General features: G+C 44.2%; 139 protein-coding genes, 9 tRNA genes, 1 rRNA gene, 2 pseudogenes and 2 riboswitches. Of the genes and pseudogenes, 111 read left to right on the top strand and 40 right to left on the bottom strand.

Going from position 1 to position 163,583, the window contains the following annotated elements:
• Together ACU01J_RS12285 and ACU01J_RS12280 are read right to left on the bottom strand one after the other, a co-directional pair.
• The coding region (locus ACU01J_RS12285) for an Ig-like domain-containing protein (protein ID WP_481085964.1) at positions 1-562 on the bottom strand (562 nt) is incomplete at its 3' end.
• Positions 563-576: 14 nt separating this feature from the next.
• A complete protein-coding gene (locus ACU01J_RS12280) occupies positions 577-1,563 on the bottom strand; it encodes an OmpA family protein (protein ID WP_481085963.1) in 987 nt (328 codons plus the stop codon).
• A gap of 630 nt (positions 1,564-2,193) precedes the next feature.
• On the opposite strand from ACU01J_RS12280, the pseudogene ACU01J_RS12275 reads away from it, so the two are divergent.
• Positions 2,194-2,876, top strand: a pseudogene (locus ACU01J_RS12275) (IS630 family transposase).
• Between the two features lie 374 nt (positions 2,877-3,250).
• On the opposite strand, the gene ACU01J_RS12270 reads toward ACU01J_RS12275, so the two are convergent.
• The gene (locus tag ACU01J_RS12270) at positions 3,251-3,892 is read right to left on the bottom strand and encodes a recombinase family protein (RefSeq protein WP_038231468.1); all 642 of its coding nucleotides are present in this window, start codon (positions 3,890-3,892) and stop codon (positions 3,251-3,253) included.
• Positions 3,893-4,084: 192 nt separating this feature from the next.
• Between ACU01J_RS12270 and ACU01J_RS12265 the strand changes: the two genes are divergently transcribed.
• Positions 4,085-7,111 carry a Tn3 family transposase gene (locus tag ACU01J_RS12265; RefSeq protein ID WP_144232083.1) on the top strand — a complete coding sequence of 1,009 codons (3,027 nt, stop codon included), beginning with the start codon at positions 4,085-4,087 and terminating at the stop codon, positions 7,109-7,111.
• 97 nt (positions 7,112-7,208) lie between these two features.
• Positions 7,209-7,658 (top strand): annotated as a pseudogene (locus ACU01J_RS12260) (BamA/TamA family outer membrane protein); the annotation flags it as partial.
• 46 nt (positions 7,659-7,704) lie between these two features.
• Here ACU01J_RS12260 and ACU01J_RS12255 read toward each other — a convergent pair.
• Complete coding sequence (locus ACU01J_RS12255) at positions 7,705-8,124, bottom strand: secondary thiamine-phosphate synthase enzyme YjbQ (RefSeq protein WP_481085962.1); 420 nt, start codon at positions 8,122-8,124, stop codon at positions 7,705-7,707.
• A gap of 294 nt (positions 8,125-8,418) precedes the next feature.
• Here ACU01J_RS12255 and pgi point away from each other — a divergent pair, with 294 nt between their 5' ends.
• The gene (pgi, locus tag ACU01J_RS12250; RefSeq protein ID WP_481085961.1) at positions 8,419-10,071 is read left to right on the top strand and encodes a glucose-6-phosphate isomerase; all 1,653 of its coding nucleotides are present in this window, start codon (positions 8,419-8,421) and stop codon (positions 10,069-10,071) included.
• A 191-nt stretch (positions 10,072-10,262) separates the two neighbouring features.
• Here pgi and ACU01J_RS12245 read toward each other — a convergent pair whose 3' ends face one another.
• The 7 genes from ACU01J_RS12245 to ACU01J_RS12215 all read right to left on the bottom strand — a co-directional run bounded on the left by ACU01J_RS12245 (position 10,263) and on the right by ACU01J_RS12215 (position 15,580).
• The gene (locus ACU01J_RS12245; protein WP_481085960.1) at positions 10,263-11,159 is read right to left on the bottom strand and encodes a TIGR03899 family protein; all 897 of its coding nucleotides are present in this window, start codon (positions 11,157-11,159) and stop codon (positions 10,263-10,265) included.
• 300 nt (positions 11,160-11,459) lie between these two features.
• Entirely contained in the window at positions 11,460-11,957 is a 498-nt protein-coding gene (locus ACU01J_RS12240; protein WP_481085959.1) for a DUF3299 domain-containing protein, read from the bottom strand.
• A 2-nt stretch (positions 11,958-11,959) separates the two neighbouring features.
• Positions 11,960-13,219 (bottom strand): ABC transporter permease, encoded by a 1,260-nt coding sequence (locus ACU01J_RS12235; protein ID WP_481085958.1) that lies wholly within the window; start codon positions 13,217-13,219, stop codon positions 11,960-11,962.
• Positions 13,216-13,923, bottom strand: coding sequence for an ABC transporter ATP-binding protein (locus tag ACU01J_RS12230; RefSeq protein ID WP_481085957.1), 708 nt, complete (start codon positions 13,921-13,923; stop codon positions 13,216-13,218). Before ACU01J_RS12230 ends, ACU01J_RS12235 begins: the two co-directional genes overlap by 4 nt.
• 56 nt (positions 13,924-13,979) lie before the next feature.
• Positions 13,980-14,585, bottom strand: coding sequence for a zinc uptake protein ZrgA (gene zrgA, locus ACU01J_RS12225; RefSeq protein WP_481085956.1), 606 nt, complete (start codon positions 14,583-14,585; stop codon positions 13,980-13,982).
• An 81-nt stretch (positions 14,586-14,666) separates the two neighbouring features.
• The gene (locus ACU01J_RS12220; protein WP_481085955.1) at positions 14,667-14,948 is read right to left on the bottom strand and encodes a DUF2607 family protein; all 282 of its coding nucleotides are present in this window, start codon (positions 14,946-14,948) and stop codon (positions 14,667-14,669) included.
• Positions 14,949-15,028: 80 nt separating this feature from the next.
• Positions 15,029-15,580 carry a YtfJ family protein gene (locus ACU01J_RS12215; protein ID WP_481085954.1) on the bottom strand — a complete coding sequence of 184 codons (552 nt, stop codon included), beginning with the start codon at positions 15,578-15,580 and terminating at the stop codon, positions 15,029-15,031.
• 202 nt (positions 15,581-15,782) lie between these two features.
• Here ACU01J_RS12215 and ACU01J_RS12210 point away from each other — a divergent pair, with 202 nt between their 5' ends.
• A complete protein-coding gene (locus ACU01J_RS12210; protein ID WP_053437962.1) occupies positions 15,783-15,983 on the top strand; it encodes a DUF1107 domain-containing protein in 201 nt (66 codons plus the stop codon).
• Between the two features lie 65 nt (positions 15,984-16,048).
• Here the strand turns inward: ACU01J_RS12210 and msrA are convergent, their stop codons facing one another.
• Entirely contained in the window at positions 16,049-16,675 is a 627-nt protein-coding gene (msrA, locus tag ACU01J_RS12205) for a peptide-methionine (S)-S-oxide reductase MsrA (protein ID WP_481085953.1), read from the bottom strand.
• 117 nt (positions 16,676-16,792) lie between these two features.
• Between msrA and tamA the strand changes: the two genes are divergently transcribed.
• From tamA to ACU01J_RS12185, 4 genes are read left to right on the top strand one after another with little or no spacing between them, the layout of a single operon-like run.
• Positions 16,793-18,508, top strand: a complete 1,716-nt coding sequence (tamA, locus tag ACU01J_RS12200) for an autotransporter assembly complex protein TamA (protein ID WP_481085952.1) — start codon at positions 16,793-16,795, stop codon at positions 18,506-18,508.
• The gene (gene tamB, locus ACU01J_RS12195; RefSeq protein ID WP_481085951.1) at positions 18,505-22,269 is read left to right on the top strand and encodes an autotransporter assembly complex protein TamB; all 3,765 of its coding nucleotides are present in this window, start codon (positions 18,505-18,507) and stop codon (positions 22,267-22,269) included. Before tamA ends, tamB begins: the two co-directional genes overlap by 4 nt.
• A gap of 35 nt (positions 22,270-22,304) precedes the next feature.
• Positions 22,305-22,652, top strand: coding sequence for a gamma-glutamylcyclotransferase family protein (locus ACU01J_RS12190; protein WP_481085950.1), 348 nt, complete (start codon positions 22,305-22,307; stop codon positions 22,650-22,652).
• A gap of 54 nt (positions 22,653-22,706) precedes the next feature.
• Positions 22,707-23,066, top strand: coding sequence for a DUF2799 domain-containing protein (locus ACU01J_RS12185; protein ID WP_481085949.1), 360 nt, complete (start codon positions 22,707-22,709; stop codon positions 23,064-23,066).
• A 78-nt stretch (positions 23,067-23,144) separates the two neighbouring features.
• Here ACU01J_RS12185 and fbp read toward each other — a convergent pair whose 3' ends face one another.
• Positions 23,145-24,161, bottom strand: coding sequence for a class 1 fructose-bisphosphatase (fbp, locus tag ACU01J_RS12180; RefSeq protein WP_481085948.1), 1,017 nt, complete (start codon positions 24,159-24,161; stop codon positions 23,145-23,147).
• A 310-nt stretch (positions 24,162-24,471) separates the two neighbouring features.
• Here fbp and mpl point away from each other — a divergent pair, with 310 nt between their 5' ends.
• From mpl to thiQ, 5 genes are all read left to right on the top strand, one after another.
• Entirely contained in the window at positions 24,472-25,827 is a 1,356-nt protein-coding gene (gene mpl, locus ACU01J_RS12175; protein ID WP_481085947.1) for a UDP-N-acetylmuramate:L-alanyl-gamma-D-glutamyl-meso-diaminopimelate ligase, read from the top strand.
• 8 nt (positions 25,828-25,835) lie between these two features.
• Complete coding sequence (locus ACU01J_RS12170; protein ID WP_481085946.1) at positions 25,836-26,462, top strand: flavin prenyltransferase UbiX; 627 nt, start codon at positions 25,836-25,838, stop codon at positions 26,460-26,462.
• Positions 26,463-26,604: 142 nt separating this feature from the next.
• A riboswitch (TPP riboswitch) is annotated at positions 26,605-26,718 on the top strand.
• A 54-nt stretch (positions 26,719-26,772) separates the two neighbouring features.
• Positions 26,773-27,780, top strand: a complete 1,008-nt coding sequence (thiB, locus tag ACU01J_RS12165) for a thiamine ABC transporter substrate binding subunit (protein ID WP_481085945.1) — start codon at positions 26,773-26,775, stop codon at positions 27,778-27,780.
• A gap of 9 nt (positions 27,781-27,789) precedes the next feature.
• Positions 27,790-29,394 carry a thiamine/thiamine pyrophosphate ABC transporter permease ThiP gene (gene thiP, locus ACU01J_RS12160; protein WP_481085944.1) on the top strand — a complete coding sequence of 535 codons (1,605 nt, stop codon included), beginning with the start codon at positions 27,790-27,792 and terminating at the stop codon, positions 29,392-29,394.
• The gene (gene thiQ / locus ACU01J_RS12155) at positions 29,378-30,082 is read left to right on the top strand and encodes a thiamine ABC transporter ATP-binding protein (RefSeq protein ID WP_481085943.1); all 705 of its coding nucleotides are present in this window, start codon (positions 29,378-29,380) and stop codon (positions 30,080-30,082) included. The genes thiP and thiQ overlap by 17 nt, the downstream gene beginning before the upstream one ends.
• A gap of 205 nt (positions 30,083-30,287) precedes the next feature.
• Here thiQ and yjgA read toward each other — a convergent pair whose 3' ends face one another.
• A complete protein-coding gene (gene yjgA, locus ACU01J_RS12150) occupies positions 30,288-30,815 on the bottom strand; it encodes a ribosome biogenesis factor YjgA (protein ID WP_481085942.1) in 528 nt (175 codons plus the stop codon).
• A 108-nt stretch (positions 30,816-30,923) separates the two neighbouring features.
• Here yjgA and pmbA point away from each other — a divergent pair, with 108 nt between their 5' ends.
• Positions 30,924-32,267 carry a metalloprotease PmbA gene (pmbA, locus tag ACU01J_RS12145; protein ID WP_481085941.1) on the top strand — a complete coding sequence of 448 codons (1,344 nt, stop codon included), beginning with the start codon at positions 30,924-30,926 and terminating at the stop codon, positions 32,265-32,267.
• Positions 32,268-32,424: 157 nt separating this feature from the next.
• On the opposite strand, the gene lysC is transcribed toward pmbA, so the two are convergent.
• Complete coding sequence (lysC, locus tag ACU01J_RS12140; RefSeq protein ID WP_481085940.1) at positions 32,425-33,777, bottom strand: lysine-sensitive aspartokinase 3; 1,353 nt, start codon at positions 33,775-33,777, stop codon at positions 32,425-32,427.
• A gap of 113 nt (positions 33,778-33,890) precedes the next feature.
• A riboswitch (Lysine riboswitch) is annotated at positions 33,891-34,067 on the bottom strand.
• Between the two features lie 223 nt (positions 34,068-34,290).
• Here lysC and ACU01J_RS12135 point away from each other — a divergent pair.
• Positions 34,291-35,412, top strand: a complete 1,122-nt coding sequence (locus ACU01J_RS12135; RefSeq protein WP_481085939.1) for a pyridoxal-phosphate-dependent aminotransferase family protein — start codon at positions 34,291-34,293, stop codon at positions 35,410-35,412.
• 45 nt (positions 35,413-35,457) lie between these two features.
• Here ACU01J_RS12135 and ACU01J_RS12130 read toward each other — a convergent pair whose 3' ends face one another.
• From ACU01J_RS12130 to ACU01J_RS12115, 4 genes are all read right to left on the bottom strand, one after another.
• Entirely contained in the window at positions 35,458-37,230 is a 1,773-nt protein-coding gene (locus ACU01J_RS12130; protein WP_481085938.1) for a PglL family O-oligosaccharyltransferase, read from the bottom strand.
• Between the two features lie 67 nt (positions 37,231-37,297).
• Positions 37,298-40,120 (bottom strand): excinuclease ABC subunit UvrA, encoded by a 2,823-nt coding sequence (gene uvrA, locus ACU01J_RS12125; protein ID WP_481085937.1) that lies wholly within the window; start codon positions 40,118-40,120, stop codon positions 37,298-37,300.
• A gap of 131 nt (positions 40,121-40,251) precedes the next feature.
• Positions 40,252-41,127, bottom strand: a complete 876-nt coding sequence (gene galU, locus ACU01J_RS12120) for a UTP--glucose-1-phosphate uridylyltransferase GalU (RefSeq protein WP_481085936.1) — start codon at positions 41,125-41,127, stop codon at positions 40,252-40,254.
• 113 nt (positions 41,128-41,240) lie between these two features.
• Positions 41,241-41,888, bottom strand: a complete 648-nt coding sequence (locus ACU01J_RS12115; protein ID WP_481085935.1) for a LuxR C-terminal-related transcriptional regulator — start codon at positions 41,886-41,888, stop codon at positions 41,241-41,243.
• Positions 41,889-42,170: 282 nt separating this feature from the next.
• Here ACU01J_RS12115 and ACU01J_RS12110 point away from each other — a divergent pair, with 282 nt between their 5' ends.
• The 36 genes from ACU01J_RS12110 (at position 42,171) to tldD (ending at position 82,558) form a co-directional block, all read left to right on the top strand.
• A complete protein-coding gene (locus ACU01J_RS12110) occupies positions 42,171-42,704 on the top strand; it encodes a single-stranded DNA-binding protein (protein WP_481085934.1) in 534 nt (177 codons plus the stop codon).
• Positions 42,705-42,855: 151 nt separating this feature from the next.
• Entirely contained in the window at positions 42,856-44,337 is a 1,482-nt protein-coding gene (locus tag ACU01J_RS12105; RefSeq protein WP_481085933.1) for a tyrosine-type recombinase/integrase, read from the top strand.
• Entirely contained in the window at positions 44,337-45,905 is a 1,569-nt protein-coding gene (locus ACU01J_RS12100) for a site-specific integrase (protein ID WP_481085932.1), read from the top strand. Before ACU01J_RS12105 ends, ACU01J_RS12100 begins: the two co-directional genes overlap by 1 nt.
• Positions 45,902-48,088 carry a hypothetical protein gene (locus ACU01J_RS12095; protein WP_481085931.1) on the top strand — a complete coding sequence of 729 codons (2,187 nt, stop codon included), beginning with the start codon at positions 45,902-45,904 and terminating at the stop codon, positions 48,086-48,088. Before ACU01J_RS12100 ends, ACU01J_RS12095 begins: the two co-directional genes overlap by 4 nt.
• Complete coding sequence (locus ACU01J_RS12090; RefSeq protein ID WP_481085930.1) at positions 48,085-48,522, top strand: hypothetical protein; 438 nt, start codon at positions 48,085-48,087, stop codon at positions 48,520-48,522. The genes ACU01J_RS12095 and ACU01J_RS12090 overlap by 4 nt, the downstream gene beginning before the upstream one ends.
• Before the next feature lie 11 nt (positions 48,523-48,533).
• Complete coding sequence (locus ACU01J_RS12085; RefSeq protein WP_481085929.1) at positions 48,534-49,001, top strand: hypothetical protein; 468 nt, start codon at positions 48,534-48,536, stop codon at positions 48,999-49,001.
• Entirely contained in the window at positions 49,001-51,214 is a 2,214-nt protein-coding gene (locus tag ACU01J_RS12080) for an AAA family ATPase (protein WP_481085928.1), read from the top strand. Before ACU01J_RS12085 ends, ACU01J_RS12080 begins: the two co-directional genes overlap by 1 nt.
• Before the next feature lie 204 nt (positions 51,215-51,418).
• The gene (locus ACU01J_RS12075; RefSeq protein ID WP_276419716.1) at positions 51,419-51,883 is read left to right on the top strand and encodes a hypothetical protein; all 465 of its coding nucleotides are present in this window, start codon (positions 51,419-51,421) and stop codon (positions 51,881-51,883) included.
• Between the two features lie 120 nt (positions 51,884-52,003).
• Positions 52,004-52,582: a hypothetical protein gene (locus ACU01J_RS12070; RefSeq protein ID WP_276419714.1), complete on the top strand. Its 579-nt coding sequence runs from the start codon at positions 52,004-52,006 to the stop codon at positions 52,580-52,582.
• A gap of 356 nt (positions 52,583-52,938) precedes the next feature.
• Positions 52,939-53,196 carry a hypothetical protein gene (locus ACU01J_RS12065; protein ID WP_481085927.1) on the top strand — a complete coding sequence of 86 codons (258 nt, stop codon included), beginning with the start codon at positions 52,939-52,941 and terminating at the stop codon, positions 53,194-53,196.
• Between the two features lie 2 nt (positions 53,197-53,198).
• On the top strand, positions 53,199-53,633 hold the full coding sequence (locus tag ACU01J_RS12060; RefSeq protein WP_276419710.1) for a hypothetical protein: 435 nt from the start codon (positions 53,199-53,201) through the stop codon (positions 53,631-53,633).
• Between the two features lie 395 nt (positions 53,634-54,028).
• Positions 54,029-56,038 carry an RNase E specificity factor CsrD gene (gene csrD / locus ACU01J_RS12055; protein ID WP_481085926.1) on the top strand — a complete coding sequence of 670 codons (2,010 nt, stop codon included), beginning with the start codon at positions 54,029-54,031 and terminating at the stop codon, positions 56,036-56,038.
• A gap of 8 nt (positions 56,039-56,046) precedes the next feature.
• Positions 56,047-57,486 carry an MSHA biogenesis protein MshI gene (locus ACU01J_RS12050; RefSeq protein ID WP_481085925.1) on the top strand — a complete coding sequence of 480 codons (1,440 nt, stop codon included), beginning with the start codon at positions 56,047-56,049 and terminating at the stop codon, positions 57,484-57,486.
• Positions 57,486-58,136, top strand: a complete 651-nt coding sequence (locus tag ACU01J_RS12045; protein WP_481085924.1) for an MSHA biogenesis protein MshJ — start codon at positions 57,486-57,488, stop codon at positions 58,134-58,136. Before ACU01J_RS12050 ends, ACU01J_RS12045 begins: the two co-directional genes overlap by 1 nt.
• Positions 58,129-58,455 carry an MSHA biogenesis protein MshK gene (locus ACU01J_RS12040; RefSeq protein ID WP_481085923.1) on the top strand — a complete coding sequence of 109 codons (327 nt, stop codon included), beginning with the start codon at positions 58,129-58,131 and terminating at the stop codon, positions 58,453-58,455. The genes ACU01J_RS12045 and ACU01J_RS12040 overlap by 8 nt, the downstream gene beginning before the upstream one ends.
• Positions 58,456-58,470: 15 nt before the next feature.
• A complete protein-coding gene (gene mshL / locus ACU01J_RS12035; protein WP_481085922.1) occupies positions 58,471-60,132 on the top strand; it encodes a pilus (MSHA type) biogenesis protein MshL in 1,662 nt (553 codons plus the stop codon).
• A 2-nt stretch (positions 60,133-60,134) separates the two neighbouring features.
• Positions 60,135-60,974: an ExeA family protein gene (locus ACU01J_RS12030; RefSeq protein ID WP_481085921.1), complete on the top strand. Its 840-nt coding sequence runs from the start codon at positions 60,135-60,137 to the stop codon at positions 60,972-60,974.
• 3 nt (positions 60,975-60,977) lie between these two features.
• The gene (locus ACU01J_RS12025) at positions 60,978-62,057 is read left to right on the top strand and encodes a tetratricopeptide repeat protein (protein WP_481085920.1); all 1,080 of its coding nucleotides are present in this window, start codon (positions 60,978-60,980) and stop codon (positions 62,055-62,057) included.
• Positions 62,047-63,771 carry an MSHA fimbrial ATPase MshE gene (gene mshE, locus ACU01J_RS12020; protein ID WP_481085919.1) on the top strand — a complete coding sequence of 575 codons (1,725 nt, stop codon included), beginning with the start codon at positions 62,047-62,049 and terminating at the stop codon, positions 63,769-63,771. The genes ACU01J_RS12025 and mshE overlap by 11 nt, the downstream gene beginning before the upstream one ends.
• Before the next feature lie 9 nt (positions 63,772-63,780).
• Entirely contained in the window at positions 63,781-65,001 is a 1,221-nt protein-coding gene (locus ACU01J_RS12015) for a type II secretion system F family protein (protein WP_481085918.1), read from the top strand.
• Positions 64,985-65,464, top strand: coding sequence for an MSHA biogenesis protein MshF (locus ACU01J_RS12010; RefSeq protein ID WP_481085917.1), 480 nt, complete (start codon positions 64,985-64,987; stop codon positions 65,462-65,464). The genes ACU01J_RS12015 and ACU01J_RS12010 overlap by 17 nt, the downstream gene beginning before the upstream one ends.
• Before the next feature lie 79 nt (positions 65,465-65,543).
• Complete coding sequence (locus tag ACU01J_RS12005) at positions 65,544-66,110, top strand: prepilin-type N-terminal cleavage/methylation domain-containing protein (protein WP_481085916.1); 567 nt, start codon at positions 65,544-65,546, stop codon at positions 66,108-66,110.
• Between the two features lie 34 nt (positions 66,111-66,144).
• Positions 66,145-66,606 carry a prepilin-type N-terminal cleavage/methylation domain-containing protein gene (locus ACU01J_RS12000; protein WP_481085915.1) on the top strand — a complete coding sequence of 154 codons (462 nt, stop codon included), beginning with the start codon at positions 66,145-66,147 and terminating at the stop codon, positions 66,604-66,606.
• 152 nt (positions 66,607-66,758) lie between these two features.
• On the top strand, positions 66,759-67,280 hold the full coding sequence (locus ACU01J_RS11995; protein WP_481085914.1) for a type II secretion system protein: 522 nt from the start codon (positions 66,759-66,761) through the stop codon (positions 67,278-67,280).
• Positions 67,280-67,657: an MSHA biogenesis protein MshD gene (locus ACU01J_RS11990; protein ID WP_481085913.1), complete on the top strand. Its 378-nt coding sequence runs from the start codon at positions 67,280-67,282 to the stop codon at positions 67,655-67,657. The genes ACU01J_RS11995 and ACU01J_RS11990 overlap by 1 nt, the downstream gene beginning before the upstream one ends.
• Positions 67,657-68,367: a PulJ/GspJ family protein gene (locus ACU01J_RS11985; RefSeq protein ID WP_481085912.1), complete on the top strand. Its 711-nt coding sequence runs from the start codon at positions 67,657-67,659 to the stop codon at positions 68,365-68,367. The genes ACU01J_RS11990 and ACU01J_RS11985 overlap by 1 nt, the downstream gene beginning before the upstream one ends.
• Entirely contained in the window at positions 68,357-68,806 is a 450-nt protein-coding gene (locus tag ACU01J_RS11980; protein ID WP_481085911.1) for an MSHA biogenesis protein MshP, read from the top strand. Before ACU01J_RS11985 ends, ACU01J_RS11980 begins: the two co-directional genes overlap by 11 nt.
• Positions 68,806-71,715 (top strand): DUF6701 domain-containing protein, encoded by a 2,910-nt coding sequence (locus tag ACU01J_RS11975; protein ID WP_481085910.1) that lies wholly within the window; start codon positions 68,806-68,808, stop codon positions 71,713-71,715. The genes ACU01J_RS11980 and ACU01J_RS11975 overlap by 1 nt, the downstream gene beginning before the upstream one ends.
• Before the next feature lie 152 nt (positions 71,716-71,867).
• Positions 71,868-72,911 (top strand): rod shape-determining protein, encoded by a 1,044-nt coding sequence (locus tag ACU01J_RS11970; protein ID WP_481085909.1) that lies wholly within the window; start codon positions 71,868-71,870, stop codon positions 72,909-72,911.
• Positions 72,912-72,967: 56 nt separating this feature from the next.
• The gene (mreC, locus tag ACU01J_RS11965; protein ID WP_481085908.1) at positions 72,968-73,843 is read left to right on the top strand and encodes a rod shape-determining protein MreC; all 876 of its coding nucleotides are present in this window, start codon (positions 72,968-72,970) and stop codon (positions 73,841-73,843) included.
• A gap of 6 nt (positions 73,844-73,849) precedes the next feature.
• Positions 73,850-74,338: a rod shape-determining protein MreD gene (gene mreD / locus ACU01J_RS11960; RefSeq protein ID WP_481085907.1), complete on the top strand. Its 489-nt coding sequence runs from the start codon at positions 73,850-73,852 to the stop codon at positions 74,336-74,338.
• Between the two features lie 3 nt (positions 74,339-74,341).
• Positions 74,342-74,902: a Maf family protein gene (locus ACU01J_RS11955; protein ID WP_481085906.1), complete on the top strand. Its 561-nt coding sequence runs from the start codon at positions 74,342-74,344 to the stop codon at positions 74,900-74,902.
• A 21-nt stretch (positions 74,903-74,923) separates the two neighbouring features.
• The gene (rng, locus tag ACU01J_RS11950; protein WP_481085905.1) at positions 74,924-76,393 is read left to right on the top strand and encodes a ribonuclease G; all 1,470 of its coding nucleotides are present in this window, start codon (positions 74,924-74,926) and stop codon (positions 76,391-76,393) included.
• Positions 76,394-76,402: 9 nt separating this feature from the next.
• The gene (locus tag ACU01J_RS11945) at positions 76,403-80,272 is read left to right on the top strand and encodes a YhdP family protein (protein ID WP_481085904.1); all 3,870 of its coding nucleotides are present in this window, start codon (positions 76,403-76,405) and stop codon (positions 80,270-80,272) included.
• Positions 80,273-80,284: 12 nt separating this feature from the next.
• Positions 80,285-81,103, top strand: a complete 819-nt coding sequence (locus tag ACU01J_RS11940; protein ID WP_481085903.1) for a carbon-nitrogen hydrolase family protein — start codon at positions 80,285-80,287, stop codon at positions 81,101-81,103.
• Positions 81,104-81,112: 9 nt separating this feature from the next.
• The gene (tldD, locus tag ACU01J_RS11935) at positions 81,113-82,558 is read left to right on the top strand and encodes a metalloprotease TldD (RefSeq protein ID WP_481085902.1); all 1,446 of its coding nucleotides are present in this window, start codon (positions 81,113-81,115) and stop codon (positions 82,556-82,558) included.
• Between the two features lie 190 nt (positions 82,559-82,748).
• Here the strand turns inward: tldD and arcA are convergent, their stop codons facing one another.
• Positions 82,749-83,969 (bottom strand): arginine deiminase, encoded by a 1,221-nt coding sequence (gene arcA / locus ACU01J_RS11930; protein WP_481085901.1) that lies wholly within the window; start codon positions 83,967-83,969, stop codon positions 82,749-82,751.
• 565 nt (positions 83,970-84,534) lie between these two features.
• On the opposite strand from arcA, the gene rraB reads away from it, so the two are divergent.
• Complete coding sequence (gene rraB / locus ACU01J_RS11925; RefSeq protein ID WP_053437933.1) at positions 84,535-84,945, top strand: ribonuclease E inhibitor RraB; 411 nt, start codon at positions 84,535-84,537, stop codon at positions 84,943-84,945.
• A 129-nt stretch (positions 84,946-85,074) separates the two neighbouring features.
• The gene (locus ACU01J_RS11920; protein ID WP_481085900.1) at positions 85,075-85,875 is read left to right on the top strand and encodes a glycosyl hydrolase 2 galactose-binding domain-containing protein; all 801 of its coding nucleotides are present in this window, start codon (positions 85,075-85,077) and stop codon (positions 85,873-85,875) included.
• Here the strand turns inward: ACU01J_RS11920 and ACU01J_RS11915 are convergent.
• The 5 genes from ACU01J_RS11915 to argR form a co-directional block, all read right to left on the bottom strand.
• Positions 85,872-86,264: a DUF2061 domain-containing protein gene (locus ACU01J_RS11915; protein WP_481085899.1), complete on the bottom strand. Its 393-nt coding sequence runs from the start codon at positions 86,262-86,264 to the stop codon at positions 85,872-85,874. The two genes, ACU01J_RS11920 and ACU01J_RS11915, sit on opposite strands and share 4 nt — an antisense overlap.
• Positions 86,265-86,429: 165 nt before the next feature.
• The gene (locus tag ACU01J_RS11910) at positions 86,430-86,867 is read right to left on the bottom strand and encodes a universal stress protein (RefSeq protein ID WP_053437936.1); all 438 of its coding nucleotides are present in this window, start codon (positions 86,865-86,867) and stop codon (positions 86,430-86,432) included.
• Positions 86,868-86,968: 101 nt separating this feature from the next.
• Complete coding sequence (locus tag ACU01J_RS11905) at positions 86,969-89,548, bottom strand: TRAP transporter permease (protein ID WP_481085898.1); 2,580 nt, start codon at positions 89,546-89,548, stop codon at positions 86,969-86,971.
• A 227-nt stretch (positions 89,549-89,775) separates the two neighbouring features.
• Complete coding sequence (locus ACU01J_RS11900) at positions 89,776-90,744, bottom strand: TAXI family TRAP transporter solute-binding subunit (RefSeq protein WP_481085897.1); 969 nt, start codon at positions 90,742-90,744, stop codon at positions 89,776-89,778.
• A gap of 332 nt (positions 90,745-91,076) precedes the next feature.
• Entirely contained in the window at positions 91,077-91,547 is a 471-nt protein-coding gene (gene argR / locus ACU01J_RS11895) for a transcriptional regulator ArgR (RefSeq protein WP_004415727.1), read from the bottom strand.
• A 331-nt stretch (positions 91,548-91,878) separates the two neighbouring features.
• On the opposite strand from argR, the gene mdh reads away from it, so the two are divergent.
• Both mdh and ACU01J_RS11885 read left to right on the top strand, forming a co-directional pair.
• Positions 91,879-92,814: a malate dehydrogenase gene (mdh, locus tag ACU01J_RS11890; protein WP_004415726.1), complete on the top strand. Its 936-nt coding sequence runs from the start codon at positions 91,879-91,881 to the stop codon at positions 92,812-92,814.
• A gap of 98 nt (positions 92,815-92,912) precedes the next feature.
• Positions 92,913-93,104 (top strand): hypothetical protein, encoded by a 192-nt coding sequence (locus ACU01J_RS11885; RefSeq protein WP_481085896.1) that lies wholly within the window; start codon positions 92,913-92,915, stop codon positions 93,102-93,104.
• Between the two features lie 70 nt (positions 93,105-93,174).
• Here the strand turns inward: ACU01J_RS11885 and ACU01J_RS11880 are convergent, their stop codons facing one another.
• The 5 genes from ACU01J_RS11880 to ACU01J_RS11860 form a co-directional block, all read right to left on the bottom strand.
• A complete protein-coding gene (locus ACU01J_RS11880) occupies positions 93,175-93,564 on the bottom strand; it encodes a RidA family protein (RefSeq protein WP_004415724.1) in 390 nt (129 codons plus the stop codon).
• Between the two features lie 135 nt (positions 93,565-93,699).
• On the bottom strand, positions 93,700-94,161 hold the full coding sequence (gene pyrI / locus ACU01J_RS11875) for an aspartate carbamoyltransferase regulatory subunit (protein ID WP_053437940.1): 462 nt from the start codon (positions 94,159-94,161) through the stop codon (positions 93,700-93,702).
• 17 nt (positions 94,162-94,178) lie between these two features.
• Positions 94,179-95,108: an aspartate carbamoyltransferase gene (gene pyrB / locus ACU01J_RS11870; protein WP_053437941.1), complete on the bottom strand. Its 930-nt coding sequence runs from the start codon at positions 95,106-95,108 to the stop codon at positions 94,179-94,181.
• Positions 95,109-95,363: 255 nt separating this feature from the next.
• On the bottom strand, positions 95,364-96,368 hold the full coding sequence (locus ACU01J_RS11865) for an ornithine carbamoyltransferase (RefSeq protein WP_481085895.1): 1,005 nt from the start codon (positions 96,366-96,368) through the stop codon (positions 95,364-95,366).
• Positions 96,369-96,486: 118 nt separating this feature from the next.
• Positions 96,487-97,863: a PhoH family protein gene (locus ACU01J_RS11860; protein ID WP_481085894.1), complete on the bottom strand. Its 1,377-nt coding sequence runs from the start codon at positions 97,861-97,863 to the stop codon at positions 96,487-96,489.
• 472 nt (positions 97,864-98,335) lie between these two features.
• Between ACU01J_RS11860 and rapA the strand changes: the two genes are divergently transcribed.
• The 3 genes from rapA to ACU01J_RS11845 all read left to right on the top strand — a co-directional run bounded on the left by rapA (position 98,336) and on the right by ACU01J_RS11845 (position 103,122).
• A complete protein-coding gene (gene rapA / locus ACU01J_RS11855; protein ID WP_481085893.1) occupies positions 98,336-101,245 on the top strand; it encodes an RNA polymerase-associated protein RapA in 2,910 nt (969 codons plus the stop codon).
• Between the two features lie 139 nt (positions 101,246-101,384).
• The gene (gene rluA / locus ACU01J_RS11850) at positions 101,385-102,122 is read left to right on the top strand and encodes a bifunctional tRNA pseudouridine(32) synthase/23S rRNA pseudouridine(746) synthase RluA (protein ID WP_481085892.1); all 738 of its coding nucleotides are present in this window, start codon (positions 101,385-101,387) and stop codon (positions 102,120-102,122) included.
• A 37-nt stretch (positions 102,123-102,159) separates the two neighbouring features.
• Positions 102,160-103,122, top strand: a complete 963-nt coding sequence (locus ACU01J_RS11845) for a D-2-hydroxyacid dehydrogenase (protein ID WP_481085891.1) — start codon at positions 102,160-102,162, stop codon at positions 103,120-103,122.
• On the opposite strand, the gene ACU01J_RS11840 is transcribed toward ACU01J_RS11845, so the two are convergent.
• The 4 genes from ACU01J_RS11840 to pepA form a co-directional block, all read right to left on the bottom strand.
• Positions 103,119-103,850, bottom strand: coding sequence for a substrate-binding periplasmic protein (locus ACU01J_RS11840; RefSeq protein ID WP_481085890.1), 732 nt, complete (start codon positions 103,848-103,850; stop codon positions 103,119-103,121). The genes ACU01J_RS11845 and ACU01J_RS11840 overlap by 4 nt on opposite strands.
• Before the next feature lie 123 nt (positions 103,851-103,973).
• Positions 103,974-106,862 carry a valine--tRNA ligase gene (locus tag ACU01J_RS11835; RefSeq protein WP_481085889.1) on the bottom strand — a complete coding sequence of 963 codons (2,889 nt, stop codon included), beginning with the start codon at positions 106,860-106,862 and terminating at the stop codon, positions 103,974-103,976.
• 518 nt (positions 106,863-107,380) lie between these two features.
• Positions 107,381-107,830 (bottom strand): DNA polymerase III subunit chi, encoded by a 450-nt coding sequence (locus tag ACU01J_RS11830; protein ID WP_481085888.1) that lies wholly within the window; start codon positions 107,828-107,830, stop codon positions 107,381-107,383.
• Positions 107,831-107,899: 69 nt separating this feature from the next.
• Positions 107,900-109,408 carry a leucyl aminopeptidase gene (gene pepA, locus ACU01J_RS11825; RefSeq protein ID WP_481085887.1) on the bottom strand — a complete coding sequence of 503 codons (1,509 nt, stop codon included), beginning with the start codon at positions 109,406-109,408 and terminating at the stop codon, positions 107,900-107,902.
• Positions 109,409-109,599: 191 nt separating this feature from the next.
• Between pepA and lptF the strand changes: the two genes are divergently transcribed.
• Together lptF and lptG are read left to right on the top strand one after the other, a co-directional pair.
• Positions 109,600-110,706, top strand: a complete 1,107-nt coding sequence (gene lptF, locus ACU01J_RS11820; protein WP_481085886.1) for an LPS export ABC transporter permease LptF — start codon at positions 109,600-109,602, stop codon at positions 110,704-110,706.
• A 3-nt stretch (positions 110,707-110,709) separates the two neighbouring features.
• Positions 110,710-111,780 carry an LPS export ABC transporter permease LptG gene (gene lptG, locus ACU01J_RS11815; protein WP_481085885.1) on the top strand — a complete coding sequence of 357 codons (1,071 nt, stop codon included), beginning with the start codon at positions 110,710-110,712 and terminating at the stop codon, positions 111,778-111,780.
• An 82-nt stretch (positions 111,781-111,862) separates the two neighbouring features.
• Here lptG and mutS read toward each other — a convergent pair whose 3' ends face one another.
• Positions 111,863-114,400, bottom strand: a complete 2,538-nt coding sequence (gene mutS, locus ACU01J_RS11810; protein ID WP_481085975.1) for a DNA mismatch repair protein MutS — start codon at positions 114,398-114,400, stop codon at positions 111,863-111,865.
• Between the two features lie 126 nt (positions 114,401-114,526).
• Here mutS and pncC point away from each other — a divergent pair, with 126 nt between their 5' ends.
• The 23 genes from pncC to luxS all read left to right on the top strand — a co-directional run bounded on the left by pncC (position 114,527) and on the right by luxS (position 133,353).
• Positions 114,527-115,018, top strand: a complete 492-nt coding sequence (gene pncC / locus ACU01J_RS11805; protein WP_481085884.1) for a nicotinamide-nucleotide amidase — start codon at positions 114,527-114,529, stop codon at positions 115,016-115,018.
• A gap of 192 nt (positions 115,019-115,210) precedes the next feature.
• The gene (gene recA, locus ACU01J_RS11800; RefSeq protein WP_481085883.1) at positions 115,211-116,257 is read left to right on the top strand and encodes a recombinase RecA; all 1,047 of its coding nucleotides are present in this window, start codon (positions 115,211-115,213) and stop codon (positions 116,255-116,257) included.
• 73 nt (positions 116,258-116,330) lie between these two features.
• The gene (recX, locus tag ACU01J_RS11795) at positions 116,331-116,795 is read left to right on the top strand and encodes a recombination regulator RecX (RefSeq protein WP_481085882.1); all 465 of its coding nucleotides are present in this window, start codon (positions 116,331-116,333) and stop codon (positions 116,793-116,795) included.
• A gap of 142 nt (positions 116,796-116,937) precedes the next feature.
• Positions 116,938-119,520, top strand: coding sequence for an alanine--tRNA ligase (alaS, locus tag ACU01J_RS11790; RefSeq protein ID WP_481085881.1), 2,583 nt, complete (start codon positions 116,938-116,940; stop codon positions 119,518-119,520).
• A gap of 196 nt (positions 119,521-119,716) precedes the next feature.
• On the top strand, positions 119,717-120,904 hold the full coding sequence (locus ACU01J_RS11785; RefSeq protein ID WP_481085880.1) for an aspartate kinase: 1,188 nt from the start codon (positions 119,717-119,719) through the stop codon (positions 120,902-120,904).
• Between the two features lie 92 nt (positions 120,905-120,996).
• Entirely contained in the window at positions 120,997-121,194 is a 198-nt protein-coding gene (gene csrA, locus ACU01J_RS11780) for a carbon storage regulator CsrA (RefSeq protein WP_004415691.1), read from the top strand.
• Between the two features lie 183 nt (positions 121,195-121,377).
• Positions 121,378-121,470 (top strand) — tRNA-Ser (locus ACU01J_RS11775).
• 60 nt (positions 121,471-121,530) lie between these two features.
• Positions 121,531-121,607 (top strand) — tRNA-Arg (locus tag ACU01J_RS11770).
• A gap of 25 nt (positions 121,608-121,632) precedes the next feature.
• Positions 121,633-121,725, top strand: a tRNA-Ser gene (locus ACU01J_RS11765).
• Positions 121,726-121,829: 104 nt separating this feature from the next.
• Positions 121,830-121,906, top strand: a tRNA-Arg gene (locus ACU01J_RS11760).
• A 65-nt stretch (positions 121,907-121,971) separates the two neighbouring features.
• A tRNA-Arg gene (locus ACU01J_RS11755) sits at positions 121,972-122,048 on the top strand.
• Between the two features lie 64 nt (positions 122,049-122,112).
• Positions 122,113-122,189, top strand: a tRNA-Arg gene (locus ACU01J_RS11750).
• 66 nt (positions 122,190-122,255) lie between these two features.
• Positions 122,256-122,332 (top strand) — tRNA-Arg (locus ACU01J_RS11745).
• Between the two features lie 66 nt (positions 122,333-122,398).
• Positions 122,399-122,475, top strand: a tRNA-Arg gene (locus ACU01J_RS11740).
• A gap of 442 nt (positions 122,476-122,917) precedes the next feature.
• Positions 122,918-123,175: an oxaloacetate decarboxylase subunit gamma gene (locus ACU01J_RS11735; protein ID WP_053441880.1), complete on the top strand. Its 258-nt coding sequence runs from the start codon at positions 122,918-122,920 to the stop codon at positions 123,173-123,175.
• A 31-nt stretch (positions 123,176-123,206) separates the two neighbouring features.
• A complete protein-coding gene (gene oadA / locus ACU01J_RS11730) occupies positions 123,207-124,988 on the top strand; it encodes a sodium-extruding oxaloacetate decarboxylase subunit alpha (RefSeq protein ID WP_481085879.1) in 1,782 nt (593 codons plus the stop codon).
• 9 nt (positions 124,989-124,997) lie between these two features.
• A complete protein-coding gene (locus ACU01J_RS11725; RefSeq protein WP_481085878.1) occupies positions 124,998-126,128 on the top strand; it encodes a sodium ion-translocating decarboxylase subunit beta in 1,131 nt (376 codons plus the stop codon).
• Positions 126,129-126,250: 122 nt separating this feature from the next.
• Positions 126,251-127,201: an NADP-dependent oxidoreductase gene (locus ACU01J_RS11720; protein ID WP_481085877.1), complete on the top strand. Its 951-nt coding sequence runs from the start codon at positions 126,251-126,253 to the stop codon at positions 127,199-127,201.
• On the top strand, positions 127,195-127,656 hold the full coding sequence (locus ACU01J_RS11715) for a YqaA family protein (RefSeq protein ID WP_481085876.1): 462 nt from the start codon (positions 127,195-127,197) through the stop codon (positions 127,654-127,656). Before ACU01J_RS11720 ends, ACU01J_RS11715 begins: the two co-directional genes overlap by 7 nt.
• 9 nt (positions 127,657-127,665) lie before the next feature.
• The gene (locus ACU01J_RS11710; protein WP_481085875.1) at positions 127,666-130,524 is read left to right on the top strand and encodes a M16 family metallopeptidase; all 2,859 of its coding nucleotides are present in this window, start codon (positions 127,666-127,668) and stop codon (positions 130,522-130,524) included.
• A gap of 110 nt (positions 130,525-130,634) precedes the next feature.
• Positions 130,635-132,203 (top strand): glutamate--cysteine ligase, encoded by a 1,569-nt coding sequence (gshA, locus tag ACU01J_RS11705; RefSeq protein WP_481085874.1) that lies wholly within the window; start codon positions 130,635-130,637, stop codon positions 132,201-132,203.
• Positions 132,204-132,210: 7 nt separating this feature from the next.
• The gene (locus ACU01J_RS11700; protein WP_481085873.1) at positions 132,211-132,810 is read left to right on the top strand and encodes a transglycosylase SLT domain-containing protein; all 600 of its coding nucleotides are present in this window, start codon (positions 132,211-132,213) and stop codon (positions 132,808-132,810) included.
• A gap of 24 nt (positions 132,811-132,834) precedes the next feature.
• The gene (gene luxS / locus ACU01J_RS11695; protein WP_481085872.1) at positions 132,835-133,353 is read left to right on the top strand and encodes an S-ribosylhomocysteine lyase; all 519 of its coding nucleotides are present in this window, start codon (positions 132,835-132,837) and stop codon (positions 133,351-133,353) included.
• Between the two features lie 72 nt (positions 133,354-133,425).
• Here luxS and ACU01J_RS11690 read toward each other — a convergent pair whose 3' ends face one another.
• Positions 133,426-133,902, bottom strand: coding sequence for an RDD family protein (locus ACU01J_RS11690; protein ID WP_481085871.1), 477 nt, complete (start codon positions 133,900-133,902; stop codon positions 133,426-133,428).
• A 701-nt stretch (positions 133,903-134,603) separates the two neighbouring features.
• Here ACU01J_RS11690 and ACU01J_RS11685 point away from each other — a divergent pair.
• From ACU01J_RS11685 to ACU01J_RS11670, 4 genes are all read left to right on the top strand, one after another.
• On the top strand, positions 134,604-135,830 hold the full coding sequence (locus ACU01J_RS11685; RefSeq protein WP_481085870.1) for a tyrosine-type recombinase/integrase: 1,227 nt from the start codon (positions 134,604-134,606) through the stop codon (positions 135,828-135,830).
• 102 nt (positions 135,831-135,932) lie between these two features.
• A complete protein-coding gene (locus ACU01J_RS11680; RefSeq protein WP_481085869.1) occupies positions 135,933-136,307 on the top strand; it encodes a hypothetical protein in 375 nt (124 codons plus the stop codon).
• Positions 136,308-136,357: 50 nt separating this feature from the next.
• Positions 136,358-136,837, top strand: a complete 480-nt coding sequence (locus ACU01J_RS11675) for a hypothetical protein (RefSeq protein ID WP_212581796.1) — start codon at positions 136,358-136,360, stop codon at positions 136,835-136,837.
• Between the two features lie 254 nt (positions 136,838-137,091).
• Complete coding sequence (locus tag ACU01J_RS11670; protein ID WP_212581795.1) at positions 137,092-137,535, top strand: DUF2787 family protein; 444 nt, start codon at positions 137,092-137,094, stop codon at positions 137,533-137,535.
• A 531-nt stretch (positions 137,536-138,066) separates the two neighbouring features.
• Here ACU01J_RS11670 and ACU01J_RS11665 read toward each other — a convergent pair.
• On the bottom strand, positions 138,067-138,948 hold the full coding sequence (locus ACU01J_RS11665; protein ID WP_309303807.1) for a helix-turn-helix transcriptional regulator: 882 nt from the start codon (positions 138,946-138,948) through the stop codon (positions 138,067-138,069).
• Between the two features lie 267 nt (positions 138,949-139,215).
• Here ACU01J_RS11665 and ACU01J_RS11660 point away from each other — a divergent pair, with 267 nt between their 5' ends.
• The 8 genes from ACU01J_RS11660 to ACU01J_RS11625 all read left to right on the top strand — a co-directional run bounded on the left by ACU01J_RS11660 (position 139,216) and on the right by ACU01J_RS11625 (position 148,489).
• Positions 139,216-139,482, top strand: a complete 267-nt coding sequence (locus tag ACU01J_RS11660) for a hypothetical protein (RefSeq protein WP_481085868.1) — start codon at positions 139,216-139,218, stop codon at positions 139,480-139,482.
• A 287-nt stretch (positions 139,483-139,769) separates the two neighbouring features.
• A complete protein-coding gene (locus tag ACU01J_RS11655; RefSeq protein ID WP_031841092.1) occupies positions 139,770-139,970 on the top strand; it encodes a DUF1757 domain-containing protein in 201 nt (66 codons plus the stop codon).
• A 646-nt stretch (positions 139,971-140,616) separates the two neighbouring features.
• Positions 140,617-141,078 carry a hypothetical protein gene (locus tag ACU01J_RS11650; protein WP_481085867.1) on the top strand — a complete coding sequence of 154 codons (462 nt, stop codon included), beginning with the start codon at positions 140,617-140,619 and terminating at the stop codon, positions 141,076-141,078.
• Positions 141,079-141,097: 19 nt separating this feature from the next.
• Positions 141,098-141,373 (top strand): hypothetical protein, encoded by a 276-nt coding sequence (locus ACU01J_RS11645; protein ID WP_481085866.1) that lies wholly within the window; start codon positions 141,098-141,100, stop codon positions 141,371-141,373.
• A gap of 193 nt (positions 141,374-141,566) precedes the next feature.
• Positions 141,567-144,449 (top strand): DNA polymerase, encoded by a 2,883-nt coding sequence (locus tag ACU01J_RS11640; protein WP_481085865.1) that lies wholly within the window; start codon positions 141,567-141,569, stop codon positions 144,447-144,449.
• Positions 144,450-144,977: 528 nt separating this feature from the next.
• Positions 144,978-146,024 (top strand): SIR2 family protein, encoded by a 1,047-nt coding sequence (locus ACU01J_RS11635; protein WP_481085864.1) that lies wholly within the window; start codon positions 144,978-144,980, stop codon positions 146,022-146,024.
• Positions 146,024-147,061, top strand: a complete 1,038-nt coding sequence (locus ACU01J_RS11630) for a GmrSD restriction endonuclease domain-containing protein (RefSeq protein WP_481085863.1) — start codon at positions 146,024-146,026, stop codon at positions 147,059-147,061. Before ACU01J_RS11635 ends, ACU01J_RS11630 begins: the two co-directional genes overlap by 1 nt.
• Positions 147,062-147,361: 300 nt before the next feature.
• Entirely contained in the window at positions 147,362-148,489 is a 1,128-nt protein-coding gene (locus ACU01J_RS11625; RefSeq protein ID WP_481085862.1) for a DNA cytosine methyltransferase, read from the top strand.
• A gap of 69 nt (positions 148,490-148,558) precedes the next feature.
• Here ACU01J_RS11625 and ACU01J_RS11620 read toward each other — a convergent pair whose 3' ends face one another.
• Positions 148,559-149,434, bottom strand: a complete 876-nt coding sequence (locus ACU01J_RS11620; protein WP_481085861.1) for a Cfr10I/Bse634I family restriction endonuclease — start codon at positions 149,432-149,434, stop codon at positions 148,559-148,561.
• A 463-nt stretch (positions 149,435-149,897) separates the two neighbouring features.
• Entirely contained in the window at positions 149,898-150,263 is a 366-nt protein-coding gene (locus tag ACU01J_RS11615) for a DUF3085 domain-containing protein (protein ID WP_481085860.1), read from the bottom strand.
• A 380-nt stretch (positions 150,264-150,643) separates the two neighbouring features.
• Here ACU01J_RS11615 and ACU01J_RS11610 point away from each other — a divergent pair.
• The 10 genes from ACU01J_RS11610 to ACU01J_RS11565 all read left to right on the top strand — a co-directional run bounded on the left by ACU01J_RS11610 (position 150,644) and on the right by ACU01J_RS11565 (position 157,948).
• Positions 150,644-150,728 (top strand) — tRNA-Leu (locus ACU01J_RS11610).
• A gap of 103 nt (positions 150,729-150,831) precedes the next feature.
• On the top strand, positions 150,832-151,830 hold the full coding sequence (locus ACU01J_RS11605; protein ID WP_481085859.1) for a tyrosine-type recombinase/integrase: 999 nt from the start codon (positions 150,832-150,834) through the stop codon (positions 151,828-151,830).
• A gap of 179 nt (positions 151,831-152,009) precedes the next feature.
• Positions 152,010-152,255, top strand: a complete 246-nt coding sequence (locus ACU01J_RS11600) for a hypothetical protein (RefSeq protein WP_481085858.1) — start codon at positions 152,010-152,012, stop codon at positions 152,253-152,255.
• Positions 152,248-154,602 carry a primase-helicase family protein gene (locus ACU01J_RS11595; RefSeq protein ID WP_481085857.1) on the top strand — a complete coding sequence of 785 codons (2,355 nt, stop codon included), beginning with the start codon at positions 152,248-152,250 and terminating at the stop codon, positions 154,600-154,602. The genes ACU01J_RS11600 and ACU01J_RS11595 overlap by 8 nt, the downstream gene beginning before the upstream one ends.
• A gap of 5 nt (positions 154,603-154,607) precedes the next feature.
• The gene (locus ACU01J_RS11590) at positions 154,608-154,865 is read left to right on the top strand and encodes a hypothetical protein (RefSeq protein WP_481085856.1); all 258 of its coding nucleotides are present in this window, start codon (positions 154,608-154,610) and stop codon (positions 154,863-154,865) included.
• Positions 154,866-155,529: 664 nt separating this feature from the next.
• Positions 155,530-155,805 (top strand): hypothetical protein, encoded by a 276-nt coding sequence (locus ACU01J_RS11585; RefSeq protein ID WP_481085855.1) that lies wholly within the window; start codon positions 155,530-155,532, stop codon positions 155,803-155,805.
• A complete protein-coding gene (locus ACU01J_RS11580; protein ID WP_481085854.1) occupies positions 155,805-156,188 on the top strand; it encodes a hypothetical protein in 384 nt (127 codons plus the stop codon). Before ACU01J_RS11585 ends, ACU01J_RS11580 begins: the two co-directional genes overlap by 1 nt.
• Positions 156,185-156,787 (top strand): hypothetical protein, encoded by a 603-nt coding sequence (locus tag ACU01J_RS11575; protein WP_481085853.1) that lies wholly within the window; start codon positions 156,185-156,187, stop codon positions 156,785-156,787. Before ACU01J_RS11580 ends, ACU01J_RS11575 begins: the two co-directional genes overlap by 4 nt.
• A gap of 10 nt (positions 156,788-156,797) precedes the next feature.
• Positions 156,798-157,232: a hypothetical protein gene (locus ACU01J_RS11570; RefSeq protein WP_481085852.1), complete on the top strand. Its 435-nt coding sequence runs from the start codon at positions 156,798-156,800 to the stop codon at positions 157,230-157,232.
• Between the two features lie 263 nt (positions 157,233-157,495).
• Positions 157,496-157,948: a hypothetical protein gene (locus tag ACU01J_RS11565; RefSeq protein ID WP_481085851.1), complete on the top strand. Its 453-nt coding sequence runs from the start codon at positions 157,496-157,498 to the stop codon at positions 157,946-157,948.
• A gap of 408 nt (positions 157,949-158,356) precedes the next feature.
• Here the strand turns inward: ACU01J_RS11565 and ACU01J_RS11560 are convergent, their stop codons facing one another.
• Positions 158,357-158,521: a YlcI/YnfO family protein gene (locus tag ACU01J_RS11560; RefSeq protein WP_481085850.1), complete on the bottom strand. Its 165-nt coding sequence runs from the start codon at positions 158,519-158,521 to the stop codon at positions 158,357-158,359.
• Between the two features lie 231 nt (positions 158,522-158,752).
• Here ACU01J_RS11560 and ACU01J_RS11555 point away from each other — a divergent pair, with 231 nt between their 5' ends.
• The 5 genes from ACU01J_RS11555 to ACU01J_RS11535 all read left to right on the top strand — a co-directional run.
• On the top strand, positions 158,753-159,643 hold the full coding sequence (locus tag ACU01J_RS11555) for a hypothetical protein (RefSeq protein WP_481085849.1): 891 nt from the start codon (positions 158,753-158,755) through the stop codon (positions 159,641-159,643).
• Between the two features lie 453 nt (positions 159,644-160,096).
• Entirely contained in the window at positions 160,097-160,792 is a 696-nt protein-coding gene (locus tag ACU01J_RS11550; protein ID WP_053441870.1) for a VC0807 family protein, read from the top strand.
• Positions 160,793-161,120: 328 nt separating this feature from the next.
• Positions 161,121-161,528, top strand: coding sequence for a VOC family protein (locus ACU01J_RS11545; protein ID WP_481085848.1), 408 nt, complete (start codon positions 161,121-161,123; stop codon positions 161,526-161,528).
• Positions 161,529-161,630: 102 nt separating this feature from the next.
• Positions 161,631-162,884 (top strand): cyclic di-GMP phosphodiesterase, encoded by a 1,254-nt coding sequence (locus tag ACU01J_RS11540; RefSeq protein WP_481085847.1) that lies wholly within the window; start codon positions 161,631-161,633, stop codon positions 162,882-162,884.
• 574 nt (positions 162,885-163,458) lie between these two features.
• Positions 163,459-163,583, top strand: a 16S ribosomal RNA gene (locus ACU01J_RS11535); the annotation flags it as partial.

The raw sequence follows: 163,583 nt of genomic DNA, 5'->3' as shown, positions 1-163,583 counted from the left end.
ACCCCGTTGATGACACGGTAGCCGTCGCCGTATCGATAGGCGTCCACGTCACTGAGTTAGACACGTCAGAGGACGTCGCATCACTGAATGTCGCTGTTGCAGTTAACTGCTGAGTCTGACCTTTTGCTACGTTGACCGGCGAAGGCGTCACTTGAATCGATGTAATGACCGCTGCCGACACATTCACATCCACCGTATTACTGGTCACGCCATCCTTCGTGGCTGTGAGGGTCGTATTACCCACGTTAGTCGCAGTAAATACTCCTGGCTCATCAAAGCGTCCTACATCAGGGTCGCTTGTGTGCCAATCACTCACGTTTAAATCCGTCAATGTGCGAGATGAGCCATCAGAGTAGTGACCAACCGCTTCGAAAGGTTGCTTGTTACCTACTGCAAGTGTCAGTTGACTCGCACCTCTCGTTGTTATCGGCGATGCGACGATGTCAATACGTTCTAATTTTATGGTTGATTCAGAGAAAGCACCTTCTGAATTACAACCGGCTATTAACGTTAGTAGTGGAAAAATCACCACTAAAAATAAGGTTTTAAAATATGTATTCATAAAAATATAACTTATCATTGATACTGGAAGCTAGGGATGGTGATTTCAACTCGGCGATTTTTAGCTCGTCCTTGTGCAGTATTGTTATCTGCAACAGGTTGAGATTCACCCTCACCTTTCCACTCAAGTTGCGTCGGTGTGACACCCAATTCAACCAGTTTATTGACAATCGCTTGAGCACGACGCTCAGAAAGATTTTGATTGTAGAGTGCTGAGCCTGTTGAGTCAGTGTGTCCAACAACTTTGGCCTGAACTTGTGGGTAAGAATTTAATACTGAAGAGGTCTCAGTTAATTGGTCAATAAACTCTTGGCTAAGTTTGACTGAATCAAAACCAAACAATACATCTGTAGTTTTTGATGAAAAGACCAATGTTTGAGGAGGTGTTTTTATAGTGACGGTATCTTTAACTGGAGAATTTTCAATAATAGATGTTGGCGCTGTTTCGACTAACGCTGGTTGAGTTGTACTGCCAAACGTATAGGTTAGACTGACAAACAATCCATGGCTATCATACTTACCCGTATTTGACTTACCAATACTGTCAATGTATTGATAGCCCGTTGATAATCGGACGTTAGGGTTAAAGGAATAGTTAATCCCCACCTCACCTAGAGGGGAAAAACCTGTCGCATCGCTCTTACTTGAAGACAGTTGCGTTTTTTCCATGTCCCAATAAGCAGCACCAAGCCGACCGTATAAACTTAGGTTATCTTGTAGATACCAATCGTAACGAAGAGCACTTTCAATCAACCAAGTTTTAACATTAACCGAGGTGGCGTCCGCCTTTAGTTTATCGTGATATTGATAGCCTAAATCCCAACTCCAAGAGGGCGTAAACTGTAACCCGCCATAGAGACCTAAAATTGTGCCCTCTGGATTTGAATGATTGTAATTGTCGTCTTGATACCCACCCTTTACACCAACAAAAATCTGAGGGGACTCCGTCGCAGCCAGTACTGGAATACTGAATAAACTAGTAAGTAATATTATTTTTTTCATAATTTTCAGATAGATAGATAGATAGATAGATAGATAGATAGATAGATAGATAGATAGATAGTATCATTTTTAAGCAAACATTGCTTGGATATTGGGGCTTGAATCAACTGATCTGACCTGTTTGCACTTTATTTTCTACAAAGAAAGAACTCTCATCTTATCCAAAAAATGAAAACCAAAATAGCCGGTCTCAGAGAGATAAATATCGATAGAAGGTAACGCAAAAATCGAAATAGACTCACAAAATAGAGTCCACAGATAATAACTGGTTTTGATGCATTTGCTTTGCTATCAGAACACTAGAATTATTCAAGTTCACTTTCCGATCTCGTGCAACATTAAGCCATGCGCTTGTCTGCCTTGCATTAATCGGCGCTTAAAGTCATGATGTTGCAATTTTCATTATTATCAACAGGTTAGGCCATTGTGGTGTATCATCGCTACCAGTTAACCATATACACTATGGGGCTTATGGCCCCCCTATACCCCTATCACAGTATAAGCGAACGTCCTACTTGCGAGCTACGCTAAATAGCTATTCCAAATAGTAGATCACAGGAAGGGAACTCAGTCCTGTTTGAGCGATCAGATCTATCGCCAAACAAACCCACCACTCGCTGAGGACTGAGAATGGCTATCTTAGCACCACTATGCCGCGCTGAGCGCATGCAAAAATTGATTCAAAAAACCAACGATAAGCACTTTGCCAGGCGTCTGATGGCGATGTTGATGTTGCATCAAGGGCTGCCGGTTACCCAAGTTCAGCACATCACCGGCGCAGCCCGCTCCAGCATAGGCCGATGGTTGGGCTGGTACACCCAATGTGGCATCGATGGACTGAAATCAGAGAAATCGGGGCGGACTGGATGCCCAAAGGGCAGCAAAAACGTGTTGTCACCCCGGGTAACAACCGCAAGCACTACTTGGCAGGAGCGCTACATACCAAAACAGGAAAAGTGCTTTATGTGAGCAGCGCCAGCAAGGCATCGGAGCTGTTTATTACAGTGCTGGAAAAGCTCAAACGACATTACCGCAAAGCCAAAACTATCACGCTAATTCTGGATAATTACATCATTCACAAGAGCCGTAAAACCCTGGCTTGGCTCAAGAGCAACCCCAAGTTCAGGTTGTTGTTTCAACCGGTATACTCACCTTGGGTCAACAAGATAGAGCGCTTATGGTTGGCACTACATGAAACGGTAACCTGTAATCACAGTTGCCGAAACATGCGGGAACTTCTTGGCAAGGTATGGCATTTTAGGGAAACCGTTTCGCCTTTTCCTGGCAACGGACACGGTATCGCGAAAATGTAGCAGTATTCGGATCAGCTATTTAGGTGTTTGATTTTATATGAGGGCGTTAAACCGCTTCACAAATCCTTTGAGCGTGAGTTGCATCATTTTTTTGTTCGGCCTGATAACCGATAAGGAGAGACAAACGTTGGAGCAATAGGTCGAACTTCATATCCTACTTTTTCAAGGTCCGAACCCAAAAATAAGCGCTGCTACAACTTCCAATTAAACACGGTGGTTTGTATGCTAAGGTTTCCAATAGTTTAGCGCGACTTATTTTGGGTTTACAAAGGACAATATTACCTTTGTGAGCAGCTTCATGGAGTGCAACCCCATTTTTATCAGGCCGATACCTAATACAGTTACAGCCATGTTGGTCTCTCCGTATGAAATGGTTAAATTACTGCCACAGAACGCTCACTTGCCAACTTTTGAGCTACTCGAATCACCGTTCTAGTAGACACATTTGTCAACTTTGCGGTATCACTGATACTTAACCCGTTGATAACTCGTAGCTGATAGATCTTTTCGTGTAGATCAGAGTCAGCTTGCCGTCCTCTGTATTTACCTTCCTCTTTGGCTTTCTTTATTCCTTCAGCCTGACGACGACGGCGATCTTGGTAATCTTTTCTTGCGATAGCAGCTAGCATATCCATCATCATGCTATTTATTGCTTTGATCATCGAACCGGTAAATTCATCGGTGATTTGGGGAGAGAATGCAACATGACTGGTTGGTAAATCCAGACTAATCACCTTGAGTTCTTTTTCGTGCAGCATTTCTTTCAATGTGAACCAGCTTTCTTCATCAAGACGAGAAAGACGATCAATTTGCTCTATGATGATTGCATCACCAATTGCCGCATCATCAAGCAATCGAAGAAGCTCTGGTCTTTGTAAAGAAGCTCCCGATTCATTCTCAATATACCAACCCGCTATTCGAAAGCCCTTTTGCTGTACAAACTCCTGCAAAGCTTTCTGAGCACGCTTTGCATTCTGATCAGAAGTTGATGCTCTTAAGTATCCAAAGATGTACATAAGTTCCTCAAGGTGACATTTAGGTTATGATCTAAACGTGTATGACAAATAGGTTATGACAAATGTGCTTTTCGTGTCAATTTTTACTTATGACTTATAAGTATACTTAAATTTCACATAAAACATCGATTGTACAATCTTACCTCTAGTATGATGACCTTTCACTTGGGCTGATAGAGAAAAAGGAGAACGATGCAAACTGTTAAGCCAAGCCGAATTCAAATTCTGACAGATCAAGAGATCCATGAGCTGTATTCACGCCCTGTCTTTAATCAAAGTGAGCGGGAAGAGTACTTTTCGGTAGATCCCCGTATAGAGAAGGTGCTATCAACCTTGAGTAAAGTTGAAACTCGAATCTATTTACTACTTCTTATTGGGTACTTCCGAGCTAAGCCAGTCGTACCGAAGTTCAGATTGCGAGATGTCAAACAAGATGTCGATTACCTTTATGCAACTTACTTTCCAAACAGAAAGCCCAAATACCCGCTTATTGCCAAAAGTACTCGAGCAACATTGATATTGAAGATGTACGAAATCCTTGGTTTTACTCGACTCTCTAAGGTGGATGAGAAATCGTTGTTAGAACGCCTACAAGATGTGGCAACGATCTGTACTTATCCCAAGTATATTTTTGATGAATGCTTAGCCTTCTTTGGCCAAAAACGCATTGGCTTAGCCGGTTATTCAACATTACAAACCATGATCACGTCCGTCCTAGCCAGTGAGAGGCAGAGGACAGAGTCTATTCTCTCAAGTTCCATGTCAGATACCACTCGTATGCAACTTAAAAAAATACTGCATACCAAAGGGCGCTTGAATCAACTTTCAGCGCAGAAAGGCTCAGCGAAAGACTTCACCCCATCGGAACTTATGCGTGAAATTGAAACACACAGTACAATAAAAAGTGTGTATCAAGAGATAAAGGGGCTCATCAATGAACTCGGGCTATCGCAAGGGAACTTAACGTACTACGCGTCCATTATTCGGCACCAATCCCTGTATAAGATCCGTCGTTTTCCTGAATGGCAAGGGATGCTATATATCGTGTGTTACTTGTTTTTCCGTTATCAAGAAACGAATGATAAGTTAGTCACCGCGTTTCAGTATGTGACCAGAAAACAAAGGGAATCCGCCTCTGCCGCTGCTAAACAACGGATTGCAGATGAGCTTGAAGTGGTTAGAGACAAGTTGACCCACGCCGGTCACCTCCTTGGACTCTTTGTCGATGACTCCGTCAGTGACCAGACTCAATTTGGTGATATTCGGCAAAATGCCTTTGAAAAGCTCTCCAAAGATGAAATCCAGCTCATTAGTCAGCACTTAAATAAGGAAAATTTTGATAAGCGACAGTACGAATGGCAACACATTGACAGCCAATATAGAAAGATTTCAAACTCGATTAGGCCTCTTTTTCTAGCGATAGATATTGAATGTGAACCAGGTCAGACATTACTTTCTACGCAATTACAAATAGCAAAATCAGAGCTTCAAAAAGAAAAGCACCTTTGTACTGCCGACCAAAGGTTACTTCTTAAGCAGGACAAAGACTATATCGTTGATAAGGAAGGCGTTAACTATCGACGTTTTGAATATTACTTGTACCAGAAAGTCTCTCGAATGCTTGATAGCAACCATATATTTGTCAACGAAAGTGCGAAAAACAAACGTCTCGAAGATGATCTTATCCCTATAACTGAATGGAAAAAAAATGAAAATCTTGTTGCCAATACAGGGTTAGATAAGTTGATTGCTCCTATCGAGCAAACCCTTGCGACATTAACAAAATCCGTGCGTCACAAAATGGCTCAAGTCAGCCGCAATATCAATGATGGAGCCAATGATTTTGTTATCCATCAACCTCGCACCAATCAGCTCACTTGGAAGTTAGCTAATAAGCGTTGGAAAGACGATCTTGATAACCCGATTTACAACCAACTTCAACATATGGGTATTATCGAAATCATGGATTACGTTAATCAGAGAACCGGTTACTTAGATGCCTTCAAAAGTATCGGAACTAAAAAGCTAGGAAGTAAGGCGAGAGAAGAAGACTTACTCGCTTGTATCTTTGGCAATGGCTCTAATTATGGATTGCATCATATGTCATCGATATCTGATCGAGCCATTGGTGTTCTGAGAGCCGTAAATGATGGATACATTCGGCCGGAGACGACAAGCGATGCCAATGATGTGATCTCGGATGCTCTGGCAAAACTTCCGATCTTTAAACATTACACGATCAACGAGTCCACCCCTTTTGGTAGTATTGATGGTCAAAAGCATGCCTGCCGCATCAATACATTCAAGGCTCGATTTTCAGCAAAATACTTCCGTAAAGGCAAAGGAGTATCCGCCCTTACGTTGGTGTCAAACCATGTCCCTGTCAACACCAAGATCATTTCAGCTAACGAGTATGAAGGACATCATGCTTTTGATTTGCTCTATAACAATAGCAGCGATATTCAGCCTAAAGCGTTAGCAACCGATACTCATGGGGTCAATAATGTCAACTTTGCGATCCTTGACTTATTTGGTTACCAATTCGCTCCACGATACGCCAAGTTTAAATATGTCTTCCATGATTTGTTCGAAATAGAGCATGGAGAGGCCGTATCATTAAAGCTGCGCCGACCGTTTAACACCTCACTAATCAAACGTGAGTGGGAAAATATTCAAAGGATCATTTGCTCATTAAGTCGTAAGACAACGACACAAAGTACGATCATTACCAAGCTGTCGAACGGCAAACAGAACAGTCGAACCTTAGCCGCACTTAGAGAGTATGACCGAATCATTAAATGCCTCTATATCCTCGATTATGTTGACGATAAAGTCCTGCGACAGTTTGTTCAGCAAGCTTTGAACCGTGGCGAAGCCTACCACCAACTACGTCGAGCTATTGCGTCAATCAATGGAAATCAATTCCGTGGAGGCAATGATTATCAGATAGATCAGTGGAATGATTGTGCGAGAATTATTGCTAACTGCATCATTTATTATAACTCAGCCTTGCTATCCAATCTGATTGAAAAGTTTGAGCAAGAAGGTAATCAGGAAGTGGTGAATCTGATAGCGGGTTTATCTCCAGTCGCATGGCGTCATATCCAACTTGCCGGTAATTACACCTTTGGTATTCAGAAAGACAATATCGTTCTAGAGAAACTGCTTGAGAACTTAGAACCTTGGAGAGAGGATAGCATGGTCGAACTGGTGGCTTAAGAAGGATATTAGAGAGTAAGCGATCCCTGCCGGCCCTTATAAATAAAGGGCTGTAGGCTCACATTGGACTTTTCGCTGAAGTGGGCGCAAAACCCCACTTGGGCCGTTGGGTGAGCTGTTTGAGCAACAAGTCTTAGCGTTAGACTTTTATACCGCCGATACGCCAAGTTGGGACAGCACCAAGCCACCGGAGCAAGAGCAAGTGCGCTTAGGCGGATTGTATCGACTCAGAGGTTACACTAGCGGTCGTTATCATGGACGTTCGGCAGTGCATTACTCAGCAGAATACCGAGTGTTGCCAGACTGGCAGCCGCTTGATGATATTCCGGTGATCAATTACTACGACTTGCCATGGTGGCAGTGGGTGGTGTTTGCAGAAGCGGGGCGAGTCGCTGATGAGTATGATGCTAAAACGCTTCATACGAATATGCAGTGGAACCTTGGTGGCGCCGTACGCTTTCAAGTCGAAGGTATTGTGGTGCGAGCAGAGTTAGCCAAAGGGGTGGATGAAGGCACTTTCCGAGTGATGATTAATCAACCTTTTTAAGCACTAACAGTACTAATTTGGGAGCCGAATAGCTCCCTTTTTCGTTCTATTCGCCTTGCAGTGTCGCAATCACGCGGCGACTGCCACCATAATCTCGATGCTCGCCTAAATAGATCCCTTGCCAAGTGCCTAAAGCAAGTCGTCCGTTGCTAATTGGAATCATGATACTGCAGCCGAGCGTCGAAGCTTTAATGTGGGCAGGCATATCGTCATCGCCTTCATAGGTGTGTTTGTAGTAAGGCGCACGCTCGGGTACAAACTTATTGAAGTGCTTTTCCATGTCGTGGCGTACGGTCGGATCGGCATTTTCATTAATGGTTAAACTGGCTGAGGTATGTTGGATAAATAGCTGTAATAATCCGACAGAATAATCAGCTAATTGCGGTAATTGTTGTTCAATTTCATCGGTAATTAAATGAAAGCCTCGTTGACGCGCGTTTAAATGGATGACTTTTTGCTGCCACATAAGATGCCTATAATCGAGAATTCGTTAACCAAACGTTAAGCTTAACCTAGCTTGGTGGTAAACTCATAAAGCTGGTATTGGATTTGTTCAAATTTGAATCAGGGAACGTGACCTAACTCAATGTGGGTGAGAGTCGCCTGAGTCATAATGCTGGCCTGAAAAAAAATTACAAAGTCTTGTTTTGTGGCAATTTGCCCTAACATATCTAATATTATTATTTTGCTAAATCGGGGATTCCGCCAGTTTTCGCTAGACTGTATGGAATAAAACCTACTGAACATCGGGATAGACACCATGTTGAAAAATATCAATCCAACGCAAACACAAGCTTGGAAAGCGCTAACGGCGCACTTCGAATCTGCACAAGATATGGATCTAAAAGCACTATTTGCTCAAGATTCAGCTCGTTTTGACAACTTCTCTACACGTTTCGGTGCAGATATCCTAGTTGATTACTCTAAAAACTTAATCAATCAAGAAACGCTAAAGCACCTATTTGCTCTAGCAAACGAGACTGAGCTAAAAGCAGCAATTGAAGCGATGTTCAGCGGTGAAGCGATCAACAAAACAGAAGATCGCGCAGTACTTCATACCGCACTACGTAACCGCAGCAACAAACCAGTGATGGTTGATGGCGAAGACGTGATGCCTGCAGTTAATGCAGTGCTAGAGAAAATGAAATCGTTCACTGACCGCGTTATTGGCGGTGAGTGGAAAGGTTACACAGGTAAAGCGATCACTGACATCGTAAACATCGGTATCGGTGGTTCTGACCTAGGTCCTTACATGGTGACTGAAGCGCTAGCACCATACAAAAACCACCTAAACCTACACTTTGTTTCTAACGTTGATGGCACACACATCGTTGAAACATTGAAGAAAGTAAACCCAGAAACAACGCTATTCCTAGTGGCGTCTAAGACGTTTACCACTCAAGAAACCATGACCAACGCACACAGCGCACGTGATTGGTTCCTAGCTTCTGCGGGTGATGAAGCACACGTTGCTAAGCACTTTGCAGCGCTTTCAACGAATGCTCCTGCGGTATCTGAGTTCGGTATCGATACAGACAACATGTTTGAGTTCTGGGATTGGGTTGGTGGTCGTTACTCACTATGGTCAGCAATCGGTCTTTCTATCGCTCTAGCAGTCGGTTATGACAACTTTATTGAGCTACTAGACGGTGCGCACGAGATGGATAACCACTTTGCGTCTACTGAACTAGAAAGCAATATCCCAGTGATCCTTGCGCTTATCGGCCTATGGTACAACAACTTCCATGGCGCAGAGTCTGAAGCAATTCTACCTTACGATCAGTACATGCACCGTTTTGCTGCGTACTTCCAGCAAGGCAACATGGAGTCAAACGGTAAATACGTTGACCGTGACGGTAATGCAGTAACTTACCAAACTGGCCCAATCATTTGGGGTGAGCCAGGTACTAACGGCCAGCATGCGTTCTACCAGCTGATTCACCAAGGTACTAAGCTGATTCCATGTGACTTCATTGCTCCAGCAGTAAGTCACAACCCAGCAGGCGATCATCACCAGAAGCTAATGTCTAACTTCTTTGCTCAAACAGAAGCACTGGCATTTGGTAAAGATGAAGCGACAGTGAAAGCGGAATTTGCTAAAGCAGGTAAGAGCGAAGAAGAAGCGGCGACTCTAGCACCATTCAAAGTATTTGAAGGTAACCGCCCAACTAACTCAATCCTAGTTAAGCAAATCACGCCACGCACTCTAGGTAACCTAATCGCAATGTACGAACACAAGATCTTCGTACAAGGTGTGATTTGGAATATCTTCAGCTTTGACCAGTGGGGTGTTGAGCTAGGTAAACAATTGGCTAACCAGATCCTACCTGAACTAGCTGACAGCTCTGAAATCAGCTCTCACGATAGCTCAACTAACGGTTTGATTAACGCGTTTAAAGCATTCAAAGCTTAAATTTCCGTCGCAATTGATATAAAAACGCCAGCAGAGATGCTGGCGTTTTTGTTGGTATTAGATTTTGTCATTCCATAGACTGACGAAGGAAGAAGTAGCGAATCTATTCTAGAGTCATTTACGTTCAAGAGTTCCCCAATTCACTCACCCTTCGCTCTTGAGGTAGAGATGTTTTCGCGTTTGTTATTATCCTAAGCCATCGTATCAATGCTAGATTTGGTTTCGGTGCTGGCAGTGAATTTTTGGCTGAGCAGTGCCACTAATTGGTCGTAATACGGCATATTAGGTTTGTTGCCTAGTAGCTTGCAGAGCTCATTGCCGGTAGGGCTGAAGCGGTAATAGAGTAAGCGAACGCCTTTGCTGTGTGCTTGCAGAGAGAGTTGTTTACCTTGATAAAGCAACGGAAGCGGAGAATCTAATTCAATCTCGCCAGACTCCAATTCAGTCCCATGCATTAAACCTAATTCGAACAATACCAGTAAGCTGGAGTAGGGCAGCTGGTAGTTACCGACATTGATGTTGCTGGTCGTGTTACGTTTACCAAAGCTAAAGATTCCCGCTTGAGAGCGGTAACCCACTAACAGCTTACGACTATTGTCACCTCCAAAGCTGCATGCAAGAGATGCGGCACGTTGTAGTATTTGCGCTTCTTTTGGCGTCATATCTTGCAGAACTTTCAACGCCTTCATCGAGGTAGAGCCAGGGTTAGTCACCTCGCGTTTGAGCACCTGTGCCCAGAGTCGCTGCATGGCGTGATTATGAACTTCTTGTGCCATATCGAAAAATCGATACAGCCAATCTTGGTCTGGATCACCTGCGGTTTCATCTTTACATGAGAGGTGGGCGAGTTTGAGGATTTGTTCTAAGTTTTTCTGACGTAACTCTTTGCGTTTCTTTTCTCGAATAAGCGCACGCTCAATGGTGGTCTTTTTTGGAGATTCACTTTGTAACAGGGCATCCAAGCCATAAGTTTGCGCAATATTGAGAACGCGACTAGCGCTGTCTTTGATATAACTGGATTTCTTCTCTTGTCGTTGAGATTGATCTGCTTGTTGGTCTATGACAACGGGTTTACTGGTCTCAGACATGCTATTTCCTTAGCCATCAGATGCTTACTATTGATTACTAAATGTACCTCGGAACTTTATTGTCTGCCAGAAAAAGACTGTGAGCTAGCCTATAAAAAATATCGCTATCAAAGATGATAACAAGTTGTTAAAATTGTTATCATTAAACTTGAGGGGCTTATGAAGTATTTCAATGAGAATAAACTAAAAAAGCACCTGTCAATTGCCCTATTATTACTCGTCTACGTTGGTGTACTAGGCTATTTATCTAGTTACTTAGGCTAATATAGGTAATCAACAGGTTACTTTAGTCGTTAACATCTACATATCATCATATTCGGCAATTTCAGTGCCTTCGATGACATACGCAGTTTCTGCTAGCTCATGGCTAATGGTTTCGGTTTTAAGTGTGCCTATCACGTAAATGACATCCCACAGCTCTTGTACTGGAGCGCCTTTCGGGAACTTCACATAAATGATCTGGTTTGGCGGCGGTGGCGGCACGTGGATACATGCTCCAAAATACGGTACCAGTAGAAATTCCGTCACCATATTTTCATTGCCTTCGAGCGGGATGACGAATCCTGGAATTTTCACCGTACTGCCGTTCAGCTCTGGTCGTACACTTCCCACTTTAGATTGCTTCATCACATCACCTGAGTGATTCACGGCAGGCATACCGTAGGAATCAAACTGATTGCGTTCGCTTTCTGGAATAAGGTCAATCCAATCTAATGTCAGAGTGTCCTCTGCACTGACTGAGTAGCTGGTAAGGCTAACTGAAAATAGGGCCAAGAATAGTAGGATCAGTTTTTTCATATTTATACTCGAATCGTCATACCGTCGCTGAGAGACTGCTTATAAGCTCTGAATGCAGGAATAAAGCCGATAATTGTACCAGCAATTTGCACTGCGGCGAGAAGTAACCATTCATATTGGGATAAAGCGATCATTTGTAGATTAATCCCGTATTGTTGCTGGATAAGCGGAGCTGCAACAGCAAGCAACGCATATAAGCCGATGGTGCCGACGATCAAACCGATGAAGGTGAGTACGCTTGCTTCTAGGATCAGTAAGCTAAATACATGGCGGGGTCTTGCTCCCATTGCGCGCAGAATGGCCATCTCGCGGCGGCGTTCTTGTAAGCTGGTCAGTAGGCTTGATAGCATGCCGAGTAAGCCTGCGATGACCACAAAAACGGATACGGCCATTAGGGCTTGTTCTGCAACCGACATCATCCCCCACAATTCATGCAACGCTACCCCAGGTAATATCGCGCTAAGGGGTTCTTTTGCATAGGTATTGATTTGCCTTTGCAGGGCGAATGTTTGAATCTTGGACTTCAAACCTAACATCATTGCGGTGATTTGCTTAGGTTGAAAGTTCATTTCCAGCAATTGCTCTGAGCTTGGATTATTGCCTAGGTTAGCGCCCGACTCCCAGCCGATATGAATCGCTTCAATAGCCTCAAGAGAAACATGGACAGTCTTATCAACCGGTGTACCTGTCGGAGCAAGAATACCGACCACTTTAAACGGCGTGTTTTCGTGGCGGTTAAACCCAACATCACTGATGCCGTGAGCGATAACCATTTCACTGCCGATGTGGTAGTTAAGTGAGCGGGCAACATCGGCGCCAATCACTGCCTCAAACAACCCATTGAATTCTTTACCTTGGTTAAATGTGAGGTTTTGCTTTTGTCCGTAACGGTAGTGATCGAAGTAGCTATGGTTAGTCCCCATAACTCGAAACCCTTTGTGCGAGTCACCTAATGAGATGGGAATGGCCCAATCGACAGCTCTGTGTTGGCTAAACTCTTGGTAGCTCTTCCAGTCGATATTATTGGTGGCGTTACCAATGCGAAATACAGAGTAAAGCAGCAAGTTAACTTGACCTGAGCGACCACCAACAATCAAATCTGTACCAGAAATAGTGTTAGCAAAGCTGCTCTTAGCTTGGGTACGAATTCGCTCTACTCCAAGGAGTAGGATCACTGATATTGCCACGGTCAGAATTGTGAGGATTGCGGTCACTTTTCGGTTGCGAACACTCTTCCATGCGAGAGAAAGTGTAGGTGTCATAATTGAACTCCAGCTTGATTGAGCTGTTGTAGATTAATGGTGCGATCAAACAGAGCTTCGAGCGTCGGGTCATGACTGACAAACAGTAACGTTGAGTTTGCTTGGTTTACTTGTTCGAGCAGAAGTTCAATAAACGCGCTACGGTTGTCAAAGTCGAGCGATGAGGTTGGTTCATCTGCGATCACGACCTTGGGGTTACCTATCAGTGCTCTGGCTGCTGCAACTCGCTGCTGTTGGCCAATACTCAGTTCAGTCACTGGTTTATTGAGCAGTGCGCTCGGAAGACGCAGCTTTTCCAATAACTCGGTTGCTTTGGCGGTTAAATCACCCTCAACCTGCTTTTTTCTTTGCGGGGCAAATTGGCAAGGAAGAGTGACATTTTCAATCACACTAAGATAGGGCAGTAAGTTGAACTGTTGGAAGATGTAGCCAATATTATTGGCGCGAAACTTATCTCTTTGGCTACCCGACATCTTGGTCAGCTCTTCACCGAGTAAAGAAACTTGGCCCGAGGTTGCGGTGTTAATTCCAGTTAGGAGTCCGAGTAAAGTTGATTTTCCACATCCACTTGGCCCTTTGATAAAGAGATGCTCACCGTGAGTGACAACTAACGAAGGGATATCGAGTGTAGCGGTGTCATTACCTAGCCAAGTAAATGTGACCTGAGTAAGTTCAACCACCGAAGACTGGTCTGTTTTAGTCATAATTGCAGTCCGAATCAGATTAAGTGGCCTAGCTGAGGCTAGGCCACTTTAAAACATTAAAGTGAAATTGTGCTTTCGCCTTTAGCTAATTGCATTGCTGCTTGCTTAGTATCAGTTAATACATTCACTTTAATTGATTCAGTGTTAGGGAAGTGAGAGAACCAGTTGGTGTTCATCTTATCCAGTTTGGCGATGTCACTACACTCGAAGTGATACTCAACGGTGAACTCACCATGAGAAGATGAGTGTCCTTCATGGTCATCATGATGATCGTGGCCTTTATGGTCGTCATGATGCTCATGGTCATCGTGGTGTTCATGATCTTTATGGCTATCTTCACCTAATGTATGAGTCACTGACTTATGCTCAATCTTACAACCAGCACTTGCCGTTAAGGTAAAGATACTATTGGCATCTTTCAATTGGGTTACTGCTGCTTCAAGTTGATGTTTTTGTTCATCAGTTTGAGGAGCGTGCTCAAAGCCCACAACATCAGCCCCTGGCGCCGTGATCTCCATCAGCAGTTCGTTAGCATCTTGAGCGATATTAAATTCAACCACACCGTGGACGTGTGCGCTGTGTTGACGAAAACCTTCTTCTGCTTGAGCAAAGCTGCTTACTGCTAGCGTGATACCAAGTGCGATGGGAGTAATCTTGTTCATTGTCTTTCCTGAAAATATTGTAATGCAGAGTGTAATCACAGAGCGGGTTTGCCTGTGAATCTGGTGTTTTAAATATTGTAATCAAGAGGCGGGGGGTGAGCGTGCAAGATAAGCAAAGAAGACGCTTTCTACGAAGTAGTAAAATGACTCAAGGTGATGGGGTTCGGATGACGTTATCACTGGTAGCGTGACGACAAAGGCACTGGTGCCATGCAGAGCGCAGGCAAATAGCTGGCAACGATGTTGGCTATGTTGTGACTGCGTTTGCTCATATTGGTGCTCGATGTACGCAAAGTTTAGCCACAGCACGAGTGCAATAGCGCAGACAGCGGTACGTGTCGAAACTAAGCGAAATAGAGACAAAGCGATATCATCAGATGAACAAAAGGAATTGTTATACTATAACAATTCCTTGTAAAACACGATATCAATCAGGCCAAGAGTTAGATGTTCTCTTTCACTAACGTCAGTACTTGCTGGATCTCTTGTTCATTTAATGTGCCTTCTTTAACAAACAGTACTTTACCTTGTTTGTCTTGGACAATGATCGCCGATGATTCACTGGCGAGATCCCATGCATTGGCAACAGAACCATCCTCATCTAACACCATTGATGACCATGGGAACTCTTTCTTGCTGTCTTGAGCTGAAGACTTTACAAATGACCCTGTCCCCCAAATGGAATCATCTTGGTTAATGATCGACGTTGTTTGGTAGTTTTGCTCTGGGAATTTTGCTGCTGTGATTGCCGCCATCAGTGGTGCATTCATTTCTTTTGCACTGCTGCGTCCTGCAATCGCTTGAATCACACGGACTTTGCCTAACATACTTTGTGTCGACCAAGGTTGGAAAGCGGTCTCTTTACCTTGTACGACGATTTCGCCATGGCTAGTTACATCCACGCTTGGTAACGATTGACCTACAGAGATGTTGTGCGCCATTGCTAGTGCTGGAGAGCATGCAATCGCAATTGCGAGTAGAGTTTTAGTTTTCATTGTTATCTTCCTTTTGATAAGCGCCAAAAGTATATACCGAAAATTCATTAAGTGGTGGTAGGAGTCTCCATGAAGTGAAATAGCCCAAATAATTAACAAAATGATATACATTATAAACGAGTTGTATATAATGCCGTACAAGTTCTAAGGAATAGAACATCTGCCCCGTGAGGTGGCGTCACAAAAGGATATTGGAGTTGTTATGCTACGTGAGTTTACTATCTATCGACCACGCCAAGTGGCTCGATTTGTTAAAACTTTGTTTAAAGGTCAGTTCGTTATTTCAGGTGTGGGGGAGTTCAACTTTGACAATGGCAAGGTGCTGCTACCTGATGTCAAGGACCCGCAAAAACTCCTGACGTTCAAAGAAATTAATCAAGCGATTGCTGCGTTACCTATCTAATGATTGAGCGTTGCTTGTTCCTCGTTGCATAAAAAAGTCGCCAAGTGGCGACTTTTTACTATTTGTTATTGAGACGGAAAACAGACGCCTGTCCCACCGATACCACAATAGCCATTAGGGTTCTTAGCGAGATATTGTTGGTGGTAGTTTTCAGCAAAATAGTATTTGCCAGCCGGTAAGATATCTGTGGTTATGGTACCCTTACCACTGCCCAATAAGGCCTGATATTCCTCTTTAGAATCACAGGCTACTTGCAGTTGTTCTTCGTTAAATACATAGATGGCTGAGCGGTATTGGGTTCCTAGATCATTGCCCTGGCGCATTCCTTGGGTTGGGTCATGCTTCTCCCAGAAAGTGCGTAGTAACTGCTGCAAAGTAATCACATTGGTATCAAAGATGACGCGCACCACTTCGGTATGCCCGGTTTGGCCAGAACAAACTTCTTCGTAGGTCGGGTTTACGGTAAAGCCTCCTGAGTAACCAACTGAAGTACTAATGACTCCATCAAGTTGCCAAAATAAGCGCTCTGCACCCCAGAAGCAGCCCATACCAAAGAGTATTTGTTGGCAACCTTGAGACGGTTCTGCGGTCAAACTGGATTGATTGACGAAATGAGTATCATCGATGGCAAGTGGAGTCTCGCGGCCAGGCAAAGCATCTTGAGCCGATATCAGGATTTGTTTGTTGAGCATCGTCGTTTCCTTGTTAGAGATAGAATTATATAGACCGCCTAATTGACTGTTTTAGTACAGACTTATATTTTTACTGGCGGTATTATGCCCTTACATGATGTATATAGATAATTAAGCATGATCAGAAAATCTTTACCAGCGCTATTAACCCTTCTTACAGTAGCTCCGCACGCATGGGCTCAAGATGTCGATCTTTCGGTTGAGGGATTAGAGGGGGCGTTGCAAGATAACGTTGATGTGTATCTATCTTCTATTCCACCCGAAGAGTATTCGACCAATTTCCGTTTTCAAGCTCGAGTCGAACGTAACATTATCGAAGCATTACTAGCATTGGGTTACTACCATCCCAAGTTCGACTTTTCTGTTGCAGAAGATGATAGTGAGTTGATTGTAAAAGTGACCCCGGGGCCAGTGGTTATTATTCAAGAAGTAGATGTGCAGATTGAAGGAGAAGCGAAAAACGATCCTGACTTTGCCGCCTTAATTAAGAAGAGTGGTCTTAAGCCAGGAGATGCTCTCGATCATAGTGCTTATGACGCGCTAAAATCTGGTATTCGTAATCTCGCACTGCGCAAGGGTTATTTTGAAGGGGACTTTAAACTCAGTCGCCTTGAAGTCGCCCCTGATCTAAATCAAGCGTTTATCCGCCTACATTACGATAGTGGCATTCGTTACCATTTTGGTGACAGCACCATTACTGGTAGCCAAATTGACCAAGAGCGTGTTGAGTCACTGTCACCTTACAAAAGTGGCGACCCATATTTAGTCTCTCAAGTTGGTGAATATAACCAAAATCTCTCTAATACCGATTGGTTCTCTTCGGTATTTGTTGAACCTGACTTATCTCTGTTGGGACAAGGGCGAGAGATACCAATGAAGGTATCGCTTTCTCCGCAAGCCCGAAATCAACTTGAAACGGGTATTGGTTACTCGACCGATGTGGGGGTTCGTGGCTCTTTGAAGTGGAAGAAACCGTGGGTGAATAGCCGCGGTCACAGCTTTGACAGTAGTTTTTCTCTTTCGGCACCCGAGCAAACCATTACCGCAGGTTACCGTATTCCGCTTAAAGATGTACTTCATGAGTATTATCGAATTCAATATGGATTAAAGAACGTAGATAACCGTGATACGAAGAGTTTAGAGTCCAATTTATCGCTCGAAAGGCACTGGCTGCTTGATAATGGTTGGCATAGAACACTCTACGTACGCTACTTGCTTGAGAACTATGAGCAAGGTATACAGGATGATAATGCGCAGTTCGTACTGCCGGGTATTTCATTTACTCGCAGTCGAGTTCGCGGCGGTTCCATGCCGATGTGGGGCGATCGTCAAAGCTTGACTATCGAATATGGTGATCCAAGCGTGTTGTCAGAAACCCGGGTGACACGCTTAATAGGCGGCATGACTTGGATTCGAGGGGTAGGTAGTAATCATCGAGGTATTTTCCGTATTGATGGTGGAGCGAATTTTGCCGATGACTTTTCTAAGCTCTCACCATCGCTGCGTTTTTTTGCTGGTGGTGATAATAATTTACGTGGTTATGGCTATGAGTCGATCTCTCCTGCCGATAAAAGTGGCGCGTTAACGGGAGCTAAATACATGGCGACCAGCTCACTTGAGTATCAATACCGAGTTTACGGAAACTGGTGGGGCGCGGTGTTTTACGACGTGGGTGATGCCTTCAATGATGAGATCGCTCTAAAACGTGGCACTGGTATTGGCGTACGTTGGGCGTCACCGGTTGGTCCAGTTCGTCTTGATTTTGCTTGGGGTTTAGATGCAGACCCAGGCGATGAGTTTAAAATTCACTTTACCTTAGGACCTGAGCTATGACCCGAGTGGTAATTAAGTGGTCAAAGTGGCTGTCACTTTTTTTATTTGGTTTGCTCGCGCTAATTGTCATTGCGTTAGGTACTCTACTATTTACTAATAGTGGTTTAAACCTTGCGTTATGGGGAGCAGAGAAGTTTGTTCCTCAGCTTCAAGTAGAGTCCACAGAAGGGGCGTTCTTTCCTCGTTTTACCCTGAATAATGTCAAGTTCAAAGACGACTCTTTAAATGTCGATACTGAACTCAAGTCGATTACCTTAGCCGTTAGGGCTAACTGTCTAACTGAACCTAAAGTGTGTGTCGATGAGATTGCCATTGATGGGTTACGTTTTTCAATGCCAGAGCTGCCTCCAAGTAATGAGCCAGTGGAAGAAGAGCCGACATCAACGACCAGCAAGATTACCTCGCCTATTCCGATTGTGGTTAATCGCATCGCATTAACAGATATTGAGTTAGATGTTTTACACAACCAAATCTCTTGGCAGTCGTTTACCTCTGGCGTTGCATTTCAAGGTAATCACTTACGAATAAACACGACCAAGCTTACCTATCCAACCGTTAAGTTAGCGCCTTCGGGGGAGGTGGCTAAAGAGCAGCAAGCTCCTCAGTCTGCTAGTACAAAGCCTGCAGCTATTGTATTACCTGATATCGATTTACCGTTACAGATTGAAGTCGTGCGTATCGATATCCATGACTTTAAGTTGGAGCAAGAGACCCCCGTTGTGGTCAATCACTTTGGTTTAAGTGTGGACACTAAAGGTTCGACGGTCGATGTGCATACACTTGAACTCGATATGCCGCAACTACAGGCCGCTCTCGTGACGAAAGTTGATCTGCAAGGCGACTACCCACTGACCTTGAATCTAGACGCGACGGTTAAAGACAAAATCGCGCCGGGGCAGACGTTAAAACTGAGTGCAGACGGTAGTGTGGCGAACTTGAGTTTAGATGCCACCTTAGGTGGGTTAGCCAAGGCAAAATTGGCCGCTTATATCGAACCACTAAAACCAGAATTACCATTTGATATCTCCTTAAGTGGCGTTGATGTCCAGTGGCCGCTAACGGGTAAAGGTGACTACTTCGTTGCTATTGATAAGCTCAAAGGCAAAGGTTCACTAGATGGTTATCAGCTAGCTCTCGCAAGTGACATTAAAGGTAAGGATATCCCTGACCTTGCGTTTTCATTGCAAGGTGATGGAGACCTCAACCAAGTGAAGTTGAGAAAAATCGATTTAGCGACCTTAGGCGGTCATGTCTCTGGTGACGTGATGGCTAACTGGAAGAATCCGATAAACTGGGCCGCTAATTTAAATCTTTCCCATATTCAGCCGGGTCTGCAATGGCCGGAGGCGGAAGGCGATATCAGCGGTAAGCTGGCGACAACAGGTAGTTTGACCGCACAAGGCGGTTGGCAGGTTGAGCTGCCAACATTAGATATTGATGGGGTCCTGAGAGAGTACCCACTGAATATTGAAGGCTCATTGTCAGCATCAGATCAAAGCGGTAAAGGTGATTTGAGTTTTATTACTCCGCGCCTAGTGCTCTCTCATGGTCCAAATAAGGTCGAAGCGAAGGGGCAACTTGATAAAGAGTGGCGCATGGACCTTGCCATCGACTTCCCAGAATTGATTAAGACGGTTCCGGATTTACGTGGCAAAGCGACTGGCGAAATTTCACTGCGTGGCGCTTTGAAAGAGCCTCAAGTCGGCGTTGCGCTAGATGTTCAAGGGATTGATTGGCAACAGCAAGCCAGTGTTGAACATATTGCTTTAAACGGCAATATAACCCCGTTACCTGCACCTGCTGGGCGTCTTTCTCTGCAAGTTCAAAAGGCGCAATACCAAGATACTTTGGTCGATAGCGTTGCCATGGTGTTTAAAGGTTCACAGCAAGCGCATCAACTGAGCTTAGATGTGGCGTCGAATATTGCATCAACCAGTTTGGCGCTAAGTGGCTCGTTGACGGATAAGCCAGAGCTGATTTGGCAGGGCGCTCTGGAAAGAATGACGTTGAGTTCACAGCAAGGTGAATGGCGACTTAATCAAGAGACCAAATTAGGCTTTGAAATGGCAACGCAACAGGTGTCAGTCGCGGCGCACTGTTGGTTGCAAGCGGCCTCATCACTCTGCTTAGATAACGATATTCAGGTAGGCCAAAGTGGAGAAGCGGCGCTAACCCTCAATCAATTCGACTTTGAGCAGTTAAAGGCTTTTATGCCTGAAGCGACAAAGTTAACTGGGCAAGCCAACGCTAAGGTTTGGGCCAAATGGGCACCAGATTCCGCTCCGCAAGTAAAAGCGTCGATTGAGCTGCCAAAAGGTCAGGTGGTGCAAAAGTTAGATCAACCCGTGACAGTAGGTTGGGACAAAGTACAGCTCAACGCCGAGATTGCCGATAACAAACTGCAAGCGGATTGGTTGTTAGATATTACAGATAATGGCGATGTCTCAGGCAAAGTGATGATCCCTGATGTGTTAACCGATGATAAGCAGATCGAAGGTAAGCTAAAGCTGACGACATTCAACTTAGACTTTCTCGAGCCTATCATTGGCGATTACAGTGAGTTGAAATCGAATATTTCGACCGATTTAGCCTTTAGTGGCCCAGTGATGCAGCCAAAAGTAAACGGTAAGTTTTTGGTCGATGACATTTCACTGAAAGGGGATATCTCACCTATAGAAGTGGACTCAGGTCGCTTGACGATCGACTTTACTGGCTATCAAGCACTATTAGCCGCGGCAATCCATACCCCTGATGGAAAACTAGAAGTGGCGGGGGATGCCGATTGGCATGATCTTAAAGCGTGGAGCAGTAATGTTCGTATTTTTGCTGAAGAGCTCTATGTTGATGTGCCGCCAATGGTCAAAATGAAAGTCAAACCAGATATGACCATTTCAGTGTCGCCGAAATATGCTCGTATTGATGGTGATATTTCGTTGCCATGGGGAAGAATTGTCATCGAAGAGCTGCCACCAAGTGCTATTAGTGTGTCTAAGGATCAGGTGCTGCTCAATGACCAGCTAGAACCGATCGACCAAGAAAGCAGTGTTCCATTCGTTCTTGAAACCAATATCAATATTAAGATTGGTGATGACTTTAAGCTGTCTGCCTTTGGACTTGAAGGTGGTTTAGTCGGTAACCTCAATGTCGCTCAGAAAGATAAAGGCCCGTTCATCACTGGTGAGGTCAATATCGAAGATGGCTCGTATCGCTCTTTTGGTCAAGACCTGTTGATCCAGGAAGGTAAGATCTTAATGAATGGCCCTGCGGATCAGCCATACGTGCAAATCACAGCGATCCGCAATCCTGAAAACACTCAAGATGATGTGACAGCCGGTGTGAAAGTGACAGGCCTAGCCAGTGAACCAACGGTGACGATTTTCTCGGATCCTGCGATGCCACAAGCGAATGCACTTTCGTATCTGCTACGTGGTCAAGACATTGATGGTGAAGCGGGTGGTAACTCAATGACTACCACCCTGATTGGTCTAAGCTTAGCTAAGAGTGGTCGAGTTGTCGGTGAAATTGGTGAAGCCTTTGGTGTACAAGATTTACAGCTTGATACCGCGGGTAGTGGTGATGATTCACAAGTGACGGTGAGTGGCTATGTGCTACCTGGATTACAGGTGAAGTATGGGGTCGGTATATTTGACTCTGTCGGCGAATTTACGGTTCGATATCGGCTGATGCAAGATCTCTATGTTGAAGCAATTACCGGTGTCGATAGCGCTGTTGATCTGCTTTATCAGTTTGAGTTCAACTAAACAAAACAAAACAAAACAAAACAAAAGGAGTCGTGATGCAACATTTGGTTTTTGTCTATGGCACGTTACGCCACGGAGAGTGCAATCATCATTTATTGTCTCAGGCGCAATGGCTTGGCAACCATACTACTTTGCCAATCTACTCACTTTATGATCTTGGGGCCTACCCAGCCGTAATAGAAGGACATAGTGTCATCATTGGTGAAGTTTATCTTGTTGATGAAGAGACATTAGCCCAGCTTGATCTGTTGGAAGATCACCCAGTGACTTATCGACGAGAGCTGATTGATACGCCTTTTGGTCAGGCTTGGATCTATATATATCAAGATATCAGCCAGCTGGATGTAATCATTTCCTCTGGGGACTGGTCTGTTAAGGTGTAGTGTAGCTTGGGGCTTGAACGTGAACGGCACCGGGCATTCGATAAGGAGAAAGTTATGAAAACCCTATTTGTCGTTATTACTTTAATGTTGGCGGGTTGTTCGGTCGCACCTACGCCAATGACTACCGCCGCAAGTGATTGGGCTGATTATGGTCAGCAACGTGCCGAGCAAGGCTTTATGAAACAATCTGAGAGCAAGCTGGCTAAGTTAGATTCCCAAGGTTACCTAAATTCGGAGCTTTATCTGGCTTATGACAATGGCTATGAGCAAGGTAGACAAACCTACTGTTCGCAAAGTGCTTATATGTTAGGTGTGATGGGTAAGCCCTACCGCGGTATTTGTGAAAGATTGGATCCGTTCTTCTATCAAGATTATGTCTCCGGCAAAAATTCGACCTCTGGTTCTCCATTTTAGCGCTTGCCGTCAGTTTAATATTTGAAGCAATAAAAAAGAGTCGACCTTGGTCGACTCTTTTGTGTTCTAGCGACTAGGTTACTTTTCTTCGCGGTTCAGCTCTAAGAACTGTTCGACTTTTTTCACCATATTCTTCGAACCAACAAAGAATGGTACACGTTGGTGCAGCTCAGTTGGCTTGATATCCATAATGCGTTGTACGCCATCTGATGCGACACCGCCAGCTTGCTCAATGATGTAAGCCATTGGGTTACATTCATAAAGTAGACGCAGTTTGCCATTCGGGTGGCTTTGCGTGCTTGGGTAAAGGTAGATACCACCTTTAAGCAAGTTGCGGTGGAAGTCTGCCACTAATGAACCAATGTAGCGAGACGTATAAGGGCGGTTCTCACTTGGCTCACTTTCCTGACAGTACTTGATGTACTTCTTCACACCCATTGGGAAGCGAATGTAGTTACCTTCGTTGATCGAGTAAATACTGCCATCTTGAGGGATCATCATGTTTTCATGCGATAGACAGAAGGTGCCAAGAGATGGATCGTAGGTGAAACCATTTACGCCATGACCTGTTGTGTAAACCAACATGGTTGAAGAACCATAGATGACATAACCTGCCGCAACCTGTTTGTGGCCTGGCTGAAGGAAATCTTCTTCTGTTGGTGGGGTGCCGATTGGTGACACTCGACGGTAGATTGAGAAGATCGTCCCAACAGAAACGTTGACATCGATGTTTGATGAGCCATCAAGTGGATCCATCAGAACAACATATTTAGCATTTTTGTTGAGTTCTTTATTAAACGCTACAGCCTCATCTTCTTCTTCACTGGCAACACCACACACTTGATCGCGTGCTTCTAGCGCAGCCTTAAACTTATCGTTGGCATACACATCCAACTTTTGTTGATCTTCGCCTTGGACATTTTCAGTGCCGACTGCACCAGTAATATCACCTAAACCTGCAGCATTGATTTCGCGGTTAACGATTTTAGCAGCAAGACGAATAGAAGAGAGTAGGGATGATAGATCACCGCTTGCGTGGGGGAAGTCCGCTTGTTTTTCAACAATGAACTCGCCAAGGGTGCGCATTCCAGACATGGTTATTCCTTAAAAAGTCGATCTTAATAATAGGGGATGGGTAGTAGGGACCTCTGCGGATCTTTTAGGGTTACCCGCTTCTAAGTGTAAGAGTTAGATCTTTTTATTGGTAATGAACTAACTGCTTGAGATCTCAATTTATTTGTCGACTAATAGGTTCACTTACATTTGTTCATCGAAGGGCCATGAGCTGGTGCAAGAGTGAGCAACTAGATAGATAAAGCGGATTTTACCTACTCAAAGTGGTTCGCTTTTGTCGGCTTTATCGCCATAATGAAGAACTTATTTTTGCCTAGGACAAGGTCAGTATATGCATATTCATATCTTGGGGATTTGCGGCACATTTATGGGTGGCGCAGCGGTATTAGCTCGTCAGCTTGGACATAAAGTGACGGGGAGTGACGCCAACGTTTACCCGCCGATGAGTACCCTGTTAGAGTCTCAAGGTATTGAAATCATTGAAGGCTTTGACCCATCTCAGCTAGACCCTGCACCTGACCTTGTCGTGATTGGCAATGCGATGAGCCGTGGCAACCCATGTGTCGAACATGTTTTGAATAGCAACTTACGCTATACATCTGGTCCGCAGTGGTTACAGGAGTTTTTACTGCATGATCGCTGGGTACTTGCGGTATCGGGAACACATGGCAAAACAACCACCTCAAGTATGCTTGCTTGGATTCTTGAAGATTGCGGCTATCAGCCTGGTTTCCTTGTCGGTGGTGTGCTGGGGAACTTCGGTGTCTCAGCACGCCTTGGTGAAAGCATGTTTTTCGTTGTCGAAGCGGATGAATATGACAGTGCTTTTTTCGATAAGCGCTCGAAGTTCGTTCATTACCATCCAAGAACCTTAGTGATGAACAACTTAGAGTTCGATCATGCAGATATTTTCGATGATTTAGAGGCAATTAAGCGTCAGTTTCATCACTTGGTGCGTACCGTCCCTGGCAATGGACGCATACTGGCACCAAAACAAGATATCGCTTTAGAGGATGTACTGCAGCGTGGTTGTTGGAGTGAGACTGAGTTTACTGGTCAGCAAGCTAACTGGCGTGCAGAAAAACTGATCGCTGATGGCTCTGAATTTAAAGTCTTCTTCCAAGATGAAGAAGTCGGCATCGTAAAATGGGATCTTGTTGGTGACCATAACGTTGATAACGCTCTAATGGCGATTGGTGCCGCGCGTCATGTTGGGGTAACGCCAGAGTTAGCCTGTGAATCACTGGCCAAATTTATCAACACTAAGCGTCGACTAGAATTAAAAGGACAGGTCAATGGTGTGACTGTCTATGATGATTTTGCTCATCACCCGACCGCGATTGAGCTGACTCTCGGTGGTCTACGTAATAAGGTTGGCAGTGACAACATTATTGCAGTGCTAGAGCCACGCAGCGCCACAATGAAGCGCGGCGTACATAAAGATGCGCTGGCTGCTTCACTGGCTAAGGCGGATCAAGTATTCCTTTATCAACCAGACAGTATTGATTGGTCAGTAAAAGATATTGCTAGCCAGTGTCATCAACCTGCTGACACCTCAGCTGATGTCGATGAGCTGGTTGAGAAGATAGTTGCTCACGCTCAAGCGGGAAGTCATATCTTAGTGATGAGCAACGGTGGCTTTGAAGGTATTCACGGCAAGTTACTGGAAAAATTAGGCGAAAAATAGTTATTACCATGAGTAAACAACAAAAAACGATCACATTAGCGTTTACAGGAGCATCAGGTGCACCTTACGGACTGAGGCTACTAGAGTGCTTGTTAGCAGCAGACTATCAGGTCTATTTGCTGATCTCTTCGGCAGCGCGTGTCGTGCTAGCAACTGAGCACGGCTTAAAGTTGTCTGCTAACCCTGACACGGCGAAACAAAGCTTGTTTGAGCATCTCAACTGTGACCCAGAAAAACTGGTCGTTTGTGGCAAAGATGATTGGTTCTCTCCAGTTGCTTCAGGCTCAGCTGCGCCGAAACAGATGGTGGTTTGTCCATGCTCTGCGGGAAGCGTTGCCGCGATTGCCCACGGTATGTCTGACAATTTGATTGAGCGTGCCGCTGATGTGGTGATGAAGGAGCGCGGTCAGTTATTGTTGGTGGTACGTGAAACACCGTTTTCTACCTTACACCTAGAGAACATGCATAAGCTTTCTCAGATGGGCGTGACAATTATGCCAGCCGCACCGGGTTTCTATCATCAGCCTAAGTCGATTGAGGATTTAGTCGATTTTATGGTTGCACGTATTCTTGATCACTTGGGCGTAGAGCAGGGCCTTGTTCCACGCTGGGGTTATGACCCCCGTCATATTTGAAGTCGCAGCGTTGTTGACTGCTCAAATTTACCCAAATCAAATAGAGCACCTATGTTCATTGGGATGAATTTGCTTGTCGCCTAGCTGCAACTCCACCTATTTAGGGGATGGCTATTGAGTCTCATAACTATTACAATTTGACCGTTACTCATCGGGGAGCAATTCATTGTTGCAATGAAGCTGAGATCAAGCCTAGCTTGGGACCCGTGGACCTGAACCAGATAATGCTGGCGTAGGAATTGAGTTTGGATCTATCTCATACCGATGTATCCCTCAAACCTGTGCCGCTCATACAAGGAGAGAGCGAGCAGTGAAAAACACTCGAAATACCTGTTCAATCAGCGCACTAGCGGCAGTTACTCTAGCTTCATTTTCAGCCAGCGCGGCAGACAATACACTCACGGTTTATACCTATGATTCATTTGCAGCTGATTGGGGCCCTGGTCCAACGGTCGAAAAAGCGTTTGAAGCAAAGTGTGGTTGTGACGTCAACTTTGTTGCCTTAGATGATGGGGTTTCGATTCTAAATCGACTGCGCCTAGAGGGTGGCAACAGCAAAGCCGATATCGTACTTGGCCTAGACAATAATCTGATGGCGGAAGCTAAGGAAACAGGTTTATTGGCGCAGCACAATGTTGATACTAGCTCCGTGACTCTACCTAACGGTTGGAATGATAAGACTTTTGTGCCGTATGACTTTGGCTATTTTGCTTTTGTTTACAACAAAGAGACGTTGGCCAATCCACCAAAGAGCTTAAAAGAGCTAGTAGAATCACGTGATGATTTGAAAGTGATTTATCAAGATCCTCGCACTTCGACGCCAGGCCAAGGCTTGATGCTGTGGATGAAGTCAGTCTACGGCGATGATGTAACAGAGGCATGGCAAAACCTCGCGAAAAAAACCGTTACGGTTACCAAGGGTTGGTCAGAGGCATACTCTATGTTCCTAGAAGGCGAGTCTGATTTGGTACTTTCCTATACCACATCGCCTGCCTATCATTTGATTGCTGAAAATGATGAGAAGTATGCCGCGGCTGATTTTGCTGAAGGTCACTACACTCAAGTCGAAGTGGCAGCAAAGGTAAAAGGCTCTAAAAATGAAAAGCTTGCCGATGAATTCATGAGCTTTATCTTAAGTGATGAATTTCAGTCAGCAATGCCAACTGGAAACTGGATGTATCCAGTGACTAATGTTGAACTGCCTAAAGGTTTCGAAACACTGACGGTGCCTAGCCAAGCACTTAGCTTTAGTGCTGATGAGGTAGCTCAGAATCGTAAATCTTGGATTCGTGAATGGCAAAGTGCATTAACCTTCTAAGGCTTTCTTTTGCGTAAAACCCCTCTTATTGGTCTATGGGTCGCGATCTTCATCGCGACCTTTGTTGTTTCAGCGCTAGCTGCATTGATGGTCAACGCTGATACCTTAAATATCAGCGTAGTTTGGAACGATCCTTACTATCGTCATGTGACGAAGTTTAGTTTCTACCAATCTTTTCTCTCGACATTACTGAGTGTTGGCTTTGCTTTGCCCGTCGCCCATGCACTTTCTCGCCGTCAATTTGTCGGTAAGACTCTATTACTTAAACTGTTTGCCACTACCTTAGTGCTACCAGTATTGGTTGGGGTGTTTGGCCTGTTAGCCATTTATGGCAACAGTGGCTTGCTCGCGACCTTGTTTAAGGCTCTAGACAGTAAATTGCCTTTCTCAATCTATGGCTTGAACGGCATCTTACTCGCACATGTGTTCTTTAATCTTCCTTATGCAACGCGATTACTGCTCCAAGCGTTAGAGTCGATTCCGCAAGAGCAGCACAAATTATGTACCCACCTAGGTATGGGGCATTGGGATAAATTCCGCTGGATTGAGTGGCCTCGCTTACGTCAGCAACTGCCTCATGTGAGTGGTTTGGTGTTTATGCTGTGCTTTACCAGTTTTGCTACTGTGATGGCATTAGGTGGCGGGCCAAAGTCGACCACTATCGAGCTGGCAATCTACCAAGCGATTAAGTTTGATTTTGATTTACAAGCTGGGGCATTACTGGCCATTTGGCAGATGGCGTTATGTGGAGTGATGGCTTTTAGTATTCAAAGACTTGCGAAGCCTGTTTCGGTCACGAGCGGCAGTCAATCGCAAGATATTTTCTTGTCTAAAGATAGCTTGATGTCGAAGTGTTGGGATTGGGGCTGGATTATCGGCGCAGTACTATTAGTCGTGCCACCATTGCTAATGGTGGCGTTGAGTGGCATCAACAAAGAAGTAATTAATGTCTTAACCGATGCACGCTTTTGGTCTGCGTTCTGGGCGTCAATTAAAGTCGCGATACTGGCGAGTATCATCGCGCTATCGGCTGGGGTGGCTATTCTGATCACCAGTCGCCGACTGCGTTTGAGTGATAGAGCGAAACGAGCTGATCATATCGAATTGATGGGCATCATCATTCTAGTTACCCCCGGCCTGGTAATATCAACTGGATTGTTTTTACTGCTACGCTCGTTTACTGATGTGTTCAGTCTCGCGTTCGTTGTGGTGGTAGCGGTCAATGCGCTGATGGGACTACCGTATGTGATTAAAACCTTGTCTCAACCTATGTTGCATGTCGAGCAGCAATACCAGTATGTGTGTGCGAGTTTAGGTATGCGAGGTTGGCAACGATTTAAAGTGGTGGAATGGAAGGCACTAAGAAAGCCGCTTGCGCATGCGTTTGCCATCAGCTTTATGTTTGCTATTGGGGACTTAAGTGCAGTCGCACTATTTGGTAGTCAGGAATTTCGCACCTTGCCATTGTACCTTTTCCAACTGTTAGGCAGCTATCAGATGGAAGCGGCGGCAGTGGTATCAGTAACATTGTTGCTATTAAGTGTTGGGTGTTTCACCTTGATTGAAACGCTGTTCAAAGTAAATAAAAAGGTCAAGCATGCTAACCCTGAGTAACGTCGATTATTATTATCACAATGAGCTGTTTCACTTTGATGTGTCGCTTGAGCAGGGCTCGATTGTCGCCTTGATGGGGCCAAGTGGGGCGGGCAAGTCTACCTTACTAGCCTTGGTGGCTGGATTTATTGAGCCAGCAAAAGGCTCGATTAGTGTTGAAGATAAAGAGGTTGTTGGATTAGAGCCTTATCAACGACCTTTTGCGATGCTGTTTCAAGAGCATAATCTGTTTGCTCACCTCACTGTGCGACAGAATATTGGTTTGGGACTGCATCCGGGTCTTAAGCTGAGCTATGAGCAGCAACAGCAAGTGGAATTGGCTGCGGCTCAAGTGGGGGTTGATGAGTATCTGGATCGATTACCTGAGCAGCTATCGGGGGGGCAGCGTCAGCGAGTGGCGTTGGCTCGTTGTTTTGTTCAGCCTCATACGACGTGGCTTTTGGACGAACCTTTCTCGGCGCTAGACCCAATTTTGCGCGAAGAGATGCTGTCATTGGTGGCTAAGTTAGCCAACGAGAGAAATATCACGGTATTGATGGTGACGCACCATATTAGTGATGCGAAGGCGATAGCTTCTGACTTTATTTTCGTTGCCAATGGTCAGGTCGAAGTGGCAGGCGAGATCAGCCAACTATCCTCTGAGCACCCAAATTCGATTTTGAGTCAATTTGTCAGAGCCGGCGAATGAACTAAGCAAAGGGTTAGTCATTCCCTAGACTGACGAAGGAAGGAGTAGGGAATTTCATACAGTTCTCGACTTGCTGGAAGAGATCCTCTACAAATTAATTGAACATAAAAAGGGTTGACGTTTTCACGGCAACCCTTACTTTTTCTAGCTTCTAGCTTCTAGCTTCTAGCTTCTAGCTTCTAGCTTCTAGCTTCTAGCTTCTAGCTTACATCTCTTCTTCGTTGAGTGCTTTTAGCACTTGGAAGATCTCACGGAAAGCTTTTGCCGGTTTACCTGACGCCTTTTCTTTCGCCGCTTGGCGCGCAAGCTGGCGTAGACGTTGGCGATCAGCACTTGGATATAGTTCCACTGCATCACCAATCGCACTATCGCCTTCTTCTACGATACGGTCACGAAGTTGCTCTAACTTGTGCAGTTCCGCAGTTGCTTGTGAGTGCTTATTGCGTACTTTATCTAATGCCGCTTGCAGAGGCTCAGTCTCTTCAAAGCGCATCAGCTTACCAATGTACTGAAGCTGACGACGACGTGCTTCGTTTTTAAAGCGTTGTGCGTCTTTGATTGCTTCTGCTAGGTCTTCGCTCAAAGGGAACTTTTCTAGTACAGACGGCTTCAGGCTTACGAGCTCTTCACCAAGCTTTTGTAGCTCTTCCATGTCGCGTTTCAATTCGGTCTTACTGACCCAAATGATCTCTTCTTCCTCTTCCCATGGCGCTTTTTGATTCTTACGTGCCATTTTTCTGCCTTAATTTGAACATCTATTTCTCTATTTTAACAAGAATCGTGGGGAGAAAGCGAAATTCTTGTTATTCTAATGGCAATTGATCTTAAGAAATAAGCAAATATGGACGTAAGACAGCAAGTGGCTCAACAACGTGTTGAGTTGGAAAGCGCAGTAGCAAAAGCGTTAGAGATGGCCGCAGAGAAATCGGATGCGGCAGAAGTTGCCATCAGCAAGTCAACTGGCTTAAGTGTTTCAACCCGTATGTGCGAGGTAGAAAACGTTGAGTTTAATAGTGATGGCGCACTTGGTATCACTGTTTATCGTAATCAACGCAAAGGCAGCGCTTCAACATCAGACTTGAGTGAAAAAGCAATCCAACAAACGGTACTTGCTGCTCTCGATATTGCTCAGTATACCTCTGAAGATCCATACGCAGGCCCAGCACCGAAAGAGTTAATGGTGCAAGATATCCCTGATTTAGATTTATTCCACCCAGATACGCCAGATCCTGATTATGCTGCGCAAGTCGCGATTGCGGCTGAACAACAAGCCCTATCGTACAGCGACAGGATTAAGCAAAGTGACGGCGCCAGCTACGACAGCCACTATGGTCTGAAAGTATATGGTAACAGTCATGGTTTGCTGGCGAGTTATGCGTCAAGCCGTCATAGCACTAGCTGCTGTGTGATTGGTCAAGGTGCCAATGGCGAAATGGAGCGAGACTACAGCTATACGGTGGCTCGTCATAAAGATGACCTTTGGACTCCTGAATTAGTTGGCCAGAAAGCGGCTGAAAAGACCGTGAGTCGTTTGGATGCGCAGAAACTGAAAACGGGTAAATACCCAGTGATGTTTGCCGCTGACGTTGCGACAGGTCTGCTTGGTCATCTCGTGATGGCGATCAGTGGCGGTAACCTTTACCGTAAATCGTCATTTCTATTAGATCACCTTGGTCAGCAAGTGCTACCTGAGTGGTTCAACGTATCAGAGCGTCCACATGTGCTACGCGGTCTAGCATCAAGCCCATTTGATAGCGAAGGCGTGTTTACTCAAGACCGTGAAATTATTACCGATGGTGTTTTGGCAACCTACCTACTGACAAGCTATGCGGCACGTAAGATGGACATGACGCCAACGGGCCATGCTGGTGGTATCCATAACTGGTTTGTTAAGTCGACTGGCCAGGACTTCGACCAGATGCTGAAAGAGCTAGGCACCGGCCTACTGGTGACAGAAGTAATGGGGCAAGGCGTGAATATTGTTACTGGTGATTACTCTCGCGGCGCAGCAGGTTTCTGGGTTGAGAATGGCGAAATCCAATACCCTGTTTCTGAGATCACGATTGCTAGCAATCTAAAAGAGATGTTTAACCAGATTGTTGCGGTCGGTAATGATGTCGAGACACGCTCTCAGATTCAAACTGGTTCGATTCTGCTTGAGACGATGAAAGTTGCTGGTGAGTAAAGGGTAAATCCTGTGTGTTCGCGTATCTTTTGTCGTTCCATAGACTGACGAAGGAAGGTGTAGGGAATCTCTAAAGGTTTTCTACTGTTTCCAACTTTTCTCGGGAATGGCAACAAAAGAAAAGGTTGATGTTTTCGCATCAACCTTTTTTTGTTTTTTAGCCTTCAAACAATTCCGTATGTAGCTTCTGAATCGCTTGTTTAGAGACTGATTCATGGACTAAAAAACACAAGTTGTGCGGGCTTGCACCGTAACAAATCATACGTAGGTTGAAGTCTTCTAATGTGCTAAACACTTGCTTCGCATAACCTTTGCTTTCGCTCATGTTGTTACCAATTAAGGCAACCAGACATAAGTTGTGCTCTACTTCAACAGTACATAACTCTTCAAGTTCTAGGCGCGCTGCTTCAGGAAGTTGTGGAGCGCCGCCAGAGGTGTCTGTTTGATCGAGTGTGAGTGAGACGCTGATTTCTGATGTAGTGATCAAGTCTACAGAAACTTTATGCTTAGCTAAGATTTCAAATACTTTGGCTAAGAAACCGTACGCGTGGAACATTTTTGCGCTACGAAGTGTCACCATAGTTTGGTTGCAGCGAAGGGCGAGCGCACGGAATAGCGGTGAGCTTTCAACTTGATGACGAATCCAAGTACCGCCTTTCTCTGGCTGTTTTGAAGAGCCAACAAAGACTGGGATGTCATGGCGTAGTGCAGGCAGTAGTGTCGATGGGTGAAGAATTTTAGCGCCAAAGTTAGCCATCTCTGATGCTTCGCTAAAGCTGATCTCTGGAATTGGTGAAGCTTTCGCGGCAATGCGAGGGTCAGTAGTATAGATACCCGGAACGTCGGTCCAAATTTCTAAGCCAGATGCTTTCACTGCTTCGGCAATTAAAGCTGCGCTGTAGTCACTACCACCACGACCTAGTGTTGTGGTATTGCCTTGTTCATCCGAACCGATAAAGCCCTGAGTAATCACGACATTCTGTTGGCAAAGTGGAACTAAGCGTTGCTGAGCTAGCTTGCTGATATCGTCTAAAAGGGGCTCGGCTTTGCCAAAGTTACTGTCAGTACGCAACACATCTCGGATATCGAATCGAACGGCTTGGATACCACGCTCTTTCATCAATTGGGTTAGTAAGTGAGTCGACATCAGCTCGCCACATGCGACAAGGTGGTCGGTCAGTTTATGGCTCGATTGAATAGAAGCGGCTTCAGCAAGGCTTGCCACTGTATCGAGAATGGCTGACACTTCACTTGCAGCTTGGGCTGCATCTTCTAGTTGATTCAGAACTGCTTGATGGATCTCAGCCAGTTTAGCCAGTACTTCGCTACGACGAGTTTGATCTTGTACGCCGTTAGCCAATTCAACCAGTAAGTTGGTCACTCCAGAACAAGCACTGCTGACTACGAGTTTAGTATTTGGGTTGCTTTCAATAATAGCGGCACAACGGCTCATTGCTTCAAAGTTTGCAACACTTGTTCCACCAAATTTAGCTACATTAAAACTGCTCACAGCGTTTTCTCCCACGACTTCCTGAAAATATATAATTTGGTAGCTATACCAACATCCAATGTTTACTTTGATGAAGAGAGTTGAGCGAAAGAGAGGTGTTTATTTGAATGGTCTACCTCAGAAGCTCATCATCAGACTGGGCTGATGACAGTCGTAGGGATTCAACCCTAGCAACCGATAGACGTAAGCCACAACTTTTATCTACCTCGGCACTGCTCCCCCTCAATATGTTGTATTGGATTTGCGGTTCCACAACATATCTACCTGGGCAGTGCTCCTCTTCTGCAAAATAATTTGCTATGTGGCATAAATATTCACCACATACTCAGCATTGAACGTTTTTCTGTGACTTATGTCAACGAGAATTTGTAACTTTATCGCGTTTATAAATTAACAAACTTGTGACACTGGTTTGACCTCAAGACTTTGGGCTAATTGCTGGTGGGGGAAATATGCATTAATGTGGTTAAGCAAAATAAATAGAATGAAAAAGTTATTCAAAAGGAGCTGCCAATGACGATTCAAAGTTTTATTCCCCCGCACCGAATTTTAATGGGTCCGGGGCCTTCCGATATCTCTCCTCAAGTGCTGCAAGCTTTGAGTCGTCCTACTGTCGGGCATTTGGACCCATTGTTTGTTGGCATGATGGATGAGCTTAAGTCGCTACTTAAATACGCTTTTCAAACCGAGAATGAATTTACTATTGCCGTATCAGCGCCGGGGAGCGCGGGGATGGAAACCTGTTTTGTTAACCTGATTGAACCAGGCGAAAAAGTTATTGTGTGTCGCAATGGCGTGTTTGGTGAACGAATGCGAGAAAATGTCGTCCGTGCTGGTGGCGTTGCTGAGGTCGTTGATGATGAATGGGGTGCACCTGTATCGGTGGCCAAAGTTGAACAAGCATTGAAAGATAACCCCGACGCGAAAGTGCTGGCTTTCGTCCATGCCGAAACATCAACAGGCGCTTGCAGTGACGCCGAAGCACTTGGCAAATTGGCCAAGCAATATGGAGTGCTGACTATTGTCGATGCGGTAACGTCCTTAGGTGGCGTGCCATTGAAAGTGGATGAATGGCAACTCGATGCGGTTTACTCTGGCAGCCAGAAATGTTTGTCCTGTGTGCCTGGTCTATCACCCGTGACCTTTTCCCCTGCCGCGATTGAGAAAATTCAGTCTCGCACTACACCAGTGCAGAGTTGGTTCCTAGACCAAAGTTTAGTCCTAGGTTATTGGAGTGGTGAAGGTAAGCGTAGCTACCATCATACAGCACCTGTGAATAGTCTATATGCACTGCATGAATCGCTACTTATTCTAAAAAATGAAGGGCTTGAGAAGGCTTGGCAACGTCATCGTGATATGCATGAGCAACTCAAACAAGGTTTGGAAAAGTTAGGCTTTGAGTTTGTTGTTGAAGAGAACTCGCGCTTACCTCAGCTGAACGCGATTTATATCCCTCAAGGTATTCATGACGCGGAAGTGCGTAACCATCTGCTTAATACTTACAACCTAGAAATTGGCGCGGGGTTAGGTGCGCTAGCGGGTAAAGCTTGGCGAATTGGTTTAATGGGTTATGGTGCTCGCGCTGAAAACGTAGCGTTATGTTTACGCGCATTGGAAGAGTCTCTTGCTCAATAGCGTTATGGCATTGAAATAATAAAGGCGACCAAAGGTCGCCTTTATTTATGGTTGCTCTTGCTCGTTTTTAGCCTTTAATACATTGATATTTGGTGGAATATAGGACACTTGTGAAAAGTCTCGCTCAGGGAAGAGAAACTGTGCTTCGCGTCGAATCTGTTCCGCTTTGACTGTTTCGCCTAGCCCCTGATAAGCCAAGATCAAATTGTTGTAAAAAGCCGGGCGAGGCTTATCTTTGATGACTTCCAAAGACCAATCGATATAAGGCTGAATAAATTTGGCCTCTTGCTGGTGCAAACCAATATTGAGATAGGTGCTGAAGATATCCCAATCGAATCTATCCTGCCAAACAATCGGGTTGCTCACCTGCTCCAACAGCTCTGGGTTTTTCGGCTGTGAACGTTCAAATTGGGTTAAGACGTAATTAGTATGCAGCGTCGTAAGCATAAAGAAGCTCACGATGATTGGAATCACTAAGCTGAATACACGTAACAGTGTTTGTGAAACAAAACTTAATGACATCTGTCGGTAAGAAGCGGCTCGTTGGTCGACCCAGTAAAGCAAGATAATAAAAGTAATCCAGTGGATAGCAGAGTGATAGAAAGGATACTCAAGTTGGCTATGCAGTACGATCGGCACAAACAGAGCAAACAATGCTAGACGTGTTCCGCGTTTGGTCTGCGCGATGCGCACTAACACCAGAATAGCAGCAAGGAAAATAGCGAGTAAAGGAATAAGACCACCTTCCACGCCCCAATAGAGTAGCTCATTATGCGGGTGGTCCATCGCCGCAAGTCCTGGCTTATAGGCTTCGTTGAGCTGATGCTGGCGCGCCGTGTAGACGATATATTCCGGCTCGAAACGACCATAGCCATAGCCAGTAAATGGCTTTTCAATTAGCATATCTAGGGCTTGCGGAAAAGTGTATTGTCTTGGACTCTCTAAGTTTGCCCGTTGTGAGGCCAGTGAAGAGTCAGCAGAGATCAAATTGTTACTTAAGCCAATGGTGATACCGGCAATCACGGCAAGTGACCAGCCAAAGAAACGTTTTTTGGTCGCAAATCGGTAGATATACGGCAGTAGTAATCCAACCGAGAGAACTCCCGCTAACCAACCTGTGCGAGAGGCTAAAAAGATTAGCAGTGGAATGGTCGCCACGGGCATGAGATAAAGTAGAGCGACTTCACTCACTTTACGTTGATACTTTGTTGGGTGGCGGGTAAGTAGATAACCTGACAATGCTAGGCCAGTCGCGAGAAAGCTTGCCATCACATTAGGTTGTTGGAAAATACCATAAGGACGATTGCTGATGGTGTTGTAGCCAAAGATATTGCCCGGTTCTAAAAGTAAAAATTGTACCCAGCCGAATAGCGCTTCAATGAATACTGCGATAGTAATAAACCACAACAAACGTTGTTTTTGTTTATTACTAAAACGAAATTGTTGTAGCACGACGAAGAGCAGGTACCCACTCCAAAGACCGATGAGCTTACCAGCAGACAAAGAAGGAGAGGCATTGTGATAGAGAACAGGCAAAGTTAGCATCGCACAGCTAATAAACAAGCCGACGGTAAGTTTGTTGTATCTTAATTTGCCCTGAGTACCGAATTGGTACAGACCGATGGCAATAGAGAAACTTAGTGCAAGCCAAGTGGTTGGATTAAACGCAAGAGCTAGACCGGAACCGCCTGGGTTAGGCATAAAAAAGTGCATTGCGAGTAAGTACACAATGCCTATAGAAACTAACAATGGTTTAATCAAAGGCGGCTTGGCTGCTTTGAATTCTAGTTCCGTTCCTGCTACATGAGTAGTCGCCATAAATTACAACACCTTAAAAAAACAGACCAGTGGATCTACACTGGTCTGTTTATCTTACAATTATTTGCTATTTTAACATAGGCTTAAGGAACCTAGCGGTGTGCGAGCCTTTGACTTGGGCCACATCTTCTGGTGTGCCCGTTGCAATGATTTCCCCTCCACCTTGACCGCCTTCAGGACCTAGATCGATGATCCAATCAGCGGTTTTGATCACATCTAGGTTGTGTTCGATCACGACAACGGTATTGCCGTGGTCACGCAGGCGATGTAATACAGTCAGCAATTGTTGGATATCATGGAAGTGCAGACCTGTAGTTGGCTCGTCGAGAATATATAAGGTTTTGCCAGTATCACGCTTAGATAACTCACGGGCCAGTTTGACGCGCTGCGCTTCACCACCAGATAAGGTAGTTGCTGCTTGGCCTAAGCGAATGTATGACAAGCCAACATCCATCAGAGTTTGCAGTTTACGCGCAATGACGGGCACAGGATCAAAGAACTCGCGAGCATCTTCAACGGTCATTTCTAGCACTTCATCAATAGTTTTGCCTTTGTAACGTACCTCTAATGTCTCGCGGTTATAGCGTTTGCCTTTACACACATCACAAGGGACATAAACATCGGGCAGGAAGTGCATTTCAACTTTAATCACACCATCACCCTGACATGCTTCACAGCGACCGCCACGGACGTTGAAGCTAAAACGGCCGGGTTTGTAGCCACGAGAACGAGATTCTTGAGTTCCAGCAAACAGTTCGCGAATTGGCGTGAAAATACCAGTATACGTCGCTGGGTTAGAACGTGGCGTACGACCAATTGGGCTCTGGTCGATATCGATGACTTTATCGAAATGCTCTAGGCCTTTGATCTTTTTGTACGGCGCAGGCGTCGCGGTGGTAGCTCCATTTAACTGGGTGTGAGCGATCTTGAAGAAAGTATCGTTAATTAGTGTCGATTTACCTGAGCCAGAGACACCAGTAATGCAACTAAATAGGCCCACAGGGATCTCTAGTGTGACATCTTTTAAGTTATTGCCTGTTGCCCCGATAAGCTCGACAACCTTTTTCTTATCTTTAGGTGTGCGAGATTCAGGGATGGCAATTTCTTTTTTACCGCTAAGGTACTGACCGGTTAATGAGTTAGGGTTGGCAATAATCTCATCCATGGTCCCTTCTGCGACCACATTACCACCATGAACACCAGCACCTGGACCGATATCAATCACATGGTCTGCAATACGGATGGCATCTTCATCGTGCTCAACCACAAGCACGGTATTGCCTAGGTCGCGCAAATGGGTCAGGGTTTTCAGTAGGCGCTCATTATCACGCTGATGCAGACCAATTGAAGGCTCATCAAGAACATACATTACGCCAACTAGGCCAGCACCAATTTGGCTCGCTAGTCGAATACGTTGCGCTTCACCACCAGAGAGAGTCTCTGCACTGCGGGATAAGTTGAGGTAGTTGAGGCCGACATTAACCAGAAATTGCAGTCGGTCATTGATCTCTTTCATCACTTTTTCGGCAATCTGCGCACGTTGACCTTCAAGCTTCAATGAGGCAAAAAAGCCCAGAGCATCGGCAATACTCAACTCAACGATTTGAGGAAGCGTGGTATCGCCGATAAAGACGTTACGAGCCTCTAAACGCAGACGGCTACCATCACAGCTTGAACAAGTCTTAGTTGAGATGTATTTAGCTAAATCTTCGCGAACAGCGTTAGATTCAGTATCTCGGTAACGACGCTCTAGTGTATTGAGGATCCCTTCGAATGGATGTCTCTTAACACGAATATCACCACGGTCATTGATGTACTTAAACTCAACTTCTGTTCGACCTGAACCGGTAAGAATAATGTCGCGATTTTTTTTCGGCAGCGACTTAAAAGGAACATTGAGCTCGAAGTCAAAATGTTCTGCCAGTGAAGAGAGCATCTGGAAGTAGTAATAATTCTTTTGATCCCAACCGCGAATCGCTCCTTCGGCCAAGCTTAATGAGTCATCGACAATCACTCGCTCAGGATCAAAGTATTGTTGCACTCCTAAACCATCACAAGTGCCACAGGCACCAGCCGGGTTATTGAATGAGAACAAACGTGGCTCTAACTCTTGCATGCTATAGCCACACAATGGACAGGCAAAGTTGGCGGAGAATACGATTTCCTCACCTTCACCATCCATTGGGGCGACGACTGCAATACCACCGGATAGCTCCAGTGTGGTCTCAAAAGATTCCGCTAAGCGCTGCTGAAGATCGCCACGGACTTTGAAACGATCGACAACCACTTCAATGGTGTGCTTCTTATGCAGTTCCAGAGTCGGTGGATCAGATAGATCACAGGTTTCACCATCGATACGCGCGCGAATAAACCCTTGCGCTGCTAGGTTTTCGAGTGTTTTAACATGCTCACCTTTGCGCTCTTTGACGATAGGCGCAAGGAGCATCATCTTTGAACCTTCGGGTAGTTCTAAAACCTTATCGACCATTTGAGAAATGGTTTGCGCGGCAAGCGGGGTGTGATGCTCAGGGCAACGCGGTTCACCGACACGAGCGTATAGCAAACGTAGGTAGTCATAGACTTCGGTAATGGTACCAACGGTCGAACGAGGGTTGTGTGATGTTGATTTTTGCTCAATAGAGATGGCAGGTGATAAGCCTTCAATATGGTCAACGTCAGGCTTTTCCATTAGTGATAAAAACTGACGTGCGTAAGCCGAAAGCGATTCCACATAGCGGCGTTGGCCTTCTGCATAGAGAGTGTCGAAGGCTAGAGAAGATTTACCTGAACCAGACAAACCTGTAATAACGATAAGCTTATCGCGAGGGATTGTTAAATTGATATTCTTCAGGTTATGGGTGCGGGCACCGCGGACTTCTATCTGATCCATTCTCGTCACTCTATGAAAAATCAAGTGGCCTAAGTATTACATAGAGTGACAAATGTGCAAAGAAAATACTGGATAAAAAAACAGTAAAGGCGACTGTATTAGTCGCCTTTAGATAGTAACTTACTGAGTAATTAAGCTTGTTCTTTAGTGGTTTGCTGCTTGTCTAGTTCAGACTTTTTGGTGTCTTTTAAGTATAAGTTTTCAAAGCAGTAATTGGTTGCTTCAATGTAGCCTTCTACGCTACCACAGTCGAAACGCTGACCTTTAAATTTGTATGCTAGAACGCAGCCTGCTTGAGCTTGTTTTAGTAGAGCGTCAGTGATCTGGATTTCACCGCCTTTACCTGGCTCAGTATTTTCAATCAGCTCAAAAATATCTGGAGTAAGGATATAACGACCAATAATCGCTAAATTGCTTGGTGCAGTGCCCGGCTCTGGTTTTTCCACCATATCATCAACGCGGTAGATATCGTCTTTGATCATTTCACCCGCAATGACACCGTACTTATGCGTTTCGTCTGCTGGTACTTCTTGCACAGCAACAATAGAGCAACGGAACTGTTTAAACAGCGCCACCATTTGCGTTAATACGCCCTCTTGCTCATTGACACATAAGTCATCAGCAAGCACGACAGCAAATGGTTCATCACCGATCAATGCTTTACCCGTTAAAATGGCATGGCCTAAACCTTTCATCTCACGCTGACGAATGTAGGTGAAGTTGGCAGTATCAATGATGTCTCGGATATCAACCAGTAGCTCTTCTTTATTGGTGCCGCTGATCTGATGCTCAAGCTCATAGTTTTTATCAAAGTGATCCATGATCGAATGTTTACCACGGCCAGTAACAATACACATTCCATCCATACCAGCTTGAATTGCTTCTTCAACGCCATACTCGATTAGCGGCTTGTTGACGACTGGCATCATCTCTTTTGGCATTGATTTGGTTGCTGGTAGGAAGCGAGTACCGTAGCCTGCTGCTGGGAAAAGGCACTTTTTGATCATGATAAAACCTTAACTTTCTATTTATATTTTAACTGGCGCAACCATACCATGATTTGCATGAATAGATAATGAATACGCCCAGTTTGAAGTTAAAATTGTGTCATGTTAATCAATTAAGGGCGCATATGCAGCTTGGCCCATGCAGCAGCCTGTACGCGATTCTTGACCGATAACTTTTTAAATATCTTCTGTAGGTGAGACTTTACGGTGAACTCACTGATAAACATATCCTCGGCGATTTGAATATTGGATGACCCCGCCATTAGACAGCGCAGGATTTGTATTTCACGAGTGGTGAGATCGACAGTCGCAGGGGAGGTGTGTGTATCAACAACATTGCGATAATGAAACAGCAGCTGTGACGCTACCTTTCTTGGTAACCAATTCTCACCATTAATGATCTCTTCACAGCCTTTCGCGATCACCTCAATGTTATCCTTGTGATAGAACAGCCCCTTGAGATGGCCGAAAGAGAGCAATTCATCGGTAGTTAATCGATGACCGACATTAAAGACGATGGTTTCAAATGATTTGTTAGCCAATGGTAAGTTACGTAATTGGCTTTTAATTTTTGCATAGTCGTGGTGGTCTATCATTAAGATACGGTGCTTGTGCTGTTGAAGTGCCAACAATAAGTCATCGGCAACCATCCGTGGGATCGCGATACCAGTTTGTTGCTCAACCTGTTCGATGACAGGGTGAGTAGCGTTGGGATCTTCACACAAAAAGTAAATCGTTCTGCTGTAAATGTTCTTAGCCATAATTTCCTCGGATACTGACGTTTTATATTTTTTGATAGCGTGGAGCATACGGCGCTAGAGTGCGAATTTAGGTGTGCTCTTTGCGTTTAGTCTCATAGTTGAAAGTAATTTATCGATTACTCAGGCTAGGTAAAATTTGAACACTCTCTAAAAATCAGCGTTGTATAATGTTGTTGTCGAAGGCAAATGGACATTGTTGGTAGGAAGATTTGTACCAAGCAGAAAGCGTGTTATCCTATTGCGCTATTTCTACATCAATACCAATTTTAGACGGAGCGAAACATGGCTAGCCGTGGAGTTAACAAAGTTATATTAGTCGGAAATCTGGGTTCCGACCCGGAAGTACGTTACATGCCGAGCGGCGGTGCTGTGGCAAACATCACTATCGCAACGTCTGAGTCATGGCGTGACAAAGCAACTGGCGAACAGCGTGAAAAAACAGAATGGCACCGTGTGGCTCTGTTTGGCAAGCTAGCTGAAGTTGCAGGCGAGTACCTACGTAAAGGTTCGCAAGTATATGTTGAAGGTCAACTGCAAACTCGTAAGTGGCAAGATCAAAGTGGTCAAGACCGTTATACAACGGAAGTTGTAGTGCAGGGCTTCAACGGCGTAATGCAAATGCTAGGTGGCCGTGCTCAAGGTGGCGCTCCAGCTCAAGGCATGGGTCAATCTCAGCCACAACAAGGTGGTTGGGGACAACCTCAGCAACCTATGCAGCACCAACCTGCTCAACAGCAGCCACAATCTCAACCACAGCAGGCTCAACCTCAATACAACGAGCCGCCAATGGATTTTGATGACGACATCCCATTCTGACACCTCCAATAATGGAAAAACTTGATTTATTATTGAGTGACTAGTTTAAAGCCCCGTTTTACGGGGCTTTTTTGTTTATCGCCTAAAAAATAAACTTGATTTAAACCTGCCACCTTACTACAATAAATTAAACTTGATTTATGGTGGTGATATGGAACTTCATCGAGAACAACTCATTTTTCAAAACGGAGAGCGTTTCTCCTGTTTATCGGATGCTAATGGTGTGCCTGATTTCTGGACGACTTTGTTCCTTACAACGCACTATAGAGGGTCAACCCAAGAGACAATGAGGAACATTTCGAATGTCCTTGTTCATTTCTTGCTTTGGGATGAAATGCAGGAACAACGCTTTTTTGAAAAGGTTATTAGAATTGCTGAATCAGATGAAATCGCTCCAGCAAGCCAATTTACACCACCAGAATTCCTATCTACGACTGAGGCTAAGTCTTTAGCTAGTCACTGCAAAATTGAGACGAAAGCTGCACGACGCAAGCTGGTACGTAAAAGTGAAAATAATGTAATTTCTATGAGGACTCAGTTGCCAGCTTCTGTAGTTCCTGATGGAGTCGTAGGAGTTAAACTGCACCGTCAGCGATTGAAAGTCATAGCTGATTTTCTTCATTTTATCGTTGATGTTGGGCTTCGGAGTTATTCTCATTACGCTTATTACTTAGATGCAGCCGATAAAGTTAAGAAACGGATATTCAAGCATAGACCTAAGCGACAAGGCGCTCGTGCAAAACGAAACGATCCTGACAAGAAGGCTCCGCCACCCGAAGTCTTTGAAGAGATTATGCGAATTGCTGAGCCTGAATGTATCGACAACCCCTTTACAGCTTTAGTTCGCGAAAGGAATTATCTAATTATCAGAGTGCTTTATGACACTGGTATGCGTGTGGGGGAACTACTTCAGTTAAAAGTCGCTGATGTAAATTTCGCGGCGCAAACCATTTCAATCGTTCGTCGGCATGATGATCCTGAGGACATCTGGAGGGGGCTTGAGCCAAATGCTAAAACACTGGAGCGCGATCTACCAATATCTCTTGAGCTGACAGATTTGTTGCGCAATTACGTGATAGGAGAAAGGAGGGATATGGTACAAGCGCTTCCTGCAAGCCAAAGCCATGGTTTCTTGTTTGTTTCCAGTAAGAATACTGTCGGGCAACCTTTGAGTATCAAACAATGTTCCAAGCTCCTATTGAAGATTGCTCGTGATAAAGGTCTGGCTTCGTTTATTGAAGCGGAAGGTATTAAGGTGGATAAGTTGGCAGGTGCTCACGCATATCGACATAACCGAAACAATTTAATTTCCAGAATTATCGATATAAATAACCGTTTAGCGCGTGAGGAAGGGCGGATGGATGACATTATATCTGAAAAGAAAGAGATACAAATACGCATGTACATCATGGGACATAGTGATGAGAAATCTGCTGAAGTTTACAACCTTCGCCATACAAAGGAATCTGCTGAAAAAATCAGTATGGCACTGATGAAGGAAGAGTCAGAGAAGATGCGAAAATTTAATGGCAAAGTTAATGAGGTTGCAGAAGAAGAGCTTAAGAAGCTTATTCCTAGCGTATTAGGAGTTGCCTATGAGCTTTCTGATAATGCGGAAAAGGAGAATAATTAATGAACGCCGCAGTTGAATTTAAGCTCCCTAAATGTGAACCACTTCATCGAACCTCCAAGGCTGGTTATAAGTTCGATGTACATTCTGAATTTTGGAAACTTGGTCATGATTATACCCTCAATTGGGGGCTGTTAAACTATCAGAAGGCTGACTCAGAGCTTTGCCAAGGCTTGAGGTTAACCTTGGCGAGAATGGCTGAGGAAGTATCTGAATCTCATATAAAGGGATGTTATACCTACATTAGGCGTTATTTTCTTGATACTCCGCATTACACGGGTGGAGAAATTACTGATATACAAATTTTAAATTTGAAAGCGAGTCTAGATAAGGAAAATGAGTATAAGCTAGGTACTATCCGTGCGCTCTTACGCAACTGGATTGACTGGGAGTATCCAGGCGTCCAAAAAGGCATGACGCCATTCTTAGATAGTCTCAGGCTTCATGGGAATGTTAAAGGGAAGGCTGTCTTACATAGCTGCCCCCACTCTGGGCCTTGGACTGTTACCGAGCAGCAATTACTTATGAGTTGGGCAGCTAATGCATTCTTAACTGAGCAGCTAACTCTATGTGAATACGCATGGTTCATGATTTGCTATCAGACGGCACGACGTCCGATTCAACTTCGTCAGTTACGGATCTGTGATCTTAATGTTGAAGTAGTCAAAGGAAAACAAATCTACTCAGTTTCTGTGCCTAGAGCCAAAAAACGTGGTGAAGATGGTGGCTTTCGCAAGAGTTTTCGCTCACTCAATATTACTGAAGATTTGTTTCTAATTTTGATTAACTTAGCAGAGCAAGTTCAGAAGCTGGCGAAGAAAAAACTGCCCAAATTGACAAAAGCAGATCTTACAGAATTGCCTCTTTTTGTTGGTAAAGAAGATCAATTCGAGGAGATTTGTACTGTAGATGAGTTTCGTAGCTCACTAAAGAATGAGCCTGCGAAACTTCACATGAATGTACAGGGTTCATCAGATTTAACTAGAGTTGTTAGCAGAAAATGCAGTGCAATCTCTGAGCGAACTGGTGACACTATTCACTTCACACCCACTCGTTGTCGCCGCACTCGCGCAACTAATTTAGTTCGTCACGGTATTAGTGGGGTTCAGCTTGCTTACCTATTAGATCACGAGGACACTCAGAATATAGGTGTTTATACAGGATATACCCCAGAACTAGCTCTTAGAATTTTCGCCAAAATGAATGAAGCTATGGGCTTTTTAGCTGCGATGTTTGAAGATCGATTGATAACCGACGAGTCAGAGGCTGTTAGGTCGAGTGATCCCGCGAGCAGACGACATATTAATGGTATGAAGCATGTTGGTAACTGTGGCGGGAGTGCCTGTGATAGCGGTATCAAAATCTGCGTATCATGTGCTCGTTTTCAGCCGCTTTTACATGCGCCATGGGATGATCTTTTGGTTGATTTAACTGAGGAAATGGAAGACCGCCGAGAGAATGGTGCTAGTGATTTAGTTCTTCAGTCCTATGACCTAGCGATTGTTCATGTTGCTGCAATTATGAAAGCTTGTGATGATAAAATTCAAGTGTTGAATGAGGGGGCTGCATGAGTGTAATTCCTTTTAAATCCAGAAAAGAACTTTCTTGTGAACAGAACCTCAAAGCTTTTATAGATCGAGCAAAATTTGATTTAACACTCTATCAAGAGCAAGGTGGTTTTGAGACTGTTAACTGGAAGACAGCTAAGAACCTTGGAATGCAGTTTACAGAGTATGAGTCTTCCGCAGGAAAAGGCGATGGCAAACCATTTGAACAACCTTTTTTAGACTTTGCTCGTGCTTATGTCCGAGAGCAACAGAGTATAAAGGAAATTGCTCCTAGCCACATGATGCGTGCGCTTAAAGCAACATATTGGGGGTTAAAGGAAGTTCATGGCACTGCTGACATACTGCTACTTGATGAACCTACAATTACAAAGGCTAGAGAGTCGGTAGAAGCTCGACTGACACCACAAGCACGCTATGGCACTGGTGGTCATATGAAGAAGCTTTTCAAGTGGTTAAAAGAAAACAGAATATGTTTGCGCTACACCCCTTGGAAGAAAAGTCCGTGGCCGAGACAAAAAGATCGTTCAGAAGGTACGTCAAAAGATGATAGGGATTGGCAAGAAGAGCGTCTGCTCGAAAGCTACGAGTTGAGAGCCTTAGCAGACACATTTGCTCTTGCTAAAACGCCCTATGAACGATATTGGTCAAGTTGTGCCGTCCTTCTGATGTTCGCGCCCAGCAGAGCGGGGGAATTATATTTTTTATCAACAGATTGTTTATTCAGAACTACAGCTATTCAAACGGTGCAAAACCCTGATACTGGTAGGGTTGAGGAGAAAGAGGTTGAGATATTAAATTTACGATGGAAAGCTGAGAAAGGAGGAGGAACAATACCTAAACCTGTTCACCCTAAGTTGGAGGAAGTTGTTTGTGAAGCTGTTGAGCGGCTAATTGAATTAGGCAAGCCAGCTCGTAAAGCTGCTTCATGGGCAATAAGTAACCCTACTCTATTTTATCGGCACGATGGTTGTATTACATCAAACCACCATTCTGAAGATGCCCCACTTACCTATGAGCAAATTTGTAAAGCTCTCAACTTAAATATGAGGAAGCGAGAGCATCAACCTTCTCGCTTTCGAACTCATCCCGATGAGTTGAAGAAAATGCCACCATTACAAAATGCTTGGTTTAAAAAACTATCTCATGGAAAGTCAAAAGTTAGCTATCGAGATTTAGCTGAATTCTATTACGAGTATTACTCGAAAGAATTTTTTGAGTGGCCTTATGTTGAGGAGATTAGGCATGTTGTGAGTGAGTCTCTTTGTTTAGTTCGAGAAAATGAATTGTCATGTGAGTTCGGAACAAAACCATATAGCTGGTTAATTCCAGATGTTAATGATTTCAATAAAGTTTTAGGGTCTGATGTATCGAGAAAGGGAAAAGAATTCCGAGAGTCACTTTTTTCCCGTATGGGTATAACAGGCCCTAATGACTCTCCTATCCAGATAACAACTCATCAGATAAGAACTTGGTTATCTACAATGGCTGAGCGCGGAGAAATGGACTCTCTAGATTTGGCTATGTTTGCAGGCCGCACACGAATTCAAGACAACAAAGCTTATGATTTGCGGACGCCAGAAGAGAGGGAGGCGACTGCTCGTGCCGTTCTTAATATCCCTAAAGACAGTGTTCTAAGCCTTCCCAAAGACAATGGACTTAGGGCCATTGAAGCTGTGAAGGTGGGAGTGCCGATTACGTATGAAATGTTAGGGGATAAGAATCGAGTGGGTGCAGCTCAACCTACAGGCTGGGGAGTCTGTGAGCATGACTGGACTATGGCTCCATGTACAAAAGCGGGCGATTGTGTCGCTTGTAAAGATCATGCCTGTATCAAAGGATTACCGAAAAGTTTAGAACGGCTGCGAAAGCTCGAAGTAGCTCAAACCAAAGAATTTGAAATATCGGTAGATGCTTCCCGTCGCGGTGAATATGGATCTGAAGCTTGGCTGAAATTCAATGGTAGACGATTAGCGATCACACGCACTGTGATCAAAATGTATGAAGACGGAAATATTCCAGAAGGAACCGTAATTCGAATTCCGAAAGAGTTAGATCCCACTGAGACACAAATAGCTCTCATCGAAAGCGGTTTGAAAGTCGATATTAATGTTCAGGATTCCGTTAGCCAAAGTGTGACTGAACGCACGCAGAACGAACTACTAGCACTGTTTGGAGGTGAGGCATGAAAAAGAAGATTATTACAGACAAAGAGCTTCCAATCGTAGAGGACGTGCTAGCAAAATGGTCGGGTAAACTCACTTGGCCTGCGTTTGCAGATGCGCTTGCCAAGCGCCTAAATCGCGACTCAATATCGACATTTACCCTTATGGGAGACGATGGAATCAAGCAAGCTTTCAAGCGTCGAAAGAAGACATTGAAAGATAAACCCCAAGTAGTGACTGAGACTGGGGACGTCGCCATTGATGCTCTTCTTAAAGAAAATGCTGAACTCAGGGGGCAAATTGAGCACCTAAAAGCAGAGCATTTATTGAAAGAAAAAATCTGGAAGGAGACATTTATTCGCTGGCAATACAACCTATCTCAAATGCCCAATGTCGATATGTCCAAGTTACAGCAAAAGATTAATGAACCCCTTCCCCAAACAGATAGGGATGCTTGAGGGAGGCCGCTATGAGTCAATTGAAAGCACAAGAAACGATTAACCGCCTTATAAGCTGGATTGCTGAGCGGGACGAGTTGAATGACTTCGGAGAGTACCGCAATGGAGACAAGGTTAACCGAGCAAATCTTATTGATGAAGGTGTATTGAAGCGGTCTCAACTAAGTGTCAATGGAAACCCTAAGCTCAGAGAGCTTCTAGTTGAAGCTGAGAGGCGTTGGTATGGGGAGTCTAATGAATCCATTGTTTCTCATAAAGATGCGCGTGAGAGAGCGGAGAGACGCTCTAATCAGAACTCAGTAGAAGTAAGTAGATTGAGGAAAGAATTGGCTGAAGTTAAAGCTGAATTAAGTCCTCTTAAATCTGAACTTGCTTCGCTCAGGTCTGAGAACCAAGAGTTACGTCAAGAACTAGGTATTCAGAAGTCGCGAGAAGCTGCGGTGGTTCGTAATTATGGGGAGTTGTCTGGATGGGATTGATGACAGTCCAAGTAACGAACATTCGTCAATTTCATCAGGTGACAGCGATAGCTGTCTCGCCTGATGGCTCCCAAGTGCCGAGAACTAGAACTTTAGCCATTAGTTTTCCCCAAAACGTTTTTTCTGAGGTGAAAGTTGGCACTCTTTGGGAGGTTCAAGGAGAGTTGACCAGTCAGACGTATGAAATTGAAGGATGGCGTCATACAGAAGATCTGCTAGTCGCTAAAAGTGCTTTGTTTAAAAGGCTTTCTGGAGAAGTGTTGGCTTTCTATTTGGCTAAGAATGTCGAAGGTGTAGGCAGTGTCATAGCAAGTAGAGTCGCTCGTACCGAGAATATTGAGCAAATTATCCTCGACAAAGACATCGAGCGGCTTTGTTTGATAAAAGGCGTGGATAAACAACGGGCCTATTCACTTGTCCACCACTGGCCTGATCGTCAAATGATGGAAGCGATTGAATGGGTTCAGAAGGCAAATATGAATCCGCACCTTGGCCGAAGAATGATCGAAGTGTTTGGGCCTAAAGCTATTCAAACGGTCAAACGAAACCCTTTTCTACTATTGGCGCTGGGCGCAACATGGAAAGAAGCTCTGGCTCTGGCTGAGTCGTTGGATATGAGCCTCGATAGCCCCCTAGTGCTTTGTGCTGTTGCTGAACAGGCTGCTGCAAATTTGACTCTTAAAACGGGTGATATTGTCGTTCACGAAGAAGCCTTGGGTGCTGCTGCTTTTAAGCTCATAAGACGCAAGAAAGCGTTGAAGTCCATCGTTGATGTCGCCTTAGCACACAACATATTAGTCAGAGTGGGCGATAAAGGATTAGTTCCGATAGGAAGCGCACTAATCGAAGACAAAGTTGCTCGAACGATCACTGACAAAATTAATAGAAAACGGGGCGAAGGGTCACTCTTAGCGATATGGGAACGATTAGTTACTGAAACAAATGTTCGCGAAGCTTTATCTCAATTCGAGAATACTCTGCCGTTTGAGCTGACAGAAGAGCAACGAGAGGCGGTAATTGGTGCAGTTTTTGCCCCTGTTACTTGCATTTCAGGTGGAGCTGGTACTGGAAAAACGACGATTCTTCAGGCTGTTCTGGCTGTTTATCGAGCCGTCGCTGATGGGATTACCATAAAGCAGGTTGCTCTAAGTGGGCGGGCTTCTCAGCGTATGTCCGAGAGTACAGGGTATGAAGCTTGCACTATTGCGAAATTGATTTCTGACCACTTGGGAGAAGGCAAGAAGCGATTGCCAGAGCATATTCTTCTTATTATCGATGAAGCATCAATGATCGATATTTTCTCAATGTATCGGCTGTGTGGAATTTTGCCTGAAGCTACGCGCATTTTATTTGTCGGTGATGTAGCGCAGCTACCACCTATTGGTGCTGGGTTAGTGTTTCATAGTTTAAACAAGCCTAATATGCCCTTGCCAACCTTTAACCTTTCGCAAGTGAAGAGACAGGCTTCGGAGTCAGGTATTTATCGCTTTGCGACTGCAATCAGGAATAGTGAAATCTTTCAATTGCCACTCACAAACAGGCTGTTGTCAGAGAGTGAAGATGCAAGTCTGGAAACAGAGATGACTCTGGATAGGGCTTATGACCTTTGGTGTCAGGCGGGAGGAAGAGATAGTACCGTTCTGTTATCACCTGTGCACAAGGGGATACTCGGCGTAGACAACATTAACTCTGATTTCCAGAAACGTGTAGGTGGGAATCGTAAGTTGGCGAAGAATCCGCTTATTCCTCATTTTGAGTGGCGTAATATTAAGGGACAGTGGCTGTTAGAAGGCGATCCTGTGATGGTAAACCAAAATGACTATGCATTGGACGTTCGCAATGGAGATTTGGGCTACATTAGTGAGGTGTTTGACTCGGTTTTTGAAGACGGCTCTGTGGGGACTTTGATGTTAGATAGCGGCTCGATTCCACTCACAATTGAACTCTTAGAAAAGCTTGAATTAGCGTATGCTATTACCGTTCATAAAAGCCAAGGATCACAGTGGACAACCACGATTATGACCTTACCTGAGGAAGCCAGTCATATGATCGATCAAACTCTCCTCTACACAGGAGCTACTCGTCCAACGCAACAGCTCGTGGTTATGGGTACACAGGCTTCAGTCGAGACAGCAGTGCGCAAAGGGAATATCGCTCGCAAGCGGAAGGTTTGCCTTGGTGGTTTAATTAAAAATTTGCTAAAAGATAACTGACGTTGGACAGCAAAAATAATAACTTTTCTACTTCTGAGACCTGTTTCCAGCATGGCTACCAGAAGTCAATTGTGATAACAATAAAGATCGAAACTAATTTTTGCCCCAAACTTTATTAGCCAGACGCTTAACCTGACATCGATATAAATCGATTTACTATAATATGGCTAACTGAAATTTGTGAGTTTTTATAAGAATTTAGCGATGGAAATTATCACTCTTATTCTATTTCTAGTAATTATCTTTTTCATTAATCGGGATGAGAAAAAGTATCACCAAAGGAAGAGACAAGGAGTAGAAAACTGGGAGAAGAAACAGGCTGCTGCCAAGCACCGTGAAACGTTACAATCGGACTACAGTGTTTATAAGAAAGAGCACCGTAGATTTTGTGTTTATCAAATAGCCCCGCAAGATAGTGATATTTCAGTTGGGTATATAGGAGTCACAAGCAATTTTTCTGCTCGTAAAGCAGAGCATCTAATGCACTTGAAAGAAATGTGCCATGTTAACAAACGATTGCAAGAGGCTTGGGGTAACAGTGAATTTACCGCACAGGATTTTAACGTTTTAGATGAGAACTTGAGCAGAGATGAAGCTTACAGCTTGGAGTATAGACTTAGACCGAGGCGAAACATGGGGTGGAATATTCAAAGGGGAGGGGAGAGGTAAAAGATACTTGTAAACTTTGTTCACTGGTGTTGCCGATAAATTGCTTGTCTTCACACATTTGGCGAGCGTGTAAGCTAACTGAATTGAAGTGCTGTTATTATATACAGTTATTGCGTGTGAATGAATGGTGATAATTTGAATATATCCCAAAAAGTTAATGAGTTATGCGACTTAACGAGCTGCTGTGTAGATGAGTTGAAAATAATAAAGTCTGGAAATGATTCATTAGCTGCTCTACGACTACTTTGGACAGAGGATAGAAGCAAGTTTTCTACTGGTGATGTTTTAAAGCTTCAGCAATGTGCTCAGATCATCAAGGTAACTGAAGATTTCCTGATCGAATTAGAAGATTTTAATTACTTACGAACTAAAGAAGATGTAGATGATGTTCTTCACAATCTCTATGAGATAATGGAAAAGTTGAATGGCTGCTCTGTTTCAGGAAAAGTTGCAAAAGAAGTTCGTGCTTTGACGCAAAAAAAAACACTCTTACCCGAATCGAGTGAACGAAACCAAAATAACAAGCTACTTTCTGCTAAAAGAACCCTCATGGAAGAGGCCCCTGTGTGTAAGAAGTGTGGCAAGAAAATGTTACTGCGTGAAGGCAATGGCAACCACTTTTGGGGGTGCAGAGATTTTCCTTCATGTTGGGGGCGTAAGCTCTTGACGAATGAGGAAATGAAAGTTTTAGAAGGTTGATTTATCCCTCTTCAGTCGCAAAATACACTTTTATTTTTTTTCTGCCAAGTAAGCCGAGTTTTGCAATAATTCACATAATACGTAATTTACTAATTTAGCAAAGTCATTGAAACGTTTATGTCCAAACTTTTTCAGCAGGAATAGTGCTTACACCCCAAAAAGTGATGAATTTTATTGTCAGAGTTTCGATCTTAGTTGTCCACCGACAATAACATTACTGTTGGATCTTACGCTTAGGAATCTAAGTATCCCATCAGAGTCTATTCATGCCACCTCACACTTAAGTTAGCGGGTTTTGACAAGCTTATGTTTCAAGGGTAATTTTGTATAAATAGTCCTTGGTTAACCGACATCCTATGAGCTTAAAAATATCAACTCAAAATGTAGATACGTGGAAAAAACGGATTCAAAAAGATGAACTCAATGGTTCAACTTATTTTTGTCAACAGAGTGGTAAGGTCTGGGTATCTGCATCTGCGGATCATCAAATTATTTGTAGGGCGGTGTTAGGAAAGGATTCTGGTACTAGTTCGTTAGATAGCTACCTGCGGTGGGATGATGTTTCTGCTGTCAATCTTGTTGAGCTGCTGTATCGATTAGAACAAGGTAAATGAAAATGAGTGATTTTGATTCTATAGATTGGCTAGTTGAAAAAGGGTCAAGTGCAAATCTTCGAGTGGCGAAACAAATAATCGATGCTGCACTACGTCGCAAGCTTGAATCAGAAGCTAAAGCCAGTAGATGCTTCGAATATGGAGTTGCCATAAAAAGCAAGGGTTTCGGTTACGTAACGCTTGAAGTTCCTGCATTAGCCATTAAGAAAGGTGTTCAGCTTAGTGATAGTGACAATATTGAAGAGATAGCCATAGAGCTTATACAGCAACACTTTGAGGAAGATGTATTTAATCTTTATGACGAAAATTACGAGCCTCCAAGCCCTAAGTTCGCGATTGATTTCCCTGAGTATGTAGAACATGCGTGGAAGTTTGTAACCGTTTATACCCCAGTATCTTCAAAGATTGAAGATATGTGGGAAGATGAAACAAAGTAACAGATTTAACATAGTTACCCTCTAGTTTATATGAACTTAAAATACTTGATTTACTAACAGTAGAAGTTTAGATAACGATGTAAATAAAGTTTTTTATTTTTTTACTTGATTTTTAAAAAGGTGACTATTGATGATTTTATGCGGTGGTTTTTGTTATAGATGGGTCTTACTCACCCACCCATTACCAGTGGTTTGGATTATTGTCGCGGTTTCCGTTCTAAGTGTCTGTTATTGAAAAAAAGCCGCGCATGTCGCGGCTTTTTTATATAGTTAGGTGAGATAAGCTCCAATAACTAAAACCCACTATAGGTTTTACAATTTAGGTAGTATATTTGTTCTATATGGGTTGCCATCCTGACAACAATCATCTGTGGTAGAAAAAGGATTTTTCATTAATGAGGTATACCCCTACCTTAAAGCTAAGTACGCGTTTGGTTGCGTTTGTAACGGTCATCGTTATCAGTGCCATGTTTATCCTATTCTTGGGAGGTACTTTATCCTTTAAACGTTTGGGGCAAGAGTATCTCGACCACTCTTTACAAGGGATCGTCGAAGTCGTCGACAAAGAGATGGAAGATCCTGATGCCGCATACTCTTTGCAGCGCTGGATGCCCAAAATGCTGCAAGCTTCCAATATCGTCGAGATGGAACTGCTGTCGTCTTATGGTGTGATTTATCGCTTTAAAGATACTTCGTCTAAAATCGACGCTTCGCTGTTATACCAAGCTGAATACATACTTGAACGTAACGACGGTTATAGAATCCGTTTTAAAGCTGTACCTCCTTATATTGGTTATGGGTATTCCATACAAGCTCTGTGGTCAATTACGCTTGCTGTTGCGTTGATTGTATTTTGTTTGATGCGCGGTCTAAAGTGGCTGAAGGAGCAATTAATTGGCTCTGAGCTTCTTGAAGAACGGGGACGAATGATATTGGCTGGTCGAGTTGAAGAATACGCCCAGGGGGATCTTCGAGAGTGGCCTTATACTGCAAGTGAAGCGCTCGATCGGTTAATTGAAGAACTGCAAGATGCCCGTCAGGAACGCAGTCGATTTGATACCTTTATTCGCACCCAAACCTTCTTAGATCAACTGACAGGTACAGCCAATCGTATCTTGTTTGATAGCAAGTTAGAGTCGGCACTTTCAGAACACGGTTCGCAAGGTGGTGTGTTGCTGCTGAGAATTAATGATTGGGAAGATGTGGAAGAAGAGCAAGGCAAACAGGTTGCAAATGATCTCTTAGTTGAAGTTGGAGAAGGGCTCAATAACGTAATTCAGCGTTATCCAGACATCATTTTGTCGCGTTATTTTAGCTCAGATTTTGCGATTTTTGCCCCGAACCTATCGAGTAAAGAAATCTCAAATATTGCGAATCAATGTTTAAAGCAATTAGCAAAAATTCAACCGCCTCAACCTTTAGCGATTGATGACTGGGTGCATGTAGGCGTGAGTATGTATCATGAAGGCGAAAGTCCAACTAGAATTATTGATGAAGCTGAAACGGCGCTGAAAAGTGCGCAGCTACAGCGAAACAATACGTGGAGTCGATTTAAAAAACACACATCGCAGACCGAAGAAAGAGGCAGTGTTCGTTGGAGAACCCTATTTGAACAAGTGTTGAAACCGGATCAAATTTATCTCTTCTCTCAGTCTTGTTATATGCTCGATCCGCACAAAGAGAAGTCTGTAGATCACTTAGAGTTATTTGCGCGGTTGAACGATCCAGAAAATGGAGTGATAAAAGCTTCACGATTTAATTCGGCAGTTGAATCGGTTGGTTATGAAGGTGTGCTTGATAAAGCGGTCATTGTAGCAATTACGCAATATTTAAAAGATTCAAGGGATTCAAACCGTTACGCAATTAACTTACATGTGGTACCTTTTGCGGATCGAAACTACTTTAAGTGGTTTAGGGATGAGCTACTGCAGATTTCGTCGGAACTGCGGGTTAGATTGATTTTTGAATTTGCTGAGGCAAAAGTCGTACAACACTTAGACTATATGCGCCCAGTGATAAAAATGATTGCCGGACTTGGCTGTCAGGTTGCGATTGGCCAAGCTGGACGTTCGATAGTCAGTACGCACTATTTAAAAGAGCTTCCAGTGAGTCAGCTAAAGCTGCATCGAAGCCTAGTGAAGAAGATCGAACAACGCCATGAAAACCAGCTTTTTGTACGAAGCTTGCTGGGCGCCTGTTCCGGACTAAATACTCAAGTAATTGCTGTCGGTGTCGACAATAAACAAGAATATCAAAGTGTTGTTGAGTTAGGCGTACACGGAATACAAGGCCGTTATTTAGAAGCAGAACAGCAGCTATTGCCAAAACAAACAGTGAAACAGAGTGTCGTCACTACGCCGAATAAAGTTCAGATTGGCCGACGGAATCGTTGGCGGAAAACGTAAATAATTAAATGAATATTCAATCCCTGATCGGTAAATTTAAAACCAGTAAGAAAACTGCAGCTCGCATTGGGGTTGTGGTTCAGCCGAGTGCACTCTTTTTTTCGTCGGAAGTTGGGAATGACTTACCGCAACAAGTTCCATTTGACAGCATTCCTTGGCAAGAAGCGTTAATTAAAGTTCTTCGCGACAATAATATCTCCGATGTATCACTGGATGTTGTTCTTCATTCTAATTTGTATCAGACCTATCAAATTGAGAAACCAAACGTTCCTGATGACGAAATCTCTAGTGCATTGCCGTTTCTACTCAAGGAAATTATTAGCGAGCGCATTACCGAGATTGTGGCGGATTCGGCGCCTTTGCCATTAAGTACTAAGCGCCAGGTGTATGTTGTTTCTCGCGCGCTCATTGTCGGTTTATATGAATCATTGACGAAATTGGGCATAGAGCTTGGCCAAGTATTAGTTGAAGATGAAATTTGGGGACATACGGCTAATGACAAATCTAACTTTTTACTGCTGCAGCGCAGTAAAAAAGGTCAGTTCCGTGTCAGCGCTTTCGTGGAAAAACAGTGTGCATTTCAACGTACTATTCGTGGCGTAACCCCGCCATTGACTGGTTTAGCAAGTAGTGTTTTACAGCTTGATGGTATCGCACTGGAATTGCAGCGTTCTATTGATTACCTCTCTTCACAATTGAGAGGAGCTTCGTTACACCAAATGCAAGTCTGTTGTGATGAAGAGGAGCAGCAAGAGGTTGTATTGGCACTAAGCGATAGGCTGAATGTTAAAGTTGCTGCTTTGTCTGATTCTGAGCAAGAGTCCGGGTGTGTTTTAGCTGCCATGCTTAGCGATCTTCACCATACCAAGGTGAATTTATTTCCCGCTGATCTCAAGCCGAAAAAAGATCATCTTACCCTGAAAAATGTCGCGACTGGATGGGGCGCAGTCGCAGCCTTATTGCTGCTGTGTGCAAGTTATTTCCAGTTTCAAAAGAGCCAATTAGAGCAAGAGTTACAGCTACTTAGGGCTCAGCAATCAGAGTTTAAACAGCAAGTAACAAGTCTGGCTGAGCGCTTAGATAAACATAAACCGACTGCAGCGAAAGTTGCTGCCGTAGCGCGACTCAAGCTTGAAATTGAAGCAAAACGTACTTCTTTGGATGCAGTCGGAGAGTTTGATGACTCTCAGCAACAGGGTTATTCCGGCGTGATGCGTTCTCTGTCTGAGCTTGGCCGTGATGATATCTCTCTAAGCTCGATATTTATTGATGCGACGACCCTTGACCTTAAAGGGGTAGCACGAGAAGCGAAATCGATTCCAAATTGGGTTAACCAATTTAAAAGTGAAATTAACCTGGTAGGGCGTAGCTTTGAGAAATTAAAGATAGGTCGAAATGAGCACGATGTTATCACCTTCGAGCTTACAACCAAGCAGGAGAGTAAGTGATGCAGCAGTACTGGCAACAGTGGAGTGAAAAGTTTACTCAGATGAGTCTGCGCGAGAAATGGCTAGTGACGTTATGTGGCTTTGTCATTATTACTCTATGTCTGTTTACTTTTGTCGTCGAGCCAGCACTAAAAAGTACTCAGGCACTCAATAAACAGATCTCGAATACCAAGCTAAGCACTCAGACGCTGGAAGCAGACATCCTGGTGATGACAGCTAAACTAAAGAAAGATCCAGACCAAGAGCTGAACCTTGAGTACAAGCAGTTGACAACGGAAAGTCAGTTACTTTCTCAAGAGCTTGCGGAGATTGTTGAAAGCCTAATCGCACCGAGTGAAATGGCTCAGATGCTAGAAGATGTATTAGCGGGGACTAAAGGTTTGCATCTTGTTTCTTTAGAGTCACAGCGTGCTGAGTCTATAGTCAATAGTGAAGAAGATGATACGTTCTCGAACTACTACCTGCACCCAGTTAGAATTGAATTGACGGGAAGTTATTTCTCGGTTCTTAAGTATTTAGAGAACTTGGAAAGTCTACCGGTAAAATACTATTGGCGAACTTTTCAGTACTCTGTGGAAGAGTATCCTACTGCTCGATTAGTGTTAGAAGTTTATACCCTAGGTACTAGGCAGGAGTTTATCAGTGGCTAAAACATGGCTATTCACTTTATTGGTTTTCACCTCGCTAAGCGCATGGGCATCAAAGGATCCCACCGCACCGTTGGGTTGGCAGCAACCTAACCAAGCAACGGCGACACCTAAAGTAGTAACAAAACCTTTGCCTCGTTTACAAAGCATTGTCTGTTCTGAAGTGGGTATGTGCCGCGCGATCTTAAGTGGCAAAGTAGTATTAGCTGGCGAGAGCGTCAGTGGTTATCGAGTTAATCGGATTGAGCCAGAGGTGGTCACCTTATCCCGTAGTGGTAAGCAGTGGAAGTTAGAGTTGTTCACTCTGGACGTAAAACAGTAAGGTCAGTAGAAACATATGCGTAAACTCGCTATAGCAATAACCATTACATCACTATTAGCTGGTTGCTCAATGGGGCATAGAGACCCAGTTGAAGCGAAAAGTGCATTGAATCAAGCGATCAATGAAAACAACAGTCGTAGTCTTGAAACGCTGCCGGCTTCGGTAGAAGCTGACCTGATGCCAGAATTAAATAGTGAAGATCTAGGAGCGACACAAACAATCAAGCGCTTCAGAATTAAGGCCAATCAAGTCGAAGCGAAGGCGTTTTTTGCCAGCTTAGTTAAAGGCACTCAGTTCAGCGCTGCGATCCATCCTCAAGTTAGTGGTGCGATTACCGTAAACCTAACGGATGTTTCATTGGATGAAGTGTTATCTGTGGTTCAAGATATGTACGGCTATGACATTGTTAAAACTGGCAATGTTATTCAAGTGTATCCTGCTGGTCTGCGTACAGTGACTATCCCTGTTGATTACCTACAATTTAAGCGTGTCGGACGCTCATTAACTTCTATCTCAACAGGTACGATTACCAATACAGATACTGGCTCATCGGACTCATCTTCTTCGAACTCTTCGAGTTCATCGTCAAGCTCCTCTTCACGCTCAACCCGTACAACGAAGGGCGGCACTGAAATTGAAACGACTAACGAAAGTGATTTTTGGCCTCAGCTAGAAGTCGCGGTATCACAGCTTATCGGCTCTGGTAATGGGCAAAGTGTGGTTGTAACGCCTCAAGCGAGCGTGATTACGGTTAGAGCATACCCTGATGAAATTCGCGAGGTTCGTAGTTTCTTAGGTATTTCCCAGCAGCGTATGCATCGCCAAGTTATTCTTGAGGCTAAAATTCTTGAAGTGACACTGAGTGATGGTTATCAGCAAGGCATTAACTGGTCTAAGGCCTTTAGCTCAAACGGCACCAATTACTCTCTTGGTCAAGGTTCGATCGTGAAAAATACCAGTGGTAACATTATCCCTGTGGCTTTACCTGGGCTTGATGCCATCGGGAATTTAATTGGTGGGCAATCAAATCTAGTTATTTCTAGTGGTAGCTTTGACGCGGTGTTGAGCTTTATGGCAACACAGGGTGACTTAAATGTTCTATCTAGTCCTAGAGTCACCGCTTCAAATAACCAGAAAGCGGTAATTAAAGTGGGGACTGATGAGTACTACGTTACCGATCTTTCTAGTGTCGTGGGCAGTGGTGATAACTCAGAGCCATCACCGGAAGTCGAACTGACGCCGTTCTTCTCTGGTATTTCTCTTGATGTGACCCCACAGATTGATGACCAAGGCAATGTGCTATTACATGTTCACCCAGCTGTAATTGATGTTGATGAACAAGTGAAAGAGATTGGTTTCGGTAATAATAACATTACCTTGCCACTGGCGCGTAGCTCGATTCGTGAGTCTGACTCTGTGATTCGTGCGCAAGATGGCGATGTGGTTGTGATTGGTGGTTTGATGAAGTCTAGTACTTCGGACAAAGTCTCAAAGGTGCCTTTACTTGGTGACATACCTGTTTTGGGTCATTTGTTCCGGAATAAATCACAATCGACGCAGAAAACAGAGCTCGTGATTTTGCTTAAGCCTTCAGTGGTTGGTGTTAATACGTGGCAAAAAGAGCTTGAACGTTCGCGTGATCTGTTACAAGAGTGGTTTCCTGACGAGCAGAAATAGCGATGTATCTCGAACACTTTGGTTTTGAATCGCTTCCTTTTCACTTGACGCCAGACACAGAGTTATTTTTGGGGTTAGCTCCGCATTATGAAGCGATTCAGACCGTCAATGCAGCGCTTGAAATGGGTGAAGGCTTGATCAAAGTGACCGGAGAGGTTGGCACGGGAAAAACCATGATTTGCCGTGTTATGGCTAAATACTTTAAGCCCCATGTTCAGCTGGTTTTTTTACCCAACCCCGCTCTTGATGGCGATCGCCTCAGAGTGGCGGTAGCAAAAGAGCTTGGTATTGAGTCAATCGATGTGACATCAGTTGTTGAAGATATTCAACAACGGTTAATTGAGCTAGCACGAACTGGTTTGCAAGTGGTTGTGCTTGTTGATGAGGCGCAAGCACTCAGTGATGATGCGTTAGAAGTACTTAGGTTATTTGGCAATTTAGAAACAGAGCAAACCAAACTGTTGCAAATTGTCTTGTTTGGCCAGCCTGAACTTGATGAGCGTTTATCACAGCACCATCTGCGACAGTTTCGCCAAAGGATTACTTTTAGTGCTCAGTTAAGAGGGCTAACCTTAGATGAAGCCGTGGCTTATATCGACAACCGATTATCTAAGTCTGGTGGAGAGATGTCATTGTTGTCACTGAGCCAAAAGAAAGCAATATGGCGAGCGAGTAAGGGTTATCCGAGATTGATCAATCAAATTTGTCATAAAGCTCTAGTGTTAGCCTTTAGCAAAAAATCGAAAAGTGTCACTAACACTTGTTTATTTGACGCTGTTCATGACACTTACGATAGTTGTAAACCTAAATTTAAAAGCCCGCGATTGTGGGGCTGGAGTTAAACCATGAGTGCGATGAATGATGCACTGTCAGAATTGGCGAGTAAGAAAACCTCTTGCTCTGAAGGCGTAGTAAAAGCTGAAGTGAAGCCTGTTAAGCAGAGAGCAATCCTGCCGTGGGTAGTAGGAAGCTTTGGTTTAAGTCTAGCAGTTGGTGGTTGGGCTGTATCTCAGCAAGAGGTCGTGGTATCTCACCCACAAGCGCTGGCTATTCCTGAGTCTGCATCAAATCATAGTGCGATTGTCTCTCCAACAAGTAAAATAAATACCGATCATCAGCCTGTTTATCAATCAACGCCAAGTCGCGAAGAGCTATCGAGCGCTGCGTCCAAGCCTGTTACTCGAAAAGCTGAAGTTGTCGCTAAGTCTCCTCCTGCGGTTACTAAGCCTAAATCAGAACCGATATTGGTTGCTCAAGTAAATAGTGCAGATAAAGCAAAACCAGCGCCATCAGCGAAAAGTGGTGAGGTGGTGATTGAGCAGGTTGAGCTCACGCCGCAGCAATTAGCTAAAAAGGCACAAGAGCGAGCTAAGAAAGCATTGGACAGCAATAATTTGGCAGAGGCTTTGAAAAACTACCATGAGGCTCTTCGCTACACACCGACTAATGATGAGGTGCGTAGACGTTTATCTGCACTTTATTATGGTAAAGGCGAGGTTCGCAAAGCCGCTGAAATATTGCAAAAAGGCATTGAATTGGACCCAGAGAATAGCCCACTACGACTCTCACTAGCCAAAATGCTGATGAAGGAGAAGCAAGGAGAGGCAGCCTTGACCGTATTGAGCACTTTGCCTCAGTCTGCTTCAGTAGAATATCTGTCACTGCGCGCCGTATTGGCGCAGAAAGCCAAGCAGGATGATTTAGCACTGCAAAGTTATCAAAAACTGGTCGAGAAAGAGCCTGAAAGCGGGCGCTGGTGGTTAGGTTTAGGTATTCAACAAGAGAGAGTATTTGATCTTGAATCTGCCAAAGCCTCTTATCAACAAGCGATTACCAAGTTTGGCCTATCAAGTCAGACCCAGCAATTTATTCGTGATCGCTTAACCTTGATTAGCCGTTTAGAGGAACAACCGAGTGAAAATTAAACTAAGAAAGCGACTTGGTGACCTATTGGTTGAAGAAGGCATCATCACTGAGCAGCAGGTTGAACAAGCGTTAAATGCGCAGAAAACAACCGGTCGAAAGCTTGGTGCAGCGCTGATTGAGTTAGGTTTTCTCTCGGAACATCAAATGCTGACTTTTTTGTCGCAGCAGCTTGATATTCCTCTGATTGATTTAAGCCGCGTTGATGTCGATGTTGAAGCGGTTCAGCTTTTACCTGAAGTACACGCTCGTCGTTTACGCGCGCTTGTGATTGGTCGCCAGATGGATACCTTACGTGTGGCGATGAGTGATCCAGCGGATCTCTTCGCTCAAGAGGCACTCTTAGGCCAGCTAGGCCAATATGGTATTGAGTTTGTCATTGCGCCAGAGAAACAGCTGGTGGAAGGTTTTGACCGTTACTACCGACGTACCAAAGAAATTGCGTCGTTTGCTGAGCAGTTACAAGCAGAGCACCAAGTCACTGAAGCTTTCGATTTTAATATTGAAGGTGATGACAGTGAAGAAGTGACGGTTGTAAAACTGATCAACTCTTTGTTTGAAGATGCGATCCAAGTTGGCGCTTCAGATATTCACATCGAGCCCGACTCCAATGTATTACGCTTGCGCCAACGTATTGATGGGGTGCTACACGAGACCTTACTGAATGAGGTGAATATCGCCTCGGCATTGGTATTGCGTCTCAAATTAATGGCAAACCTAGATATTTCAGAGAAGCGCTTACCACAAGATGGCCGTTTCAATATTCGCTCAAAAGGGCAATCGGTCGATATTCGTATGTCGACACTACCTGTGCAGCACGGTGAGTCAGTGGTTATGCGTTTGCTCAACCAGTCATCAGGTGTGCGAAAACTTGAGCAGTCCGGAATTCCTAGCCACTTGCTCGAACGTTTACGTCGTCAGCTCCGCCGCCCTCATGGCATGATTCTGGTTACAGGCCCGACTGGTTCGGGTAAAACCACTACCTTGTACGGAGCGTTAACTGAGCTTAACCAGCCGGGGAAAAAGATCATTACGGCTGAAGACCCGGTTGAATACCGCTTGCCACGTGTTTGTCAGGTACAAGTGAACCCTAAAATTGACCTTGATTTCTCAACAGTGCTCAGAACCTTCCTTCGTCAGGATCCAGACATCATCCTCGTTGGGGAGATGCGTGACCAAGAAACGGTTGAAATCGGTTTGAGAGCTGCATTAACCGGTCACTTAGTGTTAAGTACTTTGCATACCAACGATGCGGTTGACAGTGCACTGCGAATGATGGATATGGGCGCGCCCGGTTATCTGGTTGCCAGTGCAGTACGAGCGGTAGTCGCGCAGCGCTTGGTGCGAAAAGTATGCCCTGATTGTAAGACGGAAGAAGAACTTGATGATGCTCGTAAGCAATGGTTGGCTCAGCGTTTCCCGAATCAAGTTGGTCGCCAATTTGTTAAAGGTCGAGGCTGTCAAAACTGTAATTTGACTGGCTATCGCGGACGGATTGGTGTGTTTGAACTGCTAGAGTTAGAGCAAGATATGATGGACATGCTGAGAGCTAACGACGCGGTTGGTTTTTCTCGCATTGCCCGTCAGTCTGAAAACTACAAACCGTTGCTTGCTTCAGCAATGGAACTTGCTCTTGATGGCGTTGTGAGTTTTAGCGAAGTGATGAGCTTAGGTGAGGGTGACTTATCTGGCTTTGAGCAAGCTATCTACATGTAGGCCTAAGTTATGCCAAGTTTTCATTATCAAGGGCGCAACAGTGACGGTTCTTCAGTCTCGGGTCATATAGAAGCGCCAACGCAAGATGCCGTCGTCGAGCAGTTGATGAATAAAGGTATTATCCCCATCAGCATTAAATCTGATGGTGGAAAAAGTGCCTTTAATCTCGACATTAAAGCGTTGCTTACTCCTGCGGTACCGCTTGAAGTATTGGTGATATTTTGTCGCCAGTTATACAGCTTAACCAAAGCGGGTGTGCCTTTATTGCGTTCGATGAAAGGGCTAAGCCAGAACAGTTCCAACAAGCAGTTGCAAGAAGCATTGGAAGATGTGACGCAAGAGCTGACTAACGGTAGAAGTCTATCAAGCTCAATGCAGATGTTTCCTAAAGTATTTAGCCCGCTATTTGTGTCGATGATTCACGTTGGGGAAAATACGGGTCGACTTGATGAAGCGCTGCTGCAACTTGCCAACTACTATGAACAAGAAGTAGAGACTCGCAAGCGAATAAAGACCGCGATGCGTTATCCGACCTTTGTCATCAGCTTTATTACGGTGGCGATGTTTGTACTTAACGTAAAAGTTATTCCGCAGTTTTCGAGCATGTTTGCGCGCTTTGGGGTGGATTTGCCACTACCGACTAGAATATTGATAGCGACCTCAGAATTTTTTGTAAATTATTGGATGTTGATAGTGGTTGCTATGGTGGCAATGGGCTTTGCGTTTAAGGCTTGGCTCAATACCGCCCATGGACGTGAAAAGTGGGACAAGTTTCGTTTACGTATGCCTGTTGTTGGCGAGTTGATTAATCGTGCTCAACTGTCTCGTTTCTCGCGAACTTTTGCGTTGATGCTCAAGGCTGGTGTGCCACTGAACCAGTCATTAGCTTTGTCAGCAGAGGCGTTGGGTAATAAGTTTTTGGAAAAAAGACTGCTTGAAATGAAGTCCTCAATTGAGGCTGGTGGCACTATTTCATCAACCGCAATTAAAAGTGGGGTGTTTACTCCGCTGGTTATTCAGATGATATCTGTGGGTGAAGAGACTGGCCGCATTGATGAGTTGCTGTTAGAAGTCGCTGATTTTTATGACCGCGAAGTGGACTATGATCTAAAAACACTGACCGCGAGAATTGAGCCGATCTTATTGGTGATTGTTGCGGGTATGGTATTGATTTTGGCACTTGGTATCTTCTTACCAATGTGGGGAATGCTCGATGCCATCAAAGGCTAGTTTGATCACTAACCTTGAGCGATCGCGTTTGGTTATCTGGTTGCTCGTTATCATTATTTTGGTGATGAGTTTTTTACTTGTGTGGAAAGATGTTGAGCGAGAGGCAAGTGACACCGCGTTTTTAGTGGCCAGTAAGCGAGTGATTGAGCAAGCGGGTTACTATAAGCAGCAGTGGTTGTTGTCGGGACAAAAACAGACCTTAAAACTGGATGGTCAGTTGATTACTTATACCGGCTCAGGTTGGGTTTTGCCAGTGAATGCTCAACAGCAAAAAGATTGTGTTTTTTGGCTTGATGTACTTTATCCGGAAAAAGAGGTGTTAGGCAGTTTTCCGGTTGCAATTGATAGTGAGTTTAGTGGCTCTTCTTATCGTTGTAATTACTTGTATAATCAAGAACAATTCATCTCTATTGGTTTGATTAATAATAAATTTTCCGCAAAGGTCGGATTTTTAGCGAATTGATTTTTTGACGTATTGATTAGTAGCGCAAATGTATAAAATACGTATAATACGGTGTACTAAATAGTGAGTAGTGATTATTATGTTTAACAAACAATCTGGTTTTTCTTTAGTTGAGCTAGTGGTCGTTATTGTTGTCGTTGGCTTGTTAGCTGTCGCGGCGTTGCCTCGCTTTTTAGATGTCACAGATGAGGCCAAAAAAGCCAGTATTGAAGGTGTGGCTGGTGGCTATGCGACAGGTGTACTTTCTGCTCGCGCCCAATGGGAAGCAGAAGCAAGACCATCGCTGACAATTAATACCGAAGTGCGCAATACTGTTAACTATGATGGTATTGATTTTTGGTTAACAAGCTCAGCTCAAACAGGCGGTGATTTCCGTGATGGTTACCCGTACGGCCTTAACACTGATAACAGCAGTTTTCCAACCAGCCTTGATGATCAAGCGTGTATCGATTTAATGGAAAACTTACTACAGAATCCACCTCGAGTTGGCACCGTGGCAGATGCGGCAACCGACTCGAATATTAAATACTCTGCGCAAGCTGATAACGGCGCCTCAACCTGTACTTATGTGCAGCAAGAAGGCAATAGTAACCATCAGTTTGTGTATGAAATTGAAACTGGTCGTGTGACCGTAACGTTGCAGTAGTGCTGCAAATATTATCCATAGAGAGAGTTAAACTATGAAAAGACAAGGCGGTTTCACCCTAATTGAACTAGTGGTGGTAATTGTTATTCTTGGTATTCTTGCAGTAACTGCAGCACCACGCTTTTTGAACCTGCAAGATGATGCGCGTCAAGCTTCACTGCAAGGCTTGAAGGGAGCTATTGATGGTGCAGCTGGTATCGTTTATGGTAAAGCGGCAATTGATGGCGTAGAAGCAAGTGCGACAAACCCAACAGACGTAGATGGTATCGATACTGTTTTTGGTTATCCTACAGCGACATCTACGGGTATCGGAGCTGCGGTCGTCGGCCTGACAAACGATTGGGATTCTGCCATTGTTGGTGGAAAGTTCCGTGTAACCTTTAAAGGCACTAGCGCTGCCAGTGCGACTTGTTTTGTTGAATATACTCAAGCAACGGGAACAGCGGTTACTTCTGCGGCCTCCACAGCGATTACAATTCCGTCTACTGGCTGTTAAGCAAAGATATAATTTGAGGCCAGCATTCGCTGGCCTTTTCTTTACCTAAATGAATTTCTTTTAATTCCTTTCAAATAACCGCAAAACATTCCCTTTAATTGCTGTTCTCTTTTATACTGTATAAGTAGAAAAAATAATCACTTAGGTGCCTCATGGAAGCAAAGCCTAACTCCTCCTTACAAGGTTTCACTCTCATAGAGTTAGTCGTTGTTATTCTGTTACTTGCTATTGTCTCGGTAGTCGCAGCAACACGCTTTTCAGGACGTCAAGAGTACGAGCTGTATGCGCTACAAGATCAAACCATTGCCTTAGTACGCCAAATTCAAGTCAATCGTATGCAATATAACGGGGTCAATACCAACCAAAACTTCATCTTGGCTACGCAAGCGATAGGTGGCACTTCTACCAACTGTTTAGGCTCTGTAGAGGCGTGTGGACTAACGCTTGAGCGAGCGAAACAAAGAAGTGATGTTGTACTGACTGACAATTACCAATTCACCATCACTGCTAATAATAATCGAGTCAATTTTGACTTACTTGGCAGTCCAACCAGTGCTACTGTCGCCGGCGGCAATATTGGCATTCGCATCTCTACACTTGATGGCTCGAACAGCTCTTGGGTGTGCATTAATCGCGCTGGTTTTGTTTATCCACAAAACGCGGGGTGCCTATAATGAAAAAGTCAGCGTATGGGTTTACCCTTTTTGAAGCTGTGATTGTGACGATTCTTCTAGGCGTCGCTGTAGTTATCTTTTCTTCTTTTCTCGCACCACAACTATCTCAATCTGGTGAGTATCATTACTTTTCCCGCAGTTCGGCTTTGGGACAAAGTGTCATGACTGACATGCTCTCTGTTGATACTAATGTAACTTCCCTCGCCAGCGCAGCAGAAAACATTATTGATAATTTAGACCCTAGCTATGCCAATTTTGATTTGGATATCGATATCAATGCCGTGAGTGGTGCGGCGAATTTGCAGCAGGTTTCTTTAACCATTACAGCAAGTAGCCAACCGCCGATTACGTTTACCGGTTTTAAGGGAGAGTACTGATGCGCAACCAAGGCTTTACTCTGATTGAAATGGTGTTGGCGCTGATTGTATCGGCGATTCTCTTAGTTGGGATCGCCAACTTTACTAATTTAGGTGTTACTGGTTATTTTGGCTCGGTCGAGCGTTATCGATTGCAGACAGAGGCCTCATTTGTGTTAGAAAAATTATCGCGTGAAGTACGTCATGCTGTACCAAATATCTTCAATGATAATGGTAGCAATTGTGTGTCGTTTTATCCGATTGCGGATTCTGGTTTTTATACTGTCTCAGGGGCTGATGTGAACTTTATTGTCAGTAATGTTGCCTCTGTCAATGGGGCAAATCCCACTCAGCGATTAATCATCAATCCAACTCGCTCATTAGCGAGTCTAAATGACTTGGATAATCTCTACTCTGTTGATAGCGCTAAATCGGTTAAAGACAATGTTTTTAGTTTTACCGATGGCGCAAAAAAACTAGTAGGTGGCTCTGTTAGTCAGCGTCACTTTATCTTTGATAGTGCTGAGCAGGTGACTTACTGTATTGCTGGAACTCGTGTTACCCGCAATGGCGTAACGGTTACGGATAAGTTAGCAGGTAATGGCAATCAACTTTCTTATCAAGCCGCTGATGTTCAGCATAATGGTGTAGTGAATGTCACGCTGACTTTCGAGCTAAATGGTGAGTCCTCTACCTATAATCAAGATATACAGGTGATCAATGTCCCTTAAGTTAAAACAAAGTGGTAGCATGCTGATCATTGTTATCTTCGTCATACTAGTGATTGGTTATCTCGCAACCAGCTTAAATTTTACCAATTGGTCAAGTCGAGATGCCAACGTGCGTAGCGTGTTAGGGACACAAGCTTGGCTTTTGAATCACTCTTCCAATGAGTATGTATTGACACAGATGTATCCGAATCAAAACACCAGCAACCTTGCTGCGATCTGCACTGGTTCAAGACTTGGTACTAGTGGTGATATTCGTCAGTTTATTGAGCAACGCTTGATCTCAAGTGCAGCAGCGTCATGTCAGTTACAGGTATTAGAGTGTCAAGATAAAGGTGAGCTTGATGGCCAAAGATTTTACATTCTACAATCAACGGTAAGCTGCGGAACGGGTATAAATGAGGTGCAGCGCAGTCAGCAGGTATGGTTGAGGGATGAATAATGAATAGGGTGCGTCTTTTAATTTGTTGCTTAATGCTTGCGGTTTTTAGCCCAGTATATGGCTCTTCTTTGCTCCCACCAACGTGTGATGTGACCCCTTACGCACTTCAGTCTTGGGATCGTGCTAGTAACTTGCGTTGGACCTCTAATACTTTGGGCATTCAAGTTAATGGTACTTACAAGCACTCAGGACAGGTAGGGATAGGGATAGATCCTAGAAACCCCGTCGTTCCATCGGACCCTAACAGCTACAGACATTGTGATGGCCAGGCGTGTACAGAGTCTGACAGTTTGTACGTTTCTGAACCTAACGTGGTACCTGTAAACTGGCCAACAGGGAATGACTATTGGGGGGGGTATGGTTCTCATGACCTAGCGGGTGGAAGATACAATAACGTTTCGACTGGTGGTAGTGGCCAGTTAACTTTTACCGGTGATCTGTATTACATTGAACACCTTACAGCGACAGGTAGTGGCTCTATTACCTTGACAAAAGATACCACTTTGATTGTCAATACCTTTACCTTGAATGGCGCTGCACAATTCAATAATAATGGTCATTCATTAAGGATTTGGGCTGAAAATAGAGGCTCTTCTACAGCTGAAGTGATCGTCCGACGTAAATTAATTGCCGATGTGTTTAGTCGCGGTTCAGTCGATATTTCTAGCGGTGATGGGGCGATTTATGGCCGAGTCACAGCAATGAATGTGACCTTAAGGCCTGATGGGAAAATTATTAATAACGATCAGAGTTGTGCAACGCCACCTGCGAACTACAGCGTTGTCCTGCTACCGAACGTCGATATTGCCCTGACTTGTGAGACGATTGCTGCGACGGCAACGGTGTATAATAACGCGGTGATTGACACTTCCTACAATGGTGCCGTTGTTTTGCGTTCTGGCGGCAATGTGATAGAGACTGTCGCTGCTCAATCGGGAGTCGCAAGGTTCTCGGTGAATTCAAATATTGTTCAAACCCTTGATGCGAATGCTAGTATTAGCGTCTCTGGACAAGATTATGTGTCTAATTTAGCCCGCTACCAGTTTGTCCCCGAACGTTTTGACATATTACCTCGTAATTTTAATCTGATTGCCGGTCGGCCTGAGAACATCACCATATCACCGATCGAATGTGGTGCGGGTGGAACGCCTGTCTCGGATAGTAGCTACTTGGGTAATGCCCAGGTGTCGTTATCGAGTGTCTCTTATGTTCACCCCAGCGCCCCTTTAAACTCAGCACCTGTTGAGTTACTTGATAACAATGGCAGCTGGACGAGTTCACCGAACTCTGGTGTTAAACCACTGAAGCTGACCTTTGTCTCTGATAACGGTAAAGTCGTCGCACGTTCGAAAATTAAATACGCAGAAGCTGGACAGGTGGCATTTACTCTCAGTGATGAGCAATGCATTACCGATGTTAACGGGGTGCAAAAATGTAAAACATATTCGGGCACGAAAGAAGCCAAAGCTCGGCCTTGGACATTTGCTGTTTGTCCTTTACCCAGTGTGAATGGCACTGATGGCGATAGCTCATCTGGAGCAGGTTATGTTCCGGCAGGAAGTACGTTTAATCTTAAAGTAAAACCTGTCGTTTGGAGCTCGCAACTGGACACGATGGTGACAGTAAATGGCTCAAGTGACCCCTTAAGACTCCAGCAAAAGCGAGCGAACAGCCCATTTTGTTCACTCGCAACAACAGAAAATTTTTATGTAAATGATGCCGTAACCAATACCTCTGTAGAGTTAAGTTTTGGTTTAGCTACGCCGGAAAACGGTCAATCGGGGACGATGAGCTATGATGGGCCTGTCGATAATTTCAGCACAACCACAGAGCTTGAATTTAGTCATATATCGGTGACAGAAGTTGGGAGTTTTCACTTCCAAGTTGATGCTAGTAATGCTTTCTATAACTCTGTCCAAGGTGGCATAGATGCCGGAGCTAGAGAGTTGGGCCGTTTCTATCCCCGTTATTTTAGAGCAGTAGATGAAGAGTGGGACTACTTTGCGAATCAGAGTTTTAACTATATGAACCAGAACTTTGAGCGAGTCAGTTTTGATGTTGAGGCGCTATCCGGTGGTGTTTCTCCTCAGGCAGTAGAAAACTACCAATATTTTGCTCCAGCGATGCAGGCTCAGTTCAATCTTTATGATCAGGTTCAGCCGCAGCGCCTGAAACTTCCTAATTTTGGTTCCGCAACTTGGCAGGGGGCGAATCAGAGTGTAGGGCGATTTTCTGCCTTCCCTTCAGGACAATGCAGTAAAACTAATTTAACGAGTTTATGTTGGGTCAAAGCAGATACGGCGATTGGGTATGAAGATGGTCCATTCAACTTAAACGGCACAACGACAAATCCTACCGATATCCGTCTCACCTTTGTAAGTGGCCCTGATCCAGTGGAATACTGGAACTTAGGGGATCGGCTGACAACACAACCTGATTTACGATTTGGCCGTGTTGCGCTTACTAGCGTAGGTAGTACCGTGAATACAACGCTCAATATCCCGCTTAGGGTTGAATTCTGGGATGGTAAGCATTTTGTCACTAATCGTGATGATGCCGTATCCAATATTCGTGGTCAAAGTACATCGAGTCACAATCACAATATTTGGGTTGAAAACGGTAAAACTGCTGAAACGTTAAGCTTTGCCAATGGAGGGACGGTCAATGCAGGTAAGTCTGATTCGATTACAGTGACTCACACATCTCAAGTTCGTCAGCAGACTCAGATATGGCTAGAGCTTGATAACACCGATAATGATATGCCATGGCTTCGTTACAATTGGGATGACAATCTGGCCAGTGATGATGCGAATGGTGAACAAGATCCATCCAGTGTTGTGACGTTTGGTATATACCGAGGTAACGATCGAGTGATTTTTCGTGGTGAACCAGGCTTGATCGGCCAATAATAATTGTAAATTCTTTGGCTTAAGTAAGGAATCTGTTAGAAATTGCGGGTTTCAGCCCATGTTTACACTTCAATGCCTTGCTGTGACGGCAAGGCATTGGTACATTTAGTGCAATTTTCTATCTTCTAACTCTTTCAGGACGAGCGAAGAATATGTTCAAAAAACTTCGTGGCATATTTTCAAATGACCTATCTATCGATTTAGGTACTGCCAACACTCTTATTTACGTTAAAGGACAGGGTATCGTCCTAGACGAGCCTTCTGTAGTCGCTATTCGCCAAGACCGTAACCGTGCGGGCAAAAGCGTTGCAGCGGTTGGTCACGCAGCAAAACAAATGCTGGGTCGTACGCCAGGGAATATCTCGGCGATCCGTCCGATGAAAGATGGCGTTATTGCTGACTTCTACGTAACCGAAAAAATGCTACAGCACTTCATTAAGCAAGTGCATGACAACAGCGTATTAAAACCAAGCCCGCGTGTTCTAGTTTGTGTACCTTGTGGTTCGACACAAGTAGAGCGTCGTGCAATCCGTGAATCAGCATTAGGTGCTGGCGCACGTGAGGTTTACCTAATTGACGAGCCAATGGCTGCAGCAATTGGTGCTGGCTTACGCGTATCTGAGCCGACTGGTTCAATGGTCGTCGATATCGGCGGCGGTACAACAGAGGTTGCGGTAATCTCACTAAATGGTGTGGTTTACTCTTCATCTGTACGTATTGGTGGCGACCGTTTCGATGAAGCGATCATCAACTATGTACGCCGTAACTACGGCAGCTTGATTGGTGAAGCAACGGCTGAAAAGATCAAACATGAGATTGGTTCTGCATATCCTGGTGATGATGTAGAAGAGATCGAAGTTCGCGGTCGTAACCTAGCTGAAGGTGTGCCTCGCAGCTTCTGCCTAAACTCAAATGAAATTCTAGAAGCGCTACAAGAGCCTTTAACAGGTATTGTATCTGCTGTGATGGTTGCACTAGAGCAATGTCCACCAGAGCTAGCTTCAGACATTTCAGAAAACGGTATGGTTCTAACTGGTGGTGGCGCACTACTAAAAGACCTTGATCGTCTTCTCACTGAAGAAACAGGTATACCAGTTGTTATCGCAGAAGAACCACTCACATGTGTGGCTCGTGGTGGCGGTAAAGCTCTAGAAATGATCGACATGCATGGCGGCGATCTATTCAGCGAAGAATAATCGATGCGGCCTCAGTGTGATGCTGAGGCGGGCAAGATACAAGGATCTCACTATTCATGAAGCCTATTTTTGGCCAGGGACCTTCACTTCAGCTACGTCTGTTTTTTGCCGTCATTCTATCAGCCAGCCTTATGCTGGCTGATAGTCGTTTAGGCGCATTTACCCAAGTGCGTTATTTTCTCAACAGCATGGTCGCTCCTATCCAATATTTAGCGGACGTGCCTCGAGTAATGTTTGATGGTGCTTATGAGCGCTTCAATATCCGCCAGGATTATATGGAAAGCACTCATAATCTGAAACGTGAAGTGCTGCGTCTTAAAAATGACCTATTGTTGCTCGATCAATATCGAGAAGAAAACCAGCGCTTAAGAAAGTTACTTGGCTCATCTTTCACCCGTGATGAGCGTAAAGTGGTGACCGAAGTTATGGCGGTCGACACTTCTCCATATCGTCACCAAGTGGTGATTGATAAAGGGCAAATTGACGGTGTTTATGTCGGTCAACCTGTCGCTAATGAAAAAGGCATTGTTGGACAAGTGACGTTTGTCTCTGCGCATAATAGCCGCGTTCTATTGCTAACCGATAGCTTGAGTGCCATTCCAGTTCAAGTGGTCCGTAACGATATTCGTGTTATTGCCTCTGGTTCGGGTAAGTCTGATCGTATTAATTTGGATCATATTCCCATCAGTTTGGATATTGAAGAGGGCGATTTGCTGGTGACATCCGGCTTGGGTGGGGTTTATCCAGAAGGTTTCCCGGTTGCTCATGTTGCGAAAGTGGAACGTGATACCAGTAGAGAGTTTGCTTTAATTGAAGCAGAGCCTGTCGTCGACTTTGAGCGTCTACGTTACTTATTGCTTATTTGGCCAAATGACTCGCGTCAGGACAAGGTTCAGCAGTCTTTATCTGGAACTATTGAGGAAGAGGAATAAGCAAACATGGCGAATAGTGTACTAAAAGGCAAATTTGTCATTGCATGCTCTTTCTTGGTGGCGTTAACCCTGCAAACGATCCCTTGGCCTGGAGTATTAGATCTGCTACGCCCATCTTGGCTATTGCTTGTCACCTGCTACTGGGTGTTAGCATTGCCTCACCGAGTCAACGTAGGTACAGCATTGATCGTCGGTCTGTTTTGGGACTTATTATTAGGTTCAACCCTTGGTATTCGAGGGATGATGATGTCGATTGTGGTTTATCTTGTTGCGCTTAACTTTTTGGTTATTCGTAACATGGCTCTGTGGCAACAGGCTATTTTAATAGGAATAATGTCGGTTATTTTGGATGTACTCATTTTCTGTGGTGAGTACCTGATTCAAGATGTGATGTTCAATCCTGTTACTATGTGGAGTGGATTGATCAACTGCATATTGTGGCCTTGGATGTTCTTATTAATGCGTCGAGTCAGACGCCATTGGCATGTACGATAAACAATGACTAAACCACTGATTTTGGCTTCAGGCTCGCCAAGAAGAAAAGAGCTACTTACTCAATTGGGCTTTCAATTTTCTGTTTTTAAGACAGATGTTGAAGAGAGTCAACAACAAGGCGAAACACCATTTGAGTATGTGTCGCGCTTGTCGCTAGATAAAGCGATGGCTGCTGTTGAGCTACAACCAGAATCAGTGGTGTTAGGCTCCGATACGATTGTCGTATGCGACAATAATGTATTAGAGAAACCTGACGACTTAGCGCATGCTAAACAGATGCTACTGATGCTTTCAGGCCGAGAGCATCAAGTGATGACCGCCGTAACGGTGGCGACTAAAGAGATTCAAGAGACTGTCGTGGTATCGACAGACGTATGGTTTAAGACCCTGTCAGAGCAAGAAATAGAACTATATTGGCAAACGGGTGAGCCATGCGATAAAGCTGGCAGTTATGGGATTCAGGGTATCGGTGGGCGTTTTGTCACCCGTATTGAAGGCAGCTATTACGCTGTCGTTGGCCTACCACTGTTTGAAACTGACCAGCTCTTGCACAAATTTTTATAATTTTATTTTTGAGGTGCGCTCATGAGTGCAGAGTTGCTGATCAATGTGACCCCGAGTGAAACTCGTGTGGCCATGATTGAAGGGGGAACCCTACAAGAAATCCATGTCGAACGTGAAGCTAAACGCGGTATTGTTGGCAATATTTACAAAGGCAAAGTCAGTCGAGTACTGCCGGGTATGCAAGCCGCTTTTGTTGATATTGGCCTAGAGAAAGCCGCGTTTCTGCATGCGTCTGATATTGTCCCGCATACTGAATGCGTTGCTGACAATGAAAAACAGCAATTCCAAGTTCGTGATATCTCTGAACTTGTTCGCCAAGGACAAGACATTGTCGTGCAGGTGGTGAAAGATCCGCTTGGTACTAAAGGCGCGCGTTTAACCACGGATATTACCCTTCCTTCTCGTTACTTAGTCTTTATGCCAGGAGCTAGCCACGTTGGTGTCTCTCAGCGTATCGAAAGTGAACAAGAACGTCACCGTCTCAAAAAGGTCGTGGGCCATTACTGCGACGAGAACGGTGGCTTTATCATTCGTACTGCTGCAGAGGGGGCGGACGAGAAAGAGCTTTCGCAGGATGCTGCTTTTCTAAAACGTCTTTGGTCTAAGGTGATGGATCGTCGCAGTAAGTACAAAACGCGCGCTACCTTGTATGGTGAATTAGGCCTGTCACAGCGAATCTTGCGTGACTTCGTCGGTACTGAGCTAAACAAGATTTTGGTCGATTCACGTACAGAGTTTGAAAACCTCAAAGAGTTTACTTCGGAATATGTCCCTGAACTGACAGAAAAGCTTGAGCTTTATGAAGGTGAAAAGCCTATCTTCGATATGTACGACACCGAGAATGAGATTCAACGTTCATTAGAGCGCAAAGTTGAGCTTAAATCGGGTGGCTACCTGATTATCGATCAAACAGAAGCGATGACGACAGTTGATATCAATACCGGTGCTTTCGTTGGGCGACGTAACCTTGAAGAGACGATTTTCAATACCAATATTGAAGCGACTCAGGCTATTGCGCGCCAATTACGCCTTCGCAACTTAGGCGGCATCATCATTATCGACTTTATTGATATGATCGCCGATGAGCATCGTAATCGCGTACTGACCTCACTAGAAAATGCATTAGACAAAGATCGCGTTAAAACCAATATTAATGGCTTCACTCAGCTTGGTTTGGTTGAGATGACCCGTAAGCGTACTCGCGAAAGTATCGAGCACATCTTGTGTTCAACGTGCCCAACCTGTGAAGGTCGTGGCAGCGTTAAGACCGTTGAGTCTGTGTGCTACGAAATCTTACGTGAAGTGACACGAGTCAACCGCGCTTATGATGCGGACAAATTCGTTGTTTATGCCTCACCTGCGGTTGCCGATACCCTGCAAGGCGATGAGTCTCATGCACTGGCAGAGCTAGAGGTCTTTATTGGTAAGCAAGTGAAGATTCAAGCTGAACCTCTTTATATCCAAGAGCAGTTTGATGTTGTAATGATGTAAAGGCTGCATGTGACTACGACTGCAACTCGTCTAACGCGATTTTTTCTTTGGTTGACCGTTACTGTTCTGGTTGTTTTGGCAATCGCAGTGACGGCTCTGCGTATCGCACTACCTCAGCTCAACCACTTTAAACCTCAGATTCAAACTTGGGTTAACCAAGGCTCAGGTTTGGATTTTGAGATTTCTAGCCTACATGGTTTTTGGCGTAATACTCATCCATCGATCTCACTACAAGGGGTTAGAGCGCAAACGCCCGAGAGCAGTGGCATCCATTTTTCTGCTGAAACGGTTGAAGTTGAACTGGATCTGTTCCAAACGATCATGCAACTTCAGCCTGTTGTTGCAGATTTGAATATTCATCAGCTCAATTTAGATATTACTTCCGTACAGTGGGCAACGAATGACGACAAGTCAGAGTTAAAACCGCAAGGTGAGCAAAAGGGAGTGATACAACAGTTAGACCAGCTGTTCCTTCGCCAGCTAGACAGTTTTACTTTAGCCGACTCGCAAATTCATTTCTTAGGCATTGATGGTACCGATCGTGAACTGAGTATTGCCAAACTGAGGTGGCAAAATAATGGTCGTCAACACCTTGCAGATGGCGAAATCAGTTTAGTTAATACCCAACTGAACTCTGCGCAGGTAAAAGCAAACTTTGTCGATTACGGCTCGTTAGCAGACGTAAGTGGCGAGTTTTATGTCTCTGTACAAAACGTGCTAGTGACACCATGGCTGAGCAAGTACCTCAAAACAGAAACAGGCATAGAGAAAGGCCAGATCAGCTTTAATAGTTGGTTAGAACTTGAGAAGAGTCAGCCAGTAAGTGCTTACTTAGAGTTGGAGTCCTCTGAGCTAATTTGGCAAGAAGGTGAACGCCATGAACTGTCGATAGAGTCAGGTTTTCTCGAACTTGAGCCGAAAGATAATGGTTGGCAAGTAAATGCTCACTCACTTGAATTGAGAACCGATGAGAAAGAGTGGCCTGAACTTGATATGGCCTTTGATTGGCAGCCTGAACAATGGCGCCTCAATGTCTCTCAACTCGATATAGCAACTATCACTCCCTTGGTCAAACTGGCGCCAAACTCTCAAGCGACGTCAAAGTTAATCGAGACATTTTCACTTGGTGGTTTAGTTGAAGATATTCGCGTTTCCATGAGCGATGGTCTTGATAGCCTTAAATACTCGGCGGATCTCACTGGAGGCACTATGTCTCAGTGGGAGCTACTGCCAGGTGTTCATCATCTATCGGCTAAAGTTTCAGGTAACTTGCAGCAAGCTAAAGCCAGTGTTTCTCTGATTGATGACGTCTTACCTTACGGTGAAGTATTTCAAGCTCCGCTCAATATCAAACAAGGCCAGGTGGATATTGTTTGGCAAAACAATGAGCAAGGTTGGAGTCTGTGGGCGGATAAAGTTACTGCCGCAACCCCCGATCTGCAAGTACTTGGTGCCTTTCGTCTCGATTTTCCTAAAGATCGAAGCCCGTTCTTATCTTTTTATGCTGAAGCTGACCTCTATAACGCGGGTGAGACTTGGCGTTACTTACCAACTTTAGCGCTTGGCCGAGACCTAACGGATTATTTGAGTACCGCTATTCAAGGTGGTCGAGTTAACACTGCAAAACTGCTTTGGTATGGAGAGTTAGGTGATTTCCCTTATCATAAAAACAATGGCATGTTTCAGGCTTGGGTGGGTTTAAAGCAGGGCAAATTTAGCTTTGATACTGCTTGGCCAGCGATTACCGACTTACAGCTCGATCTACTGTTCCAAAATGATTCGATGTACCTTGATTCACATAGTGCAACGTTAATGGATGTAAAAGCTCAGCGTATTACAGGCCGAATTCCTAACCTTGGCCCTGATGGGCACATTGAGATTGAAGCGCAAGCCAGTGCTCAAGGTAATGCGGTACGCGATTATATGACAGCTTCACCATTGGTGGACTCTGTTGGTGCAGCGTTGACGGCAGTGCAAGTTGATGGACCGGTGAAATCGAAGTTCCAGCTTAATATCCCATTTGATATGGATAAAAAAGCGCGTGCTTGGGGTTACGCTGACCTAAATAAAAACCATGTGACCATTGATGCGCCACCAATGACACTAGAAACTGTGTCTGGTCGGGTAGCATTTGATAACGATGTGGTCAGTGCCGCTGGGTTATCCGCAGAGCTACTCACTCAGCCTGTCTCAATCGATTTTAGCGGAGAGAACATTGATCAAGGCTATGGTGTGGCGATTGATGTGGTTGGGGATTGGGATGTTAAACCGCTGGCTCCTTACCTTGGTAATCGTTGGGTAGCGCCTATTGGCGGGCATGCGCCTTGGCAGATGGATATTGACCTACAACTCAATGACGTTGGCTTTACGTACCAAATTGATACAGTTGCAGACCTTAAGTTAGTAAGCAGTAACTATCCAGCGCCGTTAGGTAAAAAGAGCGGTGAAAAAGGCAAAGCACGTCTGCAAGCGTCAGGTAACCAAGAGAGTATTACCGCAAGATTGCAACTGCCGAATGCTAAGTATCAAACCGAAATCGACATTCGCCCAGATGTGCCAGTTCTCAAAGCGACTAATTTAGTACTGGGTAAGGGTAGCTTTAAAATCAGTCCAATTACTGGCCATCAAGCTCAAGTTCGAACTGACAAATTTAATCTAGATGATTGGCTTGAAGTCGCGACCCAAAAACAAACCAACTCGTCGGCGGTATTGGCGCAAATGAAAACGCCGCAGATTCCGTTACCATCAAGAATTGATCTCGATGTAAAAGAGCTGACTTTGGCAAATATCGAATGGAATGATGTCGACTTCAGCGCCAAGCGTAAAGGTTTGGGTTGGTATATGAACCTCGACAGTCAGGAGGCGAAAGGAGAAGCGAGTTACCTTGAGCCTTATGATTTATCGGTTTCTCTTGAGCGGCTCCATGTTTATGTGCCAGCACTGGATAAAGAGCTAAAAGATAAAAGCATGTTCGACAGTACCAATGATGAACAACCATTGGTAAGCGCCTTTGATCGAACTTTCCATCAGCAGATCCCGAATATCACGCTAAATATAGATGACTTCTGGCTTCAGGGATATAAGGTCGGTAAAACTCACTTAGATCTTCAACGCCAAGGTGAAAAAATTGAGTGGAAGAAGCTCTCGTTTGAAAGTGGTAGTAATAAGGTCAGTATGAATGGTTGGTGGCAACTAAACGATAAGCAAAGTCACACTAAGCTCAATATTACTATGGCGGGAGAGAATAACAGTGACGTGATGGAGCGCTTTGGTATCTCTTCAGGTATTCAGCGTGCGCCTTTCGATATTAGTGCCAATATCGAGTGGGATGGCTCACCGTGGTCAGGTAGAGTATCGAGCTTACAAGGTGATGTGAAAACCAAGCTAGGTAAAGGTGTTATTTCCGATGTCAGTGGCGCGGCGAGATTACTGGGTATTTTCAGTCTTGACTCAATTATTCGCAAAATGCAGCTCGATTTTACCGATGTGTTTGATGATGGAATGGCGTTTAATTCTATTACCGGCAGTGGTTCAATTCGCAACGGTATTTTCCTTACTAATGACATCAACATGGATGCGCTAGCAGGTGAAATGAACATTAAAGGGTTAGCGAACCTTAATAGCCGAACAGTGGATGCAGAGGTTAACTTTACCCCAGATATTACTTCAGGAATTCCGGTCTTAACCGCCTTTGCTGTGACGCCACAAACTGCGTTATACGTACTCGCTATTACAACGGTGATTTCACCTGTGGTGGAGGTCTTTACTCAAGTTAACTATGAAGTGAAAGGGCCATTGGATGCGCCTATAGTTAAAGAGTTATCACGTAGCCAAGGTGAATTTAAGTTGCCGAAGAAACTGCGAGAAGCGGTGGAATAAGGAGAGTTGCTCATGGAACGAGTGGGGTTAATTCAGATGACATCTGGGCCAAATCCGCAACACAACTTGGCGTATATTCGTCAACAGGTAAACGCCTTAGCAAAAGAGGGCGCGACTTTTATCGTCACTCCAGAGAACAGCCTGGTTTTCGGTAGTCGTAAAGACTATCACCAACATGCAGAGCCTTTGACAACCGGCCCATTACAAAACGAGTTAGCTGCTCTTGCGCGCGATAATTCGGTGTGGCTGCTGATTGGTAGTATGCCTATCCAGCAGCAAAAGGGTGTTACTACCACATCACTGCTTTTTTCTCCACAAGGAGAGCGAGTCGCGCATTATGATAAATTACATATGTTTGATGTCGATGTTGCCGACGGACATCAACGTTATCGAGAGTCTGAAACTTTTACTCCGGGCTCTCAAATTGTGACTTATCCAGCTCCATTCGCGCATCTTGGCTTGAGTATCTGCTATGATATCCGCTTTCCTGCACTGTATAGTGAACTTACTCGGTTAGGTGCCAACCTGATTCTTGTTCCAGCTGCATTTACGGCAGTGACGGGGCGAGCGCACTGGGAACCATTATTGCGTGCGAGAGCGATTGAAACGCAGTCATGGCTTATTGCAGTAAACCAAGCGGGAGTCCATCCGTGTGGGCGAGAAACTTGGGGACACTCCATGGTGATTTCTCCGTGGGGAGAGATTATCGGGACACTATCTGATCAACCAAGTAATTTATTAGTCGAAATTGACCTAACCCAAGTCGATGAGTTGAGAGCCGCTATGCCAGTAAGGCAGCACACTCGATTCAGCAATCAGTTACAAAATTAAGAGCAAAGTATGACCATAAATCACGTAGAAGACGCGTTGCTTAAACCAGCCGGACTTAGTGAGCAAGATATTGCAGATACCTTAGCAAGTATTGCTACTCGCCAAATCGACTATGCAGATATCTATTTCCAGTCAAGCTGGCATGAGTCTTTGATATTGGAAGATAGCATCATTAAAGATGGCTCTTTTAATATTGACTGTGGTGTCGGTGTGAGGGCAGTAACTGGCGAAAAGACGGGGTTTGCTTATTCTGACCAAATTCAGTTAGAAGGCTTAAAGCAAAGTGCAATTGCGGCGCGAGGTATTGCTCAGCAAGGTCAAAATGGTCAAGTTCAAGCATTTAAGCGTAGCGATAACCAGAGTTATTACGCTGCTGCTAACCCACTAGAAAGCTGGGAAAAAGAGCAGAAAACTCAATTGCTTAAAGAGTTGGATGCTTATATCCGCACTAAAGAGCCATTAATCAAAGAAGTGTCGGTTAGCTTGAGTGGTGTCCATGAACAAATGCTAGTTGCAGCAACCGATGGTACTTACGCTGGCGATATTCGTCCTTTGGTTCGCTTATCAATTAGCGTTCTTGCTCAGAAAGGTGATCGCCGTGAGCGCGGTAGCTCAGGCGGTGGCGGTCGTTTTGGTTATGACTTCTTCTTATCTGATAGTGATGGCGTTAAGGTTGCTTACCACTATGCAGATGAAGCGATTCGTATGGCTTTAGTCAACCTTGAAGCTGATGCTGCACCTGCAGGTATGATGCCAGTAGTGCTTGGCTCTGGTTGGCCTGGCGTATTGTTGCATGAAGCGGTTGGTCATGGTTTAGAAGGGGACTTTAACCGCAAAGAGTCTTCAGTCTTTAGCGGTAAAGTAGGCCAAAAGGTGACTTCAGAACTATGCACGATTGTTGACGATGGTACTTTAAAAGACCTACGCGGTTCTTTAAACGTTGATGATGAAGGTGTAAATGGCCAGTACAACACACTGATCGAGAACGGTGTGCTAAAAGGTTACATGCAAGATAAGCTTAATGCGCGTCTTATGGGGGTAAACCCTACTGGTAATGGCCGTCGTGAATCTTACGCTCACCTGCCAATGCCACGTATGACCAATACTTACATGCTACCGGGTCAGCACACGCCAGAAGAGATTATTTCAACAGTTGAGAAAGGCTTATATGCACCAAACTTTGGTGGTGGTCAGGTTGATATCACTTCTGGTAAGTTCGTTTTCTCTGCCTCTGAAGCTTACTTGATTGAAAACGGTAAGATCACCCGTCCTGTTAAAGGGGCAACTTTGATTGGCTCTGGTATTGAGGCAATGCAGCAGGTCTCAATGGTTGGTAATGATCTTAGTCTCGACCGCGGTGTTGGTGTATGTGGTAAAGCAGGCCAAAGTGTACCAGTCGGTGTTGGTCAGCCAACATTGAAGCTAGACTCAATCACAGTTGGTGGTACAGAGTAGAAATCGAGTACGCATTGCTTCGAGTATCTAGAGCGGACTTCGTCCTTCGAGAGATACCGGTGGAAAGTGAGACAATAATTGCAGGCAGTGATACTTTTCTTAGGAGTTTATTGTCTGGATGTAAAAGTAAAGGGTTGGCCCATTGTGCCAACCCTTTAAATTTTCGAAACTCGAAACTCGAAACTCGAAACTAGATCCCGTCACGTTCGATAGGGCAGCTCATACAACGCGCACCACCGCGGCCGCGGCCGAGCTCGTTACCCGGAATAGTCAGAACCTCGATACCGGCTTTATCGTATTTCTCATTGGTGTAGACGTTGCGTTCATAACCGATAACCACCCCCGGCTTGACTGTTAATACGTTATTGGCATCATTCCACTGCTCGCGCTCTGCTTCGTAGCTGTCGCCGCCAGTGGTAATGATCTTCAAGTAATCTAAGCCAAGTGCTTCCTCAATGGCATGAATGAAGCTCGGTACTTTCTCTACTTTCATATCACCATCGTCTTTTGGTGATAGACGCCAAGTGTTGAGATCTTTACGCATGATCTCTGGGTAGACTGAGAAAGTATCGATATCCATGTGAGTCATCACGGTATCTAAGTGCATACATGATCGGTGTTTTGGTAGCTCAATCGCAATCACTTCTTTGGCTTGACCGTGTTTAAATAGGCTTGCCGCAAGGTTTTCTACACCCTGAGCAGTTGTTCTTTCAGACATACCAACAAGGACTGCACCCTTACCAATAACCAGTACGTCTCCGCCTTCAATATTGGCGTTATCGTAATGAAGATCTTCATCACCGAAGTACTTAATAAAGTCTTGGCCAGCAAAAGCAGGGTGCCAACGATAAATCGCACGCAGGTGGTTAGTTTCACGCTGACGAGCAGGTTTCATCATTGGGTTAAGAGAGACGCCACCGTATACCCAACATGACGTATCGCGGGTAAATAGATGGTTTGGTAGCGGCTCAATCACAAAGTCGAGAGGCTGATGCATACGCGGTAGCATTGATGACGACTTGATTGGTAGCTCTGAATAAGCAAGGCCACCAAGCAGGACTGTTGCTAAGTGCTCGTTGTCCATATCAGATAGATAGTTGCGTAGGTCCTTGGCAAACGTAGGGCCGTAGCGGAAATCAGAAATCTGGGTATTAAGTAGCCAAGCTCTCGCTTCAGCAACGTCTAATGTTTCTACCAGTAAGTTGTGCAGAAGTAGAACTTCAACCCCTTGATTGGTTAGTGTTTGGGCAAACTTGTCATGCTCTTCACCAGCGGCTTCTACAGCCAATACATCATCAAATAACAGTTCATGACAGTTTGAAGGGGTTAAGTGGGTGAGTGCTCGCTCAGGACGGTTTAACAATACTCGTCTCAATTGACCAACTTCTGAGCCTACATACAACTTACTCATTTTGTATCCTTACAATTAATTCCAGAGCGTATTTATGACAAGTTTGTTATAAAGATGCAAGCTAGCTTATTGGCTAAAATAACTATCTTTTGTTGTTATTTTGGGTTTTTATACTAAAAATGGTCGTAAATTTATAGGATTGCCAAATGCCTGCTTTGAGTTGGTCTGTTATAGAGTTGCGTCTCTATGCGTTAAAGGTGTGTAGTAGGAGTGCGAAGTTCCAGAGAGTAACAGCATAGCTATTCACTAATAGGCCTTTTGTTATCGGTGATGCATATTTTTATGCATTTACTGCTGAGTACTTGATATGCAAAGAATGCTGATAAAAACGCATAATCTCGCTTTATAGGGGATAAAGAGTTTAAAAGAGATAATTCTGAATCAGCCACTTGATAACAAAATGTTAAAATTACTTTATTGTGAACTGGATCAGGTTTGATCTTGCCGACGAAGACTGATAAAGATCGCGATCAAGCCATATTCTGGGTAGTAATTTTGCTGGATCCATGCGATATTTCGTCGCTGTAAATTACGATCTATTTTGTCACTATCTGGAGCACGACTTATGTCTCACGAAGATGAATATCTATCTGTTGAAGAATTAATTGAGATTCAAAAGGAAGAGACTCGCGATATTATCCAAGCTTTGTTAGAAGATGGCAGTGAGCCAGATGCTTTATATGAGATCGAACACCACCTTTTCGCTGAAGATTTCAATACCCTAGAAAAAGCAGTAGTTGAAGCATTCAAGATGGGTTTTGAAGTTCTTGAAGCTGAAGAAACAGAAGACGAAGACGGTAATAAGCTGCTTTGTTGTGATGCAACAATGGAATCTGCGTTAAATGCAGAGGCGATTGACGCACAGGTTGAAAAGCTTATCCATCTCGCTGAGAAGTACGACATTATCTACGATGGTTGGGGTACTTACTACGAGGGCGAAGACGCTCTTTACCCTGAAGAAGATGACGAAGAGTAATTAACGGCGTTTTGCTCGTTAAGTTAGAATTGAGAATGCCAGTCGAGTGACTGGCATTTTTGTATCTTTATCCCATACGCTGCTTTATAATCTCCCAAACTTGATCTGGCTCAATTTATAAAACGGTTTATGCAGCTTTCACTTGCTGGTCTTTGGCAGATTTCTCCGCTTACAGACCTATCTATTCCACAAGATGACATCACTTTTCCTGCGCCTTTAAGTGCTAAGCTTCCTGACTCACTCTCTGAGGCCGAGATTGCTGCGCAAGAGTGGCACTTGATGCATGATATTGAGGTGGATGAAGTGATGATGGCGTTTCCTGCGGTCGATCTTGTGATTGCTGGGATCGATTACCATGCTGAAGTGCGTTTGAACGGTGTTGCTGTATTTGATTGTGATGGCAGCCAAGCTGAATATAAGAAAGATATTCGCCCTTACATGCAGTTAGGCCGAAACCGCTTTGAGGTTCTGTTTCTTGAAGAGGAAGAGGAACTGTTGTTTGAAGAAGATCAGCTAGAACTGTGTTCGCTTGGTGAGCAGCAATACCAAAAGCTTGATGGCCGCATTGGGGTTTGGAAAGAACCCTTCCTACAATTTATCCGCAACGTACGTTTAGAGCACATCACGACTGAGCAAATTTGGCACCACGGCGGTGGCTGTGAGTTTCTAGTCGATTTGCATTATCAGACTTACTCTCCGGGCCTTGTCTCAGCGGCAGTTAAGTTCAATGGTATGACTTACCACTTGCCAATCGATGTGCGTGACACTCACGCTAGCGCACTATTTCAAATAGAAGCGCCAATTTACGCCGATGCTGATAATCCAAATCTTGATGACTTATATCTACTGGAAGTGACGCTTGATGGCCAAACCCGACGTTTGCACATCGGGTTAAACAAAGATATGTGTGTATCCCATTACCCACTTTAAGCGTGAGCGCATCCCCAATGTAGTGTGGCTTGTTGTTTACGTAGCCACACCTTTTCATGAAAGTAGTAAGCGAAGGTATTGATGGTTGGTTCAATCGCAGCCATGATACCGCCAACAAATGCATCCCCCGTCAATAGATACACCACACCAAAAGCAACACTAAAGTGCACAACGGCAAAGCTAGCTGTTTTCACCTTGGCAGAACGAGCCAGTTTCTGTAGTGCTATGCTTTGTTGCCAAATGCGCTCATGGAAGTAGAAAGCCACTGAGTTTACGCTCGGCTCGATCATTGCAATCAGACTACCAATCAGAATATCACCTGTTAATACATACGCGACTGTGAACGCGATAGTGAAGTGAATAGTAGCGAATGTAAGTGTCTTTTTCATAACAATAACCTAGTCGAGTAAACTTGATGAGGTTATTATTGATAATTATTCGCATTAAATGAATTGGGTTGTAGCGATAGTGTTGATAGGTGATATCTATTGATTTTCTAAGTGATGAAAAAGGCGCATTACGCGCCTTTACTATTTGCAGTTGGTCGTCGTCAATTAGCCTTGAGGCTTAACCACTAGTACATTGATAGGAGAGTTCTGAACTACTTTACTCGCCACTGAGCCAAGCACAACTTTATCAATTTTAGAGCGTTTGTGGCTCGGCATTACAATCAAATCGGCACCTAGCTTTTCTGCAAACTCTAGGATAGTTGAGTAAGGTTTGCCTTCAGTCACATGCACCTTATACACCACGTCATCAGCAATATGGTTTGCGGCAAACTCTTTAAGCTGCTTTTCCACATCTGCTTTCATTTTTAGTGCAGCATCTTTCGGAAAGTAAGTTGCGACCATCGACATATGAATGCCAGGTAACACATTGAGAATATGTACTTCGGCGTTAGAGTGTTTCGCGTGCCAAACAGCCAATTCGACAGCCTTATCTGAAAAGCCTTTATCGTTTAAATCAACAGGAACAAGAATCTGCTTGTACATCATTATTTCTCTTATTGTTCACCTTAAAGAACGTCTTTAAGGGGGAGTTAATGCATCCTTAGCTTAATTGTAGCCCTACTCTAGGAGTAGGGCTGATTAAGTTACGCGCTCAGCTGTTCCTTTCGAGCTCGTCTTCTTTGGTTCATCGCCAGACCAATCAGAAGAAGTAACGCTGGGACAAATACCCACTCCTTCATCGGGCGGTCTGCATTGACAACCACAGAACGAATTTCCCAGTCAAAATCGACACCAGCGGCTTCCGCAGGGCTACCGAATTCGACCATATCAACCAACATACGACCATTGGCGTCATTTAGCATTAGACCCATCGAGGCAATGCGTTCTTCGGCTGTTGTCGCACGGTCTTCAAAAGGCAAACGTACTGTTTTAGAAATGTAGTCGCCTTCTAGGTTTTCACCAGCAACCAGTAGTTCAATCTCTTCACCCACCTTCAATTGCTCAGTGATTTGTACGATCTCAGTACCAGGGTGCAGAACCTTCGCAGGGTAAATTTGATCCCACCAGAAACCAGGGCGGAAGAAAGTAAACGTTAGCACTAATAGGGCAACAGTTTCCCACCATTTGTTCTTAGTAAACCACCAGCCCTGCGTTGCCGCAGAGAAGATCAACATCGCGACGATCGAAGAGAAAATCGTCAGCAATAAGTGCCAAATACTATCAATACCCATTAGCAGTAGCTGGGTGTTGAAGATAAACATAAATGGCAAGATTGCCGTTCGGATATCGTAAGTAAAGCCTTGAATACCGGTTCGGATCGGATCCGATTTAGCAATTGCAGCTGCAGCAAATGCAGCTAAACCAACAGGCGGAGTATCATCAGCCAAAATACCGAAGTAGAACACAAATAGGTGGACTGCGATCAATGGAATGATCAAGCCACTTTGTGCACCAAGAGTGACAATGACCGGTGCCATCAGTGTTGATACAACGATATAGTTAGCGGTTGTTGGCAGACCCATACCTAAGATCAAGCTGATCACAGCGGTAAATAGCAACATCAGGATGATGTTACCGCCAGAGATAAACTCAACAAAGTCCGTCATAACCAGACCTATACCCGTTAGCGTTACCACACCAACAACGGTCCCCGCTGCTGCTGTCGCAACACCGATACCAATCATATTACGAGCACCTGAAACCAAACTTTCAGCGAGATCAACAAAACCTGCTTTAGTTTGCTCAGCAAGGTTGCCTTCCTTAGAAAGAATCGCAATCAATGGACGCTGCGTGATCAAGATAAAGATCATGAACACGGTTGCCCAGAAGGCTGATAGACCGGGCGAGAAACGTTCAACAGTCAAACACCAGACTAAAACAACGATTGGTAGTAAGAAGTGCAGACCAGATTTAATCGTTGGACCTGGATCCGGCACTTCAGTTAGCTCAGCGTCAATCTCAATTGCGCCTTCTTGAGCGTATTTCGCTGATATGTTTACCAAGGCCACGTAAGCAACCAGTAAGGCGACAGTAACGATAGGTGTTGCTGCTTCACCAAAGACATCTTTTGTCCAGCCGACACCATAGTAGACTGCAGCACTGATAACACACAGACCCAAAATAGTGCCAGTAAACGACAATAGGCTATGAATGAACTTCGGCGTATGACGACGAGGTAAACCAGTCATACCTGCTTTACATGCTTCTAGGTGAACAATGTAGATAAGTGCGATGTACGAGATCAGAGCTGGAAGGATCGCCGCTTTGATGACTTCAACGTAAGAGATACCCACGTACTCAACCATCAAGAATGCTGCAGCACCCATGATTGGTGGAGTTAGCTGACCGTTCGTTGAAGCCGCAACTTCTACCGCACCCGCTTTAGTCCCTGGGAAGCCAACACGCTTCATCAGTGGAATGGTGAATGTACCGGTGGTTACTACGTTAGCAATCGATGAGCCTGAAACTAGGCCTGACAAGCCAGAAGCAACAACCGCTGCTTTTGCTGGACCCCCTTTCATATGGCCCAATAGCGAGAATGCTACCTTGATGAAGTAAGCACCAGCACCAGCACGTTCAAGCATGGCGCCAAACAGTACAAACAAGAATACAAATGATGTTGATACGCCTAGTGCGACACCAAATACACCTTCAGTGGTTAGCCACAGGTGAGACATCGCCTTGTTTAAGCTTGCACCTTTATGCGCAATCACATCTGGCATATGAGGACCGCCAAATGTGTAGAGTAAGAAGACTGCAGCAACCACCATCAGCGGTGGACCTAAAGCGCGGCGTGTTGCTTCCAGCAGTAGCACCATACCTATCACGGCGATAACAATATCAAATGAGGTTGGTGCTCCAGAGCGCCCCGCGAGTTGAGTGTAAAAAATATAGATATATGCAGCAGAGAAGGCACCTGCTAATGCCAGCAACCAGTCGATAGCAGGAATGCTATCCCTTGGCGAGCCCTTCATTGCTGGGTAAGCTGTAAAGGCAAGGAATACAGCAAACATTAAATGTATAGAACGCGCTTCAGTATCGTTGAGTACGCCAAAATTAAAAATAAATGGAAGAGGGGAAGCGTACCAAAGTTGGAACAGTGACCAACATAGCGGCACAAACCATAAGATGCGACCAGACAGCCCAGAAGGAGCGCGTGCACCAGTATCGGATTGAGCCACCATTTCTTGCACATCTTGAGACGGAGTGTTTGTCTTCGACATGTACTTAATCCTTATTATAAATGGTCCGTATAATTATGGTTATGAGAACCTTTATTTAGCATCTTTTAGTGTAGTGAAAAGATGAAATATTGCTCAGTTGTGTGTTTTTCTTAGGTATAAAACGAGAAAGAGTTTCAAGAATGTGAAACCCAAAATAGAGTGTAGTGCTTTGACTACAGTGACATTAACTAAGGAGGCGTTGTGCCTCCTTAGTTATCAAAGAGTGCTTACTTAAGTAGGCCGATCTCTTTGTAGTATTTCTCTGCACCTGGGTGTAGAGGGATAGAAAGACCAGCTTGAACCATGTCTTCTTTTTTCAGGTTAGCGAACGCTGGGTGTAGACGCTTAAATGTATCGAAGTTTTCGAATACAGCTTTTGCTACGTTGTACACTACGTCGTCAGAAACGTTGGTTGTTGTTACCATAGTTGCGGCAACACCGAAGCTGTTTACGTCTTTGTCAGTGCCACGGTACATGCCCGCAGGAACTGTGCTGAATGCGTAGTAAGGATTGTTAGCAACGATTTCATCGATCTTAGCGCCAGTTGCAGGAATTAACTTAGCGTCACATGATGTGGTTGCTTCTTTGATCGATCCGTTTGGGTGACCAACTACGTATACGAATGCGTCAATCTTGTTATCACAAAGAGCTTGTGAACGCTCAGAGCCTTTCAGCTCAGAAGCCAGTTTGAAGTCATCGTTAGTCCAGCCCATAGCTTCCATTACAACACCCATTGTTGCACGGTCACCAGAACCTGGGTTACCAATGTTTACACGTTTACCTTTTAAGTCAGAAACGTTTTCGATACCAGCATCGCTACGAGCGATGATGTTGAAAGGTTCTGTGTGTAGAGAGAACACTGCGCGTAGCTCTTTGTATGGGCCTTGCTCAGCAAACTTACTTGTACCGTTGTAACCGTGGTACTGCCAGTCAGACTGAACGATACCGAAGTCTAGTTCGCCTGCACGGATAGTATTCACGTTGTAAATTGAACCACCAGTCGATTCTACTGAACAACGAATGTTATGGTCCTTACGGCCTTTGTTAACTAGCTTACAAATTGCACCACCAGTTGGGTAGTAAACACCTGTTACTGAACCTGTACCGATTGTGATGAACTCTTGAGCGTTAACTGCGCCTGCGCCCATTACTGCAGCAGCAATAGCGCCAACTTTAATAAGTTTGTTCAATGCCATGAATTTCCCTTCCTTTATTCATTATTAACCCATAGCAAGTGTAGTTGCTATGGGTGTTTCCTCTTACTGGAAACGGCATCTTTTTCAATCCGTATGTTGAAAAAGTGGCTGAATAATAGCAAAAAATTGGCACATAATTACACGGATGTTAAAGAGTATAGGCAAAAAGCCTGAATGTTAACCTAATCCATTGGGATTATTTCAATAGTAAAGTTCTTTAAAATCATCGCGTTACGTTGGTTGGTTAACTAAGGTATGATTTTTTTAAGATGTGATCTTAATCACGCCGCAAATTTGGCGGCGTTATTTGTATTTGGTTGGTTTATATGAAACTAACCTGTGTACTCGAACAGGTCACAAACTGAGTTAAACAGCTGCTCTGTGGTAATCGATAGTGTTGGAGTAATAAAGATAGTGTCATCACCGGCAACGACACCTAAGATGCCTTCTGCTTTACCCAGTGAATCAAGTAGGCGAGCGATAAGTTGAGCGGCACCTGGTCCGGTATGAATTACAACAAGTGCGTTGTTATGATCGATATCGAGCACTAACTCACGCAGTGAGCTTGATACTGTTGGCACCCCCAGTTCAGCGGGAAGACAGTAAACCATCTCCATTTTTGCATTGCGTGTACGTACCGCACCAAATTTGGTCAGCATACGAGACACTTTTGACTGGTTGATGTTATCGAACCCTTCGTTTTTAAGAGCTTCCACAATATCGCCTTGGGAGCCGAAACGTTCTTCTTTAAGTAGGGCTTTAAAAGCGCGAACGAGGTTATCTTGTTTTTCTGAATGGCGCATGGTTCTCTTTCTATGTTTGTTTTATAAAAAGCAAGTGAATATTCTCGCATAGGTATGCAATATGTGCCAATGCTAAACCTAAATTCTGTCTAGTAAATCACTGTAAAAATGGCAGGATTTATTGACAGAAAACCGTTTAATTCTTTGTTATCCAAAAGGTTTAAGAACATAATGGCGTAAAGGTGTGAAGCCTGATTTTGATGGCTTGCGCAAGGTCGCAAAGCTGACGTTAATCATTTGTAATCATCTTGTGATTACTATAGGTTGAACACACCGATTTCAAATCGACTTACAAAACATATATAAGAGAGTCATCTCAAGGAGAACTACGATGAAAGTAGCCGTTATTGGTGCCGCTGGTGGCATCGGTCAAGCCCTAGCCCTACTACTGAAAAACCGCCTACCTGCAGGTTCAGATCTAGCCCTTTATGATATCGCTCCGGTTACTCCGGGTGTTGCAGCAGATCTAAGCCACATCCCAACGCCAGTATCGATCAAAGGTTACGCTGGTGAAGACCCATCTCCTGCACTAGAAGGTGCAGACGTGGTTCTAATTTCAGCAGGTGTTGCTCGTAAGCCAGGTATGGACCGTGCTGACCTATTCAATGTTAACGCAGGTATTGTGAAGTCTCTTGCTCAGAAAATTGCTGATGTTTGTCCAAAAGCGCTAGTGGGTATCATCACAAACCCAGTTAACACGACGGTGCCAATTGCAGCTGAAGTTCTTAAGAAAGCCGGTGTTTATGATAAGCGTCGTCTATTTGGTGTGACTACACTAGACGTTATCCGCTCTGAAACATTTGTTGCGGATCTAAAAGACAAAGATCCAGGTGACGTTCGTGTACCAGTTATTGGTGGTCACTCAGGCGTAACTATCCTTCCACTACTTTCTCAAGTTGAAGGTGTTGAGTTTACGGCTGAAGAGGTGGAAGCGCTCACTAAGCGTATTCAAAACGCGGGCACTGAAGTTGTTGAAGCGAAAGCGGGCGGTGGCTCTGCAACTCTATCTATGGGTCAGGCAGCATGTCGCTTTGGTCTAGCGCTAGTGAAAGCGGCACAAGGTGAAGAAGTGGTTGAGTACGCTTACGTTGAAGGCGATGGCGAGCACGCACCATTCTTCGCGCAACCTGTGAAACTAGGTAAAGACGGCGTAGAAGAAGTACTAAGCTACGGTAAGCTAAGTGACTTCGAGAAGTCTGCACTAGACGGTATGCTAGAAACACTTAATGGTGATATCCAAACAGGTGTTGACTTCGTAAACAACTAATACGAAGCAGAGTTTGTAAAAGCCGACTTTCGAGTCGGCTTTTTTGATCCTTTTTCTTTTTCGGCTGTACACTTATTAAGTAACAGAGGAGAGAAAAGATGGATATCAGTGAACTTGAAAAAGGGATGCTAGTTGAATGCCGCCAAGGGATTGGAACCGTAATTGCAGTGGACGAGAGTGCACATGCCGTGGTGATCGAAGAGCGTGTCTCGCATCAAAAGTTTGAGGTCGATATTGAGGACTTAATGGATGATCCTCAACTGCATCTTGGCTGCGAGCGTTACTATTAGTTGTCGTTAAAAGTCGTGGCAATAAAAAAGCGAGCTAAACAGTTCGCTTTTTTAATCTCAATCGCGTCGATTATTTACGAACTGCGATTGCTTCAATCTCGATACCCACATCTTTAGGTAGACGAGCAACCTCTACACATGAACGTGCTGGGTAGTTTGCTACGTTGTGCTCATCAAAGAACTTACCATAAACCTCGTTAACCGTACCGAAGTCGTTTAGGTCTTTAACGAAAACTGTCATTTTTACGATGTCTGTAACGGTTAGGCCAGATGCTTCAACTACCGCTTTTACGTTGTCTAGAGATTGACGTGCTTGCTCTGCGATATCTGCTGATACTTCACCCGTTGCTGGGTTTACTGGGATTTGGCCAGAAGTCAGAACCATGTTGCCTAGATCAACACCTTGTACGTATGGGCCGATTGCTGCTGGAGCTGATTCTGTGTGAAGTACTTTAGTCATTATTATGTTCCATCTGTTTAAGGGGGAAGTATGAAAACTCAGTGTGCCGTGAATCGCGTGCCGCGTAAAGAAAAAATCCCCGCTAACGTGCTGCGAGGATTGATTGAAATATCAGCGATAACGGCGACTTATCAACTAGCGCTCAGTCACGATTTCGCGTGAGAATACTTTTTCGCAGTATTTGCATTTCAAGCGAATGTCTTCTTTTTTCTCAAATACTTTAAAGCTGCTCTCTACGGGCTCATCGTGAGTTATACAGTTGGTGTTTGGGCACTCAAACACGTTGTTGACTTGCTCAGGTAACTCTAGTGGTAGTTTCTTGACGACTTCGTAGTTTTCGATTTGGTTTACCGTTGCATGCGGTGCGTAGAGCGCCAGTTTGCTCGCTTGCTCTTCACTGATGAACACATTCTCAATTTTAAGCAGATCTTTATGGCCCAGAGCCGAAGAAGGTAAGTTAAGACCGACAGTGACGCGTTGCTCTGATTTGTGCATTGAGAACAGCTTAAGCACCTTAATGCCAATTTGTGCTGGGATGTGGTCGATAACGGTACCGTTTTTAATTGCTTCAACCTGCAATTGAGTTTCTTTAGACATGGTAATTCTCCTCTCGATTACAGGGTTTCGTTTAGAACTAGTGCCAGTAGAGCTTCACGCGCATAGACGCCATTTTCGGCTTGCTGGAAGTAGTATGCATGTGGCGTTTTATCGACATCGACAGTGATTTCATCAACGCGTGGTAGCGGGTGAAGGACTTTCAAGTTTTCGCGCGCACCTTCAAGCAGGGCTGCGGTCAAGATATAAGCCGATTTGATGTGAGCGTATTCAGATTCATCAAAACGCTCTTTCTGGACGCGAGTCATGTACAGCACATCCAGTTCAGGCACCACGCTTTCCATGTCGGTATGCAAGCTGTACTCGATACCCGCTTCATCTAACTCTTCACAGATGTAGTCTGGCATTGCTAGTGCTTCTGGCGCGATGAAGAAGAAACGTACGTTAGTAAATTTCGCCAGAGCTTGAGTCAGGGAATGAACGGTACGACCGTATTTAAGGTCACCAACAAAGGCAACGTTAAGGTTGTCTAGGCGACCTTGGGTTTCAGCAATAGAGAATAGATCGAGTAGTGTTTGTGTCGGGTGCTGGTTAGCGCCGTCACCTGCGTTAATTACAGGCACGCCATTAGAGAACTCAGAAGCAAGACGTGCAGCGCCTTCTTGTGGGTGGCGCATAACAAAAGCATCAACGTAAGAAGAGATAACTTGCACTGAGTCAGCCAGTGTTTCACCTTTTTTCGCCAGTGAAGTATTACCACCATTATCAAAACCAATCACGCTGCCACCAATGCGCTGGATTGCCGTTTCAAAAGAGAGGCGAGTACGTGTCGAAGGTTCAAAGAAACAGCTCGCAATCACTTTATTTTTGATTAACTCAGGTTTTTGATCGGCTTTAAGCTCACCCGCTGTTTTGACAATCAATTCAAGCTCTTCACGTGAAAGCTCAGGAATTGAGATAATGTGCTTGTTATAAAGCGTGTTGGTCATAATCATCTTCCCATCTGAGTACTAAATTTAGGCAATAAAAAAGCCCCCCATTACGGGAGGCTTTAAAAATCGGTGGAAATAGAAAAACGTAACGCCGGTAAGCATGTTAGCTTACCCAGTGTAATACGCTTTTTAGAGCACGAATTACGTGGCATTGTTTTACTACCTCCAGACAAATTGCCGAGCATTATACGCTGAAGATTGGTGAACGCAAGCGATTACATCGTGGCTTTTAATGTCGACTTTTGTCAATTGTTACTGTCCGAGTGTGGCAACCATCACGGCTTTAATGGTGTGCATGCGGTTCTCTGCTTCATCGAACACAATTGAGTGCTCAGACTCAAATACCTCATCGGTGACTTCCAGCCCGTTCATGCCATACTTTTCGGCCACTTGTTTGCCAATGGTGGTTTCATCATTGTGGAAAGCGGGTAGGCAGTGCATGAATTTCACTTGCGGGTTACCTGTTTTCTCAATCACATCCATATTGACTTGATACGGAGTCATCATCGCGACACGTTCATCCCACGCTTCTGGCGCTTCACCCATAGAGACCCAAACGTCGGTATAGAGGTAATCACAGCCTTTAACGCCTTCTTCGACGTTTTCAGTCAGGGTGATTTTTGCCCCTGTGTGTTGTGCTATTGCTTGACACTCGGCAACGAGGTCAGCTTCTGGCCAGTATGCTTTGGGCGCAACAAGGCGGATATCCATGCCCATTTTAGCCGCGCCAACCATCAGCGAATTGCCCATGTTATTACGTGCATCTCCGAGGTAGGCGAACTTAATTTGATGTAGCTGTTTACCACGGCCATGTTCCAGCATGGTGAGGAAATCAGCCAAGATTTGCGTCGGGTGGAATTCGTCGGTGAGACCATTCCAGACCGGGACGCCAGCATGTGCACCGAGCTCTTCCACAATCTCTTGGCCAAAACCACGGTACTCAATGCCATCGTACATACGCCCTAGAACGCGAGCGGTATCTTTCATCGACTCTTTGTGGCCGATTTGTGAGCCTGAAGGGCCGATGTAAGAGACTTGAGCACCTTGATCAAACGCAGCGACTTCAAATGCGCAGCGAGTACGAGTTGAGGCTTTTTCAAAGATCAGAGCAATATTTTTACCAACCAGCTTTTGTTGCTCGGTCCCTGCGTATTTGGCTTTTTTCAGATCAGCAGAGAGATCAAGTAAGAATTGGATCTCTTTTGGAGTGAAATCGAGTAGCTTGAGGAAGTTTCGGTTACGTAGATTAAAGGCCATACTCCAGTCCTTGAATGTTCATTCGTTTAATGGAGTTAGTTAAACATATTTAACCAATGCTTGTGAATAATTATTTTAAATAAATGCCGAGATATGAATTATATCTCGGCATAAGTGATTATAAATTCTCTTCGGCATATTCAGCAAGGCGGCTGCGAACCACACCGTTAAGGTGGATATTGGCGCTGCCTTCGAAGTTTTTGAAGCGCTCAACCATATAGGTTAAACCAGACGTCACGGGGGTAAGGTAGTGCGAATCAATCTGCGCTAAGTTACCAGAACAGACGATCTTGGTACCTTCACCACAGCGGGTGATAATGGTCTTAATCTGAGAAGCGGTGAGGTTTTGACACTCATCAAGCAGAACAAAGGCATTTTGGATCGAGCGGCCACGCATAAAGTTGATCGATTTGAACTGAATATTGGCTTTATCACAGATGTACTTAAGCGATCCTTCAGTGCAGTGATCATTTTTATGCAATGCTTCCAAGGTGTCGGTTACTGCGGCAAGCCAAGGTAACATCTTCTCCTCTTCACTCCCTGGTAAGAAACCGATCGCTTCTCCGATGTCCGGTGTATTACGAGTCACGATGATCTTATCAAATACGCCCTTTTCTATGGTTTGCTCAAGTGCTGCGGCTAGGGCAAGCAGAGTCTTACCACTACCCGCAGCGCCGGTTAAGATCACTAGATCGATATCTGGATCGAGTAGGGCATCCAGCGCCATACCTTGGTAGATGTTTTTCGGCGTAATGTCCCATGCCCGCCGATGCATCATGCGCTCACGACTGAGATCTTTTATTGTCACCGTGTCTTGCTCAATATCTTCAACCCGTCCTGCGAAGTCACTCTCTTCATCAATCACATATTGGTTAATGTAGGTCGGCTCAAAAGGCGCTCGGTCTAAGGTATGGTAAGTTCTGCCAGAGTAATTCTTGCTTTCCACTTGGCTGACACCGCTCCAGAAGTCTCCTTCGATTTGTTGGAAACCTTTAGTCAGGTATTGAACATCATCAATTAATTGGTCAGTGCGGTAATCTTCAACAAAGCGTACCCCAGCACCTTTGGCGCGCAATCGCATGTTGATGTCTTTGGTGACCAGGATGACTTCACGGGGGGCGCGCTTGTTTTGTAGATAAAGCACACCGTTAAGAATGCGGTTGTCGCCGGCTTTGTCTGCAAAGGCTTTGACTGTTTCTTGCAATTCGAAATCAGCCAATATTGAAATGTGGCCGGTGGATTCTTGCTCTTTGTTGATCGGAATCCCTTCTGAAATTTCATCAGGAGTGGCGTCTTTAAACATCGCTTCAAGTGCTCGAATGGCAACGCGAGCGTCTCTGGCAACATCGCGCTTGCTGTCTTTGATGCGGTCGAGCTCTTCGAGGACTGTCATCGGTACGACGACATCGTGTTCTTTGAATGAGTAGATGGCTAGTGGTTCATGAAGAAGAATATTGGTATCGAGGACAAATAGCTTCCGGTCTGTATCGCCCATAAGCGTCTCCTTGCCGACATGCGGCTTGCTTACCCCTCATACTTTTGCATGAAGTGGTCTACCTGCATTGCTTGCAGAGATGTAGCCCGGTAATCAGAGAACGCTGATGGTTTGACTACAAATACTGCAAACCCGTGTTGTTCGTCATCTTATCAATGCATCTTTTGTACCTACGTTTTTCTGACACTAAAGATGCACACTCATTAATAAGTATAATCGTCTTTCTCAACACTCTTAGTTAGAAGTGCCACTGATTTCTTACACTTTGATGTCAAGCTCAGCTTGAGCAAAAAATTGTTGGTTTTTGAGGCCTTTGTACGTGACCAATGTCACAGCTTCGAGTAAGATTAGCGACCTTTTTCTGCGCAGCAGCTGACACACTTTTTTCCTCGTCAGTTGCCTTTCAAGTTGCGTAAGAACAACTAATATTTATAGACCCATTTTCGAATTAAATAGATGAGGTAGTCGATTCATGACATTTGCTTTGGGCCAGCGCTGGATCAGCGATACGGAAAGCGATCTAGGTTTAGGAACCGTTGTAGCATTGGATGCTCGTACTGTGACACTAATGTTTGCAGCTTCTGAAGAAAACCGAGTTTACGCTCGAAATGATGCGCCGGTAACCCGAGTAACCTTTAACGCTGGAGACGTGATCGAAAGCCAAGAAGGGTGGTCTCTTAAAGTTGAGCAAGTGGTCGAAGACCAAGGCCTATTTAGCTACGTGGGTCAACGTGAAGACAGTGGTGAAGAAGGTGTGGTTCTACGTGAAATCATGCTCAGCAACCAAATCCGTTTTAACAAGCCGCAAGATAAGTTATACGCCGGTCAAATAGATCGTATGGATAACTTTGTGCTGCGCTACCGCGCCCTGATGAACCAGTATGAGCAGCACAAGAGCCCAATGCGTGGCCTATGTGGCATGCGTGCAGGTCTTATCCCGCATCAGCTATACATTGCCCATGAAGTAGGCCGCCGTCATGCTCCACGTGTATTGCTTGCTGATGAAGTAGGTTTAGGTAAAACCATTGAAGCAGGCATGATCATTCATCAACAAGTGTTAGCGGGTCGTGCTGAGCGTATTCTTATTGTGGTACCTGAAACACTGCAACACCAGTGGCTGGTGGAGATGATGCGTCGTTTTAACCTACACTTCTCTATCTTTGATGAAGAGCGCTGTATTGAAGCGTTTGCTGACTCAGACAACCCATTTGATACACAGCAATATGTACTGTGTTCGCTAGATTTTTTACGTAAGAGTCGTAAACGTTTTGAGCAAGCTTTAGAAGGCGAGTGGGACCTACTGGTTGTTGATGAAGCGCACCATCTTGAGTGGAGCCCTGAAAAACCAAGCCGTGAATACCAAGTGGTTGAAGGCTTAGCTGAGCGTACAGCTGGCGTCTTACTGCTGACTGCAACGCCAGAACAGCTTGGCCGCGAAAGTCACTTCGCTCGCCTGCGTCTACTCGACTCTGATCGCTTCTTTGATTACGAAGAGTTCGTGAAAGAAGAAGAGCAATACGCACCAGTAGCAGACTCAGTCAGTGCCTTGTTCTCCGGTCAAAAGCTTGCAAACGAAGCGAAAAACCAAATTACTGAGCTACTTTCAGAGCAAGATGTTGAGCCGCTGTTCCGTATCATTGAAAGTGATTCAGACGAAGAAGCTAAAGCGGCAGCGCGTCAAGAATTGATCGATAACCTGATGGATCGTCACGGTACTGGTAGAGTGCTGTTCCGTAACACTCGTGCTGCAATCAAGGGTTTCCCAGTTCGTAACGTTAATTTGCTACCCATGCCTATTCCTCAGCAGTACACCACTTCAATGCGTGTCTCTGGCATGATTGGCGGTAAGATCTCACCAGAAGCTCGCGCAGTGAAAAACCTCTACCCAGAAGAGATTTTCCAAGAGTTTGAGGGTGAAGACTCAAGCTGGTGGCAATTTGATAGCCGCGTAAACTGGCTACTAGAGAAAATTACTGATAAGCGCAGTGAAAAGATTTTAGTTATCGCCTCTCGTGCAAGTACGGCACTGCAATTAGAGCAAGCACTGCGTGAACGTGAAGGTATCCGTGCGACGGTCTTCCACGAAGGTATGTCGATTCTTGAGCGTGATAAAGCAGCCGCTTACTTTGCTCAAGAAGAGGGCGGCGCACAGGTCCTTATCTGTAGTGAAATCGGTTCAGAAGGTCGTAACTTCCAGTTTGCTAACCAGCTAGTGATGTTCGACTTGCCGTTCAACCCAGACCTGCTTGAGCAACGTATTGGTCGTTTGGATCGTATTGGTCAAAACCGCGATATCGATATTCATGTTCCTTATCTACAAGGCACATCTCAGGCGATTCTAGCGCGTTGGTTCGATGAAGGTCTGAATGCATTTGCTGAAACGTGTCCAACCGGCCGCACTGTGTATGACAAATACTCAGATCGCCTTATCGAGATGCTAGCATCTGGCGATACGTCTGATTTAGATGATGTGATTGCCGAATCTGCAGCAATGAACAAAGAGCTAAAAGCGCAACTAGAGCAAGGCCGTGACCGTCTGTTAGAGATGCACTCTAATGGTGGTGATAAAGCGCAAGCTATTGTTGAGAAGATTGCCGCGACTGACGGTGATACGAATCTTGTGACGTTTGCTCTGAGCCTGTTTGATACCATTGGCCTCGATCAAGATGACAAAGGTGAAAACGCACTGGTTGTAACACCATCAGAGCACATGTTGGTACCTAGTTACCCAGGCCTGCCATATGAAGGGGCAACGATTACCTTTGATCGCGAAACGGCGTTGTCACGTGAAGATATGAACTTTATCAGTTGGGAACACCCGATGATCCAAGGTGGTATCGATCTGCTGATGAGCGAAGGCGTGGGTACTACCGCGGTATCACTGTTGAAGAACAAGGCGCTGCCTGTTGGCACCATGCTACTTGAGCTTGTGTACAAGGTAGATGCTCAAGCACCTAAGCGCAGTGGTATTAGCCGCTTCCTACCGACGACACCTATTCGTATGATGCTGGACGGTAAAGGCAATGACCTTTCTGCTCAAGTAGAGTTCGAGAGCTTCAACCGTCAGTTGAGCCCTGTTGGTCGTCATATTGCGACTAAGCTAGTGGCGTCAGTTCAAGCGCAAGTGCACCAACTGATTGAAGCGGGCGAGAAGTTGATTGTTGAAAAAGTTGAGGCAATCCGTAATCAAGCTCAACAAGAGATGCAAGTAAGCTTGAACTCTGAGCTAGAACGTCTGCAAGCGTTGAAAGCGGTTAACCCGAACATTCGTGATGAAGAGATTGAAGCGATTGATGCGCAAATTAAAGAGCTAACAGGCTACATCAGCCAAGCTCAGTATCAATTGGATTCTCTACGTATGATTGTTGTCACCCACAACTAATTTTCGTCGTATTTGAAGTTGCAGCGTTGTTGCTACACGCACTCCCCCCAATCACATAGTGGAACTATGCTCATGGGGATTCGTTTGTGTATCGCCTAGCTGCAACGTCAACTACTTAGAAAATCTGAGCAATAAAATTATGGCAATGACCGAATACAACCCGCCACATGAACCTTGGGTTGATATCGTATTTGAAGATCAGCACATCTTGGTGGCGAACAAGCCTTCGGGACTACTTTCTGTTCCTGGTCGTTTGGCGGAGCACTATGACAGTATGTGGTCACGCTTGGTCGAGACCTATCCAGACATTCAAGTGGTACATCGACTGGACATGGATACCTCTGGCTTGATGCTATTTGCCAAGCACAAAGAGGCAGAACGTTCGCTTAAAAAGCAGTTTCAGTATCGTCTCACCCACAAAGTCTACTATGCGCGAGTATGGGGACACCCAAAGCAGCAAAGTGGACAAGTTGATTTGCCTTTGATTGGTGATTGGCCAAATCGCCCGAAACAGAAAGTGTGCTATCAAGATGGTAAGCCATCGCAGACTTTATATCAGGTGGTTAAGCAGGAAGAGAAAACTGCGATTGTGTGTCTATTGCCGATAACAGGACGCTCTCATCAATTAAGAGTTCATATGCAAGCACTAGGGCACCCTATTGTTGGTGATGAGTTCTACTCCGAAGGGGAAGCATTTGCATTTTCTGAGAGACTTGAGCTTCATGCTGCTGAACTGAGCTTTTACCACCCTGATAGTGAACTAGTGCAAACTATCTTCATCCCATGTGACTTTTATCTTGAAGCAGAAAGCGTAATCTTTAACTATTTCAATCCAGTAAAAGAGTTACCAGACTATAAAAAGCTGCCTCGCCCATAACAGATACGGATAACTGCTGGCAGTACAAGGAGAAGTTATGTCGCTGCCAACGGTTGTTTTTCTCGATCGATCTACGATCCCCCTACAGATCGAATTACCTCAATTGCCATTTGTTCATCAATGGCTCGAATACGATCTCACATCTCCCGATCAAATTGTTGAACGCTTGCAAGACGCGCATATCGTCATCACCAATAAAGTGGTTTTAGATCGTGATGTCTTAAGTCAGTTACCTAAGCTAAAAATGATCGCTATTGCTGCAACTGGGTTTAATAACGTCGATGTTCAATGCTGTCAGGAGCAGGGTATTGCTGTGGCGAACGTTCAAGGTTACGCCACTCAGTCGGTACCTGAGCATGTGGTTGCGATGATGTTTGCGCTTAAACGCAACTTAAAAGGCTATCACAACGATATCGCCGCCGGAGAGTGGCAGCGCAACAAGCAGTTTTGTTTCTTTACTCACCCGATTAGTGATACAGCAGGTTCAACGCTAGGCGTGATTGGTAGCGGCGCACTCGGCCAAGCAACGGCAGCTTTAGCAAAAGCGTTGGGCATGCAGGTATTGTTTGCTGAGCGTAAAGAGGCAGAGCAGTGTCGAGAGGGCTATGTGCCATTTGAGCAAGTTTTGGCTACTAGTGATGTGGTGACATTGCATTGTCCTCTTAACGAACAAACTCGTCATTTGATCGGACGCCAAGAGCTTTGTTCAATGAAGCCAAGTAGTATCATCATCAATACAGGCCGTGGTGGTTTAGTTGATGAAGAAGCTTTGATTGATGCTTTAAAAGAGGGAGTTATTCGGGGCGCAGGGTTTGATGTCTTCACTGATGAGCCAGCCGATGAAAGTAACTCTCTCATTGCCAACATGCATCTACCTAACTTGTTACTTACCCCTCATATTGCTTGGGGCAGCGATTCGTCGATTCAAAATCTGGCGAATATCCTCATCGATAACATTGCCGCGTTTGTTGAAGGAAGAGAGCAAAATCGTGTCGTTTAGTTCAGTGGTTCACTTGCTTTAAGCTTTGCAAGTTCTTGGTTGAAGATAGCCATTAACTCTTTAGCTTGTGGGTGAGCTTTTGAGAACAATAAATAGCTGTCGTTAGATAAAAACGCTTTAGGGTGAAAGGTGATGAGCGATTGAGTCTCTATTGGAAGTTTGTTAAGTGCAAACATTCCAATGTGTTTCTCTTCTGGTACTAGTTCAACACGGCGGTATTTTAGTAGTTGAAAGGCTTTGAGTGGGTTTTCGACCCGATTGATTTCTACCTGCCCACTTTCTAGTAGGGTATCGAGCTCTTCGCCATAGCTATAACCTAAACCTCCCCCAAGCAGTTTTCCTTTGAGGTCTGCGAGGTTTGTCCATTCAAAGGGCGTATCTCTAAGGTGGAAAAAGACAAATTTTTCTTGCGCGACAGGATCGCTGAACCAGAAAAATTCCTCACGCTCTTCAGCGTACATCCATACTGCCGTTGCGACGAATTCACCTTCACTAGCCTTTTTATAGGCGCGTTTCCACGGAAAGAAATGAAACTCAACTTTATAGCCTTGAGCAGCAAATACCTTCTCAATGGTTTGCCCCACGTGGCCAAAGCCTTCGAGTTGTTGGCCAATAAATGGCGGCCATTCACCAGCTGCAATACGGATAACCTTGTCATCTGTTACTGCAAAGCAACTGGTGGAGATTAGCAGGAAAAGCATGCTAATTGCTTTAAGGTGTTTAGTCATAGTCCTTTACCTTTATCTATCCATAGTTTAGCCGTATAAGAAGGACAGGATAAAATATTAGTCTATAGGCATAAAAAAAGCTGGTCGAGTGACCAGCTTTTTTGTTGTTACTTGATGCGAAGATTACAGCGCAGCAATTGTTGCTTTTTGCTCTTCAAGCTTGGCTAGTGTCTCTTGGTAGCCAACTAACTTCTCACGTTCTTTCGCGATAACCGCTTCAGGCGCCTTAGCAACGAAACCTTCGTTACCTAGCTTACCTTCGATGCGCTTGATTTCGCCGTGCGTTTTCTGCACTTCTTTATCAAGACGAGCAAGCTCAGCGTCTTTGTCGATAAGACCCGCCATTGGGATCATCAGTTCAGATTGACCCACTAGCTTAGTCGCACATGCTGGAGTGTCAGCGCCATCAGTAAGAACAGTTAGGCTATCTAGTTTAGCAAGAGAATTCAGAACGACCTTGTTCGCTTCGATACGCGCTGCGTCTTTCTCGTTAGCAACTTTGATCATTACTTCTAGACCTTTGCTAGGTGCAATGTCGTACTCAGCACGTAGGTTACGGATAGCCGTGATGAAAGTCTTAACCCACTCGATGTCTTCTACGATCTCAGCGTTGAAGTTCTCTTCGTTAAACTGAGGAAGCGCTTGAAGCATGATGGTTCTTTCTTCAGAATCAGGGCCTTCAACACCGTCAATCAGCGGTATAACGCTCTGCCAGATAGACTCAGTGATGTAAGGAAGCACTGGGTGAGCAAGACGTAGCGTCTTCTCTAGCACAGTGATCAGCATGTAGCGAGTCGCCTGTTGCTGAGCTTCTGTACCTTTCCATAGAACTGGTTTAGTTAGCTCTAGGTACCAGTCACAGAATTGGTTCCAGATGAATTCGTAAAGCGTGTTTGCTGCCATGTCTAGACGGTAGTTGTCTAGGTGAGCGTTAAACTCTTTCGCTGCTAGTTCAAACTGAGATTCAATCCACTTATCTGCTAGAGAGAATTCCATGTTTGCACGGTCTTCAGCTGATAGTGACATGCCACAATCGTGCTCTTCTGTGTTCATCAATACGTAACGGCTCGCGTTCCATAGCTTGTTACAGAAGTTACGGTAACCTTCAAGACGCTTCATATCCCAGTTGATGTCACGGCCAGTAGAAGCCATTGCAGCAAGAGTGAAACGTAGGGCGTCAGTACCGTATGGTTCGATACCGTTTTCGAAAGTCTTACGCGTGTTCTTTTCGATCTTCTTCGCTAACTGAGGTTGCATCATGTTGCCACAACGCTTCTCTACTAGAGATTCAAGGTCGATACCATCGATCATGTCGATAGGGTCAAGTACGTTACCTTTAGACTTAGACATCTTGTCGCCGTTTTCGTCACGGATTAGGCCCGTCACGTAAACTGTCTTGAATGGTACTTGCGCTTTACCATTTTCATCTTTGTTGAAGTGCATGGTCATCATGATCATACGCGCAACCCAGAAGAAGATGATGTCGAAACCAGTTACTAGAACGTCTGAAGGGTGGAATGTCTTCAGGTCTTCAGTTTGTTCTGGCCAGCCTTGAGTACCGAACGTCCATAGTGCAGAAGAGAACCATGTATCAAGTACGTCGTCGTCTTGGCGCAGAACAACAACAGGTGCAAGGTTGTTGTTTGCACGTACTTCTTCTTCAGTACGACCTACATATACGTTGCCGTCGTTGTCGTACCATGCTGGGATACGGTGACCCCACCAAAGCTGACGAGAGATACACCAGTCTTGAATGTCGCGCATCCAAGAGAAGTACATGTTTTCGTACTGCTTAGGAACGAATTGAATCTCACCATCTTCAACCGCTTTAACAGCAGGCTCTGCAAGAGGTGCAGCACGTACGTACCATTGGTCAGTTAGCATTGGTTCGATAACCACGCCACCACGGTCACCGTAAGGTACCGTTAGGTCGTGATCTTTGATTTCATCAAGAAGACCTAGTTCTTCAAACTCAGCAACGATCGCTTTACGAGCAGCGAAACGTTCCATACCGTGGTATTTAGCTGGTAGCTCAGTAGAGTAAACATCGCTTACTTCACCGTTAGTAGTGAAGACTTCAGCCGCATCACGGATATCAGCATTGAACGTTAGGATGTTGATCATTGGCAGTTGGTGACGCTTACCAACTTCGTAGTCATTGAAATCGTGCGCAGGCGTGATCTTCACACAACCTGTACCTTTTTCCATATCTGCGTGATCATCACCTACGATAGGGATAAGACGGTTAACGATAGGAAGTAGGATCTCTTTACCGATAAGATCTTTGTAACGTGGATCTTCTGGGTTTACAGCAACACCAGTATCACCAAGCATGGTTTCTGGACGAGTTGTCGCAACAACAATGTAGTCTTTACCTTCTGCTGTCTTCACGCCATTTGCTAGCGGGTAGCGGAAGTGCCACATGTGGCCTTTTTTGTCTTTGTTTTCAACTTCAAGATCAGAAATTGCAGTGTGCAGTTTAGGATCCCAGTTTACTAGACGCTTACCGCGGTAGATTAGGTCTTCTTCGTATAGGCGAACGAATACTTCTTGAACTGCATTAGACAGACCATCATCCATCGTGAAACGCTCACGGTCCCAGTCTACAGATGCACCAAGGCGACGAAGCTGCTTAGTGATAGTGCCGCCAGATTCGTTTTTCCATTCCCAGATTTTGTCGATGAAAGCATCACGACCGTAATCGTGTTTAGTTTTGCCTTCTTCTGCAGCGATCTTACGCTCAACAACCATCTGAGTTGCGATACCAGCGTGGTCAGTACCTACTTGCCAAAGAGTGTTTTTACCCTTCATACGCTCAGCACGGATTAGAGTATCCATGATCGTATCTTGGAACGCGTGGCCCATGTGCAGGCTACCAGTGACGTTCGGTGGCGGGATCATGATGCTGTAAGCTTCTTTAGTCGTGTCACCGTGTGGCTTGAAGTAGCCTTTCTCTTCCCAAGCTTGGTATAAAGCTTGTTCGATTGAAGTTGGGTTATATGTCTTTTCCATAGTCGCCTTTTTTCTCGTCATATTTGGTCTGATAGCGGCGTTAACGGCATTCACAAACCCTAATCAAATACTCAATGTATATTCATAGAGATTTGCTCTATTGTTGCCTTGCTCTAAGCCCAACTATTTAGAGAAAATCTTATCTGGTTGATGGTAAATCTGAGTCAATCTTTATAAGTGAACTCTCTAAATGGAGAGCTTAACTATAAGGATTGACCGGTTGCATATTTTGTTGCTAGGGCCTGTTGACCTTTCGCGGTTAAATTTTGTTCGAGATAAAATCGTTATAGGCGCGGCAAGGGGTGTGTAGCCTAGTCATTCTAAGTAAATACCCCTTAACAAAGCATAAAACGATTTTAGCCGAACCCTTCGGGCAGCGTTTGTGGTTCATTTCTACTGCGTTATCGGCTTTTCATGTAGGCAAGCTACATTTCAAAGCCTCTGCCTGCTCTTGTTTGTAAAGAAATAGAAATTTTCCACAAATAGCTGCAAAAATCAGCTCGAAAGGTCAGCAGACCCTATCTATGTACGATCTCGATCGTTTGTAGCTGATAGCCCGCTTGGCGGTAGATTTTATATCTTTCTCGCGCCAGTTGCTTGGCTTTTTCTTCGCAAGGGACGAAGTCTACCACCTCAGCAAACTTGTTCGCAAAGGTTGTATCATTTTCCGCCAAATTTATTACTAATTGTCTATTCCAAGAAGGCCTTACGCCTTGGTAGCCGATTTCAATGTTGGTTGCATATTTCGGCCCTTCGCCAACGAGATTATGGGCGATAAACTCTTTGGCATCGACTTGCCAGAACAATTCAGCAATCTGTTCGGCATGAGCCTTGTCATGGCAGTTGAGGTAAACCTTAGCGTTTTGTTTGGCAAAGTGCCTAGCAAGAAATAGTACATATTCACCAAACCCTTCAGCTTTCGCCTGAGGAGAATCGGGAGTGATAATGTAAAACGTCGCGTTTGCCATGCTTGTCTCAGTCTACTTAATCGAGAGATACAAAAAAGGGCCTTACGGCCCTTTTAAACAATGTGAGGATTATTCCTCTGCGTCTTGGCCACTGCGGTTAAGCAAGAATTGGACAAGCATTGAGACTGGACGGCCTGTAGAGCCTTTTGCAGCGCCTGACTTCCACGCAGTACCTGCGATGTCAACGTGCGCCCAGTGGTATTTCTTAGCAAACTTAGATAGGAAACAACCCGCAGTGATAGTACCGCCCGGGCGGCCGCCGATGTTTGCCATATCGGCAAACGGGCTCTTCAGCTGCTCGTGGTACTCGTCTGCCATCGGTAGACGCCATGCACGGTCGCTTGCTTGCTCAGAAGCGTTAACCAGTTCGTGAGATAGAGGATTATGGTTTGAGATAACGCCGCTAATGTGGTGGCCTAGTGCGATAACACAAGCCCCCGTTAGCGTTGCTACATCAACTACACACTCAGGTTCAAAGCGCTCAACGTAAGTCAGCGCATCACACAGTACTAGACGGCCCTCAGCATCAGTGTTTAGCACTTCAACTGTTTGACCTGACATGGTAGTTAGAATGTCACCTGGACGGTAAGCGTTGCTGCCTGGCATGTTTTCGCAGCCTGCTAGAACACCAATAACATTGATTGGTAGGTTCAGCTTAGCTAGCGCTTTCATTGTACCGAATACCGATGCTGCCCCGCACATGTCGTACTTCATCTCATCCATGCCTTCGCCTGGCTTAAGTGAAATACCGCCTGAATCGAAGGTTAGACCTTTACCAACCAGTACAATTGGTTTTGCTTCTGGATCTGGGTTGCCCTTGTACTCCATGATAGACATCATAGATTCGTTTTTAGAGCCACGACCTACTGCTAGGTATGAAGTCATACCTAGTTTTTCCATCTCTTGCTCACCAATGATCTTAGTTGTCACTGTCTCGTAGTCATCCGCTAGGCGACGTGCTTGAGAAGCTAGGTAAGCAGGGTTAGCGATGTTTGGCGGCATGTTGCCAAGGTCTTTCGATGCTTTTACACCAGAAGAGATGGCAAGACCGTGTGCGATCGCTTTCTCGCCAAGGTTTAGCTCACGACGTGTTGGTACGTTGAATACAAGCTTGCGTAGTGGACGACGTGTCTCAGGTTTTTGACTCTTGAATTGATCAAAAGTGTAAAGGCCGTCTTTAGTCGCTTCAACTGCCTGACGTACTTTCCAGTATGTGTCGCGGCCCTTAACGTGCAGTTCAGTTAGGAAACATACTGCTTCCATCGACCCTGTCTCGTTAAGTGTGTTGATGGTCTTTTGAATAATTTCTTTGTACTGGCGCTCGCCTAGCTCACGTTCTTTGCCGCAACCGACGAGCAGAACGCGCTCAGATAGCACTCCTGGTACTTGATGAAGCAGGAGCATTTGCCCCGGTTTACCTTCCAGATCACCGCGACGAAGCAATGAGCTGATATAGCCGTCACTGATTTTATCTAGCTGCTCGGCAACTGGAGAAAGGCGACGTGGCTCGAACACGCCTACCACGATACACGCGCTGCGTTGTTTCTCTGGACTGCCACTTTTTACACTGAACTCCATGCGTACTCCTACATCCTGAAGACAAATAGAACTAAATGTTAGATAATGCCATCTTACTTGTTGATTCCTTACTCGGAACTATCTTTAAATAAGCGTATTAACAGTTAGCCAAAAAATTTAAAAATAAAAGGTTCAACGGGAAACTATAGTGATTCAATTAAAAAAACAAGTTTTGTGTAGGTAATTTCAGCGTGATTATTGTTAGATATTTGATCCGCGAGACACTGAAGAGTCAATTAGCGATATTTTTTATCCTTTTTTTAGTGTTCCTCAGCCAAAAATTGATCCAAGTGCTGGCTGATGCCTCAGATGGTGATATCCCGGCAAGTTTAGTCATGCATTATGTCGCACTGAGCATGCCATCGATGGGATTATTGATGCTGCCGCTGAGTTTATTCTTGGGTATTTTGCTGACATTTGGCCGTTTGTATGCGGAAAGTGAAATTACCGTGATGAATGCGACAGGGATTGGTAACAAATTCCTGATCCGTGCTGCGCTATACCTAGCGGTGATTACCGGTTTAATTGCTGGCTTCAATTCGTTCTACTTTTCGCCATACAGCCAAGATAAGTTGGTGCAGCTTCAAGAAGAAATGGAAGCTGAAAATAGCGTAGACCTGCTGAAGAAGGGCCATTTCCAAGGTACCCCAGATGGTTCTTCGGTGGTGTTTATCGATGATGTCGATGGCAAACAACTTAAACATGTGTTCGTTGCTCAGATGCGACCACGTGATTCCATTTTACCGAGTGTCTCGTTTTCACAGTCTGGTGAAGTGAAAGAACTCAGTGACGGTCGCCAAGTGATTCGTATGTATGATGGTACTCGCTATGAGGGAGTACCAACTCGTGTTGACTACATGGTGACAGATTTTGACCAGTATGAAGGTCTTATCGGTCAGCGAGACGTAAAACGTAAAGGTCGAGACTGGGAAGCTCTGCCGACTCTGGAACTGATGAAAAATCCTGATCCACGCGCTCAAGCTGAGCTGCAGTGGCGAATCTCATTGGTGGTTTGTATTCCACTGCTGACGATGTTGGTGGTGCCATTATCGGCTGTTAACCCTCGTCAGGGACGTTTTGCCAAGATGGGACCAGCGATTTTGATCTACTTAGCGTATTTCTTATCGATCAGTGCGACCAAGTCGGCGTTGGAAGATGGTTCAATACCGGCCATAGTGGGTATGTGGCCAATCAACGCAGCTCTGCTATTGACCGCAATTGGTATTAACTCGATGGACAGTATTACTGTTCGCCGCTTTAAAGATAAACTAAGACAAAGAAAAAATAAGGCAGCGTAAGTCGTGTTTAAAATTCTCGATCTGTATATCGGCAAGACAATCATTGCCACTACTTCTTTAGTTCTGGCGACCTTTGTTGGCCTGTCTGCGATCATCAAATACGTTGAGCAGCTGCGTAAAGTGGGTCAAGGGAGTTACGATTTACTTCAGGCGCTATTTTTCGTGCTACTGAGTATTCCGCGTGATATCGAAATGTTCTTTCCTATGGCGGCTCTATTAGGCGCTCTAATTGGTCTAGGCATGTTAGCGTCAAGTTCTGAACTTGTGGTGATGCAGGCTGCAGGTTTCTCTAAGTTAGATATCGGTCTTTCGGTATTGAAAACTGCGGTTCCGCTAATGATTATGGTAACACTACTTGGTCAATGGGGGGCACCGCAAGCGCAAAAAGCCGCCCGTGATCTACGTTCAATGTCTACCTCAGGTGGCGCGCTGTTATCCGTTAGAACAGGGGTATGGGCGCGAGATGCCAACGACTTTATCTTTATCGGTAAAGTGGAAGGTGACACTATTTATGGTCTGAATATGTGGCGCTTTGATGAGAACAAGCATCTAGAGAGTGTGGTGTATGCTAAACGAGTCGATTACGTATCAGACAACACTTGGACGATGAAAGATGTTCAGTTAACGGAAATGGGGGATGAAATTGAGATTTCCAAGCATACCCTTCCTGAGTACAGTTGGACAACCTCGCTAGCCCCGGACAAGCTTGCAGTTGTGACGGTGAAACCAGAAGAACTGTCATTAGGTGGATTATACAATTATGTCAGCTATCTCAAAGCGTCAGAGCTAGATCCATCTCGTTATGAATTGGCGTTTTGGCGTAAAGTGACTCAGCCGTTCTCTATCGCAGTAATGATGTTGATGGCTCTGTCGTTTATCTTCGGCCCACTGCGTAGCGTGACCATGGGGGCGCGTATTCTTTCTGGTGTGATAGCAGGCTTTACTTTCTATATCTCCAGTGAGTTCTTCGGTCCGTTAAGTTTGGTATATAACATTCCACCTGTGTTTGGTGCGGTGATGCCAAGTATCGTGTTCTTAACCATTGCCTTGATTTTGTTGCGACGAAAACTGTAGCAAGATATCCAATAAAAAACGGCAGCCTAATTAGGTTGCCGTTTTTGTTTAGTTTGCAGTTTGGTTTCTTACGTCTGGGTGCTTAAAGGAGTTTCTTCAAACGATACAGCTCTTCCAGTGCCTGACGTGGGGTCAAATCATCTGGGTCGATATTAGCTAGCGCTTCTTCCACTTCACTTGGCTCTGGAATCAGGCTTAATTGGTTAGCAATATCCACCGCGCTGCTTGGCGCAGACGATACTTCGTTTTGACCGAGTTGTTCAAGCTGAGTCAACTTAGCGCGTGCATTCTTAATCACGCTCTTTGGCACACCAGCTAAGCCGGCCACTGCAAGACCGTAAGATTTGCTCGCCGCACCTTCTTGGACCGCATGCATAAAGGCAATGCTATCACCGTGCTCAACCGCATCTAAGTGAACATTAGCTAAGTGTGGGATCTGATTTGGCAGCTCAGTTAGCTCAAAGTAGTGAGTAGCAAACAAGGTCATTGAACCTAACTCTTTGGCTAACCACTCAGCGCTCGCCCAAGCAAGCGATAAACCATCATAAGTACTGGTACCACGACCGATCTCATCCATTAACACTAAGCTGTTGGCCGTTGCGTTGTGCAGAATATTGGCTGTTTCTGTCATTTCGACCATAAAGGTTGAACGGCCTGAAGCTAAGTCATCTGATGCGCCAATACGAGTGAATATACGATCCACTGAGCCAATCTGAGCTGACTCCGCAGGGACATATGAACCAATATGAGCCATCAGTGCGATAAGTGCTGTTTGACGCATATAGGTTGACTTACCGCCCATGTTTGGACCGGTAATGATCAACATCTTACGCTGTGGATTTAAGTCTATTGGGTTGGCGATAAACGGCTCGTCCATTACTTGCTCAACCACAGGGTGGCGACCTGCTTGAATATGAATACCCGGCTCTTTGGTTAGGTTAGGGCGACAGTAATCAAGGCTATCCGCGCGCTCGGCTAGGTTCTGGAGTACATCAATTTGCGAAACCGCAGAGGCTAGATTTTGCAGTTGCTCCAGATGCGGCAGAAGTATGTCAAACAGCTCTTCCCACAGCTGCTTTTCTAGCGCGAGTGCTTTTGACTTAGAGTTAAGTACTTTATCTTCGTGCTCTTTAAGCTCAGGAATGATGTAACGCTCAGCGTTCTTTAGCGTCTGACGGCGTACATAGTGTGGTGGCACTAAATGGCTTTGACCGCGGCTGACCTGAATAAAGAAACCATGGACATTGTTGTAGCCAACCTTGAGTGAGTCGATGCCGTGACGTTCACGTTCATCTTGCTCCATCTGCTCTAAGTATTCAGTAGCACCGTCAGCCAGTTTACGCCATTCATCTAATTCGGCATTGTAGCCTTCAGCAATGACGCCGCCATCACGAATAACGACTGGTGGGTTGTCTTTGATTGCGCGCTCTAATAGCTCACAAACCTCATTCATAGGTGCGGCATATTGCGCTAACTTGGTTAAGTAAGAGTGGTTGAGCGAGCCCATCAGTTCAGACAGTTCTGGTAACTGCTGCATCGCAAAGCGCAGGCGAGCCATATCGCGTGGGCGAGCACTACGCAGCGCCAAACGTGCCAGAATACGTTCAATATCACCAATCTGCTTAAGTACTGGGTGTAAGTCACCAAACAGTGCTTCATCTTTCAGCTCTGAAATGGCATCAAGGCGGTGATTAAGCGTATCGATGTCGCGCATAGGTTGATGTAGCCAACGCTTTAGCATTCGGCTGCCCATTGCGGTTGCTGTATGATCGAGCACTTCCGCTAGCGTGTTATCAGTGCCGCCGGCGAGATTCTGTGTCAGTTCAAGGTTACGGCGAGTTGCGGCATCAAGAATGACAGAATGATCTTGGCGATCAAACGTCAATGAACGAATGTGGGGGAGGGCGGTACGTTGAGTATCTTTAACGTACTGGATCAAACAGCCTGCAGCACACAAACCAAGTTTGGCATTTTCAACGCCGAAACCAACAAGGTCACGAGTACCAAACTGTTGGTTCAACTGCTGCTTGGCAGTATCGAGTTCAAATTCCCACACTGGACGCCGGCGATTACCTTTGCGCGCAGACATCAGGTGCACTGGTTCAAAGTCTTCTGGGAACAGCAGTTCGCGTGGAGAAGTACGTTGTAGCTCTGCAGCCATCGCCTCTTCTGTTTCTGGCTCCATAAGTTGGAAGCGACCAGACGTGACATCTAGTGTTGCGTAGCCAAATTTACCGTTATGGTAATAAATCGCCGCGATCAGGTTATCTAAACGCTCTGATAGCAATGCTTCATCGGTCACGGTACCAGGAGTGACAATACGTACCACGGCGCGTTCAACGGGTCCTTTGCTGGTTGCTGGGTCGCCAATTTGTTCACAAATCGCCACCGACTCACCAAGCTGAACCAGCTTTGCTAAATAACCTTCAACCGCGTGGAAAGGTACACCCGCCATCGGGATCGGTTCACCAGCAGAAGCGCCGCGCTTAGTCAATGAAATATCGAGTAATTGAGAGGCGCGTTTGGCATCGTCATAGAAAAGCTCGTAGAAATCGCCCATGCGATAGAACAACATGATGTCGGGGTTCTCTGCTTTTAGCTTGAGGTACTGCTGCATCATGGGAGTATGTTTTTGCTTTTCTTTCTCAGGTAACGCTTTCACAGGCAAAATCTTTCGTTTATTTCTATTGCGGCTTAGGATACGTGAATAGCCAGTGAGCGAAAAGATGCAAAAGGGGATTTGGACATGGAATCACAGCAAAATCAGGCAAAGCAACTCGGAAACTTACTTGAGCAACACCAATTGGTGATGACGACAGCTGAGTCTTGTACTGGTGGCGGTGTTGCTACGGCAATTACAGACATCGCTGGTAGTTCCGCTTGGTTTGACCGCGCGTTTATTACTTACAGCAACGAAGCTAAGATGGAGATGCTTGGTGTCGAATACGATACCCTTGAACAGCATGGTGCAGTGAGTGAACAAACCGTGGTTGAAATGGTGCAAGGCGCTTTGAAGCATTCGCATGCCAATATTGGTGTTTCGATTAGTGGTATTGCCGGCCCTGGAGGTGGAACCGAAGCAAAACCTGTCGGTACAGTTTGTTTTGCTTGGGCAGATAAACAAGGTTGGCAGAAAGTAGCAACGTATTGTTTCTCTGGCGATAGGGCAGAGGTACGAAGTAAGGCGGTAGAGTGTGCACTGACAGTACTGTATGAAGAACTGGTTAGCCGAGATTAAAAACTAACTGGTGAATTTTAAGTTATTAAAAATCAGTTATATATCACTAAAAAGCAAAAAAAAACCATATAGCTATAGACACTGTATGAATCAACAGTATAATGACTTTCATTGATTGTTCAGAGTATACGACTGAACGGAAGAATTTAGATCGATAATCATCAGTACAAGATGAATCATTTGGAGAAAGTGATGGACGAGAACAAACAGAAAGCGCTCGCCGCTGCGCTAGGTCAGATTGAAAAGCAATTCGGTAAAGGTTCAATCATGCGCCTTGGTGACAACCGCGCAATGGACGTAGAAACAATCTCTACTGGTTCACTTTCTCTTGATATCGCCCTAGGTGCTGGTGGCCTTCCGATGGGCCGTATCGTAGAAATCTACGGTCCTGAATCATCGGGTAAAACAACGCTAACTCTTGAGTGTATCGCTGCGGCGCAAAAACAAGGTAAAACTTGTGCGTTTATCGATGCAGAGCACGCACTTGATCCTGTTTACGCGAAGAAGCTTGGTGTTGATATTGATGCACTTCTTGTTTCTCAGCCAGACACGGGTGAGCAAGCTCTTGAAATCTGTGACGCGTTAGCTCGCTCAGGTGCTATCGACGTAATGGTTGTTGACTCGGTTGCTGCTCTAACGCCTAAAGCGGAAATCGAAGGCGAAATGGGCGACAGCCACATGGGTCTTCAAGCGCGTATGCTTTCTCAAGCTATGCGTAAGCTAACAGGTAACCTGAAGCAGTCTAACTGTATGTGTATCTTCATCAACCAAATCCGTATGAAGATTGGTGTGATGTTTGGTAACCCAGAAACAACAACGGGTGGTAACGCACTTAAGTTCTACGCATCGGTTCGTCTTGATATTCGCCGTACTGGTTCAATCAAAGAAGGTGATGAAGTTGTCGGTAACGAAACTCGCATCAAGGTTGTGAAGAACAAGATCGCTGCACCGTTTAAACAAGCTGAAACACAAATTCTATATGGCCAAGGCTTCAACCGTGAAGGTGAGCTAATTGACCTAGGTGTTAAGCACAAGCTAATCGAAAAAGCGGGCGCATGGTATAGCTACAATGGCGATAAGATCGGTCAAGGTAAAGCGAACGCAGGTAAGTTCCTACGTGAGAACACTGAAGCGGCTAAAACTATCGACGCTAAGCTACGTGAAATGCTGCTTTCACCAGCAGAAGTTCAGCCGGATGACGCTGAACTAGGCCAAATGCCAGAGCAAGAAGAGCTATAACACAGCCCTACGAATTTGAAGCCCTGCTTATGCGGGGCTTTGTCGTATTTAGAATATGAGAATTTAATCCGACATGTTCCAAAGAAAACCACCAACACTGTCGAGTAAAGAAGCTGCTATTCAACTGCTCAGTCGCCGCGATCATGGTGAGTATGAGGTGTATCAGAAACTTAGCTTGAAAGGTTATGAGGATGATGCGATTCAAGAAGCGATTAATTTTTGTTTAGATCATAACTACTTAGATGATCTTCGCTACGCTAAGAGCCAAGTGAGACAGCATGTCTATAAAGGACATGGTGAGCGCCGTATTCGCCAAGAGCTCAATCAAAAGCGAGTTTCTGAATCCGTGATTGAAAAAGCGATGGAAGAAGAGCCGCAGGATTGGTTCGAACTGGCCAAAAGTGCTGCAGTGAAGAAATTTAAAGGAATTAAGGCAAAAGACCAAAAAGAGTACGCAAAGCAGGTGCGTTTTCTCCAATATCGCGGTTATAGCTTTGAGCAAATCAGCTATGCACTCAGTTCAGAGAACGAGGATTGAGAGCAAAAACTCCCTTCAATTTGACTATTTAGTTTCAATTCCTCAAGCAAAAAGCTCTTTTACGCAAGAAAACTAGTCGTAGCGCTAACCATGATCTACAATAGCGCAAAATTCTAACACGACTATTTTCAGGAAGAGCTGCATGTACATGAGCACTGATGAGGTTCGTAACGCGTTCCTTAAGTTCTTTGAAAGCAAAGGACACCAAATCGTAGACAGTTCATCGTTGGTTCCACATAACGATCCAACCCTGCTATTCACAAACGCAGGTATGAACCAATTTAAAGATTGCTTCTTAGGCGCCGAAAAGCGTGCCTACACACGAGCAACTACGGCTCAGCGTTGTGTACGTGCAGGTGGTAAACATAACGACCTTGAGAACGTTGGTTTTACAGCTCGTCACCATACTTTCTTCGAAATGCTAGGTAACTTCAGCTTTGGCGATTACTTCAAAGAAGACGCGATTGCTTTTGCGTGGGAATTTCTAACTGAAACGCTACAACTACCAAAAGATCGCCTATTGGTAACAGTATACGAGACAGATGACGAAGCATTCGATATCTGGAACAAGAAAGTAGGCGTTCCTGCTGATCGTATCGTCCGTATCGGCGACAAAGAAGGCGGTAAGCAGTTCGAATCAGATAACTTCTGGACAATGGGTGACACAGGCCCTTGTGGTCCATGTACTGAAATTTTCTACGATCACGGTGAGCACATCTGGGGTGGTCGCCCTGGTACACCAGAAGAAGACGGTGACCGTTTCATCGAGATCTGGAACAACGTATTTATGCAGTTCAACCGTCATGCTGATGGCACGATGGAACCGCTACCTAAGCCTGCTGTTGATACAGGTATGGGTATCGAGCGTATTTCTGCAATCATGCAGGGCGTTCACTCAAACTACGAAATCGATGTATTCCAAAAGCTAATCAAAGCGACAGCAGAGGTTGTTGGTCACGAAGACCTATCAAACCAATCGCTACGCGTTATCGCTGACCACATCCGTTCTTGTTCATTCCTAATCGCTGATGGCGTTATGCCTTCAAACGAAGGTCGCGGTTACGTTCTACGTCGTATTATTCGTCGTGCCGTTCGTCACGGTAACAAGCTAGGTGCACAAGGCGTATTCTTCCACAAGCTTGTCGGCGTATTAGCTGAAGTGATGGGCAGCGCCGCTGACGAACTTAAAAAGCAACAAGCCGTTGTTGAAAAAGTACTTCGTATTGAAGAAGAAAACTTTGGTCGTACATTAGAGCGTGGCATGGTTATCCTCAATGAAGCACTCGATGCACTTGAAGGCAAAGAGCTTGACGGTGAAACAGTATTTAAGCTTTACGATACTTACGGCTTCCCTGCTGACCTAACTAACGACGTTGCTCGTGAGCGTGATTTCACTATCGACGAAGCCGGTTTTGAGAAAGCGATGGAAGAGCAGCGTCAACGTGCTCGTGAAGCAGGCCAATTTGGTACTGACTACAACGCAACGATCAAAACTGAAGCTGAAACTGAATTCTGTGGTTACACTGGCACTCAAGGTAACAGTTATGTCGCTGAAATCTTCATTGAAGGTGAAGTGGCTGAATCTCTATCGGCGGGCGACAAAGCGATCATCATCCTTGGTGAAACACCATTTTATGCAGAATCAGGCGGTCAGTGTGGTGATGCTGGTGTACTTAAAACTGAGTCAGGTCTATTCAAAGTAGAAGATACTCAGAAATTAGGTAACGCAATAGCGCATCACGGTGTTCTAGTGGAAGGTGTGCTAGCGAAAGGTGATGAAGTTGAAGCGGTTGTCGATGCTGAGCGTCGCGCGGCTATCTCTCTAAACCACTCGGCAACGCACTTACTTCACGCAGCTCTGCGCCAAGTTCTTGGTGAGCATGTTGCGCAGAAAGGTTCGCTTGTTAAGCCTGAAAACCTACGTTTTGATTTCTCGAATCTAGAAGCGGTAACGCCAGCGGAACTGAAAGAAGTTGAGCGCCTTGTGAATGCTCAAGTTCGTCGCAACCACGTGATTGAAACGAATATAATGGATATCGAGTCTGCTAAACAGAAAGGTGCAATGGCACTGTTCGGTGAGAAGTACGATGATGAAGTTCGCGTATTGTCTATGGGCGAGTTTTCAACGGAGCTGTGTGGTGGTATCCATGCTTCAAACACGGGTGATATTGGTCTGTTTAAGATTACCTCTGAAGGTGGTATCGCAGCAGGTATCCGTCGTATCGAAGCGGTAACGGGCGAAGCAGCACTGGATGCTATCGAAGAACAACAAGCTAAATTCGAAGAGAAGCTTGTTGAGTCGGCGCAAAAAGCGAAATCTCTAGAGAAGGAGATCCAGAAACTTAAAGACAAGATGGCTGCTGCGGAAAGCGCAAACATCATGGGTAAAGTTCAGGATATCAACGGTACTAAAGTGTTAGTTGCTGCTCTAGAAGGTGCGGATAACAAGAACCTACGTACTATGGTTGATGACATCAAAAACCAAGTAGGTAGTGGTGTGATTCTACTGGCTAACATCAACGACGATAAGATTGGCCTAATTGCTGGCGTAACTAAAGATCTTATTGGCAAAGTGAAAGCGGGCGACCTAGTTAAGATGGTTGCTGAGCAAGTTGGTGGTAAAGGTGGTGGTCGTCCAGACATGGCTCAAGCAGGTGGTACTGATGTTGCTGCACTGCCTGATGCTATTCAGTCTGTGCAACCATGGCTAGAAGAACGCCTATAAATCTAACTTTATAAATATTTACGCTCAATCACTTGTTTGATTGAGCGTAATTTTTTTGTCCTAACCAAGTGGTTTAATTGGCTAATATACCAAGTGCCGATTAAATGACTTGGTTTTTGTTATTACTACTACAGGCAATATTCAACATATTGAATGTGGTTCGAATGAGACTTTGCTCTCGGGAAGGTGAAGACTGGTGAACAAGCCCCTTATCGTGCAAAAGTTTGGCGGAACATCGGTGGGTTCAATTGAAAGAATCCATACGGTTGCTAAACACATCATTAAGGCGAAAGATGATGGTAATCAAGTTGTCGTAGTTGTATCTGCAATGTCTGGTGAAACCAACAGGCTGATGGATCTAGCTAAACAGGTAGATAGTGTTCCTACCGCACGTGAACTTGATGTTTTGCTCTCTGCTGGTGAGCAAGTGTCGATGGCATTGTTGGCAATGGCACTAAATAAAATGGGCTATTCAGCTCGCTCACTTACCGGAGCTCAAGCAAACATTGTGACCGATAACAACCACAATGATGCGACGATTAAACACATTGATACTACCGCGATAAACCAGCTATTAGCGCAAGACCAAATTGTTATTGTGGCGGGCTTTCAAGGTATCAATGAAAATGGGGATATCACTACGTTAGGCAGAGGTGGTTCTGATACCAGTGCTGTCACACTTGCTGGCGCGCTTAACGCGGCAGAGTGTCAAATCTTTACCGATGTCGATGGTATCTATACCTGTGACCCACGTGTTGTTCCTAATGCTCAGAAGTTAGACGTGATTGATTTTCCATCGATGGAAGAGATGGCGCGTAAAGGTGCCAAAGTTTTGCACCTGCCATCGGTTCAGTACGCATGGCAGCATAATGTCCCTCTGCGTGTTCTTTCTACCTTTGATACCGATGGCGGTAGCTTGGTGAAAGGGCAGGAGTGTTTATCCTCAGTGTGCGGTGTCGCGATTCAGCGTGATATGTGCTTGATTCAAATCGAGCCTGACATGCTGTGTGGATTGAAAAAACAGTGTCAGATGTTGGGTGTGACTATCTGGAATGTGATCGAGCATCCAGAATGGATAGGTGTCGTTGTAAAAGGTGATGCTTATTCAAAACTGGAACTGGTTTTCAACGACAAAATCCGTAATAGTGAGACGGTAAGTTTACTGACCGCTGTGGGCCTAAAGGTCGAAGGACTGGTTGAAAGGTCATTTGCTCTGCTCACTGAGCAAGGTATTCATGTCAAACATTATGCGGTGAGTAGTCAGTCACTTATGTTGATTCTGTTACCCGAATGCGTCGACAAAGCGGCTAACATACTGCATGATGCTTACATAACTTCTGCAGAGGCAGTCGATTGCCTGCAAAAACATGCCTTTTTAGGCTAGATTCGAGACATAATTGAGTTTACGAAAATATAACTTTTGTTGGATAATAACCTCGTAGCAAGATAAATCAGAGATTACTCAAGGAGCACAGAATGCTAATTTTAACTCGCCGCGTTGGCGAAACTCTAATGATCGGTGATGAAGTAACAGTAACTGTACTAGGTGTTAAAGGTAACCAAGTACGTATCGGTGTAAATGCACCGAAAGAAGTGTCTGTTCACCGTGAAGAAATTTACATGCGCATTCAGGCAGAGAAAGGTAATGGTAACGTTGCATCTGGCAACTACTAATTACAAAGAGAGGCTGACAGTTTGTCAGCCTTTTTTGTATGTGAACGGTATCTATTTATAGGAAAAAGAGCGAATTAGCATCGCTTTGATTAAATAGCCAACGGTTGAAAGACTTTTTACTATTTTTGCCAAGAAAATGTTTGACATATTTTTGGTAAATCGTAATATGTGCCTCCGCAAGACGGTGAGGTGGCCGAGAGGCTGAAGGCGCTCCCCTGCTAAGGGAGTATACGGCTTGATACCGTATCGAGGGTTCGAATCCCTCCTTCACCGCCATTCTTGCACTTCTTCTTTTGAAGAGCTTTAAAACAACTTTCTTTAGCAAGAAAGCATAGCGCGTCCTTAGCTCAGCTGGATAGAGTACCTGGCTACGAACCAGGCGGTCGGAGGTTCGAATCCTCCAGGACGCGCCATAATTTCCTTACCAGGGAATAAAACGGTGAGGTGGCCGAGAGGCTGAAGGCGCTCCCCTGCTAAGGGAGTATACGGCTTGATACCGTATCGAGGGTTCGAATCCCTCCCTCACCGCCATTAATTGGCCAATGGTCAATTTTTTTTGTTTTTAAGGCTATTTAATTTTAAGAAGAATATAAAGTGTGATATGCTTCGCACTTCTCGTTTTTCGAGAACATTGCGCGTCCTTAGCTCAGCTGGATAGAGTACCTGGCTACGAACCAGGCGGTCGGAGGTTCGAATCCTCCAGGACGCGCCACTCTTTAGGTTTTCTTTATATAAATAGAAATCCTGATATTGATGAACTTCGATATCAAAATTTGCGCGTCCTTAGCTCAGCTGGATAGAGTACCTGGCTACGAACCAGGCGGTCGGAGGTTCGAATCCTCCAGGACGCGCCACTCTTTAGGTTTTCTTTGTATAAATAGAGATCCTGATATTGACCAAGTTGATATCGAAAACTGCGCGTCCTTAGCTCAGCTGGATAGAGTACCTGGCTACGAACCAGGCGGTCGGAGGTTCGAATCCTCCAGGACGCGCCACTCTTTAGGTTTTCTTTGTATAACATAGAGACCCTGATATTGACTCAAGTTGATATCGAAAACTGCGCGTCCTTAGCTCAGCTGGATAGAGTACCTGGCTACGAACCAGGCGGTCGGAGGTTCGAATCCTCCAGGACGCGCCACTCTTTAGGGTTTCATTTACATAAATGGCAATCCTGATATTGACCCAAGTTGATATCAAAAACCGTGCGTCCTTAGCTCAGCTGGATAGAGTACCTGGCTACGAACCAGGCGGTCGGAGGTTCGAATCCTCCAGGACGCGCCACTTATTAAAAAGCCCTGCTAGAAATAGCAGGGCTTTTTACATTCTAGTAACATAATTTGAACATCTTCAATTCAAGTTACTGTTTAATAAAGTGATTTCAGATATCATTTATTCTTCTTACACTTAGCACTTATTGATCAAAGTAATGTATTAAAACTCGCAGTTATTTATGCTTAATAGATCAAATATTGCAGATTTATGTGATTTCCGTGTCGAATAATTCCCTAGATTTGTGCTTTATCCTCAATAGCTCCTTAAACAAAATTGACAAAGTTTAACCAATCGAGATAATTCTAAGCCTATTGTCAGGATTATATTGAATGTTCTGACAACAAAAACACTCACTTTTGTGGGTAACGTTAGTGCTTTGCCGTGATAAAACATGAAGTTTTTAGCAAAATACCTAATGTCGTTGTCAGGATGACAAAGAAAGGATGCAAAAATGGATAATATTGGAAGCCTGCTAGTAGACGCTGCAACCCTGATGCTAACAGGGATGATTGTAGTGTTTATATTCCTCACTATTCTTGTCTATCTCGTTCGGCTCATGTCAAAACTGGTACCTGAAGAAGTACCTGCGCCGATCGCTACACCAAATCAAAATAATAAAGTTCAATCACCTTCATCTGCTGTTAGCCCAAATGTCGTGGCGGCAATCTCTGCCGCGGTACATCAGTACCGTACCTCGACAGCTAAGTAGTACTTGTAAGGATTAAAAGGAGTTAATGAGCATGTCTAAACCACTAGCTTTAACGGACGTGGTCCTTCGTGACGCCCATCAATCGCTATTTGCGACTCGTATGCGTCTTGAGGATATGTTACCTATCGCAGAGGAACTGGATAAGGTCGGTTACTGGTCTCTAGAAACATGGGGCGGAGCAACATTTGATGCGTGTATTCGATTCTTGGGTGAGGACCCATGGGAGCGTCTACGTGCATTAAAGAAAGCAATGCCAAACACACCAATGCAAATGCTACTTCGTGGCCAGAACCTATTAGGTTACCGCCACTATGCTGATGATGTGGTTGAAAAATTCGTTGAGCGTGCTCACGCCAACGGTATGGATGTTTTCCGTATTTTTGATGCGATGAACGATGTACGTAACTTTGAGAAAGCGGTTAAAGCGACAGTTGATGTTGGCGCGCATGCTCAAGGTACGCTGTCTTACACCACCAGTCCGGTACATAACACTGACACATGGGTTGATTTAGCGAAGCGTCTTGAAGACTTAGGCTGTCACTCACTATGTATTAAAGATATGTCAGGTTTACTTAAGCCTTACGAAGCGGAAGATCTTATCTCGCGTATCAAAGCGTCGTGTGATGTTCCACTTGCACTGCACTGCCACGCAACAACTGGTCTTTCTACAGCTACCGCAGTGAAAGCGGTTGAGGCGGGTGTCGATATTCTTGATACCGCTATCTCATCAATGAGCTGTACTTATGGTCACACGCCAACGGAAACGGTCGTCGCAATGCTGCAAGGTACTGAGCGTGATACCAACCTTAAACTCGACCAAATTGAGCCTATTGCCGCATACTTCCGCGAAGTACGTAAGAAGTACGCTAAGTTTGAAGGTCAATTAAAAGGCGTCGATTCACGTATCTTGATCGCACAAGTACCTGGCGGAATGCTTACTAACATGGAAGGTCAGCTTAAAGAGCAAGGCGCAGCGGATCGCATTGACGAAGTACTCGAAGAGATCCCTCGCGTACGTGAAGATCTCGGCTTCATCCCTCTTGTGACTCCAACGTCACAGATCGTCGGTACTCAAGCGGTTATTAACGTGCTAACGGGTGAGCGTTATAAGAGCATCACTAAAGAGACTGCTGGTGTTCTAAAAGGCGAGTATGGCGCAGCACCTGCACAAGTGAACGAAGCACTGCAAGCGAAAGTACTCGATGGTTCAGAGGCGATTACTTGTCGCCCAGCCGATCTATTAGATTCAGAACTTGATTCGTTGACGGATGATTTACTAGCAAAAGCGAAAGAACAAGGTATCTCTCTGGCAGAGGATACGGTTGATGATGTTCTGACCTACGCTTTATTCCCACAGGTTGGCCTAAAGTTCCTGAAGAACCGTCATAACCCTGAAGCATTCGAACCAGCTCCTGGTAAAGAGGAAGTAGTTCCAACCGCGCCACAAGCTCAGCCAGCGCAAGGTGGCATTGAGGCATACAGCGTTAAAGTTGATGGTCAGGTTTACGATGTCGAAGTAGGCCCTCAAGGTCAACTAACCTCGGTTGCGGCAACAGCTGCCGCGCCTCAAGCTGCAGCGCCTGCTGCACCAACAGGTAACTCTGAAATGGTTCCTGCCCCTCTTGCTGGTAACATTTTTAAAGTGAATGTTCAAAGTGGTGCTGAAGTTGCGGAAGGCGATGTATTACTTATTCTTGAAGCGATGAAGATGGAAACCGAAGTACGAGCAGCCAGAGGTGGTATTGTTCAAGATCTTCACGTCAAAGAAGGTGATTCTGTGACGGTTGGCGCTCCACTGCTTAGTCTGGCGTAAGGGGCGATCATGGAAGGATTAATGATCTTATGGTCAGAGACAGGGATCGCTAACTTCGAGTTTGGCCAAATCTGTATGATCTTGGTTGGTTGTACCTTGCTATTTTTGGCGATCAGAAAGGGCTTTGAGCCGTTACTGCTATTGCCAATTGGCTTTGGAGCGATCTTAGCGAATATACCTAATGCAGGTTTCACTGACGAAGGTGGTTTACTCTACTACGTTTACTACATAGGAATTGAATCTGGGATTTTCCCACTGCTGATCTTCTTAGGTGTAGGGGCGATGACTGACTTTGGTGCACTTATCGCTAACCCGAAAACCTTATGGCTAGGAGCGGCAGCTCAGTTCGGTATTTTCGCCACACTGTTTGGCGCGATCTTACTTAACTATGTGCCGGGTATGGAATTTAGCATGCCTGATGCAGCATCGATTGCGATTATCGGTGGTGCAGATGGCCCAACAGCTATCTTCTTAGCAAGTCAGTTATCACCGGATTTACTTGGCGCGATTGCGGTTGCGGCATACAGCTACATGGCTTTGGTGCCGATCATTCAGCCACCGATCATGAACGCACTGACAACGCCGGAAGAGCGTAAGATCAAAATGGCTCAGTTGCGTCATGTCGGTAAAGGCGAAAAGATTCTCTTCCCACTTGCCGTATTGCTGATGACGATCTTGTTCCTACCGTCGGCAACGCCACTTGTCGGAATGTTCTGTTTAGGTAACTTGATGCGTGAAGCTGGTGTTGTGGATCGTTTATCGAAAACTGCGCAAAATGAGCTGATCAATATCGTGACCATTTTTCTCGGTCTTGGTGTTGGATCTAAGCTGCAAGCAGAAGAGTTCTTAAACGTAGAAACGCTCGGTATTTTGGCTTTGGGTGCGGTGGCCTTCAGTATCGGTACTGCTGGCGGTGTGCTAATGGCTAAGCTGCTTAACAAGTTCTCGAAAGAAGACATTAACCCACTTATTGGTGCAGCAGGGGTTTCTGCGGTACCGATGGCGGCGCGCGTAGTAAACAAAGTTGGTCTTGAGGCGAATCCGCAAAACTTCTTGCTTATGCACGCGATGGGTCCTAATGTTGCGGGTGTTCTTGGTTCTGCGGTAGCCGCTGGTATCTTGTTAGCACTTGTAGGTTAATGCAAGTTGGTGTTAATTAATGGTCAAATTGAGAGCAAGTGGTTAACTTGCCGTCAATAAATGGTATATATTCAAAGGGATGCTTTCGCATCCCTTTTTTGTATCGGTAGGGAATAAAAGAAATGGAAAACAAACAAATTGCTATCTCTAAGTTCGGAGACCCAGAAGTTCTCGTTGTTCAAGCTTCTTCAATGCCAGAGCCTAAATCAGGGGAAGTATTAGTCAAAGTCCACTTTGCTGGTGTGAATCCTATCGATGTCAAAACGCGGGCTGGTCTTGGCTGGGCCGCTTCGGAAAACAAAGATAACCTCCCTTGGGTGCCAGGGTATGATATTTCAGGAGAGGTAGTAACGCTTGGTCAAGGTGCAGAACGATTCAGTGTGGGCGACAATGTCGCAGGCTTTATCGGTTTTCCATTAGCTGGTGGAGGCTATAGTCAGTATATAGCGATACCGGAAAGTACACTCAGCTTGGTACCTAGCTCTATTACTCTTGAAGCGGCCGCTGCACTTCCTCTTGCTGGTCAAACGGCGCTACAAGCATTAGACAAAGCGGGCGTTAATGAAGGGGATCGCGTGCTGATTTTAGCAGGTGCTGGCGGCGTCGGTCATATCGCAATCCAAGTGGCAGTGGCCGCTAAAGCGGAAGTGTTTACGACATGCAGTGAAGCGAACTTAGATTACATGGCGACATTAGGTGCACATGCCGTGAACTACCAATTTGCGCCAGTTTCAGAACGTGTTGAAGACGCCGATGTACTGATTGACTTAGTGGGTGGTGATGCCGCACTTGATGCACTCAAATGCTTGAAAGATAGTGGTAAAGTTGTCACTGTACCGACCCTAAGTGCTGAGCTGATTTGTGAAAAGGCCAAAATGCTTGGCTTTGAAGCATCAGGTATGTTAGTTGATCCGAACCCGGAACAGCTGGATGCACTGCTGTACATGGTCAGTGTTGGGTTAGTGAAAACTGAAATCCAACAGGTATTTGCCATGAGTGAGGTGAGCGAAGCTCATCGACAAATTGAAACGGGACACACGAGAGGCAAAATCTTGCTTGATATGCAATGCTAGAAGCGTTTAACAGCGCTTTTGAATCCTTCGCTTTATGGTTTTCTGATTCAGCGCTTTGGGTGCTGTTTTTTAGTGGTTTCCTGAGTGCTACCTTTTTGCCCGGCGGTTCCGAAGCAGGTTTAATCGCGACCCTCAGCTTAAACCAATATTCCATTTCTATGATCATTTTAGTCACCACCTTAGGTAATACCTTAGGTGGCTTGACCAACTATTGGCTAGGCTTGTGGTTACCAAATCGAACTCAAAATGAAAAACATGGTCATAAAGCTCTACAGTGGCTCAATAAATACGGTTATTGGTCTTTAATTTTTAGTTGGTTGCCTGTGATAGGCGACCCGTTATGCTTAGCTGCTGGTTGGCTGCGCATGCGCTTTTGGCCATGTTTTTGGTTGATCTCAATAGGCAAAGCGCTGCGATATAGCGCTTTAGCAGCAATTTTTTACGGATTCTTTTAAGGGGATGTCATGAGAAAGATTTGGCTTGGTGCATTTTCTCTTGTCGCACTTTATGGTTGTGCTTCGAATAACCTACCTTCAGTTCCATTCTTTTCCTCTCTACCGGATGGCGTGACACTTGTTGAAGAAGTGGATGCTCAGCCTGGTAAGGCGATGATTCCATATTCTAAGTATGAGTTGGACAATGGCTTAACCGTTATCCTATCTCCCGATCACTCTGATCCTTTGGTTCATGTGGATGTGACTTATCACGTCGGTTCTGCTCGTGAGCAAGTCGGCAAATCAGGTTTTGCCCACTTCTTTGAACATATGATGTTTCAAGGCAGTGAAAACGTGGGGGATCAGCAACACTTCAAGATCATCACTGAAGCTGGCGGTACGTTAAATGGTACCACGAATCGTGATCGCACTAATTACTTTGAAACCGTGCCGTCGAATCAGCTAGAGAAAATGCTCTGGTTAGAGTCTGATCGGATGGGCTTTTTACTCGATGCGGTTTCACAGCGTAAGTTTGAGATTCAGCGTGATACGGTCAAAAACGAACGTGCTCAGAACTACGATAATCGCCCTTACGGTTTGATGTGGGAAAAAATGGGTGAAGCGATGTACCCGGAAGGTCATCCATACTCGTGGCAAACCATTGGTTACGTAGATGATCTTGATCGTGTTGATGTGAACGATCTAAAAGCTTTCTTCTTACGCTGGTACGGGCCAAATAATGCGGTATTGACCATCGGTGGTGATATCGACACCAAACAAACTTTGGAATGGGTGAATAAATACTTTGGTTCGATTCCAGCCGGTCCTGAGGTTGAGCAAGCGCCAAAACAACCGGTGAGTTTATCTGAAGATCGCTACGTAACACTTGAAGACCGTATTCAACAACCAATGTTAATGATTGGCTGGCCAACTAAATATAACGGTGCAGAAGAGCAAGCGTCACTAAATGCCTTAGCCAATGTATTGGGTAGTGGTGCTAACAGCTTGCTCTATCAAAAACTTGTTAAGACCCAGAAAGCAGTCGATGCGGGTGCATACCAAGATTGTGCCGAGCTGTCATGTACCTTCTACGTTTACGCTATGGCGCCATCTGGTGAAAAAGGGGCATTAAAACCGCTCTATCAAGAGTTGATGCAGACCTTAGCTGAATTTGAGACGAAAGGGGTGGATGACAAGCGACTTGAGCAGATCACAGGTATGGCCGAAGCCAATGCAGTGTTCGCCTTGCAAAGTGTGCGTGGCAAAGTGTCCCAGTTGGCATCGAATGAAACCTTCTTTAATACACCAGATCGAATTCAGTCCCAGTTAAAGCAGATTCGCTCTGTTACCCCTGAGTCTGTCATGGATGCCTATAAAACCTACGTCAATGGCCATCATAAAGTAGTGCTAAGTGTAGTACCTGTTGGCAAAGCAAAGCTAGCCGCAGCGCCTGCCAATTTTGTTACGCCACCAAGAACATTGCCTGAATACCAGAAAATAACCGATGACCAGTTAGCGTATCGTAAAGCAAGCGATGATTTTGACCGCTCAGTAATGCCAGAAGTTGCGGAAGGGGTGAAAGCGCAGATGCCAGATCTCTATCGCTTATATTTCGACAATGGTGCGGAGTTACTTGGAACCGTAAGTTCTGAAACGCCAACTGTGCAGTTAGAGATCAGTTTCCCAGCCGGTGAGCGGTATGTGCAGAGTGGCAAAGAAGGCTTAGCGCACCTGACAGCTGCGATGATGCAAGAGGCGACGTTGGATTCATCGCTAGAAGAGCTTGAAGCTAAGCTAAATAAACTTGGTAGTAGTATTTCAATCAATGCCGGTAACTACACCACCAGTATTTCAGTCTCAAGCTTAGAGAAAAATCTCACTGAGACTTTAACGCTGGTTGAAGAAATACTATTCAAGCCAGCTTTCCTAGAACAAGATTTTGAGAGAATTCAAAAACAGATGTTGGAAGGCTTAGTCTATCAGCATCAAGAACCTAGTTGGTTAGCCTCTCAGGCGACACGTCAAGTACTCTTCTCAGGCTCTGTTTATCAGCGTCCAACGGATGGTACAGAAGCCTCAGTTGCTAAGTTGACGCTTGATGATGTTAAAGCTTTTTACAAACAGCATTACACACCTCAAGGTGCACAAATTGTTGTTGTTGGTGACATCTCTAAGCGCCAAATTAAACAAGAACTGGCCTTTATCGATCGTTGGCATGGTGAAGTCGCACCATTACTAAGACCTCAATTGGTTAAGCCGCTTACTCAGCAGAAGATTTTCCTCATCGACAAACCGGGAGCTCCGCAGAGTGTTGTGCGTATGGTGCGTCAAGGTCTGCCTTTTGATGCTACCGGTGAAGTGTACCTAACGCAGTTAGCCAATTTTAATCTAGCGGGCAACTTCAATAGCCGTATCAACCAAAACCTCAGAGAGGACAAAGGCTACACTTATGGTGCGAGAGGTTACTTAGCGTCAAATAGAGAGGTGGGAACGATCGTTTACTCAGCTCAGGTCCGAGCAGACTCAACGGTTCCATCGATTATCGAGATGAAAAAAGAGCTAGAGAAATACAGTGAACAAGGCATGACTGACAATGAAATGAAATTTTTACGCTTAGCGGTCGGTCAACAAGATGCACTAAAATATGAAACGCCTTCACAGAAAGCAGGGCTACTTAATAGTATTTTATCGTACAGCTTGGATGAAGATTACTTGAAGCAACGAAATGAGATCGTTGAATCAGTCAAAAAGCAGACTCTTGATGAGTTAGCAAACAAGTGGTTTAACCCTGACGACTACCAAATTATCGTGGTAGGGGATAAGAAAACGCTGAAACCACAACTAGAAAGTTTGCATATTCCGATAGAAGAGCTTGAAATCATCCGTTAGAGTACACATAACATAGTGCATGCGAAAGGGTGATAACGCTCACCCTTTATAAAATTTTGTATAGCCAGTTTGGTATCACTACCAAACCATTGATATAAGCGAACCTCATTTTGACTGAATTTGCTGCGCGACTTGAGCGAGTTGCACAAAACCCAGAAGTATTTAAGAGTTTTGGACGTGGTGTCGAGCGCGAGACGCTGCGCTACCAACAAGATGGTCACCTCGCTACTACTCCTCATCCAAGTGAGCTAGGTTCAGCTTATGCCAATAACTGGATAACGACAGACTTCTCTGAATCTCTATTGGAATTTATCACGCCAGTTTCGACAGACATTTCGACGCTTACAGCACAACTAGAAGATATTCACCACTTCACTCAAACTAAGTTAGGTGAAGAGAAAATGTGGCCGCTTTCGATGCCGTGTTTTGTCGGTGATGAAGATGACATCAACTTAGCGCAATATGGCTCGTCAAACTCAGGCAAGATGAAAACTCTGTACCGTGAAGGCCTAAAAAGACGTTACGGCAGTTTGATGCAAATTATTTCTGGTGTTCATTTCAACTTCTCATTCCCAGAAACGTTTTGGGACCAGTTGTTTGGTGAGCAATCAGAACAACAGCGTCAGGACAGTAAGTCAGAGGCTTACTTTGGCTTGATCCGAAACTATTACCGTTTCGGCTGGTTAATCCCGTACTTCTTCGGTGCTTCACCTGCGTTATGTTCGTCGTTCATTCAAGGACGAGAAACTGCGCTGCCGTTTGAAAAAATAGGTGGAACTCTATTCTTACCCAATGCGACCTCATTACGTATGAGTGATTTAGGCTATACCAACAGCGCGCAAAGCTCGTTGAAAATTGGTTTTAATAGCTTAGATGAGTATCTCGATGGTCTGAACGCGGCGATTCGCACGCCATCAGAAGAATTTGCAGAGATTGGCGTTAAGGTTGGTGACGAGTACCGTCAGCTAAACAGCAATGTACTGCAGATTGAAAATGAGCTGTATGCGCCTATTCGTCCTAAACGAGTAGCCAAATCAGGTGAAAAGCCATCGGAAGCATTGGCACGTGGTGGTGTTGAGTACATCGAAGTTCGCTCACTTGACGTTAACCCATACAGCTCGGTTGGTATTGATGAAGACCAAGTTCGCTTCTTGGACCTATTCTTAGCATGGGCTGCACTGACTGACTCCGAACCTATGGATTACTGTGAGCAGGCATGTTGGCGTGAGAACTGGAATAAAGTCATTGCAGAAGGTCGTAAGCCTGGTTTAGAGCTACAAATTGGCTGCCGCGGTGAAGTGCTGTCACTGCAAAACTGGGCTAAGCGTGTATTTGTCGAACTGGTGCAGATTGCAGAGCTAATGGATGCAACGAATAGCGGTGATGAATATCAAGCAGTATGCTTTAAATTACTGTCGTGGATTGATAATCCAGAGTTGACTATCTCTGGTCAGCTATTGGCAGATACCAAACAGCATGGTGGTCTAGGTAAAGTGGGTTGTGCGTTTGGTAAGCAGTACCGCAATCAGCATTTAGATCATCAGTATCGAGTCTACAGTGAGCAAGAAATGGAACAGGAAGTGGAACGCTCTCGTATTGCTCAACAGCAAGTGGAAGAAGCAGACCAGTCAAGCTTTGATGAGTTTCTGACTGACTACTTTGCATATTTGAAAGCGTAGGTTTAGCGTGAAAAAGCTTTTTCTCCCTATCGTTGGTGCTATCGTTTTGAGTGGCTGTGCGACAGCTCCGCCGAAAAATCAATCCAACCTGTGCGAAATATTTCGTGAGAAACCGAGTTGGTATGACGATGCGCTAGATATGCAAGAGGAGTGGGGAACGCCCATTCAAGTAGCGATGGCTTTTGTTAAACAGGAAAGTAGCTATCGCCACGATGCCAGGCCTCCCAAGGATTACCTATTAGGCTTTATTCCTTGGGGGCGTGTCAGCAGTGCTTATGGATATGCACAAGCCCAAGACCCTGCATGGGATGACTTTCAGAATGCAACAGGACATAGCGGTTCACGGACTGATTTTGCCGATGCGTTAATGTTTATTGGTTGGTATACCCATGAGACGCAAAAACAGCTTGGTGTTTCCAAGTGGGATTCCTACAATCAATATTTGGCTTACCACGAAGGACGTGGTGGTTTTAAAAGAAAAAGTTACCAAGCTAAACCGTCGTTGATTAAAGTCGCACGTCGTGTTGAACAGCAGGCAAAAGATTATGGTTGGCAACTTAAACAGTGCCGACAAGAATTAGAAGACAATCGAAGCTGGTTCTTTTAAGAGCAGTTAATATGGAGAAGGACAATGCCGTTATTAGATAGTTTTACCGTAGATCACACACGTATGAATGCACCAGCTGTACGTGTGGCGAAAACCATGACCACCCCGAATGGCGATACGATTACGGTATTTGACCTGCGTTTTACTGCGCCAAATAAAGATATTCTGTCTGAGAAAGGCATTCATACACTAGAGCACCTATACGCTGGCTTTATGCGTAACCACCTAAATGGTGAGAGTGTTGAGATCATCGATATCTCGCCAATGGGCTGTCGTACTGGTTTCTACATGAGCCTGATTGGCACGCCACAAGAACAGCAAGTCGCTGATGCTTGGTTAGCAGCAATGCAAGACGTATTGAAAGTTGAAAGCCAGAACAAAATCCCTGAGCTGAATGAGTACCAATGTGGTACCGCAGCAATGCACTCTCTTGATGAGGCGAAGCAGATTGCTGAAGCAATTCTAAAGGCTGGTATTTCGGTTAATAAAAACGATGAGCTAGCACTACCAGAATCAATGCTAAATGAGCTTAAAGTCGACTAATTGAACATTGGCTTGATAGAAATATAAAAGGAAGGCACTGGCCTTCCTTTTTTGTATCACTCTAGAATGTATCTAGTTTGCTTTAGGTAATACCACTACCTGAGTCTTAGCCCAAATATCGTGGAAGCCGCGTTTTTGAGGGTCAAGCGGTACAGTAAAGTTTGCTAAACCAAAGCCTGAAGTACCAATACGAATCAAAGCTTGAGTAACAGAAACCGCAGTTCCATCATTACTTCGTAGGTGCAGTTTCCAAGCACGCATGCCAAGAGTTTGCCCTGCACGAGTCCAGAAGAAAACAAAGAAATAGATCCAGACAAACGCTAAGTAAGCCGTGTATACCGGACTCCAAATAGGGTGGTTAGTTAGAAAATCGCTGACATCAGCGTAGCCGCCAACATCGAAAATCCCCATTGCCATTAGTGCATGCAGAATAGCAATAATGATACCTGCTGCCATCATCTCAACTGCGATGATAATTAGCCCATCATAAAAGAGTGCTCCCAGACGGCGAAATAGCCCTGCTGGTGGCAAAGTGTCAGTTGTTGACATAAAACCCACTTACCAAAATAAAATAAGGCGAAAGAATAAAGCTTCAGTCTGGATCTGAAAAGAGAGCTTGCGCACAGCTTATCAATTTGTGGCGATTTTATCGGCAAACAGCAAGCAATTCAGTCTTTTGCACTTGCACGAATCATCGGCATACGTATAATGCCAGACATCGACAGGCTAATGCCTCGAGATAATGCCGGTATGGTGAAATTGGTATACACGACGGATTCAAAAATTAGTCTAAGTTGCTAATTTACAAAGAATTTTATGAAAAGCCTCGATTTTTATCGAGGCTTTTCTGCTTTCAGAACATGTGAAATGTTAGCCCTTCATCACACTTCTAATAATCCCTTCTTATTTTCTCTCCCTGCCCCTTTACGGACAACTTCCTGTTCAACTCAGACATAGAACAGCAAAAACAGAACCTAAGCTTTACTGGTCACTACGGTCAATTTGGTAAGCCGAAAAGCGTTGGGGAATTTCTAGTTTGGAATATCTTCAAGACTCGATGGTTAGATACCAAAGACCGTAAAATCGAAAAGTTACTGTTACGCTACGGTCAAATGCTACAAAAACAGAACCGTGTACACTTTCAATGGATACATGTTTGTTGTGGTCTGGTTTTTTATTGTGTTGATTTTTTGTTTCTAATGAAATTTGAGACATATATAAATACTTTAGTTAATTACTGAGGTATTCATATGAGTAAGCTCTTCAAATTTACCCCAAGCAAACTAAACAACATCCCACCTCATGATCGACGATCTAAATCTACCAACAATGAAGTCTCCGATACCGAAGTTCAGGGCTTGAAATTGCTTATAGGCAAATCCGGAAGGAAACGCTTCTTATTAAGATTTGTGTCGCCAATCACCAAGAAAAAATCCAGCATTGCACTCGGTCAGTGGCCCGATATCGATTTGCCCACCGTTCGAAATAAAGCTCGCAAGTTAAAGGTACAAATTGCCGATGGGATTGATCCGAAACTTGAACGCGATAAAAAGGTCGAAAACCAAGTACCGACCTTGTACGATTTCTTCCACGATACCTTTATTGTTTCGAAGAAAAGCAAAGGCAAGAAAACATGGCGTGATGATATCGCTAGATTTGAGCACTGGAAGCACCTACATACGAAGCCTATCGATAAGATAACTGGTGTCCATCTTCATCAAGTTCAAGCAAAGCTATTAGCAACGGAGTATCGCCCCGGTAAGAAGTACGCAGCAGCCACGGTCGATCGTACTATTGCCTTGATGAAAACCATCCTAAAGGAAGCATACTGCCTTTTAGACATACCCTATATCGGCGATAAGGTGTCACTTATCAATCCAGACAACATGCGAACTCGCTATCTCACTATGGAAGAGACAGCCGCAGTGATACGTGCATCACGAGATTATTATTGTCGTGTGACTGGAAATTTCATTTCTCTGCTTTTCCTTACGGGATGTCGAGATTCTGAATTACGTACGATTAAGTGGCGAAATATTAGCCTGATTGATAAGACCATGTTCGTTCCAGACACAAAGAACGGCTCCAGCATGACTGTACCGCTGACTCCATTTATGGTCGAACTGTTCAGGGAGCTCTTAAACATGCGGAAGAAAGGAAATCCTTATGTGTTCTATGGACGTAACGAGGGGAGTTATATCTCACAACCGCGAAATGCTTTTGCTCGGATTAAGGAACGAGCAGGTATCAAGAATCCTCATGAAGTTTGCTTTCACGTGGCGCGTCATAGCTTTGCTACAAACTTGATAGAGAACGGTGTTGATGTTCTTACTGTGCAACGTTTAATGAATCATAAAGACCTGAGTAGTACCCAAAGGTATGTAAAACATTCCCAGCAAAAGCTACTCAACAGCTCGGATACTTTATCTTCTGTACTGAAAGAACAGGCACCAAGACTAGCACACCGCATCAGTTAGATAGTTTTAACCTCAAAATCAAACATATATAAAAATTACGTATATGCCCCTACTAGCGAGAGCTGGTAGGGGCTTTTTCGTATCTGGAATAAAGGGAAATACATGCAAGTAATAAAAACTTTTACAGAGCTAATGGGGTTGCGTTTGCCTAGTTCAGATAAGGCTAATCTCATTACACATTTGACTGAATCGACAGATGGAGATTTACATGAGTTGGAGAAAAGTTGGGACGAAATAGGCATCACTCTGATTTTGTTCGATGAGAGCGATACCAATCAAGACCTAGAAGATATAGATGAACAAACCAAGCTCTTAATTGATTTCGTCACTGTTCACCCTGAGTACGTGCTACTTATCGGCTCTATGGTCATAGCGTTAGGTGTACTTAACGACCAAGGCTCAGGCTGTTACCTAGCCGGGCATTCTACCTCTCAACTTCATCCAATCCAGAGGCTACTCGCTCACGTTGATAGCTAGTCGTCACTCACGCAGCAATATTTCACATTATCACCGACAGGAGAATATCTATGACCCAACGCAAAGTAGACCCAGACTTCCCTAATACTGGCACTCAAGATGAGCAGCATCAAGAGATTAATCATTTCGAACAAATAGTACTTTCAGGAGCGGCACCGAAGTTAGCAGGTAATGGGAAGGTGCTTTATGAAGTTGCACTTCATAATGAAGAAAAACAGCTCTACTTCAGGATTACAGGGCAGGAAGGTGGTGCAGGACTTCATTCAAAAGAATGGCTATCCGTTACAGCAATGCTTGAACTGATAGAAGCTCAGAAAGATAAACCGTGGAAGAGTTCACTGTACAAGCAGATTTTCAGTGGCGGCTCGGCAAACAACCACTCGTTCTGTTCTGTGATAATCCGGGACTTAGGATTAGCATCAAAAACGGATTCATCACGCTATTTACATGTGCTTTCAACAGACTTCGAGGAGAAGAAAAGCGCATTACTGGCACTCGCCAAATCTCAAGCCATATCTAAGAAAAAATAACCCTACCAGACAGTAAGACGACAGAAGAAATCCGCTAGGTCGATGAGCTTTAACTTGTTTACTTCATCGAGTGATTACCACTAAAGAACGATGAGTAACACGGTCAGTGCTGATATCACAACTCGACGGATTTCAAATTTCTTGGGTTATCAGTGGAGGGGAGAGGAAAACTACTTCGAACCTAGCCATTTCGCAATTTTCATACCTCGTTCTTAGTAAGAGCGTACACCTAACAACTTAAAAGAGATTTTATAATGAACTTAGCACTTCAGTTTGATGTTGAGCGCTTTTTGCTACCTATATCAACTAGCCTTCAAGATGCTCTAAACCGAGTGATCACCGAATCAGGTAAATGGACACCCATGATCCAATCGGTCGTCTTTTCTTTCCGTCAGAAATCTTACAGCCCAGAGAATGGAGGATATCACCCTGTCGAGATCCGTATCACTAGACTTAATGACCAATGGGTTTTCGATTACATCACTGACTTTAGTTACTGTGGATTGATGCCTGAACTTGAGAAAGAAATCGACTTTGACTTTGGTCATGGAGTAACTTATATCCGATACATGGGTGAAGTTCCCATTACTGAATCTAGTGTCACTGAGTTCTATTCACTATGGGAAACCAACTTTCTCAGCTACGTGGAAATGGGGGCTTTTGATGAGATAAAAGCCACGGTGGATTCGTCCATCTAATTTGGTTGGTCTATACCGAGCTTTTGACATTATCGGCTCCCATTACTTGTTGAGTTAAAGTGGAACTTGTCACTGGGATCTATAGTGACAAGTTCAATTCATATTTCTGTTATACAGTTATCATACCCAGTAGATAGCCAATGGTGGCGAAGCTTAATCAATTAGCGATACCACCTAGGTAAAGATACGGACTGGACTGAGTGATTTGGAGCAGAGTTCGTGCATCAGAAATCATAGATATACCCATTTAATAACAACCTCCTACCGGAGTTATTTAAGTGTTTTCTAAATAACGGTGAAAAACAGTATCGTTTTGAGTCTTTCCTTAATCGGTATCGGTTCATGATTTTGTAAAATGATCTAGCTCCCATAGCCGACATAGAGAGCTTAAAAACCGGTGCATAGTGGTTTGTCCATGGAAGGAAGTGGCTACAACAACAAATCAAAACGACATTATACTTTGGTGTAGGGAGCCCATGATGACTAACCAACACCAAGGTCAACGACACACTTCAATCTGTACGGTGCCTTCTACTTGGTTGAGTCCAGATACACTTGAAGCTCTTGTCTGAATAAGTAACGTATCCAGTCAGGTGAGAGCACTTCTACATGAGGCAGCCATGTTTTGAGCTGTCGTAGTAATTCTGGAATGTTCTTAGTTTGGTGACTCACCAGTACATCACCAGAATCCAGTTCTTTTAGCAATTGGAAGTCATTGGTGTTGCTTTCATTTAAGAATGCTTCTGTCACTTTACTACTCATCTGGATAACCATCTCAACGGGATTTAGTAGAGGTTCTTCATATCCTCGACTAGTCAGCTTCTGCTCAACATTAGGGTCAGGAGAGTATTTATCCTCGTAACGGATTAAACATCGAATCTTAGCGACTCTGAGTGACTCTAGGCGGTTTCTCTGTGTTCCTGCGACATACCAGTAGCCTGAGTCATTCACCAACCGGTATGCGTGGAATTTATCGTAAGTTTTCCCTTCACAGTTAAAGCTGATGACATTTCGGCGTTGTATCGATTCAATGAGTTTCTCGAATACAGATGTGTTGTTACTAATGTCTTCAATTTGTAGGTTCTTGAATAGAAAAGGTGGGTGAGTTTTGTTATTCAATACGCCATTACTCAAGTAGTGCTTACCTGAAAACAAGGCATCAAAGCCCATGTTCAGCAGCAGAAGTGATATTTCGTTATTGCTCTGCCTACCTAGCACTTTGGGGTCAAGAGAGTAGCATGCCCCTTCACGCTGTATAGGTAGGTAATTTAATCGCTGGTTGAAATCCCGCTGTAAGGTTCTTTCACTGACTCCGAACTCACGACTTAAATCGTTCAGATGCAACTTCTCACCCGTATTTAAACGGGTCAGTATGATGCCAAGTCGTTTCGCTAGTTTGTCATGCTCTTTCATTCTACGCATTGTAGATAGGTCGCTCGTCAGGTGGTGTCGCACTGAGAAAGAACCTGATTATTTCTAGCTAATTTTCATAAGGTTACTGATATTGCTATCGCTTTCATCGGTCACCTCAAAGTATGCCCTCCAAGGCGTCTACTAATCATTTCAGTATTTCTATACCTGAGCGACACATCCTGTCGATCTCCTCTTTTAAACTATTCATCATTCACGTTAACGCTGTCTTTATTAGCGGCGTCATTACGTATTTAAGGAAAAACAACAATGAAAAAATTCATCATCCTGCTAGGTCTCACTTCACTATTTACATCACCAGTATTTGCGGGGGGCACATTCGGAGGAAATCCGGGTGATATTTCGAAAATGAAAGAACTACTAGAGCCTCAATGGAATGGTAAAGCAGGTGTTCAGAATACTTCAGCTTATGGTGTCATCGTGCAATGGAAAGCTGATGTCTGCGGAACCTTGAATGGTCGTATTACGGATGTGACTCAATGTGATCCAGATACACCGAAAGGTAAAGCACAATAAGTTTTGTTGCGGAGCTTGGCTCAAGATACATCGGTTTCGAATTGGACTCTCTAGACCGAGATATCAATGGGCTTCGCAACACCCTAATCAACCAACAAGAAGGAGCCTTTACATGGCGATTAAATCAATAACAACATTAGTTACAACCTGTCCTGCATGTGGTGAGCGTGCTTATGATGATGGTAGCTGTCAGGTGTGCGGTCATTCTCACTAAACCGTGTTTGTAATTATCCAAGGGCGATATCGGAAGGTATCGCCCTTTTTCATTCCTGAAATAAGGAGAGGGTATGCAGAGTAAAGCTGTTTCTATTTATTTACCGGAACGTGACGTTCCACATAAGTGTGAGGTTGAGTTGAGTATTGAAGGAGCAAAGCGAGGTTGTGTGATTGGCGCAGTGATTGGCTCAAAAGTGCCACATCCACTAGCAACACCCGTAGGTATTATCATTGGCGGGGTTATAGGTGCAGTGCTAGGAAAGCTTGAGTAAAGAGCAAGTGAAGAAGTGGAGAATCAATCCACTTCTTTTTTTTTTTTTTTTTTCTTACAACCGTTGAATAGGGATAAGTATTGCTCATAGGCTTAAATACCTGAGTATCACTGACTTTAGGAATAAATTTCACAACTGGTTGTGCAATGTAGAAGTGTTGCTGATGTTCGTTTATCTGTTTTTTCTTGCGGTGATTCACTTTGCCATTGTTGTGCTTATCCCACTCAAAATTCAGCAATGTACCATTGCACTAATATCAGGTTTTGAAATCTAGCTTGTAAGCTTTCTATTTTCTAACTTCTTACTGGACTTGTTAGACGTTATGTAAGAGTCCATAGTCACCGAAGAACTCCTTTTTGTTTAATATTTGATCATTTAGATAGGTGGCTGAAAATAATTTCCCAAACTTTGTTTTGATTATTCATTCAAAAAGAGGGTGTGCATTTTTTATTCAAAGAAGTTTTACGCCAAGAAGAAGGCGTAAACCATCGTGATTAAAAAGTGGTTATTCATGGTTTTGTTTTTTTAATCAATGATTCTATTTTAAAGCCTTTTAAATCATGAGCTTATGTTGTTTTTGGCTGTTGATATTAAATTTTTAGAGGCTAATATGATCTGACTTTAAACAACACAAAGGCTCATAGCTATGACACATAAGAAGAGTAAGAAAGGATTCATCCAAACCCTTGATGGGCATACTTTGGCATTGAAGCTCATCGCTTCAATTATCCGACTTGAAAACTTATACATACTTCTAGACGGTAAAGGACGTCAAATATCCTATGCCAAGCTGACGGAGAAAGAAGGTAAGACGGTTGCCGTTGCCGATGCTTGCTCTGATGAGGTGATTGACTCAGATAGCTTTATCAATCTGGGTAATGGTAACTACGTCCGCTGCTCTAATGTTGAAGCTGTTGAAATCTGTAATGGTCGTGATCATAAAGGCATTCTGATTCGTGGTGAGGGTGATGCGATACTTGGTTTCTTACCTATTACCCAATCGGAAGCCCGTGAAAAGGTCGCTGATGCATTACATGATGCACTGGTTTCTTATGAAGCTGGAAAGTTTGTAAACCCAGATCTAACTAAAATCCTATCCACTCACTAATCGTAAGAAGGTAAATGATATGAACACTCAAAAACTGAAATACTTAATCGAAATGATCAAAAAATGTGGTCAAGACTGTCCGCAGGGTAATCGCAGAACAATGGGAGGGCTGCTTGCTCACTGTATTGAGAGTTTCGAAGATGAACACGGAACAATGCTGCAATCTACGTATTTAATGAAATATGTTCGTACCTGTATGAATAACAACGTTGAAAAGAAAGGTGTCGATAGCATTGGCTATTTGCAACTAATCAAGTTTGTTAAGTCATGGGCTCACACAGCAAAGTTTAATTAAGGATAACATCGCTGTAATACGGTCTAGCAAGCCACTGCCTTCGTGCGCACCATTCTGTACCAGCCTTTTCTAAACTAGTCTCATCTCCGAGCACCTCTTTATTACCAGCCTTTCTATATCCGATAACCGACGAAGTATGTCCGGTCATGGATGTACTTCGTTTTTGTTATACCGAGCTGATGGGTAATTAAAGATGAACATTTTCGAGCAAGAAGCCAAGACCAACTATCAACTTATGCGTCAGACAGACCGTGAAGTTGAAGATTTCCTAGTAAATACATTCTCTAACAACCGTTCCTACATACTAGATGATCAAGTCGCCAAATTTCGGGAAGAGTTGTGGTCTCGTGAGGGAGCGAAGAAAACCGTCAATGAGCAGGTGAAACGTTATTTAGAGGGGCTATGTTCTGCGCCATGGGCTGCGATGCGTGGAAAAGGTAAGGCAGTACATATCGCTATTGATTCTGAGTGGGTCTTTAACCCTGAAACGGGGAAAAATGACATTCTTTGTTACTCGTACTGTGTTCAGGTCGGTGATAAGTCGTTTAGTGGCGTGAAACATACCGATATGGCGAAACTGATTAAACAATGTCGTGATCAAGGATTATCGAAAGATGAAGAAATGGATAAGCGTAAACAGCTTACCAAAAAAGGTTATAAGATCAGCTTCGACAAATTCATCCAAGAGTTGCTGATAAAAGCCAAATCTCGTGGTTTCATCGATGAATGGCCTGAATATACATATATTTACGCTCATTTCCTTCGTGCCGATATCGCTTCTTTCGAGGAGTTTTGGAACATTGGTATAAACAACAAGAACCGTAAGAACGCACTGACAACGGTTCAAGGTACTGTCACATCTGGTCGTGGTGCTTACGGTATCGATTTGGACTCAATCGGTCGCAGTAAGTACAAAATAGAAAATACCAAGTTCTACTCTTCATCGAACAATGTTTTCGAAACTAAGGTTCGTTTCATCGATACCATGTTGTTGAGTAGCAAGGCATCACTTGAGGAGTTGGGATTGCAGTGCGGTTTTCCTAAAATGAAGTTACCAGACAATATGATAGAGCGAATGGATGACCTGTACTGTAATGATATCAGTCTGTTCAATCGGTATGCTATTCGTGATGCTGCTATTGCTTTGGAATATGGATTGCGAATGCAGAAATTCGCTTTGGTTGATCTTCGTGAAGATATTGGTCTGGAGTTGAATAGTCTACCTTCGACGTTAGGTAATCTTGGTGTGTCGTTGTTCCGTCATACGTGCGGCAGTACAGCTGCAATGCATGATTTCTTAGGATATGAGACGCGAAAGAAACAGTACTACCACGCTAAGAGCAATAGTATCCGTAATTCCTACGATATAGCTAAAACAGTTAGCCGTGAGTATACCGATAACCTAGCGGTGTCTGCTCTATATGGTGGTTGTAACTTCGGAGCCTACTTTGGTGTAAGTGAAAAAGGAGATTACTTCGACTTTGATTTATCTGGAGCGTATACGACTAGCCTCGTATCTTGCCTCAAATGTGACTACGCTAATACGTTTGAATCGAAAAATATCGAAGATTATTTGGGACACACCATGGGGTTTGCGTATGTTCGTTTTAAACACCCCGAAGGTATCAGGTTCCCCGTGATGCCTTGCCGTACAGATCTACGTGGTATCTATTATCCTATGGAAGGTGAGACGTACGTGACATCACCTGAGCTCCAGTTAGCGTATGATATCGGATGCGAAATCGAGATCTTACATGGGATGGTTATCCCATGGGTAGAAGGATCAACATCTATGTATAAGGACTTCACTACGATAATTCGTAAGCAGCGAGCTAAGTATAAAAAGGAAGAAAATGAGATGAATTCTCATTTATGGAAGTTAATTGGGAATACATTATATGGAAAAACATTACAAGGTTGTAACAATTCCAAAGGGTTTGATTTAGCAACAGGGTTAAGTAAAAACATTCCATATTCACCCGTCACTAATGCTCACTATGGTGCCTATTGTACGTCTTTTGTTCGTGCAACTATGCTGGAAGTCATACTTCGTCTACCTTCTGAAGTTCAATTAATTAGTGCTACAACGGATGGATTTTTGACTGATGCTACACCTGAACAACTAGAGCAATGTTTAGATGGTCCATTAGCGCAACGCTTCCAGCAAATCTGTAATGAAGTCAGTGGTGAAGATATGATGCAGTTAAAACATCATGCGAAACAAATTATCTCTATGAAGACCCGTGGACAATTAACTGCTGAATTAGGTGATACAAAACCAATATGCGCTAAAGCAGGGATAAAAGCACCGAAAGGCGTTGATGAGAATGAATGGATGGTTGAGTTGTTCTTAGACCGTTATCCCGGTCAGAAGGTTGAACGTAAACACTTAGCATCAGCACGTGACCAATGGCTAAAAGAACTCGACCTTATTTCTATCCATACCGAACAGACACTCAACCTCGAATATGACTTTAAGCGTTGCCCTATAAACCCACGTATGGTGAAAGTTCGTCACCCTGTTAGCTGTGAAATGGTAGAACATCTATCGTTCGATACCATTCCATGGAACACCGTTGATGAGGGCTTAGACGCTCGTACTTACTTCGACGAGTGGCGTGTAAACAACTGCTTAAAGACAATGGAAGATTGGGATAATTGGATGGATTTCTATAAGGTTCGTCGTTATCTCAAGGGTACGGGTGTGAAATACCTAGAAGATGGCTCTGAGGGTATTTTCAAGGTACAGATGTTACGTGCAATCACTCAAGGTGGTTGGGGCTTACCTGCTGTACCACAACGAGCTCCACGAGGTCACTATGACAAGTTGGTAGCGATGTTTGATACTGATGGTATCGAGGGTATCACCAAGCAAGACTTAGCGAACAGTAAGGGACGTAAGTTGCTTGAATCAGCGTTACCAATGACGACTCGTATGTTGCCACTCTTATCTTGGTTTGTTCGTAAGTATCCGACTGTAGATTTGACCTTGGTATTTCACCCTGAAGAGGTTGATGAAGCTGTAATGATGTTGGAAGAATACAACCTAAAATGCACTGAGAAACTTGTTGCTTAGTATGCGGTAATGAGTTGAAAGCCTGATTCTGTAAGGGATTAGGCTTTCTATTTCATAACTGGTAGTAGCAATGTAGTGGAGCGATTGCTGTCATTCTCTGGCGATACTGTGAGAAATTCAACGCTATGACTGCATTCATAATCCTAGTGAGGATAATCGAAATGTACCCATTGCTAGTACTGGTTTTGAAATTGATAAATATTGTAGTAAGAAGCGTTTAGAACCTGACTGACCACGGAGACACTGAATCCAGTGATATCGGTATCGGAGAACTCTAGTTCAGTAGTTTTGGTATCCTGTGGGTTTGCAGGAATTTATTGGAGTAATAAGGTAGTGAATTTGAGAGTCTTCTTCATTATAAGTACTTGCTAGTTGTAGCACTATCAAAGAAAAGAATATATGTATAAATAGTCAATCTGATTCGACATGGTTATTCTAAGTAATATGGGTTTACATTCATAATTTCAGTGACTTATAGTTTTTATATTGATAGATTAGACCCCGATTACTTAAAGATGAGAAGTATCGATGGCAAAGAAGCTATGTTTAGTTCTAGGAAATGGTTTTACTATTGATTTAATCAATAGTGCAAAGAAGAATGACTGTATAGATGTAGTAAATCTATTCAGCAAGGGTTCTGAGTTACCATGGCCCGGCTCCCAAGAGGCAGGGTACTTATCCTTTAAACATTGTCCTAACTTGTGGAATCTTGGTGCTCGACCGAATATGGACAAAGATGAAGCAATGTTAATGTTAGAAAAAATAATAACTTGCATTAATGTTCACGTCTTAAAAAGTCAGCCACGTATCTTGGATGGTGAGAATAAGCCAAATGATATTTATCTCAATGCTTATCATGAGTTAAATAGCTACTTAAGAGCATTATTTAGCTATTACAACCATTTAATTGGTGATCAAGAACTCAAAGAGGCAACAGAAAATTGGCCTTGGATACAATTTCTGAAAAGGGCTTCTGAGTCTCAAGATTACGAGTCAATTTCTATTATTACCTATAATTATGATATTTGGCTGGAACGGCTATTGCTTTCCAATGATATCCCTTTCACCATCCCAATGGTTAAGGGAGGAGAGTTCGGTCAAAACTCTAAGATCACTATAATCAAACCCCATGGATCAATAAGTTATTATCATGATATTCAAAGCGAAGCGGATTATTCAATTGGATATCAGAAGCCGATACCGGGTGATGCAACAACAGATACGTTTACAGTTGATCACAACGTACCTAACAGTAAATGCTTAGTCAGCGCCCTGATCCCTCCCGCCGGGGATACTGAAAGAATGAAGCAATCATGGTCAGGACAAATGAGAGTATCGGCAGCTGGAAAGCTCAGAACTCTTCAGGATGGAGATGAGCTAATGATTTGTGGTATTTCATATTGGCATGTTGATAGAGCAGAAATTGACGAGTTGTTAACAAGTTGCACTTCAAAAGTTGGAGTATATATGTTTAATCCATACCCTAATTACTCTATGGATGCGGTTCTAACGAGTCTATTTAGTAACTACGTTTATTACAGTGATGCTTCAGTTCTCAATACGAGGTTAGTTTAATGGCAGTATTTAAAAGAGAGTCGAATACTATTACTCTGGCAACATTCTGGGAGCTTTACCAACTGGGCAAGTATGACTTCTCACCAGGCTATCAAAGAGAAAGTGTTTGGTCCGAAGAGAAGCAGTCATTCCTCATTGACAGTATTTTGAAAAACATACCAATACCTCCAATTTTCTTACACCAGACTATTGATGATGTTACGGGATCTACCACATTTGCTGTCATTGATGGAAAGCAACGATTAACGTCTATTATTAACTTTATCAATGGATTGATACCCTCATCATCTGAGGGTGAGGACTCTCCGTTATATGTCGAAGAACTTGCTGGTTTAGAGTTTAAAGACTTGAATAGTGAAGAGCTTATCGAGACGAGACGTGCTTTTTGGCGCTACTCTATTCCTATTGAATACATTGATACTGATGAAAAACTCATAATCGATTCAATATTTGATAGATTGAACCGAAATGGGGAGCCATTAGAGGGTCAAGAATTACGTAGAGCTAACTATTACGGCTCGGAGCTTTTGGAAACCATTGAGTCATTGAGTATGACAGAGTTTTGGAAAGCAAGATTACTTCATGTCGATGTAAAAAGAATGGAGGATCGAGAGTTTGTTTCTGAAATTTTGTTTTACTTGTTAGAGGGAAATCCGCTTAAGTCCGACCAAAATGAGTTGGACAAACTTTATAAACAATACGCAGAACAAGATGAAATGAACTGGGCTCGAATTAAGGGAGAGTTTATTGATATTACAGCATATATGAGTTCATTAAATCTAGATTATGAGGGACACAAAATAACGGGTGTGTCTCACCTTTATGCTCTTTGGGGGTTATGTATTTATTGCTTAAGAGAGCAAATTCCTCATCAATTTGTTGCGGATAGGCTGAACGTTTTCTACGAAGAGCTAAGATCTGGTAAAGAGTTGAATGAGCCCCATTCTAGTTACAAAAAGAGTATGGCATCATCAACGAGAATGAAGTCAGCTAGAGTCAAACGATTTGAAGCTCTAAAGAGTTGTATTGTCGATTAAGCAGACCTAAACAGTGTTTGGAACGCAAATTTTTGTTTTTTAATGATAAATTTTTCAAGGCTGCCCTTTTTAGGGTGGTCTTTTTTTTTTATTCGAAATCCATCGCAGGTCTAACCATTCACTTACATTTCTTTCACAGGGCTGCATGATTGACTAAGAATTGAACGATGCTGGTCTTAGAGAGACAACAAACGACCTAAAGACGGAAATGCTATACCGTTTATGCTAGTTCTTTTTGTGTTCTCTAGTGCAACAAGCTAGAATTTCGCTTCTTTATGATTTCTAGGGTACTTATTTTTTATGGCTACAATTTTTTCATTTTTCTCTGGTTCTGGATTCTTGGATCTAGGGTTTGAAAATGCTGGTTTTAACGTAGCTCTAGTTAATGAATACCACGAGCCTTTTCTTAATGCATATCAATACTCTAGGGCTAGGATGAACTATCCGACGCCGGAATATGGATACTACTTAAATTCTATAGAAGATTTTGTGAATGGTGGAGAACTTACGCAAGAGCTGAGAGGGCATGTTACTGAGGTTCGAGAGCGTGGTGAACTGGTTGGTTTCATTGGTGGACCGCCTTGCCCTGATTTTTCTGTTGGAGGAAAAAATAAAGGCTCTGAGGGGGAAAACGGTAAACTAACACGAACCTATGTAGATGCTATTGTTGAGCAACAACCAGACTTCTTCTTGTTTGAAAATGTTAAGGGGTTGTGGCGAACTGCGAGACATAGAGCCTTCTATGAAGAAATGAAAAGTAGGCTTAGAGATGCAGGGTATGTTCTAACTGAGAATCTCACGAATTGTATAGAATTTGGAGCGCCTCAAGATCGTGACCGAATTTTGTTGTTTGGCATCAAGCGTGACAGTTTACCCGAGAACTTGCGAAATGCTTTTAATAACGGTATTTCAAGTGAATACTTTGATTGGTCGATGTTCACGACTTTCACGCTGGATCAATCTCTTCGACTTGATACGTGGCCTGAAACTGATGTGTTTAATGAAGATGGGGTGTTGGAACTACCGGAAGGTGTGCATCCAGAACTCACGATACAGCATTGGTTTAATGTCAATAATGTTGAAGACCATCCAAATGGTAACCATTTCTTTCAACCGAAGTCTGCTAAATTTAAAGAAATTCGCGAGGGTGATGTTAGTAAGAAGTCATTTAAACGACTTCATCGTTGGCGCTACTCCCCAACTGCAGCATATGGTAATAACGAGGTTCATTTACACCCTTATAAAGCTAGACGTCTGAGTGCAGCAGAAGCTCTTGCTATTCAGTCTTTACCAGAAGAGTTTGTACTACCACCGACAATGACATTAAGTAACATGTTCAAAACTATAGGTAATGGTGTACCTTATATGATGGGGCTGGGTGTAGCAAACACCATTCAAAATTTCCTTAATGCTATCGAAGAACGTTAAGAAGTAGTCAAATAATCAATTTATAGAGAAGAGGGGGGAGGCTCCCCTTCTCTCTTTTACGTTTTAATTCTACATCTCAGTCATTATTTCGTTTAAAGCCTTATCTAAGTCATCTTTACTCAATAGCAAGAAGGGTTTATCTACAGAGCGCTCAGGTTTTAATCCAATGCTAGCGATTGTATGCGTTGTTGCTGTCATAAGTGCATCTCGATCAGCTTCGCGCATTTCTGAGGTAAAACCGTAAAATTTAATGCCTTTAGAGTTTATATCCCATCTTCGAGTTCTGAGATGTTGGTAAAGTGACTTGGCTAGGTTCCCTTCATGAAGCCATTGGAACCGACGATCTGATCTGACACTTGTTTTGATTGAAATGAAGCCTCTGATAGTATTTAGATCACATTGATTTATAAATGATTTATACAGTTCATCTAAATATTGTTTAGTAGAGTCAGAGAAGTTTTCTGGGTCGAATATATCGTTAAGCTGACTATCGACAACATCAGTGGCATCTATATCAATTAATACATAATCAGGACTTGAAGTAACTAGCCTAACTTGATGATTGGTGAAAAGCTTATTTTCTAAGTCAGATAGGTAACCATATAGCTCTTCATTGTACAGTTTGGTGAACTGGAAATGGTTAGAGTTAGGCAATGGCAGAGGGCGAATTGTCGAACCATTTCGAACAAAGTAGTTCCACATGTAAACCATTAATAGCCACTCGTACCATCGCCCACGACAGTTATTAAAAGATCCTTGAGCTGGTAGAGGAAGCGTGTTTGTTCGACAAAAATCTTTAACGTCATTTTCTATGGCATTTAAGATATCGTTAAAATCGTCATGCAACGATAAAGCATTAGAAATAGAATGTCTGAACGCTTCGAGTGAGTGTATTTCAGTTTTTGCTTTTCCTACTTTATCTTTAGTTAGCCCAGCTAAAGCCATTAATTAATCTCTTGTAAATTATAAGGTTTATTGGATAGAGTATGAGCTTTAAAGATAAATTTCAAACCCTAATAATGATAGGAGTGCAGCGCGACGACTATGAGTGATTATCAGAGTGTCATTGTCTGCTGAATGTGTTGGAAAATTCTCGCAGGGATGGTTTCGCTAATCACTGGTGGGATTACCGCAATGATCCATTGCTACATTCATAGTCAGAAATTTAGCTCTAAGCCTAGACGTGGCGCTGGTTGGTTTGTGATTATTGATACGATTTGTCGATGAAATGGTGTGGTGAGCTATGGACAACGAGATCGTTGGTGGGAGGCAGGTAGGAGTTATTAAAACAGCATATTCAATGTGTGAAAATTGACATAGATTCTGGAACGATAGGTTGAGCTAATCTTGATGATAGACATAAATATGGCTACGCCTAATAAGATAAGCTGGATATTTTCCAGCTCATTTACTTAGATACCTTTTCAATACTGCTCTTTGAAGTTTTTATGCAGAGTTGCTGGTCATCACTTGCTAACACTGCTTCAAACCACTCTGGCGGTAATTCCTGACTAAAATCATCACCGCCGACTAATGCTCTGGAGGTTTCTTGCCAGTCAGCATCTTTACTAGGATCGCATCCTTCAGCATAAACAATGCTTTCTTCTGGACGAGACTCTTCAATCTTTGAATGAGCAATCAGATAAACGCCTTGGTTGTGAACTAGAGATATTGTAGCTTCAGGGTTCGATGATGTGGAACATCTAGGACGAAGCTTATACTCTGACCATAGCTTGTTTCTAATTTCATCTGCCGAGAATGTAAGGGTTCCCATGATTTGTCCTACTTGCTTCTTGAAACTCTAATTCTACCTCTTTTTAGATTTATAGTGAGCAACTTTTGTCATATCCAGAAGGAAACTGTGATTGCCCGTCACCTCAAAACGTTTAGCTCCATCATCATCGGACGCTTGAACCTCACGCCCGAAGCAACGGGATTTTGAATACGGAAGTGACCAAGGAGATTCATGGTGCATTCATGGTCTTTTATCGCTGATTTACCAAGTTAGATGGCAGACTGAACTGTGATGAGATCTCCTTTGTCACACTTTGTGGCGAAATTATCAGCAAACGATAGTTATTTAAGGTTTTTCTGCTTGCGCAGGTCAAAAGCTTACGTATAATGCCAACCATCAAAGGGCGATAGCCCAGAGATGCCGGTGTGGTGAAATTGGTATACACGACGGATTCAAAATCCGTTGCCTTCGGGCGTGGCGGTTCAAGTCCGCCTACCGGTACCACCTCTTTTTTCTTTGTGGTCAAGGACTTAGAGGTGTAGCAACAAATCCTCAAATCGTAGTCGTTACTTTATTCTGTGTAAATCTGTGCACTGAGGTAACTACAATGGCTACTATCCAAACTCTAAGCGGTGTTCGGGGTAAAACCTATCGCGTTCAATTTATGCGTGACGGTCGTCGCGTTTCTAAATGTTTCAAACGTAAAAAAGATGCTGAAAAATTCCTAGCTCAAATTACGCTTGATGACTCTCTAGCTTCTTCGCTAACAAACTACACATTAAACACATTTACATTTCAAAATGCTGTAACTCAATACCTTGAACAGTACGACGGAAGAGATCCGTCTATTAATCAACGGTTAGGATACTTTATTAATGTATTTGAGGATAAGCCAGTTGGTAAAATCACACGTTCAGTATTGAAAGCTGAACTCGATAAACTTACCGACCAAGGATTAAGCCCGGCAACAGTAAATCGTTATAAAGCATCTATTAGCTCACTCTTTACATTCATTAGTAATGAGTTCGATATTCGCCATAATCCCGCCCGTGAAATTCAACAGCGAAAAGAATCTAAAGGTTCTACTCGATTTCTATCTGACGATGAACAAAAGCGCCTACTTATAGCGTGCCGTTCGTCTGAGTGGAATAAATTATATTTACTCGTATTGATGGCGCTCACTACTGGAGCTCGGCGAACTGAGTTATTGACACTAACTTGGCACGACATCGATTTAAATAACCGACTCGCTACGTTACATAATACGAAAAACGGTGATAAGAGATTGCTACCGTTAACTATGTCCGTAGTTGATGAGCTTCGCCGGTTCCAATCTACTGGTTACGTATTCCCTCATAATTCGAACCTTGGTGATTATTTCAGAAACTTCGATTGTCATTGGTCTGATGCAAAAAGTAGGGCGGGTATCAATAATTGTCGTTTTCACGATTTACGGCACACTGCAGCGTCAACACTGGCTAGAAATGGGGCTACGTTGTTAGAGATTGCCGAAGTGTTGGGACATCGTTCATTAGAAATGACAAAACGTTATGCCCATCTTTGTGTTGGTCATAAATCAACTCTGATAGATAGAGTGTTTGGTTGATTTAATATCAATATTTGACGGGTTCGTCAATATCGTTCTTGGTGTAATTGTGTGATGCTTATCACATTACTGCGTTTTGACTAAATCGTCAATTTTAGCTCTTGGATATATTGCACTAGACCACTGCGGATTTATTAAACCTAAATCCAATATATGACGACTACTGAGGATTAAACAAAATGAACAACAACTTTGATGAATTGGCAATGGATTTAAACAACTGGATACCGGCAACGGATGTTCCTAAACGATTTCCACAATTTAGCCATGCTCAGATTAAAAATCTCATCTGGAAACGCGAAAGTAACCCGGCTCTTAATCGTTGTTATCGACGTGTAGGCCGCAAAGGTTATATAAACGCGCCTTTGTTTGGTCTATTTATGGCGGGGATGTTACCAGAACAGAGAGGTGAGCATAATGCTTGATGTGAACCGAAGCACCGCAACGAGCAGCAACTCGTATGCGGTGGGTTCTTCAAGTGGTAACAACTTTGGCGAGTCCGCTACCACTGAAAATTATAACCTAAGTGACAGTTTGGTCAAACCGTTAAATGATTGGGTGTATCAAACCGCCGCAATGGCTAATCTATTAGGTTATCGACCTATTCCTTATTTCTCCACTATTGGTCGCCCGTCTACTTATGGCAACAATAACCGTTATCCGCAAGATGATCCTAAATGGGTTAACGCTGATATTGTAGCCATTGCTTTAGATAACGTAGTTTTAGTCGATTGGGACGGATACAAAGGGCAAGTTATCAGTATTTCAGAGCTAGCGGATAAACTTGGTATTACAGAAGTTGAATTGCGCGGTGCTGAGGTTCAAAATGACCCGAAAAAGAACAGTAAGCACTTCTTTTTTCGCTTACCTGATGGATTCGACACATCAACTATCATGGATTCTAACAATGGTCATTTTATTAAAGGCGTGGACTTTAAAACAGGCAACCAATTAGCCTATTTAAAACAGCATAAGGAATTGCGTAACGGTGTGCTACCGCCCGCTGCTAGTTTACCAATAGCGCCAACGGTGATAACAGACGTTATTCTTAAACCTAAAGTAGCAGCAACGCAGATAGGCGAGCTTAAAACATGCACCAAGGAAAACCAACACGCATTACTTCACCTAGATGATGCTTGTAACGCCTTGGCGACTATGGGACCGGATACCGGGCGCAACAATAAGTTAAACGAATTGTGTCTTGAGTTCTTATCAATGGCTCACGGTGGTTTTCTTCATGTCGCTACGGTGCACGACCGACTATTAGCAGCATACACGCAATGCGGTGGTGAGGGCTTTGAAGCGACGTTCAATAGTGCGAATCGGAAAGCAGCAACGCAACCACGAAATACCGTTAAACCGCATGTTGGCGCTGTGGCGTTCGGTGACGGTGCGATACCACAACAACATAACTCGCCTACGTTACCTAATGTGGATTCAGTCCAAGGTAATCCGTGTATGGATATATCCCAACAGATCGAACTATTTAAGGGGTGTGTGTACGTTGCTTCTATAAATTCCATACTTACACCGATAGGGGCGAAATTAGACCAATCAACGTTTCGCGCTGAATTCGGCGGCCATGGTTTTATAGTGGGTGAAAAAGCGAACGGTCAGCTAAAAATAACGGATAACGCGTGGAGAGCATTTACAGAAAATGTACTTCACCATTTCCCTAAAGTGAATGAACTACGTTTCGACCCTAATAATGAATTCGGTCATGTTGATGAAAAATTCAATATACGCAGTGTGAACACTTACCGCCCCATGATGGGAGAACGTGTTAGCGGTGATACAAGTATATTTTTTGATTATTTATCACGCCTTTTACCAGTAAAAGAAGATCGTGAAATTTTATTAAACTGGATGGCGTACAAAGTTCAAAACCCTGGCGCTTGTATGCGTTGGGTTCCTGTTTTGATAGGTATTGAGGGGAACGGTAAAACATCATTGTCTGACATTATGGAATATTGTATAGGCGAGAACTATACCGCCACGGTTCAGTCAAACGATGTTGATAGTAAATTCAATCCGTGGGTAAAAGAAAAGTTATTTGCTAAGTTGAACGATTTCAAGGCGGGTGAAACTAGAACCGTGATGGAGATCCTAAAGCCAGTGATTACTGATAAACGTGTAGCGGTACAAGCCAAGGGTGTTAATACGGAGACCGCGAATAATCATTTAGGTATTATGATCACTAGTAATCACCGTGATGCCATTATCAAAACAAACACTGACAGGCGTTACGCTGTGTTTTTTACTGACCAAATGGAGTTCGGTGATCTAGAACGTTGTGGAATGGATGAAGCATTTTTCATTAAATTCCATAATTGGTTAGAGGTTGATGGAGGGCTTTCATTCATGGCTGATTATTTATCAAACCGAAATGTAGCGAATCATCCTATACGAGCACCTCGCACTAGTTCACAGGACGAAGCAATCGAGGCAAGCCGTTCTCCGTTGCAGCAATTCATAGTTGAACATATCGAGAATAACGCCCCAGGTACGATGGACGGGGTAATTGTTACAAAATCAATTGAAGTGTCGTATCAATCACCGGTTAGCGGTCGTGCCATCGGTCAAGCGTTGAGGGAGATTGGTTATAAAACAACCGGGAAGCGTATAGCCGTGGGTAAAGATAATTACACGGTGTTTCATCCTGCTAATCAGTTCGACCTATTATCACAGTTACCACCTAGTGAGCTAATTCGCCGTAGTGGATGGGTTAATCAGAACGGTTATTGCAATTCTGATGTGTTTAAAGGTAGGTAAATATCATGTTGACCAATGAACAACTGTTAAACGTAACATTGAACTCGAAACCGAAAGGGTTAACATCACAACAAGCCAGAGAAAAAGCGGAGCAAGAATTCAGGCAACTGGCTCAACAACGATGCGACGATATTTTAAGTGAATACGTCAATAGTCGGACTAAAGTGAAGATGAAAAATAGGCTTACTGGTAAAGAATTTGAAATTACACCGAGTGCCTATAAACAACGCCCCACTGTGATTAGGTTCGGTAGACAGAAATAATTATAAATTATATATACGCCCCGTTATTAAATTATACGGGGCGTTTTTTTTATCTATCTTCGACAGTCCGACAGTTTAATGTCGGAAAGTGTCGGTATTTAAAGTGTTGTTTTTATTGGTTTTTAATGCGTATTCCGACAGTCCGACAGTAAACTGCATCGCAGCGCTCCAACGCGTGTGTTGTGCGGTGTAGCAGCAGGTTACTATTTCCCTATAACTATATATATAAGTGTCGGAAGTGTCGGAAAGTGTTCACAGCCCTTATGTGGTAAGTGTTCATCGTCCGACATATTAGCCGTGTTATATGTCGGTTTAAGTGTAGGAAGCGTCGGACGTATATAAAAAACACTGGCTTATTGTCTAAACGTCTATTTTTAGCTGATCACCCGATTGCGCCCCGTAAATGTAAAAGTTTGGTTTTCACGGTAACGCAGAACACGCCCCATAAATCACCGCCACAGGCTGCTAAACCCGTGGCTATAATTTTCCGCCGCGCTCGAAAGTTACATTATAAATATACCGGATCATCTACCTCTATCAATTGACGCTATTGTCGATTAAGTTGTTGAAAAATAAAATGATATTGACTGTTACGTCATTTTTTAAACAGTGCTATTGTCTACTTGTAAATATCGCAACATTAGACATAAAAGGTGAAATATCAATGGATACTATTTTCAAAGCACCGAAAACCTACGGGCCAAAAACCGAGCAACTACCTATCGATCAATGTGTTTGCCGGTTGAAAAACATGGCCGTACGCCTGATCACGTTGAACGTTCGTGATCAAGAAACTGGCGACCAATACGCACTGCAGGTTATCCCCGGCAACAGCGAACCAACAAACGCCACGCCGTCGGCGGTTAACTCAGCATTCTGTAAACATTTAATTGAAAAAGGCGACCTGATCGCATTGCCAATTATTGATGAGGCGATTTGATGCGAAACCCAAACGTGAACACAACAATGGCAGCACTGTTAGCTGGCGATAACCAAGAGGCGATGATCTACCTTGGTTCGCTCATTCAGCAAAACATGCACCCATTACGTGCCGTTCGCAATGAATCATGGGAAAGCCTTTGCGAGTTGGTGCACCAGATGCGATCTAACATGGTCGGAAATGATAAACCTTGCGTTCGTGTTAAGGCGAATCAAGTAAAGCGCCTGGCGTCGCGTGGTGGCATTGAACGCGCCCAATTCATTAATGATTGCGTGCGCCAAGCACTGCACGAGGATAACGACACTCACGTTAATGCGCTAACTGTGATGCGTCGATACTTTGAAGCAGCGGCAACAGTTAAAGATAAGCGAGAAGCAAGATGATTGATTTAACCGAACTTGATGAAATTTTGGAACAAAACGAGCAAGACAGAAAAGTCATTCTTTCTCGCCTAGCTCAACTAAAAGCCGAGCAATCCAAGTTAGAAAATGACTACGCCAAAACAAAAACAGATTGCGCCCCATTTTTAGCTCAAATTGATGACGCTATAAATGAAGTTACAGACAAATTGCGCGACGCTGTAAAGGTTTGGGGCTTTGATGATGCCCTCGGACTTAATGCGGTGATCGTTGCCCGAGCATCTCAAAAACTGGCTGATGTAACCCCGTTCAGCACGTTTGAATCTCTTGTCCGAGAAAAGGACGGTGCACAGTTGCTCGCGTTGTGTGCTTGCGATGTGTTCGAGCGGAAGCTTCCAGTTTTTGTTTCGGTCGATGCGATGCCTTATCACCACTTAAAATTGCTGTGTCAGGCGTTAGAAATTGCTGATGAACACATCAAACAATGCACTGAGCTGTTTAATAAACGTCGCGAGATTGAGCGTAAGAGCTTCATCATACCGGTTAATTTTGAGCGTAAAGGCCCAGCACCGACCGAATTCGAACTCAAACGAGTTAACGATCCAAAAATGATTCATATGTGAGGGTAGGCCAATGAAATTACACGTTAACCGATTTGATTTTACAGGCGATATAGCCACGGATTTGCAATCCGGATTGATTACAGCATTTGATGATGCAGACAAACTAATGAGCGTGGATGATGCCATTAATAAACTGGCTGATGGTGCGAAAGTGGCAGGTGTTTCTGCGCCTAACGATGAATCAGCAAAGCGTATTTATGATGGGGTTAGACGCATGCGCACCTTTAAGATCCACTCGAACGATGCAACGCCAGAGTCTAAGCGTCAAATATCACCTTATGAAAAACACAAACACACCATGGCCGACGCTTGGAAAGGTGAACAACCTAAACAATCCAACGATGCGGCGCCAGAGTCTAAGCGTAAATTACCTGCTTACGATTCATTCAAGCAGCGTCTAGCGGACGGGTGGAAGTTGTTTACTGATGATGAAGGGAGCAACTAACTATATGGCTAGGTTTGTAAATTCGACTGGATCCGGGGCGAGTTCGAAAGGCATCAATAAAATGTTGCGTGGTGGCGACCGGTTCAACAGCGGATCGTTCTACATGAATCGCAACAAGCAGCGAGCAATCGAGCATGAGACACCGAAGAAAAAAGACACAGGGCAACCAACGGAATAGTCGAAGGTTATATTTTTATTTCGGGGCGTGACGCTATTTTTTATGGTCATTTAGTGGTGTCACGCTCCACTTTCTTAGGTGCTTCATGAACGATATTCAATTACAACGATGGCAAAAGTTGTCGCATTATCAGCGAAGATTTGCTGTGGCGTGGTGGTTATATGGCGTTAAGTCTTATGACCACCAAACATCGAGCATCGTGTGGCGTTCAAATGTAGAGCTTTATGAGATCATCTCACTTAAGCCACCGAAGAGTCGTAAATCATTAATCAATGCTGTCAACAGACTTTGGACACGTAACGACAACCAGCTAGAACGCTTCATTTATGGTGATAGCGGAATCCACTGGAATAATGATCGGTTGCGCTATTACGCAAAGGTTTGGGAATTTCTATATCCGAACGCAGGACATTACCCGTTTTCAAGCGATCCTAAATCACCATGGGTTACTGATTTAAAGTATAGGTTCTCATTCACGAACGGCGGCAAATTAGATTTATCGGGGGCGCGTGGTAATGGATTATCAATTGATCGATGAATTGGCTAACGCTGTGGCGGATGATAGTTACCTGGTTCACCCACGACGATGGCTATCTCGGCACGACATTCCGTCTATTTTTCTCACCGGTTTGCCTAAAGATTGCCCGCATAAAATACTCATTGATGATTATCGGGCAATGAACACCGAAGCCAGACGATTACTAAAAATTTGAGCACTCCTTTGCTTAGGTCAGCGCCCCATGTGGGCGTTTTTTTAATTGTTGAGTTGTTTTATTAGTGTAGTACCAGCAATGACCCCTATTACAAACAGCATTGAAATAGGTGCCAAAATTAGTGCTATCACAATTAATATCTTACTTATAGGGATGTTACCGTATGTCGTAAAACAAAACCCCGCCATTATGATGTAGCTAACTACTAAGTAATCATTCATATGTAACCTATATTATGATTTTTCTCTTTCTAACTTCTCACGGCATGCCTGTTTGACCCATGCGCTAAAAGGTACTAACGGATCTTTTGCCTCCTCGATGGCCTCCACTAATTCGTGCTCAAATCGAATATTCTTTTTTACTGATTGCGAATTTTTATTTATGTTACCGGTTGACATGTGCGCACACCTATATAGAATTATAAGTATAGTGTACCCACTAGGGCGCACAGTATCAAATAAAAGAAAGCCCCTTTCACTCGCCAAAGTAACCAGGGGCCATCAACCGACACACAAGCAAGGTGAATCAGTATGAAAGCAAATATATCATTGCAAGACATCAAACGTATAGCTCACTTGTTAACTCGCTCGCAGTTAATCCGACTAATTTCATTGTTGGAGGGTTAAGCTATGTCTACAAAAGCAGTTGATGCAATCCCCGTAGAGCTTCATTCCCAATATCTAACATTGATGAAAGAACGTGGCGTATTTTGGTACGACATGACGAAACTATGTTTAGATTTCGGTTTGCGTAACATCGAGGCGCGGGAATTGCGAGTAGCGCATGTAAATTTGGAGCGAGAGACTATCACTCTCTCTGATTCAAAACAGGTGCGTAGCTATGTTACGAAAACGGCCAACAAGCAAATACAAAAACAATGGCTAATTGAGGGGCGTAGGTTTTTGCGCTCAGCTATTGGTGGAGAGCTTGCGCCGCTTTTGGTTCGAATGTGCACAACAGTAGATCAACTCGAAGCATTGGCTCAAGAGTATGATCTTCTCGAAGAGTATAACCGGGCGAAGGAGCAACACTATGCGGCAAACGTTGAACAGGTACGTGCAGAGGTTGAGCGTTCAGCACCCAAAGGGCGTGTTATTGATTTCAGTCGATACCATGAAGCGAAGCGAATCTTAAAAGCCCGTGTTGCGAAGTATGGGGCGTTTGGTGGCTATCTATTCCCTGCTTGCGAACTTCGCAGTAATCGCGCTAAAGGGCAGGGGTATGAGCCAGTTTCTAGGCAGTCGGTTTATCGAGTGGTGCAATCCGTTGGTGAAGCGTTGAAAGCTGTATCAGGTCGATGCAGAGAAGCATTAAAAGGGATTCGTTTAGGGTTGCATAGTGCGCGTAAAGCAGCAGTTCAGAAAGTGGCTAATACCATTGATATGATGGCCGCATCATTGTGGATTGGTCACGGTAACGGTTCAGGTGACATTGCGACGACACAACGCTATTTAGACCGCAGCGAAAAGAGAATTAACGCTATTAATAACCAGTTGGCCGCGATGGTGTGCGATGGGTAACGGTGTGCAAATGATGGGTAAAAAATGGGTAAACCGACCAAAACCAAGCATGACCACATGTTACCAAAGTCAATTGCAACAAGGGTTTATTGATCGTACTATGCGCCTAATGACTAAGGTTTCTGGATTCAAAATCCGTTGCCTTCGGGCGTGGCGGTTCAAGTCCGCCTACCGGTACCATATTTAAATGACAAAGCCTCGACGAAAGTCGGGGCTTTGTTGTTTCTGAGGGATAGGCAGTTTTGCCTTATCGCTACCGCAGATAGAAAGGTCGCTATTTTTAGCGGCCTTTCGTCGTTTTAGGGGGAATGAAAATGAGTGATTTAGCGCAGAGTAACAAAACTGTGTCACATAAGGTTACAGTGCGTGAAACCGTAGGGCTTTACATCTGAGGCTGAGCAAGGAACAATCTCTGCGAGTATAATTAATAGATACGCTTTCAACTGAGAAATTATGAGTAATATGGCCAACAAAAAGTCGAACCCCTTGTTCGAGATCCTCTTTAACGTATTTCTACCGTCTTTCATTTTGATGAAGTTCAGTGGCGAAGAGCACTTAGGTACCGCATTAGCTCTTATCGTCGCTTTAGCCTTTCCTGTGGCATACGGTGGCATGGAGCTTATTCGTAACAAGAGATTCAACTTTATTGCCGCGCTTGGTTTTGTCAGTGTGTTGTTAACGGGTGGTATTGGCTTACTTGAGTTAGATACCCAGTGGTTAGCCGTTAAAGAGGCTCTGATTCCAGGTTTGATTGGCTTAGCGGTTTTAGGTTCTACTTTTACTCGTTACCCATTTATGCAGAAGGTGATTTTTACGCCAACACTGCTCAATATGTCACTGATCGAAGAACGATTAGAGCAATCGGGTAATCCAGCGGCGTTTGAGCGCTGCTTAATGAAGTCTAACTACTTATTTGCATGTACATTTGCTTTCTCTTCGGCGATGAACTATTTCCTTGCAACATGGATTGTGACTAGCCCTGCAGGCACTGCTGCATTTAATGAAGAGCTAGGTAAGTTAACCCTTTATAGTTACCCAGCAATAGCTATCCCAAGCATGTTGATGATGATGGGGATCTTCTATTACGTATGGCGTCAGGTTCGCACTATGACTTCACTTGAGACAGAGCAGATCTTCAATATCAAATAACACCAAGTTAACTATCATTTCCAAAGCCCAGCGATTTCGCTGGGCTTTGTCTTTTTGTTTTGGTTGAGTAACTGGAATAGCTTGAGCTAACGATTGAGAGCGGGAAACTCGAAACTACGACTGTGTATTTTCTTCTTAGTGATATGCAACGTACCGCCGCTTTGAAGCTGAGCCATTTGATTGCAAAATCTGACATTGAGATAAAGGCGTAATTTGAACCACAGCTAAAAATTCGTCATTCTCTAAAAGTTATCAGATAAATTTTCCTGTTTTCTCTCGCCTTTTCATAAAGTTGTCTATCTTCTTATATAGAGTAAGGAGATAAATAATGTACAAATTAACCCCATACCTATTTTTTGCTGGTCGATGTGAAGAGGCGCTAGAGTTCTACCATAAGTGTTTTGGTGGCGTTGTAGTGACCAAGCAATACTTTAAAGATGCACCGCAAGTGATCGAAGGTGCCGACCCTCAATGGATTATGCATGCAGAGTTTGAAGCGTTTGGCATGAAGCTGATGTTGTCCGATGGTATGGTCGCGAAAGAATTGAAGGGTAACAACATTGCACTATCCATTGTATTGGACGATCTGGATGAGCAAGTTAGGTTATATGACAAGCTCCTTGAAGGAGGGCACATCATGATGCCTCTTGAAGATACATTTTGGGGAGCGCGCTTTGGTAAGGTAGAAGATCAGTTTGGTGTTCGTTGGATGCTTCACTGTGACTTAGTCAAATAGTGTTACGTTATTGATCTCTCATTCCGGTCGATGGGTAGTGAATTCATATTCTTATTACTCTAAAATTATAAATTGATTGAAGATTGATAAGTTGTATATATCGTGGCAAGCATAAAAATTACAGTAGACAGATTACAGCCAGGGTTGCACATTCGCCTACCTGTTAAGTGGAATGAGCACCCATTCTTATTTAATAGTTTCAAAGTTAAAGATGAAGAGACTATCCGCTTGATCCGCCATCTTGGTATTAAGCATGTCTTTATTAATCCAAATCAAAGCGACACAGAGCCATTACCTCCTTCATCTCAAAGTGAACCTGTTAGTGAGAAGCCAGACGCCACTGAGTTAGAAGCAAAGAAGCTTTGGAAAGAGAAGCAAGACCGAATTGAAAAGCTGAGCGCCTATCGCCGCAGAGTCATTAACTGCGAAAAGGAGTTTGAGCGCTCACTATCGCGTATGCGTGCGGTCATGAACAAGATTCGCAATCGTCCAGAGCAGGCTGTTGATGAGGCGAGCCAATTAGTTAACGATATCGTTGATAAGTTATTGAGTGACGATAATGTCACCCTTCATTTAATGAATGGTAAAAGTGAATTTGAAGATATCTACTTTCATTCACTTAACGTTTCTGTTGTCGCGATGATGATAGCGAAGGCGAAAAAGCTTAATGCTCAAGAGATAAAAGAAGTGGCATTTGCTTCATTATTTCATGATATGGGCAAAGTCAAAGTGCCGACGGCGATATTACGTAAACAGACGGTACTGACAGAACCAGAAAAGAACTACCTAAAGCTGCATACTAAATATGGTTTAGAGATTGCGGCTAATATGGAAAGCTTTCCAGAGAGTGCGCTAAATGTCATTGCTCAGCACCATGAGTTGAATGATGGTTCGGGTTATCCAGAAGGGTTAAAAGAAGAAGCTATCGATCCGTTAACTCAAATTGTTGCGGTAGCGAATGCTTATGACAACCTCTGTCATAGCAATATTCCAGCGGAACAAAAGATCCCTTACGTGGCACTTTCTCATTTATATAAGAACTGCAAACACCTTTATAATAATGAGAACCTCAGTCTTCTAATCAAGTTCATGGGCATCTACCCACCGGGAACCGTAGTTCAACTGTCGAATGATATGGTTGGCTTAGTGATCTCTGTTAATGCCAAGAACATTCTTTTTCCTAATGTACTTATCTATGATCCGTCCGTTCCAAGAACTCAAGCCCCCATCATTGATTTAGCTGAGAAAGAGATAAAGATAGTTAATGCAGTATTACCTAACAAACTGCCAGATAAAGTGCGCGAATACCTGAACCCTCGCTCAAGAATATCTTACTTCTTCGATTCTGATGATTAGTTACCCACAGATAATTGTGCGTAACATTGGGGTAAGTTGGGTGTAAATGAGGCTTTGAGTGATATTTGATCACTTAAGCCTTTTTTAATGAAAAAAAGCATTTTTTCTCTTGCCTTAGAAAAGGAACTCCCTATAATGCGCATCCACTGACACGGCAGACGCCACAAGGCTTCAGCGGTGAATCAGTAAAGCCAGCTAGTTAAATTTCAGATTGAAAAGTTTGAAATAAAAAATTCAAAAAAAGTGTTTGACACTTGAGAATGAAACGCTAGAATGGCTGCCTCTTCCGAAGTGATGTGAGTCACAAAGAAGAAAGCTCTTTAACAATATAAACCTATCAATCTGTGTGGGCACTCGTTGATGATAATCCAATTAGAAGCTTAGGCTTCAAATTAGGTTTCAATGAAACGAAGTGACCAATACAAATAATTACTTTCTTTATAGGGAGGCGTTATTTGGCACAGTCAATTCATTATCGTTCTGTTGGAACGATAATAGCTTTAAAATTACACAGTAGTTTTGAAGTCAGTATTCATTAAGCCTTACCCTATTAATTTAGGGAATCAAAACTTTTAAATTGAAGAGTTTGATCATGGCTCAGATTGAACGCTGGCGGCAGGCCTAACACATGCAAGTCGAGCGGAAACGACTTAACTGAACCTTCGGGGAACGTTAAGGGCGTCGAGCGGCGGACGGGTG

The organism is Vibrio sp. 2433-A1, from assembly GCF_056726085.1.
Note: the sequence above shows the minus strand (reverse complement) of the source record. Positions and strands in the feature narration are given on the sequence as shown.

Excerpts from the sequence above, each read along its gene's own strand:
- ACU01J_RS11545 (WP_481085848.1), top strand. The coding sequence starts at position 161,121 with ATGTACAAATTAACCCCATACCTATTTTTTGCTGGTCGATGTGAAGAG.
- ACU01J_RS11725 (WP_481085878.1), top strand. The coding sequence starts at position 124,998 with ATGGAAGGATTAATGATCTTATGGTCAGAGACAGGGATCGCTAACTTC.
- ACU01J_RS12255 (WP_481085962.1), bottom strand. The coding sequence starts at position 8,124 with ATGTGGCAGCAAAAAGTCATCCATTTAAACGCGCGTCAACGAGGCTTT.
- mreD (WP_481085907.1), top strand. The coding sequence starts at position 73,850 with ATGGCGAATAGTGTACTAAAAGGCAAATTTGTCATTGCATGCTCTTTC.
- ACU01J_RS12230 (WP_481085957.1), bottom strand. The coding sequence starts at position 13,923 with ATGACTAAAACAGACCAGTCTTCGGTGGTTGAACTTACTCAGGTCACA.
- ACU01J_RS12190 (WP_481085950.1), top strand. The coding sequence starts at position 22,305 with ATGCAACATTTGGTTTTTGTCTATGGCACGTTACGCCACGGAGAGTGC.
- rraB (WP_053437933.1), top strand. The coding sequence starts at position 84,535 with ATGTCTCACGAAGATGAATATCTATCTGTTGAAGAATTAATTGAGATT.
- ACU01J_RS12270 (WP_038231468.1), bottom strand. The coding sequence starts at position 3,892 with ATGTACATCTTTGGATACTTAAGAGCATCAACTTCTGATCAGAATGCA.
- ACU01J_RS11990 (WP_481085913.1), top strand. The coding sequence starts at position 67,280 with ATGAAAAAGTCAGCGTATGGGTTTACCCTTTTTGAAGCTGTGATTGTG.
- ACU01J_RS12240 (WP_481085959.1), bottom strand. The coding sequence starts at position 11,957 with ATGAAAAAACTGATCCTACTATTCTTGGCCCTATTTTCAGTTAGCCTT.
- zrgA (WP_481085956.1), bottom strand. The coding sequence starts at position 14,585 with ATGAACAAGATTACTCCCATCGCACTTGGTATCACGCTAGCAGTAAGC.
- ACU01J_RS11555 (WP_481085849.1), top strand. The coding sequence starts at position 158,753 with ATGTCTACAAAAGCAGTTGATGCAATCCCCGTAGAGCTTCATTCCCAA.
- yjgA (WP_481085942.1), bottom strand. The coding sequence starts at position 30,815 with ATGGCACGTAAGAATCAAAAAGCGCCATGGGAAGAGGAAGAAGAGATC.
- ACU01J_RS11980 (WP_481085911.1), top strand. The coding sequence starts at position 68,357 with ATGTCCCTTAAGTTAAAACAAAGTGGTAGCATGCTGATCATTGTTATC.
- ACU01J_RS11995 (WP_481085914.1), top strand. The coding sequence starts at position 66,759 with ATGGAAGCAAAGCCTAACTCCTCCTTACAAGGTTTCACTCTCATAGAG.
- ACU01J_RS11880 (WP_004415724.1), bottom strand. The coding sequence starts at position 93,564 with ATGACTAAAGTACTTCACACAGAATCAGCTCCAGCAGCAATCGGCCCA.
- mutS (WP_481085975.1), bottom strand. The coding sequence starts at position 114,400 with ATGATGCAGCAGTACCTCAAGCTAAAAGCAGAGAACCCCGACATCATG.
- ACU01J_RS12080 (WP_481085928.1), top strand. The coding sequence starts at position 49,001 with ATGACAGTCCAAGTAACGAACATTCGTCAATTTCATCAGGTGACAGCG.
- ACU01J_RS11910 (WP_053437936.1), bottom strand. The coding sequence starts at position 86,867 with ATGTACAAGCAGATTCTTGTTCCTGTTGATTTAAACGATAAAGGCTTT.
- ACU01J_RS11565 (WP_481085851.1), top strand. The coding sequence starts at position 157,496 with ATGAACGATATTCAATTACAACGATGGCAAAAGTTGTCGCATTATCAG.
- mdh (WP_004415726.1), top strand. The coding sequence starts at position 91,879 with ATGAAAGTAGCCGTTATTGGTGCCGCTGGTGGCATCGGTCAAGCCCTA.
- ACU01J_RS11915 (WP_481085899.1), bottom strand. The coding sequence starts at position 86,264 with ATGAAAAAGACACTTACATTCGCTACTATTCACTTCACTATCGCGTTC.
- ACU01J_RS11665 (WP_309303807.1), bottom strand. The coding sequence starts at position 138,948 with ATGAAAGAGCATGACAAACTAGCGAAACGACTTGGCATCATACTGACC.
- ACU01J_RS12050 (WP_481085925.1), top strand. The coding sequence starts at position 56,047 with ATGAATATTCAATCCCTGATCGGTAAATTTAAAACCAGTAAGAAAACT.
- ACU01J_RS11675 (WP_212581796.1), top strand. The coding sequence starts at position 136,358 with ATGACCCAACGCAAAGTAGACCCAGACTTCCCTAATACTGGCACTCAA.
- ACU01J_RS11645 (WP_481085866.1), top strand. The coding sequence starts at position 141,098 with ATGAACACTCAAAAACTGAAATACTTAATCGAAATGATCAAAAAATGT.
- ACU01J_RS11845 (WP_481085891.1), top strand. The coding sequence starts at position 102,160 with ATGTCGCTGCCAACGGTTGTTTTTCTCGATCGATCTACGATCCCCCTA.
- ACU01J_RS12005 (WP_481085916.1), top strand. The coding sequence starts at position 65,544 with ATGTTTAACAAACAATCTGGTTTTTCTTTAGTTGAGCTAGTGGTCGTT.
- ACU01J_RS11955 (WP_481085906.1), top strand. The coding sequence starts at position 74,342 with ATGACTAAACCACTGATTTTGGCTTCAGGCTCGCCAAGAAGAAAAGAG.
- ACU01J_RS11830 (WP_481085888.1), bottom strand. The coding sequence starts at position 107,830 with ATGGCAAACGCGACGTTTTACATTATCACTCCCGATTCTCCTCAGGCG.
- pgi (WP_481085961.1), top strand. The coding sequence starts at position 8,419 with ATGTTGAAAAATATCAATCCAACGCAAACACAAGCTTGGAAAGCGCTA.
- tamB (WP_481085951.1), top strand. The coding sequence starts at position 18,505 with ATGACCCGAGTGGTAATTAAGTGGTCAAAGTGGCTGTCACTTTTTTTA.
- ACU01J_RS11660 (WP_481085868.1), top strand. The coding sequence starts at position 139,216 with ATGAAAAAATTCATCATCCTGCTAGGTCTCACTTCACTATTTACATCA.
- ACU01J_RS12075 (WP_276419716.1), top strand. The coding sequence starts at position 51,419 with ATGGAAATTATCACTCTTATTCTATTTCTAGTAATTATCTTTTTCATT.
- ACU01J_RS12245 (WP_481085960.1), bottom strand. The coding sequence starts at position 11,159 with ATGTCTGAGACCAGTAAACCCGTTGTCATAGACCAACAAGCAGATCAA.
- ACU01J_RS12265 (WP_144232083.1), top strand. The coding sequence starts at position 4,085 with ATGCAAACTGTTAAGCCAAGCCGAATTCAAATTCTGACAGATCAAGAG.
- csrD (WP_481085926.1), top strand. The coding sequence starts at position 54,029 with ATGAGGTATACCCCTACCTTAAAGCTAAGTACGCGTTTGGTTGCGTTT.
- ACU01J_RS11905 (WP_481085898.1), bottom strand. The coding sequence starts at position 89,548 with ATGTCGAAGACAAACACTCCGTCTCAAGATGTGCAAGAAATGGTGGCT.
- ACU01J_RS12000 (WP_481085915.1), top strand. The coding sequence starts at position 66,145 with ATGAAAAGACAAGGCGGTTTCACCCTAATTGAACTAGTGGTGGTAATT.
- thiQ (WP_481085943.1), top strand. The coding sequence starts at position 29,378 with ATGCTAACCCTGAGTAACGTCGATTATTATTATCACAATGAGCTGTTT.
- alaS (WP_481085881.1), top strand. The coding sequence starts at position 116,938 with ATGTACATGAGCACTGATGAGGTTCGTAACGCGTTCCTTAAGTTCTTT.
- ACU01J_RS11635 (WP_481085864.1), top strand. The coding sequence starts at position 144,978 with ATGGCAAAGAAGCTATGTTTAGTTCTAGGAAATGGTTTTACTATTGAT.
- ACU01J_RS11985 (WP_481085912.1), top strand. The coding sequence starts at position 67,657 with ATGCGCAACCAAGGCTTTACTCTGATTGAAATGGTGTTGGCGCTGATT.
- ACU01J_RS12030 (WP_481085921.1), top strand. The coding sequence starts at position 60,135 with ATGTATCTCGAACACTTTGGTTTTGAATCGCTTCCTTTTCACTTGACG.
- ACU01J_RS11920 (WP_481085900.1), top strand. The coding sequence starts at position 85,075 with ATGCAGCTTTCACTTGCTGGTCTTTGGCAGATTTCTCCGCTTACAGAC.
- argR (WP_004415727.1), bottom strand. The coding sequence starts at position 91,547 with ATGCGCCATTCAGAAAAACAAGATAACCTCGTTCGCGCTTTTAAAGCC.
- ACU01J_RS12045 (WP_481085924.1), top strand. The coding sequence starts at position 57,486 with ATGCAGCAGTACTGGCAACAGTGGAGTGAAAAGTTTACTCAGATGAGT.
- ACU01J_RS11595 (WP_481085857.1), top strand. The coding sequence starts at position 152,248 with ATGCTTGATGTGAACCGAAGCACCGCAACGAGCAGCAACTCGTATGCG.
- ACU01J_RS11840 (WP_481085890.1), bottom strand. The coding sequence starts at position 103,850 with ATGACTAAACACCTTAAAGCAATTAGCATGCTTTTCCTGCTAATCTCC.
- csrA (WP_004415691.1), top strand. The coding sequence starts at position 120,997 with ATGCTAATTTTAACTCGCCGCGTTGGCGAAACTCTAATGATCGGTGAT.
- ACU01J_RS12185 (WP_481085949.1), top strand. The coding sequence starts at position 22,707 with ATGAAAACCCTATTTGTCGTTATTACTTTAATGTTGGCGGGTTGTTCG.
- recA (WP_481085883.1), top strand. The coding sequence starts at position 115,211 with ATGGACGAGAACAAACAGAAAGCGCTCGCCGCTGCGCTAGGTCAGATT.
- ACU01J_RS11615 (WP_481085860.1), bottom strand. The coding sequence starts at position 150,263 with ATGGGAACCCTTACATTCTCGGCAGATGAAATTAGAAACAAGCTATGG.
- ACU01J_RS11835 (WP_481085889.1), bottom strand. The coding sequence starts at position 106,862 with ATGGAAAAGACATATAACCCAACTTCAATCGAACAAGCTTTATACCAA.
- fbp (WP_481085948.1), bottom strand. The coding sequence starts at position 24,161 with ATGTCTGGAATGCGCACCCTTGGCGAGTTCATTGTTGAAAAACAAGCG.
- rluA (WP_481085892.1), top strand. The coding sequence starts at position 101,385 with ATGGCAATGACCGAATACAACCCGCCACATGAACCTTGGGTTGATATC.
- ACU01J_RS12010 (WP_481085917.1), top strand. The coding sequence starts at position 64,985 with ATGCCATCAAAGGCTAGTTTGATCACTAACCTTGAGCGATCGCGTTTG.
- ACU01J_RS11640 (WP_481085865.1), top strand. The coding sequence starts at position 141,567 with ATGAACATTTTCGAGCAAGAAGCCAAGACCAACTATCAACTTATGCGT.
- pncC (WP_481085884.1), top strand. The coding sequence starts at position 114,527 with ATGGAATCACAGCAAAATCAGGCAAAGCAACTCGGAAACTTACTTGAG.
- ACU01J_RS12070 (WP_276419714.1), top strand. The coding sequence starts at position 52,004 with ATGAATGGTGATAATTTGAATATATCCCAAAAAGTTAATGAGTTATGC.
- mshL (WP_481085922.1), top strand. The coding sequence starts at position 58,471 with ATGCGTAAACTCGCTATAGCAATAACCATTACATCACTATTAGCTGGT.
- ACU01J_RS11655 (WP_031841092.1), top strand. The coding sequence starts at position 139,770 with ATGCAGAGTAAAGCTGTTTCTATTTATTTACCGGAACGTGACGTTCCA.
- tamA (WP_481085952.1), top strand. The coding sequence starts at position 16,793 with ATGATCAGAAAATCTTTACCAGCGCTATTAACCCTTCTTACAGTAGCT.
- ACU01J_RS11590 (WP_481085856.1), top strand. The coding sequence starts at position 154,608 with ATGTTGACCAATGAACAACTGTTAAACGTAACATTGAACTCGAAACCG.
- ACU01J_RS11690 (WP_481085871.1), bottom strand. The coding sequence starts at position 133,902 with ATGTCAACAACTGACACTTTGCCACCAGCAGGGCTATTTCGCCGTCTG.
- uvrA (WP_481085937.1), bottom strand. The coding sequence starts at position 40,120 with ATGGATCAGATAGAAGTCCGCGGTGCCCGCACCCATAACCTGAAGAAT.
- ACU01J_RS12085 (WP_481085929.1), top strand. The coding sequence starts at position 48,534 with ATGAGTCAATTGAAAGCACAAGAAACGATTAACCGCCTTATAAGCTGG.
- ACU01J_RS11885 (WP_481085896.1), top strand. The coding sequence starts at position 92,913 with ATGGATATCAGTGAACTTGAAAAAGGGATGCTAGTTGAATGCCGCCAA.
- ACU01J_RS11685 (WP_481085870.1), top strand. The coding sequence starts at position 134,604 with ATGAGTAAGCTCTTCAAATTTACCCCAAGCAAACTAAACAACATCCCA.
- ACU01J_RS11865 (WP_481085895.1), bottom strand. The coding sequence starts at position 96,368 with ATGGCCTTTAATCTACGTAACCGAAACTTCCTCAAGCTACTCGATTTC.
- ACU01J_RS11860 (WP_481085894.1), bottom strand. The coding sequence starts at position 97,863 with ATGGGCGATACAGACCGGAAGCTATTTGTCCTCGATACCAATATTCTT.
- ACU01J_RS12115 (WP_481085935.1), bottom strand. The coding sequence starts at position 41,888 with ATGGCTAAGAACATTTACAGCAGAACGATTTACTTTTTGTGTGAAGAT.
- mpl (WP_481085947.1), top strand. The coding sequence starts at position 24,472 with ATGCATATTCATATCTTGGGGATTTGCGGCACATTTATGGGTGGCGCA.
- ACU01J_RS12090 (WP_481085930.1), top strand. The coding sequence starts at position 48,085 with ATGAAAAAGAAGATTATTACAGACAAAGAGCTTCCAATCGTAGAGGAC.
- pmbA (WP_481085941.1), top strand. The coding sequence starts at position 30,924 with ATGGACGTAAGACAGCAAGTGGCTCAACAACGTGTTGAGTTGGAAAGC.
- pepA (WP_481085887.1), bottom strand. The coding sequence starts at position 109,408 with ATGGAGTTCAGTGTAAAAAGTGGCAGTCCAGAGAAACAACGCAGCGCG.
- luxS (WP_481085872.1), top strand. The coding sequence starts at position 132,835 with ATGCCGTTATTAGATAGTTTTACCGTAGATCACACACGTATGAATGCA.
- ACU01J_RS12095 (WP_481085931.1), top strand. The coding sequence starts at position 45,902 with ATGAGTGTAATTCCTTTTAAATCCAGAAAAGAACTTTCTTGTGAACAG.
- ACU01J_RS11715 (WP_481085876.1), top strand. The coding sequence starts at position 127,195 with ATGCTAGAAGCGTTTAACAGCGCTTTTGAATCCTTCGCTTTATGGTTT.
- ACU01J_RS11605 (WP_481085859.1), top strand. The coding sequence starts at position 150,832 with ATGGCTACTATCCAAACTCTAAGCGGTGTTCGGGGTAAAACCTATCGC.
- msrA (WP_481085953.1), bottom strand. The coding sequence starts at position 16,675 with ATGCTCAACAAACAAATCCTGATATCGGCTCAAGATGCTTTGCCTGGC.
- ACU01J_RS11560 (WP_481085850.1), bottom strand. The coding sequence starts at position 158,521 with ATGTCAACCGGTAACATAAATAAAAATTCGCAATCAGTAAAAAAGAAT.
- ACU01J_RS12280 (WP_481085963.1), bottom strand. The coding sequence starts at position 1,563 with ATGAAAAAAATAATATTACTTACTAGTTTATTCAGTATTCCAGTACTG.
- ACU01J_RS12130 (WP_481085938.1), bottom strand. The coding sequence starts at position 37,230 with ATGGCGACTACTCATGTAGCAGGAACGGAACTAGAATTCAAAGCAGCC.
- ACU01J_RS11650 (WP_481085867.1), top strand. The coding sequence starts at position 140,617 with ATGACACATAAGAAGAGTAAGAAAGGATTCATCCAAACCCTTGATGGG.
- ACU01J_RS11550 (WP_053441870.1), top strand. The coding sequence starts at position 160,097 with ATGAGTAATATGGCCAACAAAAAGTCGAACCCCTTGTTCGAGATCCTC.
- ACU01J_RS12110 (WP_481085934.1), top strand. The coding sequence starts at position 42,171 with ATGGCTAGCCGTGGAGTTAACAAAGTTATATTAGTCGGAAATCTGGGT.
- tldD (WP_481085902.1), top strand. The coding sequence starts at position 81,113 with ATGACCATAAATCACGTAGAAGACGCGTTGCTTAAACCAGCCGGACTT.
- arcA (WP_481085901.1), bottom strand. The coding sequence starts at position 83,969 with ATGAGTAAGTTGTATGTAGGCTCAGAAGTTGGTCAATTGAGACGAGTA.
- ACU01J_RS11940 (WP_481085903.1), top strand. The coding sequence starts at position 80,285 with ATGGAACGAGTGGGGTTAATTCAGATGACATCTGGGCCAAATCCGCAA.
- ACU01J_RS11585 (WP_481085855.1), top strand. The coding sequence starts at position 155,530 with ATGGATACTATTTTCAAAGCACCGAAAACCTACGGGCCAAAAACCGAG.
- recX (WP_481085882.1), top strand. The coding sequence starts at position 116,331 with ATGTTCCAAAGAAAACCACCAACACTGTCGAGTAAAGAAGCTGCTATT.
- ACU01J_RS12025 (WP_481085920.1), top strand. The coding sequence starts at position 60,978 with ATGAGTGCGATGAATGATGCACTGTCAGAATTGGCGAGTAAGAAAACC.
- ACU01J_RS11975 (WP_481085910.1), top strand. The coding sequence starts at position 68,806 with ATGAATAGGGTGCGTCTTTTAATTTGTTGCTTAATGCTTGCGGTTTTT.
- ACU01J_RS11570 (WP_481085852.1), top strand. The coding sequence starts at position 156,798 with ATGAAATTACACGTTAACCGATTTGATTTTACAGGCGATATAGCCACG.
- ACU01J_RS12135 (WP_481085939.1), top strand. The coding sequence starts at position 34,291 with ATGACGATTCAAAGTTTTATTCCCCCGCACCGAATTTTAATGGGTCCG.
- ACU01J_RS12065 (WP_481085927.1), top strand. The coding sequence starts at position 52,939 with ATGAGCTTAAAAATATCAACTCAAAATGTAGATACGTGGAAAAAACGG.
- ACU01J_RS11970 (WP_481085909.1), top strand. The coding sequence starts at position 71,868 with ATGTTCAAAAAACTTCGTGGCATATTTTCAAATGACCTATCTATCGAT.
- ACU01J_RS11670 (WP_212581795.1), top strand. The coding sequence starts at position 137,092 with ATGAACTTAGCACTTCAGTTTGATGTTGAGCGCTTTTTGCTACCTATA.
- pyrI (WP_053437940.1), bottom strand. The coding sequence starts at position 94,161 with ATGTCTAAAGAAACTCAATTGCAGGTTGAAGCAATTAAAAACGGTACC.
- ACU01J_RS11680 (WP_481085869.1), top strand. The coding sequence starts at position 135,933 with ATGCAAGTAATAAAAACTTTTACAGAGCTAATGGGGTTGCGTTTGCCT.
- ACU01J_RS12100 (WP_481085932.1), top strand. The coding sequence starts at position 44,337 with ATGAACGCCGCAGTTGAATTTAAGCTCCCTAAATGTGAACCACTTCAT.
- ACU01J_RS11630 (WP_481085863.1), top strand. The coding sequence starts at position 146,024 with ATGGCAGTATTTAAAAGAGAGTCGAATACTATTACTCTGGCAACATTC.
- galU (WP_481085936.1), bottom strand. The coding sequence starts at position 41,127 with ATGATCAAAAAGTGCCTTTTCCCAGCAGCAGGCTACGGTACTCGCTTC.
- ACU01J_RS11600 (WP_481085858.1), top strand. The coding sequence starts at position 152,010 with ATGAACAACAACTTTGATGAATTGGCAATGGATTTAAACAACTGGATA.
- rng (WP_481085905.1), top strand. The coding sequence starts at position 74,924 with ATGAGTGCAGAGTTGCTGATCAATGTGACCCCGAGTGAAACTCGTGTG.
- ACU01J_RS11735 (WP_053441880.1), top strand. The coding sequence starts at position 122,918 with ATGGATAATATTGGAAGCCTGCTAGTAGACGCTGCAACCCTGATGCTA.
- pyrB (WP_053437941.1), bottom strand. The coding sequence starts at position 95,108 with ATGACCAACACGCTTTATAACAAGCACATTATCTCAATTCCTGAGCTT.
- ACU01J_RS12015 (WP_481085918.1), top strand. The coding sequence starts at position 63,781 with ATGCCAAGTTTTCATTATCAAGGGCGCAACAGTGACGGTTCTTCAGTC.
- rapA (WP_481085893.1), top strand. The coding sequence starts at position 98,336 with ATGACATTTGCTTTGGGCCAGCGCTGGATCAGCGATACGGAAAGCGAT.
- ACU01J_RS12170 (WP_481085946.1), top strand. The coding sequence starts at position 25,836 with ATGAGTAAACAACAAAAAACGATCACATTAGCGTTTACAGGAGCATCA.
- mreC (WP_481085908.1), top strand. The coding sequence starts at position 72,968 with ATGAAGCCTATTTTTGGCCAGGGACCTTCACTTCAGCTACGTCTGTTT.
- ACU01J_RS11710 (WP_481085875.1), top strand. The coding sequence starts at position 127,666 with ATGAGAAAGATTTGGCTTGGTGCATTTTCTCTTGTCGCACTTTATGGT.
- ACU01J_RS11580 (WP_481085854.1), top strand. The coding sequence starts at position 155,805 with ATGCGAAACCCAAACGTGAACACAACAATGGCAGCACTGTTAGCTGGC.
- ACU01J_RS12105 (WP_481085933.1), top strand. The coding sequence starts at position 42,856 with ATGGAACTTCATCGAGAACAACTCATTTTTCAAAACGGAGAGCGTTTC.
- ACU01J_RS12215 (WP_481085954.1), bottom strand. The coding sequence starts at position 15,580 with ATGAAAACTAAAACTCTACTCGCAATTGCGATTGCATGCTCTCCAGCA.
- ACU01J_RS11575 (WP_481085853.1), top strand. The coding sequence starts at position 156,185 with ATGATTGATTTAACCGAACTTGATGAAATTTTGGAACAAAACGAGCAA.
- ACU01J_RS12060 (WP_276419710.1), top strand. The coding sequence starts at position 53,199 with ATGAGTGATTTTGATTCTATAGATTGGCTAGTTGAAAAAGGGTCAAGT.
- oadA (WP_481085879.1), top strand. The coding sequence starts at position 123,207 with ATGTCTAAACCACTAGCTTTAACGGACGTGGTCCTTCGTGACGCCCAT.
- ACU01J_RS11720 (WP_481085877.1), top strand. The coding sequence starts at position 126,251 with ATGGAAAACAAACAAATTGCTATCTCTAAGTTCGGAGACCCAGAAGTT.
- ACU01J_RS12210 (WP_053437962.1), top strand. The coding sequence starts at position 15,783 with ATGCTACGTGAGTTTACTATCTATCGACCACGCCAAGTGGCTCGATTT.
- ACU01J_RS12235 (WP_481085958.1), bottom strand. The coding sequence starts at position 13,219 with ATGACACCTACACTTTCTCTCGCATGGAAGAGTGTTCGCAACCGAAAA.
- ACU01J_RS11900 (WP_481085897.1), bottom strand. The coding sequence starts at position 90,744 with ATGGCATTGAACAAACTTATTAAAGTTGGCGCTATTGCTGCTGCAGTA.
- ACU01J_RS11625 (WP_481085862.1), top strand. The coding sequence starts at position 147,362 with ATGGCTACAATTTTTTCATTTTTCTCTGGTTCTGGATTCTTGGATCTA.
- ACU01J_RS11620 (WP_481085861.1), bottom strand. The coding sequence starts at position 149,434 with ATGGCTTTAGCTGGGCTAACTAAAGATAAAGTAGGAAAAGCAAAAACT.